Raw genomic sequence first — 210,779 nt, 5'->3', positions numbered from 1 at the left:
GCGGCAAACCCCCAGCCGTGGTCTACTGGCTAAGAAAAGACGAAACCCAATCAGGTCAGCAGGAGCAAAGAGTAGCTTAATTTACGCTGAACACTGTCCAAACACTGGGGAGTAGCTCATTCACGGGCGTTACGTCCCCCATGGCAACCGCGACCCTCTCCAACAGCTTGCGCCTTGAGGCATCGTCCACGAGTAGCCCGCGCCTTGCCAGCGCCGCATCCGTCAGCCCCCCGAAGCGATTTTCCATTTCAGTGGCTATGGTCTGCGATGTAGGCACCGCGAGCGGATGACTTCTGCCTGCCCTCGCCGCCCCGTCCATTTTCGCGACCCGCGCCCACATTTCCGGCGTACCCGGGTTATCGTCGAGAATGTCAAGGAAAGTCGCTACGACTTCGCCAGCAAGCGCCACAGCTTGCTTGTGTGACAGTGTCACAGGGCCTCGTCTCAGCGCCTCCCAATGGCTTTCAAGCGCGGCCAGAGCCGCCGCGAAGCGCTTCTTCGCCTCGGGCCAATACTTTGTTCTCAGCGATACCTTGGCATGTGTGGTGAGCTTGAGCTGGCAGATGCGGTCACCGATGGGCAGAGACACAGTCGCCCCAGAAGCGTTCGCCACCACATCACGAGGGACATGGACCCGAAGATAATAAGCCGATCCGATCAGGACAGGCAGGGGCATCGTGCATCTCATCGTGTACCACCTCTATGTACCAGTTGAGGCGGCGTATGTCCCTGATTCACAGGTTCTTTTGCGATTTCGATGCGGTAGTTTGGTGGGTGATGAGAGACTCGAACTCCCGACATCTTCGGTGTAAACGAAGCGCTCTACCAACTGAGCTAATCACCCGTGCCGCGTCTTTTGCCCCAGGACGCGGGCAAGCGCAAGCCGGATTCTCGACGGATAGGCGCAAAACATCTGGGAAAGAAAAACGTGCCCGGATCGGCGGATCGACGGGCACGTTTCAGGAATGATGGTGGGTGATGAGAGATTTGAACTCCCGACATCTTCGATGTGAACGAAGCGCTCTACCACTGAGCTAATCACCCGGTGACGCGCGTATTAGCGCCCCTTTCAGATCGGTGCAAGAGGGGTTTGCGCCCAAGTTCAGGTCTGGGGCAATTTTTGTTTCAACCGCACCCGAGTGGTCAGCACCGTGCCATTCGACACGGGCTTGGATTTCTTGATGATGATCTTGCCCATCGGATTGAGGTTGAGATCACGCCCGTCCTGAAGCGCATCCCCCATGATCTCCAGCATCGCCTCGACAACCGGCTTTGCGTCCCGCTTGGCGACGCCGGATTTCGACACGACCTCGGCCAGAAGCTCCTGTTTCTTGAGATCTGGCGCTGAGGTGACAGGCGTTTTTTCGGTGACCACCACGGGGGCCGGTTTGGGGGCCGCTGGAATGGAGTTGGCCGCAGGTTCAACAGGTTTCGCCGCCGCCTTCGCCTTGGCGGCGGTGCTTTTGGCGGTGGTCTTTCGGGTGGTCTTGGGAGCGGCGGTGGGCTTGGAACCGCGCGGCGCCGGTTTCGGTGTGGTTTTACTCGTCATTTTCTCACTGCTCGCCTGAATTGTTTCCCAAACGATAACAATCGTGACCTCAATGATCCACCCCGCTCCAAAACAGGACCGGTTGGATTGATAAATTTGCATTTCCCCGAAAACTGACACGGTCTTTTTTCGTCACGAGTGCCTCTTTCGGCCTGCCAGCCGGGGTTTTACGAGTTCGCCCCCCAAGGGGGACATATCCATGACAAAACTGATGATTGCGTCGCTTTTCGCCGGGTTCGCGTCGGGCGCTATGGCCGATGACGCGAAGCCGAAGATGAGCGCGGAAGAGTTCGAGCAGCAGGTGATCGTGTCGACACTTGACACCACCGGCAGGGAAGCCCTGATCGTGCTGACGGTCGTGACGATGGTGGCGCTGATCACCGCACTGACCGACCCCTGGGTGGTCACTACTACTGACAGGGGCTGACCGCTGCCGGATGTTGCCGTCGACGCATGGCGCTCAGGACTGTGGGTCACCTACAAACGATAAAGGGCCGCATGCGCGGCCCTTTGCTTTTTCTGTAGCGCGAACCGTCAATGCGCGCGCGCGGCTGCCCCGTCTTCGCCGGAGGCCAGCGCCTGGGCGGCGGCCTCTTCTGCAGCCTCGTCCCATTCGATCGGCTCCGGTTCGCGCACCAGCGCCAGTTTGAGAACCTCAGACACGTGTTTGACGGGGATCAGCTCAAGCCCCTCTTTCACATTGTCCGGGATGTCGGCCAGATCCTTTTCGTTCTCTTCGGGGATGAGAACGGTCTTGATCCCGCCGCGCAATGCTGCCAGCAGCTTTTCCTTGAGCCCGCCGATGGGCATCGCGTTGCCGCGCAAGCTGACCTCGCCGGTCATGGCGATGTCCTTGCGCACCGGGATGCCGGTGAGCACCGAAACGATGGAGGTCACCATGGCCAGACCGGCAGACGGCCCGTCCTTGGGCGTGGCGCCATCGGGGACGTGCACGTGAATGTCCCATTTCTCGAATTTCGGAGGCTTCACCCCAATCTGCGGTGAGATCGAGCGCACATAGGAAGAGGCCGCGTCGATGGACTCCTTCATCACGTCGCCCAGCTTGCCGGTGGTCTTCATCCGGCCCTTGCCCGGCAGTTTCAGCGCCTCGATATGCAACAGGTCGCCGCCCACGGACGTATAGGCCAGACCGGTCACGACACCGACCTGGTTTTCCTCTTCGGCGAGCCCGTAGCGGTGTTTGCGCACGCCAAGGAAGTCGGAGAGGTTCTCAGATGTGACTTCGACCGTCTCGACTTCTTTCTTGATCAGCTTGGTCACGGCCTTGCGCGCGATCTTGGAAATCTCACGCTCAAGGTTCCGCACACCGGCCTCGCGCGTGTAGTAGCGCACGATATCGGTCAGCGCGTCATCGCCCAGCGAGAACTCACCTTTTTTCAGCCCGTGGTTCTTGACCTGTTTGGGGATCAGGTGGCGCTTGGCGATCTCGGATTTCTCATCCTCGGTGTAGCCTGCCAGCGGAATGATCTCCATCCGGTCCAGAAGGGGCCCTGGCATGTTGTAGCTGTTCGAGGTGGTCAGGAACATGACGTTCGACAGGTCGTATTCCACTTCGAGATAGTGGTCGACAAAGGTCGAGTTTTGTTCCGGATCAAGCACTTCGAGCATGGCCGAGGCCGGGTCGCCGCGGAAATCCTGACCCATCTTGTCGATCTCATCGAGCAGAATGAGCGGGTTCGTCGTCTTGGCCTTTTTCAGCGCCTGGATGATCTTGCCCGGCATGGAGCCAATGTAGGTCCGGCGGTGGCCACGGATTTCGGACTCGTCACGCACGCCGCCCAGCGAGATGCGGATGAACTCGCGCCCGGTTGCCTTGGCCACGGATTTGCCGAGCGAGGTTTTCCCCACGCCCGGAGGACCCACAAGGCACATGATCGGGCCTTTGAGCTTTTTTGAGCGTTGCTGCACCGCCAGATATTCGACGATGCGTTCCTTGACCTTTTCCAGACCGTAATGGTCGTCATCCAGAATGGTCTCGGCGCGCGACAGATCCTTTTTCACGCGGGACTTGGTGCCCCAAGGGATCGACAGCATCCAGTCGAGGTAATTGCGCACGACGGTGGCCTCGGCCGACATGGGGCTCATGTTCTTGAGCTTTTTCAGCTCCGCCTCGGCCTTTTCGCGGGCTTCCTTGGATAGCTTGGTCTCGGCGATTTTCGCCTCAAGTTCAGCGACTTCGCCCTCACCCTCTTCGCCGTCACCCAGCTCTTTCTGAATGGCTTTCATCTGCTCATTCAGATAGTATTCGCGCTGTGTGCGCTCCATCTGGGATTTGACGCGGGTCTTGATCTTTTTCTCGACCTGCAGGACGGACATTTCGCCCTGCATCAGACCATAGACCTTTTCCAGCCGCTCCGAGACCGACAGCGTCTCAAGCAGGTCCTGTTTCTGGTCCACTTCGATGCCCAGATGCCCGGCGACAAGATCGGCAAGCTTGGCCGGTTCATCGGTTTCCGACACGGCTGCCAGCGCCTCTTCGGGGATGTTCTTCTTGACCTTGGCGTAGCGCTCGAACTCCTGACCCACGGTGCGCTGCAGGGCGTCAATCGACGCCTGATCGCCCGGCATTTCGGTCAGGTAGTCACAGGTCGCCTCGAAAAACTCTTCGTTTTCAAGGTAGTCGATGATGCGCACGCGCGCCACGCCTTCGACCAGCACCTTGACGGTGCCATCGGGCAGTTTCAGCAGTTGCAGCACATTGGCCAGAACGCCGGCCTTGTAGATGCCGGATGCGTCCGGATCATCGACCGAGGGGTCGATCTGGCTCGACAGCAGGATCTGCTTGTCATCGGCCATCACCTCTTCGAGCGCGCGCACCGATTTCTCGCGCCCCACGAAAAGCGGCACGATCATATGCGGAAACACGACAATGTCGCGCAGCGGCAGGACGGGATAGCTTGAGTTGAGAGGCTCTTGCATGCTCTTTCCTTGTTCTTGGCAAGCCGGTCACGCCCCGCTTGGCGGCAGCTCTGACCAGCTCCTGTCAGGAGGGTGAATGTGGGGCGCGCACCGCCCCATTTCAACCTGTTTCCCCGGATTCGACGAAGAATGCCTGTGGCTGTCGGGCGGCGCAAGGTGGCAAAAGGTCAAAAGGTGAATGTCCTGCGCCGGGGCAGAGACCGGCGCGGGCAAATTCCTTCCAAGGAATTTGCAAATTCTGTCGACAGAATTTGGCGCACCCGCCCCAACCCGTTTGAGCAATTGTGGCAATTTCGCGAAAATTGCACCGTTTTGCCACAATCCCGCCCTGCCCCGCAGGCAGTCTGCCGCCAAACCCGCGTCTGGCCCTGCCCGGCGCGGGATGTCTGTTGCAAGGGTGCCCGCCATGAAGGCCATGATTTCCGATCTGCTCTACTCCAGAGAATTCCGCAATTCGCTTTGGGGGGCCATGGCGCGGGGGCTGATACGCCGCACCGCCAAGCGGATGAACTATTCCGTGGATTTTCAGGTGGATATGCTGGCGGTGGAGCGCCCGCATTATGCCTATTGCATGCTCAATGCCGCGCGGTTGGGCAGGCTGCTGGGCCATGACCGGATTTCCGCCATCGAGTTCGGCGTCGCCGGCGGCAACGGGCTGGCCTATATGTGCGACTTTGCCAAGGACGTGAAACGCGTGACCGGCGTGACGGTCGAGTGCTACGGCTTTGACACTGGCGCGGGCATGCCGGAGCCCGAAGGCGCTTATGACCTGCCCTATTGGTTCGCCGCCAAGCAATACAAGATGGACCAGCCCGCGCTACAGGCGCGCGTGCCGCAGGCCAAGCTGGTGATCGGCGATATCCGCGAAACCATTGCCGGATTTCTGGAGACGCACACACCCGCGCCCATCGGCGTGATGTTCAACGATACCGATTACCATTCCTCAACCCGTGAAAGCTTTCGCATCTTTGACGCGGTGGCGGACAAACCCGAGCATTTCCTGCCGCGCATCTTCATGTATTTCGACGATGTTCTGGGCTCAGAGCTGGAAATGTATGGCGAGCATAACGGCCAGCTGCGCGCCATTGCCGAGTTGAACGCCGAACAGGAGGCGGTGCGCATTCACCGCAACCAGAACCTGATCCATCAGGATTACCTGCCCTACCGGCACCAGATCTATTATGGTCACCTGTTCGAGCATCCCGACTACAACACCTATATCGGTGAGGGTCGTCAGGAGGCAATCGAGGGGCTGCTCAAGCTCCGGACCTAGGCCCGCTGTCAGGCAAGAACTGCCGCGTCGCCATCCCGCTCCGGCGCAACCCCGCACCGGTGACCGGAGGCCACCACGCAGAAGCCTCGGATATCAGCACCGCGATCCTGCCGCAGAATGCAATCGCGCATCCGGATTTGAGGAAACCCCGCCTGCCCAAGCAGGTCGGCCACGTAGTCCGGAGAATGCGCAAACCGGCGGCTTTCCCTCAGTTCCACCGGCCTGTCCGCCCATTCCAGGGTAAAGGCGACATGGCCCTTTAGCGCCAGCGCCCCGGCACACCACCCGATGATCTGTTCCAGCGCCCCGAGATAGATGAACACATCTGCCGCAACGATCAGGTCAAAGACGGCGCGAACCGGTTCCAGCGTCCCCAAGTCACGCTTTTCCAAAAGGTCGTAAATGCCCTTGGCCGCCGCCTCATCCAGCATCCGGCCCGAGATATCGTAGCCTTCCAACCAGTCGCAGGCCTCGCGCAGGGCCACGCCCATAAGCCCGGTGCCGCAGCCAAGGTCCAGCACACGCGGCGCATGGGCGAACCCGGACTCGGCCAGCGCGCGGGTCAAAAGCTCCGGCCCCCGGTAGGCCAGCTTGTTTACCAGCGCATTGTCAAAGCGCGGGGCATATTGGTCAAAGAGAAGTTCGACAAAGGCCGCAGGCATCCGTTCGGCCACCGGAACCTTGAGCAGCAGGTCGCGTTTCAGCCCAGCGCCGAAAGGATCCGACGGGTCGGCCTCAATGGCGCGACGCCACGCCTCGGCCGCCTGATCCGGCGCGCCCGCGCCTTCGAAATACTCGCCCAGCCGGAACCAGCCCGCCGCCCAGCCCGGGGCAATCTTCAGCGCACCTGACAGAACCTCGATAGCAGCGGAAAGTTCGCCGAGATGCGCCATGGTTTCAGCATAGGCCGCGCGACGGTCCGCAGACAGGTCGCCCGAAGGAAATGGCGTTCCAACCATCGCTTGTGCTTTCCGGTGGGCCCCGTCTGCCGTGCGTCATCCGGGCGCGCGGGGGAATACTGCGCCAGAGCCGCGCAGCAAGCCGCCGATAGGGGAAATGGAGCAATTCTGTCAAGACAAATCGCTGTCGCGACGCCGGGCACGCCGGGATCAGAGAGGGTCGATATCGCCCTGTTCGCGGCCCGCATGGAAATCGGTTTGCCAGGCGTCAAAGGTGCCTGCGGCAATCGCGTCGCGCATGCCCTGCATGATATCCTGATAATAATGCAGGTTGTGCCATGTGAGCAGCATGGACGAAATGATCTCCTGGCTGCGGAACACGTGGTGCAAATAGGCGCGCGAATACTTGCGGCAGGCCGGGCAAGAGCAGTTTTCATCCAACGGGCGCGGGTCATCCTGGTGGCGGGCATTCTTGATGTTCAATTGCCCGTGCCGGGTAAAGACCTGCCCCGTGCGGCCCGAGCGTGAGGGCAACACGCAATCCATCATGTCGATGCCGCGCGCCACGGCACCGACAATATCGTCGGGCTTGCCCACCCCCATGAGGTAGCGCGGCTTGTCCCCGGGCAGTTGTTCGGGCGCGTAGTCGAGACAGGCAAACATCGCCGCCTGCCCCTCGCCCACGGCGAGACCACCCACCGCGTATCCGTCAAAGCCGATCTCGCGCAGGGCCTGCGCCGAGGCGGCGCGCAAGTCCTGTTCCAACCCGCCCTGCTGGATGCCAAAGAGCATATGGCCGGGACGGTCGCCAAAGGCCTCGCGCGAGCGTTTCGCCCAGCGCATCGACAGCTCCATACTCTTGGCTATCGCGTCGCGGTCGGCGGGCAGCGCGGGGCATTCGTCGAAACACATGACGATGTCGGAACCCAGAAGCTCCTGAATCTCCATCGACCGCTCCGGCGACAGCATATGTTTCGAGCCGTCGATATGGCTTTTGAAGGTCACCCCTTCCTCGGTCAGCTTGCGCAGGCTGGCAAGGCTCATCACTTGAAAGCCGCCGCTGTCGGTCAGAATGGGCCGCTCCCAGTTCATGAACCTGTGCAAGCCCCCCAGTCTCGCGATCCGCTCCGCCGTGGGCCGCAGCATCAGATGGTAAGTATTGCCCAGCAGAATATCCGCCCCAGTGGCGCGGACATTCTCGGGCAACATCGCCTTGACCGTGGCGGCGGTGCCGACGGGCATGAAGGCGGGTGTACGGATCTCGCCGCGCGGGGTGTCGATGGTGCCGGTCCGGGCGCGGCCATCGGTGGCATGAAGCGTGAAAGAGGTGCTCTGGGTCATGGGGCGCGATGTGCCTGTTTTCTGCGTAGTTGTCGAGACGCATAGCGCGTGACGCTTGATCCCCCCTGCCCCGCTTGCTACCGCTAAGGGCCAACCGGGAGCAAAATATGACAGATGAAATCAAACTGGGCTGGGAAGAATGGGTGTCCTTGCCGGACCTGGGATTGCCTGCGATCCGGGCCAAGGTGGATACGGGCGCGCGGACCTCGGCCCTGCATGCCTATGACATCGAGCGGTTCGGCCCGGCCTCGAAACCCAAGGTGCGCTTTGCCGTGCATCCGATCCCGGGGCGCGATGACCTGTCGATCCCCTGTTCGGCGGAGGTGCTGGACCGGCGCGAGGTGACAAGCTCCAATGGCGAGACCGAGACGCGCTATGTGATCCGTACCAATCTGGAAGTGGCGGGGCAGCGCTGGCCCATCGAGATCACGCTCACCGACAGGCGGGGCATGTCGAACCATATGCTGCTGGGGCGGCAGGCGCTGAACGAGAATGTCACCGTGGTGCCGTCCGAGAAGTTCCAGCAGCCCGAACTGAGCTTTGAGGTCTATCACTCCACCCGCGTGCGCAAGCTGGCGCCGAACCGGGCGCTGCGCGTGGCGGTGCTGTCGCGCGAGGCGAATTATTCCACTGCACGGCTGGTGGCCGAGGGCGAGAGCCGCGGGCACGTGGTCGAGGTGATCGACACAACGCGCTGCTACATGGCGATCAACGCGCTGGCCCCCGAAGTGCATTACGATGGCAAGCGCCTGCCCCGGTTCGACGCTGTGGTGCCGCGCATTGGTGCCTCGATCACCAGTTACGGCACGGCAGTGATCCGGCAGTTCGAGACCATCGGCACCTATTGTGTGAATGGCTCCGAGGGCATCGCGTCCAGCCGGGACAAGCTGTTCGCCCATCAGCTCATGGCGCGGCACAAGATCGGCATGCCCAACACCGCCTTTGCGGCCTCACCCAAGGATACCGACAGCCTGATCGGTCTGGTGGGCACCGCGCCGCTCATCGTGAAGCTGCTGGAAAGTACGCAGGGCAAGGGCGTGGTGCTGGCCGAGACCAAGAAGGCCGCGCAATCGGTGATCGACGCGTTCCGGGGGCTCAAGGCGAATTTCCTTGTCCAGCAATTCGTCAAGGAGGCGGCGGGCGAGGATATCCGCTGTCTTGTCGTGGGGGGCAAGGTCGTGGCGGCGATGAAGCGCACCGGGGCCGAGGGCGATTTCCGCTCGAACCTGCATCGCGGCGGCTCGGCCAAGGTGGTGCGCATCAGCAAGGAGGAGCGCGAGGCGGCGGTGCGTGCGGCCAAGGTGTTCGGGCTGAAACTCGCGGGCGTGGACCTGTTGCGCTCCGAGGCCGGGCCGAAGGTGCTGGAAGTGAATTCCTCGCCCGGCCTGGAGGGTATCGAAAAAGCCAGTGGCAAGAATATCGCCGGAATGCTCTATGATCACATCGAGGCCCATGTCCGGCCCCAGCCTGTGCGGCGGCGCAAGACCAAGTAAACCTCCGCTGCAGATCACGAGATATTGAAAAACCGGGCCGTCGCGCCCAAATGTATACCATTGCATACCATATTGGAGCGCTTGAATGGAAGAATTGGTGCTTGATCTCCTGCAGGAAAACGTCGTGATCCTGCTGGCCGCCCTGTTCCTGATTGTTATTGTTCTCAAGGGGGTCAAGATCGTCCCGCAATCGGACAAATTTGTTGTCGAGCGCTTTGGACGCCTGCATTCCGTGCTTGGGCCGGGCATCAATTTCATCGTGCCGTTTCTGGACCGCGTGGCACACAAGATCTCCATTCTCGAACGCCAATTGCCCACCCATAGCCAGGATGCGATCACCTCGGACAACGTGCTGGTGCAGGTCGACACCTCGGTCTTTTACCGCATTATCGAGCCGGAAAAGACGGTGTACCGGATCCGCGATGTGGATGCCGCCATCGAGACCACAGTCGCAGGCATCGTGCGCGCCGAAATCGGCAAGATGGAGCTGGACCATGTGCAATCCAACCGCTCGGCGCTGATCACAACGATCAAAGCCAGCGTCGAGGATGCGGTGGACAGTTGGGGGATCGAAGTGACCCGGGCCGAGATCCTTGATGTGAACCTTGATCAGGCCACCCGCGAAGCGATGCTGCAGCAGCTCAACGCCGAACGCGAACGCCGGGCACAGGTGACCCGCGCCGAGGGCGCGCGCCGGGCCGTCGAACTGAACGCCGATGCCGAGCTGTATGCCGCCGAACAGACCGCCAAGGCGCGCCGCATCGAGGCGGATGCCGAGGCCTATGCAACAAGCGTTGTAGCCAAGGCGATAGCCGAGAACGGGCTGGAGGCCGCGCAATACCAGGTGGCGCTGAAACAGGTCGAGGCCATGGGCGCGCTGGGCCAGAGCCAGGGCAACCAGACCATCGTTGTCCCGGCTCAGGCGCTGGAAGCCTTTGGCGACGCGTTCAAGATGCTGAAAGGGCGCGGATGATGGCGGATTACTTGTCGATCTGGTGGGCGTGGCTGGCGTTCGCGCTGGTGCTGGCCATCGTGGAAACACTGGTGCCGGGGTTCTTTTTCCTTGGCTTTGCGATCGGCGCGGCGCTGGTGGGGTTGGCGCTGTTGGGTCCGCTGGCGCTTTTGTCACCGCCGCTTTTGTTGTTGATCTTTGCGGGGCTGTCGCTGGCGGCGTGGCTGGTGCTGCGCAGGATGTTCGCCCTGCCCAAGGGGCAGGTCAAAACTTTCGAGCATGATATCAACGACTGACCGGCCCTGCCGGAAAGTCGGCAACGCTGGCACTGGACGAAGCCGGGGCTATTTCCTATATGTTTGCTAAGGAATAACACGAGGCCCCGTGATGAACGACGCCACCCCGCCCATGGAAGGCGCGCCCCTGATCGCGCCATCAACCGCAGACCACCCGCTGTTCGACAGTATCGTCGAGGCGTGCCGCTCGGTCTATGACCCGGAAATTCCGGTGAATATCTATGATCTTGGCCTGATCTACACGATCTCGATCAGCGAAGAGAACGAGGTTCTGGTCATCATGACCCTGACCGCGCCGGGCTGTCCTGTGGCCGGTGAAATGCCGGGATGGATTGCCGATGCGATCTCACCCGTGGCGGGCGTCAAGGACGTGAATGTCGAGATCACCTGGGACCCGCCCTGGGGTATGGACATGATGAGCGACGAGGCCCGGCTGGAACTGGGCTTTATGTAGGCCAGAGGAGAGGCACAATGTTCGGCATTCCCGGCAAACAGGCTGTTAGCATGACCCCCGCCGCTATCCGTCAGATCACCAGACTGATGGAGAAAGACGGGCGTGCGGGCCTGCGCATCGGCGTCAAGAAAGGCGGCTGCGCGGGCATGGAATACACCATGGATTACGTGGACGAGGTCGACACCCATGACGAGGTGGTCGAACAGGATGGCGCGCGGGTGATGATCGCGCCCATGGCGCAGATGTTCCTGTTCGGCACCGAGATCGACTATGAGGTGTCGCTTTTGGAAAGCGGCTTCAAGTTCCGCAACCCCAATGTGGCCGATTCCTGCGGCTGCGGGGAATCGATCAAGTTCAAGGATGTCGAGGAACTGTCCGAAGAGTTCCCCGAGGGTGTTCCGAAGCTGAGCTAAGATTTCGGGGCGCGCGCGCCTGAGCGCCGCCCCGATCCCCGTCATGTCAGGTCGTCACATCTGGCGTCGTCCGGCCGATGAAGCCTTCCATATCGCTGATCTCCAGCGCCGCCGCCAAAACGCCGCTCAGCGCATCCTGTGGCGACATGCTGGTTTCACCGCCCTGCTCCGTCCCGCGCTCCAGATAGAGCCGGATCGTGGCCCCCTCCGTGCCTGTACCGGACAGCCGGAACACCGCACGGCCATCGCCCTCGAACCCAAGCCGAAGACCCTGATTTTCGCTCAGCGATCCGTCCACCGGGTCGTGATAAGAAAACTCATCGGCAAAGCTGACCGTCTGGCCCGCAAAGCTCTGCCCGGGCAGACCCGCCAGCTTGCCGCGCAGCGCGTCCATCATGGCGTTGGCCTTGTCGCTGGCCACAGCTTCGAAATCGAAGCGGGAATAGTAATTCCGCCCGTATGTCTGCCAGTGGTCGTTCACGATCTCGGCCACGGATTGTTTGCGCACAGCCAGAATGTTGAGCCAGAGCAGCACCGCCCAAAGCCCGTCCTTTTCGCGCACATGGTCGGAGCCTGTCCCGGCGCTTTCCTCGCCACATATGGTGACGCGCCCGGCATCCAGAAGATTGCCAAAGAATTTCCAGCCCGTGGGCGTCTCGAAACATTCCACACCCAGCGCGGCCGCAACGCGGTCGGCCGCGGCGCTGGTGGGCATGGAGCGCGCGATGCCAGAGATGCCTTTCTCATAGGCCGGGGCCAGATGCGCATTGGCCGCCAGAATGGCCAGACTGTCCGAGGGCGTCACATAGATGCCGCGCCCGACGATCATGTTGCGGTCCCCGTCGCCATCCGAGGCCGCGCCAAGATCAGGCGCATCCGCCCCCATCATCAGGTCCATCAGCGGTTTGGCCCAAATCGGGTTCGGGTCGGGATGGCCCTTGCCAAAATCCTCCAGCGGGATGCCATTCGCCACGGTGCCCGAGGGCGCGCCGAGGGTGTTTTCAAGGATTTCCGTCGCATAGGGACCGGTGACCGCGTGCATGGCATCAAAGCGCATGGTGAATCCGCCTGAAAAAAGCGCGCGGATCGCGTCGAAATCGAACAGCGTCTCCATCAGCGCCTTGTAGCTTTCGACCGGATCGACGACGCGCACGGTCATGTCGCCCAGCCGGGTCTCACCGATGCGGGCCAAGTCCACATCGTCAACCTCAGCGATCTGGTACTGGTCAATGCGTGTGGTGGCCTCGAATATCCGCGCGGTCAGCTTTTCGGGTGCCGGACCACCGTTTTCGGCATTGAACTTAACGCCGAAATCCTCGTCGATGCCGCCGGGATTGTGGCTGGCCGACAGGATGAAGCCGCCATCGGTCTTGTTCTGCCGGATCAGGTTGGAGGCGGCGGGCGTAGACAGGATGCCGTCCTGTCCCACGATGACCAGCCGCGCACCATTGGCGGCGGCCATTTTCAGGATGGTCTGGATGGCCTCGCGGTTGAAATAACGGCCATCACCGCCCACGACAAAGCTTTTGCCGCCCGCACCGCCAATCGCGTTCAGCGTGGCCTGAATGAAATTCTCAAGATACTCGGGCTCCATGAACACGCGGGTTTTCTTGCGCAGACCGGAGGTGCCGGGTTTCTGACCCTCGATCGGTGCCGTGGCTCTGGTGTCTACCTTCATGTCAGGTCTCCTCCTGTGTGTTGCCGCGTCCGGCGTCGTTCATGATCCGGGCCGTCCCCTGCAGGCCCGGGTTGTCTGGCAATTCTTCCAGGGTCGCAATGTATTTTCGCCGCCAGTTCGGATGTTCGTCGATGGTGCCGGGCAGGTTCTGCGCCTCAACCGTGTCGAGCATATCGTCGAGCTGCACCGCCACCAGATCGGCGTTGGAGGCGGCAAGGCGCGTGTGTACCATGGCTCCGAAATCGCCGTCCGCGGATTGTGCGGAGACTTCCTGCAAGCGCTGGACTTTCATCTCGCGCGCCTGCCCCGCGTCGATCCAGTCCAACCGCTCCCACCAATCGATATCGCGCCCGCAGGCATAGCCGCGCAGCGTGGGCGTGTCATGAGTGGCAAAGCAGGACAGCACCTGATGCGGGCTGTCCTGCGGGCGTGGGAACGTTCCGTCGGGCTGCTTTTCATATTGCATGACCGAATAGCCATAAAAGCCATGCGCGCGCATCGTGTCGCGGAACCCGTGCGGGACAAGACCAAGGTCTTCGCCAATCACGGCGCAATTGTTGCGCTCGGCCTCGATCTTGATCACCGCCATGAGCGCCTCAAACGGCTGGCGGATATAGGCCCCGGGGCTGCCATCATCGGGAATCCAGAAGCTGCGGTTCAGCCCCAGCACATGGTCGATCCGGATGATCCCCGCATGGCGCATGGTCTGGGCCAGCACGCGGCGCAGGGGCGCATAGCGCTGGGCTTTCATCTGTGCGGGGGCAAAGGCGGCAAGGTTCCAGTTCTGCCCCGCCGGGCTCAGGTGATCGGGCGGTGCGCCGATCGAGACGCCCCGGGCAATGGCGCTCTGCTCGCGCCAGCTCTCGCCGCCGTCACGGCGCGGCCCGACCGCCAGATCAAGGTAAAGCCCCAGCGACATGCCCGAGGCCTTTGCGCGTGCCTGTGCCTCGGCCAGTTGGGTGTCCGCGACCCATTGCAGCCACAAGTGAAAGTCGGCGCGCGCCGGATCGGGCGCGGTTTGCCGTGCTGGCCAGTCGCGCCAATCGGCCCCGTTCCGCTCGGACAGCGCCTCGAACCGGGCAAACCCGGCCAGACCCGAACCGCGCGCAGCCTTGAACGCCTCAAAGCCCTGCTTTGCCGCGTCGCCTGCGCCCTCGCGGAAACGGCGATACAAATTTTCAAGCGTTGCTGTATGCGCCTGTTTATGGGCAGCGTATTGAACCGTGTCGGTATCCCGGAGCGCTTGCAGGGCAGACAGATCACAGGCCGCGACATCCGGCACCGCATCCAGCGCGATATAAGCGGTGTTCAGGAACCCCCGGTCCGATGGGGAATAGGGGCTGATCGCCTCTTGGTCGGAAAAACCCATATTGTGCAACGGGTTGATGCCAAGAAACCCGGCCCCGCTCTGGCCCGCGATCTCCGCCGCATTGGCAAGGTCGGCGAAGTCCCCCAGCCCCGCATTGCGCGCCGAGCGCAGCCCGTAAAGCGCAAGGTTCAACCCCCAAAGCCGCCCCTGCCCGGTCAGGTCAGACACGGACGGCAAGCTGCGCGGCGCGGCCAGCACGGTCACCGTCTCGGTCCGCCCCGATGCGGTCGCGGTGAGCACATAGACGCCCGAACGCAGGGGCGGCAGGGTGATGTGATCGGCGGGCTGGCCCTCGGCCTGCACGGCATCGTCCCCGTCGAGGCACAGGTACCATTCTGCCCCCAGCCCGAAACTCAGCGGGTGAGACACGCCGCTTTCGACGATGATCTCTTCGGGGAACCACCGGTCGTCACGCCGGTGACGCAGATCATCCAGCGCGTCACGCATCGCAGCCTCGCTTGACACGTCAAACCCGTTGGCCGCCACCAGCGCGCGCAGCGTGTCCGGGCTGGTCGGGCGCTCCACGCCTTGCAGGTCATGATAGGTGGGTTCGATCCCGCACAGATCGGCCAGCGCGGACAGGGTGTGATCGTCACTCATGTCTCTGTCCCCCGCCCCAGCGCGAAGGCGACAACGGATTGCCCGGCCACCGTCACCGTGCCGGTTTCAGCCTGCGAGTCCTGATCGGGACGGTCAGTGTCGATCTTGCGTATCCAGTGCTGACCTACGGGCGGTTCGGGCAGAACGACCTTTTCCTCGCCGGGGCTGCGGTTGAACACGAGAAACACGGCGTCATCCTGCGGCTCATACTCCGGCGCGGAACTGGAGCCGCGCAGGGTCACGCAGAGATCGGCAAGCCCGGGGTCGCGCCATTCCAGCGGCTCGCCCTGAAAATCGCGCCATTCCACATCCCGCAGGCCATCCGCCGCGCGCTTGCCGCCATGCAGGAACCGGCTTTGCCGCAGGCTGGGATGGACCTGCCGAAATTCTGAGAGCCGCTGCACGAAAGACAAAAGCGCCTCATCTGCCTTGTCCCAGTTGATCCAGCCGATCTCGTTGTCCTGACAATAGGCATTGTTGTTGCCGCCCTGCGAATTGCCGATTTCGTCGCCCGCCAGCAGCATCGGCGTGCCCTGTGACAGAAAGAGCGTGGCCAGCATGTTGCGTTGACGGCGCGCGCGGGTGGCACGGAATGCGGGATCGTCGGTATCGCCCTCAACCCCGCAATTGTCGCTGAAATTGCTGTGGTGGCCATCGCGGTTCTTCTCGGTATTGGCGTGGTTGTGGCGCTGGTTGTAGCGCGTCACATCGGCCAGCGTGAACCCGTCATGCGAGGCGATGAAATTGATCGAGGACCAGGCCCGCCGCCCGCCCCGGTCGAACATATCCGCCGAGCCCAAAAGCCGCGCGCCAAGCTCCTGCGCGCTGTGGGCATCCCCGCGCCAGTAGCGGCGCAGGGTATCGCGGTAGCTGTCGTTCCACTCGGAAAACACGTGTGGGAACTCGCCCAGCCGGTAACCGCCCGGACCGATGTCCCAAGGCTCGGCGATCAGGCGCACGCCGGCCAGTACCGGATCCTGCCGCAACGCGTCGAAAAACCCGCCATTGGGGGCAAACCCATGATCCTCGCGGCCCAGCGTCGTGGCCAGATCAAAGCGGAACCCGTCCACTCCCATGCACTCGACCCAGAACCGCAGGCTGTCGAGCACCATGCGCAGCACATATGGATGCGCCACGTTCACCGTGTTGCCGCAGCCGGTATCGTTGACATAGAAACGCGGCCGCCCGGCGCTCAGCCGGTAATAGGAGGCGTTGTCCAGCCCCCGGAAGCTCAGCGTCGGGCCGCGCTGATCACCCTCGGCGGTGTGGTTATAGACCACGTCGAGGATCACCTCGATCCCGGCGGCATGAAACCGGTCGACCATGGCGCGGAAGCCGTGCAGGCCCTCGGGGCCGAAATAGCGCGGCTCGGGCGCGAAAAACGCGATGGAGTTGTAGCCCCAATAGTTGCGCAACCCCCGCTCCAGCAGGAACTTGTCGTCGATGAACCCATGCACCGGCAACAGCTCAATGGCCTGCACGCCCAAAGCCTTGAGGTGGTCGATCACCGCGTCCGAGGCCAGCCCCTCATAGGTGCCGCGCAGCGCCTCGGGCACGCCCGGATGCTCCTGGGTCAACCCCTTGGGATGCGCTTCATAGATCAGGTCACGCGCGCCGCCGGTCCTGTGTCGCCCGGCAAGCCCCTGAAACAGCGCCGGGTCGGACACCACGGATTTCGGCACAAAGGGCGCGCTGTCACGCGGATCGAAAGACAGGTCTTCCTCGGGCGCATCCACGTCATAGCCGCAGAGTGCCGGATGGTTGACCCATTGCCCGCGCATCTCACGCGTATAGGGGTCCAGCAACAGCTTGTTCGGGTTGAACCTGTGGCCCTGTTCGGGCGCATAGGTGCCATGCGCACGGTAGCCATAGAGCGTGCCTACGGGCAGCCCGTCGAGATAGCCGTGCCAGATGGGGCCGGTGCGTTCGGGCAGCGCAATGCGCTGTTCTTCGCGGCTGCCATCGGCGGAAAACAGGCACAGTTCGATCTTGTCCGCGTGCTCGGAAAACACCGCGAAATTCACGCCATTGCCGTCGTGATGCGCGCCAAGCCTGTCCGGGCTGCCCCCCGAGAGCGGATAGGTCTGCATACTTACCCCTGGCGCTGCAATGCGGATCGATAGACGTCCAGATAGGCCGCCGCCGACAGGTCCCAGCCCACCGGGTGGCCCATTGCGCGGCGCATCATGCCGGTCCAGGTATCAGACTGCGCATAAAGCGCGCAGGTCCGTGCAATCGCATGGCCCAGCATCGTGGAGGTGACCGGGGCGAACTGTACCCCGGTGGCGCAACCTGCCAGCAGCGCGGCTTCGTTCGCGTCGATCACCGTGTCGGCCAGCCCGCCGGTCCGCGCCACCACCGGCAGCGTGCCATAGCGCAGCCCGTAAAGCTGGGTCAGCCCGCAAGGTTCAAAGCGCGACGGGATCAGGATCGCATCGCTGCCGCCCTGCAACAGGTGCGAAAGCGCTTCGTCATAGCCGATGATGCACCCTACCGCGCCGGGGAACTGCCGGGTTGCCTCGACAAAGGCGCGTTCCAGCCCCGGTTCGCCCGAGCCAAGTAGGGCCAGCCTGCCGCCCTGTTCCACCAGACCGGGCAGGCAGTCCAGCAGCATGTCCAACCCCTTTTGCGACGTCAGGCGGCTGACCACGCAGAACAACGGCCCGTTACCTGGGGACAGCGCAAAGCGCGACTGGATTTCCGCCTTGTTCGCCGCTTTTCCGTCCAGCGCCTCGGTTGTGTAATTGGCGACCAGATCGCCATCGGTGGCGGGGTTCCACGCGTCCAGGTCGATCCCGTTCAGGATGCCCACAAGGTCACCCTGACGGCTGGCCAGCAGTCCCTCCAACCCCATGCCGAATTCCGGCGTCAGCAGTTCCGCGGCATAGGTCGGCGAAACGGTGGTAATCTTGTCCGACAGGGCAAGCCCCGCCTTCAGGAAGCCGATCCTGCCGTAATATTCGATCCCCTCGGGCGTAAAGAGGTCCGAGCGCAGGCCAAGCGCCGCGAGGCGGGTGGCATCGAACAGGCCCTGAAAGGCGATATTGTGGATGGTCATCACCACCGGCGTGGCGTTGTCCATCTGGCGCAGATAGGCGGGCACCAGCCCGGCCTGCCAGTCATGGGCGTTGATCACGTCCGGCTGCCAGCCTTCGATCCCGTCCACCGCCACGCGCGCGCCCGCCAGCGAAAGGGCAGCAAAGCGCAGGTCATTGTCCGGCCAGTCCTGCCCGTCCGGGCCAAGGTAAATGCTGCCCGCCCGGTCATAAAGATGCGGCGCAACCAGCAGCAGCATGTCCAGCCCCTCGGCATGCGCCGCAACCACGCGCGCCGGACCGCCGAACAGATCGTCAAAACGCAGGACCTCGCGCGCGCCCTCGACCACGCTTGCAAGCGCCGGGTAGGCCGGGATCAGCACCCGCACGCTGGCGCCTTGCGCGCCCAGCGCCTTGGGCACCGCGCCGATGACATCGGCCAGCCCGCCGGTCTTGACGAAAGGCGCGCATTCCGAGGCGACGAAGAGCAGGTTCATGTCAACCGTCCAGCTTGTCGATCATCGGTTGGGTGATCAGGCAGATGCCATTGTCGGTGCGCCGGAAGCGTGCGGCATCGGCCTTGGCGTCTTCGCCGACAACCAGACCTTCGGGGATCTTCACGCCCCGGTCGATCACCGCGTTCTTGATCCGCGCATTCCGCCCGATCTCGACATAGGGCATGGCCACCACGCCTTCGAGCTCGGCAAAGGAGCGCGTCCTGACCCCGGTAAAGAGCAGGCAGCGGTCCAGTTTCGAGCCGGAGATGATGCAGCCGCCCGACACCATGGACGACACGGCGTGACCCTTGCGGCCCTCTTCGTTGTGGATGAACTTGGCCGGGGGCGTCAGTTCCGAATAGGTCCAGATCGGCCATGTGTTATCATAGAGGTCCAGTTCCGGCTTGAAATCGGTCAGGTCCACATTGGCCTGCCAGAAGGCATCCACCGTGCCCACATCGCGCCAATAGGCCTCTTCCTCAAGCCCCGAGCGCACGCAGGAACGGCTGAAGGGATGCGCCACGGCTTTGCCATCACGCACGATCGCCGGAATGATATCGCCGCCGAAATCGTTCCTGGAGTCGGGATTGGCGGCATCCTTGCGCAGCAGGTCATACAGGTATTCGGCCTCGAACACGTAGATGCCCATGCTGGCCAGGGCCTGATCGGGGTGGCCCGGCATGGCGGGCGGATCGGCGGGCTTTTCGACGAAATCCAGAATCCGGTCGCTTTCGTCCACCTTCATCACGCCAAAGGCCGTGGCCTCTTGGCGCGGCACCTCGATACAGCCCACGGTCACATCGGCGCCGCTATCCACGTGATGGCGGAGCATCAGCGAATAGTCCTGTTTATAGATGTGATCACCGGCGAGGATGATGATGTATTTCGGGCCATAGCCGCGAATGATGTCGATATTCTGGGTCACGGCATCCGCTGTGCCCTTGTACCAGTTCTCATTGTTGAGCTGTTGCGAGGCGGGCAGGATATCCAGCGATTCATTGCGTTCGGCGCGAAAGAAGCTCCAGCCCCGTTGCAGGTGGCGGATCAGCGAATGCGCCTTGTACTGGGTGGCCACGCCGATGCGGCGAATGCCGGAATTGACCGCGTTGGACAGCGCAAAGTCGATGATCCGGGTCTTGCCACCGAAATACATCGCCGGTTTGGCGCGGATGTCGGTCAGCTCGTGCAATCGGCTGCCGCGTCCCCCGGCCAGCACGAACGCCATCGTGTTTTGCGCAAGGCGCTGAGATTCTCTGTCCATGTCTACTCCTCCCAAGCAGTCTGTTTGCCCATCCGGCGTCACGATCCGCGTTGCAGCTCGAAAATCAGTGTCGACAGTGGCGGTAATGTCAGTGACAGCGAATGCGCCCGCCCCGATGCGGCGATCTGTTCACTGTCCTTGAAGCCCATATTGCCCCGGTCGCCTCCGCCATAGATGGCCGCGTCCGTGTTCAGTTTCTCGACCCAGCGCCCCGCTTCGGGCACACCGATGCGGCGCGCGCTGCGCTCCACGGGGGTGAAATTGCTCACCACGAGGACCGGGGCGGCATCGGCTTTGCCCTTGCGGATCCAGGCGAGGATCGATTCATCTGCCGCACCCTCTTCGACCCACTCGAAGCCTTCAGGCCTGCAATCAAGCTGGTGCAGCGCCGGTGTGTCGCGATAGACCGCGTTCAGATCGCGGATCAGCGCCTGCATGCCCGTGTGCGGCGCGACATCCAGCAGGTGCCAGTCAAGGCTGGCATCGTGGTTCCATTCCACCCCTTGGGCAAATTCGCAGCCCATGAACAACAGCTTCTTGCCCGGATGGCCCCACATGAACCCGTAATAGGCACGCAGATTGGCGAATTTCTCGTCGCCCTGCCCAGGCATCTTGTCGATCATCGAGCCTTTGCCATGCACCACCTCGTCGTGGCTGATCGGCAGCACGAAGTTTTCAGAAAAGGCGTAATGCAGCCCGAATGTCATCTTGTGATGATGGTATTTGCGGTGGATCGGGTCCTGTTGCATGTAGGACAGGGTGTCGTTCATCCAGCCCATGTTCCATTTGAAGCCAAAGCCCAGCCCGCCACTGTCCGCGGGCGCACTGACGCCCGGAAAGGCGGTTGATTCCTCGGCAATGGTCATCACGCCGGGCGCTTCGCCATAGGCCACGGTATTGGCGCGCTGCATGAAGGCGATGGCCTCGAGGTTTTCGCGCCCGCCATGTTCGTTGGGGATCCATTCACCGTCTTTGCGCGAATAATCGCGATAGAGCATCGAGGCCACCGCATCCACGCGCAGCCCGTCGATGTGATGCTCGCGCAGCCAGTAAAGCGCATTGGCAACAAGGTAATTCGACACCTCGCGCCGCCCGTAATTGTAGACCAGCGTGTTCCAGTCCGGGTGGAACCCTTCGCGCGGGTCGGCATGCTCATACAGCGGCGTGCCGTCGAATTTGCCAAGCCCATGGGCATCCTCGGGGAAATGCCCCGGCACCCAGTCGAGGATCAGGCCCAGACCCGCCGCGTGGCAGGCTTCGACAAAGGCGCGGAATTCCTCGGGGGTGCCGTGGCGGATGGTTGGGGCGTAGAGCCCGACGGGCTGATAGCCCCATGAGCCGTCAAAGGGAAACTCGGATACCGGCATCAGCTCGATATGGGTGAAACCCATGTCCTTGGCGTAGCCCACCAGTTCCTGCGCGTGCTCAAGATAGGACAGCGGGCGGTTGCCCTCGTCCGGGACACGTTTCCACGAGCCCAGATGTACCTCGTAGACCGAAATCGGCTGATCAATGCGGTGCAGGGCCTCGCGTCTGGACATCCACGACGCGTCGGACCAGACATGGCCGTCCAATTGCCGCACGACCGAGGCAGTCTTGGGCGGGTGTTCCGCGCCAAAGCCGAACGGGTCCGCCTTTTGCGGCAAAAGATGCCCGTTGCGGTCCAGCAGTTCGTATTTATACGGCTCGCCATCGCCAATGTCCGGAATGAAGATTTCCCAGACACCCGTCGCCCCGCGCAGGCGCATCGGGTTACGGCGGCCATCCCATGCATTGAAGTCCCCCACCACGGACACGCGGGCCGCATTGGGCGCCCAGACGGCGAAATGCGTGCCGGTCGCGCCTTCATGCTCCATCACATGCGCGCCAAGCACCTGCCAGAGATTGAGATGCGCGCCCTCGGCGATCAGGTGTTCATCCATCTCGCCCAGAACCGGGCCGAACATATAGGGGTCCTGCATCTCCCAGACATGGTCGCCCTTGGTGAAGCGCAGGCGATAGGCAAACGCGTTCTTGCGCCGCGTGGCGGTGCCGGTGAACAGGCCGGGATATTCCGGCATCCGGTCTAGCGACACCACCTTGCGGCCGGTCTTGGCGTCCAGAACGTCTACGCCATCCGCGTCCGGGTGATAGACCCGGAGCGTTGGGCGCCCGTCCACAAGATGCATACCCAGAACGGAAAAAGGGTCGGCATGTGTGCCTGATGTGATCTTGTCAGCGTCCAGCGTGTCGATCATGCCTAAGCCCCCCGTTTATCCCCTGCCCCGGTTTTGACCCGGTGTCAGGCTTTGTTGACTGATTCCACGTTCCAGATGTCGCGCGCATATCCGGCAATCGTCCGATCCGACGAAAACCACCCCATGCGCGCCGTGTTGGCCGCCGCCATGCGGGTCCAAAGAGTGGTGTCCTGATAGACCCTATCAACTTCCCGCTGTTTTGCGAAATAATCGTCGAAATCGCAGGTCACGAGGAAATAGTCATGTTCATGCAGGTTATGCAGGATGTCGTCGTAGCGATGCGTGTCGCCGTCCGAGAACACGCCTTGCGCAATCAGACCCAGCGCGCGTTGCAAACGCGGGCTGGCGGCGATGGCGCGGTGTGAGAAACCCGGCTCTTCGCGCGTCGCCTGTGCCTCGGCCGCGGTCAGGCCAAACAGGAAGAAGTTGTCTTCGCCCACATGGTCGCGGATTTCCACATTGGCCCCGTCCAGCGTGCCGATGGTCGGGCTGCCGTTCAGTGACAGTTTCATGTTGCCCGTCCCTGACGCTTCCTTGCCTGCGGTCGAGATTTGTTCCGACAGGTCAGAGGCCGGGATCAGCAGTTCCGCCATCGAGACATTGTAGTTTTCCGGATAGACCACCTGCAAAAGTTCGCGGGTGACCGGGTCTGCGTTGATGGTGCGGGCCACATCATTGATCAGGCGGATGATCGACTTGGCAAAGACATAGCCGGGCGCGGCCTTGCCGCCGAACAGCTTGACGCGCGGGGTCCAGTCCCCGTTCGGGTTGTCACGGATTTCGGCCCAGAGCGCGATGGTCTCAAGAATGTTCAGATGCTGGCGCTTGTATTCGTGGATGCGCTTGATCTGCACATCAAACAGCGCCGAGGTGTCGATGCTCACGTCATGGCGCGCCTTGAGCCACGCGGCAAGCCGGTCCTTGTTGGCGGTTTTGGCCGCGCGGAACGCTTCCTGAAACCCGGCATCGTCCAGATGCGGCTCCAGATCGGCCAGATGGGCCAGATCCTGATGCCATTTCGTGCCGATGGTGTCCGTGATCAGATCGCGCAGCGCCGGGTTGCAGGAATAGAGCCAGCGGCGCGGCGTGATGCCGTTGGTCTGGTTCACGATGCGGTCGGGATAGAGTTTGTCGAGATCGGCAAAGACCGTCTCCCTGACCAGCCCCGAATGCAGCGCCGAGACCCCGTTGACCTTGTGTGCCATGATAAAGGCCAGTTCGCCCATACGCACATTGCCGTGGTCCAGAATGCGGATATCCGACCCGGTGTCGCGCAGGTGGCGGTCCTGAATGGCGCGGATGATGTCGAGATGGCGCGGCAGGATGCGACCGAACAGATCCTCGGGCCAGGCTTCCAGCGCTTCGGGCAACAGCGTGTGGTTGGTATAGGCCAGCGTCTCGCGCGCCAGATCAATCGCCGCATCCATCTCCAGCCCGTGGGTATCCACCAAGAGCCGCACCAGTTCCGGACCGGCGATGGCCGGATGTGTATCATTGAGCTGGATCGCCACGTGGTCGGGCAGTTCCGCGATATCATAGCCCTCGGACAGGAAGCGGCGCAACAGGTCCTGAATTGAGGCGGCGGTAAAGAAATACTCCTGTTTCAGGCGCAGTTCCTTGCCGCTTTCGGTGGTGTCATCGGGATAGAGCACGCGGGTGATCGTGCGCGCCAGCCGCTCGGGCGTGTTGGCCGCGACATAGTCGCCACGGTTGAAGCTGGCCAGATCGAAGACATCCACGGGCCTTGCATCCCACAGGCGCAGCGTGTTGGCCCATTTGCCCTTCCAGCCCACGGTGGGGGTGTCAAAGGCCGTGGCCAGCACCCGTTCACCCGGGGTCCAGACGGGTTTGCCACCCTCTTCGCTCACATGACCGCCAAAGCCGATCTCATAGGCCACTTCGGGGCGCTCAAACTCCCAGACATGGCGCTGCTCCAGCCAGCGTTCGGCAATCTCCATCTGCTGCCCATCGCTGAAATGCTGCTCGAACAGCCCGTGTTCATAGCGGATCCCGTAGCCATAGGCCGGGATTTCCAGCGTCGAAAGACTGTCCATGAAACACGCGGCCAACCGGCCCAGCCCGCCATTGCCCAGCGCCGCGTCGGGCTCATCGGCAACAACCGCGTCATAATCCTGACCCAGCGCAGAAAGCGCCTCGCGCACCTGATCCTGAACGCCGAGATTGATCATGACGTCTTCGATCAGCCGCCCGATCAGAAACTCCATCGACAGGTAGCACACGCGCTTGTGCTTGCCCTCATAGGTCTTGCGGGTGGAGGCAAACCACGGCTCGACAACCCGGTCACGCAGGGCCAGTGACACGGACACGCGCCAGTCATAAAGGCTCGCATGTTCGGCATCCTTGCCGAGCGAGAACTTCAGGTGCCGGGAGATATCGGATTGCAGCGCGTCGGCCTGCATCATGGACTGGTTCGGTTCGATCATGTCACTCTTTTTCGTTGCGCGCGTGAACGCCGTGTAAGAACGGATACTGGATATCACTTGAGCCAAAGGTGCAAGCCGAAGCGCCCCGGCCTTAAACGAAACCTGATGCATGCGGGCGGGCACGCATCCGGTTTCGATATCGGTTCACAGGGTTTACTTGGCCGCGGTTTTCGCCTTGGCGCGGCTGGCGCGTTTCGGCGCGGATTTGGCTTTATCGGCAGTCGCGGTCTTGGGGGCCGCTTTGGCTTTGCTCTTGGCCGCTGGTTTTGCGGCCGCTTTGGCCTTCGGGGCCGCTTTGGTTGCGGCCTTACGCTTGGGTTTGGCCGGGGTCAGCGCGTCAATGGCCTTGAGCCAATGCGCCTGATCCATGCCTTCGGGCTGGCCGTCTTCGAGCCAGAAATAATAGGCGGCTTCGCGGATCTGCGCTTCATCCAGATGTGTTTGCGTCATGTCACGTCCTCGGTTCGGGGGCATATAAATGCCTTGAATTGATAGCGCTAACATATACGGTCGTTTCTGCGAATGCACAACAGTTCGGAACAGGGCCGCAAAAGCCGTGATGCATCCACGCATCACGCTGCCGCTGAGCTGTTGTAATGACTACAGAATTGATCCATGCGCCGCCCGACACAGGCGGGGTCTCACGACCACGGGGAAACGTTCGAGACTTCGAGACATGCGCCGTACCATGCCCGCAGAACCAGAATCGCGCCGGTTTGGCCGCTAGGACGTTTTCAGGTGGACATAGGTTTCCCGGAACCGTTTCGCCAAATGGTCCCCCGCCCGGATCACCTTGTCAGACCCGTGCGGGGCGACATTGGCATCGTGATTGGGATTGAAGAACATCGGCACCGAGATGCGTTCCTGCGCCGAACCGCGCACCCGGTGCAGCGTCGCCTTCACGCGCCCCTCGGTCCACATTTCCAGCATTTCGCCGAAATTGATCACAAAGGTTCCGGGCTCGGCCGTCACCGGAATCCACCCGCCATCCCGGCCCAGCACCTCAAGCCCCGGCACGCCGTCCGTGGCCAGCAGCGTCAGGCAGCCATAGTCGGTATGCGCCGCAATGCCGAAATCCTTGTCGCCGGCCCAATCGGGACGTTCCGGGTAATAATTGCCCCTGAGCAACGCCATGGGCCGGGTGAATTTGTCGTCGAAGTAATCGGACGGCGCGCCAATGGCCCGGGCGATGGCTCGCAGCATCTCCATCGAAACGCCCAGCGCGTCGCGGTAATAGGCCTGCACCTCGCGGCGGAAATTCTCGTGCCCCTCAGGCCAGAGATTGTCGGCATAGACGGCCAGGCCTTCGGCGCGCAGCGGATCATCGGAGGCCAGTTCGAAACCGCAGTCGAAGACCTGTTTGTAATCGGGATTGGCGTCCGGATCGACCTGTTCGCTCTGCGGCGCGCCCCAGCCGCGATTGGCCCCGGTGCGGGCCATGTCGACCGCCTCTTTCTCGGCCAGCGGATATTGAAAGAACCGGCGATAGGCGGCAATCACCTCCTCGACGCGCGCGCGGGTCAGCGCGGTGTTGCTCAGGGTGAGAAAGCCCACATCATGGGCAGCGTCGCGCAGACGGGTCAGCGTCTCCGGGTCACCGGCGGCAAGCGCACGGGCATCAATCATCGGGATCATGGCGGCTCTCCTTGCCGCCCCGTATATCTGGCTCAGTTTGGGGTGCAAGCGGGCCGGCGCGCAAGCGGGGTTGACCTTTGGTCCGTCCCGGCAATGATAGCGCAAACTTTTCAAGAGGACGTGACATGAGACGCAAGCTCGCCGCAGGCAACTGGAAAATGAACGGAACTTCGGCCGAGCTTGAGCGACTCGCCACCTTGGCCCAAAACCACGGTGCGGCCAAAAGCGAAGTTCTGATCTGCCCTCCGGCAACCCTTTTGAGCCGCGCCGCCGATACCGTGGCAGGCAGCGCCATTGCCGTGGGCGGCCAGGATTGCCATGCCGAGGTCTCGGGCGCACATACCGGAGATGTCTCGGCACAGATGCTCAAGGACGCGGGCGCGGAGTTTGTGATCATCGGCCACTCTGAGCGGCGCGAGGACCATGGCGAGAGCGACGAGGACGTGCGCAACAAGGCGCGCGCGGCGCTGGATGCGGGGCTGGTCGCGGTGATCTGTGTGGGCGAAAGCCTTGGCGAGCGCGAGGCCGCCAACACGCTGGACATCATCGGCGGGCAGTTGGCAGGATCGATCCCGGATGGGGTCACCGGTCATACGCTGGTGATCGCTTATGAACCGATCTGGGCCATCGGCACCGGCAAGGTCCCGACCACCGATCAGATCGGCGAAGTGCATGATTTTATCCGCGCGCGTCTGGAACGCCGCTTTGGCGCAGGTGTGGGCCGGTCGGTGCGCATTCTTTATGGCGGCTCGGTCAAGCCGGGCAACGCGACTGAGATCTTTGCGGTCTCCAATGTGGATGGTGCTTTGGTAGGTGGTGCCAGCCTGAAACCGGAAGATTTCGGTCCGATCATCGACGCGCTTGACGCAAGCGCCGACTAGACCCGCAGCGCGGCGCGCTCCAATGACGGGTAGCGCGCCAAAAGGCTCAGGCCACGGGCGGCAAAGCTCACATGCAGCGCCAGCCACAGCCCGTGATTGCCCAGCGCCGGGGTCAGCAGCCAGACCGCCAGCAGGTAACACGCCGCCGCCAGCGCCATCATGTTGCGCATATCCGCCGAGCGGGTCGCGCCGATAAAGATGCCGTCCAACATGACCAGCCCGATCTGCATCAGCGGCGCGGCGATCATCCAGGGCAGATAGGTGCGCGCGGCTTCGCGGACCTCGGGCGCGCGGGTCATGGTGTCGATGAGCCATGGCCCGAGCAGCCAGAAGCCCAACGTCATGATCAGCGCCGCGACCATGGCCCAGAAGGTTGCGAGAAGTGCCGCGCGACGCAGGCGCGCCACCGCCCGCGCGCCAAAGGCCTGCCCCACAAGCGCCTCGGCGGCGAAGGCGAAACCGTCCATCGCGTAGCCCGTCACATGCAGGAATTGCAGCAGCACCTGATTGGCGGCCAGCGTCACATCGCCATACCGCCCACCATAGAGCAGGAAGCTGACAAAGATCGCCTGCAAAAGCAGCGAGCGGATCATGATGTCGGTATTGACCACCGCCATGCGTTTCAGTTTCACCCGGTCAAAAACCCGCGCCCAGTCGCGCCAGCACGGGTGGCGAAACGCCGCGCGGCAGAGCCACAGCCCCATGGCGAGCCCCGACCATTCTGCAATGAAGGTGGCAATCGCCACGCCTTCGACGCCCCAGCCAAAGCCCAGCACAAAGACCAGATCGAGCACGATATTCACGCCGTTCATCCAAAGCTGCAGCGCCAGCACCGCGCGGCCACGCTCCTGCGCGATGAGCCAGCCGGTGATGCCATAGATCGAAATGACGGCGGGGGCCGACCAGATGCGGATCATCATGTAGCCGCGGGCCATGTCGTCGACTTCGGCGGAGGCGGGCGAGACCTCCAACGCGCCCCAGTAGATCAGCGGCTGGATCAGGATAAAGACACCCCCGCCCGCCAGCCCGATCATGAGCGACCGGGTCAGCAGCGCCGCGACCTCGGCGCGATTGCCCTGCCCCACGGCCTGAGACGTCAGCCCGGTGGTGCCCATGCGCAGAAAGCCGAACACCCAGTAGACAGCCGACAGGATGACGGCACCGACACCCACCGCGGCGATGGGCTCTGGCTCGGGGATCTGGCCCACGACGCCGGTATCCACGACGCCAAGGATCGGCGTTGTGACGCTGGCCAACAGGATCGGAAGCGCGATTTTCAACACGCGCCCATGGCTCAGCGGGGTCGGTTCAGCCACGGGCCGGCATCATGAAATGCCCGGTGGCCTGGGCATGGGGCCGGTCGCGGTTGTCCTGCCAGGCCTCTACATGCACCGACGCGTAGCGCCGACCCGAGCGGGTCACCTTGGCCCGTGCATAGCTGTCGCGCGGCAGGCCGGAGCGCAGGTAATCCACGGTGAAATCGATGGTCTTGGGCAGGCGCGGCAGGTCTCCGGCCTCCAGCGATTCAAGCGAGAGCGCACCCGATTCCATATCTTCCCACAGGTAGGACCAGCTCAGCCCGACAATGGCCGCCACCTCCAGAAAGGCCGCCGTGACACCGCCATGCAGCGCGGGCAGCATCGGGTTGCCGATCAGCTTGTTATCAAAGGGCAGCACAGCGGTCAGTTCATCGCCGCGCCGGTCAAAGCTGATACCGAGATATTGCGCGTAGGGAATGCCATCGGCCAAGGCGCGCAGGGCGGCGTCGCGGCGTTGCTTGACCTGTTGCAGGGGTTCGCGGGCGGGATGGGGCATGGCATGGCCTTCCGGGTTGGCGGGCAAATCGCGCGCCTACGATTTATTGGAACGGTCGACGGTAAAGGCACCGGTTGCGGTGGCGACGGGACGGTCGAAATCCTCGTCATAGGCGGTGGCGCGGACAAAGGCGACGGAGCGGGTCACATGATAACAGGTGGCGCGCGCGGTGATCCCCTGACCCGGCGTGGCGGCGCGCATGTAATCAATGCGCAGGTCGATCGTGGCGGTGGGTCCGGGCACATCGGGATGCGAAATCACCGCCGTGCCGCCGCAAGTATCCATCAGCGCCGAGACCGCGCCGCCATGAATCACGCCGGTCTTGGGATCGCCGACGAAACGTTTGTCATAAGGCATGGTGATTTCGGCCTCGCCATTCTCGATCAGCGTCACCTTCATCCCCAATTCCTTGGAATGCGGGATCGCCTCGATGAACTGGCGGGCGAAGTCGTTCTTGTCATGCGCCATGGGGCCTCCGTTCCTGTCCTGAACTGTATGCGTTGGCCGGGTGGCCATTGGCAACCCGCCCGGTGCAACTTGCACCGCCCATCGCCATTGCCTAGTCTGGTTCCGGAGCGACCAAAATTCATCCATGAATTTTGCACGAATTTTCGAAAATTCGTGCCCCGACCCGGGGGCACGTCCGCGCATGAGGGGATGGCATGAGCGACACAAGGCTGAGTTTCAAGGAAATGTGCGCCCGGTTCGATGTCACCCCCCGGACGCTGCGGTATTACGAGTATATCGAACTGCTCTCGCCCGAACGCGAAGGTCGTTCGCGCTTTTACCACGCCCGCGAGATTGCCCGCATGGAATTGATCATGCGCGGACGGCGTTTTGGCTTTTCGCTCGAAGAACTGCGCCAGTGGTTGCTGATCTATGATCACGAAGGCACCGAAACCCAGATGCAGGTGTTCATCGAAATGGCCGACCGCCAGCTTGCGGCGCTGGCCGAGCAGAAAGAACAGCTTGATGCGGCCATCTCGGAGCTTGGCGAATTGCGCGATTCGACCGCGCGGACGCTTGAAAACAAGGCCGGGTAAGGAGTTCCTGACCCTCAAAACGTTTTGAGCGCGCAGGTTGTTTTACAAAAGTTTCACAAACACCGGGTTTACGTTGCTTGATCTTACGTCAACGTTAAAGTGACGTCGCGTATGAGTTACGTCAACGTAAATTCCCATTGTAGGGTCGCCTCAGGATACGCAACTTTGCCCCAGTCACTCACAGGACTGAGGTATAGCCATGACTGAGAAAACCATGACCATTCGGGAAATGTGCGACGCTTATGACGTCACACCGCGCACATTGCGCTTTTACGAGGCCAAGGAGCTTCTGTTTCCCATTCGCGAGGGGCAAAAGCGTCTCTTCACCAAACGAGACCGCGCGCGGCTCAAGCTGATCCTGCGCGGCAAGCGCTTTGGCTTTTCGCTGGAAGAAATCCGCCAGCTGCTCGACCTGTATCACCTGGGCGACCAGCAGCAGACCCAGCTGAAAAAAACCTATGAGATCGCCCAGGACCGTCTGGCCGATATGGAACGCCAGCGCGCCGAGCTGGACGAGGCCATCGACGAGCTCAAGGAACAGATGAAATGGGGGGAAAAAATGCTTGCCTCCATGAACGCCACCAAGCGGGCGGCAGAATAAACCCCTGCCCCAAGCCCGCGTCTTTTGACTTCTGACGGAGATTTCAATGCCGAGTTACACGCCGCCGACCAAGGATATGCAATTCATCCTGCACGACGTGCTGAAAGCGCCTCAGCAGGATGTGCCGGGCTATGACGAGCTGGACCGGGATTTCACGGGGGCCGTGCTGGAAGAAGCGGGCAAGATCGCGCGCGACGTGTTGCAGCCGCTTAATGCGGTGGGCGACAGCGAAGGCTGCGTGCTGGAAAACGGCGTGGTGCGCACGCCCAAAGGGTTCAAAGAGGCTTTTGACCAGATGCGCGAGGGCGGCTGGACGGCGCTGGATTGTGACCCGGATTATGGCGGTCAGGGCCTGCCCTATCTGGTGGCCACGGCGGTGGGCGAGATGATGTCCTCGGCCAATATGGCGTTCAACATGTATCCCGGCCTGACCCACGGGGCCTATTCCGCGATCCATGCGCATGGGTCGGACGCGCAGAAAGAGACCTATCTGCCAAAGATGGTCAGCTGCGAGTGGACCGGCACCATGAACCTGACCGAACCGCATTGCGGCACCGATCTGGGGCTGATGCGGACCAAGGCGGAACCGCAGGATGATGGCAGCTACAAGGTGACGGGGCAGAAGATCTTTATCTCTGCCGGTGACCACGACATGAGCGAGAATGTCATTCACCTTGTACTGGCGAAAATCCCCGGCGGACCGGAGGGGATCAAGGGCGTGTCGCTCTTCATCGTGCCCAAATTCCTTGTGAACGAGGATGGCAGCCTTGGCGAACGCAACGCGGTGTCCGTCGGCAAGATCGAAGAAAAGATGGGCATTCACGGCAATTCCACATGCGTCATGAACTATGACGAGGCGACGGGGTATCTTCTGGGCGAAGAGCACAAAGGCATGCGCGCCATGTTCACCATGATGAACGAGGCGCGGATCGGCGTGGGCCTGCAGGGCTATGCACAGGCCTCGGTCGCCTATCAGAACGCTCTGGAATACGCCAATGACCGGCTGCAGGGGCGCGACGTGACCGGCGCGAAAAACCCCGATGGCCCGGCCGATCCGCTGATCGTGCATCCCGATATCCGCCGCAACCTGATGGACCAGAAATCTTTCGTCGAAGGCGCGCGCGCCTTTGCCTTCTGGGGCGCAAGTCTGATTGACCGCGCGCATCGCAACGAGGATGCGGAGGCGGACGGCCTGATCTCGCTCATGACCCCGGTGATCAAGGGCTTCCTGACCGACAAGGGGTTCGAAATGGCCACCGCCGCCCAACAGGTCTATGGCGGGCATGGATATATCGAGGAATGGGGCATGTCGCAATTTGCCCGCGATGCGCGGATTGCGATGATCTACGAGGGCGCGAACGGCGTGCAGGCGCTGGACCTTGTGGGCCGAAAGCTGGCGCAGGATGGCGGCAAGCATGTGATGGCGTTCTTTGAGATGGTGAAAGGTTTCTGCAAGGAGAATGACGGCGAGGAGATGAGTGATTTCATCGAGCCGCTGAAAGCCGCGTCCAAGGACCTGCAGGCCGCGGGCATGTTCTTCATGCAGAACGGCATGAAGAACCCCAATGCGGCGCTGGCGGGGTCTTATGACTTCATGCATCTTTTCGGCCATGTCTGTCTGGGCCTGATGTGGGCGCGCATGGCGCGGGCTTCGCTCGATGCGCTGGCGGCGGGCGACAGCGACGCAGCGTTCCATGAAACAAAGCTGGCCACGGCGCGCTATTACATGCAACGTCAGCTTCCGATGACCGCCACGCATCTGGCACGCATCCAGTCGGGCGCAGACCCGGTGATGGCGCTGGAGGCGGCGAATTTCTGAAGCCATGGTGGGCAGAAATGCCCACCCTACGCTCTGGGAGGAGTGATGCCGAAACGTTTTCGCCTGACCCGACGGTTCAACGCAGCCATGACCGAGGATGGCTATCGCCGCCTGCGTCGCTTCGCGCAGGAGGCCGGGCTGGACGAGGGCGAGGCACTGTCCTTTGTCTTTGAGCATTTCGACAGCATCACCGATGACGAGGCGTTGACGCACCGCTTGCGTCTGTTCAACTCTGAGTTGGAGGCGCGCAAGCGCTGAGGGAGAGAGAGCATGAGCTGGATGACAGACGAGCACCAGATGCTCAGCGAGATGACCCGCAAGTTCATCGCAGAGGAGTGGGCACCGCAGTTCGAGCGCTGGCGCAAACAGGGCGAGATGGACCGCGAAACCTGGGCTCAGGCCGGCGCGCTTGGACTGCTCTGCCCCTCGATCCCCGAGGAATATGGCGGCGCGGGCGGCGATTTCGGCCATGAGGCGGTGATCCTGCTGGAAGCCTCGCGCGGCAATCTGGCGTCCTGGGGCAATGGCATCCATTCCGGCATCGTCGCGCATTACATCCTGGCCTACGGCTCGGAAGAGCAGAAAAAACGCTGGCTGCCCCAGATGGTGTCCGGGGAATTGGTGGGCGCTTTGGCGATGACCGAACCCTCGGCGGGATCGGACGTGCAGGCGATCAAGACCCGCGCGATCCGCGAGGGCAACGCCTATCGCCTCACCGGGCAAAAGACCTTTATCACCAATGGCCAGCACGCCAATCTGATCATCGTCGCGGCCAAGACCGACCCGAGCGAGGGCGCGAAAGGCACCTCGCTCATGGTGGTGGAAACCGACGGCGCGGAAGGTTTCGCGCGTGGCCGCAACCTTGAGAAAATCGGCTGCCACGCGGCGGATACCTCGGAGCTGTTCTTCGACAATGTGGAACTGCCGCCCGAGAACCTGCTGGGCGGCGAGGAAGGCCGGGGTTTCTACCAGATGATGCAGCAGCTGCCGCAGGAACGGCTGATCATCGGATGCGGCGCGGTGGGCGCGATGGAAGGCGCGGTGGAGCGCACCATAGCCTATTGCAAGGAGCGCGAAGCCTTTGGCGGGCCGCTCACACAGTTTCAGAACACCCGGTTCAAGCTGGCGGAATGCCAGACCAAGACCACCGTGGCGCGGGCGTTTCTCGATGCCTGTATCGCGGAACACCTTGAAGGCAAGCTGAGCGTCGAAAAGGCGGCGATGGCAAAATACTGGCTGACCGATACCCAAGGTGAAGTTCTGGACGAGTGCCTGCAACTGCATGGCGGCTATGGGTTCATGCAGGAATACGCGGTGGCCGAGATGTGGACCGACGCGCGGGTGCAGCGGATCTATGGCGGCACCAACGAGATCATGAAAGAGCTGATTGCGAGGGGGTTGTGATGATCCGGGCCTCAGCACCTATGGCTGATGTCGGATGCCTCCGGCGGGAGTTTATTTGGCAAGATGAAGGAGCAGGGGCTCACCCTGCCCCGAGCGCTGGCCAATTGGCATCCGGAGCGAGGCAGGGCTTCACCTTGCACGCCGCTCAACTCTCCAGTCTGCGACGCAAGGACGAGCATGGCGCATTAACCTTAACGCATCGTGAACCGGCTCTGATTTCATCTTGCCCTCAAAACTCCGGCGGGGCCGTCATGGAAGCGCCATTGGTCCGAGCGCCAATGGCGGCGGGGCTGGCCCCCCATCTCCTGTCGTCTCAGGCCAGTGCAACATTCGGGGGGTCTCAATGACCATTCAACTCTACTGCTTCGGCGAATCCGGCAATGCCTACAAGGCGGCGCTGTCGCTTGAGCTCAGCGGGCTGGACTGGGAACCGGTCAAGGTGGATTTCTTTGGCGGTGAGACCCGCTCTGAGGCTTATCGCAGCGAGATCAACGAGATGGGCGAAGCGCCGGTCATGGTGGATGGTGACGTGAAGCTCACCCAGTCCGGCGTGATCCAGATCTACGTAACCGAGAAATCCGGCCGGTTCGGCGGGGCCACTCCCGAGGAGGCGCGCGAGGTGATGCGCTGGGTGTTCTGGGACAATCACAAGCTCAGTTCACAGGCTGGGATGACCCGGTTCCTGATGAATTTCCTGCCCGAGGACAAACGCCCGGCGGAGGTGATCGGCTTTCTGCAGGGCCGACTGAAGGCCGCCTATGCGGTTTTGAACGCACATCTTCAGGGCCGCGACTGGATCGTTGGTGATGCGCTCACCAATGCCGATCTCTCCTGCTGCGGCTATCTCTTCTACCCTGAGCCTTTCGGGTTCGATCGCGCGGACTGGCCCGAGATTGACCGCTGGCTGTCCAACATCCAGTCGCTGGACGGCTGGAAACACCCTTATGACCTGATGCCCGGCTCCCCTGCGGACCGGGCCTAATACGAAGCCTGACACGAACGGAGGCAGTATGACCGACGCCTATATCTATGACACCGTGCGCACCCCGCGCGGCAAGGGCCGCAAGGATGGCGCGCTGCACGAGGTGACCTCGCTGCGCCTCTCGGCGCTCACGCTTAACGCGCTCAAAGATCGCAACGGGCTTGAGGGCCATGCGGTGGAGGATGTGATCTGGGGCAATGTCACCCAGGTCAAGGAACAGGGCGGGTGCCTTGCGCGCTCTGCCGTGCTGGCCTCTGACCTTGATGAATCGATCCCCGGACTGGCGATCAACCGCTTCTGCGCCTCTGGCATGGAGGCCGTGAACCTCGCCGCCAACCAGGTGCGCGGCGGCGCGGGCGAGGCTTATATCGCCGGTGGCGTGGAAATGATGGGCCGCGTGGCCATGGGATCGGATGGCGCTGCGATTGCGGTGGATCCGAGCCTTGCCATGGAGACCTATTTCGTGCCGCAAGGCATCAGCGCCGATATCATCGCCACGGAATACGGTTTCACCCGCGACGACGCCGACGCGCTTGCCGTCGAAAGCCAGCGCCGCGCGGCCGAAGCCTGGGCTGACAACCGGTTCGAGAAATCCATCATCACCGTGCGCGACCAGAACGGGCTGCCCATTCTCGACCGCGACGAATATATGCGCCCCGGCACCGATATGCAGAGCCTTGGCGCGCTCAAAGCCTCCTTCAAGGACATGGGCGAGACCATGCCCGGTTTCGACAAGGTCGCCTTGATGAAATACCCGCATCTGGAGCGGATCAATCATATCCACCACGCGGGCAACTCGTCGGGCATCGTCGACGGCGCGGCGGCGGTTCTGATCGGATCGAAGGAGTTTGGCGAGAAACACGGCCTGAAGCCCCGCGCCCGCATCCGCCAGACCACCAAGATCGGGACCGATCCGACCATCATGCTGACCGGACCGGTGCCTGCCACGGAAAAGGCATTGAAAGACAGCGGCATGGCGATTTCGGATATCGACCTGTTCGAGGTGAACGAAGCGTTTGCAAGTGTTGTTCTGCGCTTCCAGCAGGCCTTTGACGTCGATCCCTCGGTCGTCAATGTGAATGGCGGCTCCATCGCCATGGGCCACCCGCTGGGTGCTACGGGGGCGATCATCATCGGCACGTTGCTTGATGAGCTGGAGCGCACCGGCAAGGGCACCGGGCTTGCGACCCTGTGCATTGCCTCCGGCATGGGGGCCGCGACGATCATCGAAAGGGTCTGACCCGTGCCCGCCCCGTGCTTTCAGACCTGGCTCGACCGCATTGGTGATACGTTTTTCGCCAATGATTACGCGACCTATCGCGATGCGATCGAACTGCCGCTGATGCTTGTCACGCGCAGTTCGACGCTCATGATCGACAGCGATGACAAGCTGCGGCAAGGCTTCGATGCCTGGGTCGGGATGATCGAGGGCTACGGGATCACCCATATGGTGCGCAGTGCCCGGGACGTGTCCATGCTGGGTGATGGGCTGATGGCGGGGTTCTATGAAACCGAATTGCTGCGGGCCGATGCGAGCCGCGTGGTGCCGCCGTTTTCATCCTCCATGCAGTTGCGGCTGCAGGGCGACGACTGGCGCTGCATCAGCGTGACAAGCGGTCTGCGCAATTCAGACTGGCCCATCGACAGGCCAGCCACGGCATTGGAATAGGCGATCCCGCCCTGCCGGAAGAACCGGCACAAACAGGGTCCGGCACCGGACAGGACATGAAGGAAAGACAGAGCATGGACGACGCATTGGCCATCTATCAGGACCATCTTGACCGGGTAAGCCAGGCGGTCTGGACCGCTGATGAAGACGCGTTGGCCAATCTTCTTGCGGTGCCGAACCGCATGATCACAACGGATGCCGAGATCCTTCTGGAAACGGTGCAGGATGTGATCAAGGCGGCCCAGGATTTCCGGGCCTTTCTGATCCGCTCGGGCGCACAGGAATTTCACCGGATTGCCCGCGAGGCCCGGTGGCATCCGCAACATGACAACCGCATCGACGGAAGCCATGACACCTATGTCCTGCGCGGCGGCAGTTTCGCGCTGGCACCGTATGTCAACCATCAGGTTCTGGTACGCGAAGGCGGGGTATGGCGCGGGATCGAGATCCGCGCCGAGGTTCGCAATTCCGATTGCACGATCCTCAGCCCTGAACAGCTCCGCGCCCGGGCAGTTCAGGCACGCGCCGGACTGCCGACCCCACCACCCGGAGCCGAGCGCCATGTCTGATTATCCGGCGGCCTGCGCCGCGCTGCCGAACCGCGAGACGACTGACACACACATCCGGGGCACCCAACGCCCCTGCCCCAAATTGCGTCCGGGCCGATGCCCGACCGCAGACTGAAACGGAGAGAACCATGACCGATTTCACCATGACCATGGACGCCGACGGCGTTGCCATCATCACCTGGGACGTGCCGGACAAGAGCATGAACGTCATGAGCCGGGAGTCGATGGTGCTGCTCAATGATCTGATCGACGATGCGCTGGCCGATGACGCGGTCAAGGGGATCGTGATCACCTCTGGCAAGCCGGATTTCGCGGGCGGCATGGATCTCAACACGCTGGCCACGATCCGGGCCGAGGCCGGGGATGAGCCCGCGCAGGCGCTGTTCGACTTCACTATGAACGGCCACAGGATGCTGCGCAAGATCGAGCGCGCCGGCATGGACGACAAGAACAAGGGCGGCAAACCCATCGCCGCCGCCCTGCCCGGTACGGCGCTTGGGATCGGGCTGGAACTGCCGCTGGCCTGCCACCGGATCTTTGCCGCCGACAACCCCAAGGCCAAGATCGGCCTGCCCGAGATCATGGTCGGTATCTTCCCCGGCGCGGGCGGCACCACGCGGCTGGTGCGCAAGATGGGCGCGATGGCGGCCTCGCCCTTCCTGCTGGAGGGCAAGCTGAGCGATCCGAAAAAGGCCAAGATGGCCGGGTTGATCGACGAGGTGGTGGACGATCCGGTTTCTGCGGCGCGCGAATGGGTCCTGTCAGAGCCCAGGATCGTCAAACCCTGGGATGAAAAGGGCTACAAGATGCCGGGCGGCGAGCCCTATCACCCCGCGGGCTTCATGACCTTTGTGGGCGCATCCGCCATGGTCAACGGCAAGACCAAGGGCGTCTATCCGGCGGCCAAGGCGCTGCTCTCGGCGGTCTATGAAGGGGCGCAGGTGCCCTTTGACACGGCGCTCAGGATCGAGGCGCGCTGGTTTACCCATGTACTGATGAACCCCTCTTCTTCTGCCATGATCCGGTCGCTTTTCGTCAACAAACAGGCGCTGGAAAAGGGCGCGAACCGCCCCGACGCCCCCGACCAACGGGTGAAAAAACTCGGTGTCCTGGGCGCGGGCATGATGGGCGCGGGGATCACGCTGGTCTCGGCCATGGCGGGCATCGAAGTGGTGCTGATCGACCAGAAACAGGAGGCCGCGGATCGCGGCAAATCCTATACTGCCGATTACATGGACAAGGGGATCAAGCGCAAGAAAGCCACCGAAGAAAAGAAAGAGCAGGTTCTGTCGCTGATCACCGCCACGACGGATTATGCCGCGCTTGAAGGCTGCGACCTGATCATCGAGGCGGTGTTCGAAGATCCGAAGATCAAGGCCGAGGTCACGCAAAAGGTCGAGGCCGTGATCGGCGAGGACTGCATCTTTGCCACCAACACCTCGACCCTGCCGATCTCGGATCTGGCCAAGGCGTCGAAACGCCCGGAACAGTTCATCGGCATTCATTTCTTCTCACCCGTTGAAAAGATGATGCTGGTCGAGATCATCAAGGGCCGCGAAACCGGCGACCGCGCCGTGGCCAAGGCGCTGGACTATGTGCGCCAGATCCGCAAGACGCCCATCGTGGTCAATGACGCGCGCTTCTTCTACGCCAACCGCTGCATCATCCCCTATATCAACGAAGGCATCCGCATGGTCGCCGAAGGGGTGGAACCGGCGCTGATCGAGAACGCCGCCAAGATGGTCGGCATGCCGCTGGGGCCGCTGCAGCTTGTTGATGAGACCTCCATCGACCTCGGCGCCAAGATCGCCCGCGCCACCAAGGCCGCGATGGGGGATGCCTACCCCGATGACGCCGTGGACGCGGTGATCTTCTGGATGGAGGAACAGGGGCGTCTGGGCCGCAAGGCCAAAGCCGGGTTCTATGACTACGACGAGGCGGGCAAACGCACCGGGATCAGCAGCGCCTTGCGCGCGCAATATCCGGTTGCCAAAGAGCAACCCGACCTGATCGAAGTGCAACACCGCCTGCTTTTCGCGCAAGTGCTCGAAGCGGTGCGCGCGCTGGAAGAGGGCGTTCTGGAAGATATCCGCGAAGGCGATGTGGGCGCGATCCTCGGCTGGGGCTTTGCGCCCTGGTCCGGAGGCCCGTTCAGCTGGCTCGACATCATCGGCGCGCCCTATGCCGCCGAACGCTGCGATCAGCTGACCGAGGCCTATGGCGCGCGCTTCACCTGCCCGGATCTGCTGCGCGAGATGGCGTCGAAAACCCAGAGCTTCTATGGTCGCTTCGGTCCCAAGGCACAGGCCGCCTGATCCACGTCCCGCCGGAACTTTCTTACCTCCGGCGGGGATATTTAAAAAGCCAGAGAAACAGCGGACCTGACAGGGTCCACCCCCTGTTCCGACAGGACACAGGGGGCTTCTCCGGCTGCGGTCATCGGCGTCCCCGCCTGTACCGCATCGCCACGATGGCGCATTAACCTTAACGCTCGGTTATTTCTCTGGCTGACAAATATCCTCAGGGGGTTTGGGGGATGACATCCCCCAACGCCTGCGTGGCGTGAACGCAAACCGACCTGTGCGCCCGGCGGGCGCGCTTTTTCAAAACCAACCTGCCGTCAGTTCCGTTTGTAAAGCCGCATCTGTTTCTTCATCGCGTCATGCACTTCGCCGAAACTGGTGTAACCCAACTCCTTGAGCATCTGCATCATCTGCACGAACACCGTGCCGGTGGCCAAGGTGTCCCCCATGGCCGTATGACGGTCCTTTTCCGGGATCACCACGCCCAGCCGTTCACAAAGCGCGTCGAGCGTATGGACCTCGGTGATGCCAAAGATCACTGCCGAGAGCAGCACCGTATCCAGCACCGGGTTGTCGAACTCGCGCCCGATCAGGTCCGCGTGCTTGTGGAAAAACGCCATGTCAAACGGCGCGTTATGGGCCACCAGAACGGACCCCTGGGCAAAGTCATGCAGGTCCTTGCCCGCCACCTCGATGCCCGGCGCGCCCTTGACCATCGCCTCGGTGATGCCATGCACCTTGGTCGAGGCTTCGGGAATGTTGCGGCGTGGATCGACCAGAACGTCGAGCCGTTCCGCCTCCAGAAGCTTGCCGCCCACCACGCGCAGCGCGGCGATCTGCACGATCTCGTCGCCCTGGCTTGGCAAAAGCCCGGTGGTTTCCGTGTCGAAAACCACGTAGCTGAGATCCTCCAGCGGCGTATCGGCCAGCCGCGCCACGCGGGATTTTTCAAACAGCGAAAAATCATAGACCGCGCCGCGCAGGTCGTGATCGCCGCGTTCCTCTGTGCGCGGAAGCGGCAGGCAGATCGCGGCGCAGATGCCTTCGGATTCCGGCCAGATATCGGTGCTGTGGCGGGACAGCACATAGCGCCCGGTCAGTTCCGCCTGCCCCATCTCAAGCGGCTCCTCGAGCCAGCCCTCCAGCACGCCCAGCGGCAGCGGGTTGCCCTCCCATCCCAGCCGCATCAGCGCTTCGCCCTCGTCCCCTTCGACAAGGCTCAAGGCCACCTCTTCCAGATAACCGTTGTCTTTCAGCTTGCCCGCCAGATGCGCCATCAGCGACACGATCATGAAGCCGTCACAGGCCACGGAAAGCGGCGCATGTTCGGCGGTGAATTTCACACCGTCCCCGCGCAGCCGCGCGCGCAAAGAGTCCAGCAAATCGCGCGAAGAGATATCAGCGACCGGCCACCAGCTTGCGGTGGTGTCGTTGTAGCGCTGGCCGAACCGGTCCACGGCGCGGGCCATGTCGCGGGTTTCCTGCAACAGCGCCTGTTCCACGGGATCGTCGGACGCCTCGCGCAGGCTGACCAATGTGTCGAGATTGGCGGCCTTGCGACGCATCCCGTCGACCATGTCACTGAGCAGCGCCTCGCGTTCGGCATGCAGCCCGATATCGGCGGTCACGTCGCGCAAGGTCAGCGCATAGCCGCCGCCGCGTTCATTACCCTGCGGCACAAGCCGCATGGTGGCGGTGAACATGGCCGTGCCGTCCGGTGTCGAGCACAGAAACTGGGTCTCTGTGTGCTGCGACCCTTCCAGCGTGAGCCGTTCGTAAGCGTGCAGGAGCGGCCCCTCGCGCAGACAACCGGTGACGGGCTGGTTCAGACGGGGCGCGTTGCCCTCTTGCAGGAGATTGCGGGCCACCGAGTTGTAAAAGACCACGTTATGGTCGCGGGAACAGAGCAGGATACCGGCATTCACATCCGCCAAAAGCGTTTCAAGCCGCTCTTTCTCTTCCGCGAGCCGGGTGGTTTCGCGCTGGATGGCAAGGGTCAGGTCGCTGCGCGTCTGGCTGAGCTTCTCGGCAATGGAAGCGGCGGCAGGGGCCAGATCGCCAAGGTATTTGGTCTGTTCTTCGTTCAGCGGCTTGGCCTCGTTCGACTGGGCCAGCACGCGCATCTGCGCCGCCAGCGCCTGCATCGGTCGCGCGAGGTTTTCGTCGAACAGACGCCAGATCCACGTCACCAGCCCCAGAACCGCAAAGCCCGCCACCGCACCGCCCAGCACGAAAGGACCCAGGTCCGGTTGCCCTTCGGCCCGGGAATAGCCCAGCCACAGCCCCGCCCCGATCAGCGCCAAAGACGCCAGACCCAGCAACGCGAAAAACAAAAACACACGCAGACGCAGCGACCAGCCAGCAAACATGGTTAACTCTCCCTAGGCTTGGACAACATCTCGGAAACGCGGGCCTGTAATTCCGCGGTCTCGAAGGGTTTCGACATGAACCCGTCCGCACCCAGCGCCAGCGCCTTGCGCCGCTCCACATCCGCGCCGCGCGCGGTCAGCACCAGCACCCTTGTGCCGTCCAGCGCCGGGGTCTGGCGGATATGCTGGCAGATCTCGTAGCCCGACACTTCGGGCAGGGTCACATCCAGCAACACCAGATCGGGGGCCATGTCGGCCACCGCATCCCGCGCCTCGCGGCCGTTTTCGATATGGGTGACGTCATGGCCCATGCGCTGCATCAGGAATGTCAGGGCAAGGGCGATATTCACCTCGTCTTCGACCAGCAGAATACGGGCTGGTTTGGTCTCCTCCGTCATAGGCTCCCCTCCTCCTCAGGGGTGGTCTGTGTCAACCGCAGACCGCTTTCGTCAGCGGGTCATCCGGGCTCAGCGCCTCCCAACGGTCGCTTTGCATCGTGCCGTCTTCGGCATAGGTCACGTCCGAGAGCCGCGCCTGTGCCGGGCGGTCGCAATCCACCGCAATCTTAAGCGCATGGGACGCGCGCCAGCGCTCCATCAGGTAGATATCGGCGATGCGTTGTTGGGGCACATCCTCATTGCGCTGGACCGATCCGGTATCCACCGCGATGAACCGGTTCACGAAGGGCTGGATATAGGTCCAGGGACGGTACCAGGCCTTGCTTTCATGGGTGGCCACCACCACGACGCCCTCGGGCAATTGCGCCTCGGAGCGGGGGTACCAATTGTATTCATTGAGAATGGAAAACCCGATCATCGCCACGGCGGCCCCCGCCAGAACCAGTGATTTCGGGAACATCCCGCGCGTGATCCAGCTGAGCAGATAGGCGATACCGCCGCCTGCGAAACCGGCAAAAACTGTGGCGAGAAGTTCATAGAACATGAGTGATTATCCCAATGTGCCCCGGCCCTGGCCGATGGCGGATTGCATGGTGCGCACGACAACGAAAGCATCGCGCAGATGGCCGCGTTCGAAATCCGACAGCGAGGTCGGGGCCATGAAGTTGTCGGGCTTTTGCCCGTGCTTGATCTGGTGGGCCTGATGTTCCAGCCGAGTATGCGCGATCAGGTCATAGGCGTCGATCAGGTCCTTGGCCCCTGTTTCGGAAATCACGCCCCGGTCCCGCGCAGCCAGAAGACGCGCGCGTGTGTTTGCGGGCTCCAGCCGACCCTGCAACGCATAGATGCGGCCCAGATCGACCACCGGCACAACGCCGTTATGCTTGAGGTCGATGGTGTTTTTATGCTCGCCCGAGCGGAATGTCGCAAAGCCTCTGAGCAGGCTCAAGGGGGGCACATGTTTGAGCGAGTTGGACACCATGTGACCGACAAAGATCGAATTGCGCGACGCCATGGCCAGCGTCTCGGCCTGTAGCCCGGTGAAAAGGTCGTCATCGCCCGAGATCGGGCGCAGGTCGAACATGACCGAGGCCAACATCTGCGCCTCGTTATCCGGCTTGGCCACCCAGCCCGAGAAATAATCCCGCCAGACGCGCAGCGGCTGCCGCCAGCGCGGGTTCGTAGCCATCATGTCGCCGGGGCAATAGAAATAGCCACAGGCATCCAGCCCATCCGAGACGAATTTCGCCAGCGCGGCGAAATAGGTGTCATGTTCGGGGCGGAAATCATCATGCAGGAACAGGCAATTGTCCTGATCGCTCACACCGGTCTGTTCGCGCCGCCCCTGAGAGCCGCAGGCCAGCCAGAGATACGGCACCGGCGGCGCGCCCAGCTCATCCTCGGCCATCTTCAGCAAGCGTCGGGTGACGGCGTCTCCGATATCGGTGATCAACCGGGTCACCACGTCATGGGGTTTGCCCGTGGCCACAAGCTGCGCCAGCACCTGCGGGATGAGCTTGGTATAGCCGGTCAGTTCCTCAACCGTCTCGGCATGGGCGATGTCGCCGATGACCACGGCAGAGCTGATCGCCTGATGCCGGGTCAGGTCGGTCTGGGTCACGATACCTTTGAAGCGTCCGCTATCGGTGATCGGCACATGGCCGATCTTGCGTTCCAGCATCATCTGCAGCACGTCCGAGCCAAGGTCGTTGGGACCAAGGGAATGCGGATCGCGGGTCATGACCTGTGACACAGGCGTCTCGCCCGGCAGACCCTCGGCCAGAACCTTGGTCGTGAAATCGCGGGTGGTCAGGATACCGGCCAGCCGCGTGTCTTCGACCACCCCGATGGACGACACCCGCGCATCGCGCAGCATGGCGGCGGCGGCCTGCACCGATGTTTCGGGCGGGCAGGACAAGGGATTGGGGGCCATCAGGTCAGAGACGCGCATTTCCGCCAGATCGGCGGTGCCGGCACGTTTGGGGCGGGCGCGGTCAAAGTAGCGGGCAAAGGCGCGTTCCTTGTCCATCAACCGCTCAAACACGTCTGCGGGCAGCAGCAGCAGCTTGCTTTCGGTCCTGGCGCGCGCGGCTGTGACGGAACGGCCCTCGCGCAGCAGCCCGCGTTCACCGAAGGAATTGCGCGGCCCCAGCGCCGAGACCTGCACGCCGTTGGGATCGGTGATCGCCACCTCGCCCGAGACGATCAGGTAAAGCCCGGCCAGTTGCTCATCGAGATCGTAGATCGGCTCACCGGCGGGAAAATTCAGGATCTGGAAACCGTCCAGTACGGTGTCGAGCGTGTCTTCGGACAGGCTGTCATAGGGGTGCACCGATTGCAGGAAACTGCGAATGCCGGTCAGATCATGTCCCATCAGGGCCTCGTGTAATCATTTGAAACTTGTGGCACTTTTCGCGGTTTGCACGCTGCGTTGTCCTTGCTCTGGATCAAGCCGGACAAGAAAACTGAAACGGCGCGCGGGGGATGTCCCCGCGCGCCGAAAAACCCGGCCCGATGTGGTGATCACACCGGGCCGCATCATGTCTTAGTGGCCTTCGACGGCAGCACCGGCACCTTTGGGGATGCGGACGCTTTCGACCAGGTCCTGGATTTCCTGCGGAACCGGAGCGGTTGCTTTCGACACGAAGTAAGCCGTGATGAAGTTCAGCAGCGCGCCAACGGCACCGAAGGAGGTGGATTTGATCGTGCCAAGCAGCGGATCAGCATCGGTGAAGCTGTTTGTATCCGGGATGAACAACCAACCTTTGTGCAGGAAGATGTAGACCAAGGTGACAACCAGACCGACAAGCATACCAGCGACCGCACCTTTGTTGTTGATGGTCTTCGAGAAGATACCCATCATCAGCGCCGGGAAGATCGAGGCAGCGGCAAGACCAAAGGCCAGAGCCACGGTTTGCGCCGCAAAGCCCGGAGGATTGAGACCCAGATAGGTGGCCACAGCAATGGCAACCGCCATTGAAATCCGTGCGGACAGCAGTTCGTTCTTCTCAGACATGTTCGGTGTCAGCTGACCTTTGAGAAGGTCGTGGGACACAGCCGAGGAGATCGCGAGCAGCAGACCAGCCGCGGTCGACAGAGCAGCCGCAAGACCACCCGCAGCGACCAGACCGATGACCCAACCCGGCAGGTTGGCAATCTCGGGGTTGGCCAGAACGAGGATGTCGCGGTTGAAGTTGGTCAGCTCGTTGCCTTCCCAGCCATTGGCTGCCGCTTTTTCCTGCATCTCTGCATTGGCGTCGTTGTAGTACTGGATCTTGCCGTCGCCGTTCTTGTCTTCCCAGCCAAGCAGGCCGGTTTTCTGCCAGGTGCCCATCCACTTATAGGCTTCATCGTTTTCGATGGTTTCGACAGACACGGCTTCGCCGGAGGTGCCATTCGGCCAGAACTGTTCGGTGATGTTCAGACGGGCCATTGCGCCAACCGCAGGTGCGGTGAGGTACAGCAGCGCGATGAAGATCAGCGTCCAGCCAGCGGACCAACGGGCGTCGGACACTTTGGGAACGGTGAAGAAGCGCATGATCACGTGCGGCAGACCGGCAGTACCGATCATCAGCGACAGGGTGAACAGCACCATGTTCAGCGTATCCGCGTGGTGTGCGGTATACTCGTTGAAGCCCAGTTCGCGCACGATCTGGTCCAGCTTGGCCAGAAGCGGCTCACCGGAAGCAACGTGGTCACCAAACAGGCCTAGGGCCGGGATCGGGTTGCCGGTCAGCTGCAGCGAGATGAAGATGGCCGGAATGGTGTAGGCCATGATCAGAACGCAGTACTGAGCCACCTGGGTGTAGGTCACACCCTTCATGCCGCCGAACACGGCGTAGGCGAACACAACGCCGGCGCCGATGAACAGGCCGGTTTCGTTCGACACTTCGAGGAAGCGGCCAAAGGCCACGCCAACGCCGGTCATCTGACCGATCACGTAGGTCACCGACGCCACGATCAGACAGATCACCGCCACCAAACGTGCAGTGGGGCTGTAGAAACGGTCGCCGATGAATTCCGAAACGGTGAACTTGCCGAACTTACGCAGGTAAGGAGCAAGCAGCAGCGCCAGAAGCACGTAACCACCGGTCCAACCCATCAGGAAGGTCGAGTTGTCGTAGCCGGTAAAGGCGATGAGGCCCGCCATCGAGATGAACGATGCAGCCGACATCCAGTCAGCAGCCGTCGCCATACCGTTGGTGACCGGGTGAACGCCGCGACCGGCGGCGTAGAATTCCGATGTGGAGCCCGCGCGGGCCCAGATCGCGATGCCGATGTAAAGCGCAAAGGACGCGCCCACAAACAGCAGGTTAATGGTAAACTGGTCCATCAGTCATGTGCTCCCAATTACTCTTCAACGCCGTGTTCGGCGTCGAGTTTGTTCATCCGCCAGGCGTAGAAAAAGATCAGCGCCAGAAAGACCAGAATCGAGCCTTGCTGGGCAAACCAGAAGCCCAGGTCCGTGCCACCGACTGCGATGCCCGAAAGCATCGGGCGCAGCAGGATGCCGAACCCAAAGGACACAAGTGCCCAAATCACCAGACAGATCTGGATCAGGCGAATATTCGCCGACCAGTAGCTGTTGTTATCAGAGTTTTCCGACATAGCGGTTCTCCCCTCGTTTCACTCTCTTGCGTCCAGACCCTCATGATCAGGACGCACCTTCCCTGACCGTGGGGCGCTGGCATGCGTCCCACGGGCTCCAACGCGTTGCCGGTTGGAATGTCGTGCGCGTCCGGCCCTATTGAGCCTTGGCGACGATCTCTCCCAGCGCGCTGGCAATGGCGTCGATATCGCCCATTGCATCCACGCGCTGCAAAACGCCCTTGCCATCGTAGTACGCGATGAGCGGGGCGGTCTGTGCGTGATACGCCTCAAGCCGCGAGGCGACCGTTTCGGCGTTATCGTCTGCCCGGCGTTTCATCTCGGTGCCGCCGCACTTGTCGCACACGCCGTCCTTGGCCGGAGCCTTGAACGTGTCGTGGTAGCCTTCGCCACAATTGCCACAGGTGAAACGACCCGAAATCCGGGTCACCATTGCCGCGTCTTCCACGTCAAGGGAAATCGCGGCATTGATTTTCTGGCCGCTCTCTTCGAGCAGCGTGTCCAGCGCTTCGGCCTGCACGGTCGTGCGCGGGAAACCGTCAAGGATCACACCCTTGGCGCAATCGGCCTCAGTCAGGCGGTCGCGCAGGATGGCGATGACGATGTCGTCAGACACCAGATCACCGGCTTCCATCACGGCCTTGGCGCGTTTACCGGCCTCGGTGCCCGCCGCAACAGCTGCGCGCAGCAGGTCCCCGGTGGACAGCTGGACCAGCCCGAATTTGTCTTCGAGCATGCGGGCCTGGGTGCCCTTCCCGGCGCCCGGAGGGCCGAGAAGGATCAGAACGGCGGGGCTTGTCATGGTCGTTGCTCCGTCCATGTCTCTCAGGCCCGGTTCATGCGGTTTTCGATGAGATCATCGACAACCGACGGATCAGCAAGGGTCGAGGTGTCGCCCAGCGCGCCATAGTCGTTCTCGGCGATCTTGCGCAGGATGCGGCGCATGATCTTGCCCGAGCGGGTTTTCGGCAGGCCCGGGGCCCACTGGATCAGGTCGGGCGATGCGATCGGACCGATTTCCTGACGTACCCAGGTGCGCAGCTCCTTAGTCAGCTCATCCGAGGGCTCTTCGCCCGCCATCAGGGTGACGTAGCAATAGATGCCCTGGCCCTTGATTTCGTGCGGGTAGCCCACAACAGCGGCCTCGGCGACCTTGGGATGCGCCACCAGTGCGCTTTCCACTTCCGCGGTGCCCATACGGTGACCGGAGACGTTGATCACATCGTCCACACGGCCGGTGATCCAGTATTCGCCATCCGCGTCGCGCTTACAGCCGTCGCCGGAGAAGTAGTAGTTCTTGTAATCCGAGAAATAGGTCTTCTCGAAACGCTCGTGGTCGCCCCAGACGGTGCGCATCTGGCCCGGCCAGCTGTCGGCGATAACCAGAACACCCTCGACATCGTCGCCTTCGATCACTTCGCCCGATGCGGGCTCCAGAACCAGCGGCTGGATGCCAAAGAACGGACGCTGGGCCGCGCCGGGCTTGAGCTTGTGGGCGCCGGGCAGCGGGGTCATCATGTGGCCGCCGGTCTCGGTCTGCCACCATGTGTCGACGATCGGGCAGTTGCCCTTGCCAACCACGTCATTGTACCAGTTCCAGGCCTCGGGGTTGATCGGCTCACCCACGGTGCCAAGGATACGCAGCGAAGACAGGTCGCATTTCTCGACATACTCGGTGCCCTGCCCCATCAGCGCACGGATTGCGGTCGGGGCGGTGTAGAACTGGTTCACTTTGTGCTTTTCGCAGACCTGCCAGAAGCGCGAGGCATCCGGGTAGGTCGGCACGCCTTCAAACATCAGCGTGGTGCCGCCATTGGCCAGCGGGCCGTAGACGATATAGGAGTGGCCGGTGACCCAGCCCACGTCAGCGGTACACCAGTAGACGTCGCCATCATGGTAATCAAACACCAGCTCGTGGGTCATCGCCGCATAGACGAGATAGCCGCCCGAGCAGTGTACAACGCCCTTGGGCTGGCCGGTGGAGCCCGAGGTGTAGAGAATGAACAGCGGATCCTCGGCGTTCACCTCTTCGGGGGCGCATTCTTCGGAAGCTTTCACAGCCAGCGCGTTGTAATCGTAATCGCGGGCGTCGTTCCAGGCGACATCGCCATGGGTGCGGCGCACGACAAGAGCCTTGACGTCGTCGCCACAGCCTTCCAGCGCCTTGTCGGCATTGGCCTTGAGCGCGGTTTTACGGCCGCCACGCGGCGCTTCGTCAGCGGTGATCACGACCTTGGCGCCGCAACCGTTGATCCGGGCCGCCAGAGCGTCGGGCGAGAAACCGGCGAAAACGATGGAGTGAATGGCGCCGATACGGGCACAGGCCAGCATGGCATAGGCCGCTTCGGGGATCATCGGCAGGTAGATGATGACGCGGTCGCCTTTTCCGACGCCCATGTCCTTGAGGATGTTGGCCATCCGGTTGGTGCGGCGCGACAGCTCATCATAGGTGATGTGCAGCGTCTCTTCACCCGGCTCATCCGGTTCCCAGATGATCGCGGTCTGGTCGCCGCGGGTTTCGAGGTGGCGGTCGATACAGTTGGCGGAGACGTTCAGGGTGCCATCGTAAAACCACTTGATGTGGATGTCGCCGGGAGCAAAGCTGACATCTTTTACCTTGGTATAGGGCTTGATCCAGTCGATCCGCTTGCCATGTTCACCCCAGAAGGCTTCGGGGTCGTTCACGGATTGCGCGTACATCTCGTCGTATTTGGCGGCGTCGATGTGGTACTGGCGGGTGGTTTGGTCGTTGGGCATGAAGCTCCCCCTTTTCCTCGCGATATTCTCCGAACCGACGGCACTCCTCCGCCTGAATTGGTTCAGTCTCGAGGCAGACTTTATACTTGCTGCCTTGAAAATACCGCTGGACGCCCTGACGCAGGGTGTGGTTCTGTAAAGAAATCCACAAAACTGAGTGAAAAGTTGTAAATTTCCCCCTGAATTTAAAGAATATCTGTTTTTTATCAGCGCATTACCCATTGACTACCCAGAACTACTGATAGCGCTACAGGTAAATTTTTGCGGTCCGAAACCTGAAACCGAGCCGATTTCTGCGCTGCGACATATTCGCTGCCCTTAGGGAAACTTACAGAAATCTGGGCGGAATCGGCACGTGGGGCGTGCGGCGTGCAATCACAGAGTCTTTTGTGATCACGTCCTGAAAATCGGCGCGCAAAACCCGATAATCGCCCTGCCCGCAAAGACTCCACGGATCAAAGCGCCCTGCGCACCGTGAAATCCGGCGGAACAGGCCCAAAAACAGGCTTATTTGTGATCACATCCTCAGTGCGCCTTGCGCTTTTTCAGCACGCTGCGCACCTCGTCAACATGCGTTGTGCTGACCGGAAGCTCCCGACCATCGGAAAGGACCACGCGCATTTTGGCCCCGTGACGCCGGATCTCGCGCAGATGGGACACAAGCGCGAAATGCGAACGGTGAAGCTGTACGCCTTCCGCGTCGCTCAACTCCTCCATGGCGTCCGCCAGCCGGATCAGCACCATATGCGTGCCGAGCGTGGTCGTCACCTCGGCATAGTGATCCTGCATCGAGATCGAAATGATGTCGTCACCCAGCTCCGGCGGCAGGCGTTTGTGAAACCGGGTACAGATGAGCTGCGGCGTGTCGTCGGATGTACGACCCCAATCCAGAAACTCGACCGCACCTACGATCCAGCCAATCGCCGTCACCTGCGCCCAGATCACTGGCAGTGTATCGGCCGATATGAGCGGCGGCAGGAAGACACCATGCACAAAGATCACCACCGCCGCGCCCGGCAGCCCGGCCAGCACCGCGCCGACGCCAAGCCGTGCAATCGGAGGCAATGCGGCCAGCCAGTGCGCCTTGAGCGAGGTGGTCAGGATCACATGCATGAAAAAGCCGACCCCGGAAAATACGATCACCCAATAGACCAGCCGCTCCGCAAACCCCAGACTTTCATATGTCCCGAACGGCCCCAGAACCGCGAGCAGGATCACCCCGGCGAAGAACACCAGAATCTTCCGGTCCCACTGAACAGGGTCGAAAATTTGACGCATCGTGAAACTTGCTCCCCCGCCATTTCACGAAATTCAGGCATTGTTAACGAAAACCAGTTTGCGCGCGGAGGTAGACTCAAGTCAATCTCACATCACGTCACAAGTATTCTGGGGGCGTGTCATATTTCAGCTCGCATTTGGGCTATGCCCGATCACCAGAGCGCTGCCGGGTCCCCCGGTGCATTTGAAAAAAATGGCTGGCAATGGTCGGGCTGAGTGATCCGGTCTTTGCCAGCCTTTTTTGTCCTCACCGCCGCTGTTTCCCGGGTGATTTGGCCAATCGCCACACCCTCTGGACGCCCTGCCCGCCCGCGCCTATAAGGCGGGCAAGATGACACGCTTTGCGATCATTATTCGAATTATATGCCCGGCGCTCTGACACCACGAGCCGCCGGGACAAGGCGTATGGACCACCGCGCCGCCCACATTTTCCCACATCACACGACCTGACAAGGACGCCCGATATGTGCGCCGACACACCTGAATACAAAGACACGCTGAACCTTCCCAAAACCGATTTCCCGATGCGCGCGGGCCTGCCCAAGCGCGAGCCTGCATGGCTGGAGCGCTGGGAAAAGATCGGCATCTATGACCGGCTGCGGGAGAAGGCAGGCGACAGGAAACCGTTCACCCTGCATGACGGCCCCCCCTATGCAAACGGCCACCTGCATATCGGTCACGCCCTGAACAAGATCCTCAAGGATATGGTCGTGCGCTCGCAGCAGATGATGGGCCGCGATGCACGCTATATCCCCGGCTGGGACTGCCACGGGCTGCCCATCGAATGGAAGATCGAGGAGCAATACCGCGCCAAGGGCAAGAACAAGGACGAGGTGGATGTTGTCACCTTCCGTCAGGAATGCCGCAAGTTTGCCGAGGGCTGGATCGACATCCAGCGCGACGAGTTCAAGCGCCTCGGCATCACCGGCACATGGGAGAACCCCTATCTGACGATGAATTACCGCGCCGAGCGGATCATCGCGGAAGAGTTCCAGAAATTCCTGATGACCGGCACGCTTTATCAGGGCTCCAAGCCGGTCATGTGGTCACCGGTCGAGAAAACCGCGCTGGCCGAGGCAGAGGTGGAATATCACGACCACAAGAGCCACACGATCTGGGTGCCGTTCCGGGTGGATCCAAACTCGGCAAACGAACTTTCTTGGCCGGATGAGATCGTGGACGTTCCAGAACTCAAGTCAAAAGTTGAAGGATTGCTGTCTGCCAAGGTTGTCATCTGGACAACGACCCCCTGGACCCTCCCGTCAAACAAGGCGGTCGCTTTCGGCAAGGGCATCGCTTACGGCCTTTATGAAGTCACGGGCCGGCCCGAGGAATGCTGGGCGCGGATCGGCGACAAGTATATCTTTGCCGATGCGCTGGCGGGTGACGCGCTCTCCAAAGCGCGGCTTGAAGACGGCATGTATCGCCGCTTGCGCGATGTCACGCCCGAAGAACTGGCCGCGCTGACGCTCAAGCACCCGTTCCATGGGGCGGATGGCGCCGACGGGTTCTGGGACTACGAGGTCCCGATGATCGACGGCGATCACGTCACCGACGACGCAGGTACGGGTTTCGTGCACACCGCGCCCTCCCATGGTCAGGAAGACTACGAGGCGTTCGTTGCCCGCAACTGGATGGACCGGATGACCCATAATGTGGGCGAGGAAAGCGAATTCCTGCCCCATGTGCCGTTCTTTGCCGGGCTGCGCGTGTTCAATCACAAGGGCAAGGAAGACAAGGCCAATACCGCCGTGATCGACAAGCTGGTCGAAATGGGCGGGCTGCTTGCCCGTGGGCGCATGACGCACAGCTACCCGCACAGCTGGCGGTCCAAGGCCCCGGTGATCTACCGCAACACGCCGCAATGGTTCGCCGCCATCGACCGCGAAGTGGGTGACGATCAGGACGAGTTCGGCAAAACGATCCGCGAACGCGCGCTCAATTCCATCGACCAACTGGTGAAATGGACGCCGCAGACCGGGCGAAACCGGCTCTATTCGATGATCGAGGCGCGGCCCGACTGGGTGCTGTCACGTCAACGGGCCTGGGGTGTGCCGCTCACCTGTTTCACCAAAAAGGGCGCGCTGCCCACCGATCCCGATTTCCTGCTGCGCGACGAGGCGGTCAATGCCCGTATTCTGAACGCCTTTGAGGAAGAAGGCGCGGATGCCTGGTACAAGCCGGGGGCCAAGGCGCGGTTCCTGGGCAATGAATATGACCCGGAAGAATGGGATCAGGTGTTCGACATTCTCGACGTGTGGTTCGACTCTGGCTCGACCCATGCCTTTGTCCTGCGCGATCGCGAGGATGGGTCCGAGGACGGGCTGGCCGATCTCTACCTCGAAGGCACCGACCAGCACCGCGGCTGGTTCCATTCCTCGATGCTGCAGGCCTGTGGCACGCGGGGGCGCGCGCCCTATCGCGGCGTGCTGACCCATGGCTTCACGCTCGACGAAAAGGGCAACAAGATGTCCAAATCGCTGGGCAACACCGTGGCCCCGGAGGATGTGACCAAGCAATACGGCGCGGATATCCTGCGGCTCTGGGTGGCACAGGCGGATTACACCGCCGACCTGCGCATCGGGCCGGAGATCCTCAAAGGCGTGGCCGACAGCTATCGCCGCTTGCGCAACACCATGCGCTTCATGCTGGGGGCACTGGCGCATTTTGACGAGGGTGACCGGGTGGACCCGGCCGAGATGCCGGAACTGGAGCGCTGGGTGCTGCATCGTCTGGCCGAGTTGGACCATGTGGTGCGCAAGGGCTATGACGAGTATGATTTCCAGGGCGTGTTCCAGCAGCTGTTCAACTTTGCCACCGTGGAACTCAGCGCCTTCTATTTCGACATCCGCAAGGACGCGCTCTATTGCGATGGTGACACAGACCGCCGCCGCGCCGCGCGCACGGTGCTGGATATCCTGTTCCACCGCCTGACCACATGGCTTGCGCCGGTGCTGGTCTTTACCATGGAAGAGGTCTGGCTGGAGCGCTTCCCGGGGGATGAGAGCTCGGTCCATCTGACCGATATCCCCGCCACCCCCGCCGATTGGCTGGACGAGCCGCTGGCGTCGAAATGGGCCATGGTGCGCCGTGCCCGTCGTGTCGTCACCGCCGCGCTCGAAGTACAACGGACCGACAAGGTGATCGGTGCCTCGCTTGAGGCCGCGCCGGTGGTGCATGTGCGCGATGCGGACATGCTGGCGGCGCTGAAATCGGTCAATTTCGACGATATCTGCATCACCTCGGGCCTCTACCTGACCGGCGATCCGCTGCCCTCCGAGGCGTTCCGCCTGCCCGAGGTCGAAGGTGTCGGGGTGGTGTTCGAGAAGGCCGAAGGCGAGAAATGCCAGCGCTGCTGGAAAATCCTGCCCGATGTGGGGCAGCACGCGCATGCAGGCACCTGCAAGCGTTGCAACGACGCGCTGGGCTGATGTGATCACAAGCTTCCGGGCGGTTCGCGCCGCCCGGGAAACCTACCCCGGCAAATGCCAGTCACGCCCGCGCGGCGTCTCCACATATTCCGGCCAGGCAAAGCCCGTGGGCGCGGGATAGTCGCAGAGCGGCGGAATGTGATCCGTCCCGCCGACGCCACCTCCTGTGCGATTATTGAATTCTTCCCAAGCCGTTGCGCGCGTTGTCTCATCCGTCAGAACCCGAAGCGCGGCGCGCGCCAGCACCTTGGCGGCGGTGACCACGGTGGGATCAATGGTCGCCGGAATACCGCCCAGCGCGTTCATCGCCCAGGGTGGATATGGCCCACCACGCAAGGCGGGCCGCGCGATGTAGAACCGCGCCGTGGGGCAATGCCATGTCATGTCGGTGTAATCGTCCGAGGTGCTGTTCATCTGCGCGGGCGGCAGATCACGGCGCAGGATCGCCTCGGCCTCCTGAGGCGGGATGAGCGCGGTGCAGTCCGGGATGAGCGGATCAGGGTCCCCCGCCCCGCCGGAGGCGCGCTGGACCTGCCGGGCGATCTCCAGCGCGTCCTCATCCCAAACCGGCGGCCCTACGGCCTGCAGCGCCTCCCAGACCACATCCGCCATCACATGATTGGTCAGGCCGGGACGGGATTTGCAGACCCAATGGCGTTCGACAGTGCACCCGGTCAACGCCGCCGCCTGCTCCGCCACGCGGGTCAGTTGCGCGGTGATCTGTTCGGCCATGTCCAGATCCGGCACGCGGATCATGTATTGGATATCCGCCTGCAACGCGGGCAGATTGTCCGCCGTGGCCTGCCCGGTGGCGAGGATCGCCTCGGACACGGACCAGCCGCCGCGATGGGGCAGCATGGCGTCGCGCAGGCTGCGGGCGTTCTGATACATCAGCATCAACGCATCATTGGCCCCCGGCGCGCGGATATCGGAATGGCTTTGCGGGATCGGCGCGCCATCGCGCGCGCCCCATGTTTCGGGCGCGTCACAGCGAAAGCGGAAAATCATCGAATAGGCCGCGCCGCATTGGGTGTCCCAGCGCACGGTATTGCAAAGCGGCAGCATGTAGAACGGGTGAAAGGACAGCATCGCGTCCAACCCGTCGTAATAGCCATGGGCGGCATGAATGGGTTTGGAGCCGCGCACCTTTTCGGCCGGTTCGCCGGTGAACCGAAGCCCGCCCTTGATGCCGTGCGCCTGCATCGCCGCCTTGGTCGCCAAGAGCCCACCAAGGCTCCCCATGCCCAGCGCGGAATGCGGATCGGTATGGCCCGCCGCCAATGGGCTGATGCCATCGCGGGGGGCCTGTTCCGGGCGGGCGGCCTGATTATTGGCGGGGACAGCGTCGTATTCGGCATACATGCCCACCATCGGCCCATCACCATTGCGCCATTCTGCGCAAAAGGCCGTGGGCATGCCGCCCGAGCCTTCCTCGACCTCGAACCCCTCTTCGCGCAGCCGCGCCACATACCACGCGGCAGAGCGGTATTCACGCCAGGCCGGTTCAGCGAAATCAAAGATCTGCGCGCACCATTCCGACAGGCGCGGGGCCAAGCCGTCCACGGTGGTCATGGCTGTCTGAATGATGGGATCGTCCTGCATGCGCGCCTCCTGTTGCGCCGCAAGAGTGCCGCGCGCATGCGACCCATGGCAAGCGGGTTACGCGCGGGTGCTGAACAATGTCTCCCAATCCGGTTCCGCCTGCGTGCCATTGATCAACCCGGCCTCGCGGTTTTGCATCCACGCCTCGATCTGTTCGATTGTGGGCTCCTCCCGGTCAATCCAGATCAGGCACCATTCCATTTCGCGCAACAGGGCCTCTTCGCTCACGTGATCCAGCGAACGGTCGGGGTCGTCCCAGCGCGGGCCGCCCAGATAGACGGCGGCGAACATGATCTTGGCCTTGTGCGGGGGGGTGCCGCCGACCAGAAGCGCCTCGTAGAACATGCGGTGCACGTCATGCCATGGGCGGGTATGAAAGGTCTCAAGACCGTCATTGCCGATGCCGCAATAGGCATCGTGCAAAGCCGCGGCCAGAACGTATTCACGCGCCTGCCGATCCCCGATCAGCGGTGCGAAAAGACGCGGGATCGTGGCCCCATCGGTCAGCGTCTTGGGCGGCGCGGTCCAGATGTTTTTCTCGGCATCGATAAAGGCCAGCTGCCCCTTGAGCGGAAAGAATGCCTGTTGCTTGGGCGGCAGGAAGACCGGCTGCCCCTCGATCTCCAGCGGCGCGCCGATAAATACGCAAGTGCCTTCATCCTCATTGCGGTTGAGGCAACTCGCCTCAGCCACCTCGGCGGGCTGCATCATCAGGGCGCGCGCACCAAGCCCTAGCGCCACTGCCACGGCTCCGCCCGCGATCCAGAGCCGTGTTCGGCCGGGACTGGCGGTTGCGTCGGGCATGGGGCGGGCTCCGGTATGGTTGGGGCTGAAGGCCCTGAGCCTAGCAAATTATACCGACCTTACAAGTCCGGGAAACCGGACCTCCGCCCCGCTCTCAGCCCAGATGTGCCACGACTTCGCGGCGGTGCGGGGCAGTTCGGTGTTCAAACAGGTAGATCCCCTGCCACGTGCCCAGCGCCAGCCGCCCATCGCATAGCGGGATAGAAAGCGACACCGGCATCATCGCCGCCTTGATATGGGCGGGCATGTCATCGGGGCCTTCATAGGTATGGGTGAGATAGGACATGGACGGGTCCGTCGTGGGCGGGACCAGCCGATGGAAAAAGGCGCGCAGGTCGGTCTGGACCTCCGGGTCGGCATTTTCCTGAATGAGCAGGCTGGCCGAGGTATGGCGGACAAACAGCGTGAGCAGCCCGTCGCGTTGCCCCGTGCCCTCGGTCCAATGGCGGACATCGCTGGTGAACTCAAAGAGGCCCTGGCCTTGGGTGGTGATGGTGAAAGTCGTTTGCATGGGATGCGCGCGGGTCAGTCGAAGACCCCCTCGCCCATCTGGTCGATCATCTGGCGGGCCTTGGCGCTGGCGGCCTCGACTGCATCATCATAGTCGCGGATCATATCAGCGCGGATCAGGTGATGGGATTTGGAGCCGTCGGCGTTTTCGATCCGGGCGGCAAGACGATATTGCCCGCCCTCGTTGATCGGTTCGGGGATGATGCGAAAGCCGTTATAGTCTTCGGCCTTGGCCTCGGGTGTTTTGGCAGAACCGCCGCCGCCAAACAGGCGTTTCAATATGGACATAAATTTACTCCCTCACGCATTGTCGGTCGTGGCAGGTGATCGGCCCTGCCCTGGTTGTCAGGAATAGTGATACCTGCAGGCGACAATCTCAAGCACCCCGTCGCGAACCCGATAGACCAAGCGATGCTCATGGGTGAACCGGCGCGACCAGAAGCCGGAAAGGTCACCACGCAGAGGCTCGGGCTTGCCCGTGCCTTCAAAAGGGTGGCGCTGGCATTCCTTGATCAGGGCGTTGATCTTGCTCAGAATTTTCTTGTCAGTTTTTTGCCAGTAAAGGTAATGATCCCAGCCAACCGGGTCCCAAGCCAGCCTCATTCTTCAATCAGTTCGCGCTCAATAAACTCGCCGTTGTTCAAGCGTGCGATGCCTTCGCGAAGCATTCGTGCATTGGCCGGATTGGACAAAAGATAGCTGGTCTCGTCCATCGCCTCGTAATCCTCAAGCGAGATCATCACCACAGGCTCACCGCCCACACGGGTGACAAGCAGCGGCTCATGATCCGCTGTGACACGGTCCATCATGGCCGAGAGGTTTTTGCGCAGGTCGGTAGAGGACGTGTGTTTCATGGCATGAATGTACGCAATGGGGTACATTCATGCAAGAGGTGGTGGGCAAAAATGCTCACCCTACTGGCCTTGAGCGACGGCGTTTTGCCGCTATAAAACGTTCGCCTGTAGCATCTTTAGCTCATTGTTGCCCAAGCTGTATAAATGAGCACCCGGCCAAAGCTATTCCGAAAAGGAACAACACCACGCCGAAAGCAATGCAAGCGTAAGTGCTATTATGAAACCTAAGAGCGAGGTCGAAATTTTCATTTCCATACTGAAGCTGCGTCAAGTAAGCGAAAAGAAAGGCCATCGGGCCGGATAGTGCACCTAACGCAAAACAAAACATTGCGTAGACAAGCACGTCGTCACCGTTGCTTGTATTTCCCACGAAAGTGAGAACGGAAATGGTGGAAACGCCATTCAAAAGCATCAAGGATTTGATGCCCTCGTGCGCGTACTTCATTCCTTCTTGCCAATGGAACCTTGAGTTCTCGTCCGTCTCCGGTTGGCGCGGCAATTCTATTCCCTCACTGATCCAAGAACGACCGCAGCTTCCGGCTCCGCGACGGGTGCTTGAGCTTGCGCAGCGCCTTCGCCTCGATCTGGCGGATACGTTCGCGGGTCACGCTGAACTGCTGGCCCACTTCCTCAAGCGTGTGGTCGGTGTTCATGCCGATGCCGAAGCGCATGCGCAGCACGCGTTCTTCGCGCGGCGTGAGCGACGACAGCACGCGGGTGGTGGTTTCCTTCAGGTTCTCCTGAATGGCCGAATCCAGCGGCAGGACGGCGTTCTTATCCTCGATGAAATCGCCCAGCTGGCTGTCTTCCTCGTCGCCGATGGGGGTTTCCAGCGAAATCGGCTCCTTGGCGATCTTCATCACCTTACGGACCTTTTCCAGCGGCATTTGCAGCTTTTCGGCCAGTTCCTCGGGCGTGGGTTCGCGGCCGATCTCGTGCAGCATCTGACGGCCGGTGCGCACCAGCTTGTTGATCGTTTCGATCATATGTACCGGGATACGGATGGTGCGCGCCTGATCCGCGATGGACCGGGTGATCGCCTGACGGATCCACCATGTCGCGTAGGTCGAGAATTTATAGCCGCGGCGATATTCGAATTTGTCCACCGCCTTCATCAACCCGATGTTACCTTCCTGAATGAGATCAAGGAATTGCAACCCGCGGTTGGTGTATTTCTTGGCAATCGAAATCACCAGACGCAGGTTGGCCTCGACCATTTCCTTCTTGGCCTGCCGCGCCTCTTTCTCGCCCTTTTGCACCTGTTGCACGATGCGGCGGAATTCCGAGATATCGAGACCCACATACTGCCCTACCTGGGCCATGTCAGAGCGCAACTCCTCAACTTTGTCGGTGGAGCGTTCGATGAACATCTGCCAGCCACGACCGGGCTTTTGCGCCATCTCGTCAAGCCAGTTGGGATCAAGCTCGCGACCGCGATAGGCATCGACAAATTCGCGGCGGTTGATGCGTGCCTGGTCGGCCAGTTTCACGATGGAGCTGTCAATCGACATGATCCGGCGGTTGATGCCGTAAAGCTGGTCGATCAGCGCCTCGATCCGGTTGTTATGCAGGTGAAGCTCGTTCACCAGTTCGACGATCTCACCGCGCAGTTTCTGGTAAATTTCCTCCTGCGCCGCCGAGAACGAACCGTCCTCGTTCAGCGTGGCGGAAATTCGGCTGTCCTGCATCTCGGAGAGTTGCACGTAATCCTCGGCGATGCGGTCGAGCATCTCAAGCACCTGCGGCTTGAGCGCGGCCTCCATCGCGGCAAGCGACATGTTGGCCTGTTCATCGTCATCGTCGTCGTCATCGTCCTTGGCAATCGGGTTGCCGTCGGCGTCAAGCTCGGGGCCCTGATCCTGTTTCGGCGCGCTGGTCACGTTCGCGGCTTCGACCACCGGCTCGCCGACCGCACCATCCTCGTCCATCTGACCGGAAAAGGTGGTTTCCAGATCGATCACATCGCGCAGCAGAATGTCTTCGGACAAAAGTTCGTCGCGCCAGATGGTGATCGCCTGAAAGGTCAGCGGGCTTTCGCAGAGCCCCGCGATCATCGTGTTGCGCCCGGCCTCGATCCGCTTGGCGATGGCGATCTCGCCCTCGCGGCTCAGCAGTTCAACAGAGCCCATTTCGCGCAGGTACATGCGCACCGGATCATCGGTGCGGTCCAGCTTCTCGGCCGTGCCGGAAGAGAGCGCAACCTCCTTGTTCGAAGACGCATCCACAAGCTCGGTCGAGCCTTTGTTCTCGTCCTCGTCGCCGTCCTCTTCCTCTTCGGTGACCTGAATACCCATCTCCGAGAGCATGGACATCACATCCTCGATCTGGTCGGAACTGACCTGATCGGGGGGCAGCACCTGGTTGAGCTGATCGTAGGTGATGTAGCCACGCTCGCGCGCCTCGGCGATCATCTTCTTGACTGCAGTCTGGCTCATATCGAGCGAGACATCTTCGTTGGCGTCATTCTTCTGATCGTCGGTGTCTTTGGCGGCCATGCGATGCTCCTCGTCCGGGGCGGGTGATTCGGATTTCGAATCATTAACGAATCTGAGTGATTCGCGCACCCGTTTACCCTTTTTTCTTTACCAATTCCTCACCAAAAGTCGAATTAGCGCTTTGGCTTGGTGGTGTTGATCTGTTCCAGCAACGCATCCAGTGCGCTGCGTTCTCTTCGGCTCAAGAGGGCGCCGTTCGGTCCGGTCTCATATTCGGTCTTGTCTTCCTGGCTGCCATGCTGGGCGCGGTTGCGCGCCTGAGCCGCCTGTCCAAGCCGCCATGTCACCGTCTCGTCGGCCAGATGATCAAGGTCCTCCTCCGCCTCCTGAACCTCGGCTTGCAACCCCTTGTATGTGGTCAGTTTTGCGATTTCTTCGGCCAGCGTGGCGCGGGCCATATCGGGATCGCCGGGATTGCGAATACAAGGGATGATGGCGACATGGCGCGCGCCAAGCAGATTTTCAAGGGCCTGCCCCCCCATCGCGCGCTCAATTTCGCTATGCAACGCCTCTTTTCCCTGATCGGCATGGCGCAGAATCAGGTCGCGCAGCACGGCGCGTTCCGGGTCCGCGCACTCCAAAAGTTCGATCGCGTGTTCAAATTCCGCCACCAGTTCCGGCGCGGTGACAGCGGTGGCAAGGATCACCGCTTCGCGCAATCGAATGAACACATGCTCATCGGCGGCGGCCAGAAAGGACGCCTTGGTGTCCGGCATGGGCACCGGTGGTGCCTGCCATTGGCCGCGCCCGCCCTGCCCCCGCGCGCCCATTGGGCGGCGGTTTTGCGCAGGCTGGCGGTTGCCGCGAAACAGCTGCCAGCGCAGGTCCTTGATTTCCTGCCCGTAATGGCCACGGATCGACGGATCCTGAATACGGCCAATCACCTCGCGCAGCGCCTTGTCCAGAGCGGCCTTGCGTTCGGGGCTGTCCAGGACTTTGCCTTCCGTCTCGCGCCGCCAGAGCAGCTGCACCATGGGCAGCGCCTCATCCAGAAGCTTTTGAACCGCCCCCGCCCCCTTGGCGCGCAGCAGGTCATCGGGATCCATCCCCTGTGGCATGAGCGCAAAGCGCAGCGATTTACCGGCGGTCAGCAGCGGCAGCGCAAGATCGATCACCCGATGCGCGGCGCGCAGCCCCGCCGTATCGCCATCCAGCGCGATGATCGGCTCATCGGCGATGCGCCACATCATCTGCAGCTGATGCTCGGTGACGGCGGTGCCAAGCGGCGCGACGGCGGCGGGAAAACCACCCTCGGCCAGCGCGATCACATCCATATAGCCCTCAGCCACGATCAGCGGCAGGCCCTTACCCGCAGCCTCGCGGGCGGGGCCGTGATTGTAGAGGTTCCAGCTTTTGTCAAAAAGCTCGGTTTCCGGCGAATTCAGGTATTTGGCATTGTCATTCGGGTCCATCGCCCGCCCGCCAAAAGCGATGCAACGCCCGCGCGCATCGCGGATCGGGAACATGATGCGGTTGCGAAACACATCATAGCGCCGGTCGCCCTTTTCCCGCGCCAATCCACAGGCGAGGATCAGGTCGGGCGCAATGTTCTTGGCGATCAGGTGATCCCAAAGCCCCTGCCACAGATCGGGAGCAAAGCCGATCTCGAACCGCTCCAGCGTTTCAGGTTTCAGCCCGCGTTTTTGCAGATAGGTCCGCGCCTCTGCGGCGGCACCAGTCTTGAGTTGCAGGCGGAAGAATTGAACTGCGTGATCCATCACCTCGGTCAACTGGGTGCGGCGGTCGGACTTTTGCTGGGCCTGCGGGTCGCGGGCGGGCATTTCCATCCCGGCCTCACCGGCGAGGATTTCCACCGCCTCCATGAAGCCCACGTTTTCCGTGTCCTTGATAAAGGAAATGGCATCCCCCTTGGCATGACAACCAAAGCAATAGTAGAAGCCCTTGCGGTCATCTACGTGAAAAGACGCGGTTTTTTCGTGGTGAAAGGGGCAAGGCGCCCACATGTCGCCCTTGCCCTGATTGCTCTTGCGGGCGTCCCACATGACCTTGCGGCCGACCACGTCCGACAGGGACACACGGTTGCGCAACTCATCAAGGAATCCGGGGGGCAAGCTCATGACACCTATATTGGGCCAGCCAAGGTCAGAGTCGAGTCCCGCCACGCACTAACGAAATCTTCAAAAGATTTCGGTCCGATTTCCTTTGAAGAAATCGGCGCATTGCATCACTGCGCTTCGCAGGCTTTTTGATAGGCCGTGCCCGCCTCGGCGGTAAGCTGGTCCTCCGGCAGGGTATAGACCCAATCGGCCAGCAGAGGGATCGCCGGAACAAACCGCTCCTTGTCGCCCGTATAGCTTTCCGCAACGGCAATCATGGCGTCATTCATCTCCGCGCCGCCCGCGCGCTCCAGCGCCACGGAGGTGACGATATCCCCCAGCACGGCACAATCGGCATTGGCCGCCATCCCGGCGGCGGGCAACAGGGCAAAACAGGTGACAAGTACAAAACGCATTGGCGACTCCCTCGGTTGTCTGGGGGAGATAGGCCATCAGCGCCGCTTCATCCAGCCCCCGCCGCCTCTCTGCGCGCGGAAACGCCGATCATGGCGTGGTGCAACTCGCGGAACAGCGTCTTGACCATGGAGCGGAAGACCATGATGCGGAAGCTGTCCGCGCCGGTGCGCGTCACCGAGGCCGACATGTGGCCGACCAGCGTGCGCGCGGTGTGACCGCGTTTGAACACATGTCCGCGCAGGTCAACCGGCACCAGCCGGGCCAGCACCTCGTCCACCCCCGGCCCGCTCAGCTCAACAACGCTCCAGGCGTCGGATTGATCGGTCACGGCAGCATGCGCAGCCAGCGATGCATCCGGCGCAGGGCCGATCAACAGCGCCATGTCGCGACCAAACCACAGCGCCTGCGCGCTTTGCTTGCCGGTCATGCGGTTCGGTTTCGGCAATCCCATGCCATGCGCCGCCTCCAGCGCCGTCGACAGCGCCTTCGCCTGCCCCTTGTAGGGGGCAAGCGAGGTGAGCGCGCCGGGATCGACCTCGACCGCGACAAAGGGCGTGACCTCCATCCGTTCGGGGCCAGAGGCCCCGCCGGTGACGGTTTCATACGGGGTTTTTGCCTTGAGCTCAGCCACGCATCTTCTCCCCTTTGGGGTCCAGGAATACCGGGTCACACACCTCGCAGAGCGCATCCAGCCCGCGCAGGCTGTCGACCATGCGGATCTTTTCGCCGTGACGCGCACGGCCATTTTTCAGGAAACCCAGCGCCAGAACCGTGTCGAGCGTCGGCGAATAGCAGTTCGAGGTGATATAGCCCTGATCGTTTTCACGTACCGGCTCTTCCCCTGCGTTATAAAGATGCGCCCCGGCGGTGAGCTGTTTCACCGCGCCCACGGGTTTGAGGCCCACAAGCTGTTCACGCATCGGGTCCATCAGGCCCGGACGTTCCGACATGGTCTTGCCGATACAGTCCTTCTTGTCCGACACCATCCGCTCCATGCCGATGTCGAATGCGGTGGTGCGGCCATGGATTTCCGCATGGGTGATAAACCCTTTCTCAATCCGCATGACATTGAGCGCCTCCATGCCGTAAGCCCCGCCGCCCAGCGTTTCGGCCCGGGCAATGAGTTCGCGGTAGAGGCTGTCGCCATAGCGCGAGGGCACGGCGATTTCATAGGCGTGTTCGCCAGAGAAAGAGATGCGGAACAGGCGGCCTTTGACGCCCATGACAGAGATGTCGCCACAGGCCATGAAGGGCCAATCCTCGGGCGTGAACGCATCGAGTAACCCTTGCAAAAGCTCGCGCGATTTCGGCCCCGCCACGGCAAACTGCGCCCATTGCTCGGTGACGGAGGTAAAGCGCACATCCAGATCCGGGCGCAACGCCTGGGACACGAAATCGAGATGTTTCATGACGTTACCGGCGGCGGCGGTGGTGGTGGTCATCAGGTAATGATGCGCGCCCAACCGCGCGGTGGTGCCGTCATCCATCACATGCCCGTCCTCGCGCAGCATCAGCCCGTAACGGGTGCGGCCAACCTTCAGCGTGGAGAACATGTTGGTGTAGACGAAATCGAGGAAAGCCCCGGCATCCGGGCCCTGAATGTCGATCTTGCCCAGTGTCGAGACATCGCAGATGCCCACCGCGTCGCGCACCATGCGCACCTCGCGGTCGCAGGATTGCCGCCAGGTGGTTTCACCCGGTTTGGGGAAATAGGATGGCCTGTACCACAGCCCGGCCTCGATCATCGGCGCGCCGGATTGGCGGGCGGCGGCATCCGAGGTTGTGAACCGCTGCGGCGCAAAGCCAATGCCCCCGCCGCCCGCGCCCATCGCCGCAATCGGCACCGGGGTATAGGGCGGGCGGAAGGTGGTTGTCCCGGTTTCCTCGATGGCGCGGCCCGTGGCGTCGGCCAGCACGGCCAAAGCGGCCACGTTGGAATTCTTGCCCTGATCGGTGGCCATGCCCTGCGTGGTGTAGCGCTTCATATGCTCGACGGAGCGGAAATTCTCTTGCGCGGCCAGCTTCACATCCTTGACCGTCACGTCGTTCTGGAAATCCAGCCAGGCGCGTCCCCTGCCCGGCACGGCCCAGAGCGGACGGATGCGATAGGGCGCATCTCCGGCCGGTGGCAGCGTGTCGGCCTCTGCCTTGCGACCCAGGTCAGAGAGCGCGTCCAGCGCCGCCTGCTGCCCGTCTTCCAGGCAGCCATGGGTGCTGAAGGTGCCATTCGCCGCCCCTGCCGCTGTCATACCGGGGATCATGCCGGGCTTGGGGACAAAGGCCTGAATGGCGTCGTTCCAGACCGGGCGGCCATTCATGTGGCAGGCCAGATGCACCGAAGGGTTCCAGCCGCCGGACATGGCGAGGCTCTCGCAGGCAAAGCTTTCGCGGCGGCCGTTGGCATGGGCCACCTCGACCGCCTCGACGCCGCGCCGCCCGCTGGAATTGACCACATGGCCACCGGCAATCACGCGGTAATCGCCCTGTGGCTCAGCGTCATGGCGGTTGTCCACCACGACGGGCACATGCACGCCTGCGGCGATCAGGTCACGCGCTGTGCGGTGGGTGTCATCGGTATTGCCGAAGACGACAACCGACTTGCCCGCCGCCACGCCCCAACGGTTGAGATAGGCGCGGGTTGCGCCGGCGGTCATGACGCCGGGGCGGTCATTGTTGCGGAAGGCGACGGGGCGTTCCAGCGCCCCTGCGGCCAGCACGGCACGCTTTGCCACAATGCGCCAGAAACAGCTTTTCGGCAGCGGTCCCCGCGGGCGGTGATGGCGGACCCGCTCCAGTGCGCCATAGGTGCCCTGATCATAGGCCCCGGTCACGGTGGTGCGGGTCATCAGGCGGACATTCTCCATGTCGCGCAGCTCGTCCAGAACCTCTTCGGCCCAGACATGGCCGGGCATGCCGCCAATCTCTTCGTTTTCCGCCAGAAGCCGCCCGCCCATGCGGTTGTCTTCGTCGCACAGGATCACATCGGCCCCGCCACGCGCCGCGGTCAGCGCCGCCATGAGGCCCGTGGGCCCCGCCCCGATCACCAGCAGGTCACAAAAGGCAAAGGCTTTCTCATACTGGTCCGGGTCCGGCTCGCCCGAGAGCGCGCCAAGCCCCGCGGCGCGGCGGATCACCGGCTCGTAGAGCTTTTCCCAAAAGGCGCGCGGCCACATGAAGGTCTTGTAATAGAACCCCGCCGAGAGGAAGGGTGAGAGCAGGTCATTGACAGCCATCACGTCAAAGCTGGTCGACGGGAACGCGTTCTGTGACCGGGCCACCAACCCGTCATAGACCTCTTGCACCGTGGCGCGCACATTCGGGTCACGCCGCGCGCCTTCGCCAACGGTGACCAGCGCATTGGGTTCTTCGCTGCCAGCGGTCAGTGGCCCGCGCGGACGGTGATATTTGAAGCTCCGCGCCATGAGCCGCACGTCATTGGCCAGAAGCGCCGAGGCCAGCGTGTCACCCGCCCGCCCCTCATAGGCATGGCCATCGAAACGGAACGAAACCTGGGTTTCGTCAATCAGGCCCTTGCCGGGAATCCTCATGCCTTGGCCTCCTCGGCAAGCTCTGTGTCAAAGACCTCATGGGTGACGGTATCGCGAGTCACCACGACCCAGGCCGAGCAGCCGCCCGAGTGATACCAGAGATCACGGGTGCGCCCGGCGGGATTTTCGCGCAAATGCACGTAATGATCCCATGCCTCGTCGCCCGCCTCGGGATCAGGGCGGTCGAGCGCCACCGCCGCGCCCTGATAAGTGAATTCGCGAATGTCGCGTTCGCCGCAGATCGGACAGGTTATGCGCATGGGGTGATCTCCGCTCTCGGTCGGATATGGCAAGTTCCGAAATCTTCAAAAGATTTCGGTCCGGTTTCTTTTGAAGAAATCGTGACGGCGTGCGGAAAGCTCAGACAAATGGACATGCCCGCCTCAGTGCAGATTGTGCTGAGGGCCGGTGCCCTCTTCATCCATCAGGCCGTAACCCGTGCGGAACCGGTCGAGCCGGTATTTCTCCGCCGCCGCGTGCGGCCGGTCCTGGGCAATCAGATGCGCAAAGCAATGGCCCGAGCCCGGCACCGCCTTGAACCCGCCATAGCACCAGCCGCAGTCGATATAGAGCCCGTCGATGCCGGTCTTGTCGATGATGGGTGAGCCATCGGGCGTCATGTCCATGATCCCGCCCCATGACCGCAGCACCTTGGCCTTGCCGATCATCGGCATGAGCGCCATGCCCGCCTCCATCACATGCTCTTTCATCGGCAGATTGCCGCGTTGCGCATAAGAGGCGTAGAAATCCAGATCGCCGCCGAAAACCAGCCCGCCCTTGTCCGACTGGCTCATATAAAAATGGCCCATGCCGAAACTCACCACGTGGTGAATGCAGGGTTTCAGCCCCTCGGTCACAAAGGCCTGGAGGATGTGGCTTTCGATGGGCAGGCGCATGCCCGCCATCGCCGCCACCTGACCCGAGCGGCCCGCGACCACGATGCCGACCTTTTTGGCGCGAATGGCGCCGCGCGTGGTCTGCACACCGCGCACCTTGCCGTTTTCGATGTCGATGCCGGTGACTTCGCAATTCTGGATCAGGTCCACGCCGCGTTGATCCGCGCCCCGCGCGTAGCCCCAGGCCACCGCGTCATGGCGCGCCGTGCCGCCGCGCGGATGGAACAGCCCGCCATAGACCGGAAAGCGCGGGTTGTCGAAATCGAGATAAGGCAGTTCCTTGCGCACGCCCTCGCGATCCAGCAGGATTGCGTCGTCGCCCTGCGAATTCATCATGTTGCCGCGCCGGGCAAAAGCGTCGCGCTGGCCATCGGAATGGAACAGGTTGATCAGCCCGCGCTGCGAATGCATGACATTGTAGTTGAGGTCTTCTTCCAGCCCTTCCCAGAGCTTCAGCGAGTGGGAATAGAATTGCGAATTGCCCTCAAGAAAGTAGTTGGCGCGCACGATGGTCGTGTTACGCCCCACATTGCCACCACCGATATAGCCCTTTTCCAGCACGGCCACATTGGTCAGCCCGTGCTCGCGGGCCAAATAATATGCCGTGGATAGCCCGTGCCCGCCGCCGCCGATGATGACGATGTCATAGTCTGATTTCGGCTCGGGATCGCGCCAATGGGGGCGCCAGCCCTTGTTGCCGGTCAGCCCCTCTTTCAGAACGCGCAGGCCCGAAAATCGCATCTTGTTCTCCCGGTGATCCGGTTCACACTGAACCAAGCTCCGGGCCAACGTGCAATGGGGCGCCCGGAGGCGCCCCATGTTTTTCGACATCGACTTGTCTTTTCGCGACCGATTTGGTCGCCGCAGCGTCAGGACCCGGCCCAGACCAGCTTGGGCGCGAAACGCGGGCGGGTGAAGGCGAAATTGTACAGCTCCTGCTGGTTCAATCCGGCCAACGCGAGCGGCGGCACATAGGTCGACGAGGTTTCCACCACGATCACCCGCTCATTGTGCAGCAGCACCGGAAGGTTGCCGCCCAGCGCATCCTCAAGCGAGGTATTGGTCAGCGGATAAAGCGGGCCGCGGCTTTCGGACCAGTCGACTTCGTAAGCCATGGTATCGCCGTTCCATTTCACCACGGTGACCCTCAGACCGGTCTGGCCATCCGCCGCCGTCAGAAATTCGAGCAGTTGATGTGCCCCATCCATGTAGAGCGTGTCGATCTCGTCGGTCTCGCGCGACAGCGCATCGGAAATCGTATAGGCCGCATTGGTGTTGACCGCTTTCTGACGAAACGCATCGTAGTAGACGTATGACGCGGCGATCATGAACAGAAGCAAGGGCACAAAGATGGCCAGTTCGATGGTGGCCGTTCCGCGGACATCGCTCGCGAAATGGCGCAGTTTGTTCTGGATCAGACGTTTCATGGCGTTACCTCGGTTCCTGGACAAAGGCGGACGTGGAAACCATCGCCAGATAGCCTTCGGCGTCCTTGTTCAGATTCGCTGCGATGCCTGTCGTCGGGAAGATCGGTTTGAACATCAGGCAGGCCCGCATCAGCATCAGGTCATTGTCGAGACCATTGGTGAATTCGCGCAGCGGCTTGGGCTCTTCCTCGGCGTTCTGGCAATCCGCGGTGCTGGGGATCGGGCTGAAGGCTCGGGTATCCACCACCTTCATTTCCAGCCGCAGGTTGTTGACGCAGTTCGGGATGATGGCCGCCGTGTCGCAGATCGAGACCTTGAGATCATCATAGGTCGGAACTTCACCGGTGTTCAGTCGGACATTCCGGGCCGTTGTATCAAGCCCCCGTTCCAGCATCGCGTGGCGCAGGTTCATGTAGCCCAGTTCAACCGCCGCCCCCAGGATGGTCACGAAGACCGACATCAGGATGACGAATTCGATGGTGACCGATCCGCTGTCTTCCCGGCGGAAACGGGCGACCGAGTTCTTCAGGTAACGTTTCATTGGATCAGCCTCAGGTTGTTGATTTGACGGGCAATAACATCAAAGGTGTCGGTGATGTTGGTGCCTTGGGTCCGGAAGAAGTGGCTTGGCGAAGAGGCACAGTTCTTGAGCACGTTCGCGGCATCATCGCTGGTCTCGAAAGCGACCGTGAAGATGATCACACCCTTCTGTTTGGCGAGGTCACACTGTTTGTACAGGTTCTCGACGTTCTTGGACGCGGCCGAGAAGTTGTAGTGATACTCGGCCCCCTGGAATTCCAGTTCCACCTCGCCATTGACCGGCGCGTAGGGATCATTGGGGCGGTGTTGATCCGTGATCATGCCATCCGACATAAGCAGGATGAATTTCTCAGTCTCTGCGTCACCCCAAGCAATCGGGCGACCTTCGAACTTGGCGTCGATCACACCTTCGGTGATCATGTGGCTGATCGCAGCGCTTGTGTTCGGATCCAGCAGGGACAGGGCATATTTCATGCCATATTGCGCGCCGGTGCCGTCATGCATGCGGATATCGTCGATGAAGGCTTTGAGCGCCACGGCATCATCCGAGTAATACTGGATCGCGGTGTCATCCTCGGGGCACCAGCCCCAATCCATCACGTCTTCGTCTTGCTCCCAGTACATGAAGTGCGGGACATAGTCGTCGGACGTGGGCAGCGCGGTGGTATCGAACTCACTATCGTAGATTTCGATGCAGGAAGACGGCATGTTCACATTGCGCTCGGTCACCACCTGGTTGCTCGGCTGGTAGTAGGTACTGTCCGAACCAAATGTGATTTCATTGTACTGATAGGTGTCACCACCGCCAGGCACCTTGCCTTTGTTGTTGGTCGGGCCAAGGTCCGATTCTGAGCCGTTGGTATTGCCATAAACAGTGTAGTACTTGTTCGGCCATGTCTCGCCACCCTTGATCGAGATGCCAAGCAGGCCGTCACCATTGTTCAGTTCGGGATTGTTCTTGATGACGAAACCGACAAGGTCGTTCATGATCGTGTCGATATCGCGCGGAGCACCTTCGGGCCAGCCTTCGATCTTGTAGGCAATATCGGTCCGGTCGTCGAATTCACCGTTCTCGTTCTGGTCGAAATACAGCACGATGTTGGAAATCGCCTGCGGCCATTCTTCAAAATAGTCCTTGGTTTCTGTCGTGGTGTTATCGACAGGCACAATGACTTCCGGGCGTTCGCCACGGAAATATTCGAACATCTCGCTGCCCGGGTTCACGTGCCCGGCATAAGGAACCACGTTCAATGTGGTCACACCGTTGGTCTCAGTGGTAAGCACCTTGTCCACGAATTTCTTCGATGCCGCCTTGGCGTTCAGCATCCGGCTGTTCCAGCGCATGGACCCGGAGATATCGAGCACCATGGAAATTTCCACGTTGGCGATCTTTTCCTCTGCGGCACTCAGGGCCGGTGCGCTCAGCTGGTCGATACCCCCCATGCGCATGAACAGCGTATTCACGTCGGTGGTCCCCGTGGCGGTCACCATCCGGTAGTTGGCCCCCTCTTCCACGACCACATTGGTCAGGGCGTCAGAAACCCCGGCCTTGTTGACGTAATCGTAAACCACGCTCTTGGGTTCGGATTCCTGATCGAGGTCCGCAGCGGCAAGCACCGCGCGGTCCATGGCGTGCTGCATCTTGGTGCGGATGGATTCGTACCGCATCACGTCAATTGCAGCGCCAGTAAGCAGCAAAATCGCGAGGCTCATGTAGATGGACACGATGGTGGTGTTACCATCTTCGTTTTCGAGGAAACGCGTGAACGTTTCCTGGGTTCTTTTCCTGGTAACCCTCATGTCGGTTCCCCTTTGTCGATTTTCGGGCAGACTCCCGTCGATCATCATTAAGGAAGAGGAATCGAGTTTTGTTTGGGCCGTATCGTGGTGGAAATAAGGAAAACGTCAGTGAATTAAGTTGATTTTAAGGCAAACCGGCACGATTTCGCCCGGTTTGCCGTATCGGTGTCATATTACCGGAGACCTCGCCTAGAGCCCCTTGGCCCGGTAGCTCGCGGCGACTTTTTCGATCGCCACGATATAGGCCGCAGTGCGCAGGTCGTCCACATCGTCGCGACCGTGCCAGACTTCGCGCATGGATTGATAGGCAATCCGCATCGTGTCATCTAACCCTGAGCGCACCAGTTCCAGCTCATCCGCGCCGCGCAGGTACTTTTCCTTGAACTCCGGGCGCAGCGACCATTGATCGCCCATCAGATGATCAAGCCGCTCAAGCTCATCAATGACCAACTGGTGGCGCGCCTCTTCCTGGCGGCGCTGCATCCGGCCAAAGCGGATATGGCTGAGGTTCTTGACCCATTCGAAATAGGACACGGTCACACCGCCCGCATTGGCATACATGTCGGGAATGATCACCTTGCCCTTCTTGCGCAGGATATCATCCGCGCCCGCCGTGACCGGACCATTGGCGGCCTCGATGATCAGCGGTGCCTTGATCCGCTCGGCGTTGGACATGTTGATCACGCCCTCTAGGGCGGCGGGAATGAGGATGTCGCATTCCGCCTCCAGCACGCCCGCACCCTCGGCATGGTGGGCGGCATCGGGAAAGCCGGTGACGCCGCCATGTTTCACGATCCAGTCGCGCACAGCGTCCACGTCCAGACCATCGTCGTTAAAGAGTGCACCGTCGCGTTCGATGATGCCGATAACCTTCGATCCGTCTTCCTGCTGCAGGAACTTGGCGGCGTGATAGCCCACATTGCCCAGCCCCTGAACAATCACCCGCTTGCCATCCAGCGACCCGGTCAGCCCGGCCTTTTCCATATCGCGCGGATCGCGGAAAAACTCGCGCAGGGCATATTGCACCCCCCTGCCCGTCGCCTCGACACGCCCCGAGATGCCGCCCGCATTCAGCGGCTTGCCCGTCACACAGGCGCGCGCGTTGATATCGGTGGTGTTCATCCTTGCATATTGGTCGGCGATCCAGGCCATCTCGCGTTCACCGGTGCCCATATCGGGTGCAGGTACGTTCTGCGACGGGTGGATCAGGTCGCGTTTGGCCAGTTCATAAGCAAAGCGGCGGGTGATCTGTTCCAGCTCATGTTCATCATATTGGCGTGGATCGACACATAACCCGCCCTTGGAGCCGCCGAACGGCGCTTCGACCAGCGCGCATTTATAAGTCATCAGCGCGGCCAACGCCTCGACCTCGTCCTGGTTCACAGCTGTTGCATAGCGAATACCGCCCTTGACCGGCTCCATATGTTCGGAATGCACCGAGCGATATCCGGTAAAGGTCTGGATGCGCCCGCGCAGCCTAACACCAAAGCGCACCGTATACGTGGCGTTGCAGACCCGGATCTTTTCTTCAAGCCCCGGCGGCAGGTCCATAAGGGCCACCGCGCGGTTAAACATAAGGTCCACACTTTCGCGGAATGTCGGTTCATTGGCCGGGTTATTCATGGCGTCTCCTCCGTTGGCCGGTGCATCGCGACTCAGGCGCATCGCACTCTTTTTTTCACGACCCTATGACGGCATGGTTAATTCTGGCGAGGAATTTCTTGGGATTTTTTTGATCGCTTAAAACAGAGCGGCCCCGGTTTTTTACCCGCTTACAGCAATCTCGACAGGAATACGGCGGAGTGGTTCACGATTCGGGAATCCTCGCGGCGCAAATGTGGCCGATTGTTTCCGCGCACGGAAACAATACCCAGATTTCGGCGGAGACTAACGCCGGAACTCGAACCAAAAACCGTTATTTGACAGGGGTTTGCCTCAATTTTGACGCGTTTTTAGGGCAATTCAGAATGAGTGCTAAATGTGTCGGGTGCCTCCTTGCTGCCACTAAGGTTAACGCCCGACGCAAGTGAGAAAGGGTAATTTTATGACAAGGGGTTCACGTAACCTTGGCGTCGGCCAGACATCCGTTGGGGCGCGGATCGAGGCACAACTTCGCCAATTCGGCACCGATGATCGCGGGACGATCACCGTGCTTTGCATCATCATCTTTATCGGCATCATCGCGATCGGCGGCTTTGGCGTTGACCTGATGATGAACGAAATGAAACGGGCCAAGCTGCAACACACGCTGGACCGAGCCGTGGTGGCTGCAGCGGACCTTGAGCAGGAGCTTGATCCCGCAGCGGTGGTGGCCGATTATTTCACCAAATCCGGTATGGGTGACGCGCTGGCGTCGACCACGGTCGATCAGGGTTTGAACTACCGAACCGTTTCCGCATCGGCCAGCCAAAACAATGACACCCTTTTTCTGGGCATTCTCGGCATTGATCAGATGATTGCGCCCGCCGCAGGCGAAGCGACAGAGAAAATGGCCAATGTCGAGATTTCCATGGTGCTCGACATCTCCGGCTCGATGGGATCGAACAGCAAGATCGAAAACCTGCGCGCCGCGGCAAATGACTTCGTTCAGACCGTAATCCAGCCGGTAGATGCACCCAGCCTGACCACAGTGTCGATGGTTCCGTATAATGCGACGGTGAACCTCGGTGCTACGCTGGCGGGCTATTACACGCTGTCGGATGAGCATGACTATTCCCGTTGCGCCATCTTCCCGGCATCGGCGTTCGACACGCTGGGCATTTCGCGCACCGAAACGCTCGATCGATTGAGCCATTTCGACCTCTATTCGACAAACGAGAGTTCGACCGAGATAAACCGCCCCTGGTGCCCCGCGGATGATTACGGCAAGGTTGTCGTGCATTCCGATGACGTGACCGAGCTGCAGACCAATATCAACGCGCTCGGCGCGGGCGGCAACACGGCCATTGATCTGGGCATGAAGTGGGGCATGGCACTGCTTGATCCCGGTGCACAGGATCTTGTCTCCGACATGATCGCAGACGGCCATATCAGCAGCCGTGCCGCCGGACGTCCGACCTCTTATCTCGATCACGAAACGCTCAAGATCGTGGTTCTGATGACCGATGGGGCGAATACAACAGAATATGACCTGATCCCCAGCCGTCAGTCCGGCCTGTCCGAGATCTTCATCGACGACCGTGGCGATAGCGATCCCAGCAATGACCACTTTTCGGCGCTGATCGTTGACAATGCCGATGATGCCTATGACGTCTATTACTGGCCACGTTTCGAGACCTATTACAGCAGTTACAAGTATCGCAACTATCCCGATGGTGGGTCCGCGGCACGTCGTATGACCAATGAGGAAGTCTTTGCCCGCTGGGGCACCCGGGCCTTTGCCTACAAGTTCTACCAAACGCCGTATAACGATGGCCGCGTCAGCTATGATGCGTATTACAACGCGTATTATTCCTACACCGGAATCGTGGGTCCGGATGCGGCAGATGCGCGACTGGCCACCATTTGCCAGGGCGCACGGGATGCGGGCGTGATCGTTTTTGCCATCGGGTTCGAGGCCCCGCAGCGCGGACTTGACGCGATGCAGAACTGCGCCTCTTCGCCCTCGCATTACTTCGATGTGCAGGGGGTCGAGATCACCGATGCCTTCAACGCCATCGCCCAGACCATCACGCAACTGAGGTTGACCCAATGACCTGCCGTCTGACCCGCCTGATCAACCGTTTCCGCCGCGATGAAGCCGGTTCGGTTGAAACCATCTCCTTTGCCCTGTGGATGCCGATGGTCGTTGTCATCCTGCTGACCGCGCTCGAGGTCGGGGCTTATTCCGCCCGCGCCACGATGCTGGAACGCGCCGTGGATCTGGTGGCCCGGGACATCCGGCTTGGGACGGGGGCGGCCCCGCAGCACGATACGATCAAGACGCAGATCTGTGATCGTGCGGTGCTGGTGCCAAGCTGTGAAACCAACCTGCGGCTGGAAATGCTGCAGCGCGACCCGCGCAACTGGCAGGCACTGCCGGAGACGGCGGATTGCACCGATGCCTCGCTTCCGGTGGCGCCTGTGCGCGGGTTCGAGACCGGGCAAAGCAACGAGCTGATGGTGCTGCGCGTCTGCGCCAAGGTGACCCCGATCTTCCCGATCACATGGTTCTCCGAGGCCATCCACGTGGACGCAGCCGGTGACTATTCCCTGATCGCCGCCACATCCTTTGTACAGGAGCCGCTCTGATGACCCTGTTTGCAAATATGATGACCAAAGCAAGATCCGCGCTGAACGGGTTCGCCCGCAAAGCCGATGGTGGCGTGAATATCGAAGCCATCCTGTTCCTGCCCCTGCTGATCATCGCCACCGCGGGGAGCCTGGTGTTCTACGACGCGTTCCGCAAGAACAGCCTGGGTGACAAAGCCACCTTTACCATCGGGGACATGCTGTCGCGTGAAACGGACTATATCACGCCGACCTATATCGACAGCACCAAGGCGCTGTTCAACTTCCTGACCGGGACAGAGGCGACGGAAAACACCCTGCGCGTCACGGTGGTGCAATATGATCTGGAAACCGACAGCTATTCGGTGGTCTGGTCGGAGGCGCGCGGCAGCCATGCCGCTCCGCTCAGCGATGCGGATATGAGCAACGCCCATAACGAATTCCCGGTGATGGTGGATTCGGAACAGGTGATCGTGGTCGATACCTTTGTCGATTACAGCGTGCCCACCTCTGCAATCCGGGACCGGGTGTTTGACGCCCGCGTCTTTACCCGACCCCGGTTCGCGCCGCAGCTCGTCTGGTCGGGGATCTAACCCCACCCATTTCCCTGCACCTTTCGAGTTGCAACTGACAGGCCGGGCAGTGGTGTCCGGCCTGTTTTTGCGTGCGGAGCAGCCTAGCTCTTTGCCTGCATCAGCTTCTTGCGCGCCGCCGCCAGCCGCTGCAGCGTGACCATGATCATCTGCGGCTCGAACACAAGGCCCGGGCCAAAGCGGATGCCTAGATTGTTCAGGATCTCAACCGAGATTGCCCGCGCCGCGCGCGAAAACCCGCCTTCGCGTTTTTCCTCAAGACAGCCATTCACAGTCAGCGTGTCAAAACCAAAGGAGTTGTGGAACACGAACCAAAGCGATTCCGAATGCATGGACAGGTCCGGCGCATCGCTGGTTTCGCGGAAAATCCCGCGCGGCACGTCGATGTGGAACCGCTGCCCAAGGTCATCGCACTCCACGACAATCGGCTCGAACACGCGCACCGGGCTGAAGCGCTGGGCCAGCTTCATCGCCGTGCGGTTGTTATTGGCATAGACCCGGGTGGTGAAACGGTCGAAAGCCGCGTGCAGTTCTTCGGCGGGTTTGGTCACAAACTCCTGCGGCGACTGTGCCTCGGCCTTGGCATAGGCCTGATCCCAGAAGGCCAGCGCTGCTCGGGTCATGTCGTCCGAGACCGTGCCATCAAACACATCGCCGGGTTTCATCACCGGAATGTCGAACGCGGCATCGGGGAACCGCGCCAGCACATCCTGCGGGCGGTTGGCCGCGTCGTTGAGATAGAGGTTCCGGGCATTGGAAAACCGCACGAAGCTGGCAAAGGGAATGACCACGCGCGGTTTGAGCAGCCGTGCTTGTACCTCGATATTGTCCAGCTTGTCTGCGGCGGCTTCTTCGCGCCAGGCCCTGTTCTCCGGCCCGCCCTTCCACGCGGCATAGGAAAACTGGGTGAGCAGCACATCGCAGGGCCCGGCCTGATCAAGGATCTGTTTGGCCCGCTTTTCATCGTCCACATGGCAATCGTTCAGGTTCAGGATGTGCTGATCCCTGGACTTGATCGACACGAGGCTGTCATACCAGTCATCCTTGAGGCAGGTCAGCGTCAGCTCCCCGGCCTTGTAGGCAGCGCCAAATGTCATCTCCTGCAGCGCGATCCCCTCACCGCGGATGAAATCGGCAACGCGCTGGTCGCGGATCTTCTGGAAATAGAGCGGAATGCCGCGCGCGCGCAGCTTTTGGCCATGGGTCTTGAAGAACTTGATTGAGAAATGATCGGGGTGCTCGTGGGAAAGCCACAGATGCGTGACCCGATCCAGAAGCGCGTCCACCTCGTCATCCGGCGTTTCGACCAGCAGTGACCACCCCTTGTGAAAGGCCGGGCCGGAATACCACGGATCGGTGAGCAGCGCGGTGTCGCCCTCGGTGATCAGGACAGAGGCGTGGTTGACGAATTCGATCTGCATGGCGACTCCGGAGATGGTGGTATGCGCAGGTTTCCCCGATGTTTACCTCTTGATAACCGGATTGGACACTGGGCCTGACCCGGCCGGTGCAGAAACCGTTGGCGCCATCCGAAGAGTGACTAGTCAATTGGGCATTCCTGCGTATGCCATGTCCTGCAGCCATCGCTCGACGGACGGTGGGTTGGGCCATGTTTTGCGCAGCTTTTCCGCCTCTGCCGCCAGCGTCGCATCGGGGTTGTCCTGCAGGTACACCTTGAGCGCGGCGACCGCCTCGGCCTTTTGACCCAGACAGGCATGGGTTGCAGCCAGCATCCTGTGTGCCCCGCCATAGATCTTGGACATGCGCCCGAACGCGGCCAGGGCGTCATCGCAGCGGCGAAGCTCCCACAAGGCCCAGGCGCGCTGCCAATGGAACCAGTCCGCGTGTTTGGGATCAAGATCGAGTGCACGGTCGATCACGGCAAGCCCTTCATCGAAAAGACCTGTATAGAGCAAGGGGGACGAACTGCTGACGAGAAGATGCGAGTCGGACGGATTCAGCGAAATGGCGCGGCTGTAAGTCTCCACTGACGCCTCGTGGTCGCCGCGTTCGCTTTGGACACGCGCCCGCACCCAATGACCGAAATAATTCTTGGGCGCGATTTCGATGGCCTTGTCCGCAAATTCCTCCGATTTCGCCAGGTGCACGCTTTTTTCCTCGGGCGTGGAAAAGAAGACGGCCATATGGCGATGGGCCCAACTATGGATCAGATAGCCCCACTCTGAATCCGGATCGGCATCCAGCGCCTTGTCTCCAAGCGCGAACCGGTCCTCTATCTGCGCGCGACTGTCGGGACTGCCCTTGGATTCGAGGAAATACCTCAGCGCGGTAACCTGCTTCAGGTCGCTGGCGGGCAGCGGTCGAGAGACGACAATATCCGCGACCACCGCCACGACGCCGCGCACAATCTCTTCCTGCATACTGAAAAAATCACCGATCTTCCGGTCATAGGTTTCGGCCCAGACATGCGCACCCGTCCGTGTATCGATCAACTGGGCGGTGATCCGCAGACTGTCCCCGGCCTTTTGCTGGCTGCCTTCCAGAACGTAGTGCACGCGCAACTCTTCGCCTATGGTGCCGATGGTGGCCTGGTTATTGCGATAGGTGAAGGACGATGTGCGGGAAATCACCGCGATCGTGGGGAAACGGGCCAGTTCGGTGATCAGCCCCTCGGCGATTGCATCGGACAGATACCCTTTGTCGTTGCCTGCAGAGAAATCGTCAAAGGCCATCACCGCGATCCGGGGTTTGTCGGCCAGCGTGTTCGGCGCGGGCCACGGCCAGATCCACCAGAGCGCCATGACAAGCATGCAGACCACCGCGGCCAGAATTGGCAGCGCCCCAACCCGGCCCGCGCGCGCGGCGTGGGATGTCTGTTGCGCAAGGGCCAGCCGATACCCGACCTTGGGCAGGGTCTGAAGCCGACTGCGATCCGTGTCGCCCAAAGCCCGCCGGATATCTGCAATACATTTCAGCAGGCTGTCTTCCGTCACATAGGTATCGGGCCAGATACGAGCGATAATTCTGTCCTTTGTGACGATCTCCCCGTTGGCTTCAATCAACAGACCAAGCACCTCTGCCGACTGGGCGCGCAATGGAACCGATGTTCCATCCTGTTGTTTCAGGCTGCGCGTCGCCGGATCGAACAAAAGCCCGTAAAGCCGGATGGGCGCAGCAGATTTCCGGTCTTTTTCCGTAAATTTTCCGGATTTTTCCGCAGCAATTTCCGACATTTGCAGCACATCTCTTCAAGAGGAAGCGGGTTATCAAAAGATGATTGGATCAATTACAAAGCTTACCGGAACGCCATTTTTTTGCAAATCACGGTTGCTGGGGGCGTCGCTTGGCATCATCGTCGGTGTCGTCGGCATCGTGCATGTCTGTGCACCTGCGCGCGCACAGGAATGGATTCCTCCGGTCTGTTGTCCGAATACGGATTGCCAAACTGTAACGTCCTTGTCCGTGGTCGAAGTACGTGGCGGTTACATGGTTGAGGGGGTCAAGGGCATCGTGCCCCACTCGGACCCGCGCGTCCGCCCCTCGCAGGATGGTCGTTTTCACGCCTGCATTCGAAGCCGGGCCCGCCCCTATATGACCGAGGCAAATGCGCTGATCGCTGGCGGTGAAAAGGAGTTGAAATGCCTCTTTATCCCGCTGATGGGCTAGCTGACCGGGAATTCATTTCCGCGGGTGCAATACCGTCTCTCTGCCAGATCAACCGCTTAACTATGCTCTTCCTCCGCCGTCGCTGCCAGCGCGCGGTTATAGGCCTTGAGTGCATCCACATGGAACAGCGCGCCCAGTAGCTCCGGCGCCTCGCCTGCCTCGCGCGGGTGCACCACGGGCAGGTAGCTTACGCCGGATTTCTCGAACATTGGCAACGCCTGTTTCAGCGTTGCCGTATCGGTCAGGAATATACCCTGCTCCACCATCTCCAGACAGGCCGCCTCGTCCGGGGCGCTGGGATCGTCCCAGGGCCGCATGACCTGTACCACGCGGAACATCGCCAGCAGATAGGCCTGTGGTCCCTCGGCCAGATGCACGCCCCGCCGTGCCAGTTGGGTAAGAAAGAATGACCGGTCCACCAGCCGCGACGAGATCGCGGTGGACATCGACACCGACACCATCACGGCCAGCCCGGTCTGCCAGTCGCCGGTCAACTCGAACACGATCAGCGTCGTGGAAATGGGCGCGCCCAGCACCGCCGCCGCCACCGCACCCATGCCGGCGAGCGCATAGAGCGTGTGCGCGCCGGACACCTCCGGCAAAAGCCCTGTGGCGATCAGACCAAAGGCCAGCCCGGTCAGCGCCCCCACCATGAGCGAGGGCGAGAACATGCCGCCCCCCATCCGGCCCGCCATGGTGACCGAGACGGCAAAGACCTTGACCATGGCAAAGACAATCGCCTCATGCAGCACCAGTTGCCCGGTCAGCGCTGCGCTGGTCGTCTCGTACCCAACGCCGATGATATGCGGGTAAAAGATCGCCGTGACGCCCAGGATCGCGCCAGCCAGAACCGGGCGCACCCAATGGGGCAGCCCGATCCGGTTCTGAAGCTGGGTTTCAACATCGTCGGCCCAGAACACCCCGCGGATCATCACCACCGAGACCAGCCCACAGACCAGCCCAAGGATCAGGAAGGCGGGCAGTTCGAGGTAGAACTCCAGCGTCGAGGTGCCGGGCAGCGTGAATTCTGTTACGTCGCCAAAGACCAGCCGGTTGATCACCGTGCCTGCCGCGCTGGCCACCACGATGGGCGCAAAGGCATGCAAGGCGAAATGGCGCAGGATCACCTCCAGCGCAAACAGCGCCCCGGCGATGGGCGCGTTGAAACTGGCCGAGACGGCGGCGGCCACCGCACAGCCCAACAGGTCGCGCCCGGTGATCCCGTCGGCGCGGATCGTGTTGCTGACCCAGCTTGAGATCATCGCCGCGATATGCACCACCGGCCCCTCGCGCCCCGTGGAGCCGCCGGTCGACAGCGTGATCCAGGAACAGATGGCCGAGGCCATCCCCGCCTTTTTCTCCACCCGCCCGTCATTGAGCGCCGCGCCCTCGATCACATCGGCCACCGATTGCACGCGCCCGTCCGGCGTAAAGAGATGCAGGATGATCCCCACAGCGATACCGCCCGCCATAGGGATGATCAGCACCCAGAACCAGTCAAGCTCGACCGCGAAACTGTGCAGGTGGTTGATATCCTCAGTGCCGTATAGTGTCGCCTGAAGCCATTCGATCGCACTGCGGAACAGCACCGCGGCAAAGCCCGCGGCAATGCCAATCATCAGCGCGATAAACCAGAACTGTATCTGGCTGGGTCCACGATTGCGGAGCAATTGCCAGCCACGCCCGAACACCGCCGCCATATCGCGGAGTTGTCTGCCGAGCTGCGAAGCTTTGGTCTCTGGCATGCGCCTCAATCCCGTCTTGGCGCAGTACGGCATCGCGGGCTAAGCTGCGCCAATCCCAGTTGACGGAGCCAGACAAACCCATGACGCAGCCCGACCGTGACGCGGCCCTCAATGCGCTTAAGTCCTTGATAGGACAACGCCTCAGCACCTCCAAGTCCGATCTGGACCTGCATGGGCAATCCGAGTCGTATTTCCCGGTCACGCCACCCGATGTGGTGGCCTATCCGGACAATACCGAGGAAGTCGCGCAAATTGTTTCCATTTGCGCAACCCACCGTCTCCCGGTGGTGGGCTGGGGCACCGGCACGTCGCTGGAAGGGCACGCGTTGGCCGTGCGCGGCGGCGTGGTGGTGGATTTCAGCCGCATGAACCGGGTGCTTGAGGTCCGCCCCGAGGATATGGATGTGAGCGTCCAGCCCGGCATCACACGCGAGGCGCTGAACGAAGAGCTGCGCGCCACGGGGCTGTTCTTTCCGGTCGATCCCGGCGCAAATGCCTCGATCGGCGGGATGGCGGCCACGCGGGCCAGCGGCACGACCGCCGTGCGCTACGGGACCATGCGCGACAATGTGCTGGGGCTTGAGGTGGTGCTGGCCGATGGGCGCGTCATGCGCACCGGCACACGGGCGCGGAAATCGGCGGCGGGCTATGACCTGACCGCGCTGATGATCGGCAGCGAAGGCACGTTGGGCCTGATCACCGAATTGACCCTGCGGCTGCATGGCCAGCCCGAAGCGATCAGCGCCGGGGTCTGCGCCTTTAGTGACATGGGATCGGCGGTGCGGGCGGTGACGGATGTAATCCAGATGGGCCTGCCCATGGCGCGGATCGAATTTGTCGATGCGGCCACGGCCGCGGCGGTGAACGCCTATTCCGGGATGGCATTTCCGCTGAAGCCGCATCTGCTGGTGGAATTCCACGGCTCCGACAGCGCTGTAGCGGAACAGGCCGAAACCTTTGGCGAGATCGTGGCCGAACATGGCGCGGAGGGCTTTGACTGGGCCACACGGGCCGAGGACCGCAACAAGCTCTGGACCATGCGGCACAACGCCTATTACGCGATCCTCGCCTCGCGCAAGGGGACGCGCGCGGTGGTCACCGATATCTGCGTGCCGATCTCGCGCCTTGCCGAGGCGGTCGAGGCGACACAACAGGATATCGCCGCAAGCGCCATCCCCGGCCCGATCCTGGGTCATGTGGGGGATGGGAATTTCCATGCCATCCTTCTGGTCGATGAGGCAAACCCGTCCGAGATTGCCGAGGCCAAAGCCCTGTCGCACCGCATGGTGGAACGCGCGCTTGCACTTGGCGGCACGGCCACGGGCGAGCATGGCGTTGGCATGGGCAAGCTGGACTACATGGAGGCGGAACACGGTGTCGGCTGGCCCGTGATGGGCGACATCAAACGCGCGCTGGATCCGCTCAACATCCTGAACCCCGGCAAGCTGGTGCCGCCAAGCAACTGATCCGGCATCATAGTCGCGTCAACTTCCCCCATCGCAGTCACATCGCGGTGTCCGGGGAAGGTTTGTCATGAAAACCCGGCACTTTCGCAAATTCCGCGACGATATGGCGACGGAACCCCGCCCATAACCGTAATACAATGTACGGATGTAAGGTTTCGCTTAGAATGGAAGGACTTTCCCATGTCGACCTCCGCCAATCGCTCCGCAGCCCGGATCGCCAATGCCAGATCTCTTCTCGTGCCGGTCACGGCGGTCACCATGCTGCTTTGCGCGGCGATTTTCGGATTTTTCTATGCCTGGGCGGTGTCCACGTTGTGGGGGCTCGACCGGATCGACCCGCGCGTCGCCATCGAAGCAATGAACGCCATGAACGAAGCCGTGCGCAACGCGGCCTTCGCCCCGGCCTTCTTTGGCACGCCGGTTGCGCTGGCCATTACGACGCTGCTGTGTTTCCGCGCGGGGCGCAATGACGCTGCGGCATGGTTCGGGGCGGCGGCGGTACTGTACCTCGCGGGTGCACTTGCGGTGACCGGTTCGGTCAATGTGCCGATGAACCGGGCGATGATCGACGCGGGCGTGCCCGAAACCCTGCAGGAGGCCGAGCAGGTCTGGGGCGCCTATTCCGAAAGATGGCAGTTCTACAACGCGCTGCGCATGTGTGTCAGCGCCGTGGTGTTCCTGATGGCCGTGATGGGCACTGTCCGGTTGGCCCAGCGTTCAGGCCAATAACCCCCTACCCCGCCAACAAGGCCCGTGCCGCGGCGCGGGCCTCGTCGGTGATCGTGTCGCCAGACACCATGCGCGCGATCTCGTCCACCCGGTCGGGATCGGCCAGCGGCACGACATTGGACAGGGTCTGATCCCCGGTCACCCGCTTTTCCACCCGCCAGTGATGCGCGCCAAGCGCGGCCACCTGCGGCGAATGGGTCACGACAAGCACCTGCCCCTCGGACGCCAGCGCCGCCAGCCTGCGCCCCACCGCATCCGCCGTGGCCCCGCCGACACCGCGGTCGATCTCGTCAAAGATCATCGTGATGCCCGCGTTGCCCTCGGCCAGGCAGACCTTCAAAGCCAGCAAAAAGCGGCTGAGTTCCCCGCCCGAGGCGATCTTGCCGATGGGGCCTGCCGGTGCGCCAGGATTGGTGGCCACGGTAAAGGCCACCGCGTCGCGCCCCTCCGGGCCGGGGGTGTCGTCGCTGATCTGCGTGGTGAACACCGCGCGCTCCATCTTGAGCGGGGCAAGCTCGGCAGTGACCGCACGGTCCAGCTTTTGGGCCGCGGCATGACGCGCGGCGCTGAGTGCCTGTGCCGCGCTGTAATAGCTGTCCTCCGCCGTTTTCAGATCGGCGCGCAGCGTGGCAATCCCCGCGTCCCCCGCGTCCAGCGCCTCCAGCTTGCCGCGCAGCGTGTCGGCGAGGTCGGGCAATTCCTCGGGCGTGACCTGATGTTTGCGGGCCAGACCGCGAATGGCGAATAACCGTTCTTCGGTCTCTTCCAACTCATGCGGGTTGAACACCAGCGCCTGCGCCGTGTCCTCGACCCCGCGCGCGGCCTCGTCCAGTTCCACCATGGCGCGCGACAAAGCGGCCAGCGCGCCGTCGAGCTTGCCCTCGGCCTTGTCCGCCACCGCTTCGAGCCAGCGCATCGCGTCGCCCATCGCGCCTTCGGCCCCGTCAGTGCCGAGGGCGGCACTGGCTCGGGTGATGTCATCGCGGATGCGTTCGGCCTGCTGCATAAGGCGGCGTTGCACATCCAGCGCCTCTTCCTCCCCCGGCTGCGGGTCAAGCTCGTCCAGTTCCCCGACCGCATGGCGCAGGAACTCTTCCTCGTCCTGCATCGCCGCCAGGGCTGTTTCGGCCTCGGCCAGCGCCTTGCGGGCTGCGCTCAGATTGCGCCACGCCGCGCGCGTCGCGGCCAGTTCCACGTCAATACCGGCGAAAGCATCCAAAATGGCGCGGTGCCCGCGCGGGTTCAGAAGGCCCCGGTCGTCATGCTGCCCATGCAGCTCCACCAACGTCTCGGACAGCGCGCGCAGCACCTCGCCCGAACAGCGCCGGTCATTGACCCAGGCGGTCTTGCGCCCGTCCGCCGAATTCACCCGGCGCAGGATCAGCTCATCCGCCACCGGCAGACCGGCCTCTTCCAGAACGGCACGGGCGGGGTGGTTTTCAGGCAGGTCAAACTCCGCCAGCACCTCGCCCTGTTTCGCGCCCTGTCGCACCAGATCGGCGCGCCCGCGCCAGCCCAGCACAAAGCCCAGAGAGTCCAGCAGGATCGATTTGCCCGCTCCGGTCTCGCCGGTCAGCACATTGAGCCCCGGCTGGAACTCCAGCGCGAGGTGATCAATGATCAGCATGTCGCGAATGTCTAATGCGCGCAGCATCGCAAGCCCCAACGGGCGGGTGTCACCCCGCCGCCCTTACAACCACTCGCCCTTGATCATCTGGCGATAGACCGCGCCCAGCCAGTTGTTCTTGAAGTATTTCGGCTCCAGCCCCTGCCCGGTGAGCAGTTTGTAGCTGTCCTCGTACCAGTCCGTTGACTGATAGTTGTAGCCCAGGATCGCGCCCGCGGTCTGCGCCTCTTCGACCAGCCCAAGCGACAGGTAGGCTTCGACCAGACGGTGCAACGCCTCAGCCGTATGAGTCGTGGTCTGGAAATCCTCGACCACCACGCGGAAACGGTTGATCGCCGATGTGTAATGGCTGCGCTTGAGGTAATAGCGCCCGATCTCCATCTCCTTGCCCGCCAGATGGTCATAGGCAAGGTCGAATTTGAGAATTGCAGAGCGTGCATATTCGCTGTCCGGGTAACGCTCGATCACCGTGCGCAGCGCTTGCAGCGCCTGGAATGTCACGCCCTGATCGCGACCGACAAGTTCGATCTGATCGTAATAGCTCAGCGCGAGAAGATATTGCGCATAGGCCGCATCATCATCGGCCGGGTAGAAGTCGATATAACGCTGCGCGGCAGAGCGGCTGTCCTCATAGACCTTGTCCTTGTGATGGGCATAGGCCTGCATGATCAGGGCGCGCTTGGCCCAGTCGGAATAGGGATACAGCCGCTCGATCTCGGCAAAGAAGGTGGCCGCTTCGCCGTATTTGCCGCGCGCCATTTCGTATTCGCCGCGCTCGAAAATCTGCTTGGCGGTAAAGGCCTCCATCGGCGCGTTGCCAAAGCCGATGCCGCCCCGGGCGTTGAGGAATGATTCCCCGCATCCTGACAAGGCCACCGCCGTGGCCAGTGCCAGCACCAGGGGTCGCAATGATGTGCCGCTGAAACCTGCGCCGCTCGTCATGCCTGATCCGTCCTCACCCACAATCTCTGGTCCGGACATGAAGGCCCGGTTGCCAACCTCCTAACACAATATCTATCCGACCGGAAAGGCAATAAGCCATATCGGGGACAGGAAGGGCGATCGGTCACGGCGTGTTGAATATGGCACGCCCCGGAACGGCCCCTACGCGGCGCGTTCAGGCGACCGCGGGAATATCGGCGCGGGCCACGCCCACACCGGGCAGGCGCGCCGCGCGGGCCCGGTCACATTCGACATAGCTGACCGCACCCGGCGTACGGAACAGGGCGCGCAGAAGCTGGTTGGTCATGGCGTGCCCAGCCCGATGGCCGGTGTAGTGGCCCAGAATGGGGGCACCTGCGAGTGCGAGATCACCCAGCGCGTCCAGCATCTTGTGGCGCACGGCCTCATCCGCGTGGCGCAGGCCACCCGGGCTCAGCACCTCGGCCCCGTCCACGACAACCGCGTTTTCCAGCGTGCCCCCCAGCGCAAGGCCATTGGCGCGCATGTAATCCACATCCGCCTTGCGGCAGAAGGTGCGGCTGTCACACAGCTCACGCACAAACGCGCCATTGGACAGGGACAGGCGCTTGTCCTGAACCCCGATGGCGGCGTCTTCGAAATCAATGTGGAACGACATGGTCAGGGCTTCCGCCGGTTGCAGACGCGCCCAGCCATGCGCCGTTTCCACGGACACGGTCTTATTGACCTTGAGCGCCACGACCGGCGTGTTCTGGGGCTGCACGCCACGGGCGAGGAACGCATCCACGAAAGGCGCGGCAGAGCCATCGAGGATCGGAACCTCGGGACCGTCAATCTCGATCAGCGCGTTGTGGATGCCACATCCGGCCAGCGCCGCCATGACATGTTCGATGGTGGACACGGACACGCCGCTGGCGTTGACGATGCGGGTACAGAGCGGCGTCGCCTCGACCGCGTCCCAACGGGCGGGGACAAGGTTGTCGCCAAGCGCGATATCGGTCCGCTTGAACCACACGCCGTAACCCGCCGAAGCAGGCGAGACGATCATGCGAACCGGTTTACCGGAATGCAGGCCCACCCCTTCGAAACGTGTTTTGGATTTCAGCGTTGCTTGCACGATTTGTCCCCAAAGTCCTTCGGGCGGATTCAGCCCGTTTGTTGCGGTATCGTTACCCCTGCAGGGCGGGGAGCCTCAAATAACGTATTGTAACGCGGTGAAACAAATGGCCGGACAGGTCGGCGAGAACCCGCAGCCGAGATGTAAGGCATTAATTTTAAATAATCAAATCAACTCGCATGCCATTTTATCCACAGGTTATGTGATGATGAAACCCGCGCAATTCGCCAAAAGTGCCGCCATGTTTCGCGGATTGTTGCACGCAAACACAGCTGAGAATCCCGATGAAAGCCCGGCCTCAGCCCAGATCCGGCTTGCTCAGCATCAGCCAGAGGACGGACAGCGCAACCGCAAATGCAGGACAGCCGAAGGCGAATTGCCTGCGAAAAAACCGCTGATAAACGGCAGGGAACAGCGCGCCCGCATCGCGCACGGAACGGGCCAGGTTGCGCATGCGCAGCCGCATCCAGACCGTAGTCGGCCGGAACGCGCCAACAATGACATTCAAGATCGCCAGGCCAGTGGCCGCAGAAAATAGCCACTTGGCAAGAGACACGCCCGCGCGGTCGCGGGTAGATCCCGCTATGTTCCGGACAGAGACCGGCAGCACTGGCCGCCTGCTCTGCCTCGTGCCGATCATCTCTTGATCTGCTGCCCGCAAGGCACTCAGACAGGCCGATCCGATCAAGCCATAACTGCCCATCAGCAGGATGCGTATCGTGGCGTATGGTCACCACCCACCCCGCCCGAAAGAAAAGGGCCACCCGCAAGGATGGCCCCAAAAAATCCAACCGAATGCCCGGATCAGTTTGCCTGACGGCGCAGGAAAGCCGGGATTTCGATACGGTCCTGATCGGCTTCGGCTTCCGGCTCTGCCGCGTGGCTGGGGGCCGGAGAATGCATGGAGGGCTGACGGCGCGCGGGTTGCGCCGGTGCTTCGCCACCGCCATGACCGCCGGTCATGCGACCGATCAGCGAGTTGATGCCAAAACGCGGGCGCTCGACCTCGGCCGGTTCCGGCTGGGTGTCGTCGCGGCGCGCGGACTGTCCGCCATTGGCGCGCTGCGCCGCGGCCTGGAGACGGGCCAGCGCATCCGGAGACGGCGTGCCGGGGGCCGGAGCCTTGGGGGCCACAAAGGCTTCGGTCTCGTCTTCTTCGTAATGCGACGCAGGCTCAAACGCCGGGGGGCTCGGCTGGTAGGCCGGGGGCGGCAGATCATCCTGCGCGGCATGTTCTTCGCGACGCTCAAACCCTTCAAAGAGCGACGGTTCTTCGGCGGCTTCCGCGACCTCGGACTGCGGCTCTTCAAAGCCCGGTTCAGCGGCGGATGCGGCGACCGAGGTGATGGTCACGGCGGGCTCGCGATCTTCCTCGCGCGGGGCCTCTACCTGTTTCAGCGGTTCGGCAAGCGAACGGCGCGGCACGGGCACGTCATGCTCCATCTCGGAGGCGTCAATTCCGGTGGCAACAACGCTCACGCGCATGGTGCCGCCCATATCGGTGTCCAGCGTGGAACCCACGATGATATTGGCGTCTGCGTCCACTTCTTCGCGGATGCGGTTGGCCGCCTCGTCCAGCTCGAACAGGGTGAGGTCGTGGCCGCCGGTGATGTTGATGAGAACACCTTTGGCACCACGCAGGCTGATTTCGTCCAGAAGCGGGTTGGCAATGGCTTTCTCGGCGGCCTGGATGGCGCGATCTTCGCCCTCCGCCTCGCCCGTGCCCATCATCGCCTTGCCCATCTCGTCCATCACGGCACGCACATCCGCAAAATCGAGGTTGATCAGGCCCGGACGGACCATCAGGTCGGTCACGCCCTTGACGCCTTGGTAAAGGACATCGTCGGCCATCGAGAAGGCTTCGGTAAAGGTGGTTTTCTCATTCGCCAGCCGGAACAGGTTCTGGTTGGGAATGATGATCAGCGTATCAACGACCTTTTGCAGGGCGTCGACCCCGTCTTCGGCCTGACGCATGCGCTTGGCGCCTTCGAACTGGAACGGTTTGGTCACGACGCCAACGGTCAGAACGCCCAGTTCACGTGCGGCCTGCGCAATGATCGGCGCTGCGCCCGTACCGGTGCCGCCGCCCATGCCAGCGGTAATGAAGCACATATGCGCGCCCGCCAGATGATCGACGATCTGTTCGATGCTTTCCTCGGCTGCGGCCGCGCCGATCGAGGCCTTGGCCCCTGCGCCCAGCCCTTCGGTCACCTTGACGCCCAGCTGCACGCGGTTTTCGGCCATGCTTTGCTGGAGCGCCTGCGCGTCCGTGTTGGCCGTCACGAAATCGACGCCCTCAAGCGCCTTTTCGATCATGTTGTTAACCGCGTTACCGCCTGCACCGCCCACGCCAAACACCGTGATGCGGGGCTTCAGTTCATCCTGTCCTGGTACCGAAAGGTTCAGTGTCATGTTCTGTCCGCCTTGTCCGCCTGCTTGCGCCCACAAAAAGGGCGTCTTTGCTGCCTATTACCCCCCATTATGGCGAAGTAAGCACGGATCGTCACGCAAAAAAGCGCGATTTTCTACCAAATCTGGCCCGAAATGGGCCTCAATTCGCGGGATTTCGCCGGTTTGCATATATATGGTGTCGGCCCGCCGCTGTCATACAGGGGCGGGCGTTAACTTTTCGGGAATCAGCGTCCTGCAACCGCTTACCAGTTGTCGCGGAACCACTTCATCGCGCGTTTGAGCGACCGGGCCGGGTAACGGTCCACTGGAATTTCGAAATCCCACCATTCGTCCTGGGGATGCGCCGCAAAGAGGCACAGGCCCACCGCCGAGGAAAAGCCCGGGCCGGTCACCGCCTGCGGCAGACCATGCACTCTGAGCGGGCGGCCAAGCCGGACCTGATGGCCGAGGATACGGCTGGCCAACGCGTCAAGGCCGGGGATCTGGCTTGCCCCGCCGGTCAGAACGATCTGCTGGCTGGGCAGGTGCTCAAAGCCCGCCGCATCAAGCCGGGCGCGCACATCTTCGAGGATCTCTTCGACCCGTGGGCGCATGATGCCGATCAGTTCCGCGCGGCTTGCCGTGCGCCGGTCATGTTCCCAATCGCCGGTCTCGCCGCCGATGGAGATCATCTCGCGGTCATCCATGCCGGTGGCCACCAGCCCGCCATGCACGGTCTTGATCCGCTCGGCCATGGTCATGGGCACCTGCAGTCCCATGGAAATATCGCTGGTGACGTGATCGCCGCCCAGACGCACCGCGTCGGCATAGATCATGTGTTTCTTCATGAAGATCGAAATCCCGGTCGATCCGCCGCCCATGTCGATGCAGGCCGCGCCCAGCTCTTGTTCGTCCTCGACCAGCGCGGAAATCCCCGACACATAAGCCGACGAGGCCAGCCCGGCGAGCTCCAGATCGCAGCGTTTCACGCAATGGGCGAGGTTCTGGATCACCTGACCGTTCACCGTCAGCATATGCATGTCGGTCGACAGCTCATTGCCGATCTGGCCGCGCGGATCGGACAGGCCCGAACGATGATCCAGCGCGAAATTCACCGGCTGGGCATGCAGCACATCACGCCCATTGCCGTAATCCGGCACGTCACAGGCCGACAGCACGCGGGCCACATCCTGTTCATCGACCTGCGTGCCATGCACCTCGACCTGCCCTGCCAGACCGTAAGAGCGCGGCTCGGCCCCCGAGAAACAGGCGATCACGTGATCGACCCGGATGCCCGCCATCTTCTGCGCCGATTGCAGCGCGGTGCGAATGGCGCGCTCGGTTTCGCCCATCGCGGCAATCTCGCCGAACCGCACGCCGCGCGAGCGGGTCGTGGCCGCCCCGATGACGCGGAAGCCCGATTGACCGGCCAGCGAACCCACCCCCTGATCGGTGGTTTTCTCGGACCCGTCAAAGCGCAGCACCAGACAGGCGATCTTGGACGACCCCACATCCAGGATCGCAATCACGCCGCGTTGCATCGCGGCTTTGCGCATGTTGCGCATCGCGCGCTGGGATTCATACAGCTCGATCATTGTGCCTCAACTCCAAGCTCTGTGGCTTTTATCCGTCGCAGTTCTTCGACCGCGTTTTCATTCATTCTCAGGGTCGGCCGGTCCGGCAGGCGCAGGTCCACCACCGCGAGATCCCGCTCCAGAAGGTCCATCGCCCCGTCCATCGCGATCACCCGCTCCAGTGCCTGCACCGGTTTTTCCGGTGGCAACAGGATGCGCTGGCCCCGGTCCAGCACCACGTCCCAGCGCCGCGCGCCGATCCGTTCCAACCCGCGGAACCGGGTGGTCAGCGGGGCCGCGGCGGCGATCAGCGCCAGCGCTTCGCCCACAACCTTGTCCGCACCCTCGCCCGCGATCACCGGCAGGTCGGCGCGGTCCGCGCGGTTTAGAAGCGGTGCCACGCGAAAGCCACGCCCGTCCAGAAGCTCAAGCCCCAGCGCCGAGCGCCAGACCACCTCTGGCACACGTTCGGTCACCTGCACCTGCAGCGTGCCGCCCGGCTTGATCCGCAGGCTGACGCGTTCCACCGCGTCCAGCCCGGCGATGGTGTCGCGCATATGGTCGAGATCGAGGTGGAAGGACGAGATCGGAAACTCCACCGGCAGGATCTCGCGGATATCCTCGGCCACTTCTTCGCCCGCGCCATCCACGGCCATGACCTTGACCATGAATTCCGGGCGCTCCTCGATCGAGGCGCGCATATCGTTGATGGCGCTATTGAACGCGTCCCGGCGGTCCGGGTCCGCGAACCAGATCGTGGCGGCTGTAAAGGTGACCACCATCGGCAACCCGACCCGCAGTGCCAGCCGGAACATCGGGGTCAGCATCAGCCGTTGCATCCGGTAGGACCAGCGCGAAGGCGCGGGATCGACCCGGGTCACACGCTTGGGCGCGGCCAGAACCGGTTGCGGCCCCGATGGCATTTCTGGTCCGCCATGGGCCGGGTGATAGGCTCGGGTGATGCGCCCCTTCAGCGATTGCATGAGGCGTCCTCCACCATCCACGCGCAGAACTGGCCGAAGCTCATACCGATTTGTGCCGCCTGTTCCGGGGCAAGCGAGGTGGGGGTCATGCCGGGCTGGGTATTGGTCTCCAAAAGGATCAGCCCGCCCAACCCCCGCGCCTCGTCCCAGCGGAAATCGGTGCGGCTCACGCCCCGGCACCCCAACGCGTCATGCGCGCGCTGCGCATAATCGAGACAGGCGTCGAAAATTTCCTGCGGGATATCGGCGGGCACCACGTGGCGCGATCCGCCCTCTTTGTACTTGGCATCGTAATCGTACCAGCCATCAGTGAGGATATCCGTGACCGTCAAAGCACGATCCCCCATCACCGTGGTGGTCAGCTCGCGCCCTGGCGCGAAGGCTTCAACCATCACCTCTTCGGGCATGTCATCGGAAAGCTGCGGCGGGCCGTTGGCCGCATCCTGCACGATATAGATGCCCACCGAGGAGCCTTCGTTATTCGGTTTGACCACATAGGGCGGCGCGATCACGTGGCGCGCGCGCACCTCGACGGCGGGGGCAATCACGCTCTCGACAATCGGCAATCCCGCAGCGCGGAACACTTCTTTCGAGCGCTGCTTGTCCATGGCCAAAGCCGAGGCCAGCACACCAGAATGTGTATAGGGAATGCGCAGCCACTCAAGCAGTCCCTGAATGCAGCCATCCTCGCCCCAGCGACCATGCAATGCGTTAAAGACAACATCGGGGGCAATATCGGCCAGACGCGCAGGCACATCCGCGCCCGCGTCAATCTCGATCACCTCAAAACCTTCACCCCGAAGGGCTGCTGCGCATTCACGCCCTGACGTCAGCGACACCTCCCGCTCTGCGGAGGGACCACCCATCAATACAGCAACCCGGGAGCCTGCCCTGCTCGACATGCTCGCACTGCCTTGTTTTACGGGACCTGCTCGCCCCTCAATATTCTCGGTGAACCTGCCAGTTCGTTTTTATGTGCCGGTTCACCGGCTTGGCGGATCAGCTTTTTTCGCCAACCCGCATGATTTCCCAGTGTAACTCTATTCCACTGGATTGGAAAACCCTTTTTCGCACCTCTTCACCAAGGGATTCAAGGTCTTCCGCGGTGGCCTCGCCAGTGTTGATGAGGAAATTGGAATGCTTCTCGCTCATCTGCGCGCCACCCACACGCGCTCCGCGCATACCCGCATCGTCGATCAGCTTCCACGCCTTGAGATCATGCACATCGTCGGCCCGGCCCGTCGAGGAAAACCCCGCCGGGTTGCGGAAGGTGGACCCGGCGGTGCGGTCCTTGGTGGGTTGGGTGGCGTCGCGCTTGGCCAGTTGCTCTTCCATGCGGCTTGCCAGCGCGTCGGGCTCGCCCTCGCCCCCCTCGAACGTCGCCTGCGTCAGCACCCAGCCTTCGGGCAGATCAGTCTGCCGGTAACGGAAATTCAGGTCATCGGCGGTCAATGTCACCACCTCGCCTGCGCGGGTCACGGCCTGCGCCTCGACAAAATGATCGGCCACATACGCGCCGTAGCAGCCCGCATTCATCCGCACCGCGCCGCCAATCGCGCCGGGGATGGTGCGCAGGAAAGTCAGGTCCACCCCGGCCTCGGCCGATTTGCGCGCGACATGCGCATCAAGCGCCGCCGCCCCCGCCGTGACGCGCGTGCCGTCCACCTCGATCCCGTTGAAGCCACGTCCCAGCCGGATCACCACCGCGCGCAGGCCACCGTCCCGCACGATCAGGTTGGAGCCGACGCCCATTGGAAAGACCGGCATATCGTCGGGCAGCGCGCGCAGGAAATCAGCGAGATCGGCCACATCCGCAGGCTGGAACAGCCAATCCGCAGGCCCGCCCACGCGCAGCCATGTCAGATCGGCAAGGCTGCGCCCTTCGCTCAGGCGTCCGCGCACCTGTGGCATGGTGATCGTGTTGGTCATGGCCCGGTCCCCCGTTGTCCCGGCACCCTCTTACGCGCCGCGCCGCCGTTTGACAAACCCCGCGATGCCGCCCAGCACAAACCCCGCCAGCGTCGGCATGATAAACACCATGAGAAAGGCAAAATAGCCGATGGAATCCCAGCCCTGCTCCTGTCTGGCCCTGATCCCGAAATATGCGGCCAACAGCGCCAGCACAGCCAGAAAGGCAAGATAGAAAGCCCATTTGCCCTGACAAACGATCCGGAACGCGCCCCATCCCACGCAGAGCACCATGACTGCCATGATGAAGAAAATCCAGAAATCGCCCATCGCCCGCCCCATCACTTGTTGCGGGGAGTTTAGGCGAAGGGGGATGGCTGTGGCAATTGGGGGTTTAGGGGCCGCACTTACTGCCCACCCTACGGCGTGTTTTTCACACCCAGACGCGCTTTGACCCATCGGCCGAGGTAGATCACCGGCCAGCGCAGCACGCTCATACCGGCGGCCAGTGCGAAGAAGCCGATCCACGGCCCGTTTTCATAGGTCACGTAGCCCAGAAGCGGCACGCCGATGCCGATCAGCCAATAGGCGCGGCGCCAGTGGTTGTCCTTGGACGGCATCGCGGCCAAGAGGTTGGCGGCCAGGGCCCAGAGGCAGGCCAGGATGAGTGAAAGGGTCATGAGAAACTCTCCCCTATGGTCATCAGAAACGCCCCCAGCGACAGGATCAGGCCCAGCACCGGCACCGCCATGGGCACGCGAAACGGCGCGTCCGGCGCGCGGCGTTTGAGCCGGATCAGCGCGAGGTTGATCAGCGTGAACACCGCCAGAAGCACGGTCGAGGTCAGCTCTGCCAGCTGTGCCACCGGCAATGCCACCGCGCCAAGCACCACCGCGCCGCCAATCAAGACGGTCGCCAGCCACGGCGCGCCGGTGCGGGGCAAGGTGTGGTGAAACACGGCCAGCGCCGGTTCCCGCCGCCCCAGCCCGAACATCACGCGCGAGGCCATGACGATCTGTGCCAGTACGCCATTGAGCGCGGCAAAGACCGCGATGCCAGACAGGAAGCGCGCCGCGCCGCCCTGCGTCTCCTGCCAGACCAGCGCGAGCGGCTGTTCGCTGGCGGCCAGCGCCTCGACCGGGACGGCGCGGATCGCGGCCCAGGAGACCAGCGCGTAGAGCCCGGTTGTGATAAGCAATGACGCGATGATGGCAATCGGCAGGGTGCGTTCGGGGTGATGGGCCTCTTCGGCCATGTTCACGATATCCTCGAACCCGATAAAGGCAAAAAAGGCGAGGATCGCCCCCGCCGCGAGACCGGCGGTATGGATCGGCGCGGGGTTGGAATAGCCCGGCACCGGTTCGGCCCCGGAGCCCGCCCAGATGATCATCACCAGCCCTGCGATTTCGATGACCGTGAAGATCGCCGCAAGCGTCAGGCTTTCGAGCGCGCCGAGAATGGCCACGAAGGTCAGCGCAGCCCCGATGGCGATAATGGCAAGCGTCGGATCAATGTCGATGATCCCGCCCAGATATCCTACCCCGCCGCGCAGGACAGCAGCGGCAGAAATGGTGCCGGTGACCACGATGGCCAGCCCGACCAAGAGCGAAAAGGCGTGGGAATTCAATCCCTTCTCTACATAGGCGGCCTCGCCCGCCGCCTCAGGGATACGCCCGGACAGCTCGGCATAGGAGAGCGCCGTGGGCGCCGCGATCAGCCCGGCGATCAGGAACGAAAGCGGCGCCCAAACCCCGGCTTCGGCCGCGACCGCGCCGGTCAGCACATAGATCCCCGCGCCCACCATCACGCCCACGCCATAGGCGGTCAGAAGACCGGGACCCAGTCGGCGTTTGAGCGTGTCGGCCATGCGCTACCCTTTCAGCCGCTCCGGCAGGTTATTGGCCCAGGCGCTGATCGTGCCTGCACCCAGACAGACAACCATGTCTCCGGGGCGCGTCTGTTCGCGGACCAGCCGGGTCAGGTCATCCTCGTTGTGAATGGCGCGCGCGTGGCGGTGGCCATGGCGCACCAGACCAGCCACCAGATCGTCGCGCGACGCGCCCTCGATCGGGTCCTCTCCGGCGGCGAAAACCTCGGCAATGGCCACGACATCGGCCTCGTTGAAACAGGCGCAGAAATCGTCGAACAGGCTGGACAGCCGGGAATAGCGATGCGGCTGATGCACGGCGATCACCCGGCCGTCACAGGCCTGCCGCGCAGCTTTCAGCACGGCAGCGATTTCGACCGGGTGATGCCCATAATCATCGATAATCGTTACGCCGCCAACTTCGCCCACTTTTGTGAAACGCCGGTTAACGCCGCCAAAGTTTTTCAGCGCTTCGCGGATTTCTTCGGCCTTCATGCCCAGATGGCGGCAGACCGCCACCGCAGACAGGGCGTTTGACACGTTGTGATCACCGGGCATGGGCAGGGTGCATCCCTCGATCATCCGGCCCTCGGCCTGAAGCGCGATGTCGAAATGCGCAACGCCCGCCTTGTAGTGCAGGTTTACGGCGCGCACATCGGCCTGCGCGTTGAAACCATAGGTCACGACGCGGCGATCAGTGATCTTGCCCACCAGCGTCTGCACCTCCGGGTGATCGGTGCAGCAGACCGCCAGGCCATAAAACGGCACGTTGGAGACGAAATCCAGGAAGCCCTGCCGCAGCGTGTCGAAATCGCCCCAATGCTCCATATGCTCTGGGTCGATATTGGTCACCACGGCGATGGTGGCAGGCAACCGGTTAAAGGTGCCGTCGCTCTCGTCGGCCTCGACCACCATCCATTCGCCCTGCCCCATGCGGGCGTTGGAGCCATAGGCGTGGATGATGCCGCCATTCACGACCGTCGGATCGAACCCTCCGGCGACCATCAGTTCCGCCATCATGGTGGTGGTGGTTGTCTTGCCATGGGTGCCGCCGATGGCGATGTTGGATTTGAGCCGCATCAGCTCGGCCAGCATCTCGGCGCGGCGCACCACCGGAAGGCCTCGTGCACGGGCCTGATCCAGTTCGGGATTGCCGGGTTTGATGGCAGAGGAGATGACCACCACTTCGGCATTCTCAAGGTTTTCGGCCTTCTGTCCGACAAAGATCGTCGCGCCCAGGCCCTTGAGCCGGTCGGTGATCTTGGACGCCTTCAGGTCGCTGCCCTGCACCGTGTATCCAAGGTTCAGAAGTACCTCTGCAATGCCTGACATGCCGATGCCGCCAATGCCGACAAAATGGATGGGCCCCACATCGGTGGGCAGTTTGGTGACGGCAGCGGCGTTCATGCGGGGTCCTTTCCGGGGGACATGTCGGGCCGGTCGGCAAGTGTCTCGACCATCACGGCCAGCTCTTCGGCAGCGGCGGGTTTGCCCAGTGACAATGCGGCCTGCGACATCTGCAGCGCGCCTTTGGGCTGGCTGATGATGGTGGCGATGGCCTCGCTCAGCGGCGCGACATTCAACTGGCTTTCCGGGATCACAATGGCAGCGCCCGCCTCGGACAATCCGCGCGCATTGGCGCTCTGGTGATCGCCGGTGGCAAAGGCATAGGGCACAAGGATCGCGGGCCGCCCGATCACCGTGATATCGGCAATGGACGACGCGCCCGCACGACTGATCACCAGTTGTGCTTCGGACATGCGGCGCGGCACATCGTGAAAGAAGGGCTGTACATCCGCGTCGATATTGTGATCGGCATAGAATTGCGCCACGCGGTCGTGGTCCTCGGCGCGGGCCTGATGGCTGACGCGGATATTCTGCAGCATTTCCATGGGCAATTCGGCAATCGCGGGCGGCACCACGTCGGACAGGATGCGCGCGCCTTGCGAGCCGCCCATGACGAGCACGGACATGGGGTAATCGCCCGGGGGGATATAGGCTGCGGCGGCGCGCTCCAAGACTGCAGCGCGCACAGGGTTGCCGGTATGGGTGCCCTCGACGCCTTCGGGAAGGTCGGTGGGCCAGGTGCCACAGGCCATGGCATCCACGCGGCTGGCAAAGATCCTGTTCACCTTGCCCAGAATACCGTTCTGCTCGTGGATCATCCGCGGCTTGCGCAACAGCCACGCCGCCGACAGCGCCGGGATGGACGGGTATCCGCCGAAGCCCACCACCACATCCGGCTTGTCGCGCAACATGCCCAGCGTCGTGGACAGGATCCCGCCCAGGATGCGGAACGGCACCATCGCCCGGGCCGCAAGGCCCCCGCGCGCAAAGGTGGCGGAACTGATCTGGTCAATCTCGACCGTATGCGGAAAGCCCTGGGTATAGCGCGCGCCGCGCGCGTCCGTGGACAGTTTGACCCGCCAGCCCCGCGCCAGCATCGCCTCGGCCAGCGACTGGGCCGGGAACATGTGCCCGCCCGTGCCGCCCGCCGCAATCACCAGAAGGGGCTGCGCGCCTCTCATCTCATCCGTCCCCGCAGAATGTCGCCGATCTCGCCCTGCGGACGGGTGCGGGTAAAGGCCAGCAGCATGCCCACGGCAATGCCCATCGCCAGCAGAGACGAGCCACCATAGCTCACGAATGGAAGCGTCATGCCTTTGGCAGGCAAAAGACGGACAGCAACGCCCATATTGATCATGGCCTGAACCCCGAACATGCAGACCAGCCCGGTCCCCGCGAGCCGGATAAATGGGTCACGTTCGCGCATCAGGCGCGACAGCGACGCAATCACCACGCCCGCATAAAGCGCGATGATCGCAAGGACAAGGATCAGCCCGTATTCTTCGGCAGCCACCGCGATGATGAAATCGGTATGCGCATCGGGCAGCGACCATTTCACCTGCCCCTCGCCGACGCCCACGCCAAAAAAGCCGCCCTCCTGAATGGCGTTGGTGGCGTAACCGATCTGGGTTGTCGGATCGACATCTGTGGACAGGAACCCGTCGATGCGGCGGGCGAAATGCTCGGAATTGTTATAGGCAATGGTGCCCGCGAAAATCACCGCCCCGGCAATGCCCAGCAGCAGCAGGATCGGCGCGCCCGCCACGAAATACATCACCCCCCAGCCGAACAGCACCAGACAGGCCTGACCAAAGTCGGGCTGCAAGGCCAGCATCAGCACGATGGTGACACAGAGCCCAAAGGACCAGAGCCGTCCGGGCGGGCCATTGATTTCCTGACTGGCGGCCAGCATCCAGGCGGCAACGACGATGAAACCGGGTTTGAGAAATTCGGACGGCTGCAGCGAGGCGAAGCCCAGCGAATACCAGCGCACCGCGCCCTTGCCGAAATCCGTGCCAAAAGCGGGCAACAGCGCCAGCGCCACAAAGGCCACGGCAAAGCCCAGCACCGCCAGACGCCGCACAAGAATGGGCGACATCATCGAGGTCAGCAGCATGGCGACCAGCGCCGCCCCGCCAAACACCGCCTGCCGCTGGACATAGTGGAAGGGATCAAAGCCGTTCTTGGCCGCCAGCGGCGGCGACGCGGCCAGCCCCAGCAGGATGCCAATGGCAAACAGGATCAGGATGAAGGACATCGACGCCTTGTCGATGGTCCGCCACCATTTGGGGAGAATCGGCTCAACGTCCCGAACGGGCGCCGTGCCATAGACCATTTCCGTCATGGGACCTGCTACTCTACTGCCTCAACCGCCCCGTTTTGCCGGGGTCTACCCCGGAGTTTATCCCATGGGGCGCTCTGGCGCTAGGAAAAACGGTGTTTTCAAGGCAATTCCGGGGGCATGGTATGCCGCCCCTTGCCTTTCGCCGCCTTTCCGGGCAGGCGACGGTCATGGACGTGACAACCCTCATCCTTGGCGCCGGGGCTGCCGGCATGATGTGTGCGGCCCATGCGGGGCCCGGCACGCTGGTCATCGACCACGCCAGGGCCCCGGGGGAAAAGATCCGCATCTCCGGCGGCGGGCGCTGCAATTTCACCAATCTCTATGCCGGGCCTGAGAATTTCCTGTCTGAAAACCCGCATTTCTGCAAATCCGCGCTGGGGCGCTATACGCAGTGGGATTTCATCGAACTTGTCGGGCAATATGGCATTGCCTGGCATGAAAAGACGCTGGGGCAGCTCTTTTGTGACGGCAAATCCACCCAGATTGTGAACATGCTCCGGGCCGAGATGGACAAGGCGGGCGCGCAGCTCTGGCTGGAAACATCCGTGGCCGGGATCGGCCATGACGGCGACCGGTTTCGCGTGACGCTGGAACGCGCAGGCAAACGCGGCACGGTGACGGCACGCAATCTGGTGCTGGCCACAGGCGGCAAATCCATCCCCAAGATGGGCGCGACGGGGCTGGCCTATGACATCGCGGCGCAGTTCGGGCTGGCGCTCACCGAAACACGCCCCGCGCTGGTGCCGTTTACATTCCCCGAGCGCCGTTTTGCCGATCTCTCCGGCGTCTCCCTGCCCGTGACGGCGCGTGCGGGCGGGGCCAGCTTTGACGAGGCGCTGCTGTTCACGCATCGGGGCCTGAGCGGCCCGGCGATCCTGCAAATCTCCAGCTATTGGCGCGAGGGCGAGGATATTTCGCTGCGCCTCGCGCCGTCCGACATGTTCGAGGCGCTGCGCGCCGAGCGGCAAAAGGCCGGGCGCGTGAACCTGAGCACCGCGCTGGCCCGACATCTCCCGGCGCGGGTGGTGGAGTTTCTTGCACCGGAACTGGGCCTCTCAGGCAACCTCGCCGATCAAAGCGACACGCGCCTGCACGAGCTTTGCGACCACCTTGCCAACTGGAAGTTACGCCCCTCCGGCACCGAAGGCTACCGCACCGCCGAGGTCACGCTGGGTGGGATCTGCACCTCGGGCCTCAATTCCCGCGACATGCAGGCCAAATCCGTCCCCGGCCTCTATGCCATCGGCGAGGCGGTGGATGTGACCGGATGGCTGGGCGGGTACAATTTCCAATGGGCCTGGGCCTCGGGCTGGGCGGCAGGCATGGCGATTTCGGGCAATTGAGCGGTGGCTTTGCAAAACTGACACAAAGCATTTACATGGGTGTTACATTGAACTGGACATAACCCATGGCGCTTGTTGAATATCCGCCGTTCCGCCCGGAAAACCTGTTTCGTACGCTGGAAGCCAAGGTGCCGCAGAAGTTCCTGCGCGACATCAAGAATCGCGTGCTTTTCGGCCCCGACGCGCCTCTGAGCGATGAACCGCTTTATGTCCGCCCCCGCGATATCACACTGCGCTACGTCACGGCCTCATCTACAGGCGCGCCCCTGTTCCGGCGGCGTCACAGCGGGCTGGTCAAGGGCGGCGACTGGGACCTGTCTGTCGAACCGATGAGACATGGCCCGAAATATCGGGCCTGCCATGCGCGTTGGATAGAAGGCAAGAACTGGGAAGAGACCGGTATTTACGACCTGCATCTCGACCGGATCGCGCGCAAGGGCGTGTCAGACGAGTGCCGGACCCTGGAGGATATCAAGGCGCGGTATGAACGTCTGGATCACCTTTTCGAACAGGTCCGCCGCGAAGGGCGCCTGCGCGCGATCAGCCAGATCGATAGTTATTTCCGCCGGGAACATGGCGGGGTCTTCGTGCATATCGACCGCCACGGACGGCCGCTCCGCTATGGCGGCGGCGAACATCGTTTCGCGATCGCCCATATCCTGAACCTGCCTGAAATGCCGGTGCAGCCTGGGGTGATCCATCTTGAGGCTGTGCGCGGCCGGCATCTCGAACGGCTGCGCCGCTCGGTTCACGGCTGATCAGAACGCCGCAACGCGTAAAACCGTTCGGTAATGGGCTGACCGTCCTGTTCTGAGCTTTCCTCATGGGTGAACGTGAACCCTGCGCGCTGCAAAAGCGTCAGGCTGGCCGCGTTGCGGATATCGGCGATGCCAAGGATGCGTTGCGCTTGCGTGTGCCCGAACACCAGATCGCATGCCAGCCGCATTGCCTCGATCGCCCGACCCTGCCCCTGCGCGTCGCGGGACAGCGTGATGCCCAGTTCGGCCAGGGTCCCGTCTTCGGACAGGAACAGCCCCATATCGCCCAACAGCCTGTCATCGTGGGAAGAGGCAACCGCGATCTGCACCCAGTGGCCGGGACGCAGGAGCGGCGTGACCACTGCGCAATGGGCCAGAAAGCCCCGCGCCCGGTCGCGGTCCATCACCTCCCAACTCTGGTAGCGCGCCACCTCCGGGTCACTGCGATAGGCGAGGAAGCGGTCCAGATCGCCCTCGGCCATCCGGCGAAGAACGACACGCTCTCCCCGGACCGGCAGCATCACGCGTCGTCGAGCAGCGCAAGCACCGTCTGGGTGAAATCCGTGCCGCGCTGTTCGAAATTGTCATATTGGTCGAAACTCGCCGCAGCCGGGGCCAAGAGCACGGTTTCGCCCTCCTCGGCCTCTTCCATGGCGCGGGTCACGGCGGTTTGCATATCGGTGCAGATCTCGGCCTCGACGCCCGGAAGCTGCATCGCAAACCCGGCCGCCTCGCGCCCGATCACATAGGCTTTGACCACATGGGGCAGACCCTCGGTCAACCCGTCAAGCCCGCCCTCTTTCTGCAGCCCGCCACAGATCCAGCGGATGTTCTTGAACGCGAGCAGCGCCTTCGCGGCGCTGTCCACATTGGTGGCCTTGCTGTCATTGACGTAAGCGACGCCGCCTGCCTCGGCGATCAACTGGCTGCGATGGGGCAGACCACCGAAGCTCTTGAACCCCTCTTCAATTACCCGCGGGGCCAGCCCCAGCGTGCGACAGGCCGCATAGGCGGCGCAGGCGTTCTGATGGTTATGCGCACCGGGCAGCCCCTTGATGGGCCGAAGGTCGATGGACCCGGCCTGCCGCCCCTTGCGGTATTCCGACAAGAACCCCTTGCGGGCAAAGACCTGCCAGCCCGGGCCGGTCAGCTTCTGCGCGGCAGACACACGGATCACTCGGTCATCGCCCGGTGCTTCCGAGAGTTGCCCGGCGAGGAACCGGCCCTCCGGCTCATCCACGCCGATCACCGCGCGGTCCGGGCCACCTTCGGCAAAGAGCCTGCGCTTGGCGGCGAAATACCCCCCCATGCCGGCGTGCCGGTCCAGATGATCGGGGGTGAGATTGGTGAAGACCGCCACATCCGGCGTCAACGCACGGGCCAGATCGGTCTGGTAGCTCGACAGTTCCAGCACCACGATCCCGCCATCGCCGGGCGGGTCGATATCCAGCACCCCGCGCCCGATATTACCCGCCAATTGCGCCTCGCGGCCCGAATGCGCCAGCACGTGATGGATCAGCGCCGATGTGGTGGATTTGCCGTTTGATCCCGTCACCGCGATCACCCGGGGCGGCACATCATGGCTGGCCCAGCCGTTAAGCACCAGCGAGCGGAAAAAGAGGCCGATGTCATTGTCCACCGGCACGCCCGCCTCTTGCGCCGCCGCCACCACCGGGTTGGGCGCCGGGTAAAGATGCGGGATGCCGGGTGACACGATCAGCGTGGCGATATCGTCAAAGGCGCCTTGTCTGGCCAGATCGCGGGTGGCAAACCCCTCGCCTTCGGCCCGCGCCCGCGCATCTGGGTTGTCATCCCAACAGACAGGGATCGCCCCACCCTCGCGCAGCGCCCGCGCAGCGGACAGGCCCGAGCGGCCAAGGCCAAGGATGGCGACGTTTTCATTTGTGAGACCACGAACGGGGATCATGGGCGGGCCTTTCCAAAACCGGTTGGCCAAGGGCTAGCCCAGAGCGATGGGTTTGAAAAGGCCGTAGGGTGTGGGAGGGGGAAGGTGGGCAGAATTGCCCACCCTACGAGTTCACCGCACCTTCAGCGTCGCCAACCCGATGATCGCCAGAATAAGCGAGATGATCCAGAACCGGATCACGATGGTGGGTTCGGCCCAGCCTTTCTTCTCGTAATGGTGATGGATCGGTGCCATCAGGAAGACCCGTTTGCCGGTGCGTTTGAAATACAGCACCTGGATGATCACCGACAGCGCCTCGACCACGAAAAGCCCGCCGACAATGCCCAGCACGATCTCGTGCTTGGTGGCCACGGCAATCGCGCCCAGCGCGCCGCCCAAAGCCAGCGATCCGGTGTCGCCCATGAAGACCGCCGCCGGGGGGGCATTGTACCACAGGAAGCCGAGGCCCCCGCCAAAGATGCCGGCGGTGAAGATCAGGATTTCACCCGTGCCCGGCACGTAATGCACATCGAGATATTCGGTAAAGTCGACGCGGCCCACCGCATAGGCGATCACACCCAGCGTTCCAGCGGCGATCATGGCGGGCATGATGGCCAAGCCGTCAAGCCCGTCGGTCAGGTTCACCGCATTGGCCGCCCCCACGATGACGATCATCGCGAAGGGAAGGAAGAAGATATAGCCGAGGTTCAGAAGCGTATCCTTGAACACCGGCAGCGCCAGTTGCAGTTGCAGTTCCGGCGGGTGCAGCTGCGTGGCCCAATACCCCGCAATGGCGGCGATGATGAAGCCCAGCAGAAGCCGCACGCGACCAGGCACGCCTGCGGTGTTCTGTTTGGAGACCTTGGCATAATCATCGGCAAAGCCGATTGCGCCAAAGGCCAGCGTAACAAACAGCACCAGCCAGACAAAGCCATTGTCGAGCCGCGCCCAGAGCAATGTCGAGGTGACCAGCGCGCCAACGATCAGCAGCCCGCCCATAGTGGGTGTACCGGCCTTGGACATATGGCTTTCGGGGCCGTCGTCGCGGATCGGCTGGCCCTTGCCCTGCCGGCGGCGCAGCACGTTGATCAGCGGTTTGCCAAAGAGAAAGCCAAAAATCAGCGCGGTCATAAAGGCCCCGCCTGCCCGAAAGGTGATGTAGCGGAAGAGATTGAAGAAATCCCCACCATCGGACAAAAGCGTCAACCAATAGAGCATGCGCTGCCCCTTCCCTACCCATTATCGTTCGGCGCTTTGGCCCATTTTGCGTATGGCGTCAACCACGGCGGCCAGCCCCATGCTGAGCGATCCCTTGACCAGCACGATGTCGCCTGCGCCCAGTTCGGAGCGGATGTCACGGGCCAAATCTTCGGATGATTCAACGCATTGGCCGCGTTTTTCCGTGGGCAGCGCCTGCCAGAGGTGTTGCATCAACGGACCGATGCAATGCACCCGGTCTATCTCTTTCATGGCCTTGGACGCAGCCAAGGCCGCGTGCAGGTCCGGGCCTGTGGGGCCCAGTTCCTTCATGTCGCCCAGGATCGCGATCCGGCGGCCCGCGCCTTGCCCGACCGGCGCAGCCGCCAGCACCTCAAGCGACGCGGCCATGGAGGCCGGGTTGGCATTGTAGCTGTCGTCGATCAGTTCCAGCGCGGTGTCGCTGTGCTGCGCATCCAGCAGGATGCGCTGACGTTCGCCGCGCCCGGACACCGGCGTCCAGCGGCCCAGCGCGGCAATGGCCAGCGCCCGATCACAGCCCAGTTCGTCGGCCACGGCCAGCACGCCCAGACCGTTCATCGCGAAATGCCGTCCCACGGCGGCGATCTTGTAGAGCAGGTCAATGCCCTCGGCCTGCGCCTGCGCCACGGTCGTCTTGTCGGTCATCCGGACCGAGGCAAGGTGGTGATGCGCAGCTTCGGTTTCGCCGAATGTGAGAATCCGCGCGTCCTGCGCGCGGGCCTTGTCCTGCAAAATCTGCGCGGTGGGCACATCGGCATTCAGCACCGCCGCCCCCCCGGGGTCCAGACCGTCAAGGATCGCTGCCTTTTCATGGGCGATGCCTTCGACACTTTCAAAGGCTTCGAGATGCGCGGGGGCCACGGTGGTGATCATCGCCACATGGGGCCGTGCCATGCGCGAAAGCGGCGCAATCTCGCCGGGATGGTTCATGCCGATCTCGATAACAGCGAATTCGGTGTCGGCGGGCATCCGGGCGAGCGTCAGCGGCACGCCCCAATGGTTGTTATAGCTCGCCTCGGCGGCATGGGTGCGGCCAAAGGCGGAGAGCACCGTGCGCAGCATCTCCTTGGTCGAGGTCTTGCCGACCGAGCCGGTGACGGCCACGACGCGCGCGTCGGTACGTGCACGGGCGGCACGGCCCAGCGCCTCCAGCCCCTCAAGCACGTCACCGACGATCAGCAGCGGCGCGGTCTCGTCGAGCCCGTCGGGAATGCGCGACACCAGCGCGGCGGCTGCGCCTTTTTCCAGCGCTTGCGCAACGAAATCATGCCCGTCGCGCGCCGCCTTCAGCGCCACAAAGAGATCGCCCGGTTGCAGGGTACGGGTGTCAATGGAGACGCCGGTCGCGGTCCAGTCACTGGTCGCACGCCCGGATGTGGCGGCGGCGGCCTCGGCGGCAGTCCACAAACTCATGGCATGGCTCCGTCAAGCGCAGAGACGGCTACGCTGGCCTGTTCCGCATCGTCAAAAGGATACACGGTGTCGCCAATGGTCTGGCCGGTTTCATGGCCCTTGCCACAGATGAGCAGCGCATCGCCCGGCCCCAGCGCGTCGATGCCGCGCAGGATCGCCTCGGCCCGGTCGCCGACCTCCTTCGCGTCCGGCCCGGCACCTTCCAGCACAGCGGCACGGATGGTGGCGGGGTCTTCGGAGCGGGGGTTGTCATCGGTCACGATCACCAGATCCGCGTGGTCCCGCGCCGCCGCCCCCATAAGCGGGCGTTTGGCGCGGTCGCGGTCCCCGCCTGCCCCGACAATGGCGATCAGACGGCCCATTACATGCGGGCGCAGCGCGGTCAGCGCGGTTTCCACAGCATCGGGCGTATGGGCGTAATCCACAAAGGCCGCCGCGCCATTGGCCCGCGTCGCGGCAAGTTGCATGCGCCCGCGCACGGTGCGCAAGTCGGGCAGCGTATCGAACACCTGTGCCGGGTCCTCGCCCGCTGCGATCACAAGCGCTGCGGCCATCAGCACATTCTCGGCCTGAAAGCCGCCAATCAGATTGAGCCGGGTCTGGTGCGTCACGCCGCGAAAGGCAAAGCGCAGGTCCTGACCGGTCGCGTCAAAGCGCTGCGCCAGCACCTGCAGGTCATCCTCTGGATCATGACCGATCCGCATCAGCGCCTGGCCGCGCGAGGTGACGATGGGCGCAAGGCGTGCGACCCCTTCATCGTCCATGTTCAGAACGGCCACCCCGTCATCGGGCAGCACGCGGGTAAAGAGCCCGGCCTTGGCGGCGAAATAGGCGTCAAACGTCTCGTGATAATCCAGATGATCCTGGGTGAAATTGGTGAAGCCCGCCGCGCGCAGTGTCACGCCATCAAGACGGCGCTGCTCCAGCCCGTGGGACGAGGCCTCCATCGCGGCGTGGGTCACTCCGGCCTCGGCGGCACCGGCCAAAGCCCGGTGCAGGGTGATCGGCTCGGGCGTTGTATGGGCCAATGGGGCCTCCCATGCGCCTTCGACCCCGGTGGTGCCAAGGTTGACGGCAGGCACATCCAGCAAGGTCCAGATCTGGCGGCAAAAGGACGAGACCGAGGTTTTGCCATTGGTGCCGGTCACGGCCACCGTATTGGCGGGCTGCGCGCCAAACCACAAAGCGGCGGTGTAGCTGAGCACCTGGCGCGGGTCTTCGGCGATGATCAGCGCGGCGTCATACACGTCCAGTTCGGCCCGCGCAATCTCGGCCCCTTCCGCATCGGTCAGGATCGCCGCCGCCCCCATGCGCAGGGCGTATTGGATGAACTCGCCGCCATGCACCCGTGTGCCGGGCAGCGCGGCAAAGAGGAAGCCGTCCTTGACCTCGCGGCTGTCCACGGCCAGCCCGGCGATCTGCGCCTCGCGCCCGCCCAGCGCCGACAGGCCCAGTTCGGTGAGTGATTTGGTGTTGCCCATGGCCCCCGCCCTTAGTTGCTGGACAGCGTTATACCAGCGAGCGATGCAGGTTCAATTGCAGGCCGCAGGCCCAAAAGCGGGGCAAGCCGTTCGATCATCTCGGCGGCCACCGGCACGGCAGTCCAGCCCGCGGTGCGGCGCAATTCCCCGGCGGCGTGGATTTCAGGCTCGTCCAGCACGAGGACCAGCACATATTTCGGATCTGAGATCGGGAAGATCGAGGCAAAGGTCGCGATCACCTTGTCCTCATAATAGCCGCCGGTTGGCTTTGGCTTGTCGGCGGTGCCGGTCTTGCCCGCCACGCCATAGCCCGGCACATCCCCGAAATTCGCGGTGCCATCGGGATGGGACACGACAAGGCGCAGCATGGCGCGCGAGGCCTCAGCCGCTTGAGCGGACAGCACACGCGGCCCGTATTTTGCACTGTTCTGGCGCAGCAGGGTCGGTTTTACCGTGTAACCGCCATTGGCAATCGCGGCATAGCCCGCGGCCAGATGCAGCGGCGAAGTGGAAATGCCGTGGCCGTAGGAAATGGTCATGGCGCTCAGCTCGGACCAGTTGGGGGGCAAAAGCGGCTTGGCGCGCTTGGCCTCCTGCAACTCGACCGGGGTGATGTCGAGAAATCCAAGCTGTTCAAGGAATTCCTTCTGACGCGTGGCGCCCACCATCTGCGCCAGCCGCGCAGTGCCGATATTGGAGGATTTCACGATGATCCGCGTCACGTCGAGTTCGCGCCCGTAATTGTGGAAATCGCGGATCTTGTGCTTGCCCCATTTCAGTGGCCCGCGAATGTCGATCATGGTGGACGGGTTCACAAGGCCAAGGTCCAGCGCCTGCGCGCTGGCGAAAATCTTGAAAGTGGAGCCAAGCTCATAAACCCCCTGCACCGCGCGGTTGAACAGCGGGCTGATGGACGGGTCATTGCCGGTCGCGGGCAGCGGGCGGTCATTGGGGTCGAAATCGGGCAGCGAGGCGAGCGAGACAATCTCGCCGGAATGGGCATCCATCAGCACCATCGCCGCGCCCTTGGCGTTCATGATCTTCATGCCGCCATAAAGCACCTTTTCCGCCGCTGCCTGAATGGTCAGGTCCAACGACAGCTCCAGCGGCGCACCTTCCCGCGCCGGATCACGCAGGACGTCATCATAAAACCGCTCGATCCCGGCGGTGCCCACGACTTCGGCCGAATGCACGCCCTCTTGCCCGAACCGCGTGCCGCCCAGAACATGGGCCGCTATGGGGCCGTTGGGATACAGCCGCATTTCGCGCGGACCAAACAGAAGACCCGGCTCGCCGATGTCATGCACGGCCTGTTTTTGTTCGGGGCTCAGCTTCTTGCGCACCCACAGGAACTTGCGGTCCGAGGTGAAGCGTTTCTTGAGGTCCGCCACGTCGATCTCGGGGAATATCTTGCCCAGTTCCTCCGCCGCGCGCTCCGGCTCGATCATCTGTTGCGGATGGGCGTAAAGCGAATGGGTTTCCATATTGGTGGCAAGGATGCGCCCCTTGCGGTCCACGATATCGGCGCGCTGCGCAACGATCGAGGCCCCGCCCGACGCCGCGCGCGGCTCGGCGGGCTCGGACGCGGCCAGATCACCCATGCGCGCACCGATCACCATAAAGGCGCAGAAGAACATGATCCCCAGCAGCAACAGGCGCTGTTCGGCCCGCACCCGCAGCTTGTCGCGCATCTCTTCATGGCGCAGGCGGATGTTTTCGCGTTCGATGGCGTCGGGATTTTCGCCTTTTTGCCGGGCCTCTAGAATACGGGCCAGCGGGCGCAGCGGCGTGCGGATCATTCCTCTGCCCCCTGGCTGGAGACATCCACCGGCGTTGTGATCGGCAGGTCCGTGTCAAAGACCTGGGTCGGAAAGGCCACCTGATCCACGCGACCGAAATGGTCGGGACGCAGCGGCAACAGCCCGAGGCGGGTAAAGTTCAGCTCGGCCAGATCGCGCAGCCTGTCGGGACGGTTGAGATAGGCCCATTCCGCGCGCAGCACCGAAAGCCGTTCGCGCGCGGCCCCGATCTCGCGCTGCAATTGTTCTGTTTCCTCAATGGCTTGCTGGGTCTTGTAGTTTTCGTGATAGGCCCAGAAGGCCAGACCGATCAGCATGGTCGCGGTAACAAGATACAAAAAGAATTTCATCGGCGTGCCCCCTTGTGTTGCGGGGTTTTGAGTTGCGGCATGGAAATGGTTTTGGGATCAACGCGGCCCGCCGGAATATCCGTGCGCCGCGCCACGCGCAGCCGGGCCGAGCGGGAGCGCGGGTTTTCCTCAAGTTCCTGATCGTCCGGGCCCACCGCCTTGCGGGTCAGAATGTCGAACTGCGCCGGTGTGGCTTCGGCCTGAGGCGCGTAGCGGTTGGTATTGCCGGAATGGCCCGCGCGCGCGGTCAGGAAGCGTTTGACCATCCGGTCCTCGATGGAATGAAACGTCACGACCGCCAGAATGCCGCCGGGTTTAAGGGCCGCTTCTGCGGCCATCAACCCGTTGAGCAGTTCCTTGTATTCGTCATTTACCGCGATGCGCAGCGCCTGAAAGCTCCGGGTGGCGGGGTGGCTCTGGCCCGGCTTGGCGCGCGGCAGGGAGTTTTCGATCACCTCGGCCAGTTGCAAGGTGGTTTCAAAGGGCTGCTCTTCGCGCGCACGGACAATGTTTTTGGCAATCCGCCGCGAGGCGCGCTCTTCACCATAGGTAAAGAGGATACTGGCCAGTTCCTCGGCCGAGGCGGTATTGACCAGATCGGCGGCGCTCACGCCCTCCTGGCTCATGCGCATGTCCAGCGGCCCGTCCTTCATGAAGGAAAAGCCCCGGTCGGCGCGATCCAGCTGCATCGAGGACACACCCAGATCCAGCACCACGCCGTCCAGGTCGCTGGCCACGTCGTCGAGACGGGAAAACACGGTCTGCACGCATTCGATCCGGTCGCCATAGTCGCCGATCCAGTCGGCGGCGAGTTCAAAGGCCAGCGGATCGCGGTCAATCGCGGTCACCTTGTCGGCCCCGGCCTCGAGCAGCGCACGGGTATAGCCCCCAGCGCCAAAGGTGCCGTCCAGCCAATGGCCAGTGATGGGCGACGCCGCCGCGATCAGCGGGCGGATCAGAACGGGGATATGCGGGGCTTGATCAGTGGCGCGGGCAGCGGCGGCCATGGCTCAGCCCTCTTTGCCATCAAGGAAGGAGAGCGGATCGAAATCGTCCGGCAATTCGTCCAGCCATTCCTCGGTCTTGGCCAGCTCTTCCTGTTCATAGGTCTCGGGGTTCCAGATCTGGAACGTGTCACCGGCAGCGATAAAAAACGCCTCTTTGTCCAGCGCGATCTTGCCCCGCAGCTTTGCGGGCAGGACGAGCCGCCCGGTCTCATCCACATTGGTGGGATAGGACTGACCATGGAACAGCCGCTGGAGCATCTTGCGCTCCATGGATCCGCGCGGCAGTGCGTCGATCTTGGCGTCCACCTCGTCGATGGCTTCCATGGTGTAACATTCAAGGTAATTGCGGCGATGATCGCCATAGACGATCACAAGCTCGGGGTTTTCACCGGATTTCCAGTTGGGATCGGCGGCTTCGAGCACACGGCGAAACGAGGCCGGGATCGATACCCTGCCCTTCGCATCCACCTTGTGGTGGCTTTCGCCTCTGAACCTGCGGCTCACTGCCTTGTCCCTTCGTCGCGCCCCCGCGCTGTCTGTCCCCGGTGGTGGTGAATAAAGAAAACGGCGGGTTGATCTGCTGCCACTGATCAACCCGCCGCCCTCGTCCCGCCTTGCGGGAAGTCCAGCTGCGCGCGCCACCTGGGGGGATGTCTGCTCGCCCGCGCGCCGGATCTCTTGTCACGATGAAAGCGGTTGCCTGTATGAAACCATTTTTTGTTTTTCTGGGAGTTCAGATCGGGGTCTTTGCTGCCCCTTGTCCGTCCCTCATCGTGTAAACAGGGATGCCATGGGATTTCATGGAAATCAACACCCTTGTGAGGGAAATCACCACTACACCTTGTCCGAGGCCCGTGCGGGGATCAAGATATTGGGGTGAATTTCAGGCCGTTTAGGACATTTCTAGCGGAAGACTACGCCAATCAACACAATATATAGACACATCACAGCCCGGCCATTTCGCCCCATAAAATCCCAGAAAATTTCGGATCATGGGGCAAAAATCCAGAAAACCACCGCGCCAAAACGGAGAATCTTCCGAAATTCCGCGTAATATTGATTCGTTTTCCGCTCTCGCAGGCCGTCGCGCCCCATTGTTCCCATGGTTTCCCGTAAGGTCCATGAAATCCCAAACCGGCCCCAAAAGCGACGCCCGCCCCGACCGCGCTCAGTGTCGCCTATATAAGATGTGTGCCGCAGAGCGCGTATCGCGTTGAATTGGAATCACCTTATAGCCCGGACAGCCGCGACCGGGGTCCCGGGCCAGGTTTTCAGCGCGCCCAAAAATTGGAACCGCCGCCACAGAAACTTGCAGTGTCTTTCGGCATCGCAACTGTGGCGCGAATTTTTCCGACTTTTGTGGCGTCCTGCCCGCTTTTCAACCGCAAGACTCATGCATTTGCTGCATAGCAGCATTGAACCTTTGGAGGATTGTGCACGTGCAGCATTGGGTTACATTGAGATCAACAAACGACACGCCAACACAGGCAGCGACGACAATGGCACATGTAACGAACACCAGCTACTCCCAAACCGGTTTGTTCCACCGCGTGACCGGGCTGATTGCGGATCTGAAGCAGCGCTACGCAGCTTACCGCGTCTACCGCACCACCCTGCGTGAACTGCAGCAGCTGAGCACCCGCGAGCTCGCCGATCTTGGTCTGAGCCGCTCCGAAATTCGCCGCGTGGCCTACCACGCAGCCTATCACTAACGACAGATCAGAGGGCTCTCTCCTCCTCCCTGAGCCTTCTGTCTTTTGCGGCGGCATCTTCCTCCTCCCTGATGTCGCCGCCCTTTTACACCGGACCGAATGGTCCAGAAATTTTTCCGGGCCCTCCTCCCAATCAGCCCGGGAAGATGAAAGAGCAAAGGCCCTCCTCCCTTTTGGCCCACGCTCTGACATAGGTAGCGCTCCTCTCCTCCTCCCTTCGGAGCGCTGCTGATAAAAAACGGCGGCACATCCTCCCTTGTGCCGCCGTTTTCTTTTTCAGCTCTTTGTTTTGTAGACGTCAGCCCCAGGTCGCGGGGTCCAGCCGGAAAAGCCGCGCCAATTGGGCATATACCTCTGGCGCCTCGCGCCTCAGCGCCGCGGGTCTTTCAAAAAACAATTCGACCGCCACGGCAAAAAATTCCTCGTGACCGGTTGCGCCATAGGCGTCGATCACCGTTTTGCGGCCCGTCTCCACCCGGCGCACATGGGCTTCAAAGGCTTCCAGAAACGTCCGTTCCCATTCGGCAAAGCTCTGCCCCGGCCCCAGCAGCGGCACGCCGTTCGTCGCCCCGGACAGCGCGTCGAACTGATGGGCGAATTCATGGATCACCACATTATGCCCATCGCGATCATCGCGCGCGCCGCGCTCGGAGTGTGACCAGGACAACACCACCGGCCCATGCAGCCAGCTTTCACCGGTGCGCACCACCTCTTCCTCGGTCACCACATAGCCGTCATGGTTCTGCTGCACGGATTTGAACGCGCCGGGATAGACCAGAATGGTGCTCAACCCGTCATACCAGGCGTCACTGTTCACCACGAGAAGACAGGCCTGCGCGGCGATGGAGAGCCGCATGCCGTCATCCACCTCAAGCCCGTTGCAGCCGTGAAAGTCCACTTGTTCAAGGAAACGATGGATTCTGCCTTCCAGACCGGCCCGCAACTCAGGCGGCAGCCTCTGGGTGATCGGCACCTGTTCGGCGATGACACGGCGTTGCGCATCGTCCAGCGGCGTGGCCAGCAATTCTGCGATGACCTGCTTGCGTTGCATGCGGCGCAGAACGAAGAATGCGACGCCCGCCACAACCAAGATCAGGAAAAGGTAAGGCATCGGCACATCCCCGGCGCGCGTCAGGCGTTAAAAGGGCACGTCATCCGCGCCCGTGATAAAGCGCGCCACCACCTTTTTCGTGCCCGCCTTTTCAAAATCAATCTCAAGCTTGTCACCTTCGATCCCTACGATCGCGCCATAGCCGAATTTCTGGTGGAACACCCGTTCGCCCATGGTGAAGCTGGACACCGCGTTCATGTCGATCACCGTATTGCGTGCCTCGCTGGGCTGGGACATGGGGCGCTGGTTCTGACGCTCCTGCAAGCGCCGCCATCCGGGGGAGTTGTAGACATTGGCCTCGGCCACGCGGGCATCGATGCTGGAGGTCTGCGTCTGCCCTCCGCCATAAAGCCCCGGGGGCGTCAGCACCTCGACATGCGCCTCGGGCAGTTCATCAATGAAGCGAGACGGCATCTGTGATTGCCACTGGCCATAGACCCGGCGGTTGCCCGCGAAACTGATGGTGCAGACCTCTTCGGCGCGGGTGATGCCCACGTAAGCGAGGCGGCGTTCTTCCTCCAGCCCCTTGAGCCCGCTTTCATCCATCGAGCGCTGCGACGGGAACAGACCGTCCTCCCACCCCGGCAGGAAGACGGCGGGAAATTCCAGCCCCTTGGCCGCGTGCAGCGTCATGATCGACACTTTCGCGCCACCATCATCACTTTCATTATCCATGACCAGCGCCACATGTTCGAGAAACCCTTGCAGGTTCTCGAACCCTTCCAACGCCTTGACCAGTTCCTTGAGGTTTTCGAGCCGCCCCGGTGCCTCCGGCGTCTTGTCGTTCTGCCACATGGTGGTGTAGCCGCTTTCATCAAGGATGATTTCGGCCAGTTCCATATGGGTCAGGCTTTGGTCGCCGGTCATGCGGCCCCAGCGGGTCAAGCTGTCGATCAGTGTGCCCAGTTCCTTGCCGCCCTTGCCCTTGATCGCGCCGCTCTCCACCGCCAGCCGCGCCCCTTCGACAAGGTTCACGCCGTTTTCGCGGGCCAGCCGCTGGATCGTCTGCTGCGCCTTGTCGCCAAGGCCGCGCTTGGGCGTGTTCACGATACGCTCAAAGGCCAGATCATCCTCGGGCGAGGTCACGACGCGGAAATAGGCCATGGCATCGCGGATCTCCATCCGCTCATAAAAGCGCGGCCCGCCAATGACGCGATAGGGCAGACCAATGGTCAGGAACCGGTCCTCGAAAGCGCGCATCTGGTGCGAGGCGCGGACAAGGATGGCCATGTCGTCCAGTGAGTAGGGTCGCATCCCGCGGGTGCCACCCTGCATCGCCTCGATCTCTTCGCCGATCCAGCGCGCCTCTTCATCACCGTCCCAATGGCCGATCAGGCGGACCTTCTCGCCCTCGTCGGCGTCGGTCCAAAGCTCCTTGCCCAACCGCCCCTTATTGCCCACGATCACCCCGCCAGCGGCGGCAAGGATATGCGGCGTGGAGCGGTAATTTTGTTCCAGACGGACCACCTTGGCCCCCGGAAAATCCTTTTCAAAGCGCAGGATATTGCCCACCTCGGCCCCGCGCCAGCCATAGATCGACTGGTCGTCATCGCCCACGCAGCAGATATTCTTGTGCCCGCCCGCGAGCAGCCGCAGCCAGAGATACTGCGCCACGTTGGTATCCTGATACTCGTCCACGAGGATAAACCGGAACCAGCGCTGATATTGCGCCAGAACGTCGTCATGGGTCTGGAAGATGGTCACGCAATGCAACAGCAGGTCGCCGAAATCGCAGGCGTTCAGCTCAAGCAGGCGTTTTTGGTATTCCCTATACAGCGAAACCGCCTTGCCATTATAGGCGCTGGCCTCCGCGCTGGGTACGTTATCGGGCGTCCACGCCCGATTTTTCCAACCGTCAATAATGTGCGCAAGTTGTCGAGCAGGCCATCGCTTGTCATCAACCCCTGCTGCCTGCACCAATTGCTTGAGCAACCGCAGTTGGTCATCGGTGTCAAGGATTGTAAAATTTGACTTGAGATGTGGCCCACTCGACTGAATGATCTCGTTTTGGATTATTGGCTCAGCTTCTGCTGGTCGTGGCACTGGACCGAGATCATATGGATCTTCTGGATCTTCGCCGTGCTCTGTCAATGCTGGCTGAGTTTTTCGAAGAACCGGAACTGCTGTGACCAGTTCCGCATGACGCCGGAGCAGTTTCACCCCGATCGCGTGGAACGTGCCCATCCAAGGCATGCCCTCGGCCGGTTGGCCCAACAGCCGCCCCACCCGGTTCTTCATCTCGCGCGCGGCCTTGTTGGTGAAGGTTACCGCAAGGATTTCATTGGGCCGGGCGCGGCCCGTGTTCAGCAGATGCGCAATGCGGGTGGTCAGCGCCTTGGTCTTGCCCGTGCCCGCGCCCGCCAGCATCAGCACCGGGCCGTCCAGCGTTTCCACCGCTTCGCGCTGCGCAGGGTTCAACCCGTCAAGATAGGGCGCGCCACGCGCGGCCATGGCACGTTGCGACAGGCTGCCCGCCGCTTCAAAGGCATCGATATCGTCAAAACTGCTCATGCCCGCAGAGTAACGCGGGCAGACACGGATGAAAAGCGGTGTTCAGGTTTCGTTCGCGAACAATTTCCGCTTATGACGCCGCTTGCGTGCCGCCGCCCGAGGGAATCCCATCCGGCTTCACATCCGGGCGCAGCCAGTCGAACCCGGCAAGGAACTTGCGCACCTGTTCCTGGGTCCTTGGATCGTCGCTGCGATCCGGGCTGCGCGGCGGAACAAGTTTGTAAATGGAAAACACCGTCTTGCGCAGGCTGTCGGGAAGATCGGACGGGTCATGATAGGCCATGCGCCATCCGGAAAAGGCGCGCTGCTTGGCATAGCCTTTGGACACGATGGCAAGCCCACGATGCCGTTTGTCCCGGCCGATCAGGGCAAAGCATTTCTCGACATTGTTCTTGGGGCCTTCGAGCACCTGAAAGAATTTGCCCTCATGGGTGATTAGCATGCCCGTCAGCTGCAATAGCGCGTTGTTACGGCGCGATACCTCCAAAACCCGGGCGAGATCGGCCTTGGTGAAGCCGGGGATCATCTCACTGGTATAAAACATCTGGTAGAACATGGTCTTTCCAAACCCTTCCCTTCGCAACGCGTCAGGTAGCAGAAAGACAGAAAAAAGCTAAGGATTGGTTACTTAAGCCTTTATTAAAAATGGACTTTACCGAGAGGCCAGGTCCTGATTCATCCAGATCAGCGTTGGCCCGTCCGCCGCCAGCGCGGCCTTCACCGCCGCTTGCAGATCACTCAATGTGCCCGGCTCTTCCGAACGCGCGCCATAGGCCTCGGCCAGCACGCCAAAATCCGGATTGTGCGCCACCACCGCATTGGGCGCGATCTGGCTGGCGACCATCGCGTCCTCGATCTCTTTCAGCTTGGCATTGTCCCAGATCAGGATCACCAGCGGCAGGCCCAGTTCGACCGCAACGCCGAGTTCCTGCAGCGTGTACTGGAAGCCGTAATCCCCCACGATGGCCACAACCGGATGACCGGGCCGCCCCAGCGCCCCGCCAATCGCGGCGGGCAACGCGTAGCCCAGCGTGCCGAATCCATATGGATGATGCCACAGCCCCGGCGCGTCCATATCCCAAACCTCTTTCGCGACATAGGCGAACTGGGTCATGTCGGAATAGATCAGCGTGTCGGGCGGGATCACCGCGCGCAGCGCATCACAGACCGGCACGATGCCGGGGCGCTCCGCATCCGTCTCGGCCCGCCAGCGCGCGCGCGTCTCGGCCACCTGCGCGGCATCCCATTTCGGCGGCTGGTCATCGACCCGCGCCGGAATGGCGATGCTCAGCGCGCGAAGCAACGCCCCTGCATCCCCCTGAATCGCCATGTCGCCGGGGCCGCATTGCGCCAGCACCTCCGGGTCGATGTCGATGCGGATGGTCCGGCAGGTCTGGCCGGGCGTGTCGCGCCACAGATCCACCTCGGACAGCTCCGTTCCCACTGCGATCAGCAGATCAGCTTCGGCGAAAATCGCCGCCGAGTCGGGACGCGCGAGGTAAGAGCCAAAACTCAGGGGGTGGTCTGCTGGCACCAGACCGCGCCCGGCATAGGTGGTGAAGGCCGCCGCGCCGGTCTGTTGCAAGAGCGCAGGGACCGCCGCCGCCCCACCGCGCGCACCGCCGCCAAAGACAAAGAGCGGTTTCTCTGCCGCCAGCACCGCGTCGATCAGCGCGGTCATATCCGCATCGCGGGCTTTCGGGCGGGCGGGCGGGACCGTAGCCGAAGGCCCAGACTCACATGGTGGGACGGCCTGACCGCCTGCAAGGGCAATCGGCACCTGAAGATGTTTCGGGCGGGGCCGCGCGGTGGCGAATTCCATGAACGCCCGGTCAATCAGCGCATAAGCCGCCTCTGGGCCGCGCGCCTCTTCGGACCAGTCGCAGACCGTTTCCGCCGCCGCGCGCTGATCCTTCATCTGGTGCAACTGCCCGCGCCGCGCCGCGGTCTCATCAAGACAGGATGAGATCATCAGCACCGGCACCGAATCCGAATAGGCCTGCCCCAGCGCCGTCATCGCATTGCAAAGCCCCGGTCCGGTGATCACATAGGCCACGCCGGGCTTGCCGCTGGCGCGCGCATAGCCATCGGCCATGAAGCCCGCGCCCTGTTCATGCCGCGCGAGCACATGGGTGATCCCCGCCTCTTCGATGCCGCGATACATCTCGATATTATGCACGCCGGGAATGCCGAAGATCACATCCACGCCCCGCGCCTTGAGCATATGCGAGATCTGCGCGCCAAGCGGACGTTTGTTGCCGGTCATGTCAGGCCCTCCAGAAATTCACCGTCAGAATGGCGTAAACCGCCAGAAGCTCCAGCCGCCCGATCAGCATCGCCGCCGAGAGCAGCCATTTGGCCGTGTCGTTGAGCGCGCCGAAATTGCCCGCCGGGCCGATCGTGTCGCCCAGCCCCGGACCGACATTGGCCAGCGCCGTGGCCGCGCCCGAGATCGAGGTGACGAAATCCAGCCCCGTGGCGGACAAGAGCACCGACAGGATACCCATGGACACCACGAAAAACACAAAGAACGACATGACCGAGGACAGGACATCATCGCTCACCGGGCGGCCCTCATACCTTGGGGTAAAGACGCCGTGGGGCGAGCGGATACGCTTGAGCTGCACCCGGATCGAGGCGAACAATAGCTGGTAGCGGAAGATCTTGACAGAACAGGCGGTCGAGCCCGCGCAGCCGCCCACAAGACCAAGGAAAAAGAACACCGCCACCATCATCGCGCCCCAGCCCATGTAATCGACGCTGGCATAACCGGTTCCGGTCAGGATCGAGGTGATGTTGAACAGGGCCTCTCTCAGCGCCTGTTCCGGGCCATAGCCAAACCGCAGCATCAGGAAACCGGCCGAGCTGAGCACGACAAGCACCAGCACCAGCACGAACCCGCGCACCTGTGCGTCGCGAAACAAGGGGCGGGTCGAGCCGTTGATCAACTGCACGTAGCGCACAAAAGGCAGCGCCGCGAGCACCATGAAGATCGCCGCGACATATTCCAGCGGCCCGGTGAACGCGCCAAAGGACGCGTCATAGGTGGAAAAGCCCCCGGTCGCGATGGTGGTGAGCGCGTGCACCGAGGCGTCAAACGCCTCCATCCCAAAGAGCATGTAGAGCAACGCGCAGATCAGCGTGAGGCTGACATAAATGACCGAGATCTGCGAGGCGATCTGGGTCGCGCGTGGCAGGATCTTACCCATCGTGTCAAAGCCTTCCGCGCGGAAAATCTGCATCCCACCGACCCGCAGTTCGGGCAGGAACACCATGGCGACAACAATGATCCCGATCCCGCCCAGCCATTGCAGCAGCCCACGCCACAGCAACAGGCCCTTGGGCATGTCATCCAGACCGGAAAAGACCGTGGAGCCGGTGGTGGTCAGCCCCGACATGGCCTCAAAGAACGCGTCCACATATCGCGCATCCGTTTCGCCAATCACGAATGGCAACGCCCCAAAGACAGGCAGCGCAAGCCAGACGCCCGTGGTCAACAAAAAGGTCTGTTGGATCGACAGCCCTTCCTTGACCCCGTTGGAACAGGCCAGCGCAATCAGCCCGCCCGAGAGCATGGTGATGACGCCGCTTTCCACGAAAACAGGCCAATGGCCGCGCCCCTCGGCCACGTCCACAAGAAACGGCAACAGCATCATGGCCCCCAGAAAGGCCACGAGCAAACCGATCACATATCCGACGGGGCGAATATCAAACATGAGGCCGAGCGTTGGCCCGCCCCGCCGGGGCTGTCAAGCGGAACGCGACCTGTCAGGCAGCGAACATGTCGTCGAAGACGCGGGCCGGGATATCAACGCGCCTGAGCCCAATCTCGCGCAGTTCAGCATCACTGAGCGATTCAAGCCCGGCCACCTCGCCCATGCGGGCGCGCATCAGGGTTGCGGCATTCACCCCCTGACCCAGGTTGGCGAAATAGGCATCCAGCCTCTGGCGCCAGCCGGGATGAGGGTAGCGGAGTTGGACATTGTTCATCTGCATTGGAAACCTCATGCGTTATCGTTTCGGTTTCCTCCCTGACAGTGAATGTAGGGTTGGTTTGTCATGATGCGATTAACAGTTTCGCGAATATCGCGTTTTTCGCTCATGCTGCGCCAGGCGTTACATCAGAAACGCGGCGTAATGCATTGTTGTAAATTACATAAATACAAAGGATGGCGTGCCTGACGCGTGTTAAAATGCAACAGGCAAGCGCCAAGCCGGGAGGTCGGCAGGGATCAACCGACGTGGAAAAACGACGCAAAGTAGCGTGGATCGATGCTCGATTGCGCAAATGTCTGCCCCGAGGTCAGCACCGAAATCGCGTCATGCGAATGCAGGCTTTCCTGATGGCTGGCGGCAACGCGGAAATCGCCGACACGGGCATCCGCTTGCAATTGCTCACAAAACAGGCGCGCGGCGTCCTCAACAAAGATCGGGTTGGCGGCATTCAACTCTGCAAAGGCCTGTTCGTCCTCGCGTTTGACCATCACCTGTGTTTCCGTCGGCACGGCGCGGCGGCACATGTCGATCAGATCCTCGAACCACAGGCATTTCGCCCCGGTCACCTCGACCGAGATACGCGCAACGGAGCGCTGCGAATGCGGAGTGGCCAATTGGCCCCTCTCCCGGCGCGCATGTTCGGAAAGTTCAAGCGAACACGGGCAAGTCGAGCTGTAAACATAATCCAGATGTACGATTTTCTTACGCTCTCCATCCTGCTCCACCAGTTCCAGAGCGATGTCATAATACTGGTATCCACTCAGCCCGGACCGCAAACTGTCCACTTTTACGGGGAAAGAAAACCGCGTCTGGATGCGCGCATCGATGCTTTCGAGATCGGCCTTGTAATCGTCCAGCGCCGCTTCGATCACGCCAAAGGAAAACGTCTTTTCCGCGTGCTTGTAGAAGCTGCGCATAATGCGCGACATGTTGATACCCTTCTTGTCGGCATCAAGGCTGACGGTCCCCGTGACCGAGGTCTCAAGGGTCAGATCACCATTGTCGCGGGTATGGTAGCGGATCGGCAGGCGGAAATTCGAGATACCGACATGCTGAATCGGTTCATTTGCCCCGCGGATCAGGGATGCGGGGCCATTCTGCAAATCGGGCAAGGAGGCTTTGTAGTCGGCGTCTACGGCGAATTCCGGGTCATAGATCCGCGCCAGCGCCGGATAGGCCAGGCTGTCAACCCCGCCAACAAGCTCCATGAGATCCCGTACCGTGTCCGGATCCCGTGCCCCCTGGGCCACAGCCCAGTTGCGCAGCAACTCAGCGGCTTTTTCCGCCTCTTCGCGTGACGGCTGGTTTTCAAAACCCGGCGTATGGATATTCATGGCATGGTCCCCCTTGCGACCTCGCGTGACAGGTATCTATGCACTTAGCGCGCATATTTCCAACACATATCATTCATACGCAGGGAAACCGGCGCCGGATCACCCGGACCCGACGCCTCTTCAATTAAATCCGATCAATCGGTGCCCGAAGACGAGTCATTCGTGGCCGCGGCGATCAGGATCAGAAGTGTCATGCCGCCCACGACGCCCAGCGCGGTGCCATCGCCTTGGGTGGCAATGAACGGATCAGCGTCAGTTGCGTCTTGCGCGATCGCCGGCAGCGCGGCCAAGCTTGAAACGGCGAGACATGCCGTGAGTGTAAGTGCCTTCATGTGAGGTTCCCTCTATCCTGATGGTTGCATCGAGACCTCTATCGCGCAGCACCCACGGTCGCGCCAGAAAAGTCTTGCCTCCCCTGCTGCACCGGCGGTTATTCGCCCGGTTCCACAGAAAGCGCCGCGCGGATATCCGCCAACAGGTCCTGCGGATCTTCCAAACCGCAGCTCAGACGAATCAACCCTGGCGTGATTCCCAAGAGCTTTTTCTGATCGTCCGGCAACCGCTGATGGGTGGTGAACGCTGGCGGCGTCGCAATGGTTTTTGCATCACCCAGATTGTTGGAAATCACGATGATATTCAGCGCATTGAGAAAGGCAAAGGCCGCATCGCGCCCGCCCTTGATCTCAAACGACAGGACCGTGCCGCCCGCACCCATCTGTGCATTTGCCAGATCATGCTGCGGATGTGACGCGAGACCGGGATACAAGACGCGTGAGAGTGCCGGATGACCTTCCAGCGCTTCGGCCAGCATCTGCGCGGTTGCCGTCTGGGCGCGCACGCGAAGATCCATCGTCTCAAGCCCTTTGAGCAGCACCCAGGCATTAAACGGGCTGAGCGCGCCGCCGGTATGTTTCATATAGGGCTCGATCTTGCCGCGGATCAGTTCCTTTGACCCCAGGATCACTCCGCCCAGCACCCGGCCCTGGCCGTCCATATGCTTGGTAGCAGAATACGTCACGATATCAGCGCCTTGCGAGATGGCCTTAGAGTAAATCGGGGTCGAGAACACGTTATCCACAACCACCAATGCGCCGACCTCATGCGCGATCTCGGAAACTGATTTGATATCAATAAGTTCCAGCGTGGGGTTACTCATAGACTCGAAGAAACACAGACGTGTTTCGGCGCGCACCGCCGCGCGCCACTGATCAAGATCGGTACCATCGATAAAGGTCACCTCGACGCCGTATCGAGGCAGGATGCTGTCGAGAATGTAGTGACAGGATCCAAACAGCGCCCGCGCCGCAACAACGTGATCCCCGGCCTTGAGCATGGCGCATAGGGCCCCGTTCACCGCCGCCATACCGGAGGCGCAGGCAAAAGCGTCTTCGGCCCCTTCCAGGGCGGCGATACGGTCCTCGAACATGGCCACGGTCGGGTTGCCATAGCGCGCATAAATGAATTCGTCCGGCCCGGCTTCGATAAACCGCGCCTCGGCCTGTTCCGCACTGTCGTAGACGAACCCCTGGGTGAGGAAGAGCGCTTCGCTCACCTCGTTATATTGCGAACGACGTGTCCCGCCATGCACCAGCTTGGTGCGGCTGTTCCAATCATTGCTCATGTGCTGTTCCCTTCAAAACAAAAGCCCCCGGGCGCGGTCAAGCGAACGGGAGCTTTCGTTCTCTGACCTTTTAGCGGAAGTGTTTTTACGTGGCCCGCAATCCGGTAACAAATCGCCACGCGACTGGTGTACGGTGTTGCCGTAATGCGGTCAAGTGCGTCACAGTGCTGTAACCGCCCCTTCATCGACGCGTCATAGCCTGCCCCTATCAGCGACCTGGGTAACATCACGGGGACCGGTATGGCGCTCTTGAGGGTGAACGCGCATGGCACGGAGCCGGTCCTGCACCGCTCGCCGCAGCCCGTCGGACCGGTGATAGCGCAGGCCCTTGAGAACACGCCCGGTCCCGTCACGATCCTCGTGCATGGTTTTCGCTATCGTCCCGGACGCGTCTGCCCGCATGAGCATATCTTTGCCTTGTCGCCCGATCCCGCGTGTCGGCGCGTCATAAGCTGGCCACGTCACCTGGGATATGGTCATCATGGGCGTGATGACCCGGGCGTTGCGATCTGTTTCGGATGGAATGCCCGCGGAACGGTCAGTGGCGCCTATCAGCGCGCAATCACAGCCGGCCGCGCGCTTGCAAAACTCGCGTCCCGGATCAAGGCGGCGCACCCGGCCCGTCCCGTGCATGTGATGGGCCATTCAATGGGTGCGCGCGTCGCGTTGCGGGCGCTTTGTCATGCCTGCCCAGGCACATTCGATGTTCTGGTCCTGCTGTCTGCCGCTGAATTCACAGCTCCGGCACAGGAGGCTCTGGCCACGCCCGCGGGTCAATCCGCTGACATTCTGCATGTGACCAGCCGGGAAAACACGGTCTACAACGCGTTGCTGGAATGCTTCGTCGCTCCGGAAACAAGGGGGGACCGGGCGCTCGGTGCGTTTTCGGGGCACCCGGGCAGGTTCCGAACCGTTTGGATCGACGACACCGAAACCCTGTCATCCCTGGCCGCGCTTGGCTTCCGGATCGCCCCGCGCGACAAGCGGATCTGCCATTGGTCGACCTACACGCGTGCCGGTGTGTTCGGCCTGTATCGCGCGGTTTTGTCGGGCAAACTCCCCCTTTCCACACTGGATGCCGCACTCCCTGCCCTGCGGAGAGATTCGCCGCGCGCATCACTGTTGGACAGTTCAAGCTGGCGCGCCCGGTGGTCGACCGCGGAACGGGTGTGAGCGCAAAACCCTTGCCCCCGCAGCTGCGCATGCAAGAAACCGTCTGAAATTTCCAAAATTCGCCTTGTTCCCGTCCGTCGTCACCATTAAACGGGTCGACGGAGACGTGGCCGAGTGGTCGAAGGCGCTCCCCTGCTAAGGGAGTAGGCGGGAAACCGTCTCGAGGGTTCGAATCCCTTCGTCTCCGCCATTTGGCCTTAATATTGCTAGAAAAATTATGATTTTTCAGGTAATACCCCACAACTTACCCCACAAAGGAAATTCGCTTGGTTGCGCCTGAACGGTGAACAGCGGCTTCATATCACCTCGTGTCGCATATCTCAGGTGCAGGCCTAGGATGTGTCGCGGATGACGGTGTATCGGGTATGGTTCGTCGAAAAAAGGATACATCAGTTTAAGGGGGTGGCCAGAATCAAGCCTGCACTGCAACATGACACGCCTAAGCAGGGAGCAGAGACGATATGAAACAGTGTGCGGATTGCGGCACTCAGATTGGGATCCTAAATTCTTTTGGACCTGGAGGAACGCTTTGCAAAAAATGCAATGTGGCACGTTTGCGTGGAGAAGAAACGCCGCAAATTATGGAGCACAGGGAGCACAATGCTGAGATAGAAGAAATCCTGATCACCACCGAAATGCAACCCGATATAGCAATACGAGAGAGGATCACAATCGTGACCGCAGAGTGCGCATACGGCATGAATGTTTTCAAAGATATTTTTGCATCTGTCCGCAATGTCTTTGGAGGGCGCTCGGAAGCGATTCAAAAGACAATGCGAGATGCGCGTGAAACCGTTTTGTTCGAATTAAAGCGCGAGGCACATGCGGTCGGTGCTAATGCGGTTGTTGGCGTCGATTTAGACTATACACAGATTGGCGATAGCGGGTGGAACATGGTCATGTTGATTGCCAGTGGAACAGCAGTTGTCGTCGATCAGTAGTATTGAACAGGTCCCCTAATCCCAGATGGACTTAGAGACTTTACTCGTACTTGCCGCTGTGTTCGCTCCAGTGGTTTTGTACGTCATCCACTCATCATTCCTAGACAAGACTGACGAGGGAATGATGGCAAGGTACCGCGCCCGGCTGCGGTCCTTGGACGTGACCGCATAAATGGGGCAGTACAAGACGGCGGTTTCGGTCAAATCCAGCGCCAAGCCTTCGGCGGCTACCCGCTTGAAATAGCCCGGTTTCTTGCAAAGCCGATCCGGTTCAAGCAAAGTCGCGCCAGACAAAGCGGCTCCCGGACGCGCTTCGCTGCAGGCGGCATTCACCGACCGGATAAGGCGCACGGACCCAATAGGCACCACTCAGAGGCCCCAATGCCCCAACCCTGTATCATCTGCGTCGCGATCACCGGATCGGTCGCCCAAAAGTCCGACAACCCGGCCGTTCCGATCTCGATTTCGGAACAGGTCGAAAGCACCCATGCGTCCTTTGAGGCGGGTGCCAGCATCATGCATGCCCATGTGCGCAATGACGATGGCTCGCCCTCGTCCGATCCGGAAAAATTCGCAGCGCTCAAGGAAGCGGTGGAAACACACTGCCCCGGCATGATCATTCAGCTCTCTACCGGCGGGCGTTCGGGCGCGGGACAGGCGCGGGGCGGTATGTTGCCGCTTCGGCCCGACATGGCATCGCTGTCGGTGGGATCGAACAACTTTCCCACCCGGGTCTATGAAAACCCGCCGGATCTGGTGGACTGGCTGGCCTCCGAGATGCTCGCCCATGATGTCAAACCCGAGATCGAGGCCTTTGACCTGAGCCATATCTTCCACGCCAAACTGATGGCTGATCGCGGGCAATTGGCCGGAACCCCCTATGTTCAGTTCGTCATGGGGGTCAAAAACGCCATGCCCGCCGATCGCGAGGTGTTCGATTTCTACGTGCGCAGCGTGCACCGTTTGTTCGGTCCGGATGCCCCGTGGTGCGCGGCAGGTGTCGGGCCCAATCAGATCAGGTTGAATGACTGGGCGATTTCTTCGGGCGGCCATGCGCGCACCGGGCTGGAAGACAATGTGCGGCTGGATAAATCAACGCTGGCCCCGTCCAATGCCGCGCTGGTAGAGCGCACTGTTGAGCTGTGCGAAAAATACGAGCGCCCGGTGGCAAGCTGGCGTGAAGCGCGTGAGATCCTGGGACTGCGCGCTGTGGATGTGGCCTGAACCGGGACGGGCCACGGACGACACGGTCGCCGATCTATCTGAGGATCAAGGCACCGCGCACAGCCCGACCGCCTGAAACGAAAAAGGCGTCCCGCAACGGGACGCCTTGTAGCGTGAAACCTCCGACCGGGGTCAGAGCTGTTCCATCACCTCGTCCGAGGCTTCGAAATTCGCGGTCACGCGCTGCACGTCATCATCATCTTCCAGCGCGTCGATCAGCTTCATGAGCTTCTGCATGCCCTCAAGGTCAAGCTCGGTCGTGGTGGTGGGTTTCCAGATGAGCTTGGTGCTCTCGCTCTCGCCCAGTTCCGCCTCCATCGCCGTGGACACGTCGTTCAGGTCGGTATCCGCGCAATAGACCACATGCCCGTCCTCCGAGCTTTCGACGTCCTCCGCCCCGGCCTCGATCGCGGCCATCATGACCGTGTCCGCATCCCCCACATCTGCCGAGTAGATGATCTCGCCCTTGCGCTCGAACATGAAGCCCACCGACCCGGTCTCGCCCAGATTGCCGCCCGCCTTGGTAAAGGTGGAGCGCACGGTCGACGCGGTGCGGTTGCGGTTGTCGGTCATCGCCTCGACAATCACGGCGACGCCGCCGGGGCCATAGCCCTCATAGCGGATTTCCTCGTAATCGTCGCCTTCGCCGCCGGTCGCCTTCTTGATGGCGCGCTCGATATTGTCCTTGGGCATGGACTGGCCCTTGGCCTCTTTCACCGCCAGCCGCAGGCGCGGGTTCTTGTCGGGATCGGGGTCGCCCATTTTCGCGGCCACGGTAATCTCTTTGGACAGCTTGGAAAAAAGCTTGGACCGAAGCTTGTCCTGCCGCCCTTTACGGTGCTGAATATTCGCCCACTTACTATGGCCTGCCATGGGACCCCTCGTCTCGTCTCAACTGGTTTCGCGCTCTATACGGCAGAAACCCGACCGGGTGCAACGGCGTCTGGTTCTGGCCGTACCCCAAGCCGGAACAGAATCAGCACCGCGACAACAGCAACTCCCGTTGCCCACCAGGCGTGCCAGACCCCCAGTACAGCCACCGCCACCCAGACCAGCGTGCTGAATGCCCCCAGTCCCCGGATGCGGTGCCCCGCGAATGCCGCCGCTGCGGCCAGCGTAAAGGCGCAGCCCGACAGGATCGCCATGATGATCTCGGCCGTGCCGCCCGCCAGCAGCAGCCCCGGATAGGCCAGAAAAAGCATCGGGATCACATAGGCTGTTCCGCCCAGACGCAGGGTATCGCGGGCCACGGCCAGCCACGGGGCCTTGGCAATGGTGGAGGAGACAAACACCGCCACGCAGACCGGTGGCGTGATCACCGACAGCGCCGCGTAATAGAGCACGAAGAGGTGCACCATCACCGGGTCCAGCCCCTGCTGGATCAGCACCGGCGCAAACACCGCCGCCACCAGCACATAGGCCGCCGAAGTGGGCAGCCCCATGCCGGCGATCAGGCAAACCACCGCCATGATGATAGCGATGAGCCAGATATTGTCGCCCGCGAAACCGAGGATCTGCGAGGTGATCGCCACCCCCACCCCGGTCAGGTTCACCATGGCCACAAAGACCTGTGCCGCGACCAGCAGGATTCCGACGATCACGACGCCTTTGCCGCCATCTTCCAGCGCCTTGAGCAGGGTCAGCACCACCTCGCGGATCGTTCCGCCACCGGTGAGCGTGGCGATGGTATAGGCCAGGATAATGCCGATCATCCCGTAACACGCGGTCAGCTGGATCGAATTGCCGTTCCAGATACCCCAGGCAAGCCCCGCCACCCCGGCGATAATGGGCGCCAGCCGCCTCCAGTTCAGTGCCTGTCGCCAATCCGGCAGATCAGCGGACTCAACCGCCCCCAGATTGGTCCGCCACGCAATCAGGTGCACGGTGGTAAAGACCCCAAGATAGAACAGGAATGCGGGCAGAAAGGCCACCGCCGCAATGGTCCAGTAATTCACCCCGACGAGTTCAGCCATCACAAAGGCCGCAGTGCCCATGATCGGCGGCGCAAGCTGGCCCCCGGTGGAGGCCACGGCCTCAACCGCACCTGCGAAGGGCGCGGGGTAATTCAGCCGCTTCATCAGCGGAATGGTGAAATTGCCCGTGGTGGCGATATTGGCCACCGATGAGCCCGAGATCGAGCCGAACAACCCGGACGCAATGGTTGAGATCTTGGCCGCGCCGCCCGGGCTTTTGCCGCCCGCACGCGCCGAGAGATCGAAAAAGGTCTGCCCGGCCCCTGTATGCAGCAGGAAAGCGCCAAACAGGATGAACGCCGCCAGCGTGGTCGAGGCGATAGAGACCAGCATCCCCCACAGCCCCCGGTCGGACAGGAACATCACCTCGGTGATGTAATAGGCGTCAAAGCCGCGATGCCCGAACGCACCGGGAATGGCCTCGCCCCAATAGGCATAGGCCACCATACCGCCCACGATGATCGGAAACACCAGACTGGCCGAACGCCGCGCCAGTTCGAGGATCACCGCCAGCGTGCCAAAACCCAGCCAGACGTCAATATCTTCGGCAAAGGGCAGATCATTCATGATCCGCTCAAAATTGGAAATCACATAGGCCGCAGAGGCCACGACAAAACCTGCCAGCGACACGTCAATGAGCAGCCCCAATGGCCGCCAGCGCCGCCCCTCGCCCAAGGGAAAGAGCATCACCCCCATCACAGCGATCACCGCCACGAAACTGGCGCGCTGGTTCAGTGTTTCGAACGCGCCGAAAAACGAAGTGTAGAAGACGAACAGCCCCAACCCGATGCCGCACAGCGCCAGCGCGCGGGCGCGTAGCGTTTCGGGGGCGGCGGGGTCTTCGGGTTCAAAATCGCTGATGGTCTTTGGCTCTGACACGGCCATTGTGTATTCCCTCAAAGGCGTGAGCCCCACGGACCGGACCCGGCCCGCAGAGCGTTTTTTCACTCAGGCGCGTGCAGCGCCCCGACGTTTACGGCTTGAGCCGGTCCGGCACCTCGTAACCCGCTTCCTCGAAATAGCGGATCGCGCCGGGGTGCAGCGTGGTGGTCGCGTATTGCAGCGTCAGTTCCGCGAGGTTCACGCCTTTGACATTGGGAAACGCGGTCGCCTGCTCGATCTCGTCCTCCATCACCGCCTTGACGATGTTATAGGCCACATCCTCGGGCATATCCGGGCGCGCGGAGACGCCGATCATGAAACCCCAGGTCTGGTAGGCACCGCTGTTTTCCATTTCACCGCCCGGCATGTCCACGATCGACAGTTCCGGCAGGTTTTCACGGATCATCGCAACCTTGTCCTCGGGCACGGGCAGGACCTGAACCGGGGTAAAGGTGGCGATATCGGTGGTCAGCGCGTCAAATTTGGTGCCGACGGCGGATTTGATGAAGCCGATGGCGCGGTTGTCCTTGATCGCGGCGGCAAGTTCGCCATTGGAGCCACGCACCCATTCGGGTTCTACCCCGAACAGCGCCAGCACTTCCAGGCTGGTCGCCTCGGTGGAGGAGCCGCGCTGACCGGGGCCAAAACGCTGACCGGCAAGATCTTCGAGGCTGTTCACGCCTGCGTCCCGGCGCACGACCACGTTCTGCGGCGCAAGGCTGTAGGCCCAGAGCAGCGGGCTGTCGATCTGGTTGCCGTCAAAGGTCTTGATGCCATTATTGGCGTGGTAGAGCGCCGACGTGGTGATCAGTCCGATATCCAGCTGGCCGCGCTCCATACGCTTGAGATTGTCAACCGTTGCGCCGGTTTCGACCACCGAAGCCTGGTAGTCCGGGTTGGCCTCGTTCACCACTTTGGCCAGTGCCGCGAAATAGGCGTAATGGGCTGATTGCGCGTTGGTTGCGCCAAAGGCCAGCCGCGTCTCGGCCTGTGCCGGCAATGCAAATGCCGCAACAGTGGCCGCCGCGGCAAATCCCGCGCTCTTCCAGAAACGTGTCATGTGAAGTTCCTCCAAATTCACGAACGCCTTTACCCGGCGTAACGACACAATGTCGCATATTTGCATACGAATGCAAGCGCAATCTTGCGGCCGTTTTTTCACGGGGCTTGCCCTTGCCGCTGGGCCTGCGATGATGCGGCCTTGCGTGACATGACCATGACAAAGGTGCCCTTTTGACCCCCGATCAGATCATCCTGTTTTCCTTGTTTGGCATGGTATTTGCTCTGCTTTTATGGGGGCGTTTTCGCTATGACCTCGTCGCCTTCTGCGCCCTGCTTCTGGGCGTGGTGCTGGGCGTGGTCGAGACCAAGGACGCGTTTTCCGGTTTTGGCCACCCTGCGACGATCATCGTGGCGCTGGTGCTGGTCGTCTCCGCCGGGCTGGTGCGCTCGGGCGCGGTGCTGCTCATCACCCGGACGCTTGTGGATTCAACCCGTACACTTGGCGCGCATATCGTGATGATGGGCGGGGTTGGCGCGGTGCTGTCCGGTTTCATGAACAACGTGGCCGCTCTGGCGCTCTTGATGCCGGTGGATATCCAGACCGCGCGCAAGGCGGGCCGGTCGCCCGCGCAATCGCTGATGCCGCTGAGCTTTGCCACCATCCTGGGCGGCATGGTGACGCTGATCGGCACGCCGCCCAATATCATCATCGCCGCGATCCGCGAGGAGACGCTGGGCGAGCCGTTCCGCATGTTCGACTTTGCCCCTGTGGGGGCCACGGCGGCGCTGGTCGGGCTGGTCTTTGTGGCGCTGATCGGTTGGCGGTTGATCCCGCAGCGAGAAGACGCGCTTCAGCAGGCGCGCGAGCTGGACCCTTATATCGCAGAACTGACCGTGCCCGAGGGCAGTGACGCGGTCGGGCAGCGGGTCCGCGACCTGACCGAGGCCGCAGACAGCGCCGATGTGGCCATCCTGGGCCTGATCCGCAATGACAAGCGGCGCTACGGAAGTGCGCTCAACACTGTGTTGGAAGCGGGGGATGCGCTGGTGCTTGAAGCCACGCCCGAGGCGCTGGATGAATTCCGCTCAACGCTCAAACTGGCCTTTTCCGACGAACGCCGCGAAGAACTGCTCAAAGCCGAAGGAGACGGGCTGCGACTGGTCGAAGTCGTGGTGCCCGACACCTCGCGTCTCAGTGGCAAAACGGTGCAGGCGGTAGGGCTTGCCTGGCGACATCGCACGGTGCTGATGGGGATTTCCCGGCGCGGGCGGCGCATCACCAAGCAGATGCGCAAGACCGAGATTGAGCCGGGCGATATCCTGCTGCTGCTGGCACCGCGCGAAAACGCCCATGCGGTGGTGGAATGGCTGGGCTGTCTGCCACTGGCCGACCGGGGGCTGGCCGTGACCGAGGACAGCAAGACCTGGCTGGCCATCGGCTTGTTTGCCGCCGCCGTTGCCGCGGCGAGCTTTGGACTGGTCTATCTGCCCGTGGCTTTGGGGCTGGTGGTGGTGGCCTATGTGCTTTTGAAGATCCTGCCACTGGCCGAGCTTTATGACCATATCGAATGGCCGGTGGTTGTGCTGTTGGGGTCGATGATCCCGCTGGGGGCCGCATTGGAGGCCTCGGGCGGGACAGAACTGATCGCGGGCGCGCTGGTGGGGCTGACCTCGGGCTGGCCCGCCTGGGCGATCCTGACGGTGTTGATGGTGGTTACGATGACCCTGTCGGATGTACTCAACAACACCGCAACGGCGATTGTCGCAGCACCTGTGGGCATCGAGATCGCCCGCACATTGGGTGTGTCGCCCGACCCGTTCCTGATGGCGGTGGCGGTGGCGGCATCGGCGGCGTTCCTGACGCCCATCGGGCACAAGAACAACACGCTGATCCTTGGCCCCGGGGGGTATCATTTTGGCGACTACTGGCGCATGGGACTGCCTTTGGAAGTGATTGTGATCGCCGTGTCGGTGCCTGCGATCCTAGTGTTCTGGCCTTTGTAAGGCTCCGGGAACCGGCTTTCCGTCCGCAAGCGCGTTTCACCAATATGAGCGCTGACGCGCGCAGGTTTGAGCCCCTGCGGGGCAGAATGGGGGCGCTGCCCCGTCGCTGCGCGACTCCCCCGGGATATTTTCGAACCAGAGAAGATACGGACTTTTGCATTTGGACAGGGCGCGCTAAGAGCCTGCCATGGGACAGTTTCTGATCTTGCAGCTGCGTCCGGAGACGGATGCTTCGGACGATGAATATGCCGCGATCCTCGCCAAGGGCGGGCTGCGCGAAGACCAATGTCATCGCATCCGGCTGGATTGCGAAGACCTGCCCGAGGGGCTGGACCCGCGCGATTTTGCGGGCGTGATCGTCGGTGGCGGGCCGGGCTGTGTATCGGATGCGCCCGAGGATAAGTCGCCAGTTGAGGCGCGGATCGAGCGTGCCGTTTTGTCGCTCATGCCCGCGATCACAGGATCGGATCATCCCTTTATGGGCTGTTGCTACGGCATCGGCATCCTTGGCGCGCATCTGGAGGCGGATGTGTCCAAGCGGCGCTATGGCGAGCCGGTGGGCCCGACCGATTGCGAGGTCACCGAGGACGGCGCGCGTGATCCCTTGCTGGAAGGGTTGCCCGCGCGGTTTCAGGCCTTTGTCGGTCACAAGGAAGCGCTGCAGGAATTGCCGCACGGTTGCGCGCATCTTTTGCGCTCGGCCCCCTGCCCGTTCCAGATGGTGCGCTTTGGTCAAAACGTCTATGCCACGCAGTTCCATCCAGAGGCCGATGCCAAGGTGTTCGAGACCCGGATCGGGGTCTATCGCAACCACGGCTATTTCCCGCCCGAGACCGCCAATGACCTGATCGCCATGTGTCACGCGGCGGATGTGACCCAGCCCGAGATTATCCTGCAACGCTTCGTTCACCGCTACGGGTAGGGTGGGCAGTTCTGCCCACCGACGCTCAGAGCGGCCATATGAACGGGATCAGCAGCGAGGCCAGCAGACCGACCGTCAGGTTGAGCGGAATGCCCACCTTCATGAAATCGGTGAACTTGTAGCCGCCCGGACCATAGACAAGCATGTTCGTCTGGTAGCCGATCGGCGTGGCGAAACTGGCCGAGGCCGCGACCATCACCGCGACCACCAAGGGCCGCGCATCAATGCCCAGCGCGTCGGCCAGCCCGATGGCAATAGGCGTGACCACCACGGCCACCGCATTGTTGCTCACCAGTTCGGTCATGACCGATGTCAGAAGGTAGATCGCCCAGATGATCAGCGGCCCGGGCAACATGCCGATATAGGGCGCAATGGCGGAGACGATGAGGCTCACCGCGCCCGAGCTTTCCAGTGCCGCCCCGATGGCCAGCATGGCAAAGATCAGTGACAAAAGCCGCCCGTCGACAAAGGAGAACGCCTCATCCGCGTCGATGCAGCGGGTGAGCAGGACCAGCGCCACCGCCCCAAGGCTCAGCAGGAAGATCGGCGCCACGCCAAAGGCCGCCAACCCAACGATCAAAACCAGCGATGCAAGCGCCACCGGCGCGTGGTTGCGGCGAAAGGCTCGGGCCGAGGGTTGGGTCACGTCGACAAGGTCCATATCGTTGGCAAGCCGCTTGATATCATCCGGCGCGCCTTCGAGAAGCAGCGTATCACCCACCTTGACCACCAGTTCATCGAGCTGGCTGCCGATATTCTGGTTCCGCCTGTGCACCGCCAGCGGATAAACGCCGTAACGCCGCCGCAACCGCAACTGACCAAGGCTCCGGCCCACCATCTTGCAGCCCGGGCTGATCAGCACCTCAACCGTGGTTGTTTCCACGGCCGAGACCTGGTCCACCCGTTTGAGCGACTTGTCGCGCTGCAGGCTCAGCAACTCGGTCATTTTCGTGCGCAGGATCACCCGGTCACCGACCTGCAATTCAACACCCTTGAGGTTGCGGCGCAGTGACAGGTCACCGCGCACCACGTCGATCAACCGGACGCCTTCGCGTTTGAACAGCTGCACGCCCGTGACCTCGCGCCCGATCAGGTTGCTGTCGGGTGGGATCACCGCCTCGGTAAAGAACTTCATGCGGGATTTGTCACTGAGCAGGTCGGCCATGCTGTCGCGCTCGGGCAGCAGGTAGGGACCGATGAAGCGAAGGTAGACCATGCCGTAGATCACCAGCACGATGGCCAGCGGCGTGACCTCGAAAATCGTGAAGGGGGCCATGCCCTGCGCGCGGGCCACACCATCAACAAGCAGGTTGGTCGAGGTCCCGATCAGGGTCAGCGTACCGCCGAGGATTGCCGCGTAACTGAGCGGGATCAGCAGTTTGGAGACCGGAATACCCATGGTGCGCGCCAGTTGCACGAAGACCGGGATCATCACCACCACCACCGGCGTATTGGACACCACCGCCGAGGCGACCACCACGAAGGTCATCAGCGACACGATGGCGCGTTTCGGATTGGTCTTGGCCTGCCGGTCGGCGATCTTGGTGAAACTGTCCAGCGCCCCGGTGCGCACCAGCGCCCCCATCACGATGAACATCGCCGCAATGGTCCAGGGCGCTGGGTTGGAGAGCACCGCAAGCCCCTGCTCATAGGGCAGAACGCCCGTCGCTAATAGGAAGGTCGCTCCGGCAATGGCAACAACTTCCGTGGGATAGATTTCGCGAATGAAGAGCAGGAACATGACACCGACCACGGCAAGCGTCACGATGGCCTGCCCCGTTTGCGACAGGTTCAGTAAAGCGGTCATTGAAAATCCCATTCAGCTCCGGCGCTCAGAATGACCTGTTGCAGCGACCGGGGCAAGCGTGCCTTTGCGCCGGGGCTGGACCAATGCCATCCCGGCAAACATCAACACCAGTGACGCCCAAATAAAGGGCGAATAGCTTTCGCGTAGCAGGACGATTGCCCAGACCACGCCAAAGCCGGTGACCAGATAGGCCACCTGTGCGGCAAAGACCGATCCGGCGCGTCCGACCATCCAGACATAGCTGCTATAGACCACGGCGTGGATCACGGACGAGGCCACCAGCGCGGCATCGGGTGCGCCCCACGGGCCGCGCGGGTCGATGAAATGCCCGGTTGCCAGCGCCAGCGGCAGGGCGATCACCGCCCCCACGACCGAGGCCCCGAACAGAACCTGGATCGGGTCCAGCCCAGAGATGCCCCAGCGCGCCACCACATTGCCCTCAAGCCCGTAGAAAAACGGGGCCACCAGCGCCAGCGGGATCCAGACCACCATGGCGGGATCGGGCAGGCTGGCCTCGGGACCAATGATCAGCAGCACGCCGCAGAGGCCCAGCACCAATCCACCCATGCGGCGCAGGCTGAAACCCTCGTTGCCAAGGACCAGCGCGATGGGAAAGGCGAACATCGGAACCAGCGACAGGGTGATCGACAGGATACCGGATGGCAAATGGCGGGCTGCTTCGAAACTTGCCGTATTGGGAAAGATCGTGCCAATGAGCGCAATCACTAGATAGAGCCGCAGCTGCCGGGACCCGAGCGGCAGACGCCGCCCCCGGATCACCGTGATCGCCCCGAGCAGCACCGCGCCGATCACCAATTGCCAGAAGATCAGCCCGAAATGCCGGTAGCCTTCAGAGACGGCGATCTTGGCCAGCGGCTGTGTGATGCCCCATCCCGCGCCCATCACGATGAGCAACCCAATCAGGACCCCGCGTTCACCGCTCGTCATGCGGCAGGCGGGCCGGAAGGCTGCAAGCGCCCGCCCTGACGCACCATGTGGATCGCCGTGGCCTTGCCGGTGCGATCATCGGTATCCACAACCACGCCAGACAGCGTCGCCTCTTCATTGGCGGGCGTAAAGCGGCCCTTTGACATGCCGGTCACGAAGCGGCGCATCGGCTCGGCCTTGTCCATGCCGATCACCGAATTGTAGTCGCCGCACATCCCCGCATCAGACAGCAGACCAGTGCCGCCGGGCAGAATCTGAGCGTCCGCCGTCGGGATATGTGTATGCGTGCCCACGACCAGACTGGTGCGCCCGTCACAGAAATGGCCGACACCCATTTTTTCGCTGGTGGCCTCGCAATGGATATCCACAAGGCTGGCCTGAACCGTGCCGCCCAGCGGATGGCGGCGCAGCACTCCGTCCAGCGCCGAGAACGGGTCATCGAAGGGCCGCTTCATGAAGACCTGCCCCAGCACCTGTGTCACAAGGATCTTGCGTCCGCGCCCGGCATCAAAGATCGCCGCGCCACGCCCCGGCGCATCCTTGGCAAAGTTGAGCGGGCGCAGGATACGCGGTTCGGTCTCGATGAATTGCAGCATCTCGCGCTGGTCAAAGGCGTGATCGCCCAGCGTCAGGCAATCCGCCCCGGCCTCAAGCAACAGCTTGGCATGCGCGCCCGACAGCCCGGCCCCGTTGGAAGAATTCTCAGCATTGACCACGGCGAAATCGACCTTCCAGTCGCTCCGCAGACGCGCCAGATTTTCCGTTACCGCGCGCCGACCGGCCCGCCCCATCACATCGCCAAGAAAGAGTATTCGCATGAAAAGGGGCCTAAGACGGCGGGTCACATTCGGCAAGGGGCAATTGCCGTCTTGCGCCCGGTTGGGTCAAAATCTGCATCGGTTTGCAAAGCTTATGGCGTCACCACCACCTTGCCCGTCGATTTCCGGTCCCGCAGCAGCGCCAGCGCCTCGCCCGCCTTCTCCAGTGGCAGCACATGGCTGACATGCGGTTTGATCCTGCCATCGGCGTGCCAGTCCATGAGCGTGCGCAGCGAGTCGGTCAGCACCTTGGGTCGGAATTGAAGGTAGCCGCCCCAGTACAGCCCCATCACTGTGATATTCTTGACCAGCAGGTGGTTGGCCTTGATCTGCGGCACCTCTCCGCTGGCAAAGCCGATGGGCAGGATGCGGGCCTCGGGGTTGCAGGCGCGGAAGGCGGCGATGAACTGATCACCCCCCACCGGGTCATAGACCACATCCGCCCCGCCCAGCGCCTTGACCTCGGCCCGGATATCGGCGGTCGTCGCATCGAGAAGATGATCGGCCCCGGCGGTCCGGGCGGCCTCAAGCTTGTCCATGCCGCGGGCGCAGGCAATCACCGTCGCGCCCATCAGCTTGCCGATTTCCACGGCGGTCAGACCAACACCCCCGGCCGCGCCCAGCACCAGAAGGGTTTCCCCCGGTTGCAGCCGCGCGCGGTGATCCAGCGCCAGATGTGACGTACCGTAAGCGATCTGAAATGCAGCCGCGTCCGTGAAACTCATCGTTTCCGGAAGCGCAACGGCGCGATCCGCCGGGAAGCAGCCATATTCGGCAAGCCCGCCCTGCCCGCCGAATACCGCTATACGTGTGCCAACCTCAAACCCTGTCACCCCCTCGCCAAGGGCATCGACCGTCCCGGCCACTTCCATCCCAAGGGTGAAGGGCGCGTCCGGCGTATCCTGATACGTGCCTTTTTCCATAAGCAAATCAGCGAAGTTCAACCCGCAGGCGGCAATCCTGACGCGGATTTCGCCGGGCTTGGGCTCCGGAACAGGCAGAGTGTGAAGCGCCGCAGGTTGCCCGGCGACCGGAATGTGGAATGCGCGCATAACGTGACAGGACCCTGTGAAATCTTTGCAACGGACCTGCCATTTTTGCAGGGCAGAGGCAACATGAGACGTGCCCGACATGGATTTTTCGCGCGGTGCTGCTTTACCGTTCTGCGTGTGCGACAAGGGGTTGAACAGCTTTAGATGCGTCTTTTTTCTTGCTTTCCGGGGCTGCTCCCGTATCTTCGCCTAAGTTGCAGGGGTGCGATTAATCTGAGCGCGCGGGACACACTGGGGCTGTTACCGCTAAAGAAATATTAGGGATCTTGCTGCAACTCCGGCAAGATCATAACGTGAGTGAAGGATATCAGTATGCCACATCCTGTGGACGTTCATGTTGGAAAGCGTGTCCGCCATCGTCGTTGGCTGGTTGGGATGACCCAGCAACAACTGGCGGAACATGTGGGAATCAAGTTCCAGCAGATCCAGAAATACGAAACCGGTGCCAACCGTGTCAGCGCCTCCCGACTCTGGGACATTGCGGACGCGCTGGACGTGCCCGTGAGCTTCTTCTTCGAAGGGATCGAGGATGGCGAAAACGTTGCTGCGACAGACGCTGCCGAAGGCACGATCCCTGCCGATCTGCTCGGCGACAAGGAAGCGCTCGATCTCGTGCGGTCCTACTACGCTATTCCGGAAAACCAGCGTCGGCGCCTGTTTGAACTTGCCCGCGTGCTGAGCGACGTCGCATAACACTTCCGATGCCGGACGCAAACAGCGTCCGTTTTTGGGAGGCAAGGCGCATGTCCGACCGGGATATTACCCACCTGACCGAGGTGGCGCATAAGATGGCCGACGCTGCCCGCGCGGCCATCTTGCCGTATTTCCGGGGCAGCAATCTGGCAACAGAGAACAAGCTTGATGCCGGGTTCGACCCGGTGACCGTGGCGGACCGCGCCGCGGAACAGGCCATGCGCGATGTGCTGGCCACGGCACGTCCCGACGACGCGATCCTTGGCGAAGAGTTCGGCCATCAGGTCGGGACCAGTGGGTTGACCTGGGTGCTTGACCCGATCGACGGCACGCGTGGTTTCATCAGCGGCACTCCCACCTGGGGAACCCTGATCGCCCTGTCCGACGAAAACGGTCCCTTTCTTGGCGTGATTGACCAGCCCTATATCGGCGAACGGTTCACCGGCAGCCCGCAGGGGGCGCAATTTTCCGGACCACATGGGAGCAATGGCTTGTCGACGCGCGCGACCGACCGACTCGACGCCGCAGTGCTCTTCACCACCTTTCCCGAGGTCGGCACCGATGCCGAGGGCGCGGCCTTTCACCGGGTGGCGGCCAAGGTGCAACTGACCCGCTACGGCATGGATTGCTACGCTTACGCCCTGCTTGCTGCCGGGCAGATAGACCTCGTGATCGAGGCCGGTTTGAACGCCTATGACATTCAGGCCCCCATCGCGGTGATCGAAGCCGCAGGCGGGATTGTCACCGACTGGAGCGGCGGCCCGGTACATGACGGCGGACAGGTGCTGGCCGCCGCCAACACCACGCTGCACGCACAAGCCATGAAGCTGCTGCACGGCACCTGACGCGCGATTATCCGGTTTTTCCAAAGACTGCCTTTGGTCGCACGACGGGGCGAGCGGTCTTCCTGACACGCGCGCCCTACGCTACACTTGCCGCGACCCGCGCGTAATTTGCCCTTTTCCGGCGCGGCGTGTTCTCCTCAGAAATGGGCGTTGATCTGAGGTTACATATGGAAATTCTGCTGAAAAACGCTGGTCACGTGCTGACCATGGACGATCCCAACAGCGAACTTGCTGATGTGGATATCCGGCTCCGCGATGGCGTGATCGCCGAAATCGGCCCTGACCTGCACAGCGATGGCGAATTGGTGCAGGCATCCCACTGTCTGATCACACCGGGGCTGGTAAACACCCATCACCATCTCTACCAGACGCTGACCCGCGCGGTGCCCGGCGGGCAGGATGCGCTGCTGTTTGGCTGGCTCAAGACGCTTTATCCGATCTGGGCGCGCTTTGGTCCGGACGAGATGTTCACCTCGGCTCAGGTGGGTCTGGCGGAACTGGCGCTGTCGGGCTGTACCATGTCCTCCGACCACCTCTACCTCTACCCCAACGGCGCACGTCTGGAGGACACGATTGATGCGGCGCGCGAGGTGGGGCTGCGTTTTCACCCGACGCGCGGCGCCATGAGCATTGGCGAAAGCGACGGGGGGCTGCCGCCCGACGCGCTGGTCGAAGAGGAACGTGCGATCCTTGAAGACATGATCCGCGTCGTGGACGCCTTTCACGATCCGTCCGAGGGCGCGATGGTGCGGGTCGGACTGGCCCCCTGCTCGCCCTTTTCGGTCAGCCGTGATCTGATGCGTGATGCGGCGCTTCTGGCCCGCGACAAGGGCGTGATGCTGCACACCCATCTGGCCGAGAATGACGAAGACATCGCCTATAGCCTCGAAAACTTCGGCTGCCGCCCGGGGCAATATGCCGAGGATCTGGGCTGGACCGGCGATGATGTGTGGCACGCCCATTGCGTGAAGCTGGACAGGCAGGAGATTGACCTCTTTGCCCGCTCGCGCACCGGCGTGGCGCATTGTCCCTGTTCCAATTGTCGGCTGGGATCGGGAATCGCACCAGTGCGCGCCATGCGCGATGCTGGCGTCAAGGTGGGGCTTGGCGTCGATGGCTCGGCCAGCAATGACAGCGGTAACCTCGTATCCGAGGCACGGCAGGCGATGTTACTGCAACGGGTGGCGCGCGGAGCCGATGCGATGAGCGCGCGTGAGGCGCTCAGGATCGCCACGCGCGGCGGGGCCGAGGTGCTGGGCCGTGACGATTGTGGACAGATTGCCGTGGGCAAGCGCGCCGATATCGCGGTCTGGGACATGTCCGGCGTGGAGGCCGCAGGCAGCTGGGACCGCGCTGCGCTGCTTCTTGCCGGTCCGACCCGGGTGCGGGACCTTTTTGTTGAGGGCCGCCCGGTGGTGCGCGACAGTGCCGTGGTATCCTTTGATCTGGAGGCGGCGGTGAAACGACAGAACATATTGGCCGCGAAATTGGTGGAATGAAGCGACGAGCGGTCCTTCTAGGCGGACTTTGCCTTGCGGCTTTGCCCGTTGCTGCTCAGAGCAATTCGGCGCTCGATTGGGTCAATGGGTTTCGTCGTAGCAAGCGCCGCGCGCCGCTCACCTGGTCGCCCCTGCTGAACCGCGTGGCGCAGACACACGCGGATGACATGGCGCAGAATGGCTTCTTCTCGCATGAGGGATCGGACGGGTCCGACATCGCCACCCGGCTGGACCGCGCGGGCTATGGTTGGTGCGCTGCGGCCGAGAATATCGCCAAGGGGCACAGCTCGGTGACCGAGGTTCTGGAGGGCTGGCGGGCGTCTCCCGGACATCGCCGCAATATGCTGAACCGCGAGGTGACGGAGATGGGCCTTGCGCAAGCGCCGGGCAATCTCTGGGTCATGGTTCTTGGCCGACCGGGCTGCTAGGCGCCAAATTCTGTCGACAGAATTTGCAAATTCCTTGGAAGGAATTTCCCGCCTCAGGCGCTGACGTCTCGCCCGTTGATCCAGGTCGCCCGCACCGCGCGGTCATCGCCCATCATGATGGTCGGGAACACCGCTTCCCAAAGGTCTGACGCTTCCGCGTGGCGCTGCGCAATTGCCGGGGTCGATGCCAGATCCAGCACAACCAGATCCGCCGCATGGCCCGGTGCCAGATTGCCGATCTCATCGCCCATATGCAGCGCCCGCGCGGACCCTTGCGTCGCCAGCCACAGGAGTTGCGCCGCGTGCAGCGGTGTCCCGGTCAACTGACCGATCTCATAGGCCGCCGCCATGGTGCGCAGCATCGAGAAGCTGGAGCCGCCGCCGGTATCCGTGGCCAGTCCCACCGACAGCCCGCGCGCTTTCAGCGCTGCCATCCGGAACAGGCCCGATCCGATAAACGTATTCGAGGTCGGGCAATGGATCAGCGCCGCGCCGACCTCGCGCAGCCGGTCAATCTCGCGCTCTTCCAGATGAATGGCATGGCCATACAGCCCCTTTGCCCCCAAAAGGCCATGCGCCTCGTAGGTATCCAGATAGTCGCGTGCCTCGGGGTACAGCTCGCGGACCCAGGCGATCTCGTCTGTCTGTTCGCTCAGATGGGTCTGCATCAGGCAATCGGGACGCTCGGCCCAGAGCGCGCCCATGGCCTCCAACTGCTCGGGCGTCGAAGTGGGCGAAAAGCGCGGCGTGATGGCATAGCGGATGCGGTCCACCCCGTGCCAGCGTTCCAGCAGTGCCTTGCTGTCGTCATAGGCGGTCTGCGCGGTGTCGCGCAGGCTGTCAGGGGCATTGCGGTCCATCGCGGTCTTGCCCGCCACCACGCATTGCCCGCGCGCCTGTGCCTCGGCAAAGAACGCCTCGACGCTGCCGGGATGGATGGTGCAGAAACTGGCCATGGTGGTGGTGCCATGGGCCGCCGTCAGGTCGAGATAGCGCGCGGCAATTGTTGCGGCATAATCCGGATCGGCAAAGCGGCTTTCCTCGGGGAAGGTATAGGTGTTGAGCCAGTCAATGAGCCGCAACCCCCAGGACGCGATCATCGCGGTCTGCGGGTAGTGCACATGCGCGTCCACGAATCCGGCCATGATCAGGTCGTCGCCATAGGGGACCACATCGGCCTGTGGATGGGCCGCACGCAGCGTCTCGGCCGCATCCACCGCCACGATCCTCCCCGTTTCGACAAGAACGCCCCCCCGCCGATGATGCACGACCGCCTCCTCGAAAGGCACGGAAAAGGGATCTGCGGAAAAGCTCAGGGTCTGGCCGGTCAGAAGCTGCATCTCGGTCTCGTTTTCGCTTGCAAACCCGGCAAGATTAGCTTGTGAACCGGGTTGGGTAAATCTTGTCGACCCCTGTTTCTTTTTGAAACTGTATCGTATTGTTTGCGAAAAAGACCGGCGTGACCACAGCGGGCAAATCATGGGGGCGGGAATGACCGATCAAACCGAAGACACACAAGACACCAACGACGCCTCCGAGGATGCCTATGTCCTGAATCGCAAGGCCGTGGCCGACATTCTCGACGCGGTCGAGACCGGGGATCGCGACGCGCTGGTCGCGGCGATGGAACCGCTGCACGCCGCCGACATCGCCGACCTTCTGGAACAGATCAATTCCCACGAGCGGACCGAGCTTTTGCGGCTTTATGACCGCGAGTTTGACGGCGACATCCTGTCGGAACTGGACGAGGCTCTGCGTGAAGAGGTCATCGCCATCCTCAATCCCGACGTGCTGGCCGAGGCGGTGCGCGATCTCGACAGCGATGACGTCGTTGACCTGATCGAGGATCTGGAAGACGAGCAGCAGGAAGCCATCCTTGATGCGCTGGAAGACACCGACCGCGCCGCGGTTGAGCAATCTCTGTCTTATCCGGAATATTCCGCCGGCCGTCTCATGCAGCGCGAAGTGGTCATGGCGCCCGAGCACTGGACCGTGGGCGAAGCGATTGATTACCTGCGCTCCCATGACGATCTGCCGGAGCAGTTCTACCACGTGGTGCTTGTCGATCCGCGCATGCATCCCATCGGCAATGTCACGTTGGGCAAGATCATGGGCGCGCGGCGCGAAGTGCTGCTCAGGGACCTTGTCGAAGAGGTGTTTCAGGTCATCCCCGTCACCCAGTACGAGGGCGACGTGGCCTATGCCTTCAACCAGTATCACCTGATCTCTGCCCCCGTGGTGGACGAGGATGAGCGGCTGGTGGGCGTGATCACTATCGACGACGCCATGGCCGTTCTGGACGAAGAGCACGAAGAAGACATCATGCGCCTTGCCGGTGTGGGTGAAGGCTCGCTGTCGGACAAGGTGATCAACACCACCAAGCGCCGCCTGCCCTGGCTGGCGGTGAATCTTGTCACGGCGGTGCTGGCCTCGATGGTCATCGCGCAGTTCGAAGCGGCCATCGCGCAGCTGGTGGCGCTTGCTGTTCTCATGCCCATCGTGGCGTCGATGGGCGGCAATGCGGGCACCCAGTCGCTGACCGTGGCGGTGCGTGCCATCGCCACCAAGGACCTCACCGGCGCGAATGTCTGGCGGGTGATCCGGCGCGAGGTGCTGGTGGGTCTGGTCAACGGGGTGATTTTCGCTGTCGTGATGGGAATCGTCGGTTTGGTGTGGTTCGGCTCTCCGGCGCTGGGCTACGTGATCGCTGCGGCCATGGTGATCAACCTCGTGGTGGCCGGGCTGGCGGGGACGGTGATCCCGGTGATCCTCGACAAGATGGGGGTCGACCCTGCGCTGGCCTCGGGTGCCTTTGTGACCACCGTGACCGATGTGGTGGGCTTTTTCGCCTTTCTCGGACTCGCGGTGGTGGTGCTGCTATGACGACATTGGAGGCGCGCAAGGCAGAGGCGCGCAAAGCGGCTTTTGCCCGGCGCAAACTGGCCCATGCGGGTGATCCCGGCACCGGTGCGGGTATGCTGTCCTCGGTGCTGGCGGGGCATCGGGGCGTGCCGCTGGCAGGCTACATGACCATGCGGACCGAGATTGACCCGACCCCCGCGATGGAAGAGGCGTCGGCCCATGGCCCGGTCTGCGTGCCGGTGATCGAGGCCAAGGGCCAGCCGCTCAAATTCGCGCTCTGGGAGCCGGGTTGCGCGCTGGTGGACGGGCCGTTCGGGGCACAGGTTCCCGCCACGCTTGAATTCATTGAGCCCGAGATCCTGATCGTGCCGCTGGTGGCGTTTTCGCGCGCGGGCGGGCGGCTGGGCTATGGCGGCGGGTTCTATGACCGCACGCTGGAAGGCTTGCGCGCCAAGCGCCCGACGCTGGCCATCGGCTTTGCCTATGCCGCGCAGGAGGATGCCGACCTGCCGCTGGAACCCACGGACCAGCCGCTGGACATGATCGTGACGGAAAGCGGCGTGATCACGCCTTGAACTGCGGGCGACCGCAACAGATGCGTTCGAGCGGCAACCATGTGTAGAAAGCAGCGTTTGCAAAGTCGTCGAAAGGCAGAGGTGCAGGACAAAACAGCCTTTGGCTGCGATCAGATTTTCGTCTCCTTTTGAGACCTGTGCAAAGACAGATGGTTGCTAAATGGCTTGTGGCGATCTTGCGCAACCGCCAGGAGGGCATCATATAAGCATCTGAGTCGTTAGCTTTTCAGCGCCCGAAATCCTGGCCTGTAAATGCATTTAATTGACTTCGCACTGCAATCAGTAGCGCGCAACATCGACAGGGTGGAGTGACATGAGCGGCGATGATGAACGCAACGCGAAGCAGGCAGCCATCCGGGGTTTCATGCTCAAGTGTCCATCTTGCGGCGTTGGAGAAACTCTGCACAAGTATCTGAAGGTGAGAGACAAATGCAGTCACTGCGGCATCGAATTGCATCACGCAAGTGTTGATGATGGCCCAGCGTATTTCACCTTGATGGTCGTCGTTGCAATAATCTTCCCATTGTTTGCAGTAATATACTCTAATTACGACCCAAACCCTTTATTGGTCGCGCTCTCGTTGATGGGCGCCGCCACAGGTTTGGCACTTTGGCTTTTACCGCGCGTGAAGGGTGTGTTTCTCGGATTGCAATGGGCAGCGCGATTGCATGGGTTTTGAAAGCCGTTCGTGTTTCGGAAACGTTGTCTTTTTAATCGGTCAGCCACCTTCCTGGGCTATTGCAGGGTCTGGACCCATTGATTTACGACGCGCAGGCTCATCTAGCCGGGTGACATCACAACGTCTCGTATCCCTGCCGCACCATCTCGGCCAAGCTTTCGACCGGGTCCTGCCCGGAGCGTTTGTTGCGGTACATATTGACCAGATAGCCGCCCAGATCGGGCAGGCCGCAACCCGCGGGCAGTTCTTCCAACTGCCCCGGCGCGGTGCCTTCCAATAGCGCGGTCACGGCCAGATCGGCGCTCACGGTGGCCTCGACCGTGCGGTCGCTTTCGGTTTCGACCACTTCGATCCAGTCGATCCCGGCTTCTGTGAGCCGTTCATGCACGCCCTGACGGAACCCGCATTGCGTGGCCTGCGCCAACCGCAAGGGGCGCTGTCGCCAGACCTGACCGCCCGGCGCACCGACCCAGCGCAGCGCGATCTCGGACAGGGTCTCACCGCCCGCGCCCAATTCCCGTTCCGTCGTCAGGATCAGGTCCATGTCGCCACGGGTGAAATCCTCGCGCAGCTTGGTGGTGTAGCTGGTCACCAGATGCACGCGCATACGCGGCATGGTCGCGGCAAAGCGTTGCAACACCAACGGGATCACCGGGTAGACGATGTCATGCGGCACACCCAGCCGGATTTCCCCGGCAAATTCCGCATGGGTCAGCCGGGCAAAGGCTTCGTCATTCAGCTCCACCATGCGCCGCGCGTAACTCAACAACTGCTCCCCAGCCCCGGTCAAGGCGATGCGCCGCGCCGTGCGGTCGAACAATTCCAACCCCATCAGCTCTTCAAGCCGTTTGAGTTGCATCGACACCGCCGATTGCGTGAGGTTGAGAAAGCCTGCGGCGCGCGTCACGCCCCCGCATTGGGCCACCGCCACGAAGGATCGAAGCACCGTCACGTCAAGATTTCTCATTCATCACACACCTTGATGTAATGGATCAATAATATTCGATTTCAAAATGGCATATCTCCAGCTAATCATCAAGCCACGTGATGCAGCGCAGCGCACCCATCAAATTCAGGAAAGGTCTGCAACTGTGTCGCCGGTCACATCCCCGATCACCCAGACGTGGTAATCTGAATCCATCAATTGCAGAGCTCCGGTCCGGACCAGGAACCCGCAGATTGCACCCGTCAATCCTTGTTTTGCATTGGAGGCCAACATGGCACATATCGTTCATATCAACGCCCATACCCGCAAAGACGACTCGTCCCGCCGTCACCCTGGCATCCTGGGTATGCTCGTCAATCGCATGGCGCTGTACCGCCAGCGCAAGGCCCTGTTGCGGCTGGATGATCACCTTCTTGAAGACCTGGGCATCACCCGCGACGAAGCCCGTCGCGAAGCGCACCGGCCTGTCTGGGACGCTCCGGATCACTGGAAGGGCTGATCGGTCGCGGAAAATCCGACAAAATGCCTCATAAATGTGCTTCTGAAATACTTGAAAAAGCCGGACCCAGCGCCGATATTTGCGGGGACGACCCGCATTTCGCTTGGGTCCGGCTTCTTTATTTCGGAGGACTAGATGGCTGAATTCGACACAATCCGGACGACGGCGGCAGGCGCCCGCGCCGCCCAGATTGACGAGGGCCTGCGCGCCCATATGAACAAGGTCTACGGCACGATGTCCGTGGGCATGCTGATCACCTTTGCCGTAGCATGGGCGGTGGGCACCAGCCCCGCGCTCTTGTCGATATTCCGTGACCCGACCACGCTCAGCCCGAATATCCTGGGCTGGATCGTGATGTTTGCGCCGCTGATCATGGCGTTTGCCTTTGGCGCGGCGATCAACAAGCTGTCCGCTGCCGGTGCGCAGCTGTTCTTCTTTGTCTTCGCGGCGGTCATGGGCCTGTCGCTCAGCTGGATCTTCGTGGCCTTTACAGGTTTCTCGATCGCGCAAGTGTTCCTTGTGACCTCGATCGCCTTTGCCGGCCTGTCGCTCTATGGCTACACCACGAAAAAGGACATCTCCGGTTGGGGTACGTTCCTGATCATGGGTGTGATCGGTCTGATCGTGGCCTCGATTGTCAACATCTTCCTCGGCTCCCCGGCGATCATGTTCGCCATCTCGGTGCTGGGTGTGCTGATCTTCGCGGGCCTGACCGCCTATGACACGCAGAATATCAAGAACACCTATCTCGCCCACGCCCATAGCGGCGACAGCGAGTGGTTGGGCAAGGCCGCGATCATGGGCGCGCTGAGCCTCTACCTGGACTTTATCAACATGTTCATGTTCCTGCTGCAGCTGCTCGGCAATCGCGAGTAAGACGCCGCAAATCGCAAGACAGGGGGCCGGTCAAAGCGACCGGCCCTTTTTGTATTATGCACCTACAACCGCGCAATCATGAACTCTGCCGGAAAGGTGATGCCGCGCGGCAATTCCACTTCGATCCGGCCCTGCGCCACAAAGCCAAGCGCCGCGTAGAACGGCACTGCCGTCAGCGTCGACTGACAATGCAGCGCTTCACAGCCCGCGGCGCGCGCATACCACATGACATGCGTCATGAGCCGCCGTCCGATGCCCTGCCGGGTCTGGCGGTGATCTGTCACCACATGACGAATATGGCCCACGCCACGCAGCCCCGGTCGCCCGCCCGGGGCCTGCATGGTCCAGCCACCTGCCCCCACAACCGCACCATCGCGCACCGCCACGAAATAGCTCCCCGAGGCGAGGAGCGCGGGCTGGGCGCGCGATATGAGCGGCAGGGTGGTCCACCAGTACCGAGGGCGCGTAATCGCGCCTGAGGAGCACAGGGTAGCTGCGCCGCAACAGGTCATCCACCGCGTCGAAATCGCCGGGGGTGGCGGGACGAATGTTCAGGTCGGATCGGGTTTGGGCCATGGGGCTCTCCATCGGGGAACTGTTGTGCCGCACCGACGGTTTCCCATGGGATGCCCAAATGAAAACGCCGCGCGGCCCTGGGCTGCGCGGCGTTTCGAAATCCGAAAGTCAGATCAGCTTACTTGATCTTGCCTTCCTTGTATTCCACGTGCTTGCGCACAACCGGGTCGTATTTGCGTACGACCATCTTCTCGGTCATGGTGCGTGCGTTTTTCTTGGTCACGTAAAAGTGGCCGGTGCCCGCGGTCGAATTCAGGCGGATCTTGATGGTGGTCGGCTTCGCCATGTGTCGTCTCCTGCGTGGCGCGGGCTTGTGGCGTCGCGCGCTCGAAAATCTCTATGAAGCCCGCCTTCTACCGACCCTCACGCGCGAGTCAAGCGCGATTGTGCGCTTTGCGTGGAAATGACCGCTTATCCGGGCTCTGCATTGATATTCGCGGTCAGATCGTTGGACACGACGAGGATCGCCTCGACCGTACCGTCACGCAGGGTCACCGGGGTCAGCGCCACGGACCAAAGCCTGTCCCCGTCTTCGTCCGGGCGCGGCACTTCGCAATGGACGTGATGACCGTCAGCAGCCTTTTCCACGGCCTGTTCCAGAATGGGCCGCGCCGCATTGGGCCAGAACTCCGACCAAACCCGGTCTTTAGCCTGTTCCAATGTCGCCCCGGCCAGCTCTTCCAGCGCGCGGGCATTGGCATAGCGCAGCCGCCCCTCGCGGGTCAGGAGTTTTACACAATCACTGGTCGTTTGCAGCAAGGAGACAAGGCAGGAAGATGCAGCAAAGCCTAGCGAATCAAGGATATCTTCCTCGATTTCCGCGACAGGAGCCCATTGCTCAATTTTAATGTCCATTCGGCGGTCCTAATTCAGACCCCCTCGCTCCAAAGCGCTTATAAGAGATCGCAAATTTGGAATTCAAGAAAAAAGAATGCGCGGAAGGCCTGTAAGCCGGATTCTGTTCCGGGGCGCTCCCGCCCCTTCGATGACCATTCCTCTGGACGCGGGGTTGCCCCTGCGCCTCAAGCTGCCAACCCGGGCCTCTCGGGCTGAAGCATCCCTGCGCCGATATCGCCGGAGCGATCAGCCGCGCGCGAGGCCCCTATTTGGCATTGCTCCCGGTGGGGCTTGCCATGCGGGCGCTGTTGCCAGCCCCCCGGTGGGCTCTTACCCCACCGTTTCACCCTGACCCTGCAAGCAGGGCGGTATGTTCTCTGTGGCGCTTTCCGTCGGGTTGCCCCGCCCGGGCGTTACCCGGCACCGCTGCTTCAAGGAGTCCGGACTTTCCTCGACGGCATGCACCGCCGCGGCCATCCAGCCTTCCGCGCGAGAGAGCACCTATGCGCTGAGGCTCACGCGGTCAACGGGAAAGCGCGTTGCCAGATCGGCCATGATGCCCGCATCCTGGCCGTCCAGCGCCCCCGTGGCCCAGGGCCGGAAACGCGCGCGCGCCGCATCCAGCAGCACCTCATCGCTCACCTCGGCGGTATAGCCAAAGCGCGCGGCCGACGCCCTGAACCCGTCCACCGGCGCGTCTGACGCAGTCTCTGGCCAGATACTCAGCCCCTGCCGCGCCAGCCGCCGCCAGTCAAACCGCGGACCGGGGTCGATCTTGCGCCCCGGGGCCATGTCGGAATGGCCAATCACGCGGTCGGGGGCAATCGCCCAGCGCGCCATGATGCGCCGCATCAGCGCCTCAAGGCTGTGCATCTGCGGCTCGGAAAAAGGCTGTGCACCTGTATTGGTGATCTCGATCCCGATGGAGCGCGAATTCACGTCCTCCACCGCCCCCCAGCGCCCTGCGCCCGCGTGCCAGGCGCGCATGTCCTCGCTGACCATCTGGATCACATCGCCCGTGGTGGAAATCAGGTAATGCGCCGAAACCTCCGCCTCGGGATTACAAAGCCAGTCGCGCGCGCCACAGGTTTCGCCCATGGCGGTGTAATGCAGCACGATCATATCCGGCAGAACGCCGCCGCGCCGGTCCCCGAAATTGGGCGAGGGATGCCAGAGCGCGTGGGGGTCGCGCAAGGCTCAGTTGCCCGTGACCCGCCGGAATGGCGTGGGATCCCATGTACAGGCGAACCCGTCCCCGTCGGGGTCCAGCGCTTTGCGGTCCTTCTTCGGCCCGCCCATGGCAAGGAAATCCTCTTGCGCAAGATCGGCACTGGCATAGGCGGCGCAGTTGCGCTGGTGCTTGGCCTCCGAGCTGAAGCCGGAACGCTTGTAGATCGCCGCGCCGACCGGATTGTTGGTCTGCAAAGCATAGGCCACGATATTGGGCCGATTGCTGCCCGCGCGCGTGGGCAGGTCCTTGGGCTCGATCACCGTGTATTGCGATTGCGCCCGGCGCAGACGTTCGGCATCGCTTTCAATGCTGCGCTCGTCGGAAACCGCGTTGAAATCGTTCTCCTGGCTGATCCCGGCGCTGTTCGTGACCGCCTGCGGGGGCGGGTTGCTGGGGCTGGCCTGGACCGGTTGATTGCCGGAATTGGTGGCACTGGCCTGCCCGCGCGCGCGGGCCTCTGCCGCCGGTTCATTCAGCGTCGTGGTCTGCACATCCGCCGGGGCCTCAAGCAAGGCATCGCGGTTCTTCCGCGCCTGCCGTTCGGCATCCAGCCGGTCGAACCCGACACCCTGACCGGAATCGGGCACAGGCGGCTGACAAGCCGCCAGCGCCAGCAAAGCGACTGAACTCAGGAAAACACGCATCTCGAAACGCCTCGTTATGATTTTAGCGGCGATTTACCACCATTTCGCCGGTTTGGCCACAAATCCGGCGGCCTGTTCCAGCGCATAGGCAGTATTCAGCAGATCACCCTCTTCCCAGGGACGCCCGATCAGTTGCAGGCCCAAAGGCAGCCCCTGACGGTCCAGACCCGCAGGCACCGAGATGCCCGGCAGACCGGCAAGGTTCACCGTCACGGTGAACACGTCGTTGAGATACATCTGTACCGGGTCGGCATCCTTCATCTCGCCCAGCCCAAAAGCCGCCGAGGGGGTGGCGGGCGTCAGGATCGCGTCGACGCCTTGCGCAAACACATCCTCGAAGTCCTTCTTGATCAGCGTCCGCACCTTGCGCGCGCGGTTGTAATAGGCGTCGTAGAACCCGGCCGACAGCACATAGGTCCCGACCATGACACGCCGCTGCACTTCGGCCCCGAACCCTTCGGCGCGGGTTTTCTCGTACATCTCGGTGATGCCGTCGCCCTGCGCCAGCGTCGCGCGGTGGCCATAGCGCACCCCGTCATAGCGGGCGAGGTTCGACGATGCCTCGGCGGGCGCGATCACATAATAGGCGGGCAGCGCGTATTTCGTGTGCGGCAGCGAGATATCGACAATCTTCGCGCCCGCGTCCTGAAGCATCTTGCGCCCCTCGGCCCAGAGCGCCTCGATCTCTTCGGGCATGCCGTCCATGTGGTATTCGCGCGGAATACCGATGGTCTTGCCCTTGATGTCACCGGTCAGCATGGCCTCGAAATCCGGCACGGCCAGATCGGCAGAGGTCGAATCCTTCGGGTCATGACCGCACATCGCCTGCAGCATGATGGCGGCGTCGCGCACATCCTTGGTCATCGGCCCGGCCTGATCGAGCGAGGAGGCAAAGGCCACGATACCCCAGCGCGAACACCGCCCATAGGTGGGCTTGATGCCGGTGATGCCAGTGAACGCTGCAGGCTGGCGGATCGAGCCGCCCGTATCGGTGCCGGTCGCCGCAAGGCAGAGGTCCGCCGCCACAGCCGAGGCCGAGCCGCCAGACGAGCCACCGGGCGTCAGCGCCGCCTCGTCATTGCCGCGCCGCCACGGGTTGACGGCGTTGCCATAGACAGAGGTTTCGTTGGACGACCCCATGGCAAATTCGTCCATGTTGAGCTTGCCCAGCATGACCGCGCCCGCATCGAACAGCTGCGTCGTGACGGTGCTTTCATATTCCGGCTTGAAGCCTTGCAAAATGCGCGAGGCCGCCTGAGACGCCACGCCCTTGGTGCAGAACAGGTCCTTGATGCCCAGCGGGATTCCGCACATGGCCGGCGCATCGCCTGATTTTATCCGCGCATCGGCGGCCTTGGCCTGCTCCAGTGCAATCTCGGGCGTTTTATGTACGACAGCATTCAACGCGCCCGCGCCTTCGATGGCCGACAGACATGCCTCGGTCAGTTCCACGCTGGTCACGTCGCCCTTGCGCAGCGCGTCGCGCGCCTCGGCGATTTTCAGTTTGTTCAGATCCGACATTATTCAACCACCTTCGGCACAGCAAAAAAGCCCTCGCGCGCATCCGGCGCGTTCGACAGGACCTTTTCCTGCTGGTTTCCGTCCGTGACCCCGTCCTTGCGCCGCTTGAGCCGCATCGGCGTGACCGACACCATCGGTTCGACACCGTCGACATCCACCTCGTTCAGCTGTTCGATGAAGCCGAGGATATTATTGAACTCCCCGGCCAGCGCCGGGAGATCGTCTTCGGCCACCTGAATGCGGGCCAGCTTGGCGACCTTGGCGGCCGTGCCTTGATCAATGGACATGGGTTTTCCCTCTTCAAAGGTCTGACAAGCGCTTTACCGTCCCACCACGTCCCCCGCAACCATGTGACGGCGCAAAAGCGTACCAAGCCTCCAGGATTGGGCGTCCGGCTGGCACTCTGCCCCGACCCGGTCCTTCTTTGGCTCAAAAATATCCCGGGGAGCGCGAGGGGCTGGCCCCTCGCATTCCGGTGCCCCGCGAAAGCTAGACCGCCGCGCGCAAAATGCTACGCTCACCTAAAACACATCAGGGAGACACAACCATGAAACTCATCTGGCTTGGCCACGGCTCGTTCCGCCTTGAAACCGGCGATACCGTTCTGCTGATCGACCCATGGCTCACCGGTAACCCGGTCCTGCCCGAAGACCAGCACGAGGCCGCCATTCAGGGCACCACCCATATCCTGCTGACCCATTGCCATTTCGACCATGTGGCCGACATGCTGCCGCTCTGCCGCAAGCTGGGCGTGCCCGCGATTGGCCAATACGATGTCATGTCCCATTGGGGCGAGCATGAGAATATCGAGACCATCGGCTTCAACAAGGGCGGCACGGTCGAGGCGGGCGATGTGAGCCTCACCATGGTCCCCGCCTCGCACTCCTCGAGTTTTGGCTCGGAAACCGGCCCGCAGGCGGCGGGCAGCGAGGTGGGCTATATCATCCGCGCCGAGGGCAAGGTGATCTACCTGTCCGGAGACACGGATATCATGGCCGATATGGACTGGATGGGCGATTACTACCAACCCGAGATCGGCATTCTCTCAGCGGGCGGGCATTTCACCATGGACATGAAGGGCGCGGCCTATGCCGCCAAACGCTATTTCAACTTCAGGACGGTGATCCCCTGCCATTACAAGACCTTCCCGATTCTCGAACAGGATGCGGACGCGCTCAGGGCGGGCCTGCCCGGCGTTGATGTGATCGAGCCGGAGGTGATGCAAGCCATCGAGCTCTGATCGGGTCGTAGGGTGGGCATTTCTGCCCACCTCCACCTCAAATGAATTCGGCCGTCTCGCCCACGGGCTCTGCCGCCAGGGCCAGCGCCTCTTCCAGATCGACGCTCTTGTCAAACAGCGCACGGCCGATGACCGCGCCATGCACGCCCGGTACATATTTCAGAGCCGACAGCTCGTTCATGGAGCGCGACAATCCGCGCGCAATGACCAGATGGCGCGACTGCGCCGCCAGATCGGTGACCAGCGCAAGCGAGGCATCCGCATCACTGATGTCGCTGTCGATATCGGTGATGATGACCGCCGCCAGCGGGTCCGCATCGAACCAGCTCAGGAAATCGGCGGGCTCATAGGCCGACTTGGTCCGCCAGCCTTCGCTCATCACCTGGCCTTCGAACACATCCATTGCCAGCACGATCTGATCCGGGTGGTACTTGGCCGCTTCCTTGACCAGATCGGGATTGGTCAGCGCGGCGGTGCTGATGACCACCCGGCCCACGCCCAAATCGATCAGCGCCTCTATGCGCTCGCGCGAGCGCACACCGCCGCCCACCTGCACCGGCACGCCCGCCGCGCGGATGATCTCGGTCAGTAATTCGTCCTGTGGCGCGCCACCGGTGATGGCGTCGAAATCGGTGACATGGATCCATTCGGCTCCGGCATGGGCAAATTCCCGGGCCTTTTCCACCGGGTCCACATTCCAGACCAGCGGCTCGTCAAGCCGCCCGCGATGCAAGCTCACCGGCTTGCCGTTCTGCAATTCAATCGTCGGAAACAGTTGCATGGCGAATCCTCCCGTGCCTGAGCACAATCATAGCTTACCCTAGCCCTACCCTCAGCGCGCGAGTCGCAAGGGGCAAAACGCGGCATCAAACGGCGCGGGACCGACGCGGCACGCGCTGCGCGATCAACCGGTGATCTCGAAGCCCCTAACCTCCGGCACAGGGGTGATCTTTTCGGACGCCACATCGCGCACGGCGGCAGCACCGGGACCGCTCCAGAGCGCATCGACCATGTCCTGAACCGCCTCTTCCGGGCCGACCAGCAGGGCCGAGACCGAACCATCGGGGTTGTTGCAGACCCAGCCGTCCACACCGGCCTTTTGTGCCTGCCCGCGCGTCCAGGCGCGAAAGGCCACGCCCTGCACGCGTCCCGTCACCCGGGCCTGAATGGCAATCCTGCGCGACATGATCACTCTCCCCAGTGTCATTGCACCTTTACTCTGCCACGGATATAGCGCCCGGGAAACCGCTGTCACGATGCGCCCTGCACGTGGCGATTGACGGCCCCCTGAATTCGCATCATATCCAAGCCATGACAGACCTCGCTCATATCCGTAATTTCTCGATCGTCGCGCATATCGACCACGGGAAATCCACCCTTGCCGACCGGCTGATCCAATCCACCAACACGGTGGCCGAACGGGACATGAAAGAGCAGTTGCTCGACGCGATGGATATCGAACGCGAGCGGGGCATCACGATCAAAGCCAACACGGTGCGCATCGACTACACCGCCAAAAATGGCGAAGCCTATGTGCTGAACCTGATCGACACGCCCGGCCATGTGGACTTTGCCTATGAGGTTTCCCGCTCCATGCGCGCGGTCGAAGGCTCGCTTCTCGTGGTGGACAGCACCCAAGGCGTCGAGGCGCAAACGCTGGCCAACGTGTATCAGGCCATCGACGCCGATCACGAGATCGTGCCGGTGCTGAACAAGATCGACCTGCCCGCCGCCGATTGCGACCGCGTCGCCGAACAGATCGAGGATGTGATCGGCATCGACGCCTCCGACGCGATCCGCGTCTCCGCCAAGACCGGCATTGGCATCGAGGACACGCTGGAAGCCATTGTGCACCGACTGCCCGCACCCACCGGCGACCGCGATGCGCCGCTCAAGGCGATGCTGGTGGACAGCTGGTATGACCCTTACCTCGGCGTGGTCGTGCTGGTGCGCATCATGGATGGCGTGCTGAAAAAAGGCGACAATATCAAGATGATGCAGACCGGCGCGAAATACGGCGTCGACCGTATCGGCGTGTTCCGGCCTGCCATGACCGTGGTCGATCAGCTCGCCCCCGGCGAGATCGGCTTTATCACCGCTTCGATCAAACAGGTGCGCGACACCAAGGTCGGCGATACGATCACCCATGAGAAAAAAGGCGCGGATGTGCCCCTTCCGGGCTTCGCGCCCTCCATCCCGGTGGTGTTCTGCGGCCTCTTCCCGGTGGATTCGGCCGAGTTCGAGGACCTGCGCGACGCCATTGAGAAACTGGCGTTGAACGACGCGTCTTTCAGCTACGAGATGGAAACCTCTGCCGCGCTGGGCTTTGGCTTCCGCTGCGGCTTCCTCGGGCTGCTGCACCTTGAAGTGATCCGTGACCGGATCGAGCGGGAATACGATATCGAGCTGATCACCACCGCGCCGAGCGTGATCTATCACGTCTACAAAAAAGACGGCGAGATGATCGAGCTGCATAACCCCGCCGACATGCCCGACCCCTCCGTCGTGGACTATCTCGAAGAGCCGCGCATCAAGGCGACGATCCTTGTGCCCGACGAGTTCCTCGGCGACGTGCTCAAGCTCTGTCAGGAGCGCCGCGGCATTCAGATGGACCTGACCTATGCGGGTTCGCGCGCCATGGTGGTCTATGACCTGCCGCTCAACGAGGTGGTGTTCGATTTCTACGACCGTCTGAAATCGGTGACCAAGGGCTATGCCTCGTTCGATTACCAGATGACCGGCTATCGCCAGGACAATCTGGTGAAAATGTCGATCCTCGTGAACGAGGAACCGGTGGATGCGCTGTCGACCATGGTGCATCGCGACCGCGCCGAGATGCGGGGCCGCGCCATGTGCGAAAAGCTCAAGGACCTGATCCCGCGCCACATGTTCAAGATCCCGATCCAGGCGGCCATTGGCGGCAAGGTGATTGCCCGCGAAACCCTTGCTGCGCTGCGCAAGGACGTGACGGCCAAGTGCTACGGCGGCGACGCCACGCGGAAGAAGAAGCTGCTGGAAAAGCAGAAAGCCGGTAAGAAGAAGATGCGCCAGTTCGGAAAGGTGGACATCCCGCAGGAGGCGTTCATTTCCGCACTGAAAATGGACAACTGACCCCAATGCCACGTTTCGTCATTCTGGGTCAGCCACGCAGCGGCACCACCTATTTGCAGACGCTTCTGAATTCCCACCCGGACGTGCATTGCCGGGGCGAGCTGTTTGATCCGTGGCAGATTGACGACGACGGCACCAAGTCCAAAGACCCCGAGGCCATTACCGCGCGCGACCGCGACCCGATTGCGTTCTTTGACCGGATGATGGCGGGCGACGGGATAGGCCGGACACCCCATTGGATGGGGGCAAAGATTCTGTTTCAGCACCATCCAAGGCTGTTTTCCGAATTGATCGCCGAAACGCCCGATCTGGTCATTCTCTACGTGCGGCGGCGCAACAAGCTGGCGCAGTTCGCCTCGCTTCAACAGGTGCGCAAGACCGGGCGCTGGACCGATACGGGCAAGGATGGCCAGCTGCGGGCACCAAAGCTGTCACCGCATCCCTATTGGGCCAAGTCGGAATGCAACCGTCTGGAGAACGAGGACTTTTTCCTTGAACGCTGGCTTGAAGGCCTGCCCAACCCTGTGCTGACGCTGGACTATACAAGCCTGCCGTCGCCGGAAACCTACGATAAGGTGGCCACCTTTCTGGCCATGACAGGGGCGCGTTTTTCATCGCCCTTGCGAAAGCAGGGGCAAAACCGCATCCTCGATCGGTTTGAAAACGCGGACGAGATCGGCGCGCATTTCACAGCCATCGGCAAAGCGGACTGGTTGGGGGCCGAGTTGGGGGGGTAGGCTGTCAGGAGCCCCTGGCTGGATCGCAGCCCCCTTCAAACGTGCACCCGTCGCCCGGAATTGTCGGGCCTTCACCGGGGTCGGCAGGTTGGTCGCCCGGCCCTGTCGGATCATCGGCCAGCGTCCCGGACGCCTGGCGAAGGACCCTGTGGAAACCGTCAACATTGTCTTCGTCCTCGCGCAGGATCCACGGCTCGCGGCGCTTGATCCAAAGCTCGATCTCCGCGCGTGTCGGCGTCGGTTTGGTCTGCATGATGTAGTTGCGCGCCTCGCGCATGGTCCGGCGCATTTTGCGGAGCGGCGCGTGCTTGAGGCTCCGCTTGTCATCCTGCCAACGTGGCCCGCCCAGATAGACTGCGGCAAACATCACCTTTGCGCGCAGTTCCTCGGTCCCGCCCGCACGCAGCGCGTCATAGAACATGCGATGCGTCTCCTCCCAGGTTCGGGAATGATACTCAGGCAGGGTTTCATTGCCGATACCGCAATGGGCGTCATGCATGGCAGCGGCGTTGACGAATTCGGGGCTGCGACGCGCACCGATGATGGGAACAAAAATTGCAGGGATCGACGCGCCGTCGGTCAGCGTGCGCTGTGGCGCGATCCAGCGCGAGGCCTCGCTGTCCACAAACTCAAGCCGGTTGGCAGTGGGGAAGAATTCGGCGCTGCGGGTGGCCACGCGCACGGGAGTGTTCACCAACTGCACCGGACCGTTGAAGAAATTGCAGCGATCCTGACCGGGCCCTCCACATTCACGGGCCGAAAACCGTGCTTTGGCGATCAGGTCATTTTGGCTGCTGGCCATCGGTTGCGTGCAGCCCGCAACAACAAGGCCACAAAAAATTGCAAAAATTCTGCCAAATGCCACGCGCATCAAAGCCTCCACTGAAAACTGCCGGTCGGAACCCGACCAAATAAAAGGGACTTAATATGCCGCAAGTTTCATGGGCCGGGGGCGATTCTACAAGTCTGCGGGTCGACAGGCCGTCCCGCCACGGACCGCATGTGATCCAGATCAAGGACAACACATTCCGCTGGTGAGATGCGTTTGTCGACCACCAAAGACCAAACATGAAGGAACATCCCATGCTCCGCCTTGCCCTGATCCTGCATCTGTTCATCGGCTCGACGCTGGCCGGGTCCGCCGTTGTCGCTGCGTTGACGGTTGGGCAGGACACGCTTCAGCCCATTCTGTTGGCGGCGCTGATCGGCTTTGTTGCGTCCTTCCCGGTTACATGGGTGGTGGCGCGCAAGCTCTACGGCACAAGCAGATCATAGACTGCCACGCAATCCCTGCGCACAGCGTTCGATCAAATCGAGCGTGCCATCGAAATCGCGCGTGTAATACGGGTCGGGCACCATGTCCCCGGCACCGCCTGCGTAATCGGTAAACAGCCGGACGGGGGTTTGCGACGCGCCGCGCAGGCGGTTGATATCGCGCAGGTTGTCCGCGTCCATCGCGATGATCAGGTCGAAGCGGTCGAAATCCGCCGCTGTGAACTGGCGCGCGCGCAGATCGCTCATGTCATAGCCCCGCCGGGCCGCCGCCTGCTGCATCGGGCCGTCGGGCGGCTCGCCCACGTGATACGCGCCGGTACCTGCGCTGTCGATCTGCACGTCCAGCCCCTCTGACAGCGACCGGAACACCGCTTCAGCCGAGGGTGAGCGGCAGATATTTCCAAGGCAGACGAACAGGATACGTGTGGTCATGGGGGCCTCGCTATGTCACGCTTCTGGCATAGCCGACAGTGGCGCGGCAGACAATCGGAGGCGTGGGCATGGGCAAGATCGTGATACTCACCGGGGCCGGTATCTCAGCGGAAAGCGGGCTGGGCACGTTTCGCGACGAAGGCGGGCTTTGGGCACAGCACCGGATCGAGGACGTGGCCACACCCGAGGGCTTTGCCCGCGATCCCGCGCTGGTGCACTGGTTCTACAACGCCCGCCGCGCGCAGGCCGCCACCGCCAGCCCCAATGCCGCCCATGACGCATTGGCACGGCTCGAGGCGGGTTATCCCGGCGAGGTGGTCATCGTGACCCAGAATGTCGATGACCTGCACCGCAGGGCCGGGTCGCGCCGGGTATTGCACATGCATGGCACGCTGGATGGCGCGCTTTGTGCAGGTTGTGGTCACCGCTGGCCTGCCCCGTCCGAGATGACGCCCGACACGCCCTGCCCGGCCTGCAAGGCCCCTGCCGCGCGCCCGGATGTGGTCTGGTTCGGGGAGTTTCCGTACCACATGGACGAGATCGCCGACCACCTGTCCGGGGCCACGCATTTTGCCGCCATTGGCACCTCGGGCCAGGTTTATCCCGCCGCGTCATTCGTCGAAGAGGCCAGGATGGCGGGCGCGGAATGCGACGAGCTCAGCCTTGAGCAAACCGCGCTGTCGCATGTCTTTGACCGGCAAATATCAGGCCCGGCCACGCGCAGCGTCCCGGCATGGGTCGCCGAACTGCTGGACCGGGCCTGATGTCTTAGTTGGAGCCTTGGTTCATTTGGCCGTGGCCATTGCCATGCATGGGCTTGCGGTTCAGATCGACGGGCACGTCCACCGTGATCTCGCCCGCGTTCTCAAGCGTCAGGGTCAGGGTGATCATGTCACCCTGTTCCAGCGCCCGCGTCAGTCCCAGCATCATCACATGATCGCCGCCGCGCTTGAGCATATGCATGCCACCTGCGGGCACCGCAAAGCCCTCTTCGAGCTCCATCATGCGCATCACGCCATTGGCGTCTTCCTTGTGGGTGTGCAGTTCGGCCTTCTCGGCCACATCAACGCTGGCCGCGATAACCCGGTCATCGCTGTCACCTGCATTGACGATGGTCATGAAGATGGCACCGGATTTCGACATCATGGTGGACGCGCGGGCGTAGGGGTCCTTGATGGTGATATCCGCGGCGAAACCGGCGGTGGCGAAAAGGGCGGCAACCGAAGCCGCAGCGATACGTTTGACGAGCATATGTGCTCTCCTGTCTTGAGGTCAGTCTGTAAGAGATTGAATTCAGACGGAAACAGGAGGTCCGCGCGCGCGCACCGAGGCCAAAGGGCTGGCCGGAACTGGCAGGGGCTGGACCGGAGAAAGGGACAGATCGGCCCAGACCCGCGTAACACCGACAGCCACCACGGGGGCGGCCGTGTCGAACATTGCAAGGGCGCAATCGGGACAATAATGCACCGGCCCAACGGGATTGCCCTCGGCATCGAATTGGACGACGACCGGGCCGGAGCCGGTACAGAGCACCATTTCACCGGCGGGTGCATCGACGCTGCGCGCAACGGCCATGGTCTGCGCTGTGATGGTCAGGACCAGCGCAAGAAACAGGCCGAAAAAGGGGCGCAAACACCGTTTCATATCGCAGAGTTAGAATACATTACAGAAGCCCACAAGAGGGTGCGGCGCCCTGTCACGAGCCTTCACGAGCCTGCGAGCGGGGTTTTGCAAAGTGACAACAAACGGCATCTTGGGGAAAAGTCAGAAAAGGAACCGAACCATGCCCCTCACGCGCCGTAGATTCTTTGCGTCCCTTGCCGCTGTGCCGCTTGTTCCACATGTGGCCCATGCCCGCGAACCGGACGTGTTTCAAACCAATGGCATTGCCATCAACGGGACCGATCCGGTGGTCTATTTCAAAGACGCCCGCCCCGACAGCATTTCCAACCCGCATAGCGTGTCATGGAAGGGTGCCGAGTGGCAGTTCAATAGCGCCGGCAATGCCGCGATGTTCGCGGCCGATCCGGCGAAATTCGCCCCGGCCTTTGGCGGCTACTGCGCCTTTGCCGCCTCACGCGGGTATCTGGCCCCTACGGTGCCCGAGGCCTGGACGATCTATGAGGGCAAGCTCTATCTGAATGCCAACCTGCGCGCGCGTGAGCTCTGGCTGCAGGATATTCCCGGCAATATCGCCCGGGGCGAGGCGAACTGGCCGGGTATTCTTGGCTAACATATGCCCGGCGTCGCGGTCATGCCGCTCATGGCGAACGCGACAGCCGAGTCTTGAGATCGGAACAAACCCGAAGCGAGTGCCCGAACACCCGTGCTCCAAGGCAGCACAGCAGCGGAGCAACGCAGCTGACACCCAGCGAGACCGTGAGGTACAGCGCGAATGTATCACGATAGGACAGCCCCTTGTCCAAACCGATAACCGCAGAACACACACCTGCAAGGGACCCGAAAATGACGAAAAGTAGCATCGGGTAATCCGGGGTTCAGTGGATTTCCCTCTGGGTCGCACGGCGGTCGGCCGCACTCAATATACAAGTTATGCGTGTGCGGTTTATTGCCGGAATGGCCCGGTGTTCTGGCGGGTTTGCGCCGATCGGTCCCGGCATTGACCTATTCCAGCACATCCCGCCAGGAATGTTGCGGTGCAAAGCCCAGCATCTCGCGCGCCTTGACGTTGGAATACATCGTCTCCGTCTCGCCCATCTCGCGCTTGACCGGCACGCCCGGATAAAACCGCGCGCGGACCTCCGCGTTGCTGATCCCCACGGCCAGATCGTCGTTGGAGACGTTGAACACCTCGTAGCCCAACCCGTCAGTTTGCAAGCAGCGTTCGACCATCTGCCCCAGATCGCGCACGTCGATATAGGCAAAGATGTTGCGCCGTCTGAGCGCCGGATCGACCATCAAGCTGGGAAAGTCGCGCGCGTATTCATGCGGCTCCACCACGTTGTTGATGCGCAGCCCGTAAATGTCGATGCCCGAGCGCGCTTGAAATGACCGGCCTGTTGCCTCGTTACAGACCTTGGACATGGCATAGCTGTCATGCGGCACGGTCGGGTGATCCTCATCCACCGGGATATAGTCGGGCAGCTTTTCGCCCTGGGCAAAGCAGATGCCATAAGCCGTTTCGGAAGAGGCAAAGATCACCTTGGGGATGCCTAGCTTCACCGCCGCTTCGATCACGTTGTAGGTGGAGAGCGTATTGACGCGGAACGTCTCGCTATCCGGGCGGATCAGAATGCGCGCCAGCGCCGCGAAATGCACCACCGCGTCGAATTTCGGCTTTTCCGGCAAATCCAGCTCGTCAAACCAGCAATAGCCCGACAGCGCGTTGAACACCTCGCCGCTATCGGTCAGGTCAATGGACTGGTTGTCCGGCTCCTGCGGCGCGTTGAGGTCGAGGTTCAGCACCCGATGCCCCCGCTCCCGCAGATAGGGCACCACATGTTTGCCCGCCTTGCCGCAACCGCCCGTGAATGCAATCCGCATCTGCCATCCTCCCTTGCAATTTTGGTATACCATGACGCCACTCACCCCGCCGCGCAACCCGAGGATCACCCTTCCCCCGCCCCCGCCGCTCTGCCATAATGTGCGCCAATCAAGAGCAACAAAGAGCAGCGGACATGGCAGACGATCTCCTTTCCCCGGCGGGAGCCAAAGAATACGATGCCTCCTCGATTCAGGTGCTGGAGGATATGGAGCATGTGCGCCTGCGCCCCGGCATGTATATCGGCGGCAAGGATGACCGCGCGCTGCACCACATGGTCGCCGAGATCATCGACAACTCCATGGACGAGGCCGTCGCAGGCCATGCGACATGGATCGAGGTGGAACTGCACGAAAACGGCCATGTCTCGATCCGCGACAACGGCCGCGGCATCCCTACCGATCCGCACCCCAAGGACCCGTCGAAATCGGCGCTGGAAATCATCTTTTGCACGCTGAACGCGGGCGGCAAATTCTCCGGCGACAGCTATGAAACCTCGGGCGGCCTGCACGGTGTCGGCTCTTCGGTGGTGAACGCACTCTCGGATCACCTGCGCGTCGAGGTGGCCCGCAACCGCGAGCTTTATGCCATGGAATTCGCCCGTGGCATCCCGCAGACCAAGCTCGAAAAGATCGGCGCGGCCCCAAACCGGCGCGGCACAGCGGTCACCTTTCACCCCGATCCGGAGATCTTTGGCGCGCTCAAGCTCAAACCCGCCCGGCTGTTCAAGATGGCGCGCTCCAAAGCCTATCTTTTCTCGGGTGTCGAGATCCGATGGAAAACCGCGATCAATGATGGCGAGACGCCGCTGGAAGCGAAGTTTCACTTCCCCGGAGGCCTCTCCGATTACCTGACCGAGACCATGGCAGGCGCGACCACCTATGCCGAGAAACCCTTTGCCGGGTCCGTGTCCTTTGAGAAATTCAAAGCCCCGGGCAAGGTGGAATGGGCAATCAACTGGACGCCGTCGCGCGACGGGTTCATCCAGTCCTACTGCAACACCGTCCCCACGCCCGAGGGCGGCACCCACGAGGCCGGGTTCTGGGCAGCGATCCTCAAAGGTATCAAGGCTTACGGCGAGCTGGCCGGCAACAAAAAGGCCGGGACCATCACGCGCGAGGACCTGACCACCGGGGCCGGGGCGCTGGTGTCGTGTTTTATCCGCGAGCCGGAATTCGTGGGCCAGACCAAGGACCGGCTGGCCACGGTGGATGCGCAGCGCATGGTAGAAAACTCGGTGCGCGACCATTTCGACCATTGGCTGACCTCGGACACGAAATCCGCCGGTGCGATCCTCGATTTCCTTGTTCTGCGCGCCGAAGAACGGCTGCGGCGGCGGCAGGAGAAAGAGACCGCACGCAAGACCGCGACCAAGAAACTGCGCCTGCCCGGCAAGCTGGTGGATTGTTCGCAGAACAACCGCGACGGCACCGAATTGTTCATCGTCGAGGGCGACAGCGCGGGCGGCTCGGCCAAGATGGCGCGGGACCGCAAGACGCAAGCGCTTTTGCCCCTGCGCGGCAAGATCCTCAACGTACTGGGGGCGGCGTCCTCCAAGCTCGGCTCGAACCAGGAGATCAACGACCTGACCCAGGCGCTTGGCGTCGGACTGGGGACGAAATTCAACGTCGATGACCTGCGCTATGACAAGATCATCATCATGACCGACGCGGATGTGGACGGCGCCCATATCGCGGCGTTGCTGATGACGTTCTTCTACACCCAGATGCGGCCAATGATTGATGCGGGGCATCTCTACCTCGCCTGCCCGCCGCTGTTCCGGCTGACACAGGGGGCGAAACGGGTCTATTGCCTTGACGAGGCCGAGCGCGACGCGTGGATGGAAAAGGGCCTTGGCGGCAAGGGCAAGATCGACGTGAGCCGCTTCAAGGGTCTGGGCGAGATGGATGCGAAGGATTTGAAAGACACCACGATGAACCCGGCGACCCGCAAGCTTATCCGCGTGTCGATAGACGAGGATGAGCCGGGCGAGACCGGAGATCTGGTGGAACGGCTGATGGGCAAGAAGCCGGAGAAACGGTTCGAGTATATCCAGGCGAATGCGAAGTTTGTTGAGGAGTTGGATGTTTGAGCGCTTTTTCCCAAAGTGCCTTTTATCACTTGCAAACCCACCGCCCATTTCAAACTGACAAGCGCTGGACACTCCGAAGCGGTTTCTACCCAGAAAAAGACCCGAGAAAACTTCACAATTGCAAACAGTACTTTTGGATTCAACCGGATGGCAGCACTGTTGCCGCAGCTTATCTAAACGCTCTGGAAGACTGTTTTCGCGAAGAGATAATACTTCAGGACTATGTATCACACCTATGCCAAACCCTGCGAATATCGTTGGGGATGAACTATTTGGCCCGCGACAATCCATGGGACTTTAGAATCGGCTTTAGTACGGGCGTCGATTGTAATGTTGAAATAACTTCCATAACTGACAGGGCGGATTTTTGGAAGAAAATCACGGCTGAAGAACTGATACAGCGACATTCCTACTATCCCACTGTAAGACTCGGAATACTGAAAAAAATTAGTGATTTTTTCCCAGACCAAGAGCTCTCCGAATTAATTGCAACCCACCGAAGAAACGGACTTTCTAATTCGCATGAGGTTGAAAATCCTTACTACCCGGAAAAGCCAAAACTATTCACATCGCTGTCTCCCAGCCCAACCTCAGATGTTGGCGAGGCGATAAGAAACGCAATTACCTCCAAGCTTCGCAAACGCCACAAAGGTAAAGACGAAACTATTCTCATCATTGACAATCGGACCACTACCACGGAGCTCACTCAAGTCATTTCCGCTATCGAGCGTGAAACAGAATTTCTCATGTGGTCTGAGTTTCCCGAAATATGGCTGTATACCGGCTATGGAGGCGGCAGAAACAGAAAATTCAGCGAAAGTCTCTTGCTTCCGATGAAAGCCCCGCAAGATTTTATGGACCGATATTTGGAAGGTTTGAAAAAGCTGTATAGAAATAAGCGTCGCACGGCAGGTAAGTATCGCCGGCGTTAACTGCGCAAGCCGGGCCAGCGCCTGCCCGCGGGATGGCGCTGCAACGGCACGGCGACGCACTTTATGCCTGCCACACACTGCCTCGCTCTGAACGACGCACCCAGCCCCCGCCAAAGCGCCAGCCCGGTGGGGCGGGCAGGCGCTGGCCCGGCGGCCTACGCCCTTGATTCCGGGCGGGGGACCAGTACCAACCTTGCGCCAGAGGCCTTGAGGCCGGGGCATCAACGGACCGGCCCCATCAAGCCTATTGCGGGAAACCCGGCACAGGCGTATTTTCATCCCCGCAGGGCGCGAGCAACGACTCACCCCTGCCGCCTCCCAAGGATCATCGCCCCGACATAACGGGCAACCCTGATCGCTGACGATGCGACGGCCCGTGGCGATTCCCGCCATGGGAAACCCATCGGAGATCACATGTCCAAGCATAAAAACCGCGGCAATCGCGAAGCCAAGAAACCGAAACAGGAAAAGCCCAAGGTGTCCGCGACCGCCAATTCCAATCTGGGCAAACCTCTCAATATCGGTGCCAAGGCTAAAACCAAGTAACCCCCTCACAGGGCTGACAGAAACCCCCGGGCCGCAGGAGAAACCCCCTACTTGCGGCCCCGCGCCCTTCGCACGGCTTGACCGGTTCGCGCCCTGACGCCAAATTCTGGTTCAGGACAACCCGGAGCGCGCCCATGTGCTGGAGCGAAACCGCCACGCTTGCCTTTGCCGGTCTTGGCTCCGCCGCCACAATGGTGGCCTATCGCCGGGGCGAGCCTTTGGCGATCTGGGGGACGATTGGCTATTTCACCTCGATGGAGCTGCTGCAGCTGGGCGGCTACCGCGTCATTGACCAATGCGGCGACCCGACCAACCGGCTGATTACGCAACTCTCGTATCTGCATGTGGCGATGCAGCCGATCATCGTGAATATCTTCGTGATGGCGCTGTCCCCCACCCCGATCCCGGCCGCAACGCGCAGGTTGGTCCTGATGCTGGCCAGCCTCGGCACGGCGGTGCTGCTCCTGCGGCTGGTGCCGATGGGCTGGGCGGGGACCTGCAGCGCGGGGGATGTGTTCTGTGGCCCGGATTACTGCACCGTATCGGGCAACTGGCATCTGGCATGGGAGGTGCCGCTCAACCGGCCCTGGGACCTGATCCCGCTGGTCGGGGACTACATCCAGGTGCCGGGCTACATGGCCACAGCCATCCTCTTGCCGCTGCTCTACGGCGCGTGGCGCTTTTCGCTGTTCAATCTGTGTTTCGGGCCGGTCCTCGCGGCGATCCTGACCGACAATCCCAATGAATGGCCTGCGGTCTGGTGCCTGTTCTCGGTGGGGATCGTGCTGATCGCGCTCAGCCCGATGATCCGGCGCGGCATCGCCCCGGGTGATATGCATCGGGCCTGACACAGGAAAACCCCCGCCGGGTGGGCCGACGGGGGTCGATCCGGGTCTTACAGCGACCCGGCACATAATGCTGTGTAGATCAGGCCTGCGCGGCTTGCGCCTTGGTGATCTCTTTCTTGACCTTCAGCGCATTGTCGGACAGGTCGGCGTCCTTGGCTTTGGCCAGGAACTTGTCCAGCCCGCCGCGGTGGTCCACGGTGCGCAGGGCAGCCGCCGAGATGCGCAGCTTGATGCCGCGGCCCAGCGTTTCGGACTGCAGGGTCACGTCGTTCAGGTTGGGCAGGAAACGACGTTTGGTTTTGTTGTTGGCGTGGCTGACATTGTTGCCAGTCATCGGGCCTTTTCCGGTCAGTTCGCAACGGCGCGACATGTGATCATCCTCTGGTCTGGTGCAGGACTTTCGCGCCCCGCAAATATCAAAGGGCGCCGCAAAGGCCGCGCCCGGAATCTGGTTTGCAGGCTATTACGCGGGGCCGGGGGAATCGTCAAGGGCCGGGAGGCGGGAATGATGCGATTCCCTGAATAACTCAGGACGCGAGCGCGGCGCTTTGCGTTTCGCAGTATTCCGCCAGCGCCAAACGCCCCGATTTGCGTGCCTGCGCCGCCATGTGCCGCCAGTAGCGCGGACTGTCCCGGCGCGCGTTGCGGTGGATCATGGTGATGCGCCGCAACGGCACGCGGGGTTTGGTCAGCTGCGCCTGAAGCTTGCCGAATTTGCCACCCTCGCGGATAACCCGGCTGGCGGGATGGCCAGCCCCCGCCAGCCGCGCGATCTGCAACCCCGGAAAGGCGGCACAGATCAGTTCCGCATTGCGCAGGTCCATGGGCCGGAACGGATCGGCCAGAATGACGCCGCCGGTCCCGGTGCCGCGCGGGGACAGATCGCCAAGCGCGGGCACGAACCCGGCCGAACAATCGCGGTAGCGCCGATCAAAGGGCACATGCGTTTTGTGGATGGAGTATTGCGGGGAGACCGCGATCAGCTGGCTGAGCCGCAGCGCCGCAGCAAAACGCAGCGCCGCATAGCCGCCCATGGAAAACCCCATGGCCACAACGCGCTCAAACCGTTCCGTCAGGGCCTCCAGCGCCGCTTCCAGCGCCTCGGTTTCGTCATTGATATACCAGTCGTTCCAACGCGCCTGCAGGTGCAGATGCGCCATCCCCTTTGAGGTGAATGTGCGCACCGAGCGCGGCGTATCAAACGCGCCGGGTTCGGCCAGCCTTTGCCGGAAACTCACGAAAAGCTGCGCGCCTTCGGGGTTGAACAGATCCCCGCGGATCAGGTCGCCGTCAAACAGGCGCTCGGGTGTCATGCGTTCAGATGCTCGGCCAGCATTTCCGAGGCCGCGAGCGCCGGGGTGGTCTCGCCCGCCGCCACCTTGTCGGACAGCTCGGCCATGGCGCGGCGCGCGCCCTCGGACTGGAGCCGTGCAAGCAGCGCCTGACGCACCTCTTCCTCGAACCAATACCGCGCCTGTGCCGCGCGGCGGGCGTCGAAATGGCCATTGTCGCGCCGCCAGCCAACCAGCGCCTGCATCTCGTCCCAGGCGGTTTCCAGCCCGTCCTCTTCCAGCGCCGAGACGGTCAACGCCTTGGGGAACCCATCGGGGTCCTGCGGGCGTTTACGCAACAGCCGTAACGCGCCGGAATAATCGGCACAGGTGCGGATCGCGGTGGGTTTGAGATCCCCATCGGCCTTGTTGACAAGGATGATATCGGCCATCTCCATGATGCCGCGTTTCACACCCTGCAACTCGTCGCCGCCTGCAGGCGCCAGCAAGAGCAGGAACAGGTCGGACATCTCGGCCACGACGGTTTCCGATTGACCAACCCCGACGGTCTCGATCAGCACCACGTCAAACCCCGCCGCTTCGCACAGTGCCACTGCTTCGCGGGTGCGCCGCGCCACGCCGCCCAGATGCGTTTGGCTGGGCGAGGGGCGGATAAAGGCGCGCGCGTCGCGGCTCAGCTGCTCCATGCGCGTCTTGTCGCCAAGGATCGAGCCGCCCGAGCGGGCCGAGCTTGGGTCCACCGCCAGCACCGCCACGCGCAGCCCCTTGGCAGTGAGCATCATACCGAAGCTCTCGATAAAGGTGGATTTGCCCACGCCGGGCGTGCCGGACAAGCCGATGCGCAGCGCCTGCCGCCCCGATCCGCGCAGCGCTTCGAGCAAATCGGTCGCCCGCGCGCGGTGATCGGCACGCCCGCTTTCCACAAGCGTGATCGCCCGGGCCAGCGCACGGCGCTCGCCCCTCAGGATGCGGGATGCAAGCTCGCTTGTGTCCATCTGCTCCAAAACTCCTCAAACCGGCGCATTTCCGCAGCTTCCCACCGGGTCCATCGGCGGGGTTTCGCGGCCGGACCTACGCGAACGTGATCCGCTCTGGTGTTTAATGCCTTTGCTTGATCCAATATGTCCAGAGTGCCGGGGCAAAACCAGTGATGAGTAGGCAAAGCATGCGTCACCTTCTATCTTCCGCCAGTCTGGCCCTCGGGCTGGCTGTGGCCCCGCTTCAGGCGGCGCAGAACGGGACCGAGACGGGCAATTTCGATGTGTATTACGCCGGGATCAAGGCCGGTGAGCTGCGCTATGGCATGAAGCAGAACGGAGGAACCTATGCCGCCTCGGGCGTGGTGAAATCCTCGGGCCTTGTGGCGGTCATCTCGGATTTCCATTTCCGGGCAAAATCTCAGGGGCGCGTTGATGGCACCCGCTTTCGCCCGACGCGCTATGAGGAAAGCTCGGACACCGGGCGGCGCAAAAGCGAAAAGACCATCCGCTACCCCGGCGGTGTCCCGACGCTGGAACGTACGGACAAACCCAAGAAGTATTGGCTTGATCCACGCAAGAACGGCGATGCGCTCGATCCGCTGACCGCTGTCTGGCACCTGCTGCGCGACCGGGACACGGACGAACTGTGCACCATGGATGTGAGCTATTTCGACGGGGCGCGCCGCGTGCGGTTGACCACGTCGCAGCTCAAGAAGGATGGCGACACGGTGCAGTGCACCGGGCATTACATCCGTGTGGGCGGGTTCTCGGAAAAGGAAATCCGCGAAGGCACCAAGTTCCCGTTCAAGGTGAGTTATGAGCCCGATGGCAAGGGGCGTTACAAACTGTCCCGTATGGATGTGAAAACTCTGCGTGGACGGGCGCTGCTCATTCGGCGATAAGCCGGGGTGTGACACAGCGACCTGCCCTTCCCATTGATGACGCCCTGCCCGGATTGCTGGACGCAATCGCGGACACGGGCCGTGCCGTGTTGCAGGCCCCGCCGGGCGCGGGCAAGACCACGCGGGTGCCATTGGCGCTGTTGGAGGCCGGGCGCATCAAGGGACGTATCCTGATGCTGGAGCCGCGCAGGCTGGCAGCGCGCGCCGCTGCCGAGCGGATGGCCGAGACATTGGGCGAAGCGGCTGGCCATATGGTCGGCTACCGCATTCGCGGTGAAAGCAAGGTGAGCAAGACCACCCGCATCGAGGTCGTGACCGAGGGTATCCTGACCCGGATGATCCAGTCCGACCCGGAACTCACCGGCATCGGCGCGGTGATCTTTGACGAATTTCACGAACGCTCCCTGAACGCTGATCTGGGGCTGGCGCTCTGTCTTGAGATCGCCGAGGCGCTGCGCGATGACCTGTGCCTCATTGTCATGTCCGCCACGCTGGACGCCGCGCCGGTGGCGGCGCTGATGGGGGACGCGCCGGTAATCACGTCCGAGGGGCGCAGCTACCCGGTCGAAACCCGCTGGCTTCCCAAACCCGTCGGCCCCAAGGCCCGTTTGCCCGATGTCACCGCCGATCTGGTGGCACAGGCGGTGTTGGAAACGGACGGCGGGGTGCTGGTGTTCCTACCCGGCGAGGGTGAGATCCGGCGCTGTCAGGCGCTGTTGCAGGACCGTTTGCCCAAGACCTGCCGCCTTTATCCCTTGTTCGGGGCCATGCCCTTTGACAAGCAGCGCGCAGCGATCCGGCCCGAACGCGACGGGCGGAAAATTGTTCTGGCCACTTCCATCGCCGAGACCTCGCTCACCATCGAGGATATTCGCGTTGTGGTGGATGCGGGCCGTGCGCGGCGGGCGCGGTTCGATCCGGGCTCGGGCATGTCGCGTCTGGTCACCGAAAAGGTCAGCCGCGCCGAGGCCACACAGCGCGCAGGCCGCGCAGGCCGCGTGGCCGAAGGCACCTGTTACCGGCTCTGGACACGCGGCGAGGAAGGCGCTCTGCCCGGCTTTGCGCCCGCCGAGATCGAAGTGGCGGATCTCACCGGGCTGGCATTGGAGGTCGCGCTCTGGGGTGGCACGGTCGAGGACATGCCACTGCTCACGCCGCCCAACCGGGGCAGCTGGGCCGAGGCGCAGGCGCTTTTGCAGATGCTGGGCGCGTTGGACAGCGAGCACCGCATCACCCATCATGGCCGCGCGCTGGCCGCCCTGCCCCTGCACCCGCGTCTGGCGCATATGCTGGCGCTGGCCGGGCCCGGTGCCGCGCCGCTGGCGGCCTTGCTGGCCGACCGCGATCCGCTGCGCGGCGCACCCTCGGACCTGAGTCTCCGGCTTGAGGCGCTGCGCGACCTGCGCGGCTTTCGCGACCGACGCCCCTATGACGTGAATCGCCCTGCGCTGGACCGGATCACGCAAGAGGCCAAGCGCCTGAAGAAAGACGCCAAAAGCGCGCGTCAAGAGGCGTTCAGCCCGGCGCAGATGGCCGCTCTGGCCTATCCCGACCGGATCGGGCTGCGCCGCAAGGGCGATGCGCCGCGCTTTGTGCTCTCGGGCGGCAAAGGCGCGGTGATGGATGAGAGTGATCCGCTGGCCTCTCAGCGGCTGATCGTGGTGACGGATACGGACGGCAACCCGCGCGAGGCGCGCATTCGTCAGGCCATCGCCATTTCCGAAGGTGAGATACGTGCGCTCTTTGACGAACAGATCACATGGGAGAACATCTGCGACTGGTCCAAACGCGACCGTCGCGTCGTGGCGCGGCAACAGGAACGGTTTGGCGCGCTGGCCTTGCAGGACCGGCTGTGGAAGGACGCGCCCCGGGATGCCATCGCGCGCGCCATGCTGGACGGGGTACGCGATCTGGGCCTGCGCTATTCCAAGGGGGCCGCGCGTCTCGTGGCGCGGATCAACGTGGCGCGCGCCGGGGGCATGGACCTGCCGGACGTCTCGGAAGCGGCACTGCTTGAAACGCTGGAGGAGTGGCTCCTGCCCTATCTGGCCGGTGTCAAGACCGCCGATCACTGGAAAGGGTTCGACATCCACGATGCGCTCTGGTCACGCCTGACATGGGAGCAGCAACAGGCGCTGAACCGGGCCGTTCCCGCCCATTTCACCACGCCTTTGGGGCGGCAGATCCCCATCGACTATTCCGGCGAGCACCCCGAGATCACCCTGCGCCTGCAGGAAATGTTCGGCCAGACCGAACACCCGACCGTCGCGGGCCAACCGCTGCGCGTCACGCTCCTGTCGCCCGCCCAGCGCCCGGTGCAGACCACGATGGATATTCCCGGCTTCTGGGACAGCTCCTATGCGGATGTGCGCCGCGACATGCGCGGGCAATATCCCAAACACCCCTGGCCGGAAAATCCGCGCGAGGCCGATCCGACGCTGCGGGCGAAGCGGCGGACATAAGAGATTGCATTTGATGCCCATGAAACGACGATTTCTTTTGTAGAAATCGGTCCGGAAACTTCAAAAGTTTCCGGTGCCTTATCCGGATCAATCGCTCAATTGCATGGGCTCTCTCACTCCTGCCCCACCTGCCGGCAAAGCAGGATCACTGGCAATAGCCCCACCGCCACAATCACGAGACTGGGCACCGCGGCCCCTTCGAGCCGTTCGTCGGCGGCCAGCCGGAAGGCCTGCACCGCCAATGTGTCATAGTTGAAAGGCCGCATGATCAGCGTGGCGGGCAGCTCCTTCATCACGTCCACGAAGACGATCAGCAGCGCGGTCAAAAGCGACGGCGTCAGGATCGGCATATGGACCCGGCGCAGCGTGCCGTAGCTGGACTGCCCCAACACCCGTGCTGCGGCGTCGAGATTGGGGTTGATGGCGCTTTGGCCCCCTTCATAGGAGCCGATGGCAGCCGCCAGAAAGCGGATCATGTAGGCAAAGACCAGCACCCAGATCGAGCCGGTGAACAAAAGCCCCGTGGAGACATCGAACTGCGCGCGCATGAAGCTGTCCAGCGCATTGTCAAAGGCCGCAAACGGCACCAGCAGACCCACCGCGATGACCCCGCCCGGCACCGCATAGCCCAGCCGCCCGGCATAAAGCGCCAAGCGCGCCGCGCGGCTTTGCGTGACCCGGTGATAATAGCCAAGGATGATCGCCGCCAGAACCGTCAGCACCGCCGCTGTCCCCGCCAGGGTCAGCGAGTTCTGGATGAACGCCAGATAGCGCCGCCCCAAAAGGTCCTGACCCGAGCCGATCCCCATGATCACCAGTGCCACGATGGGCAGGAGCGCGCCGAACAGCACCGGCACGGCGCAGAGGAGGATTGCGCCCGACTGCGACCAGCCGCTGAGCCGCAACGGCGCCAGCCGCTCCTGACGCCTGCCGGAATGGTATTTCGCCTCGCCGCGCGAGCGCCGCTCCAGCACCGCCAGCGTCAGGGCAAAGGCCAGCAGTCCCAGCGACAGTTGCGCCGCCGCCGCCCGGTCGGCCATGGAGAACCAGCTTGTGTAGATACCCGTGGCAAAGGTCTGCACGCCGAAATAGGACACGGTTCCGAAATCCGCGATGGTCTCCATCGTGGCCAGCAATACCCCCGCGGCAATCGCCGGGCGGGCCATGGGCAAGGTCACGCGCATGAACGCCTGGAACGGCGTCTTGCCCAATGCGCGCGCGGCGTGAAAGGTGCTGGCGCTCTGACCCAGAAAGGCCGCGCGCGCCAGCAGATAGACATAGGGATACAGCACCAGCGTCAGCATCAGCGCCGCACCGCCAAGGCTGCGAATCTCGGGGAACCAGTAGTCGCGCGGACCCCAGCCCATCAGATCGCGTAAGCTCGATTGCACGATGCCCGGATGGTCCAGAAGATGGGTATAGGCATAGGCCAGCACATAGGCCGGAAAGGCCAGCGGCAGGACCAGCAGGATCTCGAACAGCTTGCGCCCCCGGAACTCTGTCATCGTCACCAGACAGGCCGCCCCGGTGCCCAGCAACAGCGTGCCCAACGCGACGAGCGCCACCAGCACGGCGGTATTGCCCGCATATCCCGGCAACACGGTCCCCGCCAGATGCCCCAGCGTGGAAACGCCGCCCGTCAGGGCCGCGATACCCACCGCCACGATGGGCAGCAGGCACAGAAGCGCAATGGCATAGGACGATCCGCGCAACGCCCAGAGCGACTCCTTCGCACGTTTTCTGGTGAATGCAGTCATCCGCAGCCTCCTGACATCCGAGCTTTTCTGTCAGGTTCTGCGCACGGGTGCAAGCCGGGGCCTACCCCATCGCGGTGGGTTTTGGCGGCACCTGGGGCGTATAGGCGCAGCGATCCGGCTTCACATCCAGAAGCGGCGTGCCATTGAGACAATCCAGCCCGCGCACCCGGAGCGCCCCGGCCTCGACCCCGAGCAGGCGCACGCGGGACAGGCCGATGGGATTGGGCCGCACAGGCGAGCGCAGGGCAAAGGTGCCCGTGGTTTCGCCATTGGCCTTCGGGCTTTGCAGCACAAGATCGCGGCGACTTTCATGCAGCCAGTAGAAGAGTTCGATGAAATCGTAGCGCTCCAGCCCCTTGAGCGCCTTGTGCCACAGCGGTTCAAGCACCACGCGGCATTCGGGGCCATTGATGGCGTCCCCCTGCCGGGGGCACAGTTCGCGCGAGGTAAACGGTGTCCGGATCACACCGATGAAGCGCAGTTGCGCATCTCCGGGCGGCGGCCCGTCCACGGCTTCCTCGTTTGGCCGAAGGTCATTTCTGGATGGCATGGCGGGCGCCTCCGGTTCGCGTTCGGGCAAATGTTAGCGCCTTTCATGGCCCGGGCGATATCCCACTTTTGTGTCGGATTGTCGCGGTGGGCGGTTCACACGCCCTGGTAATCCCCCCGGACCACAAAAAAGGGCGCGGCAGGTTTCCCTGCCGCGCCCCTGTTTCACGATCGCGCCCGATCAGGCCAGATCGTAGCGATCCGCGTTCATCACCTTGGTCCATGCGGCGACGAAATCACGGGCAAATTTATCGCCGTTATCGTCCTGGGCATAAACCTCGGCATAGGCGCGCAGGATCGAGTTCGAGCCGAACACTAGATCCACGCTGGTTGCCGTCCACTTGACCGCGTCGCTCTTGCGGTCGCGGATTTCATAGGCGCCCTCACCGGTGGGCACCCATTTGAACGCCATGTCAGTCAGGTTGACAAAGAAATCCGTGGTCAGCGCACCCACACGGTCGGTCAAGACCCCGTGGCCGGTGCCGCCATGGTTGGTGCCCAGAACCCGCATGCCGCCGATCAGGCAGGTCATTTCCGGCCCGGTCAGCCCCATGAGCTGTGCCCGGTCGAGCAGCATCTCTTCAGGAGTGACGACATAGTCCTTCTTGACCCAGTTGCGGAAGCCATCGGCCAGCGGCTCCAACACGTCGAAGCTGTCGGCATCGGTCATCTCGTCCGTGGCATCACCCCGGCCCGGCGCGAAGGGAACGTCCACGTCATAACCAGCGGCTTTGACCGCCTGCTCAACACCCACGTTACCGGCCAGTACGATCACATCCGCCACGGACGCCCCGTGTTTCGCGGCAATCGGCTCCAGCGCGGCCAGAACCTTGGCCAGACGCGCAGGCTCGTTGCCTTCCCAGTCTTTCTGGGGGGCAAGACGGATACGCGCGCCATTGGCACCGCCGCGATAGTCGGATTGGCGGAAGGTCCGCGCGCTGTCCCATGCGGTGGCGATCATGTCGGCCTGATCCAGACCGGCGGCAGCGATATCAGCCTTGACGGCGGCGACATCGTAATCCGCATTGCCCGCAGGCACCGGATCCTGCCAGGTCAGCACTTCCTTGGGCGCGTCAGGGCCGAAATAACGGGTGTTCGGGCCCATGTCGCGGTGAGTCAGCTTGAACCACGCGCGCGCGAAGCAATCGCTGAAATACGCCGGATCGGCGATGAATTTCTCGCAGATCGCGCGATAGACCGGGTCCACCTTCATGGCCATATCCGCATCGGTCATCATCGGCATGACACGGGTGGTCATGTCGGTGGGATCGACGGGCATGTCCTCTTCCTTGATGTCGATGGGACGCCATTGGTTGGCCCCGGCGGGGGACTTGGTCAGTTCCCAGTCATAGCCGAACAGCAGGTCGAAATAGCCCATGTCCCATTTGGTCGGATTGGTGGTCCATGCGCCTTCGATACCCGAGGTCACGGCATTTGTGGCCTTTCCGCCCAAGTTCGGGTTGACCCAGCCAAAGCCCTGATTTTCCAGCGGCGCACCTTCGGGCTCTGCGCCCAGCGCGTCGGCGTCGCCATTGCCATGCGCCTTGCCCACCGTGTGGCCACCGGCGGTCAGCGCGGCGGTTTCCTCGTCATCCATTGCCATGCGGGCAAAGGTTTCACGCACCTGCGCACCGGTCTTGAGTGGGTCGGGATTGCCGTTCACGCCTTCGGGGTTCACATAGATCAGGCCCATCTGCACGGCGGCCAGCGGGTTTTCCATCGTGTCGGGCTTGCCCACATCGTCATAGCGGGTATCGGACGGCGCCAGCCATTCCTTTTCTGCGCCCCAATAGGTGTCTTTCTCCGGGTGCCAGATATCCTTGCGGCCAAAGGCGAAGCCAAAAGTTTTCAGGCCCATATCCTCATAAGCCATGGTGCCCGCAAGCAGGATCAGGTCGGCCCAGGAAATCTTGTTGCCGTATTTCTTCTTGAGCGGCCACAACAGGCGGCGCGCCTTGTCGAGGTTGCCGTTATCGGGCCAGGAGTTGAGCGGGGCAAAGCGGATATTGCCCGCACCGCCACCACCGCGGCCATCGGCCAGACGGTAGGACCCCGCCGAGTGCCACGCAAGACGGATCATCAGTCCGCCATAGTGACCCCAGTCCGCGGGCCACCAGTCCTGGCTGTCTTTCAGCAGCGCTTTCATGTCCGCCTTGAGCGCCTCGACGTCCAGAGACTTGACCTCTTCGTGATAGTCGAAATCCGGCCCCATCGGGTCGGTCTTGCTGTCATGCTGGTGCAGGATGTCCAGATTGAGTGCACTGGGCCACCAATCCATGACCGAGCTTTTCAGCGCCGTCAGGCCACCATGCATCACCGGGCATTTGCCGCCGGTGTCGATATCGTTTCCGTCCATGTCTCACTCCATCAATGGGATGTTCAGAATGCGGTTTGGAAAGGTCAGAAACCGGGATTTCCCCCACGTCTCCCTGCTCACCAGACAGGCGATCCGACCCTTGCACGCAATGTGCAACGGGCCGGATCTAACCTCGACTCCCCTGTCTACGAATCCGACAGTAACAAACTGCCGGGCGGTGAAAAAATTGTATTTTCAGATTAGAGTTATAATTTCTTCTTATCGATTTTTCTCAAACTGCCCTGCGCAGCAAATCACAACACCGTCGCGGGTGTCAGGCCGAGCATCAGGAAACCGAGCAGAAACACCGCCTGCGCCACCCAGTAGCTCAACCAGACAAGGTAATCCGTGGGATTTTGCCAGCGGCTGTCCCGAGCGATCAGGAACAGTTTGCTGCCCAGCAGCGCGTCGGAGATCACAAACAGCACCGCGGCCCACAGGATCGGCGCGCCCACAGCAATCGCGGAAAGTCCCATCAGCACGATCAGCACGACATAGATCATGACCGGGATGCGCAATGCTCCTGCGGCGCGCCAGAGCGGGATGCCCAGCCCCACCGCAAGCAGCAAAAGCGCCACAGCCAGCGGCGCTGCGGGCCATTCCGTCAGAAGGGCCGCATCAAAGCCCGGCATCGCGACAAACAGCGCGGTATAGGCAATGTGGGACAGTGCGAAACTGCCCAAGCCACCCAGAAACGTCGCGTCGCCGTCACGGGACAAGAACGCATCGCCCAGCGCGCCCAGTGCCAGCGCGACGGTCAGCAAAACCGGCAGCGCCTCGGCAAAGGACACCAGCGCCAGCAGCGCTACGGAGAGCGTCTTGATCACCGTCTTGGCCATCGATGGCCCGCGCGCGGCAAAGCGCAGCAGCGTGATCAGCGCCGAGGCTGCCGCCAGTGAAAGCGCCCAGGCGGTCAAACCTCGTCCGGGAAATGCTTCATGGTCAGGCGGATCGGGTTTGGCGCGGCCTGACCCAGCCCGCAGATCGAGGCATCCGCCATGGCGGTACAGACCTCTTCCAACAGCCCCTGATCCCAGCGATCCGCCTGCATCAGCTTGACCGCTTTCTCACAGCCCACCCGGCACGGCGTGCATTGACCACAGCTCTCATCCTCGAAGAAACGCAGCATGTTCAAAGCCGCATCCCGCGCGCTGTCCTGATCGGACAGGACCACCACGGCAGCAGAGCCAATGAAGGTGCCATGCGGTTGCAGCGTGTCGAAATCCAGCGGAATGTCGTCCATGGACGCGGGCAAGAGCCCAGAGGACGGGCCGCCGGGCTGGTAGGCTTTGAACACGTGACCGTCGGCCATGCCGCCCGCCGCCTCGATGATATCGGTGATGGTGGAACCTGCAGGCAGCAGATGCACGCCGGGGGTCTTCACACGGCCCGACACGGAGTAAGAGCGCAGCCCCTTGCGGCCGTTCTTTTCGACCGAGGACAGGATTTCCGGCCCCTCGCGGCACACCTTGGCCACCCAATAGAGCGTCTCGACATTGTGGACCAGCGTCGGGCGGTTGAATATCCCCACCTGCGCCACGAAAGGCGGGCGGTGGCGGGGCAGTCCGCGCTTGCCTTCGATCGACTCGATCATCGCGCTTTCTTCGCCGCAGATATAGGCCCCGGCCCCCCGGCGCAGGTCGATATAGCCCGGCTCCACGATCCCGGCCGCTTCCAGCGCGGCGATCTCACGCGCGAGGATTTCCAGCACCGCCGGGTATTCATCGCGCATATAGATGAAACAGGTCTCGGCCTCGACCGCCCATGCGGCGATCAGCATGCCCTCAAGGAACAGATGCGGCTCGCGCTCCAGGTAATAGCGGTCCTTGAAGGTGCCCGGCTCGCCCTCGTCGCCATTCACGGCAAGGTAGCGCGGACCGTCATTGGCGCGCACGAAGCCCCATTTCTTGCCCGACGGGAAGCCCGCCCCGCCCAGCCCGCGCAGACCGGCGGACAGCACCTTGTCCTGCACCGCCTCCCAATCGCCGCTCTCGCGCAGATCGGACAGCGTCGCGTAGCCGCCCGCATCGCGATAGGCGGCAAGGGTTTGATAGGCGGGCAGATGCGCGTGAGTGTCGCCCGCGGCAATCGCCGCCTCCACCTTTTCCACCGTGGCATGGTCAATATGGTTGTGGCCCAGTTCCAGCACCGGCGCGGTATCACAACGCCCCATGCAGGGCGCGCGCACGACGCGCACCTCGGCCGGGTCCATCCCGTCCTGCAACGCATTCAGCAATTGCTCGGACCCGGCCAGTTCGCAGGACAGCGAATCGCAGACCCGGATGGTCAGCGCGGGCGGCGGGGTTTCGTCCTCGCGGATGGGGTCGAAATGGGCATAAAAGGTCGCAACCTCCCAGACCTCGGCCATGGACATGCGCATCTCTTCGCAGAGCGCGCGCAGATGGGCGGCGCTTTGATGGCCGTATTCATCCTGAATCAGATGCAGGAATTCGATCAGCAGATCGCGGCGGCGCGGGCGGTCACCCAGCAGCGCGCGCACCTCTTCCAGCGCCTGATCGTCGAATTGGCGGCCCTTGGGCGTATGACGCCCCTTGCCCTTGCCCGATTTCCAGACGCCTTTGCGTTCGTCGAGTGCCATGGCTGCATTCCCTTCCCGTGCAGCGCGACCATAGAAAGCCCACGCCAACCCCGCGAGGTCAAATGCGACCTCTGAGCGTCATTTCGCGTTGCCCGCTGCCGCTTATCCTTCCACAATTTGCCCTATGGGAAACGCAATTGCGCGCTACCTGCCCAATACACACCCCGAGGAGAGACATGACCCGCTTTGCCATTGCCACGCTGACCCCTGTTCTGCTGCTTGCATTTGCGGCGCTGGTTGGGGGTGGCTGGGTCTGGGCGGCGTTGGGATATATGACGCTTCTGGTCTTTGCGCTGGATCAGGTCCGCGCATGGGCTGCTCCCACCCATCCAGAGGCCGAATTTCCCGCCGGAACCGGGCTGTCGGTGCTGCTGGGGCTGGTGCATTTCCCGCTGCTGGCGCTGGCGATCTGGCTGGTGTCGGGCGCATCCGGGGCGGGCGTGGCGGAGCGCTTGGGCGGCTTTGTCGCGTTTTCGCTGTTTTTCGGGCAGGTCAGCAATTCCAACGCGCATGAGCTGATCCACCGCTCCGACCGCTGGCTGCGCCGGTTGGGCGTGGCGGTCTATTCCTCGGTGCTGTACGGCCACCATGCCTCGGCCCACCGGTTGGTGCATCATGTGCATGTCGCCACGAAACACGATCCCAACTCCGCGCGCCCCGGCGAACATTTTTATCGCTACGCATGGCGGGCCTGGCGCGGGGAATACCGCGCGGGCAGGCGGGCCGAGGATGCGCGGCGCTCGTTTGCCGCGAAAGGTCTGCATCCCTTTTCCACCTATTGGCTCTGGGCGCTGGCGACGCTTTTTGTGGCGGTTCTGATCGGCGGACTGGCCGGGGCGGTCAGCCTGATGGCACTGGCACTTTATGCACAGCTGCAATTGCTCCTGTCGGACTATGTCCAGCATTACGGATTGCAGCGCCGGATGGGAACGGATGGCAAGCCCGAGCCGTGTGGCCCGGCCCATAGCTGGAACACGCCGCATTGGTATTCCTCGGCGCTCATGCTCAACGCCCCGCGCCATTCCGATCACCATCTGCGCCCTTCGGTGGCCTATCCCGGGCTTGTGCTGGACGAGGATGCGATGCCCACCCTGCCCCATTCGCTGCCGGTCATGGCGCTTTTGGCGCTCTGGCCCGCGCGCTGGCGCAAGGTGATGGACCCGAGGGTCACTGAGTGGCAGCAAAAGGCCCAAATCACTCACCCCGCGGCAATGTGACTGGCCCTGCGGCAGCGCATCTGGCAGGGTCGGGGCATGACACGTCTGATCCGATACTTTGCCGCCCTTCTCTTTGCCCTCAGCCTGCCCGCGCTGGCCCAACCGGCCATGACAGCCGAGGAGTTTGAAGCCTACACCACCGGCAAGACGCTGTATTTCGCCAATAATGGCCAGGCCTACGGGGTCGAGGAATACCTTGAGAACCGCCGCGTGCGCTGGTCTTTCCTTGATGGCAAATGCCGCGATGGGGTCTGGTATGAAGAGGGCGGGCAGATCTGTTTCGTCTACGAGGATTTCCCCGAGCCGCAATGCTGGACCTTCCGGCGCAACCCCGGCGGCGGGCTTCTGGCCCGGTTCGAGGATGATCCGGCGGGCACCGTTCTGTACGAGGCGGATCAGAATGACAAACCGATGATGTGCCTAGGGCCTGACGTGGGCGTTTAACCGTGGCGGAGGGCAGAACTGCCCACCCTACAGCGGGACATCTTCGCTATGGACCAGCACCGCCTCCGGTGTCAGAAGAACGATGCCGAAGGCCGGGGGATCGTCGCATTCCGCCTCAAAGTTCAGCGTGTGGAAATCCAGCGGCATCTGCATCATCGGGCTTTTGAACACCGCGAACGGCGTGCCGCGATGGGTGCCCGAGATCGTGCGGTGAATATGGCCGCAGATGATCTGCGCCACGTTACCATGGCGCGCGATCAGGTCATGAAACGCCGCCCCGTTGCGCAGTTTCAGAAAGTCCATCGCCCGAAAGCCCACATCATGCGGCGGGTGATGCAAGAAGATCACCACACGCCCCGGGGCATCCGACAATTGCCGGTACAGCCAGTTCATGCGCGTCTCGCAGAGCCAGCCGCAATGGCTGGCCGGGTAGTCATAGGGTGGAGCAAAGAGCGTATCGAGAAAGATGACCCGCGTGTCCCCCATGTCCTGAACCCCCTGCACAAAGCCCAGATCGTCCAGCATATCCGCGCCAAACACCGTTGCGAAATTCTCCCGGTGGTCATGATTGCCGATCATCAGGCGCACGGGCACATGGGCGTCCAAGAGCCGCGCCTTGAGCCGCGCGTAAGACGCGGTATCGCCCTTGTTGGCCAGATCACCGGTCAGGACCAGCAGCGCCGCTTCGGGCACGGCTTTCGCGGCATGGGCCAGACAGGCGGCAAGCCGCGCGTCCGGGTCGGGACCCTCGGTCGGCACGTCGGGCGTGTAATGCAGATCAGTCAGGACAAGAATCGGCCCCATGGTTACAGACCTTTGATCCATGTTACGAAATCGGCCACTGTGTTCGGGGTCGCGCCGGGCGACAGGATATCTCCTGCGATGACGTGGTTATACGGATCGTCCCCGTCGCCCATTGTGACCGGTTGCAGCACCACCGGCCCGCCCCAGCGGTCGGCCACGGCGCGCACCGCGTCGCCCTTGATCACCTTGTCCGCGTCCGAGAACCGAAACAGCGCCGGGATGGTCACAGCGGAGAAATCCGCGCGCTGGGCCGCCTTGACCACCGCCGCCATGGGCAGCAGCGCCTCGACCGGGTAGCAGGTGGTCCAGAACCGCTCCTGTTCGGGCGAACGCGGCTCAAAGCATCGTTCTTTCCCGGCTACGTAGCGCAGCCAGTAGCGCGCGGCGGGCAGGGTCAGCAGCGGCGCGGCGGGCGAATTGATCGCAAAATTTGGAGAAATAAACACCATCCCCGCCACATCCCGCGACATCTCCGGGTCCCGCGCCGCCAGCGCCGCAAGCGTCCCGCCGGTCGAGGTGGAAAGCACAACCACCCGCTCGCCCACGCGGCGCGCGATCTCCAACGCCTCGGCCATGTCATGCATCCAGCCGCCCACTGTGGCCTCGGCCATGGCCGCCCCGGTCCGTCCATGGCCCGTCAGGCGGGTATAGACAAGATTGGCCCCCAACGCGCGGGCCAGATCGTCGGGCACCGGACGGATTTCCTGCGATGTGGCGGAAAACCCGTGCACATAAACAATGCTGAGTGCGGTGCGCTCACCATCTGCCCCGGCCCAGACAATGCGCTTTTCGATGCCGGGGCGGATGTCATCGAATTGCCGCTCGCGTTCCGCCAGATAAGCGGAGGGATCATCGCCGATCGAGGCCGGATCGAAAGCAGGGCGAAGATCGACCGGTTCGCGCGGGCCAAAGGCCCAGATCAGGCACAGCCCGCCGATACCCGCGATGAAAAGATACAGTAACATGCGCCCCACCCAGCGCATCAATGCCCCGAAACCTCGTCAATCGCCTGCGCAATGCGCAGCAGGCAATCGGGCGCGGAAAAACTGTGATCGGCCCCTTTGACGAGGGTCAGGGAGATATCATCGCAATCGGCGTGATCAAGCAGGCGCAAAGCGGTGTCCCGGGTCACGGCGCTGTCTTCGGTGCCTTGCAGGCAGCGCACCGGGAAAGGCAGCGGCAGGGGCGAACGCAGAACAAGGTTGTTGCGCCCGTCCTCGATCAGCTTGCGGGTCACGCGGTAGGGCTCGCCATACTCGGACGGCACATCGGTATAGCCCTGCGCCATGACCTCGGCGCGTTGCGCGTCCGAAAAGCCCGCCCAAAAGCTATCCTCGGAGAAATCCGGCGCGGCGGCGATGGTGACCAATCCCGCAATGCCTTCTAGCCGTTTGGTCATCAAAAGCGATATCCACCCGCCCATGGAGGACCCCACCAACACCAAAGGCCCGTCGCATGTGGCGCGGATCACCGCCTCGGCATCATCGGCCCAATCGCCAATGCAGCCATCGGCAAAATCGCCGGAGCTTTCCCCATGGCCGGAATAGTCGAAGCGCAGGAACGCCCGGCCCCGGTCACGGCACCAGTCCTCCAGCCAGACCGCCTTGGTCCCTGCCATGTCGGATTTGTAACCGCCAAGGAAAATGACGGTCGGACCCGCCCCATCGGTTTTGACATAGGCAATGCGTCGTCCGGTGTCTGTGTCGAGAAAGCCTGTGCTGGTCATATCGTCCCCCGTTTTCGGCGCGATCATGCAAATCACAGCCGATCAACGCAATGCGAAACGCGACGGCACGCCGGCGCTCAACGCTCGACCTCGTCCAGCCCCAGTGTAACCAGCCCTGCCGCCACGCAAAGCCCGGCAAACAGGATCAGGGTCGCCTTGGTCCCCAACAGGGCCATCGCGCCGCCCAATGCGCCCACGACCAGCAAGATCACCCCGATGGATGTGTTGGCCAGCGCCGCATAACCCGCGCGCTGATCTTCGGGGGACATGTCCACCAGATAGGTTGACCGCCCCTGCCGTACCCCGTGATAGGCCAGCATCAGAACGAACAGCGCCAGCGGCAGGGTCCAGAGCCTGTCCGCCGCGCCCTGCCACGCGGCCCCAACGGCCCCCAGCATGGCCAATGCCCCAAGAGCGCCCGAAAGAATCAGCACCTTGCGGCTGGACCGGTCGGCCAACCGGCCCCAGACATAGGAGCTCAGGAAAGACGCAATCGCCGAGACCAGCACCAATGCGCCAAGACGGTCAAGACCGACCCGCCCTGCATCGCTGGCCAGCAGGATGAAATAGGGCGGGGCCAGCGACGTCGGCACCAGCAGCGCCCGAACCGCGATGAAGCGGCGAAGCTGCGCATCCTCGCCGAGCGGCGAGATATCGAGCACGGCTTGCTCCGACGGCTCTGAGGCGGTTTCCTCCAGCCGGGACAGGACCAACGCCGCCAGTATCCACAACAGCGCCGCCAAGCCGATAGCCGCGATCACCGCGCCCTGTTGGCGCAGCACCCCGCTCATCAGCAAAAGCGCCAGCACCACCACCCCCACCGAGGCCACCGACCCGGCCGTGCCGGTCACGCTGCCCCGGCGCGATGTGCCGACGGTCTTGCCAAGGATATCCTTGTAGCTCACCGAACAGGCCGACCGGCTCAGCGCCAGCCCCGCCAGCGCGAGACACAGCCCTACACCGGCGGCCCAACCAGATAATGTCAGGGCAATGACAACCATCGCCGCCGCGCTGATCCCCTGCCCCACGGCTCCGGCGCTCCAGACCCATTTGCGATAGCGTTGCCGTGACAGCCATCCGGACAGCAAAACCTGCGGCAAGAGCGCCCCGGCCTCGCGGATCGGCACCAGCAGGCCGACCAGCATGCCCGGCGCGCCCAGCGATGTGGCCAGCCATGACAGGATGAGTTTTGGATCGACCAGCCCATCCGCCAGCTTGCTTGCCGTGAGCGCCAGCACATGGCGCAGGCCGTTGCGTGCCTCCTGCGCGTCTGCCCCGCCATCCGTGATCTTGTTGAACACCTGTTCCGAGATTGCTGCGTCCCTCCCTGTCTCGCGCGTCTTCCACATAGTGCCCGATCCGGCCAGGGCGACTTTCCGCCGCGAGCCATCGCGCTGCGCGCGCTTGACAGGCCCGGTGAAACCGGTCACACCGCGCCCCGAACCACATACCCGCAACCGGGCGTTTTGTAGGCGCCAAACCGACGAGGAGGCCAGTTCAATGGCACAAATCTCCCTGACTTTTCCCGATGGCAATGCCCGCGATTATGCGGCTGGCATCACCCCTGCTGATGTGGCCGCTGATATTTCCAAATCGCTCGCGAAGAAGGCCATCTCGGCCACAGTGAACGGCGCGCATTGGGATCTGGCCTGGCCCATCGAGGATGATGCGCAGATCGCCATCAATACCATGAAGGACGAAGAACCGGCGCTTGAGCTGATCCGCCATGACCTGGCCCATATCATGGCCCGCGCCGTGCAGGAGATCTGGCCCGATGTGAAGGTCACCATCGGCCCGGTCATTGAAAACGGTTGGTATTACGATTTTGACCGCGCAGAGCCGTTCACGCCCGAAGATCTGGGTGAGATCGAAAAGAAGATGCGCGAGATCATCAATAAACGCGACCCCGTGCGCACCGAAGTCTGGTCGCGTGCTGATGCGATTGCGCATTACGAAAAGACCGGCGAACCCTACAAGGTCGAACTGGTCAATGCGATCCCCGATGACGGGCAACCGATCCGCATGTATTGGCATGGCGACTGGCAGGACCTCTGCCGGGGTCCGCATTTGCAGCATACGGGCCAAGTCCCGGCGGATGCCTTCAAGCTGATGCGCGTGTCCGGTGCCTATTGGCGCGGCGACAGCAACAACACCCAGCTTCAGCGCATCTATGGCGTGGCCTTCCAGAACAAGGAAGAGCTGCGCAAATACATGAACTTCCTTGAAGAGGCCGAAAAGCGCGATCACCGCCGCCTTGGCCGCGAGATGGACCTGTTCCATATGCAGGAGGAAGCGCCGGGGCAGATTTTCTGGCACCCCAATGGCTGGACCATCTATACCGAGTTGCAGGATTACATGCGCCGCCAGCAGCGCAAGGGCGGCTATGTCGAGGTGAACACCCCGCAGGTGGTGGACCGCAAACTCTGGGAAGCCTCGGGCCACTGGGACAAGTATCAGGAGCATATGTTCATCGTCGAGGTGGACGAGGAACACGCCCGCGAAAAGGCGGTCAACGCGCTCAAACCGATGAATTGTCCCTGTCACGTGCAGATCTTTAACCAAGGGTTAAAGTCTTACCGCGATCTTCCTCTGCGTATGGCCGAGTTCGGGTCATGCAACCGATATGAGCCTTCCGGGGCGCTGCACGGCATCATGCGCGTGCGCGGCTTTACCCAAGATGACGGTCATATCTTCTGCAGGGAGGATCAGATCGAAGATGAAACCAAACGCTTTATTGCATTCCTCAGCGAAATCTATCGCGACCTCGGTTTTGAAGAGTTCAAAGTCAAGTTCTCCGACCGGCCCGAAACGCGCGCCGGATCGGACGACATCTGGGACCGCGCCGAAGAGGCTCTTAAATCCGCGACGATTGCCGCAGGTTGCGAGTTCACGCTGAACCCGGGCGAAGGCGCGTTTTACGGGCCCAAGCTGGAATTCGTGCTGACCGACGCAATCGGGCGGGACTGGCAATGCGGCACGCATCAGGTGGATTTCGTGCTGCCCGAGCGGCTGGACGCGACCTATATCGGCTCGGATGGCGCGAAACACCGCCCCGTCATGCTGCACCGCGCGACGCTGGGCTCGTTCGAGCGGTTCATCGGCATCCTGATAGAGGAACATGCAGGCAAACTGCCGTTCTGGCTCGCCCCGCGTCAGGTTGTTGTCGCCTCGATTATCTCGGAAGCCGACGACTATGTGCATGAGGTCGTGAACGCCCTGCGCGATGCGGGCGTGCGGGCCGAGGCTGATACGCGCAATGAAAAGATCAACTACAAGGTCCGCGAGCATTCGCTTGGCAAGGTTCCGGTGATCCTGGCCATCGGTGCGCGCGAGGTTGAAGACCGCACCGTGACCGTGCGGCGGCTGGGCGAGAAGCAAACCGCTGTAACATCGCTGGCGGAGATTGTGAGCGAGTTGGGCCAGAGCGCGACGCCGCCGGATCTTTTGTAACATTCCAGCGCCGGAACGTTTCAGGGCATCGGGGAGACCCGGTGCCCGTTTTCGTTTTTAAAGGGATTTTTCACATTTCTCGCCTGTGCAGCATCACACCGGGCTGACAGGTGATTACGCGTCCGTGAACCACGGGCCTGTGAAGTGATTGTGGGGTCTCATCCCGCTTAGGTTTGTCTCAGCCGCCACAGGGGTGGCCGACCTGATACCAAAAAGGGAAGTACACATGTCCAAGATCGTTAAAACCGTTGCCGTTGCTGGTGCCGTCGCTGCTGCTCTGGCTGCCCACACCACCACCGCCACCGCTATGGAAAAAGAAAAATGCTACGGCGTGTCGATGGCCGGCAAGAATGACTGCGCCGCAGGCCCCGGCACCACCTGCGCTGGCACGTCGACCGTTGATTATCAGGGCAATGCCTGGACCCTGGTGGATGCAGGCACCTGCGCCGAGATCGAACTGCCCGATGGCCGCATGGGCTCTCTCGAAGCGCTGGAGCGTGACCTGCCCCAGGGCTAAGCGCCTGAAACGGGTGGGGAATTCGCCCGCCTGTGACATAGGATCGGGGTGGGCAACATTGCCCACCCCACGCATATGAGGACCCGCCATGCTTGATGCCCGCCATGCCCACACCGTCCTGCCCAACGCCCCCGGCGTGGGCTATAAGCCGCAGCATTTTTCCGAGATTTTGCAGGATGTGCGCCCGGTGGAATGGCTGGAGATCCATGCCGAGAATTACATGGGCGATGGCGGCCGCCCGCTTGCGCAGCTGCGCGCTCTGTCCGAGCGTTTCGCCATTTCGGTGCATGGCGTGGGATTGTCCATTGGCGGCGAAAGCCCGCTTGATGCGGATCACCTCGCGCGGCTGAAACATCTGTGCGACTGGCTGCAACCGGCGAGCTTTTCCGAGCATCTGGCCTGGTCCACTCATGACAGCCATTTCCTCAATGACCTGCTGCCGCTGCCCTATACCGACGCCACGCTGACCCGCATCTGCGATCATATCGACCAGTTGCAAGAGGTGATCGGGCGCAAGATGCTGCTGGAGAACCCGTCTTCTTATCTGGCCTTTGACGAAAGCACCTGGGAGGAGCCTGCGTTCCTGGATGAGGTTGCGCGGCGCACCGGCTGCGGGCTGCTGCTGGATGTGAACAATGTCTTTGTTTCCGCCACCAATCTGGGCTTTTCACCGCAAGCCTATATCGACGCCTACCCGCTGGACCGCGTGGGAGAAATCCATCTTGGCGGCCATGACGAGGACGAGGATGACCACGGCGCGCCGCTGTTGATCGACAGCCACGGGCGCGAGGTGGTGGACCCGGTCTGGGCGCTGTTGGATTATACGCTGGAGCGCTCCGGCCCGCGCCCGCTGCTCATTGAATGGGACACCGATGTGCCGGACTGGCCAGTACTGGCCGATGAAGCCCGCCGGGCCGAGACTGCACTGGCACGAATGACCGAGGCGGTGCCCGCATGACCCGCCAGACGGAGTTTCGCACGGCGCTGCTCGACGCGGCCCAACCCCAGCCCGAGGGGCTGAGCGACGGCAAAGGCCGTCCCGCAGGGCGGCGCTACAACGTCTATCGCAACAATGTCGCCGTTTCGCTGTCCGAGGCGCTGGAAACCGGTTTTCCCGCCGTGGCCAAGCTGATCGGCGCCGAGAATTTCCGCAATATCGCAGGGCTTTACCTGCGGCAGTCACCGCCCGAAAGCCCGCGCATGATGCTCTATGGCAGGGGCTTTGGCGAATTCCTTGACGGCTTCGCGCCGCTGGCAAAATATCCCTATCTGGGCGATGTGGCGCGGCTCGAATTCGGCTTGCGCGAAAGCTATCACGCCGCTGACAGCACACCGATTGATCCTGCTGCTCTGGGCATCGACCCGGAGCGGCTCATGGCGTCCATGCTCACGCTTGCCCCGTCGCTCCGTATCCTCCGGTCGCCCTTTCCCGTGGTTTCGCTCTGGCGTTACAACATGGAACCGGGTGCGCCGAAACCCACGGCCGAGCCGCAGGACGCGTTGATCCTGCGCGCGGAATTCGACCCCGAACCACATCTGTTGCCGCCGGGCGGTGCCCAATTCATCGAGGCACTACTGTGCGGCGAAACTCTGGGCGCGGCCTATGAGGCCGGATTGGCCCGGACCGACGCATTTGACCTTTCTGCCATGCTGACCCTTCTTCTGGGCGGCAATGCGATCACATCACTCGAGGAGCCCACGCCATGACCGCGCTTGTGAACCTGCACAACATGATTTTCGACGCCGTAGAGCGGGGGCTGAGCGGGCTGCTACCGTTGCTCTCGCGCTTTGTCTTTGCCGCCGTCTTGTTCGTGTATTTCTGGAACTCCGCCCTAACCAAGCTGGGCGACGGAATCTTTGGCATTTTCCAACCTTCGGTCGGTGCCTACGCGCAGATCTTCCCCAAGGCGATGGAAGCGGTGACCTATGATGTGAGCCAGTTGAGCTTTTTTCACTATCTGGTGGTCATGGCCGGCACATGGGCGGAATTCATCCTGCCGATATTGATCGTCGTGGGGCTTTTCACGCGGTTGGCCGCGCTTGGCATGATTGGCTTCATCGCGGTGCAAAGCCTGACCGATCTTTACGGTCATGGCGGGATCGAACACGCGGAAACGCTGGGCGCTTGGTTCGACCGTATCCCGGACGCAGTCATCCTCGATCAGCGCGCCTTTTGGGTGCTGACGCTGACGGTGCTGGTGATCAAGGGCGCAGGCGCGCTGTCGCTGGACCGCATCCTGTCGCGGCAGGTGATGGGTCAGGAACCGGCCACCGCCTGAAACGCCGCCTGAAACTCAAGGGCCCGGCGCAAGACCCGGTCCACGTCTTTACTCAGTGCCAGGTGACCGCCCAACACGGCGGACACCTTGTGCCAGTCGGCCTCTGACACATCGTCAGAGGCCTTTACCTTTCCCACCGCGTCAGCGCAGAGCACCGCAACGAGATGGAAATGCATCTGCAATTGACCATCGGCATTGCGCCGGATCACGTCGAGATTGTCGATCACATGCACGGCCCGCGCGCGCAGCGTGGTTTCCTCTTCCAACTCGCGGATTGCCGCGTCGAACAGGGTCTCTCCAAGCTCGACCTTGCCGCCCGGAAAGCCCCACAGCCCTGCATCAGGACGATTTTCACGCCGCGCCAGCAGGACCCGGTCCCCATCGGTGAGCACGGCCAAGGCCGCCAACCGGGGAACCGGACCCGAGATCATATCAGAAATGCGCCTTGGGTTCGTCGGGCTTGCCCGCCGCCAGAGCCAGAACACCGCCCAAACCAGTAAAGGCAATCGGGAACATGGTGAAGACATTGAAGCCATAGGCGAAATACATCAGCCCCGCCGCAACCAGCAGCAGGATACCCCCCCAGAGCGCGCGTGCCTTGGCCATGGCGCCCCCGGCGATGGCCAGCAGCGGGCCCAATATGGCAGCGGTACGGATCAGGCCCACATTGCCCACCTGCTCGGCCAGGCCCTCAATCTCGCCATAGCGGTCGACGGCCTCGGTATAACCGTAGCTGAAAAACCCAACGAGCATGGCGAAGACACCGCCAATCACACCAAGGGTCAGAGCTGCATTGCGCATGGTTGTCCTTTCACGTTGCTGTCCGACACCTAAGTGTTTCGCCCTGCCCTGCCAAGACGGGAATGACGTACGGATTTTCCCCGATTCTCAGCTCAGGTCGGCCTGAACATCCTTACCCCAGCCCAGCCAGAGTTGGTCGCCGCGCACAATCAGCGGGCGTTTCATCAGCGTGGGATGCGCGGTCAGCAGCGTCAAAACCGGCTTTGACCGCTCTGCTTCATCCAGCCCGCGCCATGTGGTCGAGCGGGTATTGAGCAATTTTTCTCCGAACTGCGCCAAAGCGCGTTCCAGCACATCTTGCGGCACGCCATCGGCACGCACATCCACGAATTCCACATCATCCAGCGCTTTCAACGCCTTGCGGCAGGTATCGCAGGTTTTCAGTCCGTACAGCTTCATGAGGCTCCCCTTTTCGAATGCCCAAATTATCAACACGCGCGTAAAATACGAGACGGTTGTTCTTGATTTTTTACAAAGGCGTGCAATCCTTTTTCCCGCGTGACCTTCGATGATCAGCCATGTCCCGCATCTGCGGGGCCTGTCCGAGAGGCGGAAGTGGCGACTTACGACCCCGTATCGAGGGGATGCGGGACCAAGACTTGAAGGAGACGCGGACATGCCGACAGGCACCGTGAAATGGTTCAACACCACCAAAGGCTATGGCTTTATCGAACCGTCAGATGGCGGCAAGGACGTTTTCGTCCATATTTCAGCGGTCGAACGCTCGGGGCTGACCGGGCTGGCCGATAATCAAAAGGTCGAATACGAGCTGCAAGAAGGCCGCGACGGCCGCCAGATGGCAGCTGACCTGAAACCGGTCTGATCCTCAAAGGCGCAACTCAGGCAGGGGCCTTGGTCTAGCATCAGGGCCTTTTTGGCGCGGTTGCGCCTATACCGATTGCAATCGGCGGGCCTCGGTCCGGGCCAATGCAATCAAATCCCGCATATAGGGTTTGCCCACGTCGTCGCTGCGCGTGGCGGCATAAAGCGTGCGCGTGATCCCCGCCTCCGTGAGCGGGCGGGTCACGTAATCCGAGCTGTATTTCACCTCGCGCACGACCCAGTCGGGGAGCACGGAAACGCCCCGGTTGGACGCCACCAGAAGCAGGATTACGGCCGTGAGTTCAACCTGCCGCACCGCCGCCGGTTCCACCTTGGCCGGGATCAGGAGCTGGCTGAAGATATCCAGCCGGGAGCGTTCCACCGGGTAGGTGATCAGCGTCTGACCACGAAAGTCCTGTGGCTCGATGAACGGTTTTTCCGCCAACGGGTGCTGGGCCGAGGCCACGAAAACCGGCGCGTATTCAAAGAGTTCCGTGAACTCCACCCCTGCAAGGTTTTCGGGGTCGGACGAGACGACAAGATCCACCTCTTCCTTTTGCAGCGCGGGCAGCGCGTCAAAGGCAAGCCCGGGGCGGATATCCACATCCACATCCGGCCAGTTCTTGCGGAACGCTTCCAGCACCGGGAACAGCCATTCGAAACAGGCGTGGCATTCGATGGCGATATGCAAGCGCCCTGATTTGCCGTCGCGCAGCCCGCTGAACTCGGCTTGCAGCGCCTCGACCTCGGGCAGGATCTTTTCCGCCGCCCGCAACAGCCGCATGCCCGCCGCTGACAGTTTCATCGGCTTGGAGCGGCGCACGAAAAGCTCCACCCCCGCCTGATCCTCCAGCCCCTTGATCTGATGTGACAGGGCCGATTGCGTGATGTTGAGCTGATCGGCAGCGCGGGCCAATCCGCCCGCTTCGTGGATCGCCTTGATCGTGCGCAGGTGGCGAAACTCGATATGCATATGCGCCTCATAATAGTGATGAGATTTATGAGTTTGTCTCACAATGCTGCATCTGCAACAAGGAGGAAACTTCTGAGGATCTGCAAAATGACCGTTCCTTCCGTCTCGTTCGAATTCTTCCCGCCCCGCGATCTCGAAGCGTCCTTCCGGCTTTGGGACACGGTGCAGGTGCTGGCCCCGCTGTCGCCGCGTTTTGTGTCCGTGACGTACGGCGCAGGCGGCACGACCCGCGAACTGACCCGCGATGCTGTGGCGACGCTGCACAAATCCTCGGGTCTGAAAGTCGCCGCGCATCTGACCTGTGTCGATGCCACGCGCGAAGAAACCCTTGGGATCGCAAATGAATTCGCCAAGGCGGGTGTTCAGGACATCGTCGCCCTGCGCGGTGACCCGCCCAAGGGCGCGGAACGGTTCACCCCGCATCCCGATGGCTTTGCCGACAGTTGCGAGTTGATCTCGGCACTAGCCGACAAGGGCGATTTCACCATCCGCGTGGGTGCCTATCCCGACCGCCACCCCGACGCGGCGGATGATCAGGCCGATATCGACTGGCTCAAGCGCAAGATCGACGCAGGCGCATCCGAGGCGCTGACACAGTTTTTCTTCGAGGCCGAGACCTTCCTGCGTTTCCGCGACAAATGCGCCGCCGCAGGGATCACCGCACCGATCATCCCCGGCATCCTGCCGATCGAGAACTGGGGCGGCGTGAAACGCTTTGCCACCGCCTGCGGCACGCCCATCCCGGCCTGGCTCGACGAGGCTTTTGCCAAGGCCGCGCGCGACGGGCGCGAGGACCTTCTGGCCACGGCGCTTTGCACCGAAATGTGCGATGAGCTGGTGGGCGAAGGCGTGGATTCGCTTCATTTCTACACGCTGAACCGCCCCGAGCTGACCCGCGATGTCTGTTTCGCGCTGGGGGTCGTTCCCGAGGTGAAGCTGGAAAACGTCGCCTGATACTTCCCTCTTCCCCGGCTTTGCGGCAGGTTGGCGCAAAATGGGGAGAGGAACATGACAGACAAGGTTGCACTGGTCACCGGTGCCGCGCGCGGCATCGGGCTGGCGACGGCGGAATTGTTTCTGGAAAGCGGCTGGCGCGTGGCAATGATCGACCGCGATGCGCCGGAGCTGGAAAAGGCATTACAAGGGTTGGACAACGCGCGCGCCATCGTGGCGGATGTGTCAATCCCCGATCAGGTCGAGCGCATGATCGCCGAGTCGATGGGGGCCTTTGGCCGGATTGACGCGCTGATCAATAATGCCGGCGTGGCGGATTTCGGCCCGATTGAAGAAACCACTTTCGCGCGCTGGCGCACGGTGATGGAAACCAATCTCGATGGCGTGTTTCTCTGCACGCAAGCCGCGATCCCGCATCTGAAGGAGACGCGCGGCAGCATTGTGAACATCGCCTCGATTTCGGGCCTGCGCGCGTCCACACTCCGGGTGGCTTACGGCACGTCCAAAGCTGCGGTGATCCAATTGTCACTGCAACAGGCGGCGGAACTTGGGGAATACGGTATCCGGGTCAACGCGGTGGCACCTGGGCCGGTAGCCACAAAACTGGCCATGGCGGTGCATTCTCAGGAAATCATCGACGCCTATCACGACCATATGCCTCTGAACCGCTACGGGTCAGAACGGGAACTGGCGGAGGTGATCTGTTTTCTCGCCTCGGACAAGGCGTCTTATGTGACCGGACAATGCATCGCGGTCGATGGCGGGTTTGAGGGCACAGGGATCGGGCTGCCCGCCTTGAGGGTGCAACGCCCCGATTGACCGGTTCATCGGCCAATCCGCCGCGTCAGGTCCATGAGGCCGAGACTGCCACCGGTCCGGCCCCGGATCTTCTTCTGTTTGCAAATACCTCGGGGGGTCTGGGGGGCTGGCCCCCCAGCCGGTCGACCTGCGCCAGCAGGGCGAAATAAAAGGACCGGGTGCGAAACCCGGTCCTTATTGAAAGCGTGAACGATACCGTTACTTCTTGCGCTTTTTCGGCGGCATGAGATCGGTGATCGTGCCTTCGAACATCTCGGCGGCAAAGTTCACCGTTTCCGACAGGGTCGGGTGCGGGTGAATCGTGTGGCCCAGGTCCACCGCATCCGCGCCCATCTCGATCGCCAGCGCGCATTCCGAGATCAGATCGCCCGCATTGGTGCCCACGATACAGGCGCCGATCAGCCGGTCATCCTCGGGATCAAAGAGCAGTTTTGTCATGCCCTCGGAACGGCCATTGGACAGCGATTTGCCCGAGGCGGCCCAGGGGAACACGCCCTTTTCGAAGGTGATGCCCTTGGCCTTGGCTTCCGTTTCGGTCACGCCGCACCATGCCACTTCCGGATCGGTATAGGCCACCGACGGGATCAGACGCGCATCGAAATGGCGTTTGTGACCGGCAGCAACCTCTGCCGCGACCTTGCCCTCATGCACCGCCTTATGCGCCAGCATGGGCTGGCCCACCACGTCGCCGATGGCAAAGATATGGGACACGCCGGTTTTCTGCTGGCTGTCCACGGCGATAAAGCCGCGTTCATCCACGGCCACACCGGCCGCTTCGGCATTGATCAGCTTGCCATTGGGTTTGCGGCCCACGGCAACAAGGATCTTGTCGAACGTGTCTGTCGTGACCTCGCCCTTGTCATCCTCAAAAGTGACCTTAAGACCCTTCTTCTGCGCCTCGACCGCCGTCACCTTGGTCTTGAGCTTGATATCCTCGTAGCGGGACTTGATCCGGTTGTGCAGCGGCTTGACGATGTCCTTGTCCGCACCGGGAATGATCTGATCCATCAGTTCGACCACGGTGATGTTGGAACCCAGCGCATCATAGACACAGGCCATTTCCAGACCGATGATGCCCCCGCCCAGAACCAGCATCCGCTTCGGAATGTCTTTCAACTCCAGCGCGCCGGTGGAATCGATCACCCGCTCGTCATCATGCGGGATAAAGGGCAGGTTCACCGGCTCGGACCCGGCGGCGATGATGCATTGATCAAAGGAGACGGTGGATTTCTCGCCGTCGTTGTCCACTTCGATCATGTTCGGCCCAGTGAATTTCCCGAACCCGCGCACCACCTGCACCTTGCGGCCCTTGGACAGGCCATCAAGCCCGCCGGTCAGCTGGCCCACAACGCCGTCCTTGAAGCCGCGCAGTTCGTCCAGATCGATCTTGGGCTTGCCAAAGGAAATCCCGTGCGAGGCCATTTCCTCGGCCTCGGTGATCACCTTGGCCACGTGCAAGAGCGCCTTGGAGGGGATACAGCCCACGTTCAGGCAGACACCGCCCAGCGTCGGGTTTTTCTCAATGAGAACAACCTTCTTGCCAAGGTCTGCGGCGCGAAAGGCTGCGGTGTAGCCGCCGGGGCCAGAGCCCAGAACGACCACCTCGGCATGAACATCTCCGGGACCGGTCGCGGTGCCGGTGGCGGCCACAGATTGCGGCGCGGCGGCGGGCGCGTCTTCGGCGGTTTTGGGAGCCTCTTCGGCCCCTGCCCCTTCGAGCACGAGGATCAGCGAGCCCTCGGAAACCTTGTCGCCCTCGGCCACCTTGATTTCCTTGACCACACCTGCGGCGGGCGACGGCACTTCCATCGTCGCCTTGTCCGACTCCAGTTCGATCAGCGCATCTTCCTCGGCCACGGTGTCGCCCACCGCCACCAGGATCGAGACAACGGGGACTTCGGAGAAGTCGCCAATATCGGGTACTTTAACGTCCATTGGTCTCTCTCCCCTTACCACATCAACTTGCGCATATCGCCAAGCAGCGTCTTGAGCGTCACGGTGAACCGCGCGGCCAAGGCACCGTCGACGGCACGGTGGTCATAAGACAGCGACAGCGGCTGCATCAGGCGCGGCACGAATTCCTCGCCATTCCACACGGGTGCCATTTTCGACCGGGTCAGGCCGAGGATCGCCACTTCGGGTGCGTTCACGATGGGGGTAAAGCTGGTGCCGCCAATACCGCCCAGCGACGAGATGGTAAAGGTCGCGCCCTGCATGTCCTTGGATTTCAACTCACCATCGCGCGCGGCTTTGGAGAGCGTCATCAGTTCCTTGGAGATCTCGACCAGACCCTTGCGGTCCGCATCCTTGATCACCGGCACCATCAGCCCGTTGGGCGTGTCGGCGGCGAAACCGATATTGTAGTAATCCTTCTTGATCAGCTTGTCGCCATCGGGATGGATCGACGAGTTGAACTCCCAATGCTGCTTGAGCGCGGACACGCTGGCCTTGATCACAAAGGAGAGCAGCGTAACGCGGTAGCCCTCTTCCTTGGCCTGGGTGTCCATCTCCTTGCGGTACTTGTCCAGTTCGGTGATGTCCGCCTCGTCATTATGGGTGACATGCGGGATGTTGAGCCAGGAACGGTGCAGCGCAGGGCCCGAGATCTTCTTGATCCGGGGCATTTCCACGTCTTCGACAGGGCCGAATTTCGAGAAATCCACCGCCGGGATCGGCGGGATGCCCATGCCGCCCGAGACAGCGCCACCCGCGGCAGCCGCAGGTGCGGTGCTGGATTTCAGGTATGCGGTCACGTCTTCGCGCAGGATGCGGCCCTTGCGGCCCGAACCGTTCACTTTGGCCAGATCAATGTCCAGCTGGCGGGCAAATGCACGCACGGAAGGCGAGGCATGGGCTTTGCCGAAACCGGCATCCGTCACTGGTGCAGGCGCGGCAGCCGGGGCCGGAGCCGCAGCAGGTGCCGGAGCCGCAGCGGGGGCCTCTGCCGGGGCAGCGGCGGGGGCGTCGCCCGCAGCGTCGCCTTCCAGCAGCAGGATCAGCGTGCCCTCGGACACGTTGTCACCTTCGCTGACCTTGATCTCAACCACCTTGCCAGCGGCGGGCGACGGCACTTCCATCGTCGCCTTGTCCGACTCCAGTTCGATCAACGGATCTTCTTCGGCGATCACATCGCCGACTGAGACCAGAATGCTCACCACCGGGACGTTGTCGAAATCGCCGATATCGGGAACGTTTACTTCAATTGCCATAATACTGTCCTCCAGTCCCGCTCAAACCAGACGCGGGTTCGGCTTGTCGCCGTCGATGTCATATTTTGTGAGTGCCTTTTCCAGCACGGCCTTGGTGATCGCCCCTTCGCGGAAGAGATCCACCATGGCGGCCGCCGCGATGTGGTTGGCATCCACCTCGAAGAAGCGGCGCAGGTTCACGCGGCTGTCCGAGCGGCCAAAGCCGTCCGTGCCCAGCACCGTGTAGCGGCCCGGCACACAGGGCCGGATCTGTTCTGCGAAGTTCTTCATATAGTCGGTGGCGGCAATCACCGGGCCTTTGACGCCGGAAAGCTGTTGCGCCACAAACGGCACCTTGGGCTCTTCCAGCGGGTTCAGACGGTTCCAGCGCGCCGCATCCTGACAATCGCGGCCCAGCTCGTTGAAGGAGGTGGCCGACCAGATATCAGCGGTCACGCCAAAGTCCTCTTCCAGCATCTCAGCGGCTTTCATCGCCTGAACAAGGATCGTGCCCGACCCCATCAGGTTGACATGTTTCTTGCCCGGCTTGGCCACCTGTTTAAGACGGTACAGGCCGCGAATGATGTCCTCCTCGACACCCATCGGCATGTCGGGATGGGCATAGTTTTCGTTCATCAGGGTGAGATAGAAGAACACGTCTTCATTGTTCTCATACATCCGCTTGAGACCGTGATGCACGATGACGGCAACCTCGTATTGGAAGGTCGGGTCATAGGTGATGCAGTTCGGGATGGTGCCCGCGAGGATGTGGGAATGCCCGTCCTCGTGCTGCAGCCCCTCGCCGTTCAGCGTGGTGCGCCCGGCGGTGCCGCCCAGCATGAAGCCACGCGCGCGGCTGTCGCCCGCGGCCCAGGCCAGATCGCCAATCCGCTGGAAGCCGAACATCGAGTAGTAGATGAAGAACGGGATCATGCCCACGCCGTGATTGGAATAAGCGGTCGCCGCCGCGATCCAGTCCGCCATGGCACCGGCCTCGTTGATGCCTTCCTGCAGCACCTGGCCGTTTTCGGATTCCTTGTAATAGGACATCTGATCGCGGTCTTCGGGCGTGTATTTCTGGCCCATCGGGTTGTAGATGCCCACCGAACGGAACAGCCCTTCCATCCCGAAGGTACGGCTTTCATCCGGAACGATCGGAACCACGTTCTTGCCGATTTTCTTGTCGCGCAGGAGCGTGGTCAGGATACGGACAAAGGCCATGGTGGTGGAAATTTCACGCTCGCCAGTGCCTGTGAGCTGACCCTTGAAGGTCTCCAGCGGCGGAATCTCCAGCGCGGGGTAATCGGTGGTCCGTTTCGGGAAGTCCCCGCCCAGCGCCTTGCGCTTGTCGGCCAGATAGGCCTTTTGCGCGTTGTTCAGCGCCACGAAGGGGGCCTTGCCCACGTCTTCGTCCGACACCGGGATCTTGAACCGGTCGCGGAACGCGCGCAGCTGATCCTCGGTCATCTTCTTTTGTTGGTGGGTGGTGTTCTGGCCCTCGCCAGCCGTGCCCATGCCGTGGCCCTTGACGGTTTTCACCAGAAGACAGCTGGGCTGCCCCTTGGTCTCGCTCGCTTTCTTGAAGGCGGTGTAGACCTTTTGCGGGTCGTGCCCTCCACGGCGCAGGGACCAGATCTGCTCATCCGTCCAGTCTTCGACAAGTGCCGCAGTTTCCGGATATTTGCCAAAGAAATGCTTGCGGATATAGGCACCGTCCTTCGACTTGAAGGTCTGGTAATCGCCATCAACAGTTTCTTCCATCAACAGGCGCAGTTTGCCGGAGGTGTCTTTCTCAAGCAGATCGTCCCAGCCCTTGCCCCAGAGAAGCTTGATCACGTTCCAGCCTGCACCGCGGAAGTCGCCCTCAAGCTCTTGCACGATCTTGCCGTTGCCGCGCACCGGACCGTCGAGACGCTGCAGGTTGCAGTTGATCACAAAGATCAGGTTGTCGAGCCCTTCGCGCGAGGCAAGGTCAATCGCGCCCCGGCTTTCCGGTTCGTCCATCTCACCATCGCCAAGGAAGCACCAGACCTTGCGGTCGGCCATGTCGATATGGCCGCGGTTGTGCATGTATTTCATGAACCGCGCCTGATAGATCGCCATGAGCGGCCCCAGACCCATCGAAACGGTCGGGAACTGCCAGTAATCGGGCATCAGCCACGGGTGCGGGTATGAGGAGAGGCCCTTGCCGTCCACTTCCGAACGGAAGTTTTCCAGCTGATCCTCGCCGATGCGGCCTTCCATGAAGGAGCGCGCATAGATGCCGGGGATCACGTGGCCCTGAAAGAACACCAGATCGCCGCCGTGGATTGCCGATTTGGAGCGCCAGAAATGGTTCAGACCCACGTCATACATGACAGCCGAGGACGCGAAGGACGCGATATGCCCGCCATATTCGCTGGACACCTTGTTGCGGCGCACAACGGTCGCCATGGCATTCCAGCGGTTGATCGTGCGGATGCGCCATTCCATTTCCAGATCGCCGGGGAAATCATACTGATCATCCACCGGGATTGTGTTCTGGTAGGGCGTGGTAGCCGAAAACGGCAGCGTGGCACCGGCGGCGCGGGCTTGCTGTACAGCCTTGTCCAGCAGGTAATGTGCCCGGTTCGCACCGTCGCGTTCGATCACATCCTGAACGGCGTCCTGCCATTCCTGCGATTCGACCGGATCAATGTCATGGCTCTGATCTGTCATGTCTCTCTATTCCTCCTCCGCACTCGGTTTGCGCGTTTGTTTAACCTTAAACTATACACCAAGCCCGCATCACCACATGGCATTGTGTCGCTGTGCGCATAGCCTTTTCTCAATTGCGCCGGGGTGTAACATGGCCATCCCCCTCTGCGTAGCCGGGCAGATGCATAGCATCTCTGCGCCACACGCATAGATGATTGTTTAACGTTAAACAGTTTTTCGCAACCCCATGCATATCAGCACTATACATGATTTTCGCCGTTCGCGGGTGTCGGGCCAGCAGAAAACAGACCCCGTGCGCAAGATCCGCCCGGAAGATCGAAACGGTTTTTGTCATCAAATCAGGGCTTTGAGAGAGCGCCGGATCATGGGACACTGGGCGCACCGGAAATGCACAAGAGGTGTCCATGCGCCGACTGGTTCTGACAACCGCAGTGAGCCTGTGTCTCGTGGCCAATGCCGTTGGGGCGACCACACGCGCGGAAATCCGCGACCGGGTCTTTACATCCGCGCAACGGGCGCAGGCCTCGGCCGCTGGTCAGGCGCTGGCGCAGGCGGCGGGGCGGATCGCCGCGGGATCAGCTGATCTGCAAGACCTGCTGCGCCAGCAACAGGACATGTCGGAAACGATCGAGGCCAAGCGCAAGGCGCTGGCCGACACCGCGTCCCAATCCGGTGCGGCGGCAGAAGCGGCCATTGCCCGTCTGCAATCCGAGATTCAGGACGGGCGCGCACAGCTTGATGCGCTCGATGCGCAACTGACCCGCGAATTCCCGGAGTTTCGCGAATTGACCAACCCCGCGCCGCTCTCCATCGCGGAGCTACAGGTGCTGTTGCGCCCGGATGAGGCGCTGGTCATGACGCTGACCGATGAAACCTATCTCTACACCTGGGCGGTGTCGAAAACCGACAGCGCCTGGACCCGGGCCGAGGTGAACCAGAGCGAGACGCGCGACAAGGTGCAGGCGCTGCGCACCCAATTGCGCGTTGATACGGACAACCGCGCCGGGCTGTCCCTCAATCAACGTGAAAAGAGCATCCAGCCCTTTGACCGCAGCATCGCGCATGAGCTGTACCAGACCACGCTTGGCCCGCTTGAACATGTCATCTCGGGGGCGCGGCATCTGATGGTGGTGTTTGACGGGCCGCTCACGTCTCTGCCGCCAGCTGTGTTGCTGACCGCTGCGCCACAGGGCGACGACACCTCCCCGCAGGCGCTGCGCAACAGTGACTGGCTGATCAAGCGCCATGCACTCACCACCTTGCCCACGGTCTCCGCCTTGCGCGCATTGCGACAGGTCTCTCCACCGGTGGATGACACCGGCACTGCCCCGGGTTTCGTCGGCTTTGGTGATCCGCTGCTGGGCTATCGGCTCGTGGCCGAGGCCGCGCCGGGCGACACTGGCGTCGTCACTCGCGGCATCTATGAGGATGTGCGCAAGGTCGCCGATCTTGCCCCGCTGCCCAACACCGCGCGGGAATTGCGCCAATTGGCGGCCACCATGGGCGCCGGGCCAGAGTCGGTGTTTCTGGCGGAAAGCGCCACGGAAAGCATGGTCAAATCCATGGACCTGTCGGGGGCCGAGGTGGTGGCCTTTGCCACCCATGGCTTGCTGGCGGACGGCTTGCCGGGGCTTAGCGAACCAGCGCTTGTCTTTACCCCGCCCGAACTGCCCAGCGCCGAGGATGACGCGCTTTTGACCGCGTCCGAGGCGGCGCAACTCGAACTGTCCGCCGATCTGGTGATCCTTTCGGCCTGTGACACCGCCGGGTCCGATGGCACACCGGGGGCCGAGGGTCTGTCGGGTCTGGCGCGCGCATTCATCTATGCCGGGGCACGGGCGATTTTGGTGTCGCATTGGCCGGTGGATGACTACGCGGCCTCGGTCCTCACCACCGGCATGCTCGACCGGATGTATGCCGCCACGCCCCGGTCGCGTGCCGAGGCGTTGCAACACTCCACGCTGGATCTGTTGAATGACACAAGCGAGGACCGCTTTGCGCATCCGCGCATCTGGGCCCCGTTCGTGGTGGTGGGCGAGGGCGGGCTCGACGGCTGATCATTCAGCCAGTTTCTCGGCCAGCGCCCAACCGATCCCGGCCTCCCAGACCGCGCGGTGGCGCATCCGGTCCTTTTGCACATGGGACGCATCCCCCCCATCCTCCAGCCAGTCCACCAAAAGATCCGTGGCTTGCAGGGCCTTGTCCCATGCGCCGTGCAGATCGCCACGGCGATAGCGATGCTCAGCCCAGATATTGGCAAGCCGCGACCGCTTGGAGCGCCAGTCCCAGGTGGGGGAGCTCATCGCGGCATCGGCGCGTTCGAATTCGGGCTCGGCCGTTCCTCCAAGCCGCGCATTGGCAAAGGCGGTCTGGATCAAAAGATCGGCCCGCGCCTCGGGCAAGAGCCGTGCCATGACAGCGTCGCGCGTGACCCAGGGCGACAGGAAATCCCGCAGCTTCTGCGCATTCCTCGTCCGGTGCCAGAGCGCCTCAGAATGGGCCAGCAACACCTCGCCCAGATAGGTACCGGTCATGGTTGCCGCCTCGGGCACCAGCGCCAGCGCGGCTGTGGTCTGGGACAGCGCCGCATCATTCCGTCCAAGCGCCAAAAGAATACGCCCGTGCCGCGCCAAGAGATAGGCCAGCCTGTCGCGGTCATGATGAGGCGTGGCGCGCAGGGTCGCGATGGCGCGGTCCGACCATTCGGCGGCGCGCTTTGCTTCGCCGCGTTCAAGATAGGCATTGGCCAGCACGAACCGCGCAGAGGCCAGAACCGGATGACCCGGCGGCAGCATGTCCGACATCTGGCGTTCCAGCACGACGCGTTCGGCCAATTGCGCATCGCTGAAGCTGTCGCTCTGAACCAGAACGGAGTGCGCCATGCGGTCCAGCGTGCGGGCAAGGGCATAGTCATTCGCGGTCCCCATCGCGGACTCCGTGGCGCGCCGGATCGGAGCCAGACGGGATGGGGCAATATTGCCATAGGCCAGCTCCAGCGCCAGCGTATTGGCAAACACATCCCATGGGCCATTGGGAGCCATGGCTTGCGGATTGGCGAGCCAGCGTTGCAGACCACCATGCAGCCCATGCCTGTCCGCCTGTAGCCCTGCCGCGTAGAGCGCCAACACATCCGCCAGCAGCCGCGCTGTCCCGCCCTGCTCTGACTGCATCAACCGCGTCAGAGCCGGTTGCGCCCGGTCAGGGGCATGCTCGGTGCCCCAGATGAAGCCAAGCGTGTGAACGATGTCAAAGATCGGGGCATTGGGGTGCAGGGCCGAGCCGCGCCGCGCGGCCTCCTGCGCCGAGTGCAGGTCGCGCGCCATGTCGTCCGGATGCCCGCTCAGCGCATGAAACAACGCGCGGTTGATGTGAAACAGGGCGGGGTCATCGACGGCGTCAGGCCGGGCCGTTCGGTAATGGTCATGCAAGGTGACAAACCGGCCCTGCAGGAAGAGATAAAGCACATGCGCCGCATCGGCGCGCAGGGTGAGTTGGAACCCCGGATCGGTGATCTCGTGGCGGAACGGATACGCCGCGACGGCCGGATCATCGGCACGCAGAAAGCTGCGCAGATGGGTGGCCAGCGGTTCCGTGGCGTCCACGCTGCCCCGCGCCAGCGCATAAGCGGCACGGAACTGCGCCTGCGCAAGCGCGCCGTCACCGGCCCCGTTGGCAATCCGGCCCAGATCCCGGTGATAGAGCGCCACTGCGACACCCGGGGCTGCGTTCCGTTGTGCATAATCCAGCTCGCGCAGCAGGAAATCGTACCCCGCCTGCGCACCTTGGGTGGCAACCATCGCCTCACCCAAGGCGCGGGACGAGTCCCAGGCATCGCGGTTCTTCGCCTCCTGCGCGCGCAGAAAGCCATGATGCGCGCGCAAATGCTGTTCCGCTTCGGCGGGCTGCCCGGATCGCAGCAGAACCCGACCCAGAAACCCGGTATAGAACATGCGCTGCGCGTCTGAGAGACCTGCCGCGGCCGCGGCCTCGGCCACCAACGCCTTGGTGCGGGACATCAGCGGGGTGGCATCGCGCATACGGTCGAGTTCGTATTGAAGCTGCAGATAGCGCACCTGCACCACGTCACGCGGCTGCACCCGCCAGATGGGCGACAAACCGTCAAGAAAAGCCATCCGCAGCGCAGCCTCGTCCGCGCCGCCCAACCGTGACACGGCGCGCGCCAGATAATGCAGCGCCATCCCATGCAGATCAGCCAGCGCCGCCTTCCCCGCGGTCTCATCCACAACGGCACGCAGCCGCGTCTCGGCCTGATCATAGCGGCCCAGCCGGAACAGCGCCGCGCCCTGCACCGCCGAGGCCATGATCCGCGCACGATGCGTCCCCAGCCCATGCGAGGACAGCCCGGCAATCGCCGCGTCCGAGAATTGCAGCGCCGCCTCCCAGCGCCCGATATCGTGGAAATAAAGCGCAAGCGCGGCATTGGGGTAAAACGTGGCCAGCGCGCCGGGTTGATGGCCCTGCGCCTGCTCGTTAATCACGTTGAGCTGATCGAACGCCGCCTCGAACTGGCCCGTCTCCAAAAGCTCCAGCCCGGCTGCCACGCCCGACAGGATGTCATCGGCGCCCGGTGCCTCCTGTGCGGGCGCGTTCAGCCCAAGGCTCAGCAACAGCAGAACAACACCCAGCCGTCTCATTGCGGCGGCACCGGTGGCAGGGTATCGGCATAGCTCCAGCCGATCGCCGCCTCCCAGATCACGCGCATGCGCTGGATGTCGGGAGAGATCGCCTCGCCGCCGCTGACCGCGGGCAGGCTGCCCAGCCATTCGGAATACCTGTCATTGCTGGCCACCATGTCGCGGAACGCGGCCTCCTGCCTGCTGTTTCGGTAATTGGCGATCGCGCGGTTCCATTCGATCAGCGCCGCTTCAAGCCGCCAGTCCACAACCGATGCATCCTGTTCGATCACCGCCAGCGCCTCGTCAAAGGTCGCCAGCACCTCGTCCAGTTCGGCGGTTTCGGTCAGCATTTCGGCCTTGGTGCGCAGGAGCGAGACAAGGTCAAAGGGCTCCATCCGTGCCCGCACCTTCGGGTTTTCCAGCACGACATCCAGTGCCTCGATCGCCGCCTCGTAATTGTCGGAACGGGCGGTGAGCGCGAGCGCATAATTGGTGTAAAACACTCCGATCAGGTCGCGGCGCACGGTTTCTGGATCAATCAGAGCCAGCGAATCCGTGGCCAGCGCCAGCGCCTCGTCGGTGCGGCCCAGAATGCGCAGCGTCGCGGATTGCCGGGACAGCAGAAACGCGATCACATCGGATCGCGAATAGCGCGACGCGCGCATGGTCTCGGTCGTCTTGCGCAACCAGTAGAGCGCCTGTTCATAATCTTCGCGCCACTCATAGGCATTGGCGAGCGCAAATTGCGTGGCCGAAATCATCGGATGGGTTTCCGGCACACCCTGGCCGATGGAGCCCACCAGCGTGCTCAGTTCGATCATCGTGTCTTCGCGCAGATAGCCGTCATTGGCATTAAGCACCCGCACCAGCCGCAGGTAATCGCGCGACAAAGACAGCGATGGCAGGCTGTCCAGCGCCGCCAGCGTGTCGTCGATCAACCGGGTGTTGAGCGTGTCTTCCATATGCCCGATGGACATTTCCAGCACCATATTGGCCACGTAAATGTCCCAGACCCCTTCGACGCTGCCGGGCTCGTAGCTGTCAAACCACGTGGCCAGCACGTTGCGCATCTCGGCATAGTTGCTCTGCCGGTAATGCATGAACCCTTCGAGCGCATGATACAGGCTGCGTTCGCTCGCGCTCATGGACGGCAGCCGGGCTTTCATCCGCGCCAGAACCCCTTTGGCGCTGGCCGGTTCATGACCCGTGCCCCAGACCCGCGCCAGCGCCTCGACAATGTCGAAAATCAGCGCATTGGCCGGAATGACGGAATTGGTGGTGGTCCGGGCAAGGCGGCGCGCCTCGTCCAGCGCGGCAAGGCTGTCGTCATAACGGCTGGTCATCGCGAAATAGAGTGCACGATTGACAAGATAGGTGGGCGTGCCGCCCTGCCCCTCCTGTTCGAACCGGTCGAGAAGCGCGCCAAGCGCCACGTAATTGCCCTCGAAAAACAGCCGCAGCACGTCCGAGCCATCGCGCGACAGGTCGAACTCCACCGCGCCAATGGCCCCCAGCTCCGGGGCAAAGGCGAAGCCGGTCATACCCGGATGGTCCACGTCAATCAGCCCGGCCAGATGCCGTGCAAGATCGGAATTCACGCGGTATTCGCGCCGCGCCTCGGCATAGGCATCGCGAAAATGCTTCTGGGCAAGGTCCGCATCCTCGAGCCTTTGCGACAGGTAGCCCAGTTCACGTTGATAAAGCGCAAGGTTGAAGATACTGGCCCCGTTGGCCTGGGCATATTCCAGCTCGGTGCGAAAGTGGTCATAGGCTTCCGTGGGGCCGATGGCATGGCTGATCACCGCGCCCAGCCTGCGCACACAGGTCCAGACATCCGGCCCGGTCAGATCCGCTTCAAGGTAATAATGGCGCTGCTCCTGAAGAAATGGCAGCGCGGCTTCGTAATCGCCATTCAGCGCCAGAAGATTGGCGTAATAGCCTTTGTAGAACACGGTGGTGACGGGATCGACCTCGGGCACAGTTTCGGCAAGCCGGACAAGCCGCGCCATGCGGGGCAGAAGATCGGCAAGGTTGTCACCCCGGTCATGCAGGTCCTCGATATCAAAATAATTGATATGCACCGCATCCTGCAAAGGCACCAGCCAGCGGGTGCTGTATCCATCAAGGAATGCCTTGCGCAGTGCCGCCTCGTCCGGCAGGTCGAGAAAGGTCGCGACACGCGCCAGAGCATAGAGCGCCAGACCGTATTCAGGGGCAAGCGCGGGCCGGTCCCGCGCCAGTTCAACCGCGTTGCGCAGGGTTACCTCGGCCTCGTGGTGGCGATCCAGATGATGCAGCGCCGCGCCTTGCAGGATCGAGGCGCGCAGCCGGTAATCATGGTCGGCATATCCATCGGCGGTCAGGCCGGTGGCGACCGAAGCAGCAAAGAACAGCACGTCGTTCCAATCCTGCTGGTCCAGCCAGTAATAGGCCAGCCCGAGATTGGGATAATGGTTGCTGAGCGGCTCGTAATCGTTGCGGTAGGTGATCATGTTGATCGCATCGAGCCGGGCATAGGCCGTCTCTGTATCCCCCGCCCGCATCACGGCCAGCGCAGCGTCAACCTCGGCAATCACCTCGTCGGGGCCGGGCAGATCGTCGGCCCCGGTCTCTTGCGCCGCGAGCGGCGCGCCCAGCGCGACGAAAAACGATATGAGCAGCGCGCGCAGGATCATTGCGGCAGTTCCTCCTGCAACCGCCATCCCAGCGCGGCCTCCCAGCGCACCCGGTCGCGCCATGCGGTGTCGTCAATGGCCTCTGCGTCCTCGGCGGCCAGCCGGTCCTGCCGCCAGTCCTGATAGGTATCGTTCGAGGCCACCATATCGGCAAAGGCCGGTGCCCGGTCGCCACGGCGCGCATGGACCTGTGCCCGCGTCCATAGGATGCGCGCACGGTCCTGCCGCCAATCGGTATGCGTATCCCCCATCGCGGCAAGCGCGCGGCCAAGCGTCTGCATCACCTCGGTTTTCGCGGCCCGCCCGATCTGCGCCTGGGCCAGCAGGGAATAGAGCGCCACCACGTCACGCGGGGCCAGCCCCTGCGCCAAATCTGCCGATGCCAATTCGCGCTGTAACAGGGCGGCGACCTGCCCCGCATCGCCGGTAAAGGCCCAGTGGGCATTGGCGTAGCTTTGCAGCACGGCCCCGTCAATGGCGCTCACCACCCCGTCGCGGCGCAGGATGTCATAGGCCTCTGCCGCGATGCTGGCGGCCTCTTCGCGCCTGCTCATGGCGCGCAGAATATCGGACTGGCGCGACAGGGTCAGCGCCAGCACCTCGGGTTTGGCAAAGGGATCGGCACGGATTTCCCCCGCAGCGCGTTCAGCCCAATCCAGCGCCTGTCGGTTCTCGCCGCGCCAGAACAGCGCTTGTGACAGGGTGAGCGCCGCCACCTGCCGCAGCGAATGGCCGGTGGGTGTATCCTCGGACAGGCGGGTATTGATCGCGCCAAGATGGGCCACCGCGTCCGCTGCAAACAGCCCCGAGCGGGAATTCTGGAAATAGACCACATCAAGATAATCGCCCAGCACCGGCAGATTGCCAGCCGCTGCGATGCGTTCTTTCAGCTTCGCATGGCGGGCGGTGTTTTCTTCCTCCGACCGGAACCCAAAAGACATTTCCATCGCCGTGACCGCCGCCAGAAGATCCCACAGCGGGTACTCGATGACGCCGCCCTCTACCGCATCAAACGCCTCCAGCGCGGCGGCTTTGTCGGCATTGCGTTCCAGTTGATAGGCCCGTTGCGCGCGCAGCACGTGGGTCATGCGTTGCAGTTCCGGCGGCATCTGATCGACGTTCGCCATCAGACGGTCCAGCGCCGGTCCCGCCGCCTCGGCGCTGTGCCATGTGCTCCAGACCCGCGACAACGCGTCGGTGAGATCGACCACGTGGGAGACATCCACATCCGCCGTCCCGGTGGCTCGCACCCGCGCCAGCCAGTCCTGCGCCGGGTCGAACTGCCCGAGCAGCGCATGATGCAGCGCAGTCGTCACGGCAAGTTCCGGGCTGTCACCCTCCGCGTCCTGACCCGCCCGCGCGAGCAGCGCCTCGGTTACGGTGTAATTGCCCTGAAGGAACAGGCGCAGCACCTGTTCCCCCAACGGACGCAAGGCGAACTGCGCGGCCTCGACCGCGCCCAGTTCAGCGGCAAAGTCAAATCCCGCCATGGCCGGATGGGCGGTATTGATGAATTCGCGCAGATGCGTCACCAGCCCGGCGTTCGAGCGATAGGCCTGACGCGCCTCGGCATAGGCGGCGCGATACCGGGCCTGCGCCCCGTCCACGTCGCCCATCTGCGCCGCCGCATGGCCCATCTCGCGCAGGTATTGCGCGCGGTACCCGACCGATGCGCCGTTGCTCCGGGCCAATGGAAGGGCGGTGTCAAAGAACCGGATTTGCGCGGCAGCACCCTGTGTCTGGCCAAGAACCGATCCAAGGAACAAGGCATTTTCCCACAGGTCGCGGCCATAGGCGCGCTCGGCCATGAGATGATCGAAATAGGCCTGCAAATGCCCCTCGGCCGTGTTGAAATCCCCGGCATGGGCCAGCAAAAACCCGTGATAGCCGCGATAGTGCAGAAGCTGCCCCGCTGCGATCCCCGGCACCTTGGCAGCAAGGTCGCGGAGATTGGCCATCTCGGTTGCCAAAGCCGCCCGGTCCTCTCCGGCACGGAACCGAGCCACGATGTCGAAAAAGGCAATATGCAGGGCGTCCGGCTGGGTCACGAACCCGCCCGGGCGCCACGCCTTCAGGAACGCATCACGCAACTGGCGTTCATCGGCCAGCCGCTCTTCCGAGGCGATCCGCGCCAGCAGGTAAAGCGCCAGTTGGTGTTCTTGTGGCAGGTTGGTCTCTGCCAGACCGGGGAACAATCCGCGCAACAGGTCATTGGCCCGTGCCAGCGCGCCCAGTTGGTACTGCGCCGCGCCATGCAGAACCTGCGCGCGCAGCCAGTCCCCCGAGCCGCGGAGCCCAGCGAATTCCAGCCCACCCGCAACGAAGGACGCATAACGGCGGGCGTCGCCCCATCGCCCCTTGGCCCGGGCGATATAGGCCAGTCCCAGCAACGGATAATGCGCAGCACGCGGGCTGTAGCCGGTTTCGCGATAGCT

At 62.3% G+C, this 210,779-nt stretch carries 190 protein-coding genes, 3 tRNA genes, 1 other RNA gene and 1 riboswitch (1 of these 195 cut by a window edge); of the genes, 66 read left to right on the top strand and 128 right to left on the bottom strand.

The features are described 5' to 3' along the window. Window positions 1-76 precede the first annotated feature (76 nt). The 4 genes from PGB28_RS03905 to PGB28_RS03890 form a co-directional block, all read right to left on the bottom strand. Entirely contained in the window at window positions 77-676 is a 600-nt protein-coding gene (locus PGB28_RS03905; protein WP_271420172.1) for a DUF6538 domain-containing protein, read from the bottom strand. Window positions 677-768: 92 nt separating this feature from the next. Next, window positions 769-844: transfer RNA gene (locus tag PGB28_RS03900), tRNA-Val, on the bottom strand. A 125-nt stretch (window positions 845-969) separates the two neighbouring features. Further along, window positions 970-1,044 (bottom strand) — tRNA-Val (locus tag PGB28_RS03895). 58 nt (window positions 1,045-1,102) lie between these two features. Then, window positions 1,103-1,549: an HU family DNA-binding protein gene (locus PGB28_RS03890; protein WP_271420171.1), complete on the bottom strand. Its 447-nt coding sequence runs from the start codon at window positions 1,547-1,549 to the stop codon at window positions 1,103-1,105. Between the two features lie 199 nt (window positions 1,550-1,748). Between PGB28_RS03890 and PGB28_RS03885 the strand changes: the two genes are divergently transcribed. Next, window positions 1,749-1,976: a hypothetical protein gene (locus PGB28_RS03885; RefSeq protein WP_271420170.1), complete on the top strand. Its 228-nt coding sequence runs from the start codon at window positions 1,749-1,751 to the stop codon at window positions 1,974-1,976. Window positions 1,977-2,083: 107 nt separating this feature from the next. On the opposite strand, the gene lon is transcribed toward PGB28_RS03885, so the two are convergent. Next, complete coding sequence (lon, locus tag PGB28_RS03880; RefSeq protein WP_271420169.1) at window positions 2,084-4,489, bottom strand: endopeptidase La; 2,406 nt, start codon at window positions 4,487-4,489, stop codon at window positions 2,084-2,086. A 406-nt stretch (window positions 4,490-4,895) separates the two neighbouring features. On the opposite strand from lon, the gene PGB28_RS03875 reads away from it, so the two are divergent. Next, window positions 4,896-5,762, top strand: coding sequence for a hypothetical protein (locus PGB28_RS03875; RefSeq protein WP_271420168.1), 867 nt, complete (start codon window positions 4,896-4,898; stop codon window positions 5,760-5,762). A gap of 8 nt (window positions 5,763-5,770) precedes the next feature. Here the strand turns inward: PGB28_RS03875 and PGB28_RS03870 are convergent, their stop codons facing one another. Both PGB28_RS03870 and tgt read right to left on the bottom strand, forming a co-directional pair. After that, on the bottom strand, window positions 5,771-6,721 hold the full coding sequence (locus PGB28_RS03870) for a class I SAM-dependent DNA methyltransferase (RefSeq protein ID WP_271420167.1): 951 nt from the start codon (window positions 6,719-6,721) through the stop codon (window positions 5,771-5,773). A 150-nt stretch (window positions 6,722-6,871) separates the two neighbouring features. Then, the gene (gene tgt, locus PGB28_RS03865) at window positions 6,872-8,002 is read right to left on the bottom strand and encodes a tRNA guanosine(34) transglycosylase Tgt (RefSeq protein ID WP_271420166.1); all 1,131 of its coding nucleotides are present in this window, start codon (window positions 8,000-8,002) and stop codon (window positions 6,872-6,874) included. 107 nt (window positions 8,003-8,109) lie between these two features. Between tgt and rimK the strand changes: the two genes are divergently transcribed. The 5 genes from rimK (at window position 8,110) to PGB28_RS03840 (ending at window position 11,610) form a co-directional block, all read left to right on the top strand. Further along, on the top strand, window positions 8,110-9,495 hold the full coding sequence (gene rimK, locus PGB28_RS03860; RefSeq protein ID WP_271420165.1) for a 30S ribosomal protein S6--L-glutamate ligase: 1,386 nt from the start codon (window positions 8,110-8,112) through the stop codon (window positions 9,493-9,495). 85 nt (window positions 9,496-9,580) lie between these two features. Then, window positions 9,581-10,468, top strand: a complete 888-nt coding sequence (locus tag PGB28_RS03855) for an SPFH domain-containing protein (protein ID WP_271420164.1) — start codon at window positions 9,581-9,583, stop codon at window positions 10,466-10,468. Continuing rightward, complete coding sequence (locus PGB28_RS03850) at window positions 10,468-10,743, top strand: NfeD family protein (RefSeq protein WP_271420163.1); 276 nt, start codon at window positions 10,468-10,470, stop codon at window positions 10,741-10,743. The genes PGB28_RS03855 and PGB28_RS03850 overlap by 1 nt, the downstream gene beginning before the upstream one ends. A gap of 91 nt (window positions 10,744-10,834) precedes the next feature. Continuing rightward, entirely contained in the window at window positions 10,835-11,197 is a 363-nt protein-coding gene (locus PGB28_RS03845) for an SUF system Fe-S cluster assembly protein (protein WP_271420162.1), read from the top strand. A 17-nt stretch (window positions 11,198-11,214) separates the two neighbouring features. Beyond that, window positions 11,215-11,610, top strand: a complete 396-nt coding sequence (locus tag PGB28_RS03840; RefSeq protein ID WP_271420161.1) for a HesB/IscA family protein — start codon at window positions 11,215-11,217, stop codon at window positions 11,608-11,610. Window positions 11,611-11,656: 46 nt separating this feature from the next. Here PGB28_RS03840 and PGB28_RS03835 read toward each other — a convergent pair whose 3' ends face one another. The 9 genes from PGB28_RS03835 to PGB28_RS03795 form a co-directional block, all read right to left on the bottom strand. Beyond that, entirely contained in the window at window positions 11,657-13,288 is a 1,632-nt protein-coding gene (locus PGB28_RS03835; RefSeq protein ID WP_271420160.1) for an alpha-D-glucose phosphate-specific phosphoglucomutase, read from the bottom strand. 1 nt (window position 13,289) lies between these two features. Further along, window positions 13,290-15,257, bottom strand: a complete 1,968-nt coding sequence (gene malQ, locus PGB28_RS03830) for a 4-alpha-glucanotransferase (RefSeq protein WP_271420159.1) — start codon at window positions 15,255-15,257, stop codon at window positions 13,290-13,292. Next, window positions 15,254-17,347, bottom strand: a complete 2,094-nt coding sequence (gene glgX / locus PGB28_RS03825; protein ID WP_271420158.1) for a glycogen debranching protein GlgX — start codon at window positions 17,345-17,347, stop codon at window positions 15,254-15,256. The genes malQ and glgX overlap by 4 nt, the downstream gene beginning before the upstream one ends. Window positions 17,348-17,349: 2 nt before the next feature. Continuing rightward, the gene (gene glgA / locus PGB28_RS03820; RefSeq protein WP_271420157.1) at window positions 17,350-18,789 is read right to left on the bottom strand and encodes a glycogen synthase GlgA; all 1,440 of its coding nucleotides are present in this window, start codon (window positions 18,787-18,789) and stop codon (window positions 17,350-17,352) included. Between the two features lies 1 nt (window position 18,790). Continuing rightward, window positions 18,791-20,050: a glucose-1-phosphate adenylyltransferase gene (glgC, locus tag PGB28_RS03815; protein ID WP_271420156.1), complete on the bottom strand. Its 1,260-nt coding sequence runs from the start codon at window positions 20,048-20,050 to the stop codon at window positions 18,791-18,793. A gap of 38 nt (window positions 20,051-20,088) precedes the next feature. After that, the gene (gene glgB, locus PGB28_RS03810; protein WP_271420155.1) at window positions 20,089-22,287 is read right to left on the bottom strand and encodes a 1,4-alpha-glucan branching protein GlgB; all 2,199 of its coding nucleotides are present in this window, start codon (window positions 22,285-22,287) and stop codon (window positions 20,089-20,091) included. A gap of 44 nt (window positions 22,288-22,331) precedes the next feature. Further along, window positions 22,332-24,731 (bottom strand): glycogen/starch/alpha-glucan phosphorylase, encoded by a 2,400-nt coding sequence (locus PGB28_RS03805; RefSeq protein ID WP_271420154.1) that lies wholly within the window; start codon window positions 24,729-24,731, stop codon window positions 22,332-22,334. 153 nt (window positions 24,732-24,884) lie between these two features. Beyond that, window positions 24,885-25,181: a DUF2934 domain-containing protein gene (locus PGB28_RS03800; RefSeq protein ID WP_271420153.1), complete on the bottom strand. Its 297-nt coding sequence runs from the start codon at window positions 25,179-25,181 to the stop codon at window positions 24,885-24,887. Window positions 25,182-25,454: 273 nt separating this feature from the next. Further along, complete coding sequence (locus PGB28_RS03795) at window positions 25,455-26,366, bottom strand: isopenicillin N synthase family dioxygenase (RefSeq protein ID WP_271420152.1); 912 nt, start codon at window positions 26,364-26,366, stop codon at window positions 25,455-25,457. A 125-nt stretch (window positions 26,367-26,491) separates the two neighbouring features. Here PGB28_RS03795 and tpiA point away from each other — a divergent pair, with 125 nt between their 5' ends. Continuing rightward, on the top strand, window positions 26,492-27,247 hold the full coding sequence (gene tpiA, locus PGB28_RS03790; RefSeq protein ID WP_271420151.1) for a triose-phosphate isomerase: 756 nt from the start codon (window positions 26,492-26,494) through the stop codon (window positions 27,245-27,247). Here tpiA and PGB28_RS03785 read toward each other — a convergent pair. The 3 genes from PGB28_RS03785 to PGB28_RS03775 are packed head-to-tail and all read right to left on the bottom strand — an operon-like array spanning window position 27,244 to window position 29,530. After that, the gene (locus PGB28_RS03785) at window positions 27,244-28,563 is read right to left on the bottom strand and encodes an MATE family efflux transporter (protein WP_271420150.1); all 1,320 of its coding nucleotides are present in this window, start codon (window positions 28,561-28,563) and stop codon (window positions 27,244-27,246) included. The genes tpiA and PGB28_RS03785 overlap by 4 nt on opposite strands. Continuing rightward, window positions 28,556-29,062, bottom strand: a complete 507-nt coding sequence (locus PGB28_RS03780) for a PaaI family thioesterase (RefSeq protein WP_271420149.1) — start codon at window positions 29,060-29,062, stop codon at window positions 28,556-28,558. Before PGB28_RS03780 ends, PGB28_RS03785 begins: the two co-directional genes overlap by 8 nt. 36 nt (window positions 29,063-29,098) lie before the next feature. Next, window positions 29,099-29,530, bottom strand: a complete 432-nt coding sequence (locus PGB28_RS03775; RefSeq protein WP_271420148.1) for a PaaI family thioesterase — start codon at window positions 29,528-29,530, stop codon at window positions 29,099-29,101. A gap of 194 nt (window positions 29,531-29,724) precedes the next feature. On the opposite strand from PGB28_RS03775, the gene PGB28_RS03770 reads away from it, so the two are divergent. The 10 genes from PGB28_RS03770 to PGB28_RS03725 all read left to right on the top strand — a co-directional run bounded on the left by PGB28_RS03770 (window position 29,725) and on the right by PGB28_RS03725 (window position 39,464). Further along, on the top strand, window positions 29,725-30,105 hold the full coding sequence (locus PGB28_RS03770) for a MerR family transcriptional regulator (RefSeq protein ID WP_271420147.1): 381 nt from the start codon (window positions 29,725-29,727) through the stop codon (window positions 30,103-30,105). A gap of 199 nt (window positions 30,106-30,304) precedes the next feature. Next, on the top strand, window positions 30,305-30,706 hold the full coding sequence (locus tag PGB28_RS03765; protein ID WP_271420146.1) for a MerR family transcriptional regulator: 402 nt from the start codon (window positions 30,305-30,307) through the stop codon (window positions 30,704-30,706). A gap of 46 nt (window positions 30,707-30,752) precedes the next feature. Continuing rightward, entirely contained in the window at window positions 30,753-32,525 is a 1,773-nt protein-coding gene (locus tag PGB28_RS03760) for an acyl-CoA dehydrogenase C-terminal domain-containing protein (RefSeq protein WP_271420145.1), read from the top strand. Window positions 32,526-32,570: 45 nt separating this feature from the next. Then, a complete protein-coding gene (locus tag PGB28_RS03755; RefSeq protein WP_271420144.1) occupies window positions 32,571-32,783 on the top strand; it encodes a hypothetical protein in 213 nt (70 codons plus the stop codon). Window positions 32,784-32,795: 12 nt separating this feature from the next. Beyond that, window positions 32,796-33,929 carry an acyl-CoA dehydrogenase family protein gene (locus PGB28_RS03750; protein ID WP_271420143.1) on the top strand — a complete coding sequence of 378 codons (1,134 nt, stop codon included), beginning with the start codon at window positions 32,796-32,798 and terminating at the stop codon, window positions 33,927-33,929. A gap of 343 nt (window positions 33,930-34,272) precedes the next feature. Beyond that, window positions 34,273-34,911 (top strand): glutathione S-transferase family protein, encoded by a 639-nt coding sequence (locus PGB28_RS03745; RefSeq protein WP_271420142.1) that lies wholly within the window; start codon window positions 34,273-34,275, stop codon window positions 34,909-34,911. Window positions 34,912-34,939: 28 nt separating this feature from the next. Beyond that, window positions 34,940-36,151 carry an acetyl-CoA C-acetyltransferase gene (locus tag PGB28_RS03740; protein ID WP_271420141.1) on the top strand — a complete coding sequence of 404 codons (1,212 nt, stop codon included), beginning with the start codon at window positions 34,940-34,942 and terminating at the stop codon, window positions 36,149-36,151. Window positions 36,152-36,154: 3 nt separating this feature from the next. Then, window positions 36,155-36,580 carry a hypothetical protein gene (locus PGB28_RS03735; protein WP_271420140.1) on the top strand — a complete coding sequence of 142 codons (426 nt, stop codon included), beginning with the start codon at window positions 36,155-36,157 and terminating at the stop codon, window positions 36,578-36,580. Between the two features lie 74 nt (window positions 36,581-36,654). After that, entirely contained in the window at window positions 36,655-37,149 is a 495-nt protein-coding gene (locus PGB28_RS03730) for a hypothetical protein (protein ID WP_271420139.1), read from the top strand. A 128-nt stretch (window positions 37,150-37,277) separates the two neighbouring features. Next, the gene (locus PGB28_RS03725) at window positions 37,278-39,464 is read left to right on the top strand and encodes a 3-hydroxyacyl-CoA dehydrogenase NAD-binding domain-containing protein (protein ID WP_271420138.1); all 2,187 of its coding nucleotides are present in this window, start codon (window positions 37,278-37,280) and stop codon (window positions 39,462-39,464) included. Between the two features lie 305 nt (window positions 39,465-39,769). Here the strand turns inward: PGB28_RS03725 and PGB28_RS03720 are convergent, their stop codons facing one another. From PGB28_RS03720 to PGB28_RS03680, 9 genes are all read right to left on the bottom strand, one after another. Beyond that, window positions 39,770-41,821 (bottom strand): 3'-5' exonuclease, encoded by a 2,052-nt coding sequence (locus PGB28_RS03720; RefSeq protein WP_271420137.1) that lies wholly within the window; start codon window positions 41,819-41,821, stop codon window positions 39,770-39,772. Between the two features lie 2 nt (window positions 41,822-41,823). Next, the gene (locus tag PGB28_RS03715) at window positions 41,824-42,219 is read right to left on the bottom strand and encodes a response regulator transcription factor (RefSeq protein WP_271420136.1); all 396 of its coding nucleotides are present in this window, start codon (window positions 42,217-42,219) and stop codon (window positions 41,824-41,826) included. A 31-nt stretch (window positions 42,220-42,250) separates the two neighbouring features. Next, complete coding sequence (locus PGB28_RS03710; RefSeq protein ID WP_271420135.1) at window positions 42,251-42,763, bottom strand: hypothetical protein; 513 nt, start codon at window positions 42,761-42,763, stop codon at window positions 42,251-42,253. Between the two features lie 6 nt (window positions 42,764-42,769). Continuing rightward, window positions 42,770-44,593 (bottom strand): DUF294 nucleotidyltransferase-like domain-containing protein, encoded by a 1,824-nt coding sequence (locus PGB28_RS03705; protein WP_271420134.1) that lies wholly within the window; start codon window positions 44,591-44,593, stop codon window positions 42,770-42,772. A 171-nt stretch (window positions 44,594-44,764) separates the two neighbouring features. Beyond that, window positions 44,765-46,552 carry a sodium:solute symporter family protein gene (locus PGB28_RS03700; protein WP_271420133.1) on the bottom strand — a complete coding sequence of 596 codons (1,788 nt, stop codon included), beginning with the start codon at window positions 46,550-46,552 and terminating at the stop codon, window positions 44,765-44,767. A 17-nt stretch (window positions 46,553-46,569) separates the two neighbouring features. Continuing rightward, window positions 46,570-46,827: a DUF4212 domain-containing protein gene (locus tag PGB28_RS03695; RefSeq protein ID WP_271420132.1), complete on the bottom strand. Its 258-nt coding sequence runs from the start codon at window positions 46,825-46,827 to the stop codon at window positions 46,570-46,572. Between the two features lie 136 nt (window positions 46,828-46,963). Continuing rightward, window positions 46,964-47,647, bottom strand: a complete 684-nt coding sequence (locus PGB28_RS03690; protein ID WP_271420131.1) for an adenylate kinase — start codon at window positions 47,645-47,647, stop codon at window positions 46,964-46,966. Between the two features lie 5 nt (window positions 47,648-47,652). Further along, a complete protein-coding gene (acs, locus tag PGB28_RS03685; protein ID WP_271420130.1) occupies window positions 47,653-49,806 on the bottom strand; it encodes an acetate--CoA ligase in 2,154 nt (717 codons plus the stop codon). Window positions 49,807-50,109: 303 nt separating this feature from the next. Beyond that, on the bottom strand, window positions 50,110-50,862 hold the full coding sequence (locus PGB28_RS03680; protein ID WP_271420129.1) for a LytTR family DNA-binding domain-containing protein: 753 nt from the start codon (window positions 50,860-50,862) through the stop codon (window positions 50,110-50,112). A 464-nt stretch (window positions 50,863-51,326) separates the two neighbouring features. Between PGB28_RS03680 and ileS the strand changes: the two genes are divergently transcribed. Further along, on the top strand, window positions 51,327-54,293 hold the full coding sequence (gene ileS / locus PGB28_RS03675; protein ID WP_271420128.1) for an isoleucine--tRNA ligase: 2,967 nt from the start codon (window positions 51,327-51,329) through the stop codon (window positions 54,291-54,293). Between the two features lie 42 nt (window positions 54,294-54,335). Here ileS and PGB28_RS03670 read toward each other — a convergent pair whose 3' ends face one another. The 18 genes from PGB28_RS03670 to PGB28_RS03585 all read right to left on the bottom strand — a co-directional run bounded on the left by PGB28_RS03670 (window position 54,336) and on the right by PGB28_RS03585 (window position 72,866). Next, window positions 54,336-55,895, bottom strand: a complete 1,560-nt coding sequence (locus PGB28_RS03670) for a zinc-binding metallopeptidase family protein (protein WP_271420127.1) — start codon at window positions 55,893-55,895, stop codon at window positions 54,336-54,338. Window positions 55,896-55,952: 57 nt separating this feature from the next. After that, window positions 55,953-56,699 (bottom strand): DUF1353 domain-containing protein, encoded by a 747-nt coding sequence (locus PGB28_RS03665; protein ID WP_271420126.1) that lies wholly within the window; start codon window positions 56,697-56,699, stop codon window positions 55,953-55,955. A 94-nt stretch (window positions 56,700-56,793) separates the two neighbouring features. Continuing rightward, the gene (locus tag PGB28_RS03660; protein WP_271420125.1) at window positions 56,794-57,210 is read right to left on the bottom strand and encodes a secondary thiamine-phosphate synthase enzyme YjbQ; all 417 of its coding nucleotides are present in this window, start codon (window positions 57,208-57,210) and stop codon (window positions 56,794-56,796) included. 14 nt (window positions 57,211-57,224) lie between these two features. Next, complete coding sequence (locus PGB28_RS03655) at window positions 57,225-57,497, bottom strand: HlyU family transcriptional regulator (RefSeq protein WP_271420124.1); 273 nt, start codon at window positions 57,495-57,497, stop codon at window positions 57,225-57,227. A 57-nt stretch (window positions 57,498-57,554) separates the two neighbouring features. Beyond that, the gene (locus PGB28_RS03650) at window positions 57,555-57,812 is read right to left on the bottom strand and encodes a Txe/YoeB family addiction module toxin (protein WP_271420123.1); all 258 of its coding nucleotides are present in this window, start codon (window positions 57,810-57,812) and stop codon (window positions 57,555-57,557) included. Next, entirely contained in the window at window positions 57,809-58,063 is a 255-nt protein-coding gene (locus tag PGB28_RS03645; RefSeq protein ID WP_271420122.1) for a type II toxin-antitoxin system Phd/YefM family antitoxin, read from the bottom strand. The genes PGB28_RS03650 and PGB28_RS03645 overlap by 4 nt, the downstream gene beginning before the upstream one ends. A gap of 121 nt (window positions 58,064-58,184) precedes the next feature. Beyond that, window positions 58,185-58,508: a hypothetical protein gene (locus tag PGB28_RS03640; protein WP_271420121.1), complete on the bottom strand. Its 324-nt coding sequence runs from the start codon at window positions 58,506-58,508 to the stop codon at window positions 58,185-58,187. 64 nt (window positions 58,509-58,572) lie between these two features. Continuing rightward, window positions 58,573-60,558, bottom strand: a complete 1,986-nt coding sequence (gene rpoD, locus PGB28_RS03635) for an RNA polymerase sigma factor RpoD (RefSeq protein WP_271420120.1) — start codon at window positions 60,556-60,558, stop codon at window positions 58,573-58,575. A 113-nt stretch (window positions 60,559-60,671) separates the two neighbouring features. Further along, window positions 60,672-62,636, bottom strand: a complete 1,965-nt coding sequence (gene dnaG / locus PGB28_RS03630; protein ID WP_271420119.1) for a DNA primase — start codon at window positions 62,634-62,636, stop codon at window positions 60,672-60,674. Window positions 62,637-62,743: 107 nt separating this feature from the next. After that, complete coding sequence (locus tag PGB28_RS03625) at window positions 62,744-63,031, bottom strand: hypothetical protein (protein WP_271420118.1); 288 nt, start codon at window positions 63,029-63,031, stop codon at window positions 62,744-62,746. Window positions 63,032-63,078: 47 nt separating this feature from the next. Further along, a complete protein-coding gene (locus PGB28_RS03620; protein ID WP_408636207.1) occupies window positions 63,079-63,663 on the bottom strand; it encodes a sarcosine oxidase subunit gamma in 585 nt (194 codons plus the stop codon). Next, window positions 63,656-66,580, bottom strand: coding sequence for a sarcosine oxidase subunit alpha family protein (locus PGB28_RS03615; protein WP_271420117.1), 2,925 nt, complete (start codon window positions 66,578-66,580; stop codon window positions 63,656-63,658). Before PGB28_RS03615 ends, PGB28_RS03620 begins: the two co-directional genes overlap by 8 nt. Next, entirely contained in the window at window positions 66,577-66,840 is a 264-nt protein-coding gene (locus PGB28_RS03610; RefSeq protein WP_271420116.1) for a sarcosine oxidase subunit delta, read from the bottom strand. Before PGB28_RS03610 ends, PGB28_RS03615 begins: the two co-directional genes overlap by 4 nt. A gap of 123 nt (window positions 66,841-66,963) precedes the next feature. Next, window positions 66,964-68,217, bottom strand: a complete 1,254-nt coding sequence (locus PGB28_RS03605; protein ID WP_271420115.1) for a sarcosine oxidase subunit beta family protein — start codon at window positions 68,215-68,217, stop codon at window positions 66,964-66,966. A gap of 128 nt (window positions 68,218-68,345) precedes the next feature. After that, window positions 68,346-68,903, bottom strand: a complete 558-nt coding sequence (locus tag PGB28_RS03600; RefSeq protein ID WP_271420114.1) for a TadE/TadG family type IV pilus assembly protein — start codon at window positions 68,901-68,903, stop codon at window positions 68,346-68,348. Window positions 68,904-68,907: 4 nt separating this feature from the next. Then, window positions 68,908-69,444, bottom strand: a complete 537-nt coding sequence (locus PGB28_RS03595) for a TadE/TadG family type IV pilus assembly protein (RefSeq protein ID WP_271420113.1) — start codon at window positions 69,442-69,444, stop codon at window positions 68,908-68,910. Continuing rightward, window positions 69,441-71,243 (bottom strand): TadE/TadG family type IV pilus assembly protein, encoded by a 1,803-nt coding sequence (locus tag PGB28_RS03590; protein ID WP_271420112.1) that lies wholly within the window; start codon window positions 71,241-71,243, stop codon window positions 69,441-69,443. Before PGB28_RS03590 ends, PGB28_RS03595 begins: the two co-directional genes overlap by 4 nt. Window positions 71,244-71,432: 189 nt before the next feature. Continuing rightward, complete coding sequence (locus PGB28_RS03585) at window positions 71,433-72,866, bottom strand: Glu/Leu/Phe/Val family dehydrogenase (protein WP_271420111.1); 1,434 nt, start codon at window positions 72,864-72,866, stop codon at window positions 71,433-71,435. A 421-nt stretch (window positions 72,867-73,287) separates the two neighbouring features. Here PGB28_RS03585 and PGB28_RS03580 point away from each other — a divergent pair, with 421 nt between their 5' ends. The 3 genes from PGB28_RS03580 to PGB28_RS03570 are packed head-to-tail and all read left to right on the top strand — an operon-like array spanning window position 73,288 to window position 76,045. After that, a complete protein-coding gene (locus tag PGB28_RS03580) occupies window positions 73,288-74,937 on the top strand; it encodes a pilus assembly protein TadG-related protein (protein WP_271420110.1) in 1,650 nt (549 codons plus the stop codon). Then, a complete protein-coding gene (locus PGB28_RS03575) occupies window positions 74,934-75,473 on the top strand; it encodes a TadE/TadG family type IV pilus assembly protein (protein WP_271420109.1) in 540 nt (179 codons plus the stop codon). The genes PGB28_RS03580 and PGB28_RS03575 overlap by 4 nt, the downstream gene beginning before the upstream one ends. Then, complete coding sequence (locus PGB28_RS03570; RefSeq protein WP_271420108.1) at window positions 75,473-76,045, top strand: hypothetical protein; 573 nt, start codon at window positions 75,473-75,475, stop codon at window positions 76,043-76,045. The genes PGB28_RS03575 and PGB28_RS03570 overlap by 1 nt, the downstream gene beginning before the upstream one ends. 83 nt (window positions 76,046-76,128) lie before the next feature. Here the strand turns inward: PGB28_RS03570 and PGB28_RS03565 are convergent, their stop codons facing one another. Both PGB28_RS03565 and PGB28_RS03560 read right to left on the bottom strand, forming a co-directional pair. Then, window positions 76,129-77,466: an MBL fold metallo-hydrolase gene (locus PGB28_RS03565; RefSeq protein ID WP_271420107.1), complete on the bottom strand. Its 1,338-nt coding sequence runs from the start codon at window positions 77,464-77,466 to the stop codon at window positions 76,129-76,131. 123 nt (window positions 77,467-77,589) lie between these two features. After that, a complete protein-coding gene (locus PGB28_RS03560) occupies window positions 77,590-79,239 on the bottom strand; it encodes a winged helix-turn-helix domain-containing tetratricopeptide repeat protein (protein WP_271420106.1) in 1,650 nt (549 codons plus the stop codon). 94 nt (window positions 79,240-79,333) lie between these two features. Between PGB28_RS03560 and PGB28_RS03555 the strand changes: the two genes are divergently transcribed. Beyond that, entirely contained in the window at window positions 79,334-79,672 is a 339-nt protein-coding gene (locus PGB28_RS03555; protein ID WP_271420105.1) for a hypothetical protein, read from the top strand. A gap of 56 nt (window positions 79,673-79,728) precedes the next feature. Here PGB28_RS03555 and PGB28_RS03550 read toward each other — a convergent pair whose 3' ends face one another. After that, window positions 79,729-81,417 carry a chloride channel protein gene (locus tag PGB28_RS03550; protein ID WP_408636206.1) on the bottom strand — a complete coding sequence of 563 codons (1,689 nt, stop codon included), beginning with the start codon at window positions 81,415-81,417 and terminating at the stop codon, window positions 79,729-79,731. 80 nt (window positions 81,418-81,497) lie between these two features. On the opposite strand from PGB28_RS03550, the gene PGB28_RS03545 reads away from it, so the two are divergent. Together PGB28_RS03545 and PGB28_RS03540 are read left to right on the top strand one after the other, a co-directional pair. Then, window positions 81,498-82,883 (top strand): FAD-binding oxidoreductase, encoded by a 1,386-nt coding sequence (locus PGB28_RS03545; RefSeq protein ID WP_271420104.1) that lies wholly within the window; start codon window positions 81,498-81,500, stop codon window positions 82,881-82,883. 180 nt (window positions 82,884-83,063) lie between these two features. After that, window positions 83,064-83,612, top strand: a complete 549-nt coding sequence (locus tag PGB28_RS03540; RefSeq protein ID WP_271420103.1) for an anthrone oxygenase family protein — start codon at window positions 83,064-83,066, stop codon at window positions 83,610-83,612. A 4-nt stretch (window positions 83,613-83,616) separates the two neighbouring features. On the opposite strand, the gene recN is transcribed toward PGB28_RS03540, so the two are convergent. From recN to PGB28_RS03465, 15 genes are all read right to left on the bottom strand, one after another. Next, on the bottom strand, window positions 83,617-85,266 hold the full coding sequence (gene recN, locus PGB28_RS03535; RefSeq protein WP_271420102.1) for a DNA repair protein RecN: 1,650 nt from the start codon (window positions 85,264-85,266) through the stop codon (window positions 83,617-83,619). A gap of 36 nt (window positions 85,267-85,302) precedes the next feature. Beyond that, the gene (locus PGB28_RS03530) at window positions 85,303-86,181 is read right to left on the bottom strand and encodes an outer membrane protein assembly factor BamD (protein WP_271420101.1); all 879 of its coding nucleotides are present in this window, start codon (window positions 86,179-86,181) and stop codon (window positions 85,303-85,305) included. A gap of 175 nt (window positions 86,182-86,356) precedes the next feature. Continuing rightward, a complete protein-coding gene (gene lpxC, locus PGB28_RS03525) occupies window positions 86,357-87,277 on the bottom strand; it encodes a UDP-3-O-acyl-N-acetylglucosamine deacetylase (RefSeq protein ID WP_271420100.1) in 921 nt (306 codons plus the stop codon). Window positions 87,278-87,575: 298 nt separating this feature from the next. After that, window positions 87,576-87,731 carry a DUF2269 family protein gene (locus PGB28_RS03520; RefSeq protein WP_271420179.1) on the bottom strand — a complete coding sequence of 52 codons (156 nt, stop codon included), beginning with the start codon at window positions 87,729-87,731 and terminating at the stop codon, window positions 87,576-87,578. A 350-nt stretch (window positions 87,732-88,081) separates the two neighbouring features. Beyond that, window positions 88,082-89,689, bottom strand: a complete 1,608-nt coding sequence (gene ftsZ, locus PGB28_RS03515) for a cell division protein FtsZ (protein ID WP_271420099.1) — start codon at window positions 89,687-89,689, stop codon at window positions 88,082-88,084. A 242-nt stretch (window positions 89,690-89,931) separates the two neighbouring features. After that, window positions 89,932-91,263, bottom strand: coding sequence for a cell division protein FtsA (ftsA, locus tag PGB28_RS03510; RefSeq protein WP_271420098.1), 1,332 nt, complete (start codon window positions 91,261-91,263; stop codon window positions 89,932-89,934). Beyond that, window positions 91,260-92,225, bottom strand: coding sequence for a cell division protein FtsQ/DivIB (locus PGB28_RS03505; protein ID WP_333908216.1), 966 nt, complete (start codon window positions 92,223-92,225; stop codon window positions 91,260-91,262). Before PGB28_RS03505 ends, ftsA begins: the two co-directional genes overlap by 4 nt. Further along, window positions 92,213-93,127 (bottom strand): D-alanine--D-alanine ligase, encoded by a 915-nt coding sequence (locus PGB28_RS03500; protein WP_271420097.1) that lies wholly within the window; start codon window positions 93,125-93,127, stop codon window positions 92,213-92,215. The genes PGB28_RS03505 and PGB28_RS03500 overlap by 13 nt, the downstream gene beginning before the upstream one ends. A gap of 97 nt (window positions 93,128-93,224) precedes the next feature. Further along, entirely contained in the window at window positions 93,225-94,154 is a 930-nt protein-coding gene (gene murB, locus PGB28_RS03495; protein WP_271420096.1) for a UDP-N-acetylmuramate dehydrogenase, read from the bottom strand. Between the two features lie 30 nt (window positions 94,155-94,184). After that, window positions 94,185-94,463 (bottom strand): hypothetical protein, encoded by a 279-nt coding sequence (locus tag PGB28_RS03490; RefSeq protein ID WP_271420095.1) that lies wholly within the window; start codon window positions 94,461-94,463, stop codon window positions 94,185-94,187. 89 nt (window positions 94,464-94,552) lie between these two features. Then, entirely contained in the window at window positions 94,553-94,813 is a 261-nt protein-coding gene (locus PGB28_RS03485) for a DUF2484 family protein (RefSeq protein ID WP_271420094.1), read from the bottom strand. After that, window positions 94,810-96,000, bottom strand: coding sequence for an APC family permease (locus PGB28_RS03480; RefSeq protein WP_271420093.1), 1,191 nt, complete (start codon window positions 95,998-96,000; stop codon window positions 94,810-94,812). The genes PGB28_RS03485 and PGB28_RS03480 overlap by 4 nt, the downstream gene beginning before the upstream one ends. A 3-nt stretch (window positions 96,001-96,003) precedes the next feature. After that, the gene (gene murC / locus PGB28_RS03475) at window positions 96,004-97,407 is read right to left on the bottom strand and encodes a UDP-N-acetylmuramate--L-alanine ligase (RefSeq protein ID WP_271420092.1); all 1,404 of its coding nucleotides are present in this window, start codon (window positions 97,405-97,407) and stop codon (window positions 96,004-96,006) included. Beyond that, complete coding sequence (locus PGB28_RS03470; RefSeq protein ID WP_271420091.1) at window positions 97,404-98,528, bottom strand: UDP-N-acetylglucosamine--N-acetylmuramyl-(pentapeptide) pyrophosphoryl-undecaprenol N-acetylglucosamine transferase; 1,125 nt, start codon at window positions 98,526-98,528, stop codon at window positions 97,404-97,406. The genes murC and PGB28_RS03470 overlap by 4 nt, the downstream gene beginning before the upstream one ends. Next, a complete protein-coding gene (locus PGB28_RS03465; RefSeq protein WP_271420090.1) occupies window positions 98,525-99,691 on the bottom strand; it encodes a peptidoglycan glycosyltransferase FtsW in 1,167 nt (388 codons plus the stop codon). Before PGB28_RS03465 ends, PGB28_RS03470 begins: the two co-directional genes overlap by 4 nt. 167 nt (window positions 99,692-99,858) lie before the next feature. Here PGB28_RS03465 and PGB28_RS03460 point away from each other — a divergent pair, with 167 nt between their 5' ends. Next, window positions 99,859-101,034 carry a BaiN/RdsA family NAD(P)/FAD-dependent oxidoreductase gene (locus tag PGB28_RS03460; RefSeq protein ID WP_271420089.1) on the top strand — a complete coding sequence of 392 codons (1,176 nt, stop codon included), beginning with the start codon at window positions 99,859-99,861 and terminating at the stop codon, window positions 101,032-101,034. A gap of 65 nt (window positions 101,035-101,099) precedes the next feature. Continuing rightward, window positions 101,100-101,792 (top strand): hypothetical protein, encoded by a 693-nt coding sequence (locus tag PGB28_RS03455; RefSeq protein WP_271420088.1) that lies wholly within the window; start codon window positions 101,100-101,102, stop codon window positions 101,790-101,792. Here the strand turns inward: PGB28_RS03455 and PGB28_RS03450 are convergent. The 9 genes from PGB28_RS03450 to mraZ form a co-directional block, all read right to left on the bottom strand. Next, entirely contained in the window at window positions 101,783-102,313 is a 531-nt protein-coding gene (locus PGB28_RS03450; protein ID WP_271420177.1) for a GNAT family N-acetyltransferase, read from the bottom strand. The genes PGB28_RS03455 and PGB28_RS03450 overlap by 10 nt on opposite strands. Beyond that, window positions 102,313-103,719: a UDP-N-acetylmuramoyl-L-alanine--D-glutamate ligase gene (gene murD / locus PGB28_RS03445; protein ID WP_271420087.1), complete on the bottom strand. Its 1,407-nt coding sequence runs from the start codon at window positions 103,717-103,719 to the stop codon at window positions 102,313-102,315. The genes PGB28_RS03450 and murD overlap by 1 nt, the downstream gene beginning before the upstream one ends. A gap of 111 nt (window positions 103,720-103,830) precedes the next feature. Next, window positions 103,831-104,916: a phospho-N-acetylmuramoyl-pentapeptide-transferase gene (gene mraY / locus PGB28_RS03440; protein WP_271420086.1), complete on the bottom strand. Its 1,086-nt coding sequence runs from the start codon at window positions 104,914-104,916 to the stop codon at window positions 103,831-103,833. Window positions 104,917-104,937: 21 nt separating this feature from the next. Further along, window positions 104,938-106,350 (bottom strand): UDP-N-acetylmuramoyl-tripeptide--D-alanyl-D-alanine ligase, encoded by a 1,413-nt coding sequence (locus PGB28_RS03435; RefSeq protein ID WP_271420085.1) that lies wholly within the window; start codon window positions 106,348-106,350, stop codon window positions 104,938-104,940. Further along, entirely contained in the window at window positions 106,347-107,831 is a 1,485-nt protein-coding gene (locus PGB28_RS03430) for a UDP-N-acetylmuramoyl-L-alanyl-D-glutamate--2,6-diaminopimelate ligase (RefSeq protein WP_271420084.1), read from the bottom strand. Before PGB28_RS03430 ends, PGB28_RS03435 begins: the two co-directional genes overlap by 4 nt. 11 nt (window positions 107,832-107,842) lie before the next feature. Continuing rightward, complete coding sequence (locus tag PGB28_RS03425; protein WP_271420083.1) at window positions 107,843-109,630, bottom strand: peptidoglycan D,D-transpeptidase FtsI family protein; 1,788 nt, start codon at window positions 109,628-109,630, stop codon at window positions 107,843-107,845. Next, window positions 109,627-109,980 (bottom strand): cell division protein FtsL, encoded by a 354-nt coding sequence (ftsL, locus tag PGB28_RS03420; protein ID WP_271420082.1) that lies wholly within the window; start codon window positions 109,978-109,980, stop codon window positions 109,627-109,629. Before ftsL ends, PGB28_RS03425 begins: the two co-directional genes overlap by 4 nt. Beyond that, window positions 109,977-110,987 (bottom strand): 16S rRNA (cytosine(1402)-N(4))-methyltransferase RsmH, encoded by a 1,011-nt coding sequence (rsmH, locus tag PGB28_RS03415; RefSeq protein ID WP_271420081.1) that lies wholly within the window; start codon window positions 110,985-110,987, stop codon window positions 109,977-109,979. Before rsmH ends, ftsL begins: the two co-directional genes overlap by 4 nt. Before the next feature lie 3 nt (window positions 110,988-110,990). Next, a complete protein-coding gene (mraZ, locus tag PGB28_RS03410; protein WP_271420080.1) occupies window positions 110,991-111,491 on the bottom strand; it encodes a division/cell wall cluster transcriptional repressor MraZ in 501 nt (166 codons plus the stop codon). Window positions 111,492-112,486: 995 nt separating this feature from the next. On the opposite strand from mraZ, the gene PGB28_RS03405 reads away from it, so the two are divergent. Further along, window positions 112,487-112,699 (top strand): DUF1127 domain-containing protein, encoded by a 213-nt coding sequence (locus PGB28_RS03405; protein WP_271420079.1) that lies wholly within the window; start codon window positions 112,487-112,489, stop codon window positions 112,697-112,699. A gap of 298 nt (window positions 112,700-112,997) precedes the next feature. Here PGB28_RS03405 and PGB28_RS03400 read toward each other — a convergent pair whose 3' ends face one another. From PGB28_RS03400 to metZ, 9 genes are all read right to left on the bottom strand, one after another. Next, on the bottom strand, window positions 112,998-113,810 hold the full coding sequence (locus tag PGB28_RS03400; protein ID WP_271420078.1) for a M90 family metallopeptidase: 813 nt from the start codon (window positions 113,808-113,810) through the stop codon (window positions 112,998-113,000). A gap of 27 nt (window positions 113,811-113,837) precedes the next feature. Further along, window positions 113,838-116,321: an ATP-dependent helicase gene (locus PGB28_RS03395; protein ID WP_271420077.1), complete on the bottom strand. Its 2,484-nt coding sequence runs from the start codon at window positions 116,319-116,321 to the stop codon at window positions 113,838-113,840. 70 nt (window positions 116,322-116,391) lie between these two features. Further along, entirely contained in the window at window positions 116,392-116,865 is a 474-nt protein-coding gene (locus PGB28_RS03390) for a BLUF domain-containing protein (RefSeq protein WP_271420076.1), read from the bottom strand. A 108-nt stretch (window positions 116,866-116,973) separates the two neighbouring features. Next, window positions 116,974-118,587, bottom strand: a complete 1,614-nt coding sequence (locus PGB28_RS03385; RefSeq protein ID WP_271420075.1) for a 5-guanidino-2-oxopentanoate decarboxylase — start codon at window positions 118,585-118,587, stop codon at window positions 116,974-116,976. 1 nt (window position 118,588) lies between these two features. Beyond that, window positions 118,589-120,037 carry a TrkH family potassium uptake protein gene (locus tag PGB28_RS03380; protein ID WP_271420074.1) on the bottom strand — a complete coding sequence of 483 codons (1,449 nt, stop codon included), beginning with the start codon at window positions 120,035-120,037 and terminating at the stop codon, window positions 118,589-118,591. Between the two features lie 52 nt (window positions 120,038-120,089). Further along, entirely contained in the window at window positions 120,090-120,311 is a 222-nt protein-coding gene (locus PGB28_RS03375) for a hypothetical protein (RefSeq protein WP_271420073.1), read from the bottom strand. A gap of 242 nt (window positions 120,312-120,553) precedes the next feature. After that, a complete protein-coding gene (gene folE2 / locus PGB28_RS03370) occupies window positions 120,554-121,651 on the bottom strand; it encodes a GTP cyclohydrolase FolE2 (RefSeq protein WP_271420072.1) in 1,098 nt (365 codons plus the stop codon). A 134-nt stretch (window positions 121,652-121,785) separates the two neighbouring features. Beyond that, window positions 121,786-121,983: a hypothetical protein gene (locus PGB28_RS03365; protein WP_271420071.1), complete on the bottom strand. Its 198-nt coding sequence runs from the start codon at window positions 121,981-121,983 to the stop codon at window positions 121,786-121,788. Window positions 121,984-122,081: 98 nt separating this feature from the next. Further along, window positions 122,082-123,272, bottom strand: a complete 1,191-nt coding sequence (gene metZ, locus PGB28_RS03360; protein WP_271420070.1) for an O-succinylhomoserine sulfhydrylase — start codon at window positions 123,270-123,272, stop codon at window positions 122,082-122,084. Window positions 123,273-123,322: 50 nt separating this feature from the next. Beyond that, window positions 123,323-123,401, bottom strand: a riboswitch (SAM riboswitch). Between the two features lie 111 nt (window positions 123,402-123,512). Here metZ and PGB28_RS03355 point away from each other — a divergent pair. From PGB28_RS03355 to PGB28_RS03340, 4 genes are all read left to right on the top strand, one after another. Continuing rightward, window positions 123,513-124,445: a serine aminopeptidase domain-containing protein gene (locus PGB28_RS03355; RefSeq protein ID WP_271420069.1), complete on the top strand. Its 933-nt coding sequence runs from the start codon at window positions 123,513-123,515 to the stop codon at window positions 124,443-124,445. 100 nt (window positions 124,446-124,545) lie between these two features. After that, a tRNA-Ser gene (locus PGB28_RS03350) sits at window positions 124,546-124,635 on the top strand. A gap of 355 nt (window positions 124,636-124,990) precedes the next feature. After that, on the top strand, window positions 124,991-125,386 hold the full coding sequence (locus PGB28_RS03345) for a YbjQ family protein (protein ID WP_271420068.1): 396 nt from the start codon (window positions 124,991-124,993) through the stop codon (window positions 125,384-125,386). Between the two features lie 381 nt (window positions 125,387-125,767). Next, window positions 125,768-126,610, top strand: a complete 843-nt coding sequence (locus PGB28_RS03340; protein ID WP_271420067.1) for a BKACE family enzyme — start codon at window positions 125,768-125,770, stop codon at window positions 126,608-126,610. A 132-nt stretch (window positions 126,611-126,742) separates the two neighbouring features. Here PGB28_RS03340 and PGB28_RS03335 read toward each other — a convergent pair whose 3' ends face one another. The 3 genes from PGB28_RS03335 to PGB28_RS03325 all read right to left on the bottom strand — a co-directional run bounded on the left by PGB28_RS03335 (window position 126,743) and on the right by PGB28_RS03325 (window position 130,525). Then, window positions 126,743-127,483 (bottom strand): YebC/PmpR family DNA-binding transcriptional regulator, encoded by a 741-nt coding sequence (locus PGB28_RS03335; protein WP_271420066.1) that lies wholly within the window; start codon window positions 127,481-127,483, stop codon window positions 126,743-126,745. Window positions 127,484-127,518: 35 nt separating this feature from the next. Continuing rightward, window positions 127,519-129,468 carry a TRAP transporter permease gene (locus PGB28_RS03330; protein ID WP_271420065.1) on the bottom strand — a complete coding sequence of 650 codons (1,950 nt, stop codon included), beginning with the start codon at window positions 129,466-129,468 and terminating at the stop codon, window positions 127,519-127,521. 88 nt (window positions 129,469-129,556) lie between these two features. Further along, the gene (locus tag PGB28_RS03325) at window positions 129,557-130,525 is read right to left on the bottom strand and encodes a TAXI family TRAP transporter solute-binding subunit (RefSeq protein ID WP_271420064.1); all 969 of its coding nucleotides are present in this window, start codon (window positions 130,523-130,525) and stop codon (window positions 129,557-129,559) included. A gap of 173 nt (window positions 130,526-130,698) precedes the next feature. Here PGB28_RS03325 and PGB28_RS03320 point away from each other — a divergent pair, with 173 nt between their 5' ends. Together PGB28_RS03320 and PGB28_RS03315 are read left to right on the top strand one after the other, a co-directional pair. Further along, complete coding sequence (locus tag PGB28_RS03320; RefSeq protein ID WP_271420063.1) at window positions 130,699-132,471, top strand: SLC13 family permease; 1,773 nt, start codon at window positions 130,699-130,701, stop codon at window positions 132,469-132,471. 187 nt (window positions 132,472-132,658) lie between these two features. Further along, a complete protein-coding gene (locus PGB28_RS03315) occupies window positions 132,659-133,393 on the top strand; it encodes a glutamine amidotransferase (protein WP_271420062.1) in 735 nt (244 codons plus the stop codon). Between the two features lie 25 nt (window positions 133,394-133,418). Here PGB28_RS03315 and PGB28_RS03310 read toward each other — a convergent pair whose 3' ends face one another. The 4 genes from PGB28_RS03310 to PGB28_RS03295 form a co-directional block, all read right to left on the bottom strand. Further along, complete coding sequence (locus PGB28_RS03310) at window positions 133,419-135,200, bottom strand: SLC13 family permease (protein ID WP_271420061.1); 1,782 nt, start codon at window positions 135,198-135,200, stop codon at window positions 133,419-133,421. A gap of 12 nt (window positions 135,201-135,212) precedes the next feature. Next, window positions 135,213-136,148, bottom strand: a complete 936-nt coding sequence (locus tag PGB28_RS03305) for a DMT family transporter (protein ID WP_271420060.1) — start codon at window positions 136,146-136,148, stop codon at window positions 135,213-135,215. Beyond that, window positions 136,145-136,966 (bottom strand): TIGR00282 family metallophosphoesterase, encoded by an 822-nt coding sequence (locus PGB28_RS03300; RefSeq protein WP_271420059.1) that lies wholly within the window; start codon window positions 136,964-136,966, stop codon window positions 136,145-136,147. The genes PGB28_RS03305 and PGB28_RS03300 overlap by 4 nt, the downstream gene beginning before the upstream one ends. A gap of 92 nt (window positions 136,967-137,058) precedes the next feature. Continuing rightward, complete coding sequence (locus PGB28_RS03295) at window positions 137,059-138,018, bottom strand: NADPH:quinone oxidoreductase family protein (protein WP_271420058.1); 960 nt, start codon at window positions 138,016-138,018, stop codon at window positions 137,059-137,061. 312 nt (window positions 138,019-138,330) lie between these two features. Here PGB28_RS03295 and PGB28_RS03290 point away from each other — a divergent pair, with 312 nt between their 5' ends. The 4 genes from PGB28_RS03290 to PGB28_RS03275 all read left to right on the top strand — a co-directional run bounded on the left by PGB28_RS03290 (window position 138,331) and on the right by PGB28_RS03275 (window position 141,483). Next, entirely contained in the window at window positions 138,331-138,711 is a 381-nt protein-coding gene (locus tag PGB28_RS03290; RefSeq protein ID WP_271420057.1) for a helix-turn-helix domain-containing protein, read from the top strand. A 50-nt stretch (window positions 138,712-138,761) separates the two neighbouring features. Continuing rightward, a complete protein-coding gene (gene hisN / locus PGB28_RS03285; RefSeq protein WP_271420056.1) occupies window positions 138,762-139,556 on the top strand; it encodes a histidinol-phosphatase in 795 nt (264 codons plus the stop codon). A gap of 143 nt (window positions 139,557-139,699) precedes the next feature. Continuing rightward, window positions 139,700-141,055, top strand: a complete 1,356-nt coding sequence (locus PGB28_RS03280; RefSeq protein ID WP_271420055.1) for an 8-oxoguanine deaminase — start codon at window positions 139,700-139,702, stop codon at window positions 141,053-141,055. 41 nt (window positions 141,056-141,096) lie between these two features. Then, entirely contained in the window at window positions 141,097-141,483 is a 387-nt protein-coding gene (locus PGB28_RS03275; RefSeq protein WP_271420054.1) for a CAP domain-containing protein, read from the top strand. 53 nt (window positions 141,484-141,536) lie between these two features. Here the strand turns inward: PGB28_RS03275 and guaD are convergent, their stop codons facing one another. Further along, window positions 141,537-142,823 carry a guanine deaminase gene (gene guaD, locus PGB28_RS03270; protein WP_271420053.1) on the bottom strand — a complete coding sequence of 429 codons (1,287 nt, stop codon included), beginning with the start codon at window positions 142,821-142,823 and terminating at the stop codon, window positions 141,537-141,539. Between the two features lie 151 nt (window positions 142,824-142,974). Here guaD and mgtE point away from each other — a divergent pair, with 151 nt between their 5' ends. The 3 genes from mgtE to PGB28_RS03255 all read left to right on the top strand — a co-directional run bounded on the left by mgtE (window position 142,975) and on the right by PGB28_RS03255 (window position 145,599). Beyond that, on the top strand, window positions 142,975-144,366 hold the full coding sequence (mgtE, locus tag PGB28_RS03265) for a magnesium transporter (protein WP_271420052.1): 1,392 nt from the start codon (window positions 142,975-142,977) through the stop codon (window positions 144,364-144,366). After that, complete coding sequence (locus tag PGB28_RS03260; RefSeq protein ID WP_271420051.1) at window positions 144,363-144,920, top strand: 5-formyltetrahydrofolate cyclo-ligase; 558 nt, start codon at window positions 144,363-144,365, stop codon at window positions 144,918-144,920. Before mgtE ends, PGB28_RS03260 begins: the two co-directional genes overlap by 4 nt. A gap of 313 nt (window positions 144,921-145,233) precedes the next feature. Next, window positions 145,234-145,599, top strand: coding sequence for a DUF983 domain-containing protein (locus PGB28_RS03255; protein ID WP_271420050.1), 366 nt, complete (start codon window positions 145,234-145,236; stop codon window positions 145,597-145,599). A 115-nt stretch (window positions 145,600-145,714) separates the two neighbouring features. Here the strand turns inward: PGB28_RS03255 and PGB28_RS03250 are convergent, their stop codons facing one another. Further along, complete coding sequence (locus PGB28_RS03250; protein ID WP_271420049.1) at window positions 145,715-146,566, bottom strand: LysR family transcriptional regulator; 852 nt, start codon at window positions 146,564-146,566, stop codon at window positions 145,715-145,717. Window positions 146,567-146,816: 250 nt separating this feature from the next. On the opposite strand from PGB28_RS03250, the gene PGB28_RS03245 reads away from it, so the two are divergent. Together PGB28_RS03245 and PGB28_RS03240 are read left to right on the top strand one after the other, a co-directional pair. Beyond that, window positions 146,817-147,044, top strand: a complete 228-nt coding sequence (locus PGB28_RS03245) for a DUF1127 domain-containing protein (RefSeq protein ID WP_271420048.1) — start codon at window positions 146,817-146,819, stop codon at window positions 147,042-147,044. A 135-nt stretch (window positions 147,045-147,179) separates the two neighbouring features. Next, the gene (locus PGB28_RS03240) at window positions 147,180-147,920 is read left to right on the top strand and encodes a Bax inhibitor-1/YccA family protein (protein WP_271420047.1); all 741 of its coding nucleotides are present in this window, start codon (window positions 147,180-147,182) and stop codon (window positions 147,918-147,920) included. 62 nt (window positions 147,921-147,982) lie between these two features. Here PGB28_RS03240 and PGB28_RS03235 read toward each other — a convergent pair whose 3' ends face one another. The 8 genes from PGB28_RS03235 to gatC all read right to left on the bottom strand — a co-directional run bounded on the left by PGB28_RS03235 (window position 147,983) and on the right by gatC (window position 153,016). Continuing rightward, window positions 147,983-148,432: a GNAT family N-acetyltransferase gene (locus PGB28_RS03235; protein ID WP_271420046.1), complete on the bottom strand. Its 450-nt coding sequence runs from the start codon at window positions 148,430-148,432 to the stop codon at window positions 147,983-147,985. Between the two features lie 182 nt (window positions 148,433-148,614). Continuing rightward, window positions 148,615-148,782 (bottom strand): 50S ribosomal protein L33, encoded by a 168-nt coding sequence (gene rpmG, locus PGB28_RS03230; RefSeq protein WP_007814563.1) that lies wholly within the window; start codon window positions 148,780-148,782, stop codon window positions 148,615-148,617. Between the two features lie 125 nt (window positions 148,783-148,907). After that, the gene (locus tag PGB28_RS03225; RefSeq protein ID WP_271420045.1) at window positions 148,908-149,351 is read right to left on the bottom strand and encodes a PAS domain-containing protein; all 444 of its coding nucleotides are present in this window, start codon (window positions 149,349-149,351) and stop codon (window positions 148,908-148,910) included. A 76-nt stretch (window positions 149,352-149,427) separates the two neighbouring features. Continuing rightward, window positions 149,428-149,822, bottom strand: an RNA gene (rnpB, locus tag PGB28_RS03220) — RNase P RNA component class A. 12 nt (window positions 149,823-149,834) lie between these two features. After that, window positions 149,835-150,455 carry an N-acetylmuramoyl-L-alanine amidase gene (locus tag PGB28_RS03215; protein WP_271420176.1) on the bottom strand — a complete coding sequence of 207 codons (621 nt, stop codon included), beginning with the start codon at window positions 150,453-150,455 and terminating at the stop codon, window positions 149,835-149,837. A 75-nt stretch (window positions 150,456-150,530) separates the two neighbouring features. Beyond that, a complete protein-coding gene (locus PGB28_RS03210; RefSeq protein ID WP_271420044.1) occupies window positions 150,531-151,208 on the bottom strand; it encodes a hypothetical protein in 678 nt (225 codons plus the stop codon). Between the two features lie 33 nt (window positions 151,209-151,241). Next, window positions 151,242-152,729, bottom strand: a complete 1,488-nt coding sequence (gene gatA, locus PGB28_RS03205; RefSeq protein WP_271420043.1) for an Asp-tRNA(Asn)/Glu-tRNA(Gln) amidotransferase subunit GatA — start codon at window positions 152,727-152,729, stop codon at window positions 151,242-151,244. Further along, a complete protein-coding gene (gene gatC / locus PGB28_RS03200; protein WP_271420042.1) occupies window positions 152,729-153,016 on the bottom strand; it encodes an Asp-tRNA(Asn)/Glu-tRNA(Gln) amidotransferase subunit GatC in 288 nt (95 codons plus the stop codon). The genes gatA and gatC overlap by 1 nt, the downstream gene beginning before the upstream one ends. A gap of 260 nt (window positions 153,017-153,276) precedes the next feature. Here gatC and PGB28_RS03195 point away from each other — a divergent pair, with 260 nt between their 5' ends. Next, window positions 153,277-153,969, top strand: a complete 693-nt coding sequence (locus PGB28_RS03195) for a metal-dependent hydrolase (protein WP_271420041.1) — start codon at window positions 153,277-153,279, stop codon at window positions 153,967-153,969. A gap of 37 nt (window positions 153,970-154,006) precedes the next feature. Here PGB28_RS03195 and PGB28_RS03190 read toward each other — a convergent pair whose 3' ends face one another. After that, complete coding sequence (locus tag PGB28_RS03190; protein WP_271420040.1) at window positions 154,007-154,750, bottom strand: HisA/HisF-related TIM barrel protein; 744 nt, start codon at window positions 154,748-154,750, stop codon at window positions 154,007-154,009. 123 nt (window positions 154,751-154,873) lie between these two features. Further along, entirely contained in the window at window positions 154,874-155,155 is a 282-nt protein-coding gene (locus tag PGB28_RS03185; protein WP_271420039.1) for an acylphosphatase, read from the bottom strand. A 125-nt stretch (window positions 155,156-155,280) separates the two neighbouring features. Between PGB28_RS03185 and lepA the strand changes: the two genes are divergently transcribed. Both lepA and PGB28_RS03175 read left to right on the top strand, forming a co-directional pair. After that, window positions 155,281-157,080, top strand: coding sequence for a translation elongation factor 4 (gene lepA, locus PGB28_RS03180; RefSeq protein WP_271420038.1), 1,800 nt, complete (start codon window positions 155,281-155,283; stop codon window positions 157,078-157,080). A gap of 5 nt (window positions 157,081-157,085) precedes the next feature. Continuing rightward, on the top strand, window positions 157,086-157,817 hold the full coding sequence (locus PGB28_RS03175; protein ID WP_271420037.1) for a sulfotransferase: 732 nt from the start codon (window positions 157,086-157,088) through the stop codon (window positions 157,815-157,817). A gap of 4 nt (window positions 157,818-157,821) precedes the next feature. Here the strand turns inward: PGB28_RS03175 and PGB28_RS03170 are convergent, their stop codons facing one another. Then, window positions 157,822-158,619: a DUF1353 domain-containing protein gene (locus PGB28_RS03170; RefSeq protein WP_271420036.1), complete on the bottom strand. Its 798-nt coding sequence runs from the start codon at window positions 158,617-158,619 to the stop codon at window positions 157,822-157,824. Between the two features lie 281 nt (window positions 158,620-158,900). On the opposite strand from PGB28_RS03170, the gene PGB28_RS03165 reads away from it, so the two are divergent. Continuing rightward, window positions 158,901-159,092 (top strand): CTP synthetase, encoded by a 192-nt coding sequence (locus tag PGB28_RS03165; RefSeq protein WP_271420035.1) that lies wholly within the window; start codon window positions 158,901-158,903, stop codon window positions 159,090-159,092. On the opposite strand, the gene PGB28_RS03160 is transcribed toward PGB28_RS03165, so the two are convergent. Further along, window positions 159,087-159,524 (bottom strand): low molecular weight protein-tyrosine-phosphatase, encoded by a 438-nt coding sequence (locus tag PGB28_RS03160; RefSeq protein ID WP_271420034.1) that lies wholly within the window; start codon window positions 159,522-159,524, stop codon window positions 159,087-159,089. The two genes, PGB28_RS03165 and PGB28_RS03160, sit on opposite strands and share 6 nt — an antisense overlap. Before the next feature lie 68 nt (window positions 159,525-159,592). On the opposite strand from PGB28_RS03160, the gene PGB28_RS03155 reads away from it, so the two are divergent. After that, on the top strand, window positions 159,593-160,288 hold the full coding sequence (locus tag PGB28_RS03155; RefSeq protein WP_271420033.1) for an NAD-dependent deacylase: 696 nt from the start codon (window positions 159,593-159,595) through the stop codon (window positions 160,286-160,288). 4 nt (window positions 160,289-160,292) lie between these two features. Here PGB28_RS03155 and PGB28_RS03150 read toward each other — a convergent pair whose 3' ends face one another. Together PGB28_RS03150 and PGB28_RS03145 are read right to left on the bottom strand one after the other, a co-directional pair. Beyond that, a complete protein-coding gene (locus PGB28_RS03150; RefSeq protein WP_271420032.1) occupies window positions 160,293-160,775 on the bottom strand; it encodes a copper chaperone PCu(A)C in 483 nt (160 codons plus the stop codon). Window positions 160,776-160,817: 42 nt separating this feature from the next. Then, entirely contained in the window at window positions 160,818-161,168 is a 351-nt protein-coding gene (locus PGB28_RS03145) for a hypothetical protein (RefSeq protein ID WP_271420031.1), read from the bottom strand. A 139-nt stretch (window positions 161,169-161,307) separates the two neighbouring features. Between PGB28_RS03145 and PGB28_RS03140 the strand changes: the two genes are divergently transcribed. Next, window positions 161,308-161,757 carry a YHS domain-containing (seleno)protein gene (locus PGB28_RS03140; RefSeq protein WP_271420030.1) on the top strand — a complete coding sequence of 150 codons (450 nt, stop codon included), beginning with the start codon at window positions 161,308-161,310 and terminating at the stop codon, window positions 161,755-161,757. Window positions 161,758-162,149: 392 nt separating this feature from the next. Here PGB28_RS03140 and PGB28_RS03135 read toward each other — a convergent pair whose 3' ends face one another. Next, on the bottom strand, window positions 162,150-163,028 hold the full coding sequence (locus PGB28_RS03135; RefSeq protein WP_271420029.1) for an NAD-dependent epimerase/dehydratase family protein: 879 nt from the start codon (window positions 163,026-163,028) through the stop codon (window positions 162,150-162,152). Window positions 163,029-163,162: 134 nt separating this feature from the next. Here PGB28_RS03135 and parE point away from each other — a divergent pair, with 134 nt between their 5' ends. The 4 genes from parE (at window position 163,163) to PGB28_RS03115 (ending at window position 167,444) form a co-directional block, all read left to right on the top strand. Further along, on the top strand, window positions 163,163-165,118 hold the full coding sequence (gene parE, locus PGB28_RS03130; RefSeq protein ID WP_271420028.1) for a DNA topoisomerase IV subunit B: 1,956 nt from the start codon (window positions 163,163-163,165) through the stop codon (window positions 165,116-165,118). Continuing rightward, window positions 165,115-166,050 (top strand): hypothetical protein, encoded by a 936-nt coding sequence (locus PGB28_RS03125; protein ID WP_271420027.1) that lies wholly within the window; start codon window positions 165,115-165,117, stop codon window positions 166,048-166,050. The genes parE and PGB28_RS03125 overlap by 4 nt, the downstream gene beginning before the upstream one ends. A 414-nt stretch (window positions 166,051-166,464) precedes the next feature. Further along, window positions 166,465-166,596, top strand: coding sequence for a hypothetical protein (locus PGB28_RS03120; protein ID WP_271420026.1), 132 nt, complete (start codon window positions 166,465-166,467; stop codon window positions 166,594-166,596). 134 nt (window positions 166,597-166,730) lie between these two features. After that, complete coding sequence (locus tag PGB28_RS03115) at window positions 166,731-167,444, top strand: DUF5765 domain-containing protein (protein ID WP_271420025.1); 714 nt, start codon at window positions 166,731-166,733, stop codon at window positions 167,442-167,444. A 79-nt stretch (window positions 167,445-167,523) separates the two neighbouring features. Here the strand turns inward: PGB28_RS03115 and rpmB are convergent, their stop codons facing one another. From rpmB to meaB, 3 genes are all read right to left on the bottom strand, one after another. Beyond that, window positions 167,524-167,814 (bottom strand): 50S ribosomal protein L28, encoded by a 291-nt coding sequence (gene rpmB, locus PGB28_RS03110; RefSeq protein ID WP_271420024.1) that lies wholly within the window; start codon window positions 167,812-167,814, stop codon window positions 167,524-167,526. Window positions 167,815-167,971: 157 nt separating this feature from the next. After that, window positions 167,972-168,757: an alpha/beta hydrolase gene (locus PGB28_RS03105; RefSeq protein WP_271420023.1), complete on the bottom strand. Its 786-nt coding sequence runs from the start codon at window positions 168,755-168,757 to the stop codon at window positions 167,972-167,974. Further along, window positions 168,754-169,731 (bottom strand): methylmalonyl Co-A mutase-associated GTPase MeaB, encoded by a 978-nt coding sequence (gene meaB, locus PGB28_RS03100; RefSeq protein ID WP_271420022.1) that lies wholly within the window; start codon window positions 169,729-169,731, stop codon window positions 168,754-168,756. The genes PGB28_RS03105 and meaB overlap by 4 nt, the downstream gene beginning before the upstream one ends. 170 nt (window positions 169,732-169,901) lie before the next feature. On the opposite strand from meaB, the gene PGB28_RS03095 reads away from it, so the two are divergent. Both PGB28_RS03095 and hrpB read left to right on the top strand, forming a co-directional pair. Next, window positions 169,902-170,618: a DUF3108 domain-containing protein gene (locus PGB28_RS03095; protein ID WP_271420021.1), complete on the top strand. Its 717-nt coding sequence runs from the start codon at window positions 169,902-169,904 to the stop codon at window positions 170,616-170,618. A gap of 8 nt (window positions 170,619-170,626) precedes the next feature. After that, on the top strand, window positions 170,627-173,080 hold the full coding sequence (gene hrpB / locus PGB28_RS03090; RefSeq protein WP_271420020.1) for an ATP-dependent helicase HrpB: 2,454 nt from the start codon (window positions 170,627-170,629) through the stop codon (window positions 173,078-173,080). Between the two features lie 113 nt (window positions 173,081-173,193). On the opposite strand, the gene PGB28_RS03085 is transcribed toward hrpB, so the two are convergent. The 5 genes from PGB28_RS03085 to PGB28_RS03065 form a co-directional block, all read right to left on the bottom strand. Next, window positions 173,194-174,837 (bottom strand): ABC transporter permease, encoded by a 1,644-nt coding sequence (locus tag PGB28_RS03085; protein WP_271420019.1) that lies wholly within the window; start codon window positions 174,835-174,837, stop codon window positions 173,194-173,196. A gap of 61 nt (window positions 174,838-174,898) precedes the next feature. Further along, a complete protein-coding gene (tsaA, locus tag PGB28_RS03080; RefSeq protein ID WP_271420018.1) occupies window positions 174,899-175,387 on the bottom strand; it encodes a tRNA (N6-threonylcarbamoyladenosine(37)-N6)-methyltransferase TrmO in 489 nt (162 codons plus the stop codon). A 180-nt stretch (window positions 175,388-175,567) separates the two neighbouring features. Next, window positions 175,568-177,742 carry a catalase/peroxidase HPI gene (katG, locus tag PGB28_RS03075; RefSeq protein WP_271420017.1) on the bottom strand — a complete coding sequence of 725 codons (2,175 nt, stop codon included), beginning with the start codon at window positions 177,740-177,742 and terminating at the stop codon, window positions 175,568-175,570. 254 nt (window positions 177,743-177,996) lie between these two features. Further along, window positions 177,997-178,659 carry a lysoplasmalogenase gene (locus PGB28_RS03070; RefSeq protein WP_271420016.1) on the bottom strand — a complete coding sequence of 221 codons (663 nt, stop codon included), beginning with the start codon at window positions 178,657-178,659 and terminating at the stop codon, window positions 177,997-177,999. Beyond that, the gene (locus PGB28_RS03065; RefSeq protein WP_271420015.1) at window positions 178,656-180,341 is read right to left on the bottom strand and encodes an NAD(P)H-dependent oxidoreductase subunit E; all 1,686 of its coding nucleotides are present in this window, start codon (window positions 180,339-180,341) and stop codon (window positions 178,656-178,658) included. The genes PGB28_RS03070 and PGB28_RS03065 overlap by 4 nt, the downstream gene beginning before the upstream one ends. A gap of 176 nt (window positions 180,342-180,517) precedes the next feature. Here PGB28_RS03065 and PGB28_RS03060 point away from each other — a divergent pair, with 176 nt between their 5' ends. Together PGB28_RS03060 and PGB28_RS03055 are read left to right on the top strand one after the other, a co-directional pair. Then, window positions 180,518-181,558, top strand: coding sequence for an alkane 1-monooxygenase (locus tag PGB28_RS03060; RefSeq protein WP_271420014.1), 1,041 nt, complete (start codon window positions 180,518-180,520; stop codon window positions 181,556-181,558). A gap of 36 nt (window positions 181,559-181,594) precedes the next feature. Continuing rightward, window positions 181,595-182,002 (top strand): hypothetical protein, encoded by a 408-nt coding sequence (locus PGB28_RS03055; protein ID WP_271420013.1) that lies wholly within the window; start codon window positions 181,595-181,597, stop codon window positions 182,000-182,002. 27 nt (window positions 182,003-182,029) lie between these two features. Here the strand turns inward: PGB28_RS03055 and PGB28_RS03050 are convergent, their stop codons facing one another. The 4 genes from PGB28_RS03050 to PGB28_RS03035 form a co-directional block, all read right to left on the bottom strand. Further along, window positions 182,030-182,806: a metallophosphoesterase gene (locus tag PGB28_RS03050; protein ID WP_271420012.1), complete on the bottom strand. Its 777-nt coding sequence runs from the start codon at window positions 182,804-182,806 to the stop codon at window positions 182,030-182,032. Between the two features lie 2 nt (window positions 182,807-182,808). Next, window positions 182,809-183,771 (bottom strand): alpha/beta hydrolase, encoded by a 963-nt coding sequence (locus PGB28_RS03045; RefSeq protein WP_271420011.1) that lies wholly within the window; start codon window positions 183,769-183,771, stop codon window positions 182,809-182,811. Window positions 183,772-183,788: 17 nt separating this feature from the next. Continuing rightward, window positions 183,789-184,532, bottom strand: a complete 744-nt coding sequence (locus PGB28_RS03040; RefSeq protein ID WP_271420010.1) for an alpha/beta hydrolase — start codon at window positions 184,530-184,532, stop codon at window positions 183,789-183,791. A 77-nt stretch (window positions 184,533-184,609) separates the two neighbouring features. After that, complete coding sequence (locus PGB28_RS03035) at window positions 184,610-185,881, bottom strand: MFS transporter (RefSeq protein ID WP_408636208.1); 1,272 nt, start codon at window positions 185,879-185,881, stop codon at window positions 184,610-184,612. A gap of 151 nt (window positions 185,882-186,032) precedes the next feature. Here PGB28_RS03035 and thrS point away from each other — a divergent pair, with 151 nt between their 5' ends. From thrS to PGB28_RS03010, 5 genes are all read left to right on the top strand, one after another. Further along, entirely contained in the window at window positions 186,033-187,982 is a 1,950-nt protein-coding gene (thrS, locus tag PGB28_RS03030) for a threonine--tRNA ligase (RefSeq protein WP_271420008.1), read from the top strand. A 226-nt stretch (window positions 187,983-188,208) separates the two neighbouring features. Continuing rightward, window positions 188,209-188,499: a BufA1 family periplasmic bufferin-type metallophore gene (locus PGB28_RS03025; RefSeq protein ID WP_271420007.1), complete on the top strand. Its 291-nt coding sequence runs from the start codon at window positions 188,209-188,211 to the stop codon at window positions 188,497-188,499. Window positions 188,500-188,587: 88 nt separating this feature from the next. Further along, window positions 188,588-189,457: an MNIO family bufferin maturase gene (gene bufB, locus PGB28_RS03020; RefSeq protein ID WP_271420006.1), complete on the top strand. Its 870-nt coding sequence runs from the start codon at window positions 188,588-188,590 to the stop codon at window positions 189,455-189,457. Further along, on the top strand, window positions 189,454-190,206 hold the full coding sequence (locus PGB28_RS03015; RefSeq protein WP_271420005.1) for an HvfC/BufC N-terminal domain-containing protein: 753 nt from the start codon (window positions 189,454-189,456) through the stop codon (window positions 190,204-190,206). The genes bufB and PGB28_RS03015 overlap by 4 nt, the downstream gene beginning before the upstream one ends. Further along, window positions 190,203-190,778 carry a DoxX family protein gene (locus PGB28_RS03010; protein WP_271420004.1) on the top strand — a complete coding sequence of 192 codons (576 nt, stop codon included), beginning with the start codon at window positions 190,203-190,205 and terminating at the stop codon, window positions 190,776-190,778. Before PGB28_RS03015 ends, PGB28_RS03010 begins: the two co-directional genes overlap by 4 nt. Here the strand turns inward: PGB28_RS03010 and PGB28_RS03005 are convergent. The 3 genes from PGB28_RS03005 to PGB28_RS02995 form a co-directional block, all read right to left on the bottom strand. Further along, window positions 190,757-191,209: an NUDIX hydrolase gene (locus tag PGB28_RS03005; RefSeq protein ID WP_333908215.1), complete on the bottom strand. Its 453-nt coding sequence runs from the start codon at window positions 191,207-191,209 to the stop codon at window positions 190,757-190,759. The genes PGB28_RS03010 and PGB28_RS03005 overlap by 22 nt on opposite strands. Before the next feature lies 1 nt (window position 191,210). Beyond that, window positions 191,211-191,579, bottom strand: a complete 369-nt coding sequence (locus PGB28_RS03000; protein ID WP_271420002.1) for a hypothetical protein — start codon at window positions 191,577-191,579, stop codon at window positions 191,211-191,213. 87 nt (window positions 191,580-191,666) lie between these two features. Continuing rightward, on the bottom strand, window positions 191,667-191,978 hold the full coding sequence (locus PGB28_RS02995) for an ArsC/Spx/MgsR family protein (RefSeq protein ID WP_271420001.1): 312 nt from the start codon (window positions 191,976-191,978) through the stop codon (window positions 191,667-191,669). Window positions 191,979-192,195: 217 nt separating this feature from the next. Here PGB28_RS02995 and PGB28_RS02990 point away from each other — a divergent pair, with 217 nt between their 5' ends. Continuing rightward, complete coding sequence (locus PGB28_RS02990; protein WP_271420000.1) at window positions 192,196-192,402, top strand: cold-shock protein; 207 nt, start codon at window positions 192,196-192,198, stop codon at window positions 192,400-192,402. 66 nt (window positions 192,403-192,468) lie between these two features. Here PGB28_RS02990 and PGB28_RS02985 read toward each other — a convergent pair whose 3' ends face one another. Continuing rightward, on the bottom strand, window positions 192,469-193,374 hold the full coding sequence (locus tag PGB28_RS02985; RefSeq protein WP_271419999.1) for a LysR family transcriptional regulator: 906 nt from the start codon (window positions 193,372-193,374) through the stop codon (window positions 192,469-192,471). Between the two features lie 87 nt (window positions 193,375-193,461). Here PGB28_RS02985 and metF point away from each other — a divergent pair, with 87 nt between their 5' ends. Beyond that, window positions 193,462-194,328 carry a methylenetetrahydrofolate reductase [NAD(P)H] gene (metF, locus tag PGB28_RS02980; RefSeq protein WP_271419998.1) on the top strand — a complete coding sequence of 289 codons (867 nt, stop codon included), beginning with the start codon at window positions 193,462-193,464 and terminating at the stop codon, window positions 194,326-194,328. Window positions 194,329-194,382: 54 nt separating this feature from the next. Beyond that, window positions 194,383-195,147 (top strand): SDR family NAD(P)-dependent oxidoreductase, encoded by a 765-nt coding sequence (locus PGB28_RS02975; RefSeq protein ID WP_271419997.1) that lies wholly within the window; start codon window positions 194,383-194,385, stop codon window positions 195,145-195,147. Between the two features lie 198 nt (window positions 195,148-195,345). Here PGB28_RS02975 and lpdA read toward each other — a convergent pair whose 3' ends face one another. Genes lpdA through aceE form a run of 3 tightly spaced genes read right to left on the bottom strand, consistent with a single transcriptional unit; the run spans window position 195,346 to window position 201,032 of the window. Further along, on the bottom strand, window positions 195,346-197,082 hold the full coding sequence (gene lpdA / locus PGB28_RS02970) for a dihydrolipoyl dehydrogenase (protein ID WP_271419996.1): 1,737 nt from the start codon (window positions 197,080-197,082) through the stop codon (window positions 195,346-195,348). 14 nt (window positions 197,083-197,096) lie between these two features. Further along, window positions 197,097-198,356: a dihydrolipoyllysine-residue acetyltransferase gene (aceF, locus tag PGB28_RS02965; protein ID WP_271419995.1), complete on the bottom strand. Its 1,260-nt coding sequence runs from the start codon at window positions 198,354-198,356 to the stop codon at window positions 197,097-197,099. A gap of 21 nt (window positions 198,357-198,377) precedes the next feature. After that, window positions 198,378-201,032 (bottom strand): pyruvate dehydrogenase (acetyl-transferring), homodimeric type, encoded by a 2,655-nt coding sequence (gene aceE, locus PGB28_RS02960; protein ID WP_271419994.1) that lies wholly within the window; start codon window positions 201,030-201,032, stop codon window positions 198,378-198,380. Window positions 201,033-201,436: 404 nt separating this feature from the next. On the opposite strand from aceE, the gene PGB28_RS02955 reads away from it, so the two are divergent. Beyond that, window positions 201,437-203,089 (top strand): CHAT domain-containing protein, encoded by a 1,653-nt coding sequence (locus tag PGB28_RS02955; protein WP_271419993.1) that lies wholly within the window; start codon window positions 201,437-201,439, stop codon window positions 203,087-203,089. Here the strand turns inward: PGB28_RS02955 and PGB28_RS02950 are convergent, their stop codons facing one another. The 3 genes in view from PGB28_RS02950 to PGB28_RS02940 are tightly spaced (each overlapping or abutting the next) and all read right to left on the bottom strand, a layout consistent with a single transcriptional unit that may run on beyond the window. Continuing rightward, complete coding sequence (locus PGB28_RS02950) at window positions 203,090-205,687, bottom strand: hypothetical protein (RefSeq protein WP_271419992.1); 2,598 nt, start codon at window positions 205,685-205,687, stop codon at window positions 203,090-203,092. Next, on the bottom strand, window positions 205,684-208,344 hold the full coding sequence (locus PGB28_RS02945) for a tetratricopeptide repeat protein (protein WP_271419991.1): 2,661 nt from the start codon (window positions 208,342-208,344) through the stop codon (window positions 205,684-205,686). The genes PGB28_RS02950 and PGB28_RS02945 overlap by 4 nt, the downstream gene beginning before the upstream one ends. Beyond that, window positions 208,341-210,779: the 3' portion of a hypothetical protein gene (locus PGB28_RS02940; RefSeq protein ID WP_271419990.1), read on the bottom strand. It continues 204 nt past the right edge of the window; the window shows 2,439 of its 2,643 coding nt (coding positions 205-2,643); its start codon lies off the right edge, out of view — the gene reads right to left on this strand; the stop codon is at window positions 208,341-208,343. Before PGB28_RS02940 ends, PGB28_RS02945 begins: the two co-directional genes overlap by 4 nt.

This window comes from Primorskyibacter aestuariivivens, assembly GCF_028023675.1.
In the GTDB taxonomy this organism is placed as follows: Bacteria; Pseudomonadota; Alphaproteobacteria; order Rhodobacterales; family Rhodobacteraceae; genus Marinovum; species Marinovum aestuariivivens.
The sequence above is the reverse complement of the archived record's forward strand: the minus strand, read 5'-3'. Positions and strand labels throughout refer to the sequence as shown.

What these genes read in the sequence shown, in the direction of transcription:
- PGB28_RS03905 (WP_271420172.1), bottom strand. Translation starts at nt 676, where the DNA reads ATGCCCCTGCCTGTCCTGATCGGATCGGCTTATTATCTTCGGGTCCAT.
- PGB28_RS03890 (WP_271420171.1), bottom strand. Translation starts at nt 1,549, where the DNA reads ATGACGAGTAAAACCACACCGAAACCGGCGCCGCGCGGTTCCAAGCCC.
- PGB28_RS03885 (WP_271420170.1), top strand. Translation starts at nt 1,749, where the DNA reads ATGACAAAACTGATGATTGCGTCGCTTTTCGCCGGGTTCGCGTCGGGC.
- lon (WP_271420169.1), bottom strand. Translation starts at nt 4,489, where the DNA reads ATGCAAGAGCCTCTCAACTCAAGCTATCCCGTCCTGCCGCTGCGCGAC.
- PGB28_RS03875 (WP_271420168.1), top strand. Translation starts at nt 4,896, where the DNA reads ATGAAGGCCATGATTTCCGATCTGCTCTACTCCAGAGAATTCCGCAAT.
- PGB28_RS03870 (WP_271420167.1), bottom strand. Translation starts at nt 6,721, where the DNA reads ATGGTTGGAACGCCATTTCCTTCGGGCGACCTGTCTGCGGACCGTCGC.
- tgt (WP_271420166.1), bottom strand. Translation starts at nt 8,002, where the DNA reads ATGACCCAGAGCACCTCTTTCACGCTTCATGCCACCGATGGCCGCGCC.
- rimK (WP_271420165.1), top strand. Translation starts at nt 8,110, where the DNA reads ATGACAGATGAAATCAAACTGGGCTGGGAAGAATGGGTGTCCTTGCCG.
- PGB28_RS03855 (WP_271420164.1), top strand. Translation starts at nt 9,581, where the DNA reads ATGGAAGAATTGGTGCTTGATCTCCTGCAGGAAAACGTCGTGATCCTG.
- PGB28_RS03850 (WP_271420163.1), top strand. Translation starts at nt 10,468, where the DNA reads ATGGCGGATTACTTGTCGATCTGGTGGGCGTGGCTGGCGTTCGCGCTG.
- PGB28_RS03845 (WP_271420162.1), top strand. Translation starts at nt 10,835, where the DNA reads ATGAACGACGCCACCCCGCCCATGGAAGGCGCGCCCCTGATCGCGCCA.
- PGB28_RS03840 (WP_271420161.1), top strand. Translation starts at nt 11,215, where the DNA reads ATGTTCGGCATTCCCGGCAAACAGGCTGTTAGCATGACCCCCGCCGCT.
- PGB28_RS03835 (WP_271420160.1), bottom strand. Translation starts at nt 13,288, where the DNA reads ATGAAGGTAGACACCAGAGCCACGGCACCGATCGAGGGTCAGAAACCC.
- malQ (WP_271420159.1), bottom strand. Translation starts at nt 15,257, where the DNA reads ATGAGTGACGATCACACCCTGTCCGCGCTGGCCGATCTGTGCGGGATC.
- glgX (WP_271420158.1), bottom strand. Translation starts at nt 17,347, where the DNA reads ATGCAGACCTATCCGCTCTCGGGGGGCAGCCCGGACAGGCTTGGCGCG.
- glgA (WP_271420157.1), bottom strand. Translation starts at nt 18,789, where the DNA reads ATGAACCTGCTCTTCGTCGCCTCGGAATGCGCGCCTTTCGTCAAGACC.
- glgC (WP_271420156.1), bottom strand. Translation starts at nt 20,050, where the DNA reads ATGGACAGAGAATCTCAGCGCCTTGCGCAAAACACGATGGCGTTCGTG.
- glgB (WP_271420155.1), bottom strand. Translation starts at nt 22,287, where the DNA reads ATGATCGACACGCTGGACGCTGACAAGATCACATCAGGCACACATGCC.
- PGB28_RS03805 (WP_271420154.1), bottom strand. Translation starts at nt 24,731, where the DNA reads ATGATCGAACCGAACCAGTCCATGATGCAGGCCGACGCGCTGCAATCC.
- PGB28_RS03800 (WP_271420153.1), bottom strand. Translation starts at nt 25,181, where the DNA reads ATGACGCAAACACATCTGGATGAAGCGCAGATCCGCGAAGCCGCCTAT.
- PGB28_RS03795 (WP_271420152.1), bottom strand. Translation starts at nt 26,366, where the DNA reads ATGATCCCGATGATTGATGCCCGTGCGCTTGCCGCCGGTGACCCGGAG.
- tpiA (WP_271420151.1), top strand. Translation starts at nt 26,492, where the DNA reads ATGAGACGCAAGCTCGCCGCAGGCAACTGGAAAATGAACGGAACTTCG.
- PGB28_RS03780 (WP_271420149.1), bottom strand. Translation starts at nt 29,062, where the DNA reads ATGCCCCATCCCGCCCGCGAACCCCTGCAACAGGTCAAGCAACGCCGC.
- PGB28_RS03775 (WP_271420148.1), bottom strand. Translation starts at nt 29,530, where the DNA reads ATGGCGCATGACAAGAACGACTTCGCCCGCCAGTTCATCGAGGCGATC.
- PGB28_RS03770 (WP_271420147.1), top strand. Translation starts at nt 29,725, where the DNA reads ATGAGCGACACAAGGCTGAGTTTCAAGGAAATGTGCGCCCGGTTCGAT.
- PGB28_RS03765 (WP_271420146.1), top strand. Translation starts at nt 30,305, where the DNA reads ATGACTGAGAAAACCATGACCATTCGGGAAATGTGCGACGCTTATGAC.
- PGB28_RS03760 (WP_271420145.1), top strand. Translation starts at nt 30,753, where the DNA reads ATGCCGAGTTACACGCCGCCGACCAAGGATATGCAATTCATCCTGCAC.
- PGB28_RS03755 (WP_271420144.1), top strand. Translation starts at nt 32,571, where the DNA reads ATGCCGAAACGTTTTCGCCTGACCCGACGGTTCAACGCAGCCATGACC.
- PGB28_RS03750 (WP_271420143.1), top strand. Translation starts at nt 32,796, where the DNA reads ATGAGCTGGATGACAGACGAGCACCAGATGCTCAGCGAGATGACCCGC.
- PGB28_RS03745 (WP_271420142.1), top strand. Translation starts at nt 34,273, where the DNA reads ATGACCATTCAACTCTACTGCTTCGGCGAATCCGGCAATGCCTACAAG.
- PGB28_RS03740 (WP_271420141.1), top strand. Translation starts at nt 34,940, where the DNA reads ATGACCGACGCCTATATCTATGACACCGTGCGCACCCCGCGCGGCAAG.
- PGB28_RS03730 (WP_271420139.1), top strand. Translation starts at nt 36,655, where the DNA reads ATGGACGACGCATTGGCCATCTATCAGGACCATCTTGACCGGGTAAGC.
- PGB28_RS03725 (WP_271420138.1), top strand. Translation starts at nt 37,278, where the DNA reads ATGACCGATTTCACCATGACCATGGACGCCGACGGCGTTGCCATCATC.
- PGB28_RS03720 (WP_271420137.1), bottom strand. Translation starts at nt 41,821, where the DNA reads ATGTTTGCTGGCTGGTCGCTGCGTCTGCGTGTGTTTTTGTTTTTCGCG.
- PGB28_RS03715 (WP_271420136.1), bottom strand. Translation starts at nt 42,219, where the DNA reads ATGACGGAGGAGACCAAACCAGCCCGTATTCTGCTGGTCGAAGACGAG.
- PGB28_RS03710 (WP_271420135.1), bottom strand. Translation starts at nt 42,763, where the DNA reads ATGTTCTATGAACTTCTCGCCACAGTTTTTGCCGGTTTCGCAGGCGGC.
- PGB28_RS03705 (WP_271420134.1), bottom strand. Translation starts at nt 44,593, where the DNA reads ATGGGACATGATCTGACCGGCATTCGCAGTTTCCTGCAATCGGTGCAC.
- PGB28_RS03700 (WP_271420133.1), bottom strand. Translation starts at nt 46,552, where the DNA reads ATGGACCAGTTTACCATTAACCTGCTGTTTGTGGGCGCGTCCTTTGCG.
- PGB28_RS03695 (WP_271420132.1), bottom strand. Translation starts at nt 46,827, where the DNA reads ATGTCGGAAAACTCTGATAACAACAGCTACTGGTCGGCGAATATTCGC.
- PGB28_RS03690 (WP_271420131.1), bottom strand. Translation starts at nt 47,647, where the DNA reads ATGGACGGAGCAACGACCATGACAAGCCCCGCCGTTCTGATCCTTCTC.
- acs (WP_271420130.1), bottom strand. Translation starts at nt 49,806, where the DNA reads ATGGGTAATGCGCTGATAAAAAACAGATATTCTTTAAATTCAGGGGGA.
- PGB28_RS03680 (WP_271420129.1), bottom strand. Translation starts at nt 50,862, where the DNA reads ATGCGTCAAATTTTCGACCCTGTTCAGTGGGACCGGAAGATTCTGGTG.
- ileS (WP_271420128.1), top strand. Translation starts at nt 51,327, where the DNA reads ATGTGCGCCGACACACCTGAATACAAAGACACGCTGAACCTTCCCAAA.
- PGB28_RS03670 (WP_271420127.1), bottom strand. Translation starts at nt 55,895, where the DNA reads ATGCAGGACGATCCCATCATTCAGACAGCCATGACCACCGTGGACGGC.
- PGB28_RS03665 (WP_271420126.1), bottom strand. Translation starts at nt 56,699, where the DNA reads ATGCCCGACGCAACCGCCAGTCCCGGCCGAACACGGCTCTGGATCGCG.
- PGB28_RS03660 (WP_271420125.1), bottom strand. Translation starts at nt 57,210, where the DNA reads ATGCAAACGACTTTCACCATCACCACCCAAGGCCAGGGCCTCTTTGAG.
- PGB28_RS03655 (WP_271420124.1), bottom strand. Translation starts at nt 57,497, where the DNA reads ATGTCCATATTGAAACGCCTGTTTGGCGGCGGCGGTTCTGCCAAAACA.
- PGB28_RS03650 (WP_271420123.1), bottom strand. Translation starts at nt 57,812, where the DNA reads ATGAGGCTGGCTTGGGACCCGGTTGGCTGGGATCATTACCTTTACTGG.
- PGB28_RS03645 (WP_271420122.1), bottom strand. Translation starts at nt 58,063, where the DNA reads ATGAAACACACGTCCTCTACCGACCTGCGCAAAAACCTCTCGGCCATG.
- PGB28_RS03640 (WP_271420121.1), bottom strand. Translation starts at nt 58,508, where the DNA reads ATGAAGTACGCGCACGAGGGCATCAAATCCTTGATGCTTTTGAATGGC.
- rpoD (WP_271420120.1), bottom strand. Translation starts at nt 60,558, where the DNA reads ATGGCCGCCAAAGACACCGACGATCAGAAGAATGACGCCAACGAAGAT.
- dnaG (WP_271420119.1), bottom strand. Translation starts at nt 62,636, where the DNA reads ATGAGCTTGCCCCCCGGATTCCTTGATGAGTTGCGCAACCGTGTGTCC.
- PGB28_RS03625 (WP_271420118.1), bottom strand. Translation starts at nt 63,031, where the DNA reads ATGCGTTTTGTACTTGTCACCTGTTTTGCCCTGTTGCCCGCCGCCGGG.
- PGB28_RS03615 (WP_271420117.1), bottom strand. Translation starts at nt 66,580, where the DNA reads ATGAGGATTCCCGGCAAGGGCCTGATTGACGAAACCCAGGTTTCGTTC.
- PGB28_RS03610 (WP_271420116.1), bottom strand. Translation starts at nt 66,840, where the DNA reads ATGCGCATAACCTGTCCGATCTGCGGCGAACGCGACATTCGCGAATTC.
- PGB28_RS03605 (WP_271420115.1), bottom strand. Translation starts at nt 68,217, where the DNA reads ATGCGATTTTCGGGCCTGCGCGTTCTGAAAGAGGGGCTGACCGGCAAC.
- PGB28_RS03600 (WP_271420114.1), bottom strand. Translation starts at nt 68,903, where the DNA reads ATGAAACGTCTGATCCAGAACAAACTGCGCCATTTCGCGAGCGATGTC.
- PGB28_RS03595 (WP_271420113.1), bottom strand. Translation starts at nt 69,444, where the DNA reads ATGAAACGTTACCTGAAGAACTCGGTCGCCCGTTTCCGCCGGGAAGAC.
- PGB28_RS03590 (WP_271420112.1), bottom strand. Translation starts at nt 71,243, where the DNA reads ATGAGGGTTACCAGGAAAAGAACCCAGGAAACGTTCACGCGTTTCCTC.
- PGB28_RS03585 (WP_271420111.1), bottom strand. Translation starts at nt 72,866, where the DNA reads ATGAATAACCCGGCCAATGAACCGACATTCCGCGAAAGTGTGGACCTT.
- PGB28_RS03580 (WP_271420110.1), top strand. Translation starts at nt 73,288, where the DNA reads ATGACAAGGGGTTCACGTAACCTTGGCGTCGGCCAGACATCCGTTGGG.
- PGB28_RS03575 (WP_271420109.1), top strand. Translation starts at nt 74,934, where the DNA reads ATGACCTGCCGTCTGACCCGCCTGATCAACCGTTTCCGCCGCGATGAA.
- PGB28_RS03570 (WP_271420108.1), top strand. Translation starts at nt 75,473, where the DNA reads ATGACCCTGTTTGCAAATATGATGACCAAAGCAAGATCCGCGCTGAAC.
- PGB28_RS03565 (WP_271420107.1), bottom strand. Translation starts at nt 77,466, where the DNA reads ATGCAGATCGAATTCGTCAACCACGCCTCTGTCCTGATCACCGAGGGC.
- PGB28_RS03560 (WP_271420106.1), bottom strand. Translation starts at nt 79,239, where the DNA reads ATGTCGGAAATTGCTGCGGAAAAATCCGGAAAATTTACGGAAAAAGAC.
- PGB28_RS03550 (WP_408636206.1), bottom strand. Translation starts at nt 81,417, where the DNA reads ATGCCAGAGACCAAAGCTTCGCAGCTCGGCAGACAACTCCGCGATATG.
- PGB28_RS03545 (WP_271420104.1), top strand. Translation starts at nt 81,498, where the DNA reads ATGACGCAGCCCGACCGTGACGCGGCCCTCAATGCGCTTAAGTCCTTG.
- PGB28_RS03540 (WP_271420103.1), top strand. Translation starts at nt 83,064, where the DNA reads ATGTCGACCTCCGCCAATCGCTCCGCAGCCCGGATCGCCAATGCCAGA.
- recN (WP_271420102.1), bottom strand. Translation starts at nt 85,266, where the DNA reads ATGCTGCGCGCATTAGACATTCGCGACATGCTGATCATTGATCACCTC.
- PGB28_RS03530 (WP_271420101.1), bottom strand. Translation starts at nt 86,181, where the DNA reads ATGACGAGCGGCGCAGGTTTCAGCGGCACATCATTGCGACCCCTGGTG.
- PGB28_RS03520 (WP_271420179.1), bottom strand. Translation starts at nt 87,731, where the DNA reads ATGCGCAACCTGGCCCGTTCCGTGCGCGATGCGGGCGCGCTGTTCCCT.
- ftsZ (WP_271420099.1), bottom strand. Translation starts at nt 89,689, where the DNA reads ATGACACTGAACCTTTCGGTACCAGGACAGGATGAACTGAAGCCCCGC.
- ftsA (WP_271420098.1), bottom strand. Translation starts at nt 91,263, where the DNA reads ATGATCGAGCTGTATGAATCCCAGCGCGCGATGCGCAACATGCGCAAA.
- PGB28_RS03505 (WP_333908216.1), bottom strand. Translation starts at nt 92,225, where the DNA reads ATGCAATCGCTGAAGGGGCGCATCACCCGAGCCTATCACCCGGCCCAT.
- PGB28_RS03500 (WP_271420097.1), bottom strand. Translation starts at nt 93,127, where the DNA reads ATGTCGAGCAGGGCAGGCTCCCGGGTTGCTGTATTGATGGGTGGTCCC.
- murB (WP_271420096.1), bottom strand. Translation starts at nt 94,154, where the DNA reads ATGACCAACACGATCACCATGCCACAGGTGCGCGGACGCCTGAGCGAA.
- PGB28_RS03490 (WP_271420095.1), bottom strand. Translation starts at nt 94,463, where the DNA reads ATGGGCGATTTCTGGATTTTCTTCATCATGGCAGTCATGGTGCTCTGC.
- PGB28_RS03485 (WP_271420094.1), bottom strand. Translation starts at nt 94,813, where the DNA reads ATGACCCTTTCACTCATCCTGGCCTGCCTCTGGGCCCTGGCCGCCAAC.
- PGB28_RS03480 (WP_271420093.1), bottom strand. Translation starts at nt 96,000, where the DNA reads ATGGCCGACACGCTCAAACGCCGACTGGGTCCCGGTCTTCTGACCGCC.
- murC (WP_271420092.1), bottom strand. Translation starts at nt 97,407, where the DNA reads ATGAACGCCGCTGCCGTCACCAAACTGCCCACCGATGTGGGGCCCATC.
- PGB28_RS03470 (WP_271420091.1), bottom strand. Translation starts at nt 98,528, where the DNA reads ATGAGAGGCGCGCAGCCCCTTCTGGTGATTGCGGCGGGCGGCACGGGC.
- PGB28_RS03465 (WP_271420090.1), bottom strand. Translation starts at nt 99,691, where the DNA reads ATGACGGAAATGGTCTATGGCACGGCGCCCGTTCGGGACGTTGAGCCG.
- PGB28_RS03460 (WP_271420089.1), top strand. Translation starts at nt 99,859, where the DNA reads ATGGACGTGACAACCCTCATCCTTGGCGCCGGGGCTGCCGGCATGATG.
- PGB28_RS03455 (WP_271420088.1), top strand. Translation starts at nt 101,100, where the DNA reads ATGGCGCTTGTTGAATATCCGCCGTTCCGCCCGGAAAACCTGTTTCGT.
- PGB28_RS03450 (WP_271420177.1), bottom strand. Translation starts at nt 102,313, where the DNA reads ATGCTGCCGGTCCGGGGAGAGCGTGTCGTTCTTCGCCGGATGGCCGAG.
- murD (WP_271420087.1), bottom strand. Translation starts at nt 103,719, where the DNA reads ATGATCCCCGTTCGTGGTCTCACAAATGAAAACGTCGCCATCCTTGGC.
- mraY (WP_271420086.1), bottom strand. Translation starts at nt 104,916, where the DNA reads ATGCTCTATTGGTTGACGCTTTTGTCCGATGGTGGGGATTTCTTCAAT.
- PGB28_RS03435 (WP_271420085.1), bottom strand. Translation starts at nt 106,350, where the DNA reads ATGAGTTTGTGGACTGCCGCCGAGGCCGCCGCCGCCACATCCGGGCGT.
- PGB28_RS03430 (WP_271420084.1), bottom strand. Translation starts at nt 107,831, where the DNA reads ATGGGCAACACCAAATCACTCACCGAACTGGGCCTGTCGGCGCTGGGC.
- PGB28_RS03425 (WP_271420083.1), bottom strand. Translation starts at nt 109,630, where the DNA reads ATGATCCGCACGCCGCTGCGCCCGCTGGCCCGTATTCTAGAGGCCCGG.
- ftsL (WP_271420082.1), bottom strand. Translation starts at nt 109,980, where the DNA reads ATGAAATTCTTTTTGTATCTTGTTACCGCGACCATGCTGATCGGTCTG.
- rsmH (WP_271420081.1), bottom strand. Translation starts at nt 110,987, where the DNA reads ATGGCCGCCGCTGCCCGCGCCACTGATCAAGCCCCGCATATCCCCGTT.
- PGB28_RS03405 (WP_271420079.1), top strand. Translation starts at nt 112,487, where the DNA reads ATGGCACATGTAACGAACACCAGCTACTCCCAAACCGGTTTGTTCCAC.
- PGB28_RS03400 (WP_271420078.1), bottom strand. Translation starts at nt 113,810, where the DNA reads ATGCCTTACCTTTTCCTGATCTTGGTTGTGGCGGGCGTCGCATTCTTC.
- PGB28_RS03395 (WP_271420077.1), bottom strand. Translation starts at nt 116,321, where the DNA reads ATGAGCAGTTTTGACGATATCGATGCCTTTGAAGCGGCGGGCAGCCTG.
- PGB28_RS03390 (WP_271420076.1), bottom strand. Translation starts at nt 116,865, where the DNA reads ATGTTTTATACCAGTGAGATGATCCCCGGCTTCACCAAGGCCGATCTC.
- PGB28_RS03385 (WP_271420075.1), bottom strand. Translation starts at nt 118,587, where the DNA reads ATGACCGGCAACAAACGTCCGCTTGGCGCGCAGATCTCGCATATGCTC.
- PGB28_RS03380 (WP_271420074.1), bottom strand. Translation starts at nt 120,037, where the DNA reads ATGTTTGATATTCGCCCCGTCGGATATGTGATCGGTTTGCTCGTGGCC.
- PGB28_RS03375 (WP_271420073.1), bottom strand. Translation starts at nt 120,311, where the DNA reads ATGAACAATGTCCAACTCCGCTACCCTCATCCCGGCTGGCGCCAGAGG.
- folE2 (WP_271420072.1), bottom strand. Translation starts at nt 121,651, where the DNA reads ATGAATATCCATACGCCGGGTTTTGAAAACCAGCCGTCACGCGAAGAG.
- PGB28_RS03365 (WP_271420071.1), bottom strand. Translation starts at nt 121,983, where the DNA reads ATGAAGGCACTTACACTCACGGCATGTCTCGCCGTTTCAAGCTTGGCC.
- metZ (WP_271420070.1), bottom strand. Translation starts at nt 123,272, where the DNA reads ATGAGCAATGATTGGAACAGCCGCACCAAGCTGGTGCATGGCGGGACA.
- PGB28_RS03355 (WP_271420069.1), top strand. Translation starts at nt 123,513, where the DNA reads ATGGCGCTCTTGAGGGTGAACGCGCATGGCACGGAGCCGGTCCTGCAC.
- PGB28_RS03340 (WP_271420067.1), top strand. Translation starts at nt 125,768, where the DNA reads ATGCCCCAACCCTGTATCATCTGCGTCGCGATCACCGGATCGGTCGCC.
- PGB28_RS03335 (WP_271420066.1), bottom strand. Translation starts at nt 127,483, where the DNA reads ATGGCAGGCCATAGTAAGTGGGCGAATATTCAGCACCGTAAAGGGCGG.
- PGB28_RS03330 (WP_271420065.1), bottom strand. Translation starts at nt 129,468, where the DNA reads ATGGCCGTGTCAGAGCCAAAGACCATCAGCGATTTTGAACCCGAAGAC.
- PGB28_RS03325 (WP_271420064.1), bottom strand. Translation starts at nt 130,525, where the DNA reads ATGACACGTTTCTGGAAGAGCGCGGGATTTGCCGCGGCGGCCACTGTT.
- PGB28_RS03315 (WP_271420062.1), top strand. Translation starts at nt 132,659, where the DNA reads ATGGGACAGTTTCTGATCTTGCAGCTGCGTCCGGAGACGGATGCTTCG.
- PGB28_RS03310 (WP_271420061.1), bottom strand. Translation starts at nt 135,200, where the DNA reads ATGACCGCTTTACTGAACCTGTCGCAAACGGGGCAGGCCATCGTGACG.
- PGB28_RS03305 (WP_271420060.1), bottom strand. Translation starts at nt 136,148, where the DNA reads ATGACGAGCGGTGAACGCGGGGTCCTGATTGGGTTGCTCATCGTGATG.
- PGB28_RS03300 (WP_271420059.1), bottom strand. Translation starts at nt 136,966, where the DNA reads ATGCGAATACTCTTTCTTGGCGATGTGATGGGGCGGGCCGGTCGGCGC.
- PGB28_RS03295 (WP_271420058.1), bottom strand. Translation starts at nt 138,018, where the DNA reads ATGCGCGCATTCCACATTCCGGTCGCCGGGCAACCTGCGGCGCTTCAC.
- PGB28_RS03290 (WP_271420057.1), top strand. Translation starts at nt 138,331, where the DNA reads ATGCCACATCCTGTGGACGTTCATGTTGGAAAGCGTGTCCGCCATCGT.
- hisN (WP_271420056.1), top strand. Translation starts at nt 138,762, where the DNA reads ATGTCCGACCGGGATATTACCCACCTGACCGAGGTGGCGCATAAGATG.
- PGB28_RS03280 (WP_271420055.1), top strand. Translation starts at nt 139,700, where the DNA reads ATGGGCGTTGATCTGAGGTTACATATGGAAATTCTGCTGAAAAACGCT.
- guaD (WP_271420053.1), bottom strand. Translation starts at nt 142,823, where the DNA reads ATGCAGCTTCTGACCGGCCAGACCCTGAGCTTTTCCGCAGATCCCTTT.
- mgtE (WP_271420052.1), top strand. Translation starts at nt 142,975, where the DNA reads ATGACCGATCAAACCGAAGACACACAAGACACCAACGACGCCTCCGAG.
- PGB28_RS03260 (WP_271420051.1), top strand. Translation starts at nt 144,363, where the DNA reads ATGACGACATTGGAGGCGCGCAAGGCAGAGGCGCGCAAAGCGGCTTTT.
- PGB28_RS03255 (WP_271420050.1), top strand. Translation starts at nt 145,234, where the DNA reads ATGAGCGGCGATGATGAACGCAACGCGAAGCAGGCAGCCATCCGGGGT.
- PGB28_RS03250 (WP_271420049.1), bottom strand. Translation starts at nt 146,566, where the DNA reads ATGAGAAATCTTGACGTGACGGTGCTTCGATCCTTCGTGGCGGTGGCC.
- PGB28_RS03245 (WP_271420048.1), top strand. Translation starts at nt 146,817, where the DNA reads ATGGCACATATCGTTCATATCAACGCCCATACCCGCAAAGACGACTCG.
- PGB28_RS03240 (WP_271420047.1), top strand. Translation starts at nt 147,180, where the DNA reads ATGGCTGAATTCGACACAATCCGGACGACGGCGGCAGGCGCCCGCGCC.
- PGB28_RS03235 (WP_271420046.1), bottom strand. Translation starts at nt 148,432, where the DNA reads ATGACCTGTTGCGGCGCAGCTACCCTGTGCTCCTCAGGCGCGATTACG.
- rpmG (WP_007814563.1), bottom strand. Translation starts at nt 148,782, where the DNA reads ATGGCGAAGCCGACCACCATCAAGATCCGCCTGAATTCGACCGCGGGC.
- PGB28_RS03225 (WP_271420045.1), bottom strand. Translation starts at nt 149,351, where the DNA reads ATGGACATTAAAATTGAGCAATGGGCTCCTGTCGCGGAAATCGAGGAA.
- PGB28_RS03215 (WP_271420176.1), bottom strand. Translation starts at nt 150,455, where the DNA reads ATGATCGTGCTGCATTACACCGCCATGGGCGAAACCTGTGGCGCGCGC.
- PGB28_RS03210 (WP_271420044.1), bottom strand. Translation starts at nt 151,208, where the DNA reads ATGCGTGTTTTCCTGAGTTCAGTCGCTTTGCTGGCGCTGGCGGCTTGT.
- gatA (WP_271420043.1), bottom strand. Translation starts at nt 152,729, where the DNA reads ATGTCGGATCTGAACAAACTGAAAATCGCCGAGGCGCGCGACGCGCTG.
- gatC (WP_271420042.1), bottom strand. Translation starts at nt 153,016, where the DNA reads ATGTCCATTGATCAAGGCACGGCCGCCAAGGTCGCCAAGCTGGCCCGC.
- PGB28_RS03195 (WP_271420041.1), top strand. Translation starts at nt 153,277, where the DNA reads ATGAAACTCATCTGGCTTGGCCACGGCTCGTTCCGCCTTGAAACCGGC.
- PGB28_RS03190 (WP_271420040.1), bottom strand. Translation starts at nt 154,750, where the DNA reads ATGCAACTGTTTCCGACGATTGAATTGCAGAACGGCAAGCCGGTGAGC.
- PGB28_RS03185 (WP_271420039.1), bottom strand. Translation starts at nt 155,155, where the DNA reads ATGTCGCGCAGGATTGCCATTCAGGCCCGGGTGACGGGACGCGTGCAG.
- lepA (WP_271420038.1), top strand. Translation starts at nt 155,281, where the DNA reads ATGACAGACCTCGCTCATATCCGTAATTTCTCGATCGTCGCGCATATC.
- PGB28_RS03175 (WP_271420037.1), top strand. Translation starts at nt 157,086, where the DNA reads ATGCCACGTTTCGTCATTCTGGGTCAGCCACGCAGCGGCACCACCTAT.
- PGB28_RS03170 (WP_271420036.1), bottom strand. Translation starts at nt 158,619, where the DNA reads ATGGCCAGCAGCCAAAATGACCTGATCGCCAAAGCACGGTTTTCGGCC.
- PGB28_RS03165 (WP_271420035.1), top strand. Translation starts at nt 158,901, where the DNA reads ATGCTCCGCCTTGCCCTGATCCTGCATCTGTTCATCGGCTCGACGCTG.
- PGB28_RS03160 (WP_271420034.1), bottom strand. Translation starts at nt 159,524, where the DNA reads ATGACCACACGTATCCTGTTCGTCTGCCTTGGAAATATCTGCCGCTCA.
- PGB28_RS03155 (WP_271420033.1), top strand. Translation starts at nt 159,593, where the DNA reads ATGGGCAAGATCGTGATACTCACCGGGGCCGGTATCTCAGCGGAAAGC.
- PGB28_RS03150 (WP_271420032.1), bottom strand. Translation starts at nt 160,775, where the DNA reads ATGCTCGTCAAACGTATCGCTGCGGCTTCGGTTGCCGCCCTTTTCGCC.
- PGB28_RS03145 (WP_271420031.1), bottom strand. Translation starts at nt 161,168, where the DNA reads ATGAAACGGTGTTTGCGCCCCTTTTTCGGCCTGTTTCTTGCGCTGGTC.
- PGB28_RS03140 (WP_271420030.1), top strand. Translation starts at nt 161,308, where the DNA reads ATGCCCCTCACGCGCCGTAGATTCTTTGCGTCCCTTGCCGCTGTGCCG.
- PGB28_RS03135 (WP_271420029.1), bottom strand. Translation starts at nt 163,028, where the DNA reads ATGCGGATTGCATTCACGGGCGGTTGCGGCAAGGCGGGCAAACATGTG.
- parE (WP_271420028.1), top strand. Translation starts at nt 163,163, where the DNA reads ATGGCAGACGATCTCCTTTCCCCGGCGGGAGCCAAAGAATACGATGCC.
- PGB28_RS03120 (WP_271420026.1), top strand. Translation starts at nt 166,465, where the DNA reads ATGTCCAAGCATAAAAACCGCGGCAATCGCGAAGCCAAGAAACCGAAA.
- PGB28_RS03115 (WP_271420025.1), top strand. Translation starts at nt 166,731, where the DNA reads ATGTGCTGGAGCGAAACCGCCACGCTTGCCTTTGCCGGTCTTGGCTCC.
- rpmB (WP_271420024.1), bottom strand. Translation starts at nt 167,814, where the DNA reads ATGTCGCGCCGTTGCGAACTGACCGGAAAAGGCCCGATGACTGGCAAC.
- PGB28_RS03105 (WP_271420023.1), bottom strand. Translation starts at nt 168,757, where the DNA reads ATGACACCCGAGCGCCTGTTTGACGGCGACCTGATCCGCGGGGATCTG.
- meaB (WP_271420022.1), bottom strand. Translation starts at nt 169,731, where the DNA reads ATGGACACAAGCGAGCTTGCATCCCGCATCCTGAGGGGCGAGCGCCGT.
- PGB28_RS03095 (WP_271420021.1), top strand. Translation starts at nt 169,902, where the DNA reads ATGCGTCACCTTCTATCTTCCGCCAGTCTGGCCCTCGGGCTGGCTGTG.
- PGB28_RS03085 (WP_271420019.1), bottom strand. Translation starts at nt 174,837, where the DNA reads ATGACTGCATTCACCAGAAAACGTGCGAAGGAGTCGCTCTGGGCGTTG.
- tsaA (WP_271420018.1), bottom strand. Translation starts at nt 175,387, where the DNA reads ATGCCATCCAGAAATGACCTTCGGCCAAACGAGGAAGCCGTGGACGGG.
- katG (WP_271420017.1), bottom strand. Translation starts at nt 177,742, where the DNA reads ATGGACGGAAACGATATCGACACCGGCGGCAAATGCCCGGTGATGCAT.
- PGB28_RS03065 (WP_271420015.1), bottom strand. Translation starts at nt 180,341, where the DNA reads ATGGCACTCGACGAACGCAAAGGCGTCTGGAAATCGGGCAAGGGCAAG.
- PGB28_RS03060 (WP_271420014.1), top strand. Translation starts at nt 180,518, where the DNA reads ATGACCCGCTTTGCCATTGCCACGCTGACCCCTGTTCTGCTGCTTGCA.
- PGB28_RS03055 (WP_271420013.1), top strand. Translation starts at nt 181,595, where the DNA reads ATGACACGTCTGATCCGATACTTTGCCGCCCTTCTCTTTGCCCTCAGC.
- PGB28_RS03050 (WP_271420012.1), bottom strand. Translation starts at nt 182,806, where the DNA reads ATGGGGCCGATTCTTGTCCTGACTGATCTGCATTACACGCCCGACGTG.
- PGB28_RS03045 (WP_271420011.1), bottom strand. Translation starts at nt 183,771, where the DNA reads ATGTTACTGTATCTTTTCATCGCGGGTATCGGCGGGCTGTGCCTGATC.
- PGB28_RS03040 (WP_271420010.1), bottom strand. Translation starts at nt 184,532, where the DNA reads ATGACCAGCACAGGCTTTCTCGACACAGACACCGGACGACGCATTGCC.
- PGB28_RS03035 (WP_408636208.1), bottom strand. Translation starts at nt 185,881, where the DNA reads ATGTGGAAGACGCGCGAGACAGGGAGGGACGCAGCAATCTCGGAACAG.
- thrS (WP_271420008.1), top strand. Translation starts at nt 186,033, where the DNA reads ATGGCACAAATCTCCCTGACTTTTCCCGATGGCAATGCCCGCGATTAT.
- PGB28_RS03025 (WP_271420007.1), top strand. Translation starts at nt 188,209, where the DNA reads ATGTCCAAGATCGTTAAAACCGTTGCCGTTGCTGGTGCCGTCGCTGCT.
- bufB (WP_271420006.1), top strand. Translation starts at nt 188,588, where the DNA reads ATGCTTGATGCCCGCCATGCCCACACCGTCCTGCCCAACGCCCCCGGC.
- PGB28_RS03015 (WP_271420005.1), top strand. Translation starts at nt 189,454, where the DNA reads ATGACCCGCCAGACGGAGTTTCGCACGGCGCTGCTCGACGCGGCCCAA.
- PGB28_RS03010 (WP_271420004.1), top strand. Translation starts at nt 190,203, where the DNA reads ATGACCGCGCTTGTGAACCTGCACAACATGATTTTCGACGCCGTAGAG.
- PGB28_RS03005 (WP_333908215.1), bottom strand. Translation starts at nt 191,209, where the DNA reads ATGATCTCGGGTCCGGTTCCCCGGTTGGCGGCCTTGGCCGTGCTCACC.
- PGB28_RS03000 (WP_271420002.1), bottom strand. Translation starts at nt 191,579, where the DNA reads ATGCGCAATGCAGCTCTGACCCTTGGTGTGATTGGCGGTGTCTTCGCC.
- PGB28_RS02995 (WP_271420001.1), bottom strand. Translation starts at nt 191,978, where the DNA reads ATGAAGCTGTACGGACTGAAAACCTGCGATACCTGCCGCAAGGCGTTG.
- PGB28_RS02990 (WP_271420000.1), top strand. Translation starts at nt 192,196, where the DNA reads ATGCCGACAGGCACCGTGAAATGGTTCAACACCACCAAAGGCTATGGC.
- PGB28_RS02985 (WP_271419999.1), bottom strand. Translation starts at nt 193,374, where the DNA reads ATGCATATCGAGTTTCGCCACCTGCGCACGATCAAGGCGATCCACGAA.
- metF (WP_271419998.1), top strand. Translation starts at nt 193,462, where the DNA reads ATGACCGTTCCTTCCGTCTCGTTCGAATTCTTCCCGCCCCGCGATCTC.
- PGB28_RS02975 (WP_271419997.1), top strand. Translation starts at nt 194,383, where the DNA reads ATGACAGACAAGGTTGCACTGGTCACCGGTGCCGCGCGCGGCATCGGG.
- lpdA (WP_271419996.1), bottom strand. Translation starts at nt 197,082, where the DNA reads ATGGACGTTAAAGTACCCGATATTGGCGACTTCTCCGAAGTCCCCGTT.
- aceF (WP_271419995.1), bottom strand. Translation starts at nt 198,356, where the DNA reads ATGGCAATTGAAGTAAACGTTCCCGATATCGGCGATTTCGACAACGTC.
- aceE (WP_271419994.1), bottom strand. Translation starts at nt 201,032, where the DNA reads ATGACAGATCAGAGCCATGACATTGATCCGGTCGAATCGCAGGAATGG.
- PGB28_RS02955 (WP_271419993.1), top strand. Translation starts at nt 201,437, where the DNA reads ATGCGCCGACTGGTTCTGACAACCGCAGTGAGCCTGTGTCTCGTGGCC.
- PGB28_RS02950 (WP_271419992.1), bottom strand. Translation starts at nt 205,687, where the DNA reads ATGAGACGGCTGGGTGTTGTTCTGCTGTTGCTGAGCCTTGGGCTGAAC.
- PGB28_RS02945 (WP_271419991.1), bottom strand. Translation starts at nt 208,344, where the DNA reads ATGATCCTGCGCGCGCTGCTCATATCGTTTTTCGTCGCGCTGGGCGCG.